Origin of the sequence: Embleya sp. NPDC050154 (assembly GCF_044460165.1) — a bacterium.
GTDB lineage: Bacteria > Actinomycetota > Actinomycetes > Streptomycetales > Streptomycetaceae > Embleya.
The window spans coordinates 176,905-407,590 of sequence record NZ_JBITJP010000004.1 but is presented as its reverse complement, the minus strand read 5'-3'; the positions used below and the strand labels follow the sequence as shown (position 1 = coordinate 407,590).

At 71.0% G+C, this 230,686-nt stretch carries 150 protein-coding genes and 11 pseudogenes (2 of these 161 running past the window's edge); 57 read left to right on the top strand and 104 right to left on the bottom strand.

The window, feature by feature from the left end; translation table 11 throughout:
* Window positions 1-29, top strand: the 3' end of a protein-coding gene (locus ACIBSV_RS11125; protein WP_395861548.1) for a DUF1330 domain-containing protein. 265 nt of this gene lie to the left of the window's left edge; the window shows 29 of its 294 coding nt (coding positions 266-294); the start codon falls outside the window, past its left edge; its stop codon occupies window positions 27-29.
* A gap of 608 nt (window positions 30-637) precedes the next feature.
* On the opposite strand, the gene ACIBSV_RS11120 is transcribed toward ACIBSV_RS11125, so the two are convergent.
* Entirely contained in the window at window positions 638-1,039 is a 402-nt protein-coding gene (locus tag ACIBSV_RS11120; protein ID WP_395861546.1) for a winged helix-turn-helix transcriptional regulator, read from the bottom strand.
* On the opposite strand from ACIBSV_RS11120, the gene ACIBSV_RS11115 reads away from it, so the two are divergent.
* Window positions 1,038-1,904: an NAD(P)-dependent oxidoreductase gene (locus ACIBSV_RS11115; protein ID WP_395861545.1), complete on the top strand. Its 867-nt coding sequence runs from the start codon at window positions 1,038-1,040 to the stop codon at window positions 1,902-1,904. The genes ACIBSV_RS11120 and ACIBSV_RS11115 overlap by 2 nt on opposite strands.
* A gap of 65 nt (window positions 1,905-1,969) precedes the next feature.
* Here ACIBSV_RS11115 and ACIBSV_RS11110 read toward each other — a convergent pair.
* A pseudogene (locus tag ACIBSV_RS11110) lies at window positions 1,970-2,678 on the bottom strand (transposase); the annotation flags it as partial.
* A 225-nt stretch (window positions 2,679-2,903) separates the two neighbouring features.
* Entirely contained in the window at window positions 2,904-3,275 is a 372-nt protein-coding gene (locus ACIBSV_RS11105; protein ID WP_395861841.1) for a MerR family transcriptional regulator, read from the bottom strand.
* Window positions 3,276-3,439: 164 nt separating this feature from the next.
* On the opposite strand from ACIBSV_RS11105, the gene ACIBSV_RS11100 reads away from it, so the two are divergent.
* Window positions 3,440-4,387, top strand: coding sequence for an alpha/beta hydrolase family protein (locus ACIBSV_RS11100; protein ID WP_395861543.1), 948 nt, complete (start codon window positions 3,440-3,442; stop codon window positions 4,385-4,387).
* Between the two features lie 266 nt (window positions 4,388-4,653).
* On the opposite strand, the gene ACIBSV_RS11095 is transcribed toward ACIBSV_RS11100, so the two are convergent.
* Entirely contained in the window at window positions 4,654-5,100 is a 447-nt protein-coding gene (locus tag ACIBSV_RS11095) for a DUF4158 domain-containing protein (protein WP_395861839.1), read from the bottom strand.
* 176 nt (window positions 5,101-5,276) lie between these two features.
* Here ACIBSV_RS11095 and ACIBSV_RS11090 point away from each other — a divergent pair, with 176 nt between their 5' ends.
* Together ACIBSV_RS11090 and ACIBSV_RS11085 are read left to right on the top strand one after the other, a co-directional pair.
* Window positions 5,277-6,788 (top strand): hypothetical protein, encoded by a 1,512-nt coding sequence (locus ACIBSV_RS11090; RefSeq protein ID WP_395861541.1) that lies wholly within the window; start codon window positions 5,277-5,279, stop codon window positions 6,786-6,788.
* A 293-nt stretch (window positions 6,789-7,081) separates the two neighbouring features.
* Complete coding sequence (locus ACIBSV_RS11085; RefSeq protein WP_395861539.1) at window positions 7,082-7,888, top strand: hypothetical protein; 807 nt, start codon at window positions 7,082-7,084, stop codon at window positions 7,886-7,888.
* A 379-nt stretch (window positions 7,889-8,267) separates the two neighbouring features.
* Here ACIBSV_RS11085 and ACIBSV_RS11080 read toward each other — a convergent pair whose 3' ends face one another.
* On the bottom strand, window positions 8,268-9,947 hold the full coding sequence (locus ACIBSV_RS11080) for an MFS transporter (RefSeq protein WP_395861537.1): 1,680 nt from the start codon (window positions 9,945-9,947) through the stop codon (window positions 8,268-8,270).
* Between the two features lie 145 nt (window positions 9,948-10,092).
* Between ACIBSV_RS11080 and ACIBSV_RS11075 the strand changes: the two genes are divergently transcribed.
* The 3 genes and pseudogenes from ACIBSV_RS11075 to ACIBSV_RS11065 form a co-directional block, all read left to right on the top strand.
* Entirely contained in the window at window positions 10,093-10,590 is a 498-nt protein-coding gene (locus ACIBSV_RS11075; protein ID WP_395861535.1) for an Lrp/AsnC family transcriptional regulator, read from the top strand.
* A gap of 21 nt (window positions 10,591-10,611) precedes the next feature.
* The gene (locus tag ACIBSV_RS11070) at window positions 10,612-10,992 is read left to right on the top strand and encodes a hypothetical protein (RefSeq protein ID WP_395861533.1); all 381 of its coding nucleotides are present in this window, start codon (window positions 10,612-10,614) and stop codon (window positions 10,990-10,992) included.
* 103 nt (window positions 10,993-11,095) lie between these two features.
* Window positions 11,096-11,287: pseudogene (locus tag ACIBSV_RS11065) on the top strand (ATP/GTP-binding protein); the annotation flags it as partial.
* Window positions 11,288-11,369: 82 nt separating this feature from the next.
* Here the strand turns inward: ACIBSV_RS11065 and ACIBSV_RS11060 are convergent.
* The 7 genes from ACIBSV_RS11060 to ACIBSV_RS11030 all read right to left on the bottom strand — a co-directional run bounded on the left by ACIBSV_RS11060 (window position 11,370) and on the right by ACIBSV_RS11030 (window position 31,276).
* The gene (locus ACIBSV_RS11060; protein ID WP_395861530.1) at window positions 11,370-13,226 is read right to left on the bottom strand and encodes a hypothetical protein; all 1,857 of its coding nucleotides are present in this window, start codon (window positions 13,224-13,226) and stop codon (window positions 11,370-11,372) included.
* Complete coding sequence (locus ACIBSV_RS11055; RefSeq protein WP_395861528.1) at window positions 13,219-18,483, bottom strand: hypothetical protein; 5,265 nt, start codon at window positions 18,481-18,483, stop codon at window positions 13,219-13,221. Before ACIBSV_RS11055 ends, ACIBSV_RS11060 begins: the two co-directional genes overlap by 8 nt.
* Window positions 18,464-21,742, bottom strand: a complete 3,279-nt coding sequence (locus tag ACIBSV_RS11050) for a hypothetical protein (protein WP_395861526.1) — start codon at window positions 21,740-21,742, stop codon at window positions 18,464-18,466. The genes ACIBSV_RS11055 and ACIBSV_RS11050 overlap by 20 nt, the downstream gene beginning before the upstream one ends.
* Entirely contained in the window at window positions 21,739-22,896 is a 1,158-nt protein-coding gene (locus tag ACIBSV_RS11045) for a Kelch repeat-containing protein (protein ID WP_395861524.1), read from the bottom strand. The genes ACIBSV_RS11050 and ACIBSV_RS11045 overlap by 4 nt, the downstream gene beginning before the upstream one ends.
* Window positions 22,897-22,924: 28 nt before the next feature.
* Entirely contained in the window at window positions 22,925-27,538 is a 4,614-nt protein-coding gene (locus tag ACIBSV_RS11040; RefSeq protein WP_395861522.1) for a DUF6603 domain-containing protein, read from the bottom strand.
* 1 nt (window position 27,539) lies between these two features.
* The gene (locus ACIBSV_RS11035; RefSeq protein WP_395861520.1) at window positions 27,540-30,185 is read right to left on the bottom strand and encodes a S8 family serine peptidase; all 2,646 of its coding nucleotides are present in this window, start codon (window positions 30,183-30,185) and stop codon (window positions 27,540-27,542) included.
* A 959-nt stretch (window positions 30,186-31,144) separates the two neighbouring features.
* Window positions 31,145-31,276, bottom strand: a complete 132-nt coding sequence (locus tag ACIBSV_RS11030) for a hypothetical protein (RefSeq protein WP_395861518.1) — start codon at window positions 31,274-31,276, stop codon at window positions 31,145-31,147.
* Between the two features lie 167 nt (window positions 31,277-31,443).
* On the opposite strand from ACIBSV_RS11030, the pseudogene ACIBSV_RS11025 reads away from it, so the two are divergent.
* Window positions 31,444-31,647, top strand: a pseudogene (locus ACIBSV_RS11025) (Mu transposase domain-containing protein); the annotation flags it as partial.
* Between the two features lie 261 nt (window positions 31,648-31,908).
* Window positions 31,909-32,112 (top strand): annotated as a pseudogene (locus ACIBSV_RS11020) (ATP-binding protein); the annotation flags it as partial.
* 209 nt (window positions 32,113-32,321) lie between these two features.
* Here ACIBSV_RS11020 and ACIBSV_RS11015 read toward each other — a convergent pair.
* On the bottom strand, window positions 32,322-32,579 hold the full coding sequence (locus ACIBSV_RS11015) for a hypothetical protein (RefSeq protein ID WP_395861851.1): 258 nt from the start codon (window positions 32,577-32,579) through the stop codon (window positions 32,322-32,324).
* 269 nt (window positions 32,580-32,848) lie between these two features.
* Between ACIBSV_RS11015 and ACIBSV_RS11010 the strand changes: the two genes are divergently transcribed.
* Window positions 32,849-33,121 (top strand): transposase, encoded by a 273-nt coding sequence (locus tag ACIBSV_RS11010; RefSeq protein WP_395861516.1) that lies wholly within the window; start codon window positions 32,849-32,851, stop codon window positions 33,119-33,121.
* Window positions 33,122-33,770: 649 nt separating this feature from the next.
* Here the strand turns inward: ACIBSV_RS11010 and ACIBSV_RS11005 are convergent.
* The 3 genes from ACIBSV_RS11005 to ACIBSV_RS10995 all read right to left on the bottom strand — a co-directional run bounded on the left by ACIBSV_RS11005 (window position 33,771) and on the right by ACIBSV_RS10995 (window position 36,253).
* Window positions 33,771-33,992 (bottom strand): hypothetical protein, encoded by a 222-nt coding sequence (locus tag ACIBSV_RS11005; RefSeq protein WP_395861514.1) that lies wholly within the window; start codon window positions 33,990-33,992, stop codon window positions 33,771-33,773.
* A gap of 574 nt (window positions 33,993-34,566) precedes the next feature.
* Window positions 34,567-36,000, bottom strand: a complete 1,434-nt coding sequence (locus ACIBSV_RS11000; RefSeq protein ID WP_395861512.1) for an MFS transporter — start codon at window positions 35,998-36,000, stop codon at window positions 34,567-34,569.
* Window positions 35,993-36,253 (bottom strand): hypothetical protein, encoded by a 261-nt coding sequence (locus tag ACIBSV_RS10995; protein ID WP_395861510.1) that lies wholly within the window; start codon window positions 36,251-36,253, stop codon window positions 35,993-35,995. Before ACIBSV_RS10995 ends, ACIBSV_RS11000 begins: the two co-directional genes overlap by 8 nt.
* Window positions 36,254-37,417: 1,164 nt before the next feature.
* On the opposite strand from ACIBSV_RS10995, the gene ACIBSV_RS10990 reads away from it, so the two are divergent.
* From ACIBSV_RS10990 to ACIBSV_RS10980, 3 genes are all read left to right on the top strand, one after another.
* Window positions 37,418-38,464, top strand: a complete 1,047-nt coding sequence (locus tag ACIBSV_RS10990; RefSeq protein ID WP_395861508.1) for a TerC family protein — start codon at window positions 37,418-37,420, stop codon at window positions 38,462-38,464.
* A 1,330-nt stretch (window positions 38,465-39,794) separates the two neighbouring features.
* Window positions 39,795-41,123, top strand: a complete 1,329-nt coding sequence (locus tag ACIBSV_RS10985; RefSeq protein ID WP_395861506.1) for an NAD(P)/FAD-dependent oxidoreductase — start codon at window positions 39,795-39,797, stop codon at window positions 41,121-41,123.
* Window positions 41,120-41,908 carry a DUF1365 domain-containing protein gene (locus ACIBSV_RS10980; RefSeq protein WP_395861504.1) on the top strand — a complete coding sequence of 263 codons (789 nt, stop codon included), beginning with the start codon at window positions 41,120-41,122 and terminating at the stop codon, window positions 41,906-41,908. Before ACIBSV_RS10985 ends, ACIBSV_RS10980 begins: the two co-directional genes overlap by 4 nt.
* Before the next feature lie 751 nt (window positions 41,909-42,659).
* Here ACIBSV_RS10980 and ACIBSV_RS10975 read toward each other — a convergent pair.
* Window positions 42,660-43,097 (bottom strand): SRPBCC family protein, encoded by a 438-nt coding sequence (locus ACIBSV_RS10975; RefSeq protein ID WP_395861501.1) that lies wholly within the window; start codon window positions 43,095-43,097, stop codon window positions 42,660-42,662.
* A gap of 380 nt (window positions 43,098-43,477) precedes the next feature.
* Window positions 43,478-43,876 (bottom strand): hypothetical protein, encoded by a 399-nt coding sequence (locus ACIBSV_RS10970; protein ID WP_395861499.1) that lies wholly within the window; start codon window positions 43,874-43,876, stop codon window positions 43,478-43,480.
* A gap of 418 nt (window positions 43,877-44,294) precedes the next feature.
* Between ACIBSV_RS10970 and ACIBSV_RS10965 the strand changes: the two genes are divergently transcribed.
* Window positions 44,295-44,765 (top strand): SRPBCC domain-containing protein, encoded by a 471-nt coding sequence (locus ACIBSV_RS10965; protein WP_395861497.1) that lies wholly within the window; start codon window positions 44,295-44,297, stop codon window positions 44,763-44,765.
* 207 nt (window positions 44,766-44,972) lie between these two features.
* Here the strand turns inward: ACIBSV_RS10965 and ACIBSV_RS10960 are convergent, their stop codons facing one another.
* The 6 genes from ACIBSV_RS10960 to ACIBSV_RS10935 form a co-directional block, all read right to left on the bottom strand.
* A complete protein-coding gene (locus ACIBSV_RS10960) occupies window positions 44,973-45,533 on the bottom strand; it encodes a GNAT family N-acetyltransferase (RefSeq protein WP_395861495.1) in 561 nt (186 codons plus the stop codon).
* 136 nt (window positions 45,534-45,669) lie between these two features.
* The gene (locus tag ACIBSV_RS10955) at window positions 45,670-45,813 is read right to left on the bottom strand and encodes a hypothetical protein (RefSeq protein ID WP_395861493.1); all 144 of its coding nucleotides are present in this window, start codon (window positions 45,811-45,813) and stop codon (window positions 45,670-45,672) included.
* 169 nt (window positions 45,814-45,982) lie between these two features.
* Window positions 45,983-46,672: an alpha/beta fold hydrolase gene (locus ACIBSV_RS10950; protein WP_395861491.1), complete on the bottom strand. Its 690-nt coding sequence runs from the start codon at window positions 46,670-46,672 to the stop codon at window positions 45,983-45,985.
* A gap of 55 nt (window positions 46,673-46,727) precedes the next feature.
* Window positions 46,728-46,994 (bottom strand): DUF4235 domain-containing protein, encoded by a 267-nt coding sequence (locus ACIBSV_RS10945; RefSeq protein ID WP_395861489.1) that lies wholly within the window; start codon window positions 46,992-46,994, stop codon window positions 46,728-46,730.
* On the bottom strand, window positions 46,991-47,455 hold the full coding sequence (locus tag ACIBSV_RS10940; RefSeq protein ID WP_395861488.1) for a DUF3618 domain-containing protein: 465 nt from the start codon (window positions 47,453-47,455) through the stop codon (window positions 46,991-46,993). The genes ACIBSV_RS10945 and ACIBSV_RS10940 overlap by 4 nt, the downstream gene beginning before the upstream one ends.
* Window positions 47,452-47,868, bottom strand: coding sequence for a phage holin family protein (locus tag ACIBSV_RS10935; protein WP_395861486.1), 417 nt, complete (start codon window positions 47,866-47,868; stop codon window positions 47,452-47,454). The genes ACIBSV_RS10940 and ACIBSV_RS10935 overlap by 4 nt, the downstream gene beginning before the upstream one ends.
* A gap of 324 nt (window positions 47,869-48,192) precedes the next feature.
* Between ACIBSV_RS10935 and ACIBSV_RS10930 the strand changes: the two genes are divergently transcribed.
* The 3 genes from ACIBSV_RS10930 (at window position 48,193) to ACIBSV_RS10920 (ending at window position 50,930) form a co-directional block, all read left to right on the top strand.
* The gene (locus ACIBSV_RS10930) at window positions 48,193-48,846 is read left to right on the top strand and encodes a DinB family protein (protein WP_395861484.1); all 654 of its coding nucleotides are present in this window, start codon (window positions 48,193-48,195) and stop codon (window positions 48,844-48,846) included.
* Window positions 48,847-49,912: 1,066 nt separating this feature from the next.
* Window positions 49,913-50,299, top strand: coding sequence for a YciI family protein (locus tag ACIBSV_RS10925; RefSeq protein ID WP_395861482.1), 387 nt, complete (start codon window positions 49,913-49,915; stop codon window positions 50,297-50,299).
* Window positions 50,300-50,648: 349 nt separating this feature from the next.
* Window positions 50,649-50,930, top strand: a complete 282-nt coding sequence (locus ACIBSV_RS10920) for a hypothetical protein (protein ID WP_395861480.1) — start codon at window positions 50,649-50,651, stop codon at window positions 50,928-50,930.
* Window positions 50,931-50,971: 41 nt separating this feature from the next.
* On the opposite strand, the pseudogene ACIBSV_RS10915 reads toward ACIBSV_RS10920, so the two are convergent.
* The 10 genes and pseudogenes from ACIBSV_RS10915 to dnaK form a co-directional block, all read right to left on the bottom strand.
* Window positions 50,972-51,271 (bottom strand): annotated as a pseudogene (locus ACIBSV_RS10915) (FUSC family protein); the annotation flags it as partial.
* A 128-nt stretch (window positions 51,272-51,399) separates the two neighbouring features.
* Window positions 51,400-52,503: a hypothetical protein gene (locus ACIBSV_RS10910; RefSeq protein WP_395861479.1), complete on the bottom strand. Its 1,104-nt coding sequence runs from the start codon at window positions 52,501-52,503 to the stop codon at window positions 51,400-51,402.
* Between the two features lie 268 nt (window positions 52,504-52,771).
* Window positions 52,772-54,553 (bottom strand): FAD-dependent oxidoreductase, encoded by a 1,782-nt coding sequence (locus ACIBSV_RS10905; RefSeq protein ID WP_395861477.1) that lies wholly within the window; start codon window positions 54,551-54,553, stop codon window positions 52,772-52,774.
* Window positions 54,553-54,813: a UBP-type zinc finger domain-containing protein gene (locus tag ACIBSV_RS10900; protein ID WP_263233558.1), complete on the bottom strand. Its 261-nt coding sequence runs from the start codon at window positions 54,811-54,813 to the stop codon at window positions 54,553-54,555. The genes ACIBSV_RS10905 and ACIBSV_RS10900 overlap by 1 nt, the downstream gene beginning before the upstream one ends.
* A gap of 6 nt (window positions 54,814-54,819) precedes the next feature.
* Window positions 54,820-55,278, bottom strand: coding sequence for a thioredoxin (gene trxA / locus ACIBSV_RS10895; protein ID WP_395861475.1), 459 nt, complete (start codon window positions 55,276-55,278; stop codon window positions 54,820-54,822).
* The gene (gene clpB, locus ACIBSV_RS10890; RefSeq protein WP_395861473.1) at window positions 55,275-57,914 is read right to left on the bottom strand and encodes an ATP-dependent chaperone ClpB; all 2,640 of its coding nucleotides are present in this window, start codon (window positions 57,912-57,914) and stop codon (window positions 55,275-55,277) included. The genes trxA and clpB overlap by 4 nt, the downstream gene beginning before the upstream one ends.
* Window positions 57,905-58,273 (bottom strand): chaperone modulator CbpM, encoded by a 369-nt coding sequence (locus ACIBSV_RS10885; RefSeq protein WP_395861471.1) that lies wholly within the window; start codon window positions 58,271-58,273, stop codon window positions 57,905-57,907. The genes clpB and ACIBSV_RS10885 overlap by 10 nt, the downstream gene beginning before the upstream one ends.
* The gene (locus ACIBSV_RS10880; protein ID WP_395861469.1) at window positions 58,273-59,208 is read right to left on the bottom strand and encodes a DnaJ C-terminal domain-containing protein; all 936 of its coding nucleotides are present in this window, start codon (window positions 59,206-59,208) and stop codon (window positions 58,273-58,275) included. Before ACIBSV_RS10880 ends, ACIBSV_RS10885 begins: the two co-directional genes overlap by 1 nt.
* Window positions 59,209-59,214: 6 nt before the next feature.
* Complete coding sequence (locus ACIBSV_RS10875) at window positions 59,215-59,796, bottom strand: nucleotide exchange factor GrpE (RefSeq protein WP_395861467.1); 582 nt, start codon at window positions 59,794-59,796, stop codon at window positions 59,215-59,217.
* A gap of 10 nt (window positions 59,797-59,806) precedes the next feature.
* Window positions 59,807-61,723: a molecular chaperone DnaK gene (gene dnaK, locus ACIBSV_RS10870; RefSeq protein ID WP_395861465.1), complete on the bottom strand. Its 1,917-nt coding sequence runs from the start codon at window positions 61,721-61,723 to the stop codon at window positions 59,807-59,809.
* 652 nt (window positions 61,724-62,375) lie between these two features.
* On the opposite strand from dnaK, the gene ACIBSV_RS10865 reads away from it, so the two are divergent.
* Entirely contained in the window at window positions 62,376-64,085 is a 1,710-nt protein-coding gene (locus ACIBSV_RS10865; protein WP_395861464.1) for a PucR family transcriptional regulator, read from the top strand.
* Between the two features lie 218 nt (window positions 64,086-64,303).
* Window positions 64,304-64,657 carry a hypothetical protein gene (locus tag ACIBSV_RS10860; RefSeq protein WP_395861462.1) on the top strand — a complete coding sequence of 118 codons (354 nt, stop codon included), beginning with the start codon at window positions 64,304-64,306 and terminating at the stop codon, window positions 64,655-64,657.
* Window positions 64,658-65,069: 412 nt separating this feature from the next.
* On the opposite strand, the pseudogene ACIBSV_RS10855 reads toward ACIBSV_RS10860, so the two are convergent.
* Window positions 65,070-65,636 (bottom strand): annotated as a pseudogene (locus ACIBSV_RS10855) (IS5 family transposase); the annotation flags it as partial.
* A gap of 140 nt (window positions 65,637-65,776) precedes the next feature.
* Window positions 65,777-66,043, bottom strand: coding sequence for a hypothetical protein (locus tag ACIBSV_RS10850; protein WP_395861460.1), 267 nt, complete (start codon window positions 66,041-66,043; stop codon window positions 65,777-65,779).
* Between the two features lie 434 nt (window positions 66,044-66,477).
* Between ACIBSV_RS10850 and ACIBSV_RS10845 the strand changes: the two genes are divergently transcribed.
* Window positions 66,478-68,013, top strand: coding sequence for a serine hydrolase domain-containing protein (locus tag ACIBSV_RS10845; RefSeq protein ID WP_395861458.1), 1,536 nt, complete (start codon window positions 66,478-66,480; stop codon window positions 68,011-68,013).
* 139 nt (window positions 68,014-68,152) lie between these two features.
* Here ACIBSV_RS10845 and ACIBSV_RS10840 read toward each other — a convergent pair whose 3' ends face one another.
* A complete protein-coding gene (locus ACIBSV_RS10840) occupies window positions 68,153-68,938 on the bottom strand; it encodes an ABC transporter permease (RefSeq protein WP_395861837.1) in 786 nt (261 codons plus the stop codon).
* Window positions 68,939-69,024: 86 nt separating this feature from the next.
* A pseudogene (locus ACIBSV_RS10835) lies at window positions 69,025-69,669 on the bottom strand (ABC transporter ATP-binding protein); the annotation flags it as partial.
* A gap of 551 nt (window positions 69,670-70,220) precedes the next feature.
* Between ACIBSV_RS10835 and ACIBSV_RS10830 the strand changes: the two are divergent.
* Complete coding sequence (locus ACIBSV_RS10830) at window positions 70,221-70,490, top strand: hypothetical protein (protein ID WP_395861457.1); 270 nt, start codon at window positions 70,221-70,223, stop codon at window positions 70,488-70,490.
* 13 nt (window positions 70,491-70,503) lie between these two features.
* Here ACIBSV_RS10830 and ACIBSV_RS10825 read toward each other — a convergent pair whose 3' ends face one another.
* The 3 genes from ACIBSV_RS10825 to ACIBSV_RS10815 all read right to left on the bottom strand — a co-directional run bounded on the left by ACIBSV_RS10825 (window position 70,504) and on the right by ACIBSV_RS10815 (window position 73,497).
* A complete protein-coding gene (locus ACIBSV_RS10825; RefSeq protein WP_395861455.1) occupies window positions 70,504-71,160 on the bottom strand; it encodes a nucleotide disphospho-sugar-binding domain-containing protein in 657 nt (218 codons plus the stop codon).
* A gap of 50 nt (window positions 71,161-71,210) precedes the next feature.
* Window positions 71,211-72,593 (bottom strand): zeta toxin family protein, encoded by a 1,383-nt coding sequence (locus ACIBSV_RS10820; protein ID WP_395861453.1) that lies wholly within the window; start codon window positions 72,591-72,593, stop codon window positions 71,211-71,213.
* A gap of 271 nt (window positions 72,594-72,864) precedes the next feature.
* Entirely contained in the window at window positions 72,865-73,497 is a 633-nt protein-coding gene (locus tag ACIBSV_RS10815) for a TetR/AcrR family transcriptional regulator (protein WP_395861450.1), read from the bottom strand.
* A gap of 84 nt (window positions 73,498-73,581) precedes the next feature.
* Here ACIBSV_RS10815 and ACIBSV_RS10810 point away from each other — a divergent pair, with 84 nt between their 5' ends.
* Window positions 73,582-74,595 carry a saccharopine dehydrogenase gene (locus tag ACIBSV_RS10810; protein ID WP_395861448.1) on the top strand — a complete coding sequence of 338 codons (1,014 nt, stop codon included), beginning with the start codon at window positions 73,582-73,584 and terminating at the stop codon, window positions 74,593-74,595.
* 963 nt (window positions 74,596-75,558) lie between these two features.
* Here ACIBSV_RS10810 and lysA read toward each other — a convergent pair.
* On the bottom strand, window positions 75,559-76,845 hold the full coding sequence (gene lysA, locus ACIBSV_RS10805) for a diaminopimelate decarboxylase (RefSeq protein ID WP_395861446.1): 1,287 nt from the start codon (window positions 76,843-76,845) through the stop codon (window positions 75,559-75,561).
* Between the two features lie 138 nt (window positions 76,846-76,983).
* Here lysA and ACIBSV_RS10800 point away from each other — a divergent pair, with 138 nt between their 5' ends.
* Window positions 76,984-78,600, top strand: coding sequence for a helix-turn-helix domain-containing protein (locus tag ACIBSV_RS10800; RefSeq protein ID WP_395861444.1), 1,617 nt, complete (start codon window positions 76,984-76,986; stop codon window positions 78,598-78,600).
* Here the strand turns inward: ACIBSV_RS10800 and ACIBSV_RS10795 are convergent.
* Entirely contained in the window at window positions 78,585-79,769 is a 1,185-nt protein-coding gene (locus ACIBSV_RS10795) for a serine hydrolase domain-containing protein (protein ID WP_395861443.1), read from the bottom strand. The genes ACIBSV_RS10800 and ACIBSV_RS10795 overlap by 16 nt on opposite strands.
* Before the next feature lie 84 nt (window positions 79,770-79,853).
* Here ACIBSV_RS10795 and ACIBSV_RS10790 point away from each other — a divergent pair, with 84 nt between their 5' ends.
* Window positions 79,854-81,509: an IS1182 family transposase gene (locus tag ACIBSV_RS10790; protein WP_395861442.1), complete on the top strand. Its 1,656-nt coding sequence runs from the start codon at window positions 79,854-79,856 to the stop codon at window positions 81,507-81,509.
* Window positions 81,510-81,542: 33 nt separating this feature from the next.
* Here ACIBSV_RS10790 and ACIBSV_RS10785 read toward each other — a convergent pair.
* The 3 genes and pseudogenes from ACIBSV_RS10785 to ACIBSV_RS10775 all read right to left on the bottom strand — a co-directional run.
* Window positions 81,543-81,971, bottom strand: a pseudogene (locus ACIBSV_RS10785) (serine hydrolase domain-containing protein); the annotation flags it as partial.
* Complete coding sequence (locus tag ACIBSV_RS10780) at window positions 81,971-83,464, bottom strand: APC family permease (RefSeq protein WP_395861441.1); 1,494 nt, start codon at window positions 83,462-83,464, stop codon at window positions 81,971-81,973. The pseudogene ACIBSV_RS10785 and the gene ACIBSV_RS10780, both read right to left, overlap by 1 nt.
* A 468-nt stretch (window positions 83,465-83,932) precedes the next feature.
* Window positions 83,933-84,859 (bottom strand): helix-turn-helix domain-containing protein, encoded by a 927-nt coding sequence (locus ACIBSV_RS10775; protein ID WP_395861440.1) that lies wholly within the window; start codon window positions 84,857-84,859, stop codon window positions 83,933-83,935.
* A gap of 213 nt (window positions 84,860-85,072) precedes the next feature.
* On the opposite strand from ACIBSV_RS10775, the gene ACIBSV_RS10770 reads away from it, so the two are divergent.
* The 3 genes from ACIBSV_RS10770 to ACIBSV_RS10760 all read left to right on the top strand — a co-directional run bounded on the left by ACIBSV_RS10770 (window position 85,073) and on the right by ACIBSV_RS10760 (window position 88,835).
* Window positions 85,073-86,530, top strand: coding sequence for an MFS transporter (locus ACIBSV_RS10770; RefSeq protein ID WP_395861439.1), 1,458 nt, complete (start codon window positions 85,073-85,075; stop codon window positions 86,528-86,530).
* A gap of 746 nt (window positions 86,531-87,276) precedes the next feature.
* Complete coding sequence (locus ACIBSV_RS10765; RefSeq protein ID WP_395861438.1) at window positions 87,277-88,194, top strand: esterase/lipase family protein; 918 nt, start codon at window positions 87,277-87,279, stop codon at window positions 88,192-88,194.
* 497 nt (window positions 88,195-88,691) lie between these two features.
* Complete coding sequence (locus tag ACIBSV_RS10760) at window positions 88,692-88,835, top strand: hypothetical protein (protein WP_395861437.1); 144 nt, start codon at window positions 88,692-88,694, stop codon at window positions 88,833-88,835.
* Here ACIBSV_RS10760 and ACIBSV_RS10755 read toward each other — a convergent pair.
* The 16 genes and pseudogenes from ACIBSV_RS10755 to ACIBSV_RS10680 form a co-directional block, all read right to left on the bottom strand.
* On the bottom strand, window positions 88,804-90,069 hold the full coding sequence (locus ACIBSV_RS10755) for an RNA polymerase sigma factor (protein WP_395861436.1): 1,266 nt from the start codon (window positions 90,067-90,069) through the stop codon (window positions 88,804-88,806). The genes ACIBSV_RS10760 and ACIBSV_RS10755 overlap by 32 nt on opposite strands.
* A gap of 623 nt (window positions 90,070-90,692) precedes the next feature.
* Window positions 90,693-92,162, bottom strand: coding sequence for a hypothetical protein (locus ACIBSV_RS10750; protein ID WP_395861435.1), 1,470 nt, complete (start codon window positions 92,160-92,162; stop codon window positions 90,693-90,695).
* Window positions 92,163-93,264: 1,102 nt separating this feature from the next.
* The gene (locus tag ACIBSV_RS10745) at window positions 93,265-94,506 is read right to left on the bottom strand and encodes an MFS transporter (protein WP_395861434.1); all 1,242 of its coding nucleotides are present in this window, start codon (window positions 94,504-94,506) and stop codon (window positions 93,265-93,267) included.
* A gap of 95 nt (window positions 94,507-94,601) precedes the next feature.
* Window positions 94,602-95,876, bottom strand: a complete 1,275-nt coding sequence (locus ACIBSV_RS10740; RefSeq protein ID WP_395861433.1) for an aminotransferase class I/II-fold pyridoxal phosphate-dependent enzyme — start codon at window positions 95,874-95,876, stop codon at window positions 94,602-94,604.
* Window positions 95,873-96,709, bottom strand: a complete 837-nt coding sequence (locus ACIBSV_RS10735; protein WP_395861432.1) for a GNAT family N-acetyltransferase — start codon at window positions 96,707-96,709, stop codon at window positions 95,873-95,875. The genes ACIBSV_RS10740 and ACIBSV_RS10735 overlap by 4 nt, the downstream gene beginning before the upstream one ends.
* Window positions 96,702-98,321 carry an amino acid adenylation domain-containing protein gene (locus tag ACIBSV_RS10730; RefSeq protein ID WP_395861431.1) on the bottom strand — a complete coding sequence of 540 codons (1,620 nt, stop codon included), beginning with the start codon at window positions 98,319-98,321 and terminating at the stop codon, window positions 96,702-96,704. The genes ACIBSV_RS10735 and ACIBSV_RS10730 overlap by 8 nt, the downstream gene beginning before the upstream one ends.
* Window positions 98,318-98,944 (bottom strand): hypothetical protein, encoded by a 627-nt coding sequence (locus tag ACIBSV_RS10725; protein WP_395861430.1) that lies wholly within the window; start codon window positions 98,942-98,944, stop codon window positions 98,318-98,320. The genes ACIBSV_RS10730 and ACIBSV_RS10725 overlap by 4 nt, the downstream gene beginning before the upstream one ends.
* Before the next feature lie 1,224 nt (window positions 98,945-100,168).
* Entirely contained in the window at window positions 100,169-100,915 is a 747-nt protein-coding gene (locus ACIBSV_RS10720; protein WP_395861428.1) for a class I SAM-dependent methyltransferase, read from the bottom strand.
* A gap of 71 nt (window positions 100,916-100,986) precedes the next feature.
* A pseudogene (locus ACIBSV_RS10715) lies at window positions 100,987-108,048 on the bottom strand (type I polyketide synthase); the annotation flags it as partial.
* 62 nt (window positions 108,049-108,110) lie between these two features.
* A complete protein-coding gene (locus tag ACIBSV_RS10710; RefSeq protein WP_395861835.1) occupies window positions 108,111-114,764 on the bottom strand; it encodes a type I polyketide synthase in 6,654 nt (2,217 codons plus the stop codon).
* A 31-nt stretch (window positions 114,765-114,795) separates the two neighbouring features.
* Complete coding sequence (locus ACIBSV_RS10705; protein WP_395861426.1) at window positions 114,796-125,850, bottom strand: type I polyketide synthase; 11,055 nt, start codon at window positions 125,848-125,850, stop codon at window positions 114,796-114,798.
* Window positions 125,851-125,985: 135 nt separating this feature from the next.
* Complete coding sequence (locus ACIBSV_RS10700) at window positions 125,986-127,221, bottom strand: cytochrome P450 (RefSeq protein ID WP_395861424.1); 1,236 nt, start codon at window positions 127,219-127,221, stop codon at window positions 125,986-125,988.
* A gap of 139 nt (window positions 127,222-127,360) precedes the next feature.
* Entirely contained in the window at window positions 127,361-129,481 is a 2,121-nt protein-coding gene (pabB, locus tag ACIBSV_RS10695; protein ID WP_395861422.1) for an aminodeoxychorismate synthase component I, read from the bottom strand.
* A 64-nt stretch (window positions 129,482-129,545) separates the two neighbouring features.
* Window positions 129,546-135,380, bottom strand: a complete 5,835-nt coding sequence (locus tag ACIBSV_RS10690; RefSeq protein WP_395861420.1) for a type I polyketide synthase — start codon at window positions 135,378-135,380, stop codon at window positions 129,546-129,548.
* 49 nt (window positions 135,381-135,429) lie between these two features.
* Complete coding sequence (aroF, locus tag ACIBSV_RS10685; RefSeq protein ID WP_395861418.1) at window positions 135,430-136,602, bottom strand: 3-deoxy-7-phosphoheptulonate synthase; 1,173 nt, start codon at window positions 136,600-136,602, stop codon at window positions 135,430-135,432.
* 58 nt (window positions 136,603-136,660) lie between these two features.
* Window positions 136,661-137,674: a 4-aminobenzoate N-oxygenase gene (locus tag ACIBSV_RS10680; protein ID WP_395861416.1), complete on the bottom strand. Its 1,014-nt coding sequence runs from the start codon at window positions 137,672-137,674 to the stop codon at window positions 136,661-136,663.
* A 311-nt stretch (window positions 137,675-137,985) separates the two neighbouring features.
* On the opposite strand from ACIBSV_RS10680, the gene ACIBSV_RS10675 reads away from it, so the two are divergent.
* On the top strand, window positions 137,986-139,506 hold the full coding sequence (locus tag ACIBSV_RS10675) for an AMP-binding protein (RefSeq protein ID WP_395861414.1): 1,521 nt from the start codon (window positions 137,986-137,988) through the stop codon (window positions 139,504-139,506).
* A gap of 32 nt (window positions 139,507-139,538) precedes the next feature.
* On the opposite strand, the gene ACIBSV_RS10670 is transcribed toward ACIBSV_RS10675, so the two are convergent.
* Together ACIBSV_RS10670 and ACIBSV_RS10665 are read right to left on the bottom strand one after the other, a co-directional pair.
* Complete coding sequence (locus ACIBSV_RS10670; RefSeq protein WP_395861412.1) at window positions 139,539-140,357, bottom strand: BTAD domain-containing putative transcriptional regulator; 819 nt, start codon at window positions 140,355-140,357, stop codon at window positions 139,539-139,541.
* A 531-nt stretch (window positions 140,358-140,888) separates the two neighbouring features.
* On the bottom strand, window positions 140,889-141,059 hold the full coding sequence (locus ACIBSV_RS10665) for a hypothetical protein (protein ID WP_395861411.1): 171 nt from the start codon (window positions 141,057-141,059) through the stop codon (window positions 140,889-140,891).
* Window positions 141,060-142,008: 949 nt separating this feature from the next.
* On the opposite strand from ACIBSV_RS10665, the gene ACIBSV_RS10660 reads away from it, so the two are divergent.
* Window positions 142,009-144,255 (top strand): MMPL family transporter, encoded by a 2,247-nt coding sequence (locus ACIBSV_RS10660; RefSeq protein ID WP_395861409.1) that lies wholly within the window; start codon window positions 142,009-142,011, stop codon window positions 144,253-144,255.
* Between the two features lie 131 nt (window positions 144,256-144,386).
* Here the strand turns inward: ACIBSV_RS10660 and ACIBSV_RS10655 are convergent, their stop codons facing one another.
* Window positions 144,387-145,421, bottom strand: a complete 1,035-nt coding sequence (locus tag ACIBSV_RS10655) for a hypothetical protein (protein WP_395861407.1) — start codon at window positions 145,419-145,421, stop codon at window positions 144,387-144,389.
* Window positions 145,422-145,715: 294 nt separating this feature from the next.
* Between ACIBSV_RS10655 and ACIBSV_RS10650 the strand changes: the two genes are divergently transcribed.
* Window positions 145,716-146,222 carry a hypothetical protein gene (locus ACIBSV_RS10650; RefSeq protein ID WP_395861405.1) on the top strand — a complete coding sequence of 169 codons (507 nt, stop codon included), beginning with the start codon at window positions 145,716-145,718 and terminating at the stop codon, window positions 146,220-146,222.
* A gap of 416 nt (window positions 146,223-146,638) precedes the next feature.
* Here ACIBSV_RS10650 and ACIBSV_RS10645 read toward each other — a convergent pair whose 3' ends face one another.
* The gene (locus ACIBSV_RS10645) at window positions 146,639-147,025 is read right to left on the bottom strand and encodes a hypothetical protein (RefSeq protein WP_395861404.1); all 387 of its coding nucleotides are present in this window, start codon (window positions 147,023-147,025) and stop codon (window positions 146,639-146,641) included.
* Window positions 147,026-147,054: 29 nt separating this feature from the next.
* On the opposite strand from ACIBSV_RS10645, the gene ACIBSV_RS10640 reads away from it, so the two are divergent.
* Window positions 147,055-147,948, top strand: coding sequence for a MerR family transcriptional regulator (locus ACIBSV_RS10640; protein ID WP_395861402.1), 894 nt, complete (start codon window positions 147,055-147,057; stop codon window positions 147,946-147,948).
* 378 nt (window positions 147,949-148,326) lie between these two features.
* Complete coding sequence (locus tag ACIBSV_RS10635; RefSeq protein ID WP_395861400.1) at window positions 148,327-148,809, top strand: hypothetical protein; 483 nt, start codon at window positions 148,327-148,329, stop codon at window positions 148,807-148,809.
* A gap of 721 nt (window positions 148,810-149,530) precedes the next feature.
* Here ACIBSV_RS10635 and ACIBSV_RS10630 read toward each other — a convergent pair.
* The 3 genes from ACIBSV_RS10630 to ACIBSV_RS10620 form a co-directional block, all read right to left on the bottom strand.
* Entirely contained in the window at window positions 149,531-149,986 is a 456-nt protein-coding gene (locus tag ACIBSV_RS10630) for a GNAT family N-acetyltransferase (RefSeq protein WP_395861398.1), read from the bottom strand.
* A gap of 236 nt (window positions 149,987-150,222) precedes the next feature.
* A complete protein-coding gene (locus ACIBSV_RS10625) occupies window positions 150,223-150,876 on the bottom strand; it encodes a response regulator (protein WP_395861396.1) in 654 nt (217 codons plus the stop codon).
* On the bottom strand, window positions 150,864-152,144 hold the full coding sequence (locus ACIBSV_RS10620) for a sensor histidine kinase (RefSeq protein ID WP_395861394.1): 1,281 nt from the start codon (window positions 152,142-152,144) through the stop codon (window positions 150,864-150,866). Before ACIBSV_RS10620 ends, ACIBSV_RS10625 begins: the two co-directional genes overlap by 13 nt.
* Window positions 152,145-152,305: 161 nt before the next feature.
* On the opposite strand from ACIBSV_RS10620, the gene ACIBSV_RS10615 reads away from it, so the two are divergent.
* The gene (locus tag ACIBSV_RS10615; RefSeq protein WP_395861392.1) at window positions 152,306-153,073 is read left to right on the top strand and encodes an ABC transporter ATP-binding protein; all 768 of its coding nucleotides are present in this window, start codon (window positions 152,306-152,308) and stop codon (window positions 153,071-153,073) included.
* Window positions 153,070-155,577 (top strand): FtsX-like permease family protein, encoded by a 2,508-nt coding sequence (locus ACIBSV_RS10610; protein WP_395861391.1) that lies wholly within the window; start codon window positions 153,070-153,072, stop codon window positions 155,575-155,577. Before ACIBSV_RS10615 ends, ACIBSV_RS10610 begins: the two co-directional genes overlap by 4 nt.
* On the opposite strand, the gene thpR is transcribed toward ACIBSV_RS10610, so the two are convergent.
* The 3 genes from thpR to ACIBSV_RS10595 form a co-directional block, all read right to left on the bottom strand.
* Window positions 155,490-156,353: an RNA 2',3'-cyclic phosphodiesterase gene (gene thpR, locus ACIBSV_RS10605; RefSeq protein ID WP_395861389.1), complete on the bottom strand. Its 864-nt coding sequence runs from the start codon at window positions 156,351-156,353 to the stop codon at window positions 155,490-155,492. The genes ACIBSV_RS10610 and thpR overlap by 88 nt on opposite strands.
* 517 nt (window positions 156,354-156,870) lie before the next feature.
* Window positions 156,871-157,116 carry a hypothetical protein gene (locus tag ACIBSV_RS10600; RefSeq protein ID WP_395861387.1) on the bottom strand — a complete coding sequence of 82 codons (246 nt, stop codon included), beginning with the start codon at window positions 157,114-157,116 and terminating at the stop codon, window positions 156,871-156,873.
* Window positions 157,100-157,351 carry a DUF6400 family protein gene (locus ACIBSV_RS10595; protein ID WP_395861385.1) on the bottom strand — a complete coding sequence of 84 codons (252 nt, stop codon included), beginning with the start codon at window positions 157,349-157,351 and terminating at the stop codon, window positions 157,100-157,102. Before ACIBSV_RS10595 ends, ACIBSV_RS10600 begins: the two co-directional genes overlap by 17 nt.
* Window positions 157,352-158,082: 731 nt before the next feature.
* On the opposite strand from ACIBSV_RS10595, the gene ACIBSV_RS10590 reads away from it, so the two are divergent.
* Window positions 158,083-158,412: a hypothetical protein gene (locus ACIBSV_RS10590; RefSeq protein ID WP_395861384.1), complete on the top strand. Its 330-nt coding sequence runs from the start codon at window positions 158,083-158,085 to the stop codon at window positions 158,410-158,412.
* A gap of 453 nt (window positions 158,413-158,865) precedes the next feature.
* On the opposite strand, the gene ACIBSV_RS10585 is transcribed toward ACIBSV_RS10590, so the two are convergent.
* Window positions 158,866-160,902, bottom strand: a complete 2,037-nt coding sequence (locus ACIBSV_RS10585; RefSeq protein WP_395861382.1) for a hypothetical protein — start codon at window positions 160,900-160,902, stop codon at window positions 158,866-158,868.
* 950 nt (window positions 160,903-161,852) lie between these two features.
* Here ACIBSV_RS10585 and ACIBSV_RS10580 point away from each other — a divergent pair.
* The 3 genes and pseudogenes from ACIBSV_RS10580 to ACIBSV_RS10570 form a co-directional block, all read left to right on the top strand.
* Window positions 161,853-162,001: pseudogene (locus tag ACIBSV_RS10580) on the top strand (zinc carboxypeptidase); the annotation flags it as partial.
* A gap of 368 nt (window positions 162,002-162,369) precedes the next feature.
* A pseudogene (locus ACIBSV_RS10575) lies at window positions 162,370-163,161 on the top strand (S1 family peptidase); the annotation flags it as partial.
* 75 nt (window positions 163,162-163,236) lie between these two features.
* Window positions 163,237-163,530, top strand: coding sequence for a proprotein convertase P-domain-containing protein (locus ACIBSV_RS10570; RefSeq protein ID WP_395861833.1), 294 nt, complete (start codon window positions 163,237-163,239; stop codon window positions 163,528-163,530).
* Window positions 163,531-163,841: 311 nt separating this feature from the next.
* On the opposite strand, the gene ACIBSV_RS10565 is transcribed toward ACIBSV_RS10570, so the two are convergent.
* Window positions 163,842-165,311, bottom strand: a complete 1,470-nt coding sequence (locus ACIBSV_RS10565; RefSeq protein WP_395861380.1) for an MFS transporter — start codon at window positions 165,309-165,311, stop codon at window positions 163,842-163,844.
* Window positions 165,312-165,457: 146 nt separating this feature from the next.
* On the opposite strand from ACIBSV_RS10565, the gene ACIBSV_RS10560 reads away from it, so the two are divergent.
* A complete protein-coding gene (locus tag ACIBSV_RS10560) occupies window positions 165,458-166,024 on the top strand; it encodes a TetR/AcrR family transcriptional regulator (protein WP_395861378.1) in 567 nt (188 codons plus the stop codon).
* 694 nt (window positions 166,025-166,718) lie between these two features.
* On the opposite strand, the gene ACIBSV_RS10555 is transcribed toward ACIBSV_RS10560, so the two are convergent.
* The gene (locus ACIBSV_RS10555; protein WP_395861376.1) at window positions 166,719-168,437 is read right to left on the bottom strand and encodes a choice-of-anchor P family protein; all 1,719 of its coding nucleotides are present in this window, start codon (window positions 168,435-168,437) and stop codon (window positions 166,719-166,721) included.
* Window positions 168,438-169,179: 742 nt separating this feature from the next.
* Window positions 169,180-169,629: a barstar family protein gene (locus ACIBSV_RS10550; RefSeq protein ID WP_395861374.1), complete on the bottom strand. Its 450-nt coding sequence runs from the start codon at window positions 169,627-169,629 to the stop codon at window positions 169,180-169,182.
* A gap of 573 nt (window positions 169,630-170,202) precedes the next feature.
* On the opposite strand from ACIBSV_RS10550, the gene ACIBSV_RS10545 reads away from it, so the two are divergent.
* A complete protein-coding gene (locus ACIBSV_RS10545) occupies window positions 170,203-171,249 on the top strand; it encodes an LLM class flavin-dependent oxidoreductase (protein WP_395861372.1) in 1,047 nt (348 codons plus the stop codon).
* A 186-nt stretch (window positions 171,250-171,435) separates the two neighbouring features.
* On the opposite strand, the gene ACIBSV_RS10540 is transcribed toward ACIBSV_RS10545, so the two are convergent.
* The 3 genes from ACIBSV_RS10540 to ACIBSV_RS10530 all read right to left on the bottom strand — a co-directional run bounded on the left by ACIBSV_RS10540 (window position 171,436) and on the right by ACIBSV_RS10530 (window position 175,451).
* Window positions 171,436-171,642 carry a hypothetical protein gene (locus ACIBSV_RS10540; RefSeq protein ID WP_395861370.1) on the bottom strand — a complete coding sequence of 69 codons (207 nt, stop codon included), beginning with the start codon at window positions 171,640-171,642 and terminating at the stop codon, window positions 171,436-171,438.
* Window positions 171,643-172,582: 940 nt separating this feature from the next.
* Window positions 172,583-173,926 (bottom strand): glycoside hydrolase family 18 protein, encoded by a 1,344-nt coding sequence (locus ACIBSV_RS10535; RefSeq protein ID WP_395861368.1) that lies wholly within the window; start codon window positions 173,924-173,926, stop codon window positions 172,583-172,585.
* A gap of 883 nt (window positions 173,927-174,809) precedes the next feature.
* A complete protein-coding gene (locus ACIBSV_RS10530) occupies window positions 174,810-175,451 on the bottom strand; it encodes a hypothetical protein (RefSeq protein WP_395861366.1) in 642 nt (213 codons plus the stop codon).
* A 585-nt stretch (window positions 175,452-176,036) separates the two neighbouring features.
* Between ACIBSV_RS10530 and ACIBSV_RS10525 the strand changes: the two genes are divergently transcribed.
* Window positions 176,037-178,340, top strand: a complete 2,304-nt coding sequence (locus tag ACIBSV_RS10525) for an NACHT domain-containing protein (RefSeq protein ID WP_395861364.1) — start codon at window positions 176,037-176,039, stop codon at window positions 178,338-178,340.
* Window positions 178,341-178,395: 55 nt separating this feature from the next.
* On the opposite strand, the gene ACIBSV_RS10520 is transcribed toward ACIBSV_RS10525, so the two are convergent.
* From ACIBSV_RS10520 to ACIBSV_RS10485, 8 genes are all read right to left on the bottom strand, one after another.
* Entirely contained in the window at window positions 178,396-178,803 is a 408-nt protein-coding gene (locus tag ACIBSV_RS10520; RefSeq protein WP_395861363.1) for a hypothetical protein, read from the bottom strand.
* A 658-nt stretch (window positions 178,804-179,461) separates the two neighbouring features.
* Entirely contained in the window at window positions 179,462-180,916 is a 1,455-nt protein-coding gene (locus tag ACIBSV_RS10515) for a DUF4082 domain-containing protein (RefSeq protein WP_395861361.1), read from the bottom strand.
* Window positions 180,917-181,217: 301 nt separating this feature from the next.
* Window positions 181,218-181,979: an aquaporin gene (locus ACIBSV_RS10510; protein ID WP_395861359.1), complete on the bottom strand. Its 762-nt coding sequence runs from the start codon at window positions 181,977-181,979 to the stop codon at window positions 181,218-181,220.
* A gap of 377 nt (window positions 181,980-182,356) precedes the next feature.
* The gene (locus ACIBSV_RS10505; RefSeq protein ID WP_395861357.1) at window positions 182,357-182,581 is read right to left on the bottom strand and encodes an MbtH family protein; all 225 of its coding nucleotides are present in this window, start codon (window positions 182,579-182,581) and stop codon (window positions 182,357-182,359) included.
* Window positions 182,578-192,990: an amino acid adenylation domain-containing protein gene (locus ACIBSV_RS10500; protein WP_395861355.1), complete on the bottom strand. Its 10,413-nt coding sequence runs from the start codon at window positions 192,988-192,990 to the stop codon at window positions 182,578-182,580. Before ACIBSV_RS10500 ends, ACIBSV_RS10505 begins: the two co-directional genes overlap by 4 nt.
* A 1,052-nt stretch (window positions 192,991-194,042) precedes the next feature.
* Complete coding sequence (locus ACIBSV_RS10495; RefSeq protein WP_395861353.1) at window positions 194,043-194,447, bottom strand: RidA family protein; 405 nt, start codon at window positions 194,445-194,447, stop codon at window positions 194,043-194,045.
* Window positions 194,448-194,785: 338 nt separating this feature from the next.
* Window positions 194,786-196,162: an amidase gene (locus ACIBSV_RS10490; protein ID WP_395861351.1), complete on the bottom strand. Its 1,377-nt coding sequence runs from the start codon at window positions 196,160-196,162 to the stop codon at window positions 194,786-194,788.
* A 120-nt stretch (window positions 196,163-196,282) separates the two neighbouring features.
* Window positions 196,283-197,842 carry a purine-cytosine permease family protein gene (locus ACIBSV_RS10485; RefSeq protein WP_395861349.1) on the bottom strand — a complete coding sequence of 520 codons (1,560 nt, stop codon included), beginning with the start codon at window positions 197,840-197,842 and terminating at the stop codon, window positions 196,283-196,285.
* Between the two features lie 126 nt (window positions 197,843-197,968).
* Here ACIBSV_RS10485 and ACIBSV_RS10480 point away from each other — a divergent pair, with 126 nt between their 5' ends.
* The 5 genes from ACIBSV_RS10480 (at window position 197,969) to ACIBSV_RS10460 (ending at window position 203,325) form a co-directional block, all read left to right on the top strand.
* On the top strand, window positions 197,969-199,534 hold the full coding sequence (locus ACIBSV_RS10480) for a PucR family transcriptional regulator (protein WP_395861347.1): 1,566 nt from the start codon (window positions 197,969-197,971) through the stop codon (window positions 199,532-199,534).
* A 112-nt stretch (window positions 199,535-199,646) separates the two neighbouring features.
* A complete protein-coding gene (locus tag ACIBSV_RS10475) occupies window positions 199,647-200,315 on the top strand; it encodes a DUF1989 domain-containing protein (protein WP_395861345.1) in 669 nt (222 codons plus the stop codon).
* Window positions 200,316-200,328: 13 nt separating this feature from the next.
* Window positions 200,329-201,486: a tRNA-dihydrouridine synthase gene (locus tag ACIBSV_RS10470; protein WP_395861343.1), complete on the top strand. Its 1,158-nt coding sequence runs from the start codon at window positions 200,329-200,331 to the stop codon at window positions 201,484-201,486.
* Between the two features lie 161 nt (window positions 201,487-201,647).
* Window positions 201,648-202,526 carry a polysaccharide deacetylase gene (locus ACIBSV_RS10465; protein ID WP_395861342.1) on the top strand — a complete coding sequence of 293 codons (879 nt, stop codon included), beginning with the start codon at window positions 201,648-201,650 and terminating at the stop codon, window positions 202,524-202,526.
* Window positions 202,527-202,578: 52 nt separating this feature from the next.
* Complete coding sequence (locus ACIBSV_RS10460; protein WP_395861340.1) at window positions 202,579-203,325, top strand: class I SAM-dependent methyltransferase; 747 nt, start codon at window positions 202,579-202,581, stop codon at window positions 203,323-203,325.
* Window positions 203,326-203,863: 538 nt separating this feature from the next.
* On the opposite strand, the gene ACIBSV_RS10455 is transcribed toward ACIBSV_RS10460, so the two are convergent.
* The gene (locus tag ACIBSV_RS10455; protein ID WP_395861338.1) at window positions 203,864-205,912 is read right to left on the bottom strand and encodes a DUF6596 domain-containing protein; all 2,049 of its coding nucleotides are present in this window, start codon (window positions 205,910-205,912) and stop codon (window positions 203,864-203,866) included.
* Window positions 205,909-206,238 (bottom strand): YciI family protein, encoded by a 330-nt coding sequence (locus ACIBSV_RS10450; RefSeq protein ID WP_395861336.1) that lies wholly within the window; start codon window positions 206,236-206,238, stop codon window positions 205,909-205,911. Before ACIBSV_RS10450 ends, ACIBSV_RS10455 begins: the two co-directional genes overlap by 4 nt.
* A 179-nt stretch (window positions 206,239-206,417) precedes the next feature.
* Between ACIBSV_RS10450 and ACIBSV_RS10445 the strand changes: the two genes are divergently transcribed.
* Entirely contained in the window at window positions 206,418-207,014 is a 597-nt protein-coding gene (locus tag ACIBSV_RS10445; RefSeq protein WP_395861334.1) for a dihydrofolate reductase family protein, read from the top strand.
* 598 nt (window positions 207,015-207,612) lie between these two features.
* On the opposite strand, the gene ACIBSV_RS10440 is transcribed toward ACIBSV_RS10445, so the two are convergent.
* Complete coding sequence (locus ACIBSV_RS10440) at window positions 207,613-208,617, bottom strand: SDR family NAD(P)-dependent oxidoreductase (protein ID WP_395861332.1); 1,005 nt, start codon at window positions 208,615-208,617, stop codon at window positions 207,613-207,615.
* Between the two features lie 404 nt (window positions 208,618-209,021).
* On the opposite strand from ACIBSV_RS10440, the gene ACIBSV_RS10435 reads away from it, so the two are divergent.
* Entirely contained in the window at window positions 209,022-209,432 is a 411-nt protein-coding gene (locus tag ACIBSV_RS10435) for a hypothetical protein (protein ID WP_395861330.1), read from the top strand.
* Window positions 209,433-209,498: 66 nt separating this feature from the next.
* On the opposite strand, the gene ACIBSV_RS10430 is transcribed toward ACIBSV_RS10435, so the two are convergent.
* Window positions 209,499-209,813 carry a DUF6479 family protein gene (locus tag ACIBSV_RS10430; protein WP_395861328.1) on the bottom strand — a complete coding sequence of 105 codons (315 nt, stop codon included), beginning with the start codon at window positions 209,811-209,813 and terminating at the stop codon, window positions 209,499-209,501.
* A 374-nt stretch (window positions 209,814-210,187) separates the two neighbouring features.
* Here ACIBSV_RS10430 and ACIBSV_RS10425 point away from each other — a divergent pair, with 374 nt between their 5' ends.
* The 3 genes from ACIBSV_RS10425 (at window position 210,188) to ACIBSV_RS10415 (ending at window position 212,371) form a co-directional block, all read left to right on the top strand.
* Complete coding sequence (locus ACIBSV_RS10425) at window positions 210,188-211,369, top strand: zinc-dependent alcohol dehydrogenase (protein ID WP_395861831.1); 1,182 nt, start codon at window positions 210,188-210,190, stop codon at window positions 211,367-211,369.
* A gap of 269 nt (window positions 211,370-211,638) precedes the next feature.
* A complete protein-coding gene (locus ACIBSV_RS10420) occupies window positions 211,639-212,007 on the top strand; it encodes a hypothetical protein (RefSeq protein ID WP_395861326.1) in 369 nt (122 codons plus the stop codon).
* 145 nt (window positions 212,008-212,152) lie between these two features.
* A complete protein-coding gene (locus ACIBSV_RS10415) occupies window positions 212,153-212,371 on the top strand; it encodes a hypothetical protein (protein ID WP_395861324.1) in 219 nt (72 codons plus the stop codon).
* A 232-nt stretch (window positions 212,372-212,603) separates the two neighbouring features.
* Here the strand turns inward: ACIBSV_RS10415 and ACIBSV_RS10410 are convergent, their stop codons facing one another.
* A complete protein-coding gene (locus ACIBSV_RS10410) occupies window positions 212,604-215,276 on the bottom strand; it encodes a serine/threonine-protein kinase (RefSeq protein ID WP_395861322.1) in 2,673 nt (890 codons plus the stop codon).
* Window positions 215,277-215,612: 336 nt separating this feature from the next.
* Between ACIBSV_RS10410 and ACIBSV_RS10405 the strand changes: the two genes are divergently transcribed.
* On the top strand, window positions 215,613-216,065 hold the full coding sequence (locus ACIBSV_RS10405; RefSeq protein ID WP_395861320.1) for a hypothetical protein: 453 nt from the start codon (window positions 215,613-215,615) through the stop codon (window positions 216,063-216,065).
* Between the two features lie 298 nt (window positions 216,066-216,363).
* The gene (locus tag ACIBSV_RS10400) at window positions 216,364-216,678 is read left to right on the top strand and encodes a GNAT family N-acetyltransferase (RefSeq protein ID WP_395861318.1); all 315 of its coding nucleotides are present in this window, start codon (window positions 216,364-216,366) and stop codon (window positions 216,676-216,678) included.
* Between the two features lie 326 nt (window positions 216,679-217,004).
* Here the strand turns inward: ACIBSV_RS10400 and ACIBSV_RS10395 are convergent, their stop codons facing one another.
* Entirely contained in the window at window positions 217,005-217,157 is a 153-nt protein-coding gene (locus ACIBSV_RS10395; protein WP_395861316.1) for a hypothetical protein, read from the bottom strand.
* Between the two features lie 571 nt (window positions 217,158-217,728).
* On the opposite strand from ACIBSV_RS10395, the gene ACIBSV_RS10390 reads away from it, so the two are divergent.
* Together ACIBSV_RS10390 and ACIBSV_RS10385 are read left to right on the top strand one after the other, a co-directional pair.
* Window positions 217,729-218,478, top strand: coding sequence for an AAA family ATPase (locus ACIBSV_RS10390; protein ID WP_395861314.1), 750 nt, complete (start codon window positions 217,729-217,731; stop codon window positions 218,476-218,478).
* 804 nt (window positions 218,479-219,282) lie between these two features.
* Entirely contained in the window at window positions 219,283-219,771 is a 489-nt protein-coding gene (locus ACIBSV_RS10385; protein WP_395861312.1) for a hypothetical protein, read from the top strand.
* 424 nt (window positions 219,772-220,195) lie between these two features.
* On the opposite strand, the gene ACIBSV_RS10380 is transcribed toward ACIBSV_RS10385, so the two are convergent.
* Complete coding sequence (locus ACIBSV_RS10380) at window positions 220,196-220,858, bottom strand: response regulator (protein ID WP_395861311.1); 663 nt, start codon at window positions 220,856-220,858, stop codon at window positions 220,196-220,198.
* Window positions 220,855-221,979, bottom strand: a complete 1,125-nt coding sequence (locus ACIBSV_RS10375) for a sensor histidine kinase (protein ID WP_395861309.1) — start codon at window positions 221,977-221,979, stop codon at window positions 220,855-220,857. Before ACIBSV_RS10375 ends, ACIBSV_RS10380 begins: the two co-directional genes overlap by 4 nt.
* Window positions 221,980-222,296: 317 nt before the next feature.
* Between ACIBSV_RS10375 and ACIBSV_RS10370 the strand changes: the two genes are divergently transcribed.
* Window positions 222,297-222,695, top strand: a complete 399-nt coding sequence (locus tag ACIBSV_RS10370; RefSeq protein ID WP_395861307.1) for a DUF6223 family protein — start codon at window positions 222,297-222,299, stop codon at window positions 222,693-222,695.
* A 391-nt stretch (window positions 222,696-223,086) separates the two neighbouring features.
* Here the strand turns inward: ACIBSV_RS10370 and ACIBSV_RS10365 are convergent, their stop codons facing one another.
* The 9 genes from ACIBSV_RS10365 to ACIBSV_RS10325 all read right to left on the bottom strand — a co-directional run.
* A complete protein-coding gene (locus tag ACIBSV_RS10365) occupies window positions 223,087-223,590 on the bottom strand; it encodes a dihydrofolate reductase (protein WP_395861305.1) in 504 nt (167 codons plus the stop codon).
* Entirely contained in the window at window positions 223,587-224,384 is a 798-nt protein-coding gene (locus tag ACIBSV_RS10360) for a thymidylate synthase (RefSeq protein ID WP_395861303.1), read from the bottom strand. The genes ACIBSV_RS10365 and ACIBSV_RS10360 overlap by 4 nt, the downstream gene beginning before the upstream one ends.
* 360 nt (window positions 224,385-224,744) lie before the next feature.
* Entirely contained in the window at window positions 224,745-224,990 is a 246-nt protein-coding gene (locus tag ACIBSV_RS10355; protein ID WP_395861302.1) for a TauD/TfdA family dioxygenase, read from the bottom strand.
* A 214-nt stretch (window positions 224,991-225,204) separates the two neighbouring features.
* A complete protein-coding gene (locus ACIBSV_RS10350; RefSeq protein WP_395861300.1) occupies window positions 225,205-225,699 on the bottom strand; it encodes a type II toxin-antitoxin system RatA family toxin in 495 nt (164 codons plus the stop codon).
* 235 nt (window positions 225,700-225,934) lie between these two features.
* On the bottom strand, window positions 225,935-226,888 hold the full coding sequence (locus ACIBSV_RS10345; protein ID WP_395861298.1) for an SDR family NAD(P)-dependent oxidoreductase: 954 nt from the start codon (window positions 226,886-226,888) through the stop codon (window positions 225,935-225,937).
* A gap of 69 nt (window positions 226,889-226,957) precedes the next feature.
* Complete coding sequence (locus ACIBSV_RS10340) at window positions 226,958-227,713, bottom strand: SDR family NAD(P)-dependent oxidoreductase (protein WP_395861296.1); 756 nt, start codon at window positions 227,711-227,713, stop codon at window positions 226,958-226,960.
* Window positions 227,710-228,225: a MarR family winged helix-turn-helix transcriptional regulator gene (locus ACIBSV_RS10335; protein ID WP_395861294.1), complete on the bottom strand. Its 516-nt coding sequence runs from the start codon at window positions 228,223-228,225 to the stop codon at window positions 227,710-227,712. The genes ACIBSV_RS10340 and ACIBSV_RS10335 overlap by 4 nt, the downstream gene beginning before the upstream one ends.
* Window positions 228,226-228,853: 628 nt before the next feature.
* Window positions 228,854-229,678, bottom strand: coding sequence for an alpha/beta fold hydrolase (locus ACIBSV_RS10330; protein WP_395861829.1), 825 nt, complete (start codon window positions 229,676-229,678; stop codon window positions 228,854-228,856).
* 445 nt (window positions 229,679-230,123) lie between these two features.
* Window positions 230,124-230,686, bottom strand: partial view of an MFS transporter gene (locus tag ACIBSV_RS10325; protein WP_395861292.1) — the end only. It continues 901 nt past the right edge of the window; only the last 563 of its 1,464 coding nucleotides appear in the window; the start codon falls outside the window, past its right edge; it ends in the stop codon at window positions 230,124-230,126.

Here is a 230,686-nt window from a genome sequence, read left to right as displayed (position 1 = left end):
ACTTCCGCATCATCGACAGCATCGACTGACCGGCCGGCCGCCCAGCCATCGCCGAGCATCCGTCACCCGATACGCACACGCTGCCGTACGACGACTCACGAGACGACTTCGAAGCCATGCCCCGCGTCCCGGTTCGTCGTCGACGTCCTCGACGGCCTGATCCCTGTCGGGCGGATCGAAGAAGCGACGCGACGTCCGGGCCGGCCGGACCGTCTCGCTGACCTCGTCGACGAAACCCACCCTCGCCCGAAGCGAACCGGGAACCGCGAACCGCGAACCGGGAACCGCTTCTCACACGACAGATCGGTCCAGCGAACACAAGGCATCGATGACCGGGGGCGCATCCTGCATCCCTCTGCCGTGTGCCCCGTCGGGGCTACTCGGAGTACTACTGACAAACAGTTTGAAGAACCGCAGGTCGAGACCTCTTTCGAGGGGTTTCGATCTGCGGTTCCTCTGTTGTCGAAGCAGCCCGGGGCGCCGGCGGGAGGGGCCTGTTGCTGCCCGCCGTCCCACCGGATCTCACACCCGGCGAGCGGCCGGTGGCCCCGTCGCCGGCCGTCGGCGTACCGCCCCGGGGCGACGAACGCCAAGGCGGGAGGGCGACGTGGGCACGTACCTGAAGGTGCGTACTTGATCAAGGACCGGCGACCGGGAAGTCTTGCTGAGGCGCGCCCAGTCCGTCGTCCGATACCGCCCCTGTCCTCGCGGCCAGGTGGTCCCGACCCCAGGCGGAGAGCAGTTCCAGCAGTTCGTAGAGCCGACGGCCCCGTTCGGTCAGCGAGTACTCGACCCGGGGCGGCACCTCGTCGTAGTCCTCCCGGTGCACGATCCCGTCGGCCTGGAGCTCCCGGAGCTGCTGGGTCAGCACCTTCTCGCTGATGCCGGTGACCAGCCGCCTGGTCTCCCCGAAGCGGCGCGGACGCTCGGAGAGCGCCCACATGACGAACGACTTCCACTTGCCCTCGAACACCCCGACGGCCACACCCATCCCGCATGTGTGCGGATCGGTCACCGTCACTACCTCGGAGTTCCCCATGTCTGCTTCCCCCGTCACCGTTCTCGGCCTGGGCCCGATGGGCCGGGCTCTGGCCTCCGCGTTCCTGGCCGCGGGCCATTCCGCAACCGTCTGGAACCGTACTCCGGGTCGGGCGGACGGCCTGGTGGAGAACGGCGCCGTCGAGGCAGGCACCGCCGCGGAGGCGATCGCGGCGAGCGACCTCGTGGTGATCTGCGTGCTGGACCACGAAGCCGTCCGTGCCGTCATCGCCCCGCACGCCGCCGAGCTCGAGGGCCGGACCCTGGTCAACCTCACCGCCGGAACCCCCGACGACGCCCGCGCCACCGCCGAGTGGGCCGACGCGCACGGCATCGGCTATCTCGACGGCGCGATCATGGTTCCGACGTACCTCGTCGGCGGCCCGTCCACCCTGGTCCTCCACAGCGGCCCGGCCGACCTGTACGAACGCCACCGGGACACCCTCAGGGCCATCGGCGGCACCTGTATGCACCTGGGCACGGACCCGGGCCGTGCGGCGGCGCACGACGTCGCACTGCTCGACATCTTCTGGACGGCACTGACCGGTGTCGTCCACGCCTTCGCCCTCGCCGGGTCCGAGGGTGTCACCGCATCCGAGCTGGCCCCCTACGCCAAGGGCGTCGCCGCGCTCCTGCCCGACGTGATCGACGCGTTCGCCGAGCAGGTCGACACCGGCAACTACCCCGCCGGGGGCTCCAACCTCCGCTCGGCGACGGCGATCATGTCCCATGTCCTGGAGGCCTCGCGCAGCCGGGGCGTCGACAGTACGGTGATCTCCGCCGCCCATGAGATCGCGCGCCGGGGCATGGCGGCCGGTTACGCGGACGACTCCTACGCCCACGTCGCCGAGCTCCTCCGCGGCTGAACCCGCCTCTCGACCGGGACGGGGCGCCGTCGTTGATCCGGTACTCCAGCTGTAGGTCGTGATCTTCATGTCTGGGATGCGGCTTGTCGCCGATAATGACCGGCTCGTGATCGTGCCTGGTGGCGGCGCCGCCGGGCGGACCGGTTGAGTCGATGGGCCGGCGGTGTGCGTGTTCGTCGGCGTTGCAGGTCAGCGGGATCAGGTCGGTTCATCACCGTCGCTGTCCGGCGGACCCAGGAGGGTAGCGGCGGGCCTGGTGATCATCCAGCCCGACCGGCCCCTTCCCGCTCCGGAAGTCCTCCACCCGCCATCTGGAACCTGCGACCTCGACCAGGGTGGCCAGGGATGCCGGCGTGGTGGAGTGACAGCGGTAGTAGGCAAGTTCACCGGTGATGCGGTTGCGGCGAATCAGCACCTGTGGCGGCCCGGTGCCGCTTCGGCGGGCCGATGACAGCCCAGTCGCAGAACCGCTGTCCCTTTGCTCCGCGTCCGGCCGAGACGAGCCTCTGCCAGGCTCGTTTCGGCACCTTCTTCACCAGGGCATCGGCTCGGAACGCGCTTGCGTCGGTGGGCACTTCGGCCGCGCAGGCCACGGCAAGGACGTATCCGATGCCGCGTTCCTCCAAAGCCGTCCGCAGTTTCGGGACACCGCCGTAGACCTCGTCACCCGTGACCCAGCCCATGCGGTGTCCGGCGGTCAGGAGCCGTTCGACATTACCCGGGCCAGTCCGGCTTGGTCGCGAAGACGATGTCCTCGCCGAGCCCCGCAGCCCGGAAAGGGGTCCGGGGCCTGTGCGCCGAAGAGGTCGCACAGCACCACTCGGCCGGAGAGTGAGCGGTTGAGGACACGCACCGCCCCCTGGACGACCTTGCTCGTCAATCGGTCGGTTGCTGGACATCTCCGTTCCCGGCCGCAGAGCCCGGTTCTCCCCTCGCCACGTGCCGCCGTCCGGCCGTCGTGGACGGCCGGACGGGGACGCGCGAAAGCTCGGCTGCCGACTACCGGGGCCGGCAGCGTTGGCCCGTTCGCCAGTTCGCGGTGGCGGCGGCAATGACGGTGCCCAGTCTGTCCCGGGCGCTCACCAGATCGCCGATCCGGCTGTCGATGCGATCCCGTTCCGCCGAAAGCCGGTCGAGCAGTTCGGGCGTTGCCTCACCGTTCACGACACACGGCAGCAGGTCCGCGATCGTCTTGCTCGGCAGCCCGGCGGCGTACAACTGCTGGATCAGCCGGACACGGTCGACCGCGCTGTCCGGGTACTGCCGCTGGCCGCTGGGGCTGCGTTCCGAGGCGAGCAGGTTCTGTTCCTCGTAGTAGCGCAGCGCCCGAACGCTGACGCCTGCCCTGGTGGCGAGGTCGCCGATACGCATCATGTCTCTCCGATGTGAGCCGGACCACACTTCTTGCCTCTGACGTCAGCGTCAGGTTTTAGCGTATCTCGCGACGGCTCGCCCCCTCCGCCCAGGCGAAGGACGAGACCGTGACCGGCTTGTTCGACAGCTTCCCCACCGGAAATGCGAAGGAAGATCCGCCCATGACCACATCAGACGCGCCGGCCACCGACGTGGCCGTCACCGCCCCCGCCCCCATCGTCTCGGTGAAGCCGGTGGTACTGGAAGCACCGGGCCGTGGCGAGGACCTGCAGGTGAGAATCTCCGCGCCGACAACCGGGAGCGAACTGCCGATCATCGTCTTCTCGCACGGTTTCGGGTCGTCCTTGAACGGCTACGGTCCCCTGGCCGACTTCTGGGCCGCTCACGGTTTCGTGGTGATTCAGCCCACCCATCTCGACTCCAGGACCGTGGGTCTTCCCCGGGACGATCCCCGCACACCGCGGCTCTGGCGTTTCCGCGTCCAGGACATGAAGCGCGTCCTCGACCGGCTCGACCTGCTGGAGGCCGCCGTTCCCGGTCTCGGCGGGCGCCTGGATCGAAGCCGCATCGCCGCGGCCGGACACTCCTTCGGTGGCCAGACGGCGGGCAATCTGCTGGGTCTGCGCGTCCTCGATCCGGTGAGCCGGAAGGCGGAAGACCTGTCCGACCCGCGGATCAAGGCGGGCGTGCTGCTTGCCACGGCCGGCAGGGGCGGAGCCGACCTGACCCCCTTCGCGGCCGAGAATCTCCCGTGGTTGAAGGGACAGGACTTCGCGCACATGACCACGCCGACCCTCGTGGTCGCGGGGAACGAGGACGAGATACCGCTGTCCGTCAGGGGGCCGGAGTGGCTCGCCGACCCGTACCACCTGAGCCCGGGGCGCAAGAGCCTGCTCACCCTGTTCGGGGCAAAGCACTCCCTCGGTGGAATCGCCGGCTACGAAGTCCGGGAGACGACGGACGAGAACCCCGAGCGCGTGTCCCTGATCCAACGGGTCACCTGGGCCTACCTTCGCCACGCGCTCGGCATCGAGGACGCGGGCTGGACGACAGCGCAGAACGCTTTGTCGCAGAGTGTCGCCCCCATGGGGCGGATCGAATCCAAGTGAAACTCCGCGAAACGAACCACCTCCGGGGGCGCTGTGGGCGGCGAAGGTGGCGTTCGCGATATGCACGGCGATGGCGCGGGCCGCCTCCGCCGACGGGTACCGCCGCCGTACGTGGCGCAGTCTCGGCCTGCCCCGGGCTTTCGCCGAGCAGATCACATCCGTCGCCCCGGGCTCCGTGGGTATCGTCCCCGAGGCGTAGCCCACCGCCCCTGGCGCGTCTCGATTCGCCGGATTCCGAGATGTGGGTGCGGCGGGGGCCGGCCGGCTCACGCGCGCGATCGCTCCGCCGCCGGTTCCCCATCGCCCTCGGCACGGGGAGCGGCCACGGTGGCCGCCGCGAGATCGAGGCAGGCGGCCATGTTCAGGTCGACCTCGCCGAATGGGCGCACGTGGAACCCGAGGTGTTCCCGGATCTGCGCGCGGTGGTGCTCGACCGTACGGCCCGCCCAGTCGTAGGAATCCGACTCCGAAGGAGGAACCCGAACCTGCCGGGCGACGAACCCCACGGCCTCACCGGGCAACTCGACCCGGCCGCGTGGAAACCGGCCGTACTGCCGCCGAACTTCAGCAGCACGGCGAAGCCCAGCCGCGTCACACCCCGCTTGCCGGACACAAGCGCCTGCTCGTCCTGCAACAGCTCCAGTGCTCGACCGGTTCGTCCAGGTCCAATGGCCTACGGGCCACGTTCGTGGATGGTCCTCGCGCGGGCTCACACACCGCAGCCGTACGGCCAAGGGGCTCACCCGCACGAGGGATGCCTCGCAAGATCACTGCCGTTGGCGCTGGTGACACGGTTCCTACTGGCACCCGGGGTAACGGTCGCGGCCGTACCCGAATGGCTTACGAGGCTTTTGGGTTGTTTTGCAATATTGGGGATCAAGATTGCTAAATGTCGCAAATTGCCCTTCGGTCGCCGCTGGTGTTGGGGCTCGTGTGTGTGGTGTGTGCCGCCGGCGGACTCGCCCTGACCTCTCCCGAGATGGGGTTGGGGTGGGACGAGATCGTCTATGTGAGCCAGTACGCCCCGAGCACGCCGGCCGCGTTCTTCAGCGCGCCCCGGTCCCGGGGCGTGGCGCTGCTGGTCGCGCCGGTGGTGATGGTCACCGATTCGACGGTTCTGCTGCGGTACTGGCTGTCGGGGGCGGCCGCGACGGCGCTGTTTCTCGGGTATCTGCCGTGGTTGCGACTGGTGCCCCGGCCGGCGGTCGTGCTCGGTGCGGTGGGCGGCTACGCCACGTTGTGGATCACGCTGTTCTACGCGGGCGCGGCGATGCCCAACCACTACTCGGCCATGGCCGGGGTCTCGGCCGTCGGCTGGTACCTGTGGGTGGCTCGGGGTGGGCACGGGCGGCTCGCACTGGCCGGGTCGCTCGCCGTCGCGGGTCTGGTCCGGCCCGGCGACGCCTTCTGGCTGGCGCTGCCGCTGATCGTCGCCACGCTCGCGGTCCCGGCGTGGCGGCGGGCGGACCTGTTCGCGGTGATCGTGGGCGGATCGTTCGCCGGCGTGCTCGCGTGGCTGGTCGAGGCGCATCTTCGGTTCGGCGGGATCCTCGAACGGGTGCACCGCGCGGGCGAGATCCAGGGCGGTACGGGGCTGACCTTCTCACTTCGCGAGACCGCTTCCGCGTTGGACGGGCCGCTGTTGTGCCGACCCTGTACCGGCGACTCGGTAGCCGCCCCGGCGCTCGTGTGGTGGTGCGCCCTGCCGGTGTTGGTGATCGCCGGCGTGTGGGCCGCGCGGCGGGCGCGGCTGTCTGCGCTTGCCTGGCTGCCCTGTGCCGTGGGCGTCTCCCTGGCCGTCACCTACGTCCTGCTCATCGACTATTCCGCGCCACGTTTCCTGCTGCCGACCTACGCCCTGCTCGCGCTGCCCGCGGTCTGGGGTCTGCTCGCGGTGATCGACGTGGTCAGAGGTCGACTCGGGCGTCGGCGGCCCCGACTCGTCCTGGGGGCGGCGCTCGGTGTGGCGCTCGCCGGACACCTCGCCGTCCAGGTACTGATCACCGCGCACTGGGCGGACAGTCACCGGGAGACGCGTCGGGACTGGGAACGGATCGCGCGGACTGCGCGCGCGGCGGGCATCCGCCCGCCCTGCCTGCTCACCGGCACCGAGGCGATCCCCATCGCCTACTACGCCGGATGCGCCTCGGCGGCGCCGTCGGGCAACAACGCGACGCACACCCGCGATCACCTGATCGCCGAGACGTACCGTGTGCCCTCGGCACTGCTGACCAAGAACGGGGCCGCCCCACCGGCGTGGGCGGCCACATGGCGACGCCACGTCGTCCCGGGCACCGCAACCGACTCGACCTGGGTCGTCCACGTCCCCGAGTGGACCCCCCTGCGGGCCGCCCCCGGCGTGGCCGGCCGGGGGATCCCACCGGAGAGCCCGACGCGGTGAACCGACTGCAGGGCGAAGTGCGCTCAGGTCGGCTTGCAGGACGGCGTCGGGCGTGACGTCGCCCTCGTCGGTCGAGTGCGTGCGGTAGGCGGCCGGGGAGTCACGCCGATCGGTCCACATACGAGCAACCACTTCGCCGTTCGCCAGTTTGCGGACGTGGATGCTTGCGTCGCACGGGCGGCCAGGTGGACGGCTTGGTCGTGGACCTGCCGGTGCGGGCCCGGAGTTCTTGTCGATGTGGTCGATCAACCAATCGAAACTCCGTGCGGCGGCGGTGCGGCTACCCTGCGGGAATGCCGTACCAGCTCAACGCCGTCATTGCGGTTTTCGACCTGCTCAGGAGCCGGATTGCCGGGACTCGGGAAGCGGTTGTCGCCCCGCTCCGACAGCGCATGGGGCTGGTGCCCGTCACCAAACAGCTCGTCGAGGAGCCGGCGGGTTTGCCCACCGGTCAGGACGGCGCCGGGTCTGGTCAACCATTCACAGTGATGTCTCCGGCCTTCGAGCAGATCTTGAGCGACTGGTCCCGGGGCGGGCCGATCGCCTACGTGGAGGCTGACTTCCACGGGGGACACGGATACCAGACCGCTGCCGTGTGGCGAACCGGCGCGAGGGCGTGGGGTCCGGCCCATACCCGGGTCTTCACCGGCCCGCGGGAAGACTGGCCGATCAATGCCGCGCTCGCCCTACTCGATGTCGTTCCGAGCAGTTCCGAAGAAGCGAGCTACCACGACGACCTGTTCCTGGAGGTGGGGCTTGGTTGGGAACAGGACGTGGACGGCTGGCAGTTGGCCGGCCGGGCCGCTCGATGGGCGGCAACCTACGACGAGTGGCATGCGGAGCAGCTCGCGGCGCATGAGAGAACAGCGCGTGCTGCTGCGGAGTTCGAGAAATACAGGAGGCTCCCAAACGTTCCGGTGGCTCTGGACGGTAAGGCGATCATGGAGCTGCTCGGCCTGCCTCCGGGCCCACTGATCGGTGCGGCCACTCGCCGTCTACAAGATCTGCATCTCGAACGCGGCCCGCTGTCACGGGAAGAGGCCGTGACCGGGCTGCGGACCTGGGCCGTGGAGCAGGACACGGGGCGCCGAGCCCGGTGACCGGTCGAGTACTCGTTTCATGAGGACGTCAATCATGCCGCCGCCGAGGCGTGGGATGGCGCGCTCCGAACAGAGATGACGCAACACGGGTAAGAGGTCCTTCGCGGCCACAAAACGTCAACACGCCCGTGATCATGTGAGCGTCTTGCTCGCTTCGTCGCGACCCATTCGGTTTCCCGACAATGCGCGGCCTACTGCCGGTCGCTCCTATTCGTCGCATGTGCTACTCGGTGGTCACGCCCGCGACAGTCGAAACGATCACGGTCATCCACACCCCGACCAGCACGCAGACCCCCACAGCACGCATCAACCCGACCAACGACCAACCACCACCCCCCCAGACGCAGACTCACACCCCCGGGGAAAGGCGACTCCCGCCTCACGAACACCCCCGGCCCTCCAACCCGCACGGCGCTCCCGCCGACCGCGGAACTCCCGGAGTCGCCCGGCTCCCAATCCCCTCACCTTCGGTCGAGGGGCCCGCCTCGACCACATCCTCCATCTGCTCCGCTTCCTCGACTCCCTCCTTCTCCCGGATCGGCGCCGAACGGAACAACGCCCAACTCGCCGCGGCGAAAAGCCACACGGCGATGCCGCCGTAGAGGGTGATCAGCTCGAACCCCTGGATGAGCGCGTGTGCCCGGATCGTGTCTGTCGGGTCGAGTCGGCGCAGTTCGGGGAAGGCACGCCGCAGATCCTCCGCGTCGTCGCCGTTGGCCACGCGCTCGGTCAGCGACCGCAGGCGCGCGGTAGGCAGGCGTTCCGGCAGATGCGCGCGCAGGTAGGCGGAGACACCGGCGGTGAGCAGCAGCCCCATCATGGAGATGTTGATCGCGAGCGACGTCATCCGGGCGGTCATGTCGAGGCCCGAGGCCATGCCGGCGCGCGCGGTCGGCAGCGAACCTGTGGTGGTGTTGGTGACGGGCGTGTTGGCCAGCCCGAGTCCGATGCCCGCCACGGTCATGCCGGGCAACAGGTCGGCCCAGGTCGGGTTGTCGGTGCCACTGCCGATCCACATCAGGAAGAATCCGCACCCGATGACGAACAGCCCCGCGGGTATCACGACTTCCGCACGCAACCGGAGCAGCAGGCGTTCCGCGAGCGGCGGCAGCACCAGGGTGGGCAGCGTGTACGCGAGCAGGGCCGTGCTCGCCGTCACGACCGCGTGCCCGAGGCCGTGTTCGAGGTGCGCGGGCAGGTAGATCATGAGCGGCCAGAAACTGAAGTTCATCGCGGCCGAGCCGAGCAACGCGCCCGAGAAGCGACGATTGCGGAAGACGGAGAAGTCGAACATCGGGTGTCGACCGACCCGTTCGGCCACCACGAAGCCCACGAGCGAAATCAGGGTGAGGCCGAGCACCATCGTCATCGCCGGGTTCGCGAGGCCCGACGTCGGGGCCCGTGTGATGACGAACGCCAGGCCGAAGATGCCCGACGACAGTGTCACCAGGCCGAGCACGTCCACGCGCGTCGCGTGCGGGTCGCGGGACTCGCGGACGCCCCACGCCAGAAGCGGCAGTGTGAGCAGCGCGATCCCCACGTGGACCAGGAAGACCCACCTCCAGTCGGCGACCTCGACGATCAGACCGCCGATGGCCGGCCCGAGGCCGAGCCCCGCGCCGAAGACGATGCCCCAGACGCCGAACGCCCGTGCCCGCGCCCGGCCGTCCGGAAACCGGTGGGCCAGGATCGCGATCTGGCAGATGAGCATCGCCCCACCGCTCGCCCCCTGGAGGAAGCGGGCGGCGATCAGGAGCGGTGTCGTCGTCGCGAGCCCACACACCAGCGAGGTCGCACCGAACGCCGCCACCGCCGCCGCGAGGACTCGCTTGCGGCCGAACCGGTCCGCAAGAGACCCGGTCGCCATCAGCACGGTCGTCACACCGATCGTGTAGGCGTTCATGATCCACTGGGTGTCCGAGAACGAGCCGTGCAGAACGGTCTGCAACGTCGGCAGGACGACCGGGACACTGGAGATCTCCAGCCCGAACATCAACGCGGACAGACAGATCACCGCCAACGCGAGGAACGCGTTGCCGTCGGCGCGCGGGTGTTTCATCACGAGTCCGTTCCTCCCCTCGAATCACCGGCCCGACGGATCGCCGAACCAGCGTCCATCGTCGTCGGGACGGCCCGACGAACGAACACGCGATCACCGGCATCCGACCCTTCACGGACTCGCATCCTGCGGTATCGTCCGCGTCATGGCGTCGAATCCACGGCAGGCGATCGATTCGACCGACGTGGCGATCCTGTCCCTGCTCCAGCGAGACGGCCGTATGAGCACGGCCGAGTTGGCCCGTGAGATCAACATGTCCCCGTCGTCCACGGCGGACCGACTGCGCCGGCTCACCGATCACGGAATCATCAACGGCTACCGAGCCGTGATCGACCAGGCCGCGATCGGCCATCCCTTGACCGCGTTCGTCCGCCTCCGCTTCGGCGGCGCCGCCAAGAGCGCCTTCCTGGACATGCTCCGAAACACCCCGCAGGTCCTGGAGGCACACCACGTCACCGGCGAGGACTGCTACCTGATCCGGGTCGCGGCGCGATCCATGGAAGACCTGGAGACCATCTCGACCAGGATCGCCGTCTTCGGCCACGTCACAACCAACATCGTCTTTGCCAGCCCCATCCCTGCCCGCCCCCTCACCCCCGACCTATCCCCCACAACCGACGCCGGCAACGCTCAGCCCGAATAGCCCCACCCCCGAACCACCCGCATGCGACCTGGGAGTGTCGTCGACCTGCGGGTGGAGTCGGTCGAGCAAGCGTTGGATCTGGTCGACCACGGCCTGCGGGTGCGGCTGGACCGGGGTTCGGTTGTGCGCAAGCGGCGGTCGGTGGGGGCCGCCACGGATCGGGGGACGTGGGTGCGGATCGAGCGCCGTCCCCTGGAGCGCATCGACGGTCAGGGCTGGAACGGCGTCGAGAGCGCGGCCGTGTTGACGGGGATCGCGAAGCCGGAGTGGTTCGCGGGCACGTCATGGCGCGAGGCCGACGCCAACGCCATGTGGCGTGTCGACGAGACCGCGCTTGTCACCGAGACCCCGGTGAAACCCGGCGGCCGACTGGTCGTCGACCCCGACCTGTCGCGGGCGTAGTGAGCGACGCTCGGCTCGTTACTGGTCGACCGTGTCGAAGGGCTCGTCGTGCCGGTGCCGGATGATCTTCACTCCCTGCCTGTCAGCGGCGATCGCCATCCTGGCGGGAGTGAGGCTGGTCGCGATCGACGAAATCCACCGCCTCAACCCGCACACCACCACCGGCGCGGAGACCGCCGATTTGCTGAAGGACCTCACCGAACGCATCGGGGCGACGCTCGTGTACGCGAGCATCGACGTGACCGCCACACCGCTGTTCGGCGGGGTACGCGGGGCACAACTCGCCGGACGGGCCAACCCACACCACCCCAACCCACACCACCATCCCGGACACCAAACACCACCCCCAGGCTCAATCGGCTAGGACGCCCTCGCGCCTACCCGCCTCCGCCGGACGGCGGGGTGGTGTCGGCGAGGAAGTCGAAGGCCAGCCCGCTGGAGGTCTCGCCGCGGCCGGGGGTGCGGTGCGTGGCGAGCCAGACCGAGACCCGGCCATTGCGCCACCGGGTGCGGTTGTAGGCCACCGTCACCCCGGTGCCGGTCTGCGAGACCTCCTCCTCGTGGACGAAGTACGGCCGGCCCTGGTCGAACCCCTCCCGCAACAACGACGTACGAGCCCGCACCGGCAGACCGTCGACCACCCCGGGCATGGCCGCGCGTTGCAGCCGGATCTTCCGGTTCTGCCCGGGTACGTGTACCGGAATGAACGGAATCCAGTTCTCCGGCACCGAGTTCATCGCCTCGTAGGCCACCGGCGCGACGGCCGGCGGCGGGTCGGCGGGCGGGTGCAGGCGCAGCCGGTGCGCGAGGATCTCCGCGGCCACCTCGCTGCCGCGCCGGGGCTCTCCGGTCGCCAGGCGCACGGTCTGCTCGATGCCCCACACCATGTTCGCGCTCTCGTCGCGAACCAGTGCCACCTCCTCCAGGACCGGCCCCTCGGCGACCTTGGGCACGCTCGGCGGCAGCAGCAGGTCGGTGTCCGCGGTGACGGAGGCGTCGCCGATGGTGTCCAGGGTGAACATCGACCAGCGCTGCCAGTCGGCGTCGTCACCCGAACCCGCCGGCGTGATCCACAACTTCCGGCCGAAGACGTCGGTCACCGCGAGGCCGCGGATCGAGGCCAGCGTGCCGACGGGCAGATCACACGGCAGCCGGAACCAGTCGTTGCTGTAGACGAGCGCGAACTCCAGGAAGATCAGCCGCGCCAGGTCCGTGCTGTCCGGTCGTACGGCGGCGAAGTTGGTACGGCCGTCCTCGACGGCCCACCAGCGCGGCAGCGGCATGCCGGAGAACCGCACCGGCGCGGGGAAGACGGTGCGGTTGAGCGCCGCCGGCGGCGCGGCGGTCCCGCCGAGAGGTCCGGTCGGATCGACGGAGAACGCGTGCCAGTCGAGGGTGCCGCCCGGATACTCCCGCGCGGTGAGCACCTTCTCCGTGCCGCCGGGGGTGCCGGCGGCGACGGAGAATCGGTGTTCGAGGCGTGCGGGGTCCCAGGTGGTGTTGCCGGTGTGGGTGGTGGGGTTCTCGGTCGGCTGATCGATGAGGGTGTCGAACCAGTCCACCAACCGTTTGCCCTGCTTGGTGAGTTCGTCTCGATGCAGACCCAACAGCCCGGCGATGCCCTCGTAGGCGGGCCGTCCGCGCTTGAGGTCCAGGTAGAACTCGTACCCGTCCATCCGGCGGCCTGCGATCGCCTGCATCGTGGACCAGACCTCGGGATGCGCCACCCGGGGGGTGTCGGCGTCGACGGCGGGATCGGGCAGCGCGATCGGGTAGCGCGCGATGTACTTCTGCCGCACGTTGAGGCTGATCAGGTTGAGCAGCAGGTTGCGGCCGACGAGTTTCATCCACCGGCGGCCGATGGCCAACCGCAGATCGAAGGAGATCCGGTCCGCGCCGAACGTGAACGGCAGCGCGCGCCGTTCGGCGATCGTCTCCAGCGGGCGGTCGGCGGGCAGCGGCTCGACCGCGCCGTCGATGGGTCGGAACCGGGTGGGGGGCGAGGCGACGACCGAATACGTGGCGGTCACCGGCGAACCGGCGTCCGCGCCGCGGAACTCGCCCATCTGCCACTGCCGGGTGAGCATCCACAGCGGATCGCGCACCTCCGCGCGCAGCGCGCGATCGAAGTCGGTGGTGCGGGGTCGTCCCTCGAGGCGGTTCCACAGGCCGACCGTCGGCGCGGAGCGCTGTTCCAGTGCCTCGCGGAGGTTTTCGATACGGAGCTCAGTCACGGGTCTTCCAGCGCAGGTTGGCGATCGCGAGATCGGTGCTGATCGTGATCGGTTGTCGGGTCGCCGACATGACCGTGGCCGGGAGCAGTTGCGCGTAGGCGGTGTCGTCCAGGTGTTGCGGCTCCACCGCGCGGATCCGGGCCAGCTCGAACGTCTCCTCGACGGCCGCGACCAGGTCCTCCCAGGCCAAGGGGTCGGTCGTGACGGGCGGTACGACCAGGAGCATCGCCTGTGGGGGTTCGGAGTCCGGCGCGTCGAAGTGCACGGCGATCCCGGTGGTCTCCCGCTCGGCGGGGATCACCTCGGTCCACTCGTCGAACAGTAGGCCGCAGCGTCGAGGGCCGGCGAGCAGGGGTTCGGGCATGTACTGCGCGGTGAACAGCAGTCGGTCCTCGACGATCCCGGTACCCGCCTTGAACTCCATCGCCAGCCAGTGGTCACCGGTGCGATACGGGAACTGGACCGGGGTCAACTGCGGTTCCTGCCACCCCACCACGTTGCTCAGCAGCCCGCCCGGGCCGCGCAGCGCGTCCCCGAGCGCGACGGCCTTCTCCCACAGGCGGGGCTTGTCCCGCACCCGGGCGACGCCGTGTACCCAGTCGTCGACGGGGAAGTCCCGACCGAAGTCGTCGACGAGGTGCCGGACCAGGGCGGTGCTGTCGGTGCGGGCCTTCTTCCAGTCCTGGGCCAACTGGTCCGATGGGGTGAACTCGGGCACCACCAGGACGTCCTCGCCGAGCATCGCCACCAGCGCCTCGGTCGCGGCCCGGACCCGATCCGGGTCGGTCGCGGCCTGATCGTACGCGCCGAGCGCCTTGTCACCGGCGGTGAGCCGGCCGGTGACGTCGACCTGCAACGCCTGGGCCCGGCCGAGCAGATCACGCCCCAGCGTGACGATGCGGTCCTCCAGCGGCGTCAGGTCCAACCCGACCGCGTCGAAGGCGCTCAGCGGCAGCAGCGCGCGGACCTCGGTGAGCAGCGCGCTCAGCGTGGTCTTGGTAGTGCGGGCGACCCGTTTGAGCCCCTGCAACCGGGAGTCGAACGCCGACCTCCTGGTGCCGACGATGGTGCGCAGTTTCGCGGGGGTCGACGGGCGTGGGCTGGTCGGCGTCGTGGTGAGCAGGCGCTCGGCCGCCTCCAGCAGCCGGTACCGGTCTTCGGTGGGCGTGGAAGTCGGCAGCGCGTCGTAGCGAGCGATGAGCGTGTCGGCCTCGGCGAGCGAGAGCGTCATCCGGTCCGCCGCCACGTCGACGGTGTCCAACACGTCGCGGAACAGCCCCCGGCGCCACTCGACCAGCTCCGCCCAGCCGCTGCGCAGGAGACCGAATCCACCTGCGGTCGTGGCCAGTTGGCAGTGCGTGGTGAGGAGCGCGTCGATCCGGGCGAGGATGTCCGCGCGCCGCGGTGGAGCGGGGTCGGGCGGGTACAGCGACACCAGCGCGGTCAGATGGTCGGCCACCCTGGCACGCAGTGCGTCCAGGCCCGTGCGTACGGCCGCAGGCCGTTCCCTGGGCACCACGACCGCGTCGTCGGCCGAACGATCGACGGTGGCGGCTCCCGAGGCGGGCATCAGGTCGGTGGGGCGCAGCGGTCGGGAGGTGGTCGCCAGCGAGCGCAGCGTCTCCACCAATGGCGACATCTCGAACACGGTGACCTTGCCGGTCACCCGCGTGGCGTATCGGATGGCCAGGGGGACGTCGGGGCGCGGCTTGTCGCGGGTGACCACGACGCCGATGATCCGGTCGTCCAGGTCGGTCATCGCGGCGTCGTCGGTCGGCCGGATTGTCCACAGCAGGTCGATGGGTTGCAGTTCGAGGTCGGCCTGGGTGACCACACTGCTGCGGGGCGTGCCGTCGAGCGGATCGGTCCAGGTGACCAGGACGGCGACGTCGGACTGTGGCGGCAGCAGGGTCGGCAGCCAGTCGTTGACGGCGGGCTCGGCCTTGGCGCGCGGGCCGTCGCCGCGGAAACGGCTCGCACCGTTGTTCGGGGCCAGTCCCGCAGTGAATTGCACGGCGAAGCGGTGGGTGAGGGTGGTGCCGCTGCGGGGGGTTTGCACCACGGCCGGTTCGGGCGGGAAGCCCTCCTTGGCGTAGGCGTCCAGGGTCGCGGAGGCGCGTTCGGTGTTGCCGAGCATGACCTGATGGGTGCTCTCGGCCACCGCGAGGTCGGCCAGCGCGTCGTGGATGTCGAGCAGGTGTTGTACCTCGGTGTTCATCGCGGCCTGTTCGTCGTCGGAGGCGTCGGGCATGTCCTCGGCCCCGAAGGGGTACGTCGGCTCGGCCGGCGGGCGGGTGGCCCGGAGCACGAGTTCGAGCCCGTCGACGACGTTGCGCGCCTCGATCACGTCGATCTCGTTGCGCTCCCGCTCCGCGACCTCGGACAGTCGGCCCGCGCGCAGCGGGAAGGCGCGGCGCAACGCGGGCAGGAAGCGGTCGAGTTCGATGCCCGGGTGGCCGTCGTGCAACCCACGTTCGAACCGTTGCCCGAGCAGCGCCCCGAGTGACCGGCCCGCGCGCAGCCCGTCGAGGAGACCGAGCGCGATCCGTACCCGTTCGGAGCTCAGGTTCACCGCGAACGAACCGGGGTGGGTCGGCGAGCCGTTGGCCAGGTAGCCGGCCCGCAGAACTGCGGCGGTCACCGCGTGAGCCGGCGAAGGGGCGTGCGTGTAGCCGCCGTTGCGGCGGTCGTGGGTGATCGACGTGGTTCCGAACACGGTCGCGAGTTCCCCGCTCAGCGGTACCGAGGTGAGCCCTTCGGTATCGCGCGGGCGCACCTTTTCGAGGCGCCCGTAGCAGCCCAGGTGCAGCCCGCGGCGGGGGGTTCCGCCGCCGTCGGGGCCGAACCGCAGTTCGGACAGGCGTTCGTTGGCCAGTCCGAGCAGCCAGGCGTCGAGCCGGTAGGTCGCGCAGTCGAGGTGTTCGGCGAACACCCGCTCCAGGCGGGCCGTGGGCAGGTCGGCGAGCAGTGCGATGGCGTCGAGTTGGTCGGCGAGCGGCTCGGTGTGCGGATTGCCGGCGGCGAGCGCGCCGGGGATGAACCGGTGCACCAGGAGGTTCGGGTCGGTGCTGTGGGTGATCTCGAAGTCGGGTGTGTACAACTGCCGGTATCGGCTCTCGCTCACCGGCGGCTGCGTCTCGCCCGGCCGCTGGGTCCGTACGTGCACGAACGGCGGATCGGCGAGCGAGTCGGGCGGTCGATGCGCGGCGACCGCGAGTCGGCGTCCGGTGTCCTCCCAGCCGAGCAGGACCGCGTGGCGCAGCAGCAGGTACAGCAGCGCGGCGGGCGGCCGATCCCGGGCGAAGCCCCTTTCGAGGCGGACCTTGTCCAGGTCGGTGCGGCCGTTGTCGACGAGCCAATGTAGGTAGTTGCGCGCGTCGGGCGGCGCGGTGTAGGTCCGGACCGGGTCGGTCTCGGACAGCGGGCGGTCGTCGACGAGCGGGGCGAGCAGGGGGTGTTGGGTGTCGACGAACAGGCGGCGCAGCAGCGCCGGGTCGGGGCGCTCGGGGGGATGCGCGTCGTAGCCGAGCCGCTTCAGGAGTCCGCGGATGGGGTCCGGCATGTGCAGGATGGTGTCCAGTGCCTCGGTGACCTTGGTGCCGAGGCCGCGGAGGTTTTCCCGGTTGAAGATGTCCTCGACGCTCTGCGCGTGCCGCTGGTGGTACTCGGCGGAGGTGGGGTGCAGCGCCAAAATGTCCAGCAGTCGCTGGTGCGGATCGGGGTTTCCGGTGTCGGCGGTGGCGACCTTGGTCTTCGCGGCGGCCCGCCAGTCCGTCAGCGCGGCGCGCAGCAGGGTGTTCAGGGCGATGCGGTGGGTGGACGCGGCGGGCCAGGTCATCCGGCTGAACGCGGTGGTCGGCAGGATTCCGTACGGCTGTCGGCCGATCCGGACCGAGGGGATGGGGCCGCGTCCGCTGACGTTGCGGACGAAGAAGTCGCGGGTCCTTTCCACGGTCTGCTCCGGCACGATCGGATGCAGGGTGGTGCGCAGGAAGTTGCCCCAGGTCGCGGGCCACAGCGCGGTGTTCGCCGCGCGTGCGTCGCGCTGGTCGGTGCGGTCGGCGTTCGGCATGCCGGTCAGGACCGCGGGGTCGATGCCCAGGAGTTCGGCGAAGCACTGGCCGTCGGTGCGGGCGGTCCAGTCGTCGGGCGCGGCCTTGGCGGTGTACCCGAGGGTCGTGCGCAGGGCGGCGTCGATCTCCTCGCGGGCGTCCTGGCCGGCGGGGGCCTGCTCGGTGTTGTTCGTGGGCGTGCCCTGGGGAAGCAGGGTGTAGCCCGCCGGGCTGCGCAGTTGCCGGGTGATCAACCCGCCCAGTTCGACGGCGGATTGCTGCGGGTCGGTGCGTTCGCGCAGGCCCAGCACGATCAGCCGGTCGACACCGTTGCGGTTGTGTTCGTCGAGCGGGACGCGGATGCCCATGCCCACGTCGACGGCCGCGGTGAAGTCGGTCAGCCAGCGCAGGGCCGGTGGTACGCGCAGTACGCCGGTGCGTTCGTCCACCCTGAGCTGTTCGCTCGTACTCGTACCCGGGTCCGGGCCGACCGTCAACTCGTCGGGCACCGGCTTGCCGGGCACCGAGAACACCCGGGTCTCGCCGACGTATCCGAGGGCGACGAACCGGTCGGGCAGCAGGCGTGCCTTGGCGGGTCGGGTCCACGAGTCGGCGGCGACCCGGGCGGGGCGCGGCAGCACCGGGAAGGCCACCACGACGTTGTCGCGGGGGTCGGTGGGCGCGGCGTCGATTCCGGGCGGGGGTCGTTTGCGGATCTCCTGGGCGCGTACGGGGCCCACGGCGGTCAGCAACGCGGCGTCGGCGGAGCGCAGTCGGGCGCGGTCGCCGTGTGCCCGCCAAACGGCGGTCCAGTACGCGATCGTGGGTTGCCGGTCGGCCGAGGCCGGCGCGGTCGGGCCGATGAGCACCAGCACGACGGTGTCGGCGGGCACGTTCGCGGGCTTCTCGGCCTGGTTGGTGGGCGGGTGTTCGCCGCGCAGCCACGTCGCGCGACCGGGAGCGACCCGGGCGACGAACTCGTGCCACGCCGCTCCTTCGGCGCCGGCGTCGCCACCTGCCCGCCACACCGCGGTCCAATAGGCGCTCAAGGCGGCGAACTCGGCCTCACTGGGCAGGGGTTCGAAGGTGTCGACGGCCCATTCGTCCGGGAACACCCGGATCAGCAGCTCGGTGGAGGTGAAGCAGGTCTCCAGTCGGACGGGACCGAGGAGTACCGGAAGGTCGTCACTGAGCCGATCGAGCATCGAGCAACATCTCCTGTGCGTGTACGGCGATCAGTACCGGTGCCTGAAAGAGCATGTAGGCGACGTCCGCGGAACTCAGCCGCGAGTGCCACAGCGGCAGCGCCGCGTCCTCGCGGCGCTGTTCGCGCTTTTCCCGGTCGTCCTCGGAGCCGTCGAAGGCCACGAGCGGGAACTGCACCGCCGGATCGAGGGTGACGAAGCCGCGGTCGTGCGGGTCGACGTCCCGCCAGGACACGTCGTTCCACACTTCGATCGGAGTGCCCGGGCCGTCGTCGGCGCCGAATCGGGGATCGCCCGGGCGTTCCTTGATCACGAAGAACCAGCCCGCGTCCCGGGGAGGGTTCCCCCGGGCCTGAGCGGCCGTCAGGTCGAAGCCGAGCAGCGTGATGTCCGGTTCGACCTTGGCCTCGTAGATCGGCAGCTTGACCAGGTCGGGGGAGGGGTGTTCGTCGTCCGGGACCGTCGCGAGCGTACGTTCCACGGTCGGGTCGACCACGCCGTCGTCGTTCTTCCCCCAGGTCGCGCGGTGCGCGTACACGGCCGCCGTCGGGTACTTCTTGAGCAACTCGCCGCGGATGACCAGGACCAGTTCCTCCGCCTGGACCAGATCACGATTGTCGTGTCCGCCCAGCACCGTCGCCGGCGTCCAGGTGTCCATGCGGGTGATGTCGTAGAGGCGTTCGCGTCGCTCGTCGGGTGTCTCGCCCGGTTGGGGCAGTTCCGCGCGCGGGTCCCAGAACTGGCGGAAGGGCGTGCCGCGTTGATCGGTCGGATACTCGCGCCACAGCAGTTCGCGGGCCATCTCGTGGTTGAGGCCGGCCATGAAGGCCTCGATGAACTCCTGGTCGGTAGCCAGGAGGGTGATGGTGTTCGGCGGGATCAGACCCAGGTTCGGTACGAACGTGTCGACGGACATGTCCAGGAGCGTTCGGTACATCGGCAGGTCGACGACGGGATACGCCATCGCCTCGATGAATCGTTGGGCGCACGGCCGCAGCCGCGTCGGCAGGCTCACCTCGCTCAACAGCTGCCTGGGCACGGTCTCGTCGGAGTGCAGTTCGCCGAGCACGCGATCGCCGACCGGGACCACGCCCAGCGGATCGCGGGAGGGTGCACGCCCGCCGACGGCTGCCGTGTCGAAGCCCCGATGCAGGTCCCCGATTCCGATCTTGAACCGCTCCGCCTCCTTGCTGTCCGTGCCGCCCGGGTGCGGGACCACGCCTTCGCCGGGCAGGCTGATCAGGAAATCGGCGCTGGTGGGCAAGCCGTCCAGGGGGTCCGACGATGCGACGACGCCCGGCGCGTAAGACCGGGCGGACGCGGCCGGGGGGAGGTTCGGCGGGGGCAGTACGGAGACCAGTTTCGCCGGGGTGACGACCGCGGCCGGCGTGCTCTTCGGCGCGGCGGCGACGATCCCGGAGGCCGGGTCGTCCATCCTGGGCAACAGCGCGTCCGGCGGCGGTCGGTCGTCGTCGAACGGCAGCGTGCGCATCAGTCGTGATCCCAGGCGGGTGATCCGCCGCATCGCCGGCGACACCGGCGCGGCCGAGATCCGGCTGCCCGCCACCTTGAACTCGACGGCGACCAACGGGCCCGCGTCGGCTGCGGCGGTTCCCGTGGTCTCGGGCGTCGTCACCCGCGAGCCGGTCGGCGTGGTCAGCCGCAACGCCCGGCCGGTGGGGACGGGGAGGGGGTCGTCGGTCGACCGCTCGGTCGGCACACTCGGCGGCGACAGGTGCTTTTCGTGCAACACGCGGCCGACCTCGCGGGCCAGTTGCGCGGCCCGGATGCGGTCGTTGGCCGCGAGCACGTCGCCCACCTGTGCCCAGGCAGCGGCCATGAACTCCTCCTGCCGCGTTTGCACCACCCGGGTACCGAAGTTCGCGGCGATCCGAAAGCGCGGATCGAGGTTGAGCCGGTGCACCCAGTTGCGGTTCTCCGGCGCGGCGATCGGCGTGCCGTCGCGTCCGGTCAACAGCCGCGTCGTGCGCGCGTGCCAACGCCCGTACAGCGGAGGCGTGATCACCGGGTCGACCTCGGCGGTCGCGCTCGGCGGGTCGGGCGCGATGGCCGACTCGGCGTGCGCGATCGCGGGCGCGTGTTCGAGGTAGTCGTCGGCCAGGTTGACCAGTTTGGCGAGCGCCTGCTGGAACGGGTGCGGATAGGGCAGGGGAACCGGCGGCGGAGGCAGCGGTGGAGGCGGGGGCGGTGGAGGGGGAAAGCGACCGTCCCAGTTGTCCCACAGGTCCTGCTTGCGGTCGGGGACGCGCAGCGCTCCACCGAGTTTGAGCACACCCTCGAGTTCGGCGGGCGTGGTGATCCCGGGCAGCCCGGGACCCGGTGGGCGCCGCACGTCGACGTCGCGCCGCCCCACGCGCTCGTCGGCGTGCCCGGGTTGCAGCAGGCGGACCAGGTACTCGAAGTCCCCCGCGCTGCCGGTGCCAAAGAACCACCGGTGGTAGTAGGGCAGTTGCCCGGGTACCTGACGATGGGGATAGTCCGTCCCCCAGGCGGGGTGGGCGGCGGTCGGCGCGGCCGACGGGTCCAGGCCCAGTCCGGCCAGGCGTCCGGTCTCGAACGCGGGCACCACGAAGGCGTGGTATCCGGTGTTCGGCAGCAGGTGGCGCGGACAGATCAGCCGGGAGCAGGCCCGGTCCGGCCGGGAGCCGAGCACCCCGCGCAGCGCGGACAGCGCCGAGGACATGTTCTCCGAGACGATCGGATCGTCGAGTTCGCCGTCGACGTGCACGTGTGCCCACGCCCCGAGTTGCTCGGGCGGCGGCAGGGTGCCGGCCGGGTCGGCGACCGTGACGAAGGGCAGCGGCCGGCCGGGCAGCGTGCCCTCGGTGAACTCGCCCACCTCACCCGAGTCCGTCGGTCCCGCCAGCACGATCAACGCGAGCCACGGCCGCAGCCTTCCGGTGTCCGCCTCGGGCGCCAGCGGGCTGTACTGCCAGGGGAAGTCCTCGTCGTAGAACTCGATGTGCGCCAGGTAGTTGGGTTCCGCGTTGGTGACCCACTCGCGCGGCTCGGTCCGCGAGACGACCCGTGGGTCGATGCCGACGATGTCGCCGGGCCCGTACAGCTGCACCTTCTGCTCGACGAAGCGCTCGGACGGCTGCCCGCCGATCGGCTCGGCGGTCAGGTGCAGCTTGACCGGAATCTCGGCCCGGGTGACCGGGCCGGTGGGATCCGCGGCGATTCGGGTGGCGATCCCGCCGCGCAGCCAGGGCAGGAAGGAATACGCGTTCGCCGTCACGAACCGCTCCCGAACACCTCGGTGGTCGCGGTGAGTTCGCCGACGCTCGGGTCGGCGGCGGCGAGTCCGGCGCGCACGGTCCCGCCGGCGACCAGGAGCCGGCCGTCGGACAGCGCGGTGGCGGCGAACGCCCAGCGGCCGATCGCCGGTCCGGTCGCGGCGCTCCAGGTCCGGGCCGCGTCGTCGAAGATCAGCGCGCTGCGATAGCCGACGCCGTCGCGCACCTCGGCGGTGCCGCCGACGAGCAGGAACTTGCGCGAACCCAGGGGCACGACGCGGTGGAAGCCGCGACCGCCGGGTGTGCCGGGCATGGCCGTCCACTTCCCCGTCGCCAGGTCGAAGCGTTCGGTGGTCAGGGTGGGGAACGGATCGAACGTGCCGTCGCCGGGGATGCCCGGGGTGGCGCCGCCGAAGGCCAGCACGGTCGTGTCGGTCGCCGCGACGGCCTGATGCCGGCTCCTCGGCTGGAGCATGCTCCCCGTGGGCGCCCAGCCCTGGGCGGGGGTGAACAACTCGCAGAACGCCAACGACGCGTCGTCGCCGCCGGAGATCGGCGCGGTGCCGCCGCAGACGAGCACCTGACCGCCCTTGAGCAGCACCGCCGAGTGGCCGGTCCGGGCGTCGGTCATCGGCCCGGCGTCGGTCCACGTGTCGGCGTTCGGATCGTAGATCTCCGCCGAACGCAAAGCCTTGAGCGAGTCCCCGGAGCGGATCGCCACCCCACCTGCTACCAGCACCGTCTTGTCCGCCAACAACACGGCGCTGTGGCCCCAGCGGGCCTCGTTCATGTCGGCGACGGGCTTCCAGGAGCCGTCGCCGGTGTTGTAGATCTCGGCGGCGGCCAGGCCCGGGGACAGCGGCGACGACCCGCTGGTGCCGCCGGCGACCAGGACGTTGCCGTCGTCGAGCCGGGTCACGGTGTGCTGCCGGCGCGGGAAGCGCAGCGGGACCGCGGCCGTCCAGGTCGCGGCCGTCGGTTCGTAGACCGCGGTCCTGGTGAGCACGACCGACGCGGCGTCGATGCCGCCCACCAGCAACACCTTGTCGTTCTTCAACAGCACGGCGTTGTCGTACTGTCCGTACCAGGCGGCCGATACCGGCAGGTCGCCGGTCTTCGTCCACGTTCCGACGGCCGCGGCTGCGGGACTGGTCATGGGGTCGAACCCTTCGTGGTGGCGGGGGTCATGGCGTGAGGATCTCGGTGCCGGCGGTGACGACGACGGTTTCGGTGGGTGCGGCCGGCCCGGCCAGCACCACACCGCCCGCGGCCAGCACCCGCCCGTCCGCCAGTTCGATCGCCGCGAAGTCGGTACGGCCGCCGCCCAACCCCCCGGTGGAGGTCCAGACGCGGCCGACGGGGTCGTACAGGATCGTGCTGCGCAGACCCGCGGCGACGGTCGACCCGGCGCTGCCGCCCGACACCAGGACCCGGCCCGAACGCAGCAGCAGCGCACGATGGCCGCTGCGCCCGCCCCCGGGCATGTTCGCCACCGGAGCCCAGGCGTTGGTGCCCGGGTCGTAGCGCTCCGCCGAGGCGAGCGGGGCGAGCGTGAATCGGCCGGCCGCGGGGATCTCCGTCGCATCGCCCCCGGTCACCAGCACGGACCCGTCGGCCAGGGTCGTGGCCTGGTGCCCCTTGCGCGGGGTGTTCAGGCTCGCGGCCACGGACCAGGTGCCCGCGACCGGGTCGTACAGCTCGCAGAACGCGAGCCCCCTCGGTCGGCCGCCGGTGGCCGTCGCGCCGCCGACGACCAGGACCCGGCCACCGGACAGCACCGCGGCCCGGTGCCCGGAACGGGCATCGGTCATCGCCTTCGCTGGGGACCACACGCCGGTGCGCGGGTCGAACAGCTCCGCCGAGTACAGCGCGCGGCTCTCGGTGCTCCGGGCCCCGGTGCCGCCGGCCACGAGCACCGAACCGGTGCTCAGCAGCGTCGCCGAGTGCCGCGCCCGGGCGGTCTTCGGGCCCGTTCCGGCCGGGCTCCAGGTGCCGGCGATCGGATCGAAGATCTCGGCCGACGCGAGCAGCGCCCCGTCGGCGCCCCATCCGCCGACCACCAGGACCCGGCCGTCGTCGAGCACGGTGGTCGAGTGCCCCCGGCGGGCAACGGCCAGGTCCGCGGCGGCTTTCCAGCTCTTGCGGGCCGGATCGAACAGAGCCGCCGCCTTGATCGCCCGACCACCGTCGTCGGCGCCGCCGGCCACGAACACGGTGCCGCCGCCCGGACGCACCGCCTCCAGTCCCGAGGCCGCCACCGGCAGCGCGGTGGCCTCCGTCCACGTACCGGGGGTGGACAGCGGCGCGGCCACCTCGGACACCGGAATCACATGCAGCGTGTTCGCCAGGCTCGGGTCGGCGTGGACCCAGTCGGCGAGCGCGTCGGACGCGCTCGCGAGGCTGCGGAAACTCGTCGCCCCCCGGTCGACGTCGGAGGTCGGCGGGAACGCCTGGAGGTTGTCACGCCGGTAGGCGACGGCGTACCGCTGCCCGGTGATGCGGACCGTGTCCTCGGCCGCGAAGGGTTGGCGCTGCTCGGCCTCGCGCCGGGACAGGGACGAGCGACTGGTGCTGTTGCCCTCCAGGAGCCGGTCGTAGATCGCGCCGCCGACGTTGTGGAAGCGCTCGCGGCGGGTGGATCCCGGCGCAGCGGCGGTGCGCTGCGCCCGCATCGCGGCGGCATTGCTCTTTCGGCTGTCGAAGATGTGCAGTTCGTAGCGGGTGCTGCGGCGGACCACCCGGGCGGAGGCCAGTGCCCCGCGCTCCGCGCTCAACTCCAGGCCGGCGTCCTGGTCCTGATACGCCGCGGCGGACAATTTCGCCGCGTCGTCCATGTCCTGGAACTGGGCCATCGCGAACTTGTCGTCGGGGAGCGACAGTTGCACGAGTCCGCTGTCCGACGCGGGGGCGATCGTGAAACGTTTGCCGTCGCTCGGACGCTGCGCACCCACCCGGTCGATCCGCACGTTCAGCGGGATGGCCCGCTGCTGCACGAACAGGGTGCCGCGCGGGTGCAGCACGAGCCGGTCGGTGTCGGGCAGCGTGCGCAGCGTGACCCGGGTGTCGCCGCCGCCCGGGGGCAGGACGGTCCGCCAGCCCTCGATCTTGGTGATCTCGCGCGCCAGGAGCGGCAGTACCGCGATCGGCGGCAGCGTCGTGTTGCGTTCCTCGCCCCACGCGATGTCGAAGTCGGCCGAGATCTCCAGGAGCAGCAGGGAGATCGAACCGCGACCGCGGGCCCGCCACGGCGACGGCCCCTCCAGGCGGAACCGGAGGTCGATCCCGAAGACCCCGACCCCGAACGCCTTCAGCGAGACCCCGGCGCCGATCTCGATGACGAACGCGAACGGCGAGAACCGGAACAGCGCGTCGAACGCGAGATGCCCCTCGATCCCGAAGTCCGAGAAGCCGAACCGCAGTTCGGCAGCGGCACCGAACTGGGCGGTGTTGCTGGTGAGAGCGAAGTAGCCGGATACCCGGATCAGGCCGCCGGGCCGGTTGAGGATGTCGATCGACAGCCGTTTGGGTACCGGGAACGGCAGCGGCGGGGGCTTGAACGCGGGGTGGAAGCCGCCGACGGTCAACACCAGATCGGGCTTGTCGCCCCAGGCGACGAGCAGGCCCATGCCGCCGTCGAGGGTCATGGTGAGAATGCGCGATTCGAAGAGTTGCGCGAAGAACCACAACCGCGACTTGTCGAACTCGAACGCGCCGATGAACGCGACCTTCAGCACCAGGAGCGCGAGTTCCTCGGTGGGCAGCGCGCACTTGAGCACGCCCAGGACCGCCAGGTTGCCCGGGATCTCGATCACGACCCCGAGCGAGACGCTCACCAGCGTCGGTGTGCCCCAGCCGATCTTTGCCATCGGCCCGATCAGGAACGTGCCCTGCTCCGGCGGGAAGAAGGCGCGCAGATCGCTGAGGATGCGCGGGGCGTTGGCCACCACGTCCTTGGGGAACATCACCGATTCGACCCGGCCGGTGCGCACCCCCTCGGCGAGCGCGGTCAGGTTCATGCCCCGGTTGAGCCCGATCAGGCCGCCGACGGCGAGCAGGGTGAAGCCGTAGCCCAGTTGCAGGCCGCCGGCACCGAACTCGGTGGTGATCACGATCAGCATCGAGAACCCGTCGGAGCCGTCCGGCATCCGGGTGCTGATCAGGCCGATCGCCTTGAGGTCGAGGAAACCGGCGAACTTCAGCTCGAGTGCGCCGGAATACTCCCCCCGCGCGGAGTCGACGGACAGGAAACCCCCGCCGGCGACGACCCCGGCGTCGACGGAGAGACCGATGCCGGTGGGCGGCTTGAACGCGAAGCCGATGTCCAGGGGGCCGAGATTGCCGCCGTCGCGAAAGCGCGCGGAGACGATGACACCGACCCGGTCGACCGTCGCCTTGATCGGGCCCAGTTCCGCGGTGAATCCGGTGGAGATCTCCAGCGGCAGCGAACCGTCGGCACCCACGCCCACACTCAGGTACAGGGTGGTGACCTCGACCGGGCCCAGTTCGAGGTGGGTGGGGATGGCCAGATCGAGGGAACCGCTGCCCTCCAGACGCAGGCCGTCCGAGGGCGACCACAGGGCGCGCAGCGTGAAGTCGGATTCGACGCGTCCGCCGCCGGTGATCGTGCCGATGAAGCCGTCGCCCTCGGCGAGGTCGATCAGGACGTGACCGTCCACCAGGTCGACGTGCGCGGTGGGTTCGACGGTGGCCGCGGCGCCGGGCGCGGCCTGTGCCTTCAGGCCGAGCGCCGCGGTGAGCCGACCGACCTCCAGCCGGGAGCCCCCCGACTTGCCCAGCAGCACGATGGGCTTGCCGTCGGCGTGTTCCGCGGTCAGTGCGAGACCGGCATCGAGGGTCAAACCCCCCGTCGCGGGCCGGAGTTCGATGCTCAAGGGCGGCCGGATGTGCCCTTCGAGCCCCGGTTCGAACCGGGTGCGCGCCTCCACGGCCAGCTTCCACAGCGGGCTCGGGGTGTACGACCGGAGGTAGTCCTCGGTCGCAGCGACGTCCACGCGCGCGGCCAGGGTGGGCGGGGTATTGCTCGGGTCGACGGCCAGCCGCAACACATAGGCGTCCAGCGCCTTCGGCCCGCCGGCCGGCGCCTCGTAGGTGAAGTCTCGGTCGTGGGCGTCGAGATGCTCGGCGATCAGCCGGAACAACTCCCTGCCGTCGAACGACGGTCGACCGAAATCGAAGACGTCGCCGAAGAGATCGCCGGGGGCGGTGAACAGGGTGGGCAGGCGGTCCAGCCGCAGTGTGCGACGTCGAACCTGCAACACGGTGGGATCCTGGGGGTCGACGGCCCCCGGCACGTCCATGACGATCCCGAGCAGCGAGAGCACGTCGAGCGCGTTGCGGCTCCGACCCTCGAGGTGGGTCAGAAGCGCGTGGTCGAGCATCCGGCGAGGCACCTGCCCCACTTCGGCGCGCAGCCGTACCCGCTGTGCGTCGCTCAGCCCGACCCCGCCGACCACCGCGGCGTCCAGGGCGGGGGTCAGCGCGGTGATCGCGTCGAAGACCTGCCGCAACGCCCCCAGGAGGCTGACGCCCTCCAGGGTGATCCGCGCCCCGTCGTCGGCCGCAATCGCCGCGTCCAGCCGTGCGACGATCGACCCCAGGCCGCCGGACTGGATGGCCACCGTGCCGATCGCGCCCGAGGCGGCACCCAGACCCCCCGGCAGCCACAGGCCCAGCTCGATGAAGTACGCCTCCCGCCGGTCCGCGGCGAGCCGCTGCTCCAGCGGACGCAACGCGTTGGCGATCTCCCGGGCGAGCAACTCCAACGTGCCGGCGGCCATGTCAGCTCAACCCCGCTCGTTCGTCGAGATCGGACAGCCGTGCTCCGGGCAGTTCGAGCAGGAAGTCGCGGTGCTCGCTGATCGCTTCGCGCAACGCGGGCGACCCGACGCGGGCGAGTTCGTCGAGGAGACGGGCCAACCCGTCGCCCACCGACTGCCCGCCGAGGGTGCGCGGTACCGGCTCGTCGTGGGCGAGATCACTGAGCAGCATCCGGCGCAGCAGCAGCGGACCGTGCATGCGGCGCCAGGCCACGAGGACACGACGGTCGTGTTCGACGCGCAGTCGCACCTCTTCGTGGTGCGTGGCGGCCAATTCGGCGACCCGTCGGCCCGTCGGGGTGGTGGCCAGCCGATCGAGCACCTCGCGTACGCGCGTGACCACGGGCACGTGCGCGGCGGGATAGGCGGCGGAGGGCAGCACGAGGGGTTCCCCCGCGGCGGCGTGCTCCCTCGCGAGCGTGGTCGGCATCGCGGCGAGGATCGCCTTCTCGGCGTTGACCCGACCGAAGCCCCAACCGCTGTCCAACTGCGTGGGGGGCGTCGGGGGGACCGGGGCGTCGCAGGTCTCGATCAGGTGTTTCACGATGGTGAGATGGTCGAGGTTCTTGTTCGCCTCGAACATCAGCGCGACGACGCCGGCGACGAAGGGCGCGGCCAGGCTTGTCCCGTCGTGGGGCACGAGGAGGTTGGGCGGCTTGGCGCCGGCGTCGGCCGAGACGATTCCGACACCCGGGGCGCATACCTCCGGTTTGAGCCTGAGGTCGACGGTCGGCCCCCGACTCGAGAAGTCCGCGAGTGTGTTGTCCTTGGGGTTGTACGCGCCCACGGTGAGGGGAAGGCGGCCGCTGCCCGGGCTGATGACGGTTCGGGTCCGGTCTCGATCCGGTAGGGCGAAACGTGCGGGCGGGTCCGTCGGGGTCAGCCCGAGCCAACAGTCGAACGGGGTTTCGGTGCCCTGGATTTCGCGCAGTGTGATCGTCCAGGCTCCCTGGGAGATCAGCCCGTTGCCGGCCGGGTTGACGACGACCGAGATGTGCCGCTTGCCGCTGGGCGAATCCGTCAGGACGGAGGTGACGGACACGCTGTGCGCCGTCGTTCCCGTCCCGAGGGTTGCCACCACGTTGGATCCGGGGGTGACGGGTGTCGGCAGCGACTGCCCCACTCCGGGCTGGGGCCCGCCGCCGGCCAGGGGCGAAGCGGTCAGATCGAAGCTGAGCCGGCCGGGGCCGGGATACCAGATGTTGAACACGTCGGCGACGCGGTCGTCGACCTCGACGACGAAGGTCAGCGTGACCGGAGCTCCTGTCGGCCCGGCGGGTACCCTGCCCATCGCGTGCAACCCGTGGCCCTTGAAGCGCACTGGCACCGGTGGTGGTGTGGCGGACGGCGGCGGACGGAACAGGCCGCCGTTGTTCCCGGCGCCGACCACGATCGATCTCTTGGCCGAGCCGGCCAGCCTGTCGTCGAGAAAGACCTCGAAATTGGCGGTGCCGTCGTGCGGGGTGCCGTCCCCGCCGAAGCTCAGGTTCACCACCACGGGTCGGGGATCGGTGCCGTCGGGGCGCCACGGCTGATCGAGGATGTACGTGACGCCGGCCATGTCGTCATGGTCGCTGTGGAGCGAACGAACCATGACGAGATCGGCGTTGTACGCGATGCCGACCGTCCGCTTGCCACTGCAGCAGCCCGGTGGACCGAAGCCCGCCGCGACGCCGGCCACGTGGGTTCCGTGCTTGTTCCAGTCACGGGAGGCGAAGGGTGCGGGCGGGTTGGCGGACAGGGCCGCGTTGATTTGATCCCGGCTGAAGGTCCGGCCGCGCCGCACGAAGATGCTGGGCCCGCTCCCTCCGGTGAGTATGGCCGCGACGGCGATGTCGTTGATGCCGGCGTTGTCGAATGTGGAACCGTGGTACTTGCCGCCGAAGTCGATGATCACCGATCTCGTGGGCAGCGGGCCTTCGGTCACGGTGATGTCGCCGGGGGCGATCCCGGCGAACGCGTTCAGGGCCGTCTGCACCGTGGCGGCGGTCAGGGGCAGGGACAGGACCGGAGTCTTCTGCAGCGGCAACGTACCCGGTGGCTGCCACGACAGGACGAGCGTGCCTCCCGTCGGATTTCCGTTCGCCACCAGCGTGTGACGGAGAGTCAGGTCATAGAGCGAGGTGATTCGTGTGCTCCCGTCCGGCTTGCGGAAGACCGGGTGGAAGATGTCGATACCCGAGTCGACGAGGCCGACGACCACACCCTCGCCCGTGAGTGTCGGCGCGAAGGCGTGCACCGGATCGGCCGGATCGAGCGGGTCGTCGCCCGCGGCCGACGCGGCCGACGCGGTCGCCGGCATCAGCGGTCGCGATCGGCGATTGCCCTGGATCGCGACGACGTTGTCGAGGTCGGCCACACGCTCCAGATCGCCGGCGGCGATCGTGCCGACCGCGACCCGCTCGGACCGGAACTCGGTCCACAGGCCGGCCTCCTCCACCACCGCGAGCTCCCCGGTGAAGCGCACGGAGACCTTGACGCGCTCCAGTCGCACGAACCCCGCCTCCGTGTCCAGGCCCGCGTCCGCCTGCTCCCGGCCGTTCGGAGCGGTGTACTCCAGCGCGCGCACTCGTGCCGACAACGCTTCGTCGAGCTTCGTGCTCACCATTCGGCCTTCACACCCGATCGTCGACGTTCGCGGTGACGGTGCGGCAGGCATGGCGAACCGAATGTTCGGTGGACGCGAGGTTCGAAACCGGCCGGCGATTACCCCAACTTGGCGGTTAGCGCTCAGCATGAATCGCGGGAAAACGCGCTGTCAATCACCCGAACCCCCGGTGTGGCGGCCCGTGTACCGCGCCGTTCCGGCCGACTTCGCACCCGCGCAAGGGGTGTACCCGCCCACCGGACACCCCCACATCTCACCCGACCGGACCAGCCGGCGCACCCACCCGAAGGGCCGCGCCGGCGGTTGCACCCCGCGCGTGCCGCGGGTGCAGGCCGGAAGGAGGAGGGGCAGCGACGAGGGGTGGGTAGTGGGAGAGGGGCATGCGGTCATGCGCTCGCTCGAACATCCCGTCGGGGAATCCTTGCGTATCGCGTGGCCTTGGCCGCCGACGCGTGCACGTCCGGTGGGGCGGATCGTGCGACTTTGGTGGGCGGCGCGCAGCAGCAGGGTGCTCATCGTGGTAATCGCGGCCGGGCTCATCGCCCCGACGACGACGGGCGCCGTCGGATTCCTGTCCCGGAACATGTCTCCGCTCATGTGGGTCGCCGTCGGCGTCGCGCTGCTCCTCCTGGTGGCCGCCCGCCGCGATTCCCGGTCGATACGCATCCTGCCCTTCAAAGATCCGGTCGACGAGGACCGCACCGGGCAGGCGGACCGGACCGCGGCGGGGTTCGCCGAACTCCTGGACGGCGAGATCGAGCGGACCGCGCAGTTGGTCCGGCAGGAGCCGTTCATGACGCCCGCCGACGTGCTCAACCCGGCCGGGCGGCGGGGCGAGACGGTTCGGCGGTCCTCGGCCAGGGTCCCGTTCAAGACCGGGACGGGGTCACGGCCACGGGATTGCAGGGGGACGTCAGGCCGACCGGGGCGGGCACGGTCGCCCTGGGCCCACTGCACCTTCAGGTGGGTACCGTGCCGACCTGGCTGGAGAGGGTGAACTGCGGCCAGTCCCCTTGAGGGAACTCGAAGCCGGGCACGAGGTAGAAGCTCCCGTATTCCGTGAAGACGGTGCCCTGTTTTCTGTCGGCCATGCCGCCTCGCCTCCTCAAGGACCTGCTCCGACGTTGAACTTATCCCCGTTGAGAACGCGTTCGTTGTCGTAGAAAGCCCTGAGGGCAGCGCCGCCCTCGTCGTTCTGGCCTTCCGGAATGTTGCAGGGGCCCACTCCTCGGGACCCACATGGCTGTTGACGATCGGGGTGTTCGGCCAGTTGAGCTGGCACCGGTTCCATGTGCGCGGGGCGGGGCCGGTATCGGTCGGGGACCCGGGGTGGCACTGCCTGGTCGCGTTCGACGAGAACCTCTACTCGGTGCCTGCGCGTCGGGTTCGGCCGCGGCAATTGATCGAGGTGCGGGCCACGAAGTCGGAGGTCATGCTGCACTCCACGCCCACCGATGTGGGCACCGACTCGCTGCTGGCGGCCCACCCACGGACCTTCGGGCGGGGCGCCCGCATCGTGGACGAGAGGCACTGGGACGGGTTGCCCACGGGAAAGGGGCGCCGGACCACGACGGGCCACGTCCCGGCCCGGCAGCGGTCACAGCCGGGAAGCGAAGAGTCTCGGTCGCTGCAGTCTCTGCTGGTCCGCGGCGCAGATCGAGGTCGGGCGGCGTCCGATGTCGGTCTACGACAAGTTGACCGGCACCGGCTCGTTCACGAACCGATCCACGGCGGCAGCGTCTCGAGCGAGCTGACCGGCAACCGCATCCGCACCACCGCACGCAAACTCGGCCGCACCTCGCGGAGACCGTCGCCGAGTTCACCAAGCGTGCGGAGGGGGCGAAGTTGGGCTACCTGGGACTTCCTCGATCTGGTGCCGGCCGAGGAACTCGCCGCCCGTGACGACCGCCGCTTCCGGCAGGGGGTCTGTGGACCTCGCCAGGAACCTTCCCGAGTCACGTACGCCGTCGCCGGTCTGATCCGGAAGATGGTGGATGGCCGCACGCGCCGCCTCCTGTCAGCGAAGCGGAACACGCCGTGGTCGTCGGCGTGTTCCGCTCGTGCTACCACGCTACGCCGGACGCTGACGCGTCCGTCGACCGCCATGGGATTCGGCAGATCGTTTCAGGGGGTGCCTCACACCGTCTTGGAGATCGAGAGCCGCCAAGAACCGTCTTGCCGGCCCAGGCACGACCACACCTTGGCCGCGCCATAGTGCACATAGCTCTGCCCGACCTGGGCGCACTTGACCTTCGCGGAGTACCCGCCGTAGTACGTGGCAACGTGCTGCCACGAGTACGCAGCATGGGCCTGACCCGTCGTGGCAATCACCAGCCCGGCCGCGGCCGCCATCGTCAACGCGGCTCCGGCAACCCGTCGTTTCACAGTACCCATCGCGCACCTTCCGTCCATGGATCAGGTCAACGCGATCTTGGCGCAGCAGGCAAAGCTCGTCAAAGGCATAGGCCGGTTCGCGCGATCGCAAGCCAGGGAACGCAAAACCGGAAACCCTCGGCGTGCCCACGGCGTGCGAGTGGACGAGGCCGTCCGCACAGCCGTACGGGATGAGCGGCGGCTCGTCAGGCCGTGATCGACCGTTGCCTGAGTCATGGGACACCGCCTGATACGGCACTCGCCACGTGAGGGCACCGAAACCTGGGGGTGTGCTGCACTTCGTCGAGAATCCGACGGACCGGCAGGCGGCGCACGCGGTGCGGGCCAGGATCGACGTGGAGTACCTACTGGGTATGGAGCTCACCGACCCCGGCTTCGACTTCACGGTGCTCACCGGGTCCCGACAACGGCTGCCGGCCACGGCTTGCAGGAGCGGGTGCTGGACCTGCTCTTGGAGCGCCCGGCCGACGAGGGCCTGGTCAGCGCCGGAGGGCGGCAGCGCACCGACTCCACTCATGTCCTGGCGGCCGTCCGGCGCCTGAACCGACTGGAGTTCGTCGGCGAAACGCTCCGGGCCCGCCTGGAAACACTGTCCTCGGCAAATGCCCCGTGGCTCGCGAACTGGATGGACCCGGCACGGCAGGAGCGTGACAGCGCCAGGACCGATGCCTACCGTCTGCCGTCCAAGCGGTCCGAACGCGACCGACTGGCCCGGCAGATCGCCGTCGACGGCTATCGCCTGCTCGGCCGTGCACGCTTCCACGGCACCGGCCTGGCTGCGCGAGATCCCTGCGGTGGCCGTGCTCCGAACGGTCTGGATCCAGCCGCCATCAAGCCCAGGAGGTTTTCGTCTTCGGCGATTGGACCCTGGCCCGCTGGAGCGTCTACTTCGACGGGGCCGGGCGAACGAGGCGTCCGCCGAACCGCACTTGGACTCCGCGTGGGTAGCGGGCGTCGGTCTGACACGCGTCCGCCACGAGCGCATCGTCGAGGCGCCGAGCCGGGGCAAGTCCCCATGAGCCGGAGACTTCCGCCCGCCCGACGACAGCAGGCCGCGCGGCCACCGCAGGTTGCCCACGGAACATGCTCCGACCGTCCCGCGGCCGCAGGTGCCGTCAAGCCACTGGGGTTCGGGCCTCCAGCAAGGGCGATCTTGCGGACAACGTGCCGCGTGACCGATTCAGCCCCTGGTCAGGGCTCTTTTGCCGACGGGGAACGAGGTTGTCGGCGCTGCGGGACGCCATCCACCGCGAGTTGCTCGGTGGAGATGCAGGCGGCGTCCGGTTGGATGAGGAGGGCGAGCACCTGCTTGCCGAGCGCGTCCTGGACCAGCGGCGGCGGCTGGTGGGGCCAGTCGCCCCCGCGCCGGCGCCCGGCTCGCTTGAGCGCGGCCTGGATCCGGGTGCGGGTCAACCGCGCCGCCCGCGCGGGGGCGGTGCGGTCCTGAGGAGCTCGGTTGGGGCGGGGTGACGGGCGAGCAGGAGGCGGCTCGAACAGGGCGCGGTGGGGTGGGAACAGCGCAGCGGGTGGGGGCTGAGCGATGATGTCAGCGCGCTTGGGGCTCGTCCTCGGTCGTTCGAGCGATGCACGAAGCCGATCTCGTTTCGTGTGCGCGGGTTCGCGTCGGCCTGTGCTCGTCGCCCGAGTTGCGTCCGTAGTCCTGGAGAAGGGCTTCATCCGAACTCTCGTTCCGTTTCACGGATGACGATTTTGTGCTCGGGGACTGCCCGGGATGGATTTTGTGTCGCCGGCAGGGTGTGGGCGGGGTGCGCCCGCGGTTTCGGACCGAACCGGTCACCGGGCCCGCGCGGTGGCTCCGCACTCTCGACGCCTTTCCGGAGCTTGGGAATCGCTGTTGCGAAACCGTCGACCCATCCTTTTCCGGCCTATTGGAAGACGGCGTCGCCCGTCGCGGGGTCGGGCGGGCGGTGGGTGGCCGAGAGCGACCTGCGGTCGCGCCCGCGTCCTCGGAGTAGCGGCCTGGTCCTCATTCGTCGCCGGCCGGGCTCGGTGTGTCTTGTCGGTCGGTGGGGGCGTGGGTGTGTGGCGGCTGGTTCGGGAGGAGTACGGCGGCGGTGAGGCCGACGAGTCCGACGGCTGCCAGGGTGATCATGGCGGCGGCGTAGGCGTGGCTGGTCAGGCCGGCGACAAGGATGGTGCCGGCGATCGCGGTGCCGAGGGAGGAGCCGAGGTTGGAGATGCTGCGGGACAGGCCGGAGATCTCGCCCTGTCGGTCCTCGGTGAAGCTGGACTGGACGATGTTGACGGAGGGGGTGAGCATCACGCCGAGGCCGAGGCCGATGAGAAGGAGTCCGGGCGCGAAGGCCCAAGGGCTGGGTGAGCCGGCGACGACAAGGATGAGGACGACGATGCCGGCAATGGTGGTGACGAATCCCGTGAGGATGAGGGTGCGTTGGGCGTGGCGCTTGGCGAGGCGTTCGGCCGCGAGGGAGGAGAGGAGGATTCCGAGGGTGGCCGCGGTGAAGATCACACCGGTCTGGATCGCGTCGTATCCGCGGACGACCTGTAGATAGGAGGCCACGGTGAAGGACACCCCCATGAGGAGGAGCCATTGGGTGTTCTGGGTGGCGAGCCCGAGGTTGGAGGTGCGGCTGCGGAACAGGTCGGTGGACAGCAGTGGTTCCTTGTGGGCTCGTTCCCGGGCGCGGATCCATCCGAGGAAGGCGGTCAGGAAGAGGACGCCGAGGGCGAGCAGGGCGAGCATGAGCCGGATGTTGTCGTCGGCGGCCAGAATGCCGGTGACGACGAGGACGAGCCCGGTGGCGGACAGGAGGGTGCCCACAGTGTCGAAGGGGCGGGTGGGGTCCGGCGGCAGGGGGTCCTCGATGCGGCGGCTGAGGGCGATGATCACGACGATGACCAGGGCCTGGAACACGAACGCGGCGCGCCAGCCGAGGGCCGAGGTGATGAGCCCGCCGATCAGCGGCCCGGCCGCGGCGCCGATTCCTCCGAGCGCCATGATCGTCCCGAACGCGCGGGCGCGTGAGGTCGTATCGGTGAACAGCAGTGTGGTGAGGATGTAGACGGGCGGGATGAGCAGGGCGGTGCCGACGCCTTCGAGGATCGAGTTGCCGAGGATGAGGACGCCCAGGTCCGGTGCCATGGCACTCAGCAGCGCGCCGACGCCGTACACCACGAGACCGGTGAGCAGGCACCGCTTGCGGCCGTAGCGGTCGGTCAGTTTGCCGCCGGGGATCATCAGGGCGGCCATCACCAGCAGGAAGATGGTGATCGCGACCTGGACGCCCTGCACTGTGGTGTCGAGGTCCTCGCTGATGTCGTTGATCATCACGTTCATGTTGGAGCCGGCGAAGCTGCAGATGAACTGGGCGAGAGCCAGCGGCGCGATGACGCGCCGCAGACCGCCGGGCGGCGGCGCGGTCGGGGCGGTGTCACTCACCGGCGCCACCGCGTTCCGCCTTGTCGAGGTGCCCTTCGCGGGCGATGGCCGCGGCGACCGGGGGGTCCGCCCGGGAGATGAGCGGACGGCCCGCAGTGGCTCCGCGTTCGCCGTCCAGCAGCGAAGCGGACACGCCGGGGCCCTCGAGCCGCGGCGTGCGCCACCGGTCGATCGTCTTGCCGGAATACAGCGGCGCGGCGGTGAGGAGATCACCGACCGTCCCATGATCGGCGATAGCGGGGTGGGTGCTCACAAGAATCTCCCGTCGTCCGTTGGAGCCGCGGCGGCGTCCGACACCCGGACAGGAACATCGGGGTGCGCCCTCGGGAAACGTCCGGCTCGAAAATCCGGACCCGCGCCCCGGCACGGGCCCGCAAGTCCGGCCGGCCGGTCACACTGCAAACGAAACGCGACTCCTACAGCGCCTGCACCAAGACATGGCTCGTCATGCCCTCAGGCACACTCTGCCGCGAGGTTTCCGGCCCGGTCGGACAACGCGCGGTGACCGAACGGGTGAACAGTCGGCGAACGGGACAGTGAGTCCGGGCCGCAAGGACCGTCCGCCGCTCGGAGAAAACCTGGGTATCGGTTACAAGTCCGACCACCGCCGAGTCGGCGCCGGGCATCTCCCGGAACCGGCAGGGGGTGAGCCCGGATATGCCCGGAAAGGCGCAACGAGACAATCGTGAGCGTCGGTTGGCGCCGACGTCGTTCGCACAACCGACCCATTCCCGGACCAGGATCCGGAACGGGCGTACTCGTGCGTGCCCTCCTCCAACACCCGCAGCCGGTCGAACAGGACCTTCGACATCGCCCGCGCGTCGGTCGCCGAGACACCGCCCGGGTCGTCGACGATCGGCAGGTCGGCGAGCGCACCGTTCCGGCTGCGGCAGTCGCGGTCGCGTCGGGGTCCGGCAAGGCGGTCGCGGCGGTGTGGGTTCATGTCGGCGTTGCTTTCGGGCCGACTCTGGGCCGCAGCATTGTGCCCGGTACTGCGGGACGTACAAGATCGTGCTGCCATCCCTTCCGGCCGTAGCTCGGCTGACCCTCCCGTAGCGTCGCTGTGAAGTCGACGTACCAGGCCGTCGCGGCCCACCGGTGAGGCGTTGGCGTCGGTTCCGACGTCAAGGTGGCGGATCCGGACCGTGCCTTCGTAGACGCGTGCCGCGGTCAAAATGGACACCTGCGGCGTAGTGGTACTTGGGGGTGCAGACAAAGCCGAGGGAGCGGAGTCCCCAGCTTGGCAGAGGTGGTGGGTGACTTCGCGCCATCACGCGTCTTGTGAAAAACCACCGCCTTTGCTCACATCATGCCTGCGGCCGACTTCGCCCGCTCCACATGCTCCGGGGGGCGCAATGCCGGACACTCCCGTGTAGGGGCCGGCGTATTTCGCGCGGGCCATAGTGAGGTGGTCGGCGTGCTTGAGGTCCCGCTCTGGCTGTGGGTGGCGTTCGCCGCGACGGTGGTCGTATCGCTGGTGGTGGACCTGCTCTCCCACCGCACCGCGCACGTCATCCGCTTCAAGGAGGCAGCTGCCTGGAGCGGCCTGTGGGTGAGTCTCGCCCTGATCTTCGGCGTGGTCGTCTTCCTCGTCCTCGGCACCACCGCCGGCACCGAGTACACGACAGCCTGGCTGCTGGAGAAGAGCCTGTCGGTCGACAACCTGTTCGTCTTCGCCGTGATCTTCGCGTACTTCAAGGTGCCCCGCGCCCACCAGCACCGCGTGCTGTTCTTCGGCGTCATCGGCGCACTCGTCTTCCGCGGGATCTTCCTCGCCCTGGGCGTGGCCGTGGTCAGCCGTTTCACCGCGGTGCTGTTCGCCTTCGCGGCGGTGCTCTTCTACAGCACCTACAAACTCCTCAAGGGCGAGGATGAGAGCTTCGACCCGGGCAAGAGCTTCGCCGTGCGGATGCTCCGCAAGGTCGTCCCGGTCCGAGACGAGTACGCCGGGGCGAAGTTCTTCGTCAGGGAAGCCGGCAAGAGGGTGGCGACTCCACTGCTCGCGGTGGTCGTGGCCATCGAGGCCGCCGACCTGATCTTCGCTGTCGACAGTGTCCCGGCCGTCCTTGCGGTCAGCGACGACGCCTTCATCGTCTACACCAGCAACGCGTTCGCCATCCTCGGCCTGAGGGCCCTCTACTTCATGCTCGCCGGCCTCCTGGACCGCTTCCATTACCTGGGCACGGGCTTGGCGATCATCCTCGCCTTCATCGGCGTCAAGCTCATCCTTCAGGCGTCCCACAAGATGATCAGCCCCGGCATCCCGGAAGTCCCCTCACCGATCAGCCTCGCAATCATCGTCGTCGTCCTGACAGGTTCCGTGGTGCTCAGCCTCAGAAGGCCCGCCCCGACAGGCGTTGTCGAACAGACCGACGAACAACGGGCCGACTCCGAGCAGCCCAGCCCACCACCTGCGGTGGACAACCCCGAGTCCCCACCCGGTTCACCAGGTCGGGACGCTTGACCCGCGATCGTAGCTTCGTCGTCAAGGTGGTCCTGATCTGGTAGATCGTCGTCGTGTCGGACGTTCACGCGCCGGTGGACGGAAGATCTTCTTCGGCGCATGCGCAGGAGGCCGACCGCCGAAGATCCAGTGGGGACGTGGCCCGCTCATGCCGCGCCTCCGGGCAGCACGATCGGTTGGGTGCCGGCGCCCGACACGACCGCCGCGGTGGGGCGGTCGGCTGCCCGACGGTGGTCGGCCGGCAGTTCCTTCCGCGGTTTCATGGGTTCGCCCCGTTCTGCGAGTCGGGTCGACGACGCTCACAGCGGGACCCCTCGCCGGCGTCGACTGTGGGGTTCGGAATACCCTGCCGCAGCGCTGGCTCACCGCTTCGTGCTCGGTCGGTACGCATGCGGATCCTGGGCGGGCGGGGCCGCTCCTGTTCTCGCGGGGACGGCGCGTGAACCCGCCGAACGGGACGAGGCCATGGGCGCGGCCCGATCGCGGCATACGGCCATGACTGGGGTTGCGCTCGGAATGAGCGGCGTCTGCCTGCATCGCAGGAGCAAACGGATGCCCCAGCACCCCTCCCCACCGACTCCAAGCGCTTCGGGCGGCCCACCCGGTCACTCTCCGGCCCCCGCAGCCGACCCGGTGCATGTGCTCCCCGCACCGTGCGTACGCCGGCACCTTGCTCCCATACGATGCATAAACGTTGCGTTTGGTGCTTTAAGTGAGAGATTGCGAATATCGGAACAGGCGCCACGAGGCGTCCCGGGCGGCGCGGACCTCCGTCGTGGGCGAGTCGAGGCGGTTGGTCGATGCGCTTGCCGCCGACACCGCGGAGACGCGTGTGGCGCAGGAACCCGAAATGTTGCCGACGCGGAAGGGCACCATGAAGCCGAGCCGCCTCGTAGTCGGGCACGGGTGCCCTCCCGCCGAGGCCCCGGAGGGCAAGGCGTCGACCGGTATCGGCGTCCCGCCGGCGAACCCCGCCGAGTGGCAAGGAAGTCGGCGCGCATGCAGCCCTCGCATCGGGATCGCCTCGATGGTCGTGTGCCCGATAGGCCCAGCCGTCGGGGGACTGAGCGCCGTCGACCGTCTGGAGCGGGCCGTTGTGAACTGAGTTCCCCCACCCGGTCGAAGGCATCCACGCTCTCGAAGCCTTCCGTCGGTCTCGGGATCGGGGACGCATCGGCCGCATCGCAATCGACCGGGGCGGCCGATGCCACCTCCGATCCGCGCGGCGGGCAAGCCGGCCGATCCACCCGCGTACGCGCCCCGAGAACCGGTACGGGCGACAAGACAAAGGGGACCGTGTCGCGGTCCCGGACGAGGAGCACACGCATCGATGTCCGACACCGTCTCCACCACCCAGAACACCCCACCCGCCCGCACCGGCGCGCCTATGCGCCGGGTAGCGGTGGTGGGTTCCGGCGTCGCCGGGCTCACCGCCGCGTATCGGCTGTCCCGGGCGGGGATCCAGGTCGAACTGTTCGAGGCGGACGGCCGCCTGGGCGGCCACGCCCACACGCAGACGACCATCGAACCGGACGGGCGGGAGCCGGCCCTGGACACCGGGTTCCTGGTCCACAACGAGCGGACCTACCCCCACCTGATCAGACTCTTCGCGGAGTTGGGAGTCCGCACCCAGGACAGCGACATGAGCATGTCCGTGCACTGCGACGGGTGCGGTCTTCAGTACGCGGGCGCGCGCGGCCCCGCCGGTCTGCTCGCCCGGCCCGGTGCCGCGCTGCGCATCCGCTACCTGCACCTGCTCGCCCAGGTGCCGCGCTTCCACCGGCTCGCCCGCCGGCTGCTCGCCGACCCCTCGGCAGGCGACCCCACTCTGCGCGAATTCCTCACGGCCGAGCGGTTCTCGCCCTACTTCGTGAACCACTTCGTCACCCCGATGGTCTCGGCCGTGTGGTCCTGCGCCCCCGATCTGGCCGGCGACTACCCGGCGCGTTACCTGTTCGTGTTCCTCGCCAACCACGGCATGCTCGGCGTGACGGGCTCACCGACCTGGCGCACCGTCGTCGGCGGCTCCCGCACCTACGTCGACAAAATCGCCGAACGCCTCACTGCCGTGCACCGCTCCACCCCCGTCCGGGCGGTACACCGCCACAACGACGCTGTCACCGTGATCACCGACGACGGACACCGCACCCGGGCCGACGCCGTCGTGGTCGCCACCCACGCCGACCAGGCACTACGCCTGCTCGCCGATCCCACCCCGAACGAGCGCGAAATCCTCGGCGCCTTCGCCTACTCGCACAACCCCACCGTGCTGCACCGTGACCCCTCGCTCCTGCCCGACGCGCGGCCGGCCCGCAGCTCCTGGAACTACCGCATGCCCCACTGCACCGCACCCTCCGACCGGGTGCAACTCACCTATCACCTCAACCGCCTGCTGCGCCTGGACACCAGTACCGACTACCTGGTCACCCTCAACGAGGACCCACGGCACCCGATCCCCGAGCACTTGGTGCTCTCCCGCACCCTGTACGAGCACCCGATCTACACCGCGAGCACCCTCGACGCCCAGCGCCGCCTGCCCGAACTGACCACCGGGCACACCGCGTTCGCCGGCGCCTACCACGGCTGGGGCTTCCACGAGGACGGCTGCCGCTCCGGCGTCGAGGCGGCCGGGGCCCTGCTGGGAGTGAGGGCGTCGTGAACACCCTGCCCGGACGCTGGGGGGCCGTCCTCTACGACACCCGCACCACGCATGTGCGCACCACGCCCCGCAGACACGCCTTCCACCACCGCGGATACCTGTGGCTGGTCGACCCCGACCGGCTTCCCGCCGTGCCCTGGCCACTACGGCCCCTGGCCCGATTCCGCCCGAGCGACCACGCCGCGGACGCCGCCCACCCCGAGCTGACGATCCGACAGGACCTGGACCGTTACCTCGCCGCACGAGGCGTCCGGCTCGGCGACGGCCGAGTGCTGATGCTCACCCAGGCCCGTTCCCTGGGGTACGTCTTCAACCCGCTGACCGTGTACTGGTGTCGCGACGACGCGGGCCGCCCACTGTGCACGGTCGCCGAGGTGCACAACACCTACGGCGACCGGCACCGCTACCTGCTGCGCCCGGATCCCGCAGGCAGGACCCGGACCCCCAAGGAGTTCCACGTCTCGCCGTTCTTCCCGGTCGACGGCCACTACCGCATGACCCTGCCGGAGCCGGACGAGTATCTCCACCTCACCGTCCACCTGGAACGCGCCGGAGGCCGGGCTTTCACCGCCACCGTCCACGGCACCGGCCGCCCCGCCGGCTCCGCCGCCCTGCTGCGTGCCGCGCTCACCCACCCCTTCGCCACCTGGGCCGTCAGCCTCCACATCCGCTACCAGGGCGTCCGCCTATGGCTGCGCGGCGTTCCCGTGCACCCCCGTCCCGCCCCCGGCCGCCCCCGATCGGCCGAGGACCCCACCCCCACTGAAGAGCCGCCCACGTCGTGACCACACAGACCTCACCGGGCGCACGGTGCCCGCTCCGACCGTGGCGAACCGACGCTCCGGCCACGCGATTCGTGGTCGGCGCACCTTCGGTGCGGCTGTGGGCACTCGGCACAATCGGCGACGTGCCGGCTGCGCGATCTCCGCCGTCACAAGTTCGCGTGCGATCCCCTCGGTGAACATCACGCGATCGTGTCACGCACCGCGCAGGGAACCTCCTGGGCTTCGTCATCGAGGCCCAGGGCGATTGGGCCGACAGAGGCGTGAATCATCGTGATCCGCTCACGAGTGGACGGGGACGCCCGCACCACGCACCTCACCCGGGCGTGCGCCGGATTTCTTTGACCAGGCGTCCGTGCGAGGGCCTTTGGGCGGCAGCCGAGCTTGCTGAAGACACCTCCGTCGTGGTGGCCGTGCGGGCTGTGCCTCGGCGTCCGGCGACACCAGGACCCCGATTCGCTCTCGCAGCCGGGCTCCTTCACCATGTTCCGGCCGCGTTCGGAGTCCGGGTCGGAGCGGGCCACCCGCTCGCGCGTGTGAGGGGCGGCACGCGCACGAAGACCCCGCCGCGACCCGGACGTGTCGGCCCGCTACCCCGATCGCATTCACGCGACGCCTGCGTTGGCCCGTCCGGGGCTGCGGCAACGCACGACCGGCCCCACCGCGTGGCATCGGTGTGGTCGATACGGCGGCAGAGCAGTGCTTGCGCGGCAGCGCATACCCCGCGCCGCGATCACCGTGGGCGATCTCGGGCTCAGTCTCGTCGGTCCGTCACGGCGCGAGGCAGAGTGCGGAGCAGCTCGTCACCGAGACGCTCGAACTCGCGGCGCAGGAACGGATCCGCAAGTCGAGCCAGGCCGTGGAAGCGGACGTGGGAGCGGTAGGTGATCTTCGTGCTGCTTCCGGCCGGTTCGAAGGTGAGGTCGTCCGTGGAGGTGGCGGTCTTGTTGGTGCCGACGAAGGTCAGTCGCGCGGGTTCGGAACGGGTCAGTTCGTAGGCGAGTTCGGTGTGCCTGCCACGAAACTCGGAGACGTTGTGCCATCGGGAACCCACTCCGATGGGTCCGGAATCGATCCGGGTGCACTCGTGCGTGCCGGGGTCCCAATGCACGGCATGGGAGAAGTCCCGCAGATAGGACACGACCTCGTCGATCGGGCGTGGGACGGTGAACGTGCGTTGTACGTCGACCATGTCTTCGACTCCTTCTCGGCGGTGTGCCGTGATGCGGCCGGGCCTGTGCGGCGTTGTCCCCGACCCGTACCCGCCGAGGGCATCCGAGATCGCCGACGACGTCGGAAGTCTTCGTCATCGACGCTTCGGGCGTGCCCACGACCCGAGACTCGGGAACGGCGCCGCCGGCTCCATGCGGTCGTCCGCCCGATGGGGGTCGGCCGAGCCGCGTGTGCCGGACGAGCGCCGCCTCGGAGCGGTCGAGGGCGCGCGCGTCGTCGTCGTGGAGGTCCTGTTGCCCAGGGCGTCTCGTGCCATGGGTTACCGCGTCGTGTGCGGATCGCTGTTGCGGGACGAGTCGCCGGATGCGGCGGCGGTGCGGATCGCGGGTCTGCCGGCGACTATCGTTCTGCGGCGAACGAGAGGATCCCGAACTCGTCCTCGCCTTCGGTGAACGGCGCTATGGCGATGTCGTGGTACGCCGCCAGGGTGTCGGCCACCTTGTCCAGGGTGTCTCGGTCTCCGTCGGCCAGTTGCCGCACCCACGCGGGCGGGCGGCGGTGCGATGACAGGCGTTGTACATCGGTTGCGAGGCGCTCGCGCGACGTAGCTCGTATCGCCTCGAAGACCCCCGTGCCGGGGAACGCCGGCGCGCTGGGGGTGAGGAAGTCCGGTACCCAGCCGGCAGCCGGGACCAACGACCCGAGCAACGACGCGCGAGGAGGCAGCCGTTCCAGCACGTGAGGCCGCCACGCACGAAACGGCGAGGCGGAACCCTGGCGCGGGACCCGCAGACTCATCACCGCCTCGCTGATCGGAAGCGCGCGTGGTGTGCGAACACCAACCCCGCCAGATCCTGCACGGTGAAGTGAATACGTAACATGCGTCCTCCATTGTCCTTTTGCTGGGCACCGTGGCCCGGTGGCCAGGGACATTCGGTCCCACCCGAAAGCCGTTGTCGCCACCCGTCTCGACCGAAGAAGCTCTACCCAGTCGCAAGAATCGCGCAGGGGTGTCGACCCGCATGGACGCCTCCTCGATTTTCGCCGCCTCTGAAGGAGTACACGAACGGCACACCCGCGACCGGGCATGCCGCTCCCCTGCCCTCGTCCACGACACGACCGCGGCGGTGGCGCTCCGCCCACCGTCAACAGGGGGCAACCGGTCGGTGAACAGCCGGCCCTCGCGAAAAGAGGGCCTGAACGAAAGGGAATCCCCATGATCGAGAACAACGAGGCCGCGACCACCGACGGCTTCCGCTACACGATCGCTCGCACCCTCGACGCCCCCGTCGCGGACGTCTGGCAGGCATGGACCATAGCCGAGCAGTACGCGCAGTGGGCGGGCACGAAAGACGTCACCCTCGACGCCCGACCCGGCGGCTCGTGGAGCGGCACCGTGGTGCTCCCGGACGGTCGACAGTTCCCCATCACCGGCTCGTACCTCGAGGTCGTCGAGAAGCGCCGCCTGGTCGTCGCGATGGACGTCCCCGGACGCGCGGAACCCGACGTCATGACTGTCGAACTGACCGATCGGGGCACCCGCACCGACATCGTCGTCTCGCAGACCTGCGACAGCGTCGAGAACCGCGACCGGACCGAGGCCGGCAGCAACATGCTCCTCGACGGCCTCGCCGCCCACCTCGAGGGTCGCCGATTTTCGACGACAGACCGCGGGCATGACGGCTGACGCCGCGTTCGCGGGCGTCGGCGCCCGGTATTCGGGCGACCCATCGCTCCAGGAACGGTTTGCCTTCGCGACGCGCCCCCGCGAGCAGGCGGTCCCGAACAGGCCCGCGGGTCGGAGCAGCCCTGGTCGGGCGTGGGCCCCTGTCCCGAACACGTCAATGCGGGTCCGGGACGGTCCCGAACACGCATGACCTGTTGCGCCCGACTCCTACGAACGTTGCTCCCACGTGGTCCGGGTGAGTTCGTACTCGACTTCGCCGTGCTCGGAACCTTCGATCGCCTCCGGCCAGTCCCCGGTGAAGTGGCGAAGGAACGACAGACCCGCCTTCTCCATCACACGCCGCGATCCCGCGTTGACCGACATGGTGTTCGCGGTCACTCGCTCCACGCCGAGGTCCGTGAACCCCTTGTCGATCAGCGCGCATGACCCCTCGGTGGCGTAGCCCTTGCCCCAGGCGGCCCTGTTCAGCCGATAGCCCAGTTCCACCACGGCGGGGCTGCAGTCGTCCAGGGGACGGAATTCGAACCAGCCCAGGAAGGTTCCGCCGTCCCTCTCCTGCGCGGCCCAGTAGCCGCGGGTCCCGACGCACGGGTGGTCGTGCAGCAACCCGGGCAGGACCTGTGCCCGGATCGTCTCGCGGCTCGTGGGCCGGCCACCGTTGATGAAGCGCATGACTTCCGGGTCGTTGTCCAGCGCGACCAGGTCGTCGACGTCGGCCTCGGTGAACGCGCGCAACACGAGCCGATCGGTCTCCAAGAGGATGTTCATGCCGTGATCCTCACCACCGGCGCAAGAGCCCGCCACCGGATATTCGCAGCGGGCCGGTACATGCGTCGGCGGACTCACCGGCTGTGCGGACGCCCGAGATCGTGGGCCGGTGAGAGCGACCAGGGGCCGCTCGCGGTCACACCTTCCAGGCACCGCGCGCGGCGGCGTCACGGGCGTAGTCGGCGAAGTCGCGGGGCTCGCGTCCCAGGGCGCGGCGCACGCCGTCGCAGACGTGCTCGTTGCGTCCGTCCAGCACCTCGGTGAACAGGAACAGCAGCAACCGGGTGACCTCTGCGGGGACTTCGTGTTCGGCGAGCGCGGCCGCGTACGCGTCGGCCGGGACCTGGACGTAGGTGATCTCGCGTCCGCTCGCCCGGGCGATCTCGCCGACGGCGTCGGCGAAGCTGAGCAGCCGGGGCCCGACATGCCCGGACTGGCGAAGACCTTGCTCATGCCTGCTTTCCGGTGGTGAAGAAGCCGGTCAGGACGGGGGCGAGGAGCTCCGGGCCGATGTTGTGCTCCTGGCCGGGGAAGACGTGCAGGGTGAAGTTGTCGGCCAGTGCGACGAGTTCCCGCGCGCCGGTGAGCATGTGCGGAGCGCCCGCGTCCCCGCTGCCGACGAGAACGGGCACCGTCACAGACCGCCAACGGTCGGCGGGCAGGGGCCGACCGGACATGGTGTCACCCATGACCCGGCCGTCATAGGGCAGGGTGCGGGCGGTGGCTTCCATACCCGCCCAGAAGGGCGCCTGCCGCATCCCGGCGACGACCTCGGCGGGCATGCCCACGGCCGCGGTCATGAAGTAGGCCACGGCGTCACCGTACGCCCCCTGCTTCACGAGGTCCGTCAGATGGGCGACGTAGTCGGCGGGCAACGGTGGGCGGCTGGAGTCGGTGATGAAGGGCGGCTCGTACATGGCCAGCCTGGAGACGGCACTGCCCCGGGCGACGGCCTCCAGCGCCAGTACGGCGCCGGAGGACATGCCGAAGACCATCGCCTCACCGCCCGCGCGCCCGATCAGGGCGTCCAGGTCCTCGACCTCGACCGCTACGCCGCCGCCGGCGCCCGCGTCTTCCTCGCCGCCTACCGCTGACCACCGCCCCGGCCTCGCCGACTCACGCGCATCTGCCGGGTGCAACACCCGACCGCAGGCCGGGCTGCGCCCACCACCGAGCGGCGGGGGTTTACCCGGTTCAGCCGGGCCAAGTGCCGGTCAGGCGCCGGGTGGCTGCCGCGCCACCGCGGTCGACGGCGGCCTTGACGACGGCGAAGATCGCCCCTTGCAGGCCGGCGGCGAGCAGAACCCGGGACCAGGTGCGGTCCTCGTCGGTGGCATCGGGGGCGTCGTCGTCGTGGCCGATCATCTTCCACGCCTGCTTGAAGGCCGCGCCGGCGATCATGCCGCTGGTGGCACCGAGCACCAGGCCGACCGGCTTGTAGGCGACCTTGGACACCTTCACCGGCGCTTCCGGCCTCGGTGCAGCAGCACGAGGGCGATCACCACGACCGCTGCGCCGATCAGCGGGGTCCGGTTGGCCTTTGCCGTGGTTGCGGCCGTTTGGGCCTTCTCGCGGACCGGGGCGGGGGTCTTGTCGGCGGCGAGGTGTCCGGCGCGGGCCACACCGTCGCGGACGTGGGCGGCGGCGTGGGTCGCCTTGTCGAGGACCGGGTCGGGCGTTTTGTCCTTGACCAGTTCGGTGGCCTGGGCCGCTTTGTCCCGGAGTTGGTCGGTGAGGTGAGCGGCCTTCTCGGCGGTCTGTTCCTTGATGTCGGCCGCCTTCGTCTTGGCCTGGGCCTTGACGTCGGCCTTGGCCGCCAGCGCCTCCACCGTGCGGCCGAGTTCGTCGCGGGTGTCCTCGATCTTCTCGCGCAGTTGTTCGGGTGTGGGCGCGGATTTCTCGTCCTGGGGTTCGTGGGTCATCGGTGTGCTCTCTCCTTGATCGCGGCGACGTCGGCCTTGACGCTGTCGATGGTCTGTTCGGGTGCGGGGGTGCCGGCCTTGGCGATCTGCTTCTTCCCGGCGGCGGCCATTCCTGCGGCGATCGCCGCCAGCAGGGCGGCGGTGATCAGAGCCGAGGCCCACACCGGCAGGAGCAGGGCCAAGGCTGCGATCACGGTGACGACGAGGGCCTGCGCGGCCAGGATGCCGACCAGGCCGGCGCCGCCGAACAGGCCGCCGCCCAGCCCGAAGCGTTTGCCCTTTTGGGTCATCTCCACCCGGGCCAGCTGCATCTCTTCGCGGACCAACTCGGAAATCTGCTGCGACGCTCGCGAGACGAGATCGCCCATCGACTCCTGGGAACCGCCGCGGCCCGGCTGTCCAACGGTGCTCATGGAATCCTCACCTTCCTCCTCGCGCTCGGTGCAGTTCCTCGGCGCGACGGCGGCCAACGACCTCGCTCCCGGGTGATGGGGGCATACGAGCGCGGCTACCCCACAACCCGCAGGTCACTCACCCGCCCACTGTTCTCCTCACCGGGCTGCGGAACGTCGTCGACGACGCTCGGAGACATCGGCCGCCTCGGCGAGCAGGCTCAGGACACGTAGGCGTACGCGACGCGAGGACTGCGACTCGCGGGGTCGGCCACCAGCGCGGTGATCCGAGAGCTGCATGTGGCGGCTCGAGAGCACCTCGACCCGGCTTTGTAGGGTCCTCGCATGCCACAGTCCACAGAACCGTACGAGCCGGTGTCGGGGAAACACGTACGCCGAGCCGTCGCCCACTGCCTCGACGCCTTGGAAGGCGTTCCCGCGGCCCGCTGGCACGACCGGGCCGGAAGCCTGGAATGGACGTGTTGGGAGACTCTCGGCCACCTCGCGGACGACCTGCTCACCTATGCCCTGCGGTTCGGGCTCGCGGAGCCCATGGGCGTGCCACGTGTCCCGCTGCGTGTTTCCCGCAACCGCCCCGGCGGCCCGGCCAACGTCATCTTCGGAGACCACGAGGCAGGGCCGGAGGGGCTCCTGACCGTCGTGGAGGCTTGCGGTGGACTGCTCGCAACCGTCGTGGACACCACGGCCGCAACCACCTTGGCACCACACGTCTTCGGAGCCTCCGACCCGGAGGGCTTCGCAGCCATGGGCGTCGTCGAGACACTCGTCCACACCCACGACATCACCCAGGGCCTGGACCGTGCCTGGGAGCCCCCGCAGGATCTGAGCGAGCGGGCCCTCGCGCGCCTGTTCCCCGACGTGCCCGTCATCGACACACCATGGTCGACCCTGCTGTGGGCCACCGGACGCGTCGAGACGCCCGATCGCCCCCGCCGGACCGACTGGCGCTGGCACGGCGCGCCCCTCGGCAGCACATGACTCGAACGACACGTCCGTACAAGGCACGCGCAACGAACCGTGAACGGCGGCAGGTCAGCCTCGGACTACCGCAGCGATCGCTCCGGTGCCCTCCGGCCTCGCGTCGAGACCGTCTCGAAAAGCTGCGCGCCGCGATCGAGTCCACCGCCCAGCCCTCGACACCATGCGTTGGACAACGCTCGAGTCCCCGAACTCTCCGAGGACCGACTGGCCCGCCAACCGAATGTGCTTCGCTACTGCTTCCATCGCGAGGTACCGCAACCAGTGGGGTGCGCTGTCCGGTCGGTCGTATCCACATCGCGCGGACCCAGCGGAGTGTAGGCGGCCGCACTTCTGTTCCGTGTATTCCGACCCGCCGCAGAGCCACGCGGCTCACACATGAAGAACAACACCTCACTACCGTCGAGGCGTGGTCGGTCGGGCGAACCCCATGAGTGGAAGTGCTCGCCTGCGGCTCGGAGTTGCGGCTCCCCACGGCGGCCGTCAAACCCGACTTCGGTTTGGCCTCGCGACGTACTGGGATTGCAGCCTGGAGCATCTCACCCGCCGGTACCCGTCGCCCGTCTTCGGACATGCGGCGCCGGCGTCCGGCCACCGTGCTCGGCCGGCGGTGCCTGGGACCACGCGGATGCTGAACTCGTGTGTGCCGAGCCCGTCTGCAATTCGGAGGAACAGCAGCGAGAAGTGCTCCTGTCGTCACGGGTGATCACGCCGGTACCGCTGTCCGTTCCCGTCGAGCGCACGCCGAATCGGGTGCTCGCCGGCCGGCCGTGGTCCTCCCACCAGCGGTATGCGGCCGCTGCCTCGTCCCACAGTCGGCGGGGCCGTGTGTGGCCGGGGATCGAGTCGGCGGAGGCCCAAGAGGTGCATGTCGGACAGGCACAGCGTGCACTCGTCAGCTTCGTCGCCCCTCCCCAGCCCAGCGAGCAGCGGCACTTCGGGCCGCGCAGCCCGACCGCAAACCGCTCGTGCACATCCGCAACGACGGCGCGGGGGCCCAGGGCCTTCGTGGGTGCGACGCAGGCGTGCGGCCTGCTGCCCTCCCGCGGTTCGGTAGAGTCGAAGCGTGGCTGTGTTCCTCGTCTTCCTCCGCCGCTCCGGTCCGCACTGGGATCCGTCCCGCCCCATGCAGGAGCAGTCCGACTGGCCCGCCCACGCATCCTTTATGGACGAGCTCGTGAATTCGGGTGTCGTCGTGTTGGGCGGACCACTCGCCGACGAGCATCGCGTGGTGCTCGTCGTCGAGGCCGAATCGCAGGACACCGTCCGTGCCATGCTCGCGCGTGATCCGTGGAGCGGGACGCACCTTCGAGTGGACGGCGTCGAGCCATGGACGATCCGCCTCGATGGTCGGCGCGCCCAGAGTCCGCCCGAGGCTCAGGGGGTGGTGTCGTCGAACTGCCACAGCGGGCGTTCCTCCGCCTCGTCACCACTCCCCCACCCACCCGGGTAGCGGCAGACCGGGACGCGCGACAGAGTGGCCGCCGAGGTTCGTGGCCCGGCGGCGCCGTCGTGTGCCGGTTTGCCCCCATGCATAAACGACGGATGGCCGCAACGGCAGCGATACTGACCGTCCTCGTCGGCGGTGTCGGATACAGCGGGAACGACTCGGATTCCCCGCCGAGCGAATCATCGGCGGGAACCACCTCACCCACGAGGACGCCGAGCGCTTCGAGCGGCAGCAGGACCACGAAGTCGGACGGTCCGCCGCGACGCCGGCCGGCCTGGACTACTGCGCCTTTCCGAGCGCGGCTTCGCTCGGCCCACTCGGACACCAGCCGGGTGATGGCAAGCCGGACACCATGAGCAACCTCTACGACGGGGGCTGCAAGTACGACAACCGGAGCACCAGGGTGGCCATGGTCGTCGACATCGACACGATCACGCTCGACACATCCAACTGCCGGACATTCGACGTGTCGGGCTTCCCCAACGTGGCGTCGTTCGGCACCGCCACCTCATGCGGGCTGGACGTTCAGGTCGGCAAAGACCTGCTGCACATGGGGGTGGAGAACTTCTACGCGACACCCCCGCGGTCAACGGCAAGCTGTGCGATCTGGCAGTGGACTTCGCCGAGCAGGTAGTCGCCGCCACCACCCGAACATGACAGGCATCAGCACCCCGGAGCCGGGCCGCTCCCGCCGATCTCCAACGCCTCGGCGAGCAGTTCCACGAGCCGTTCGGCGGCCTGCCGGGCGGGCCCCTCCAGCGCCTCGAGTTCCTCGTCGACGCGCAGGACGTCCGCGCTCCCGGGCGGCACCTCGCCGGGAGTGCCGTGGCGGATCGAACGGGCGGCCGCGTCCAGGACGTCGGCGGCTGTGTCGAGCAGTTCCCGTGCGTGGTCCCGCCCGGGTCCGTCCGCCGGAGCGCCGACGTCCGGGTCGGCGAGCGCGGCGACGACCGGCAGAATGCGCTCGGCGAGGCCCCCAGCGGCCGCGTACCGGCTGAAGGAGGCGTGCCGCGGCCCTGGCCTACCGGGACGACATCTCGAACCGTCGTCGCCATGATCGACCCGTCGGCGCACTTCGCACTGCTGGTTGTGCCGATATCGGTTCACTTCGAGGGCCGATCACCGTGGTCGCCTTGGAGCGTGTGACGACGTTCCTGTTCGCGCTTGGAGTAGGCGGCTGCCCGGATCGCATCGTCGCTCTCCAAGCCTGATCCCAGCGCGCCGCCCGCGGTGGCGACCGAAGCGACGAACCAGGACAGCGTCAAGTACTCCTCGGCGTGCAGTGGGGTTTGTGTAGCGGAAGCGAACACTTGGTCGTTGAGGATGAACAGCGCCCACACCCAGTTGATGACCATCAGGCCCACGTAGCAGACGAGCACCCCGATACCCACGGTCACGACCGTCGAGGCGTTGTAGAGCCGCGCCCGCTGCCTCGCCTCCGGCGAGCTTTCCGCCGACCGATGCCACAGCTCCGCGTCCACGATCAGCCAGCCGATCATGAGCCCGACGGATCCGACCGTGGCGATCACGAGGCGTGGTGCGCTCAGGGTCCCGGCCAGGCTCCAGACGGTGGAGTTCACGGTGGCGACCGCTCCCGTGGCGAGTGCGGCCGCCAGGGCTTTCGACAAGCCCGGCACCAACCGCCACGGCCGGTTGGCGCGGACCATGCCGAAGAGCACCCGCAGGTCACCGCGCGGCCCGCTGACGACGTAACGAAGATCGTCGGTCTCCTTCTCACCGATCGGGTCCGCATGAATGGGCGCGAGACGGCTGACGAATGGCCCCGGAACGGGCCGACTTCGCGGAGACCCTTCAACCCCGGTGGTCTGCGGACCCGCCAAGCCGAGCACGGCTGCTTCGACGGCCCGCCGGGCCCTTGTCTGCAACCGGAAGCCCCCCAGCGAAGGAAGCGAGAGCAGCGCCAAGCCGTGTTCGTGGCTCAGATTCACAGCGAGCTTGCGTCCGTGTGAGTGCAGCGGAAGGTCGGTGAGGGCCACGACGATGTCCCAGTTCTCCGCGCTCCCACGGTCCATGATCCGGCGCATCAAGGTGGGCGGGTCCTCCGTCCCCGATGTGAAGGGCTCACTGACCACCTCGACGTCGAACCGTCGCCTCCGGCCCGACTTGTCCGCGAGCCGGGCAGGAAGAGTCCGGGCCATGCGCTGCGCGATCTCCGTCGGCGCGTCCGGATCCGCCAGGAGAGCCACGACCGTAACGCCCCGAGACGACGCTCGCATGACTGGACCCTCTCGTCGGCTGCCCCGATCCCAAGTGCCCACAGACGCCGCCCAGGTAACGTCCACGCCGCATGCCACGTGTCCGCCGCCGTGAGGGTCGGGAGATGGGACGTCGTTCATGAGTCACCCCGGGTGTCGAGCCTCGCCGGCCCGGCCGCGGTGCCGGACGGGGTGTTCGGAACCGCGGCGTTCGCGTCCGGGCCGCTGCTCTCGGTGCCTTCTCGTCGCCCGCTGGGCGTCATCCGAGCCAAGCGGACTCTTTCGGACGGGTGCGCGGCGAGGTGTCGGTGCCGCCGGGCGAGGCCGTGTCGCTCAGGTGACGGTGCACGAAGTGGATGCTCATCGCGCCTTCGCCGACCGCGGAGGCCACGCGTTTCACCGAGCCGCTGCGGACGTCGCCGGCGGCGAAGACGCCAGGCAGGCTGGTCTCCAACGTCAGGCAGTCGCGGCCCTGGCTCTGCCACAGTTCGGGAACGGAGCGGGCTTGTGCCTCCGTACCGGTGAGCACGTAGCCGCGCGCGTCGAGGGCGAGCGCGCCGGACAGCCACTCGGTGTGGGGATCGGCGCCGGTGAAGACGAACAGGGCCCGCACCGGGAGGTGGTGGTTCTCGCCCGTACGGTGGTCGACCACGGTGACCACCTCCAGCGCCTCGTCGCCGAGCACCTCGGTCATCTCGGTGTGCAGCAGCACCCGCACCCGCGGGTGGCGCTCTATGCGATCGATCAGGTAACGGGACATGTGTGCCTCGAGGCTCGGGCCGCGGACGAGCAGATACACCTGTGGCGCGTACCCGGCCAGGAAGAGCACGGCCTGGCCGGCGGAGTTGCCGCCGCCGACCACCGCCACCGGGTCGGTACGGCACTGCTGGGCCTCGTAGACGGTCGCCGAGTAGTGGACGCTCGTGCCCTCCAACGGCTCGATGCCGGGTACATGGAGGCGGCGGTAGCGGGCGCCGGTGGCCAGGACGACGGTACGGGCGGTGATCTCGCTGCCGTCGGCGAACCCGACGGCGTAGTGGCCGTCCCGCCGTTCGAGCCGGGCCGCCTCCGCCGGGACGCTGATTCGGGCGCCGAACTTTTCCACCTGGAGCACGGCGCGCTCGGTGAGTTCGGCGCCGGAGATGCCGGAAGGGAAACCGAAGCAGTTGTCGATGCGGGAGGACGTCCCGGCCTGGCCGCCGGTGGCCAGCGCCTCGACCACGGTAGTGCCGAGGCCCTCCGAGGCGGCGTTCACCGCGGCGGCGAGACCGGCCGGACCGGAGCCGACGATCAGGAGATCGCCGCGGCCGTTGCCCGATTCCAGGGACGGCAGGCCGATGAACCGGGCCAGTTCGGCGTTGCTCGGATTGCGCAGCAGGGTGGTGTCCCGCCAGATCACCAGCGGCGTCTGCTCAGGACCGACCGCGAAACGGCGCAGCAGCGCCTCGGCCTCCTGGTCCGTCTCCAGATCGATCCAGCGGTGCGGCAGCCGGTTGCGGGCGGCGAACTCGCGCAGCCGCCGGGTGTCGGGCGAGTAGCGCGAGCCGATGATGCGGAAACCGGCGCCCTGACCGACGAGCAGGGCACGGCGCCCCAGGCAGGCGCGCAGCACCACATCACCCAGGAGGGAGTCCCGGGTCACCAGGTCGCGCAGCTGCTCCACGGACAAGGCGAGGATCTCGCCGGGGTCCCTGACCACGGCGGTGTAGAAGGCCACCTGTCCGTTCAGGAGGCCGAGTTCGCCGATGAAGCGCCCAGGGCCGTGCACACGCAGCAGGCGTTCGCCGGGCGTGCCGAAGCCCTCGACGATGGCGACCGAACCACTGAGGACGACGTAGAACGCTTCGCACCGCTCCCCCTCCCGGATCAGTACGTCGCCGGCGTCGATCGCGCGCCGCCGACCGTGCTGCGCCAGGCGGGCCATCTGGTCGTCCGACAGGCGGGGATACGCGCCGTAGATGTCGGGGGTCTCGAAGGGGACGCTCTCCTGCGCCTCGTCCGGCACCGGCGCCGCACCCGGCCGCGTCTCGTCGCCGGCCATCACACGAACGCCTCGTGGACGAAGCACCATCGCCAGTCCTCGCCGGGCTCGAGCGACGCCACGATCGGGTGGCCGTCGGCGGCGGCGTGCCGGCGGGCGTGCCGGTTCGGCGAGGAATCGCAGCAGCCGACGTGGCCGCAGGTCAGGCAGAGCCGAAGGTGAACCCAGGGGGAATGCGTGGCGAGGCATTCCTCGCATCCTGGGGCGCGCGGGGTGACGGGGCGTACGAGGGCGAGGTGGGGGTCGGTTCGTACGGTCATGGTCGATCATCCTTTCCCGGCCGGCTCGCGGCCGGCGATCGACTGCTCCACCCACTGCCTCAGGACAGGGGCAGGTGCGGCACCCGACTGTCGGGCGATGGTTCGTCCTTTGTCGAGGACCAGCAGCGTCGGTACGGCCTGGACCTCGAACCGTCGCGCCAGGCGCGGGTTCTTGTCGATGTCGACCTTGACCAGTTTGATCGTTCCCGCGAGATCGGCGGCGACCTTCTCCAGCGCGGGGCTCACCATGCGGCAGGGGCCGCACCAGGTGGCCCACAGGTCGACGACGACGGGCACGGTGGCCTGCTCGACGACCTCGGTGAAGTCGTCGTCGCCCGCGTCGGCCATCCACGGCAGAGGCTGCTTGCAGTTGCCGCACCTGGGGCGGCCTTCGGCGGCCACGGGTACCCGGTTGGTGCGCCCGCAGTGCGGGCAGGTGACGTTGGTGGCTTGCACGCTGCTCATGCCACCCTCGCTCCCTTCACGTCCTCGGGCTGGTCGTAGGTGACCACCAGCTCTGCGTGCTCGGCGTCGACGCGGATCCTTGCGCCGTCCTGGACGTCGCCGCGCAGCAGGGCCCGCCCGACCAGCGTCTCGACCTCGTGGGAGATGTAACGCCGCAGTGGCCGGGCCCCGTACACCGGGTCGTAGCCCTGGTGGGCGATCAATTCACGGGCTGCGTCGCTGAGTTCGATGGTGATGCGGCGTTCGGCGAGGCGGCGGCGCAGTTCGTCGAACTGCAGCTCCACGATCCGCTCGATCTGCCGCTCACCGAGCGGTTTGAACAGCACGATGTCGTCGACGCGGTTGAGGAACTCCGGGCGGAAGTGCCCGCGCAGCTCGCCCATCACCAGGGCGCGGGCGTCGGGCTTGATCTCACCCTCGGCGGTGGCGCCGTCGAGGAGGTACTCGGAGCCGATGTTGGACGTCATGATGATCACGGTGTTGCGGAAGTCGACGGTCCGGCCTTGCGCATCGGTGATGCGGCCGTCGTCGAGGATTTGCAGCAGGGTGTTGAAGACGTCGGTGTGCGCCTTCTCGATCTCGTCGAACAGTACGACCGAGTACGGCTTGCGGCGTACGGCCTCGGTGAGCTGGCCGCCTTCCTCGTAGCCGACGTATCCGGGCGGTGCGCCCATCAGTCGGCTGACGGTGTGCCGCTCCTGGTACTCGCTCATGTCGAGGCGGACCATGTTCTCCTCGGAGTCGAACAGGGTCCGGGCGAGGGTCTTGGCCAGCTCGGTCTTTCCGACGCCGGTGGGGCCGAGGAAGATGAACGAGCCGATGGGGCGGCGCGGGTCGCGGATGCCGGAGCGGGCGCGGATGATGGCGTCGGCGACGAGCTTGACGGCCTCGTCCTGGCCGATGACGCGCTCGCGCAGGATCTCGTCCAGGCGCAGCACTTTCTCGCGTTCGCCCTCCTGGAGGCGGGCGACGGGGATTCCGGTCCAGGCGGCGACGATCTCGGCGATCTCCTCCTCGGTGACGACCTCGCGCAGCAGCCGGTTCTGCCCTTGTTTGGCGGTGAGTTGCTCCTCCTCTGCGGCAAGTCGGCGCTCCAGGTCCTGGAGCCGGCCGTAGCGGAGTTCGGCGGCTCGGTTGAGGTCGTAGGCGCGTTCGGCCTCCTCCGCCTCGTGGCGGACCTGCTCCAGTTCCTGGCGCAGTTCCTGCACGCGGCGGATCGCCTGCCGTTCGGCCTCCCACTGGGCGTGTTTGGCGTCGGCCTCGCCGCGCAGGTCGGCCAGTTCCCTGCGCAGCTCGTTCAGGCGGGCGTTGCTGGCGGGGTCGGTCTCCTTGGACAGGGCCGCCTCCTCGATCTCCAGGCGGGTGACGCGGCGGGTGATCTCGTCGAGTTCGGCGGGCATCGAGTCGATCTCGGTACGCAGCCGGGCGCACGCCTCGTCGACGAGGTCGATGGCCTTGTCGGGCAGGAAACGGTCGGTGATGTAGCGGTGGGAGAGCGTCGCCGCCGCGACCAGCGAGGTGTCCTGGATCTTGACGCCGTGGAAGACCTCGAGGCGTTCGCGCAGTCCGCGCAGGATGGAGATGGTGTCCTCCACGCTGGGTTCCTCGACCAGGACCTGCTGGAAGCGGCGTTCGAGGGCGGCGTCCTTCTCGATGTGCTTGCGGTACTCGTCGAGGGTGGTCGCGCCGATCATGTGCAGTTCGCCCCGTGCGAGCATCGGCTTGAGCATGTTGCCCGCGTCCATGGCCCCTTCGGCGGCGCCCGCGCCGACGACGGTGTGCAGTTCGTCGACGAAGAGCAGGATGCGTCCCTGGGCGGCCTTCACCTCGGACAGCACGGCCTTGAGGCGCTCTTCGAACTCGCCGCGGTACTTGGCGCCGGCGACCAGGGAGCCCATGTCGAGGGCGAACACGATCTTGTCTCGGAGTCCTTCGGGCACGTCGCCGCGGACGATGCGCTGGGCGAGACCCTCGACGATGGCGGTCTTGCCGACGCCGGGGTCGCCGATCAGGACGGGGTTGTTCTTGGACTTGCGGCTGAGGATCTGCGTGACGCGGCGGATCTCGGCGTCCCGGCCGATGACGGGGTCCAGCCGCCCGGACCGAGCCTCGAGGACCAGGTCGCGGCCGTACTTCTCCAGGGCCTCGTAGGCCACCTCGGGGTTGGCGGAGGTCACGCGCTGGTTGCCGCGGACCTGGGTGAGCGCGCCGAGGAAGGAGTCCCGGGTCGCGCCGTGCTCCTTGAGCAGGCGCCCGGCGGCGGTCGCCGAGCCCTCCTCGGCGAGGGCCAGCAGCAGGTGTTCCACGGACACGTACTCGTCCTTGAGGCGTTTGGCCTCCCGCTCCGCCTCGTCCAGCAGCCGGGCCAGGCGCCGGGTGACGAAGACCTGGCCCGGCGCCGCGCCCGGGCCGGTCACCTTGGGCCGGTGGGAGAGTTCCTCGCGTACGGCCGCCCGCAACTCCTTCGGCTCGGTGCCCGCCCGCTGCAGCAGCCGCGGGATCAGGCCCTCCTCCTGGTCGAGGAGGGCAAGCAGCAGATGTTCGCCGTCGACCTCGGTGTGGCCCAGGCGGCCGGCGGCGCTCTGGGCCTCCTGCAGGGCTTCCTGTGACTTCTGGGTCAGGCGGTTCATGTCCATGGTGGTAGATCACTCCTCATGCCTGCACGCCGCAGCGCGGCTTCGAGCAGGCTGATGCGGTCGAGCAGGTCGAGCACCAGACCCAGGGATGCGTAATTCAGGCACAGCCCGGTGCGCAGCCGCTGGACGCGGGCCAGGGCGGCCGGGGCCGTGGGGGCGAACACCAGCCGGCCGGAGGCGTCACGGTCGGCATCCACCAGTCCGAGGGCGACGAACCGACGGATCAGGTCGGGATGGAGGCCGGAGCGGCGGGCCACGGTCTCCAGGGAGAGCCTGGGCACGGGCACGATCGCGTAGTGCACGCCCACCTCGGTCGTGCGTGCGTGGGACGGGCGGGCCTCGGCCGGTCGGTCGGTCATCAGGTCCTCCTGGGATCGAACGAGGAGACGGCGGCGAGTTCCTCCAGCAGTTCGCGCTCCCGGTCGTTCAGCCGGGGCGGCACCATGATCCGCAGCTCCGCGTACAGGTCTCCGTTCGCGCCGCGCGGGCCCGGCATGCCCTCGCCGCGCAGCCGTAGGCGCCGTCCGCTGGAGGACCCGGCGGGTACGGTGACCTTCGCCGTGGCACCGCTCGGCGTGCGCACCGGTACGGTCGCGCCCAGCGCCGCCTCCCACGGTGTGACCGCAAGCCTCACGTGGACGTCCCGGCCGTCGAGGCGGAACTCGGGGTGCGGCCGGATCCGCACCCTCAGGTACAGGTCTCCGGTGGGAGCGTCGTCGCCGCTTCCACGCCCGCCCTCCCCGGCCAGCCGGATGCGCTGCCCGTCGGTGGTGCCGGGCGGCACGTCGACCCGGTAGCGCCGCTGCCCGGCCGGCCCGGCGAGGGTGACCGTACGGAGGCCGCCCCGATAGGCCTCCTCGACGGTGAGCGGCAGTTCGGCCTCCTGGTCGGCGCCGGGAACCCGCGTTCGCCCGGCGCCGCCGAACAGCGAGCCGAACAGATCCTCGACGTCGACGCCCTCGCCCCCGAAGCCTGCCGTGGAGTACCGCACCCGGGGACCGCCGCCGGTGGTCCGCCGGGAGCCACTGCCGGCTCCGGCGCCGGCAGTGACCCGCTCCTCCCAGTCCTCCGGGATCTTCCGGAAGTCCTCGCCGAAGCGGTCGTACCGAGCTCGCTGCTCCGGATCGGACAGGACGCTGAAGGCCTCATTGATCTCCTTGAACCGCTCCTCCGCCTGGGGGTCCTTGTTGACGTCGGGGTGGTACCTGCGGGCCAGGGTGCGGTAGGCCCGCTGGATCTCGTCCCGGTCGGCGGTGCGCGGAACGCCGAGCACCTCGTAGAAGTCGCGTGCCATGAACGGTCACTCCCGCTTGGCGACGGTTACGGCGGCAGGCCGCAGCTGCCGCTCGGCCTCCCCGTAACCGGGTCGCAGCACCTGGACCACGGTGTTCGGATCGGCGTCGGGATCCTGAACCACCCCGACCACCTCGTGCCGGGCCGGATCGAACGGCACTCCGTTCTCCGCGTTGCGCGGGTAGCCCAGCCGCTCCAGGATGTTCACGGCCTGATCACGCACAGCCCGGACTCCTTCGACAATCGCACCGGGGTCGGCGGCCGCGTGGCCCAGGGCAAGTTCCAGGTTGTCGATGACGGGCAGGAAGGCCGCGGCCGTACGGGCGCGTTCGGCCGCGGCCACCCGCTCCAGCTCCCTGGCGTGGCGTTTGCGCAGGTTGTCGAGGTCGGCCAGGGCGCGCAGCCGGCCGTCCTCGGCCTCTCGCAGCGCGGCCGCGTATTCGTCGTCGGGTGCGGCGGCGCCGGTTGCGGCGTCGGGCCCCGGCTCGGCCTGTTCGGTCGGCTGTCCGGACTGCGTGAGATCCCCGCGCGGCGGCTGTACGGCGCCTTCCGGGGGGTCGGGCTCTCGGCCCCGGGGTGTGATGGGCATGGCGGGCACCTCAGCCCTTGTCGAACTCGGCGTCGATCACATCGTCGTCGCCCCCGGCTCCGCCCGGCGGGGCCCCGCCGGGACCGGATCCGTTCGGCGAGCCGGTGTCTGCCGGACCCCCCGCGGCGGCTTCCCCCTGATGGGCCGCGAGCCCCGCGAAGACCTGCTGGAGTTCGGACGTCAGCGGCCGGACCTTGTCCGCCCCGGCCTCGTTCGCGACCGCCTCGCGGGCCTCGGCCACCAGCATCTCGGCGCGGGCCTTCTCGTGTGCGGGCGCGGCGTCGCCGAGCTCGCCGAGGCGCTTTTCGACCTGGTAGGCGATGGCGTCGAGTTCGTTGCGGGCGTCGACTGCCTCGCGCAGGGCCTGGTCCTCGCCGCGGTTGCGTTCGGCCTCATGGACCATCCGCTCGACCTCGCTGCGGTCGAGGTTGGAGCTCTCGCTGATGGTGATGCTCTGTTCCTTGCCGGTGTCCTTGTCCCGCGCGGTGACGTTGAGGATGCCGTTGGCGTCGATGTCGAAGATGACCTCGACCTGCGGCTCGCCGCGCGGCGCGGGGCGGATGTCGGTGAGCTGGAAACGACCCAGGACCCGGTTGTCGGCGGCCCTCTCACGCTCGCCCTGCAGGACGACGACGTCGACGGCGGGCTGGTTGTCCTCGGCGGTGGAGAAGGTCTCTGCGCGGCGCACCGGAATGGTGGTGTTCCGCTCGATGATCTTCGTCATCACGCCGCCGCGTGTCTCCACGCCCAGCGACAACGGGGTGACATCGAGCAGCAGGACATCCTTGACCTCGCCCTTGAGGACCCCGGCCTGGATCGCGGCGCCCATCGCCACGACCTCGTCGGGGTTGACGCTCATGTTGGGTTCCTTGCCGCCGGTCAGCCGTCGCACCAGGGCCTGGACGGCGGGGATGCGGGTGGAGCCGCCGACGAGGATGACCTCGTCGATGTCGTTGTCACTGACCTTGGCGTCGTCCATGGCCTGCCGCACCGGGCCCAGGCAACGCTCCACCAGGTCGCCGGTGATCTGCTCGAACGTGGACCGCATGATCGTCGTGGTCAGATGTTTGGGCCCGGAGGCGTCGGCCGTGATGAACGGCAGGCTGACCTGAGTCTGGGTCACCGAGCTGAGCTCGGTCTTGGCCTTCTCGGCGGCCTCGAACAGGCGTTGCAGCGCCTGCGGGTCCCTGCGCAGGTCGATGCCGTTCTCCTTCTGGAAGCCGTCGGCGAGATGGTCGACCAGCCGGCGGTCGAAGTCGTCGCCGCCCAGATGGCTGTCGCCCGCCGTGGACCGTACCTCCACGACGCCGTCGCCGACGTCGAGGATGCTGACGTCGAAGGTGCCTCCGCCCAGGTCGAAGACGAGCACGGTCTCGTGCTGCTTCTTGTCCATGCCGTAGGCGAGGGCGGCCGCGGTCGGCTCGTTGATGATCCGCAGCACTTCCAGACCGGCGATCCGTCCGGCGTCCTTGGTGGCGGTGCGCTGGGCGTCGTTGAAGTAGGCGGGCACCGTGACGACCGCCTCCGTGACCCGCTCTCCCAGCTGCTTGGAGGCGTCGTCGGCGAGCTTGCGCAACACCTGCGCGCTGATCTCCTCGGGCGCGTAGAGCTTGTCGCGCACCTTGATGCGGGCGGCGCCGCCGTCTCCCTCGACCACGTCGTACGCGACGGCCTTGGCCTCTTCGGAGATCTCGTCGAAGTGTCGGCCGATGAACCGCTTGGCCGAGTAGATGGTGCCCTTGGGGTTGAGGATCGCCTGACGGCGGGCCAGCTGGCCCACCAGGCGCTCGCCGGTATCGGTGAAGGCCACCACGGAGGGCGTTGTGCGGTTGCCCTCGCTGCTGGGTAGGACCGTCGACTCGCCGCCCTCCCAGACGGCGATCACCGAGTTGGTGGTGCCCAGGTCGATGCCTACTGCCTTGGCCATGAGGAATTCCTTCCGCGATGGACGGCCCCGTTCGCCCTCGGAATCGCGCCCGGTCTTCCGCACTCGCTCAGGTGACGGTGGGACCGCTCCGCGGGCGGCTGCTCTTCCAAGCTCCGCTGCTGGTACTGGTGCCGGTCCCCCGGGCAGCTCGGCCGGCAGCCGCACCGCCTCCTCGGCGACGACGTCGTCGTACCGGCCGGGTTGTATGAAGCTCACCAGGGCGAAGTCCCGGCGGCCACACTGGGTCACAGGCACCGGCAGGCCGAGCAGAGCGCCGACGAGTGCTGCGGAACCGGCCCGTACAGGGCGAGGGGCAGTCCGGCGAGGGTCCTGCGGGCCTGCTCGTTCATCAGCCGGTCCTTCCACGGCCACCGGTGGGCCCGGCGATCCCCGACAAGCCCAGAGTGGCAAGAGAGCAGCCACTCCGCCTGCACCTGGCAGGTCAGAAATCGACGCAGCCGGTCGGTCCACGAGCACAAGGCTCACATTCAGACAAATCAGATGGCCTTGCCTAGGCTGGATGCTCCGGGCTCACCCAGGCGTGGATCCCACGACTCGCTCGATCGCCCTCGACGACCCGAGGAGAACGGAGTGATGATCTATGGCCTGCCATCCGTCACGAAGGCTGCCCCCTCACGCCGCCGACCAGGAAATGACCCGCCATCCGAGCAACACTGCGGGCACCGAATGGCACGACCCCCGTCCGCTCGCGGCGCTGGACCCACACGGGCTGCTGGTGCTGTCCCACACTCTGTTCACCTGCGCCGAACAGAGTGAGATCGTACGGTTGGCCATGCGGCACGTCAGTGCCCTCGGTCCCTACCACGCCGAGGCCGGATACCTCGCGACGGGCGACGGTTTGTCCCGCGTCCGCGGCCACGACGCCCGAGCGCCAAGGGTCGCCGACGCACGGATGACGGAGTTGGGCGAGGCCGACGGCTGCGTATCCCTTCCAGAGCGGTCCTGGACCTGGGCGTACGGCCTGCGCGGGGCCGGCGGTCTGCTCGGCTACATCCTGGTCTCCTCCCAGTCCGGGCCCGACGAGCAGGGCCACTTCCTCCTCTCGACCCTCGTGGGGATCGCATCGGCGGCCCTGTCACTGACGGTCACGCGCGCCGAGCAGCACGACCGAGCCGGCGAACTGAGCCGACTCCGCACCGAACGGGACACCGCACTGCGGCAACTGGACACCATGCGCTCCGAGTTGCACCTGCAGACGACCGTGTACGAGACCCTCGCCCGTGTCACTGCCCGGGGCGGCGGCGAGGACGCCATCACCCAAGCGCTGTACGAGCTCACCGGGCTGTCGGCGCTCGTCGAGGACCGGTTCGGCAACCTGAGGTCCTGGGCCGGTCCCGACCGGCCCGATCCCTATCCGGTGCGGTCCTCGACCCGCCAGGAAGAGATGCTGCGGCAGGTCGCGCGCGAGGCGGGCCCGGTCAGAGTCGAGGACCGGTTGATCGCCCTGGCCCGCCCGCGCGGTGACGTCCTCGGCGTACTCGCCATCGAGGACCCCGAAGCGACGGCCAACGAGCGCACCAGGTTCGCCTTGGATCACGCCCAGCAGTCGCTCGCCCAAGAGCTCATGCATATGCGCGAACTCGCCGAGGTCGAAACGCGGCTGCGCCGCCGACTGATCGACGACCTGTTGGAGGGCACCGACGAGACGAGCGCCTACGCCCGGGCCGAAGCCGTCGGCCACGACCTGCAACGTACGCACTACGTGGTCGTGGTGCACTGGCCGGGAAACGCCGTGAGCAGTTCCTTCACCCGTGCCGTCGAGCAGGCGACGGCCACCTCGGCGACCCGTCCGCTGATCACCCGGCGCGGCGACCGGATGGTCCTGCTGACCGAAGCCAGGCCTGACGACGATGCCGTGTACACAGCGCTGGCCCGTGAGCTGGGGACGCCCGACGGAGCAATCGGGGTGAGCTCCCGCTGCGACTCCCCGGAAGGCATTCCCCGCTGTTATCAGGAGGCACTGCGGGCCCTGGAGGTGCGGCAGAACTCCCGCCGGCGCAGCGGGACGACGTTTTTCGACGACCTCGGGCTGTACCGGATCCTGGGGCCCGGAAACGATCTCCGGGAGCTCGAAGACTTCGTGCGAGAGTGGCTCGGCCGGCTGATCGACTACGACGCAGGGCACGACACGGAGTTGGTGGAGACGCTCTCGCGCTACTTCGACTGCGGAGGCAACTACGACGAAGCGGCCGCCGCGCTGATGGTCCACCGCAGCACCCTGCGCTACCGGCTGCAGCGCATCCGTGAGATCAGCCACCGCGACCTGGCGGATGTGGACACCCGGCTCAATCTGCAGGTGGCAACGCGCGTCTGGAAGATCATCCTGGGCGGGCGGCGCTGACTGCGGATACCCGGAGGGCCGGCGCAGCGGGTCGGCACTCGCGGACATCGTCTATCGCCGCGGCGCGAGGGCCGTGGCACCGGCCACGGTGTCCGGCCGGCCCTTGGCATTCGCCGACGCGCGACGCACCGAGACGCCTGGACGTGCATCGAGTTCTCCGGCGGCAGCAGCCGGCGCAGCGCCTCCTGGTGCGCACGCTGCGAACGCGCGTTCGTCGTGTGAAGCTGGAGGTGGGCGACGGCGTGAAGTTCTCAAGCGGTGGTACGGCGTCGATGGCTGTGACTGCCCCTCGAAGCGGTATCAGCGCTTCTCCGAACAGGGAGGCCACCATGACGGAGCAGCGCAACAGGAACGAAACCATCCCGGAGGAGTTCGACGGACTGATCGTGGAGTTTCGCGGTCTGCTCGACAAGTACCCCAGCGCGGCCCGGCACTTCTCGCTCGCGTATTACCCCGAGGCTGACGGAGAAGATTCGGGTGCAACAACGACGGCGGGGTTCTCTCAGCCCGTTTTCGAATGCACGAAAGACGCAGACGGATTCGTCGTGTGCAGGCGCGTCCACGAGCAGTGACCGTACATGATGTTCGCGACAGCGCCGATCCCGCGCGAGTTTCGCGCGAGCGGACCTCGGCGGTGGGGTGAGGTGGCGACCGGGCGACCGTCGTCCCACGGCGAACTCCGGCCGCGCGTCCCCCTGTACGGCCCGCCGGGGACGCCGGCGACACCGCCCGCGCGGCCGGAGCAGGCCGGCTGATCGTCACGCACGTCGGCCGCTCCCTGCTCCCACGACAGGCAGTCGTACGCGCCTCGACCCGATCGGGCGCGAGTTGCAACCCACCGGCACACGCCGAAACCCCGGGGCGCGGAAGCCCGGCCGACAAGCCCGGCCGACAAATCCGACGAGAGCTTCATCCCGAGTCGGCAAACCACTCCCCAAGCCCACCACACTGTGCCTGCTCCTCATCTCCCCGGCCGCCCTGCCCCGGCGCTCTCGGCGGCCGTCCTGAGCCGCGATGTCCACTGCGTGGGCCTCGACTTGACCGAAATCCCGGGGTGACCACGAGCGACAGCGGCAGGCCCCGCCCGTCCACCGCGACGTGCAGCATCTTGGTCAACCCGCCCCGCGAGCGGCCGAGAGCCTCGCGAGCCGAACGCGCCGCGCCCGCCGCCGCACGCTCCACGCCGGCCGGTTGGTCCGCGTATCCGCAACCCCCGTGCGCCGGATGCGTGTTGGTGGGCGCGGACGATCGTGGAGTCCACCGACACCGAGCAGTCGACTCGGTCGACCGCGTCGTCACGCACCCGTACATGCTCGCGCACCACGGACCACGTCCCGTCCGCCTCCCACCGGGAGAAACGCTCGTACACCGCCTGCCACGGCCCATACCGTGCCGGGACGTCCCGCCACGGACACCCGCGCGCAACCGCCACACCACCCCGTCGACCACCTGCCGATGATCACACCAAGACCGACCCCGACCGTCCACCACCGGCAACAACAGCTCGATCCGAACCCACGCCGCATCCGTCAACCCACCCCGAGACACCACAAAGATCATCGTCGGACAGGCCCCAGGCCTTGCAGACGACATCGCACAACACCTCACCGGCCGCCCGCTGCGCGACTTCCGTGCCTTCACGGAGCGGGAGATGCGGTAGCGGATGCGGCGGCGCGCGGGTGTCGGCCGGCTCACTGTCGAACACGCGTGCCGCTCACGGTCGTTCGCCGTGGGCTCCGCTCCGATACGGACGTCTCCCGGCCGTTCGGGAACTGGAGCAGCATGTCGGAAGCGTGCACGTTCGCGCGGGCGCCCCGGCAGCACAAGCGCGGCTCCTCGGTCTCCAGGTGCGCGCGGACCACGTCGCGGCAGTGCCGATGGTCGGGGCCCTGGATCCGCGCCGTCGCCCCCGCGTCGATCAGCGGGATCCGCCCACGGTCGGGCCGTCCGGTGCGCATCGGGACGTCCCGGACGGCCTCGTGGCCGCTCGGCGCCCTGTGTCGAAAGCACCACGTCGTCGGTTCACCGGGCGGTCGTCGTGGGCTCGGGCACCAAGCGCGAGGTCACGCACCACACCGACGCGGACGTCCGAACCCCCCGGACGGCTGATCTTTGTCCTGGGTTCGCGCGACCGGCGGTGGGCGTAAGGGGAACCGGAGAGGTATCCGAGTCCTCCCACGTGAGAACGATGCCGCTCGAGACCCCGCTTCCTACTCTCGTCGAACGGGGCAGCGACGCGCCCGCACCCGGGGCGCGACGTCGCCGGGACGCGTCGCGTGTGGACGCCGTGTTCCCGGGGCGACGACGGCAAGACGGTCGTCGGCGTCTTCGGGCGCGCACGGTCCGGTCGCTTCCCCGCCTGCACGACCGACATCGATCGAGAGGCAGATTCGTGACCCACCCTCCCCGGATCCCTTCCTCGGCGGAAGCCGCCGACGGCACCCGAAGCACACCCACCCGGCGCACCGTGCTGCGCGGTTCGCTGGCCGCCGCCGCAGTGGCGGGCACGGCCGGAACGGTGGTCGTCGGCGCCGCGCCTGCCGCGTCCGCGAGCGACGCACCACCGGCCGAGGCGGACAGTGCGGGCGACACGTCCACGGCCCGGCACTGGCGCTCCAGGCTCGCCACGCTGGCCGCCCGACACCAGGTCCCCGGCGCCTCGTTGGGCATTCTGGCCGGCGACCGGGTCGTCAAGGTCGCCACCGGTCTGGCCAACGCCGACGACCGTATCGAGGCCACGCCCGACACGCTCTGGCAGATCGGCTCCATCACCAAGGTCTGGACCGCCACACTCGCCATGCGCCTGGTGGACGAGGGCGCCATCGACCTCGACACTCCGGTCGTACGCTACCTGCCCGAGCTGCGACTGCCCGACCCCGACCGGACCAGGCGCCTGACGCTGCGTCACCTGCTCGCCCACACCAGCGGGATCGACGGCGACGTGCTCCCCGACACCGGACGCGGCGACGACTGCCTGGAGCGGTTCACCGCCCTGCTCAAGGACGTTCCGGCGGTCCACCCGCTGGGCCGCGCGCACTCGTACTGCAACGTCGGCCTGATCCTCGCCGGCCGGCTGATCGAACGCCGCACCGGCACGACCTGGGACACCGCGCTGCGCGAACGCGTGATCAGGCCGCTGGGCCTGACCCGCAGCCACACGTTGCCGGAGGACGTGCTTGCGCATCGCGCCGCCGCCGGTCACACCTCGGGACCGGACGGGCGGCCGCGCGTCGACCCCACGTGGATGCCCCGCTCGCAGGGCCCGTGCGGCATCGTGTGCTCCAGTGTCGGCGACGTGCTCGCCTTCGTCCGCCTGCACCTGAACGACGGCCTCGGGCCCGACGGCACCCGGCTGCTGTCGGCGCGCGCCGCCGAGGAGATGCGCTCGTTCCAGACGGCCACGCCCAACACCCCGGACACCGGCGACAGCTGGGGCCTGGGGTGGGCCCGTTGGGACTGGAACGGTCGGTCCGTGTACGGCCACGACGGCAGGACCCAGGGTCAGTCGTCCTACCTTCGTGTACTGCCCGACGCCCGTCTCGCGGTCGTTCTGCTCACCAACGGAGGCGACGCCCAGGCGCTCTACCACGACCTGTACCGGGAGATCTTCACCGACCTCGCCGGAGTCGCGCCCCGCCCGCCGCACGCCCCCGACGGCACCAGGCCACCGCACGACGCGGGAGGCTACCTGGGCCGATACCAACGCGTGGGGGTGCTCGAAGAGATCCTCGAACGCGGCGGTGGGCTGTTCCTGCGCCGGACCTTCACGGGAGGCACCCCCAGCGAGTTCGAGCTCCACCCCGCCGGCCGGGACCTCTACGTCCACCGCCTGCCCGGCGTTCGCGACTGGGAGCCGCTCAAGTGCTTCACCCTGGACGGCACGCGCTACGTGTGCCAGAGCGACCGCGTGCTGCCACAGATCACCTGACGCCGCGCAGTCCGGATGCCGGATGACCGCTCGGGGCACGACACCGGTGGAGTGCCCGAAGTGGCCCCGGGCAATTGGCGTGTGGTGGTGAGGATTGGGCCGGCTGCCCGACCCACCCCGATCACGCCGGCCGGGGCTGTTACGCGTCGCGCCTGCGGACTGCGGCCAGCGCGGCGACGGTCGCCGCCATCGCCCACACGGCCATGACACCGATGCCCAGCCACGGGTCGACCTCGTGCGCGTTGAAGTCGCGCAGTCGCATGATGCGTTGGCCCGCCTTGTCCGGCAGGAACCGGGCCACCTCGCGCACCCCGGGTATGGCCGTGAGCGCGGCCGTACCCAGGAACAACAGGGGCATCAGCAGGCCCATCGAGGCCATCGGGGTGCGCAGCAGGAATGCGGCTCCCGCACACAGCACGGCCAACAAAGTCAGATACGCGACGTGTCCGAACGCCGTCCGCCAAGTCTCCGACGCGGTCAGAGAGATGTCGCCGGCGGGCATGACCAAGCGGGCGAGCAGCGTGCAGCTCAGGCTCGATGCGACGGCGGTGACCAGGGCGATCGCGGTGATCACCGTCAACTTCGCGGTGGCGAACACCCGGCGATCGGGCACCGCCGCCAGCGACGAGCGAATCGTGCCGCTGCCGTACTCTCCGGCCACGGCGAGGACGGCGAAGGCCACGAGTGCCATCTGCCCGAAGTTTACGCCGTAGTGCACCAGGGTGAAGGGGTCGTATTCGCCGCCGTCCTCCCGGCGCTGCCCCTCGGCGACGAACGCGCCGACGAGGGTGCTCACTCCGGCGATCAGAACCACGGTCACCAGGGGCAGCCATCCGGTCGAGGGCACCGAACGGATCTTTGTCCATTCGGCGCGCACGGCGGCCGGGAACATCGAACCCGTCTCGACCATCCGCGCCGTTGTCATCGTGCTCACGCTCGGCCACCTCCCACAAATTGCTCACGCCCGGCGGTCAGCCGGAGATAGACGTCTTCCAATGCCTCGCCCGTACCGACGAATTCGTTCAGTGCGGTGTCGGCGAGCAGTCGCCCGCCGGCTATCACCACGAGGTGGCCGGCGGTGAGTGCCATCTCGCTCATCAGGTGGCTCGACACGAAGACCGTGCGCCCCTCGGCGGCGAGCGATCGCATCAGGTCGCGGATCCAGCGGATGCCCTCGGGATCCAGGCCGTTGACCGGCTCGTCGAAGATCAACACCTCGGGGTCGCCGAGTAGCGCGGCGGCTATGCCCAGGCGCTGGCGCATGCCCAGCGAGTAGCCGCCGGCGCGACGCCGGGCCGCATCGGTCATGCCGACCTCGGCCAGCACTTCGTCGACGCGCGAGACCGGTATGCGGTTGGACTGCGCGAGGTAGAGCAGGTGGTCGTACCCCCGGCGACGCTTGTGCACAGCACCGGCGTCGAGCAGGGCCCCCACGTGTCGCAGCGGCTCGCGCAGCTCGGTGTACTCCCGGCCGCCGATCGTGATGCCACCGGACGTGGGCCGGTCCAGACCCAACGCCATCCGCATCGTGGTCGACTTGCCCGAGCCGTTGGGGCCGAGGAAGCCGGTCACGGTGCCGGAGGCGACCTCGAAGGAGAGGTCGTCGACGGCGAGCACGTCGCCGTAACGCTTGGTCAGGTTCCGGATCCGGATCATGTGCTTCGCTCCCTGAGGTGCGGTCGGGTCGTGGAGTCGGCCACGGGGTCGGGCCGTCCGCTTGCCGTAGTGCCTCAAGGTTGCGATGTCGGGGTGCTTCGCCGGATCCCCCGGCCGTGGGAACGGCCTCCCCCGCACGGGGGAGGTTCGAGGCAGCGCGACCCGGCACGATGATGGGGAGTTCCAGTACGCACCACGCGCACGGGGCGGGCGGCCGCTCGTCGCACCCATCACCTACACGCGTACGTTCGACCTGTCCTCGGGCCTGCGTCCGGAGTTCCCGGCTGCCATGGATTCCCCGGCCTCGATGACGGCGTCGGGCTCGGATATCCGATGCCCTGGTTCCCCCGCCCCCGCCGACACCGATATCGACCACCTTCGGGCTTCGTTGCCGAGGCGCCGCTCCGAGGGATTCCGGGGCCGCCCGCTGCTCCGGCCCGGCACCGCCGCTGCGGCGTCCACGCGCCTGGCCGCCGACGGCCTGCTCCTGGACGACGGCGCGGATCCGACTCTGGACCTGTTACGGGAGACTGCGGCGACGAGAGGTCACGTTGGACCATGTGAAGCGGATGTACGCCAAACGCGTGTCCACGATGGGTGGTTCGAACTACAAGCGGGAGATCGACCGCCCCGGCTGGATGCACGTCATCCGCTCCCAGGCGTTCACCAGTCTGTGGGTCAAGGCCCTCAAGGCCCGCAAGGCCCGCAAGGCCCACCAAGGCGGCCTGACCGTGATGCCCGTGATGGGCACCGACGAACTCCACCTCACCGACGGCGACTGGCGCACCGTGTTCACCGAGGGATGCGCGTGGGCGACGTGAAGGTCAAGGATGCCTACATCCCAGGCGCAGGAGCAGTGATGGGATGTGCGGGGTCGGGAGGATCGATCCTGGCAATGAGTTCGGCGATCGTCCCCAACGGGTCGAACTCGGAGAATTCCTTGCGTAGTCGGAGGGCTCGCTCCGCATACTCGGGGTTCGCCAAGACATCCGGGACAGCGGTGCGGATGGCTGATCCGTCGGGTTTGCTCGTCTTCAGGTCTATGCCCGTGCCGCTCCACTCAACCCTGGCCCCCACTTCCGGTTTGTCCTCCGTGCTGCCGGCCACGACCAACGGAACACCGTGATTGAAGGCGGTGTGCACGCTCCCGTAGCCGCCGTTTGTGACCAAAACATCGGTGTGCGGGAGCAGATGTTCGAAGGATATGAAGCCGGCCGGCCGCGCGTTGGCCGGAACGTCGCCCATCAGCCTCCTGACGAGGAGGGGGCCATCGAGGCGGCCGGTCACCGCGACCACGAGCACGTCGTCGTCGGCCAAGGCCATGTCGGCGTGTTCCGGCCCGGGGCGAGTGCGCTTGATCATCGAGTCGGCAGACCACCGGAAGTGTGCCCGCAGAAGTTCCAAGGCCCTGGCGCCGTCGCGGTTCTCGATGGCTCCGGCGACGGCCAGGCGTTTGGCGGTGACCTGCTGCCGGTGCTCCTCGGCGGACACGTGCTCCATCGCCCACGTGGGCTCCGTTTGCCGGCGAAGGTTGGTGGCCATCACGGGCTCAAGTCGCTCTCCATGCTTGGGGCCGGGCCTTCGCCCAGGGCGCGTTGGGAGCGGAACGTGGCCGGGACGCCCGGGGACGGGAGGGCCGGTTCCGTGCCGGCGCCCCCCTTGGGATGCGCGGGGCCGAAAGACCTGGCGACCAGACGGGTGAGCACTGGGTCGACGGCCGGGTCGGATACCGGTGTCCGGATCCCTCGTTCGCGAGCCACCCCGATGGCGTTGTTCAGGACCGGTGCGCCTTTGGTGGCGGGCCGAGCACCCGGCTCGCGTGCCGTAGTGACGCTGTCCGGCGTGGCGGGACGGACCGCAGCCGGGCGGGGCGGTCGCGTTTGCCCGGCGGGTGCGAAGGTGGGGCCGGGGTCCTCGTGTGTCGGGGCCGACCCGTGTGTGGCGGGCTCACGCCCCGTTGGGCGGAAGAGCAGGTCGCCCTCGGGCTTCCGGAACAGCGTCGCTTGTCGGGCCATCAATTCCACCGCGGGTTTGAGTTCTTCGGGCACCAGGTGCGCCACCCGTTCGTAGACGCGTGCCACGGGCTCGTCGAGGGCGGATCCCGCCTGCATGTGAGCGACGCCGAGTTCGATGGTGAAGCGCAGGAGGTCCCGATGGGTCATCTCCTGCAGGTGCGCATCTATCAGGCGGTCGGTCATCCGGTGCTCGCCGGATGGGCCCTGGGCGTGGACCAGATCGAATTTTCTCATCGCTCTGTTCGACGATCGTACGTACATCAGTCCCCGGTCGACCAGTTCGGGGTCGTCGATGATCCTGGCGGCGATGAACTGGGCCTCGACGGACCGGTCGTGGTCGTCGGAGGCGACCAGGTGTCCACCGGCGACGAACCGGGTGAGGACCGCGTGGGCGCTGATCGCCGCGGGAGCGGCGATCATGGCCCCGACGATCTCGTGACCCTCGCCGTCGCGGCGCAGGGTTCTCGCGGGCAGTTCGAAGTCCCGGTCCAGTCGTGCGGTGGTCTCCATCAGGACGTGTCGGCCCACACCCCTGCGGTGTCGGTCGGCCAGTAGCGCCATGACCCGGTCGCGCATGTCCTGGATGTCGGGCATCAGTTCGGAGGCGGGGCCCGTGGGGCCCAGGGCCCGGGCGGCCTCGAAGTTGGGGTGGATGGCGTAATACCGGTCCGCGTCGACCCGATCGCATCCGCCGTCCGCGTCCAGACGCGCGGCGATCTCTTCGGCCAGGGTGGTCTTGCCCGCGCCCGGTTGCCCGATCAGGAACCACGCCTGGGGCCGTGCGACACCGGGACCCGCAACCTCGGGCAGGAAACGCGGGACCAATTCGTCCCGGAACGCGCGGTCGAAGAGGGCCTGTTCCCGCGCGCCTCGGCCGTTCAGCAGCAACCGCCCGGGAGGGTCGAGCATCGCGACCGCCGTCCACCTCGATGCCAGGATGGGGAATCCCCAGCCGGCGAAGAACCGAACTTGAGCCCGTCAGCGTAGGGTCTCCACGCGCCGGGCGCCACCGCCTCGGTGCCCCCGATGCCACCGTGTGGCAAGGGGATTTGCATGTCCACGTGCGCGTGTGGAAAGCCCGGCCGGACCCGGTGAGCGCCGACGCGGTGTGCAAGTGGTGTTCCGGGACCGGTGGTGACCGATTCATGCGCGCGGGATGGGGGGGCGTGCGCGCGCACTGCTATCCATGTCGCGCCGAAGTCTGCGAAACGCCATTGTGATGCCTGCCGCCCCTGGTTTGATGAAGCCCGCCCAGGACCAGACCGGTCAGCGCGTCGACCACATCATCCACGGACGCTCGCCCGCGGTTCAGTTCGGCGGCGAGCGCCTCGGCCGCACCCAGCACGCCGGCACAGCACAGCCGAAGGGCGTCGGGCTCAAGGTGCGCGTACGGCCGCAGCGCGGCGGCCATCAGGTCCGCATAGCTGTCGGTCATCTCCTGTCTGCCCGCCTCCATGTCCGGATTGCCCTTCAACGCTGCGGAAACGGCGTTGAGCTCCGGCATGTCGGTGGCGCAGGCGAAGTACGCGGCGCTGATGACGCGGGCGACCTCCTCCGCGGCGGGCGCGGCGCCTTGCAATGCCTGGATAACCGAGGCCCGGTGGCGTTCGTCGAGGCGCCGGTAGAGCGCGAGCAGCAGGCCGGGGCGGGTGCCGAAGTGGTCGTACACGATCGGCCTGCTGACGCCCGCAGCCTCGGCGAGGGTGACCAGCGTGAGCCCGTCGGCGCCCTGGGCGCGCACGATCGCCACGGCGGTGTCGAGCAACTGCTCCCGCCTGGCCGGCTTGGACAGGCGGGTCGGTGTGGTCGCCATGTTCCTCCCTTGCTGTCGCCCCCAGACTATGTTACAAAACGTAGGTTACAAAATGTAGGTTAGTGATTGCGAAGGAGACTCACCATGGGACAGCCCAACTCGGTTCTGATCCTGGGCGGTTCGGGGCAGGCGGGTGCGGGCGCCGCCGCCGTGCTGCGCCGATGGCACCCGGAACTGCCCCTGACGCTCGCGGGCCGCGACATCGGCCGCGCGCAGCGGGTCGCCGACGAACTCGGCGCGGCCACAGCCACGACCGTCGACCTGCGGCGCGCCGATCTGGGCCTCCCGGCCGACGGAGAATATCTGGCGGTCGTCGCCGCGCTGTGGGACAACCGGTTGCAGGGGCTGCGGTACGCGCAGGAGCGCGGGTTGCCCTACCTGAGCATCTCCAGCGGCCTGGTGGACATCGCACCGGAGATCGTCGCGAGCGCCCAACGGCCGAGCGGTCCACCGGTCTTGGTGGCGAGTCACTTCTGCGCGGGAATCGGTGTTCTGGCGACGCTGTACGCCACCAGGGAGTTCGAACGGATCGACACGATCCGGATCGGCGCCGTCCTGGACGAGTCGGATGCCGGCGGCCCGGCGGGGCTGGCGGATCTGGAGCGATGGGCCACCGCCACCTCGGCCGGACTGGTACGCCGTGACGGCGTGTTCACGTGGGTCGCCGAGCCCGATGCACGGACGGATGTGCCAAGTACCGACGGGATTCTCGTGCCCGGCCAGAGCATCGCCATCCTCGACGTGCCGAGTCTTGCCCTGGCGACGGGAGCGCCGAACGTCCGCTTCGACTTCGCCGTCGGTGAGTCCGCGGGTCGGCGACGCGGCGGCCCCGCCTCCGTCGAGGTCCGGATCGACGTCGAAGGGACCGGCCCGGGAGGGCAACCACGCAGCTTGCACCGCTACCTCGTCCATCCGGAAGGGCAGCGACCGCTGACCGCGCTGGGCATCGCCCTCGGTGTCGAGCGACTGCTCGGGCTGCGCGGCGAAGCCGTACCGCCGGGTGTCCACACCCCCGAGGCGCTGCTCGACGCGTCCTACGCGGCCGAGCGGTTGGCGGAAATCGGCGCCGAGTTCGTCGACGCGCCCGGCGACGAATGAACGCCTGTCACCCAAGGGGCGAGCCACCGCACGACCCGGCACACATCCCCACCCGAACCTCAGGCGCCCGGTCGCCACTTCCACCTGCGGCCTGTCCGGACTCCGGATGATCTCGTCCACCCCCAGCGCGTGCTTGTGGCAGCCGTCGGCCAAGCGGTAAAGCTCGGCCGGCGCCCGCGGCAGCGGTCCGACAACAGCCGCAGACCGAATCACACATGCCGCAACTCCGCGGTCGCGGGTACCACCCACTGATGAAGCCGCGCATCGCCGCCACCGGGTCGCGTGCCGCGTCGTTGAGCGTACGGCGGCACGGACCTCGGTCCGGACGCCGCACGGCCCCGCGTGCTCCACTCCCCCACCGGCGCGTGGCCTTCCCGCACCCCGGCGGCGCCGGACGTCCCCCGAGGCGTCCGGGCCGCCGCACCCTTCCGGCCCGGCAGCCGACCGCCCGCGCCGGGCCCGACCGGCAGGTGCGCGCCGCAACCGAGGCGTGAGCTGCCGCGGGACCCGGAGCGGGTGCGTTCGTTGGACACGGGCGTGGAGACCATGCATCGGCACACGCCCCCGCACCACGCGGCGGGCCACCAACCGTTGGCGTTCGGACAGGCGAGCTACGCCGCGGCCGTCGGCGGGGCGATCGCCCCGCTGGTCGAGCACGCGACCGTGGTCGTCGACCACGCCCCCGGCCGCGCGGTGACCGCCCACGGCGGCACCGACGCCGGCATCCCTCGCGCGCCCGATTCGTGTCCGGGCCCGGGAACAGGTCCATTCCGGGCCCGGGAACAGGTCCATGCGTCGCGCACAGAGCGTCTCCAGCAGCTCCCCGAGCGGCACGTCCTGCGATTCTTCCAGGACCTGTTCACCGTGTTCGGGTCACCACACCATGACGAGGCGGCCGACGGGCGGACTACCAACGCACGGGTGGCCGGTGGCCGGAGCGGCCCGGCTCGGCCGACTGCGCCGCTACGGCAGATCCCGGCGCATCAGGTCGGCGTAGGTCTCGCGGCGCACCACGGCGCGGTGTGCGCCGTCGCGGACGAAGACCACCGGCGGGCGGCGCGCGCCGTTGTAGTTGTTGCTCAGCGCATAGGTGTAGGCGCCGGTGACCGGCACGGCGATCAGATCCCCGACGCGCGGGTCCGCCAGCGGGACGCCGGCGCTGAGGGTGTCGCCGGACTCGCAGTGCCGGCCCACCAGGCGGCACAGCTCACCCTCGCCTGTCGGGCGGCCGGCGACGGCGGCCTCGAAGCGCTGCTGGTACAGGGAGACTTCGAGGTTGTCGCCCATGCCGCCGTCGACGGCGACGAAGGTGTGGCCTCCGCCGCGCTTGACGGAGACGACCCGGTACAGCGAGACGCCGGACTCGGCGACCATCGAGCGGCCCGGCTCGATGAGGATGCGGGCGTCGGCGGGCAGCACGCGTCGGGCGGCGTCGGTGACGGCGTCGAGGTACGCCTCCACCGTGGGCGGTCGGTCCGCGTACGTGTAGCGGGAGCCGAGCCCGCCGCCCAGGTCGTAGACGGCGAATTCGCCGAGTTCGGCGACCGCCTCGACGGCCTGCGCGAAGGGCGCGAGGTCGAGGATCTGCGACCCGACGTGCACGTGGACGCCGTCCAGCCGCAGCCGGTCGCTGCCGCGCAGCCGCGCGATCGCCGCCCGGGCCTGCGGCAGGGGCAGACCGAACTTGGAGCCGTTCTGGCCGGTGGACACGGCCTCGTGGGTATCGGGGCGGATGCCGGGGGTGACCCGGACCAGCACTCCCTGCTCCCCCGCGGTGCCGGCGAGGATCTTCTCCAGCCGGTCGATGTCGTCGAAGTTGTCGACGACGACCGTCCCGGCGCCGGCCTCGACGGCGAGGCGCAACTCCTCCTCGGTCTTGGCGTTGCCGTGGACGACCAGGCCGGCCGGGTCCGCGCCTGCGGCGAGGGCGAGGGTCAGCTCGCCCTCGCCGGCCACGTCGAAGTCGAGGCCCTCCTCCACGAGCAGCCGGATGACGGCGGTAGAGGGGAAGGCCTTGGAGGCGAAGACGGCGCGGGAGTTCGGCCAACGGGCGGCCAGGCCGTCGGCGTATTGGCGGGCGCGGGCGCGGACCGACGCCTCGTCGAGGATCAGCACGGGAGTGCCGTAGGACTCGGCGAGTTCGGCCGCCGGTACGCCGCCGATCGCCAGTCCGCCGTTCCCGTCCCGGGTGGTCCCGGGCGGGAACAGCCCCAACAGTTCTCGGTCTGCCTGCGTCTGCACCGTTGCCATCCGCGCTCCTTGTGCCACTGATCCGTCCCGCTCTCCTGCCATGCTCCCGCTTCGGTCACGGCGGATCATCGTTGACATCGTCAATGCAGGTCGCCCAATCTTGACGCCCACAACAGTCCATCGAGTCGGGGGTGCACCATGCGGGAGTCCGGCGCTCGGGGCCACCTGCCCGTCCGTCAGCTCGTGGACAACATCGGCCCGGCGCTGCTGCGCCTGGTCCAGGAGGGGACCGGCAGCGGCGGGCCGCTCACCGACATCGCCATCCATGCCCCGGGTGCGCCGGCACAGCTCGGACCCGGGTACGTGGTGCTCGGGGTCGGCGTGACCACGGAGGCCGAGCTGCGTGAGTTGACCGCGGCCATGCGGCAGGCCGGCGCGGAGGTGCTGGCGGTGAAGGCCCCGGTGCCGCCGTCGGCCGACGACCAGCCGGCGATCATCGAGGTCAACCGGGACGCGTCCTGGATGCACGTGGCGACGACCGTCCGTGAGCAGCTGCTCGAGTACGCGAGGACGCGCGTGCGCTCCGCCGGCAGCGGCGCGGAGCTGTTCGCCCTGGCGAACGCGGTCTACGAGGCCGTCGGCGCCCCGGTCACCATCGAGGACCGCTTCTCCGCGCTGGTCGCCTGGTCGGAGGGGCAGGACCGGACCGACTCCGAGCGGATCGAGACCATCCTGGGACGGGCCGTGCACCAGCGGACGCTCGCCGAACAGCGCGAGCGTCAGGAGTTCGAGCGGCTCCATGCCGGCACCGAACCGGTGTACATGGAGGCGACCGGGGCGGATCAACTGGCAAGGCTGGCGATCGCGGTCCGGGCCGGTTCGGACGTCGTCGGCTACATCTGGGCCGCCGTCACCGGGCCGCTCGACGAGGCGGCCACCGCCCGGCTGCGCGAATTCGCGCCCGTGGTCGCGCTGCAGCTGGTCGGCCTGTGCACGGAGACCAGCTATGCCCGCCGCCAGCGCGGCGAGTTGGCCGCCGCGGTACTCGGCGGGGCGGCCGACCCGGTGGAGGCGAGCCGGCTGCAGCTGGGCTCCGGCCCGGTCTGCGTCCTGGCCGCGGCCCCGCGACCGGCCGGGAGCACGGGCTCCGACGCGCTGGACGCCGCCGGGCTGCGCCGATTCGCGGACACGCTGGAGTACTTCCTGGCGGCCGTGCACCCCCGTTCAGCCCTGGTGGCGGGCACCGGAGTGGTGTACGTACTGGCCGCCTGGCCTGCGGGACACGCCACGGCCCTGGAGTCGGCCGTCGCCCTGGCCCGCGACTTCCTCGCGCGGACCCCACTGGCCGGCGACTACGTGGTCGCCGTCGGCGGCCCGGCCGAATCGATGGGCAGGATCGCCGCCGTGCGGGCGCAGGCGGACGCCGCGCTGCGGGCGCTGCGGCACCCGGCCGTCCGCGGACCGGCCGTGCGCGCCGTGGAGGACATGGCGCTGGCGGTGTTGCTGCTGCACCTCGCCGACGCGACCGAGGCGCTCGGCCTGCCGGACGCCGGCGGAGCGCTGCGCCGGCTGCGCCGGGAAGAGGGCCCGGACGGTCCGCTGGCGGCGACCCTGGCCGCCTACCTCGCCGCCGCGGGAGCCACCGACACCGCGGCGGAGGCCCTGCACATACACCCCAACACCATGCGCTACCGGCTGCGCCGTATCCGCGAGGTCTCCGGGCTGGACTTCGCCGATGCCGACGCCATGCTGCTCGCGCACCTCCAACTCCGGGTGCGCGAGCTGCGGACGGGCGCTTCTCAGGGCTCCGGCTGATCCCGGAACGAGCGCGTGTAGCGGCACCCGTCCAGGTCGACCCAGAGCACCGCGCCGTCCAGGGCGGGGCCGGGCGTCAGGCGCTCCGGCAGCCGGGGGTCGGCTCCGACGCGGAACGTCCCGTCGTCGAGCGGGACGAGTTCCGGCTCGTCGCACGGCGCTTCCACGCCGGTCGCGGCGACCATGTGCAGTCGTCCCGCCCGCTGCACGATGCCGAAGCTGGGATACCAGGGGGTGTAGCTCCGGTAGTGACCTGCGAGTGCGTGCGGAGGAGCGGTCGGCGCGGAGTGGCTGGGGCCCAGTGACTCGGGTCCGTAGAGCCAGCGTCCGTCCAGAGAGTGGTGGTAGGCGGACCATCCCGGGTGATCGCACACCAGCCGCCCGTCCCCCGCGTCGTACAGCCTGCCGGTCACCTCGTCCGAGATGAGCGAGAGACGGTCGTCCCCCGTGGCCTCGACGCGGATCCGACGCGGCGTCGTTCCGTGGATCCCGACATAGCGCTGGGCGTCGGGGATCCGCTCCGGGTCGAACAGCGCCGGGTCCGCCGGGGCTCCCTGGACGACGGCGAGCACATGGCGGGCGAAGCGGTCGATGATCTGGCACTCGCCGGGTGCGTTGGTCAGCACGGCGACACCGTGCCCGCCGTCGGTGTCGACGGCGAGGTACGAGCGGTATCCGACCATCCCCCCGGCGTGCGTCAGCCAGGTGCGGCCGTCGATCACTTCCACGTCCACGCCGAGCGCGTAGCCGCAACCGACCGCGTCGGCGGGCACCGTGACGATCTGTCGGAAACTCTCCGGCCCGATGATCCGGGTGCCGTCCAGGGTGCCCCGGCCCAGCAGCATGCGGGCGAACAGGCCCAGGTCGGAAGCGGTTGCCAGCACGTTCCCATCGGCCGCCGAATACTCGAAGAAGCCGGCCGGCGCGAGCGGGGCCGACGGCAGCGGCGGCCGGTCGTCGCGCAGGAACCGGTACCCGGTGGCGAGTTCGGCGATGTCCTCGTGTGTGATCCGCGCCGCCGAGTCGCGCATGCCCAGGGGCCGCAGCAGCCGTCCGGCCATGGCGTCCGCCAGCGATTCCCCCGTCACCTGCTCGACGATCAACCCCAGCAGGTTGTAGCCCTCGTTGGAGACCCTGTTGCCCAATTCGGGGGAGTTTACGTCGATCACCCGGTCGGAGTCGGCCGACGAGGGGATGCTGCTGATCAGGGGCGCGTGAAGGGGCCGCCCTGCAACAGGGGGTGGTCTGTGTCGATGGGCTCGGCTTCCGGCAATGTTCCCGAGGGGACGAGTGCGGTCGCACATGCCGCGTTCCCGAAGGGGTGTCTCGCGATGCGGATCCGTGACCGACTCGGGTCCGTGTTCTCGAACGAGGAGTTCCGGGAAGCGTTCGGAGATCGAGGCCGTCCCGGTATCTCCCCCGGGCAACTCGCCCTGGTCAGCGTGCTGCAGTTCGTCGAGAACCTGACGGACCGGCAAGCGGCGCACGCGGTGCGGGCCAGGATCGACGTGAAGTACCTGCTGGGTATGGAGCTCACCGACCCCGGCTTCGACTTCACCGTGCTCACCGGGTTCCGACAACGACTGCTGGACAACGGCTTGCAAGAGCGGGTACTGGACCTGCTCTTGGAACGCCTGGCCGACGAGGGCCTGGTCAGCGCCGGAGGGCGGCAACGCACCGACTCCACTCATGTCCTGGCGGCCGTCCGGCGCCTGAACCGACTGGAGTTCGTCGGCGAAACGCTCCGGGCCTGCCTGGAAGCACTGTCCGCGGCACATGCCCGGTGGCTCGCGAACTGGATGGACCCGGTATGGCAAGAGCGTTACGGCGCCAGGATCGATGCCTACCGGCTGCCGTCCAAGCAGTCCGAACGCGACCGATTGGCCCGGCAGATCGCCGTCGACGGCTATCGCCTACTCGAGGCCGTGCACGCTTCCACGACACCGGCCTGGCTGCGCGAGATCCCTGCGGTGGCCGTGCTGCGAACGGTCTGGATCCAGCAGTTCACACGATCCGTCACAGACGGATCGCAGGAGGTGGACTGGCGCGGTAAGGACGATCTGCCGCGGGGCAGAGCGCTGATCGCCTCGCCGTACGATCCCGAGGCCCGGTACTCACACAAGCGGGGCTCTGCCTGGACGGGTTACAAGGTCCACGTGAGCGAAAATTGCACCGGCTCCGGGCAGCCGCATCTGATCACCCACGTGGTGACCACGGATGCCACCGCGAACGACGCGACCGCTGTCGAAGGGGTGCACGATGCGCTCACCACCAAGGGCCTCAAGCCCGCCGAACACCTCTTGGACTCGGGATACTCCTCCGCCGAACTCCTGCTCACCGCCCCGATCGAACGCGGAATCCGTGTGATCGCACCGGTCCGGCCGAACAGCACTCCGCAGCAGGTCGGAGCCACCGGCTTCGGAAAGTCCGCGTTCACTATCAACTGGCAGTCCCGGACGGCCAATTGCCCGTCCGGCCAGACCAGCCGCTACTGGACGGCGGGACTCGACAACAACGGCCGCGACGCCATCAGAATCCGTTTCGCGACCGCGACCTGCTCTCCCTGCTCCGTCCGTGACCAGTGCACCCGCTCCACCCGATACGGTCGACAGCTCACCGTCCGGCCTCGGGAACAAGACGCTCTGCTCGAACGTGTTCGCGCCGAGCAGAGCACCGAAGCGTGGAAGGAACGCTACGCCGGCAGGGCCGGTGTCGAGGGGACCATCCACCAAGCCGTCGCCGTCGGCGGCATGCGACGCACCCGCTACCGCGGCCTGGGCAAGACGCACCTCGGCCATGTTCTGACAGCTGCTGCAATCAACATGATCCGGCTCGACGCCTGGTGGACCGGCACCCCGCTCGCCCAGACCAGAACTTCCCGACTTGCAGCACTCGAACTCGCCATATGAACGAATTTGGCAACAGGGTCCGTTGGAGTAGTGGAACAGCTCACCCGGTTCGGCCCAGGTCCTCGCATCGCGCAGCGCGTAGCCACGTGCGGCGGCATCGGGCAGCGCGTCGGCCCCGGCCACCAGGCCGGAGGTGTGCTGCAGAAGGTGCCGGACGGTGATCGCGCGGGAGCCGCCGTTCGGGGCGAACCAGGGCAGGTGGTCGGCGACCGCCGCGTCGAGGTCCACCTTCCCCTCGTCCGCCAGGATGCCGAGCAGGAAGGCGGTGAAGGTCTTGCTGATGGAACCGATCTCGAACCGCGTGCGACGGGAGACCGGCGCCCCGGACTCCGCGTTCGCGAAACCTGCGCTGACGAACGCGGACTCGCCGGTCCCATCGACGACGCTGATCGCGATTCCCGGCACCGGCCGGCAGGTCCGCAACCGCTCCGCAAGCCCGGAGATCACCCGTTGCACATCCATCAGACGCCCGCCTTCCGTGAACGGAACCCCGCGAACCGGTCCGGACCCAGCTCGACCTGGGAGAAGTCGATCTCCGCGTCCGGCCGGTCGCCTTTGACGAACCGTCGGCACAGCGGGTACAGCAGCACGGCCAGCAGCGACACCGCGACACTCGTGCCGAACGTCGCGGCCTCTTCGACCGCCGTACTCCACGCCAGGTACACGATCATCGCTGTGGGCAGCATGACGACCAGGACCGCGCCGAACCGGCCGCCGGGGACCCGAACCGGCCGGAGCATCTGCGGATATCTCCAGCGCAGGACCAGGAAGGCCACGAATTCCAGCAGGATCGAGGCCAGGGTGAGCAGCACCGTGGCCCGCAGGATCGAGCTGAAGTCGACGGCGGAAAGCACGATGACGACGGTGGTGCTCGCCAACAGCGCACCCACCGGCGTGTTGAATCGTCTGCTGTCCCGGGCCATCCAGCGCGGCAGGTACGCGTCCGCGGCGAGCGCCCGCGGGACCCGGGTGCTCGTCAGCAGGATCGCCATGAACAGCCCCACCAGGGAGAGCGCCGATCCCAGGGAGATCAGCACCTTCAGCCAGGTTCCGCCCAGGGCGTCGCCGACCACGACGAAGTCGCCCTGGACCCAGTCGGCGGGCGAGCCCTGGTGCAGCCCGCTGCCGATGGCGGCGAGGGTGGGCAGCAGGTAGCCGGTGATGATCAGCGGAACCGAGATGGCCAGGGCCCGGGTGTAGGTCCGGTGCGCGTCGGCGACCTCGCCCAGCACGGTGCTCGGGCCGTCGAAGCCGAGGTAGAGCCACACGATCACGCTGAGCGCGGCGGCCACCGACGAGTGGACGCTCTGCCCCGGCGTCGTGAAGGGCGAGAGCACGTTGATCCCGTTGCCGACCGCATGCCAGATGCCGAGGACCGTCAGCACCGCGAACGGTGCGAGGACCAGCAGCATCATCCCGACCGAGTACTCGCTCACCGCCTTGGAGCCGCGGTAGTTCAGGTACGCCATCGGGACGATGAGGGCGACGGTGACGATCCAGTGCAGGTCCACGACGAAACCGCCGTGGAACAGGTCCACGATCACCAGCCCCTTCCCGCGGGCGATGTCCGGGACCCAGGTGGCCAGGTAGTCGACCAGCAGGATCGGGTAGAGGGCGAGGTTCAGCACCGACCCGATCGAATTCCAGGCCCCGAACACGAATGCCGCACCTCTGCCGAGCGCGATCTTCGTCCAGTAGTAGTAGCCGCCGTCGACCGGTATCGCGGCACTCAACTCCGCTGCCACCAGCGCGTTCGGCACGCCGAAGACCACCGGTACCAGGACGATCATCAGCAGGGTCAGGCCCGGGCCGGCACCGGAGAGTGAGGCTTCGAGCCCGAAGGGCCCTCCCGACACCGTGAAGAAGAAGATTCCGACCAGCGGCAGCACGCCGATCGTGCGTCTGCCCGCGCCGGGCGCCTTCCGCGTGATTTCCGACGGGGTCAGTTCGGTCATCCTGGGCTCCACTCTCCGTCCGCGCCTGGTCGGCACAACGTATGGGGGCGTCACCGGGGCCGTCCTTGTCGTGCGCGCCAAAGCCGTGGCCGGTCGGTTGTGGCTGCCATCAACGCCGGGCTGATCCACGCCGAACGGTCGATGAGACGCACGACGCGATCAGGGGCGTGGGCCGCTGCCCACAGTTGGACGAGGTAGCGCTCGCCCGCCGGGTCGCCGGCGCTGCCGTCGTATTCCAGGTCCCTTCCGCGCGCGCGGACCCGGTACGTGGCCGCCCCGTCGGCGCCGAGGGGCAGGCGTGGCCGACCAATCAGGCCGCATGGCTTCCGTGGTCGAATTGCTCGAATGCGAGGGCCGAGGAGGGCCGGCTTTCGGCGGGGGAGGCGGTTCTCCGGTATCGGCATCGGTCCCCGTCGTCACCGCGGGTCTCGAACGCGCCGTGTCGGGGAGCCTTTCCGCTGAGCCCGGTCAACGCACCGCCCTGCCGTGTGCCGCGTGCCGCAGCGCACGGTGGGTGGGGGAGTCCTCGGCGGCGGTCATCACCACCAGTTCCAAGGCGTGCGGGCCGGGCAACACGTACACGGTGTAGTCCAGGCTCAGCGGGCCGGCCGCGGGGTGGTGCAGTTCCTTGTGCCCAGTGGTCGGTCCGCGCACCTCGTGCTCCCCCCAGAACTCGACGAACCGGTCGCCGTGCGAGGTCAGTTCGGCCACCAGCCGGCTGCCGCGCGGGTCATGCGGGTTGTCCGCGACCGCGTCGCGCAGACGATGAGCGTTGCCGCGCGCCACCGCCGGCCAGTCCGCGTACAGCCGCCGTGCGCGCGGATCGCGGAACGCGAACCATGCGAAGTTGCGCTGCTCGGCCGGGAGTTCGGCGAAATCGGTGATCAACCAGGAGGCCGCGGCATTCCAGGCGAGGATGTCCCGGACCGGGCTGACCACGTAGGCGGGCCACTCCGCCAGCGCGTCCAGCAGACGCCGGGTCGCCGCGGGCACCAGTGGCGGCTCGACCGCTTCGGTGAGCGGCCGGGGCGGGCCGGCGGCGAGGCGATGCAGATGCCGGCGGGCGTCCTCGTCCAGGTGCAGCGCCCGGGCCAGCGCGTCCAACACCTCCGTCGAGGGTCGGCGCTGGCGGCCCTGTTCCAGGCGGGTGTAGTACTCGGGGCTGATCCCGGCCAGCGCGGCGACCTCGGCCCGCCGCAGTCCGCTCAGTCGCCGGGCACCGGTGCGCGCCAGTCCGACGCTCTCCGGGGTGCGACGCGCGCGCCGCGAGCGCAGGAAGTGCGCCAGGTCCGGCAGCGGCGCGGCCGGATCGGTCTCGGCGGCCCGCTCCCGCGGTGCGGTCCCGGTCGGGGGTGTCGTCCGGGACGGCGGTACGGACGGTACGGGTGGCGCCATGTCCTCCAGTATCGGTCGCGGCTCCCGGCAAGGACATCCCCGGGGGTGGCCCTGCGAGGGCCGGCCTCGGGCGGTATCTGGTCCGGCGGTCTGCTCCGGCCGAGAGTGGTGCCCGGGCGGTGGCCCGGTTCGGACCGGGCGCCGCGCATCGTTCGCGATCGGTCCGCCTCGGACCGGTGCGAGGCCGCCATCACGTCCAGCACGGAGTTCGCCATGCCTGCACCCGCCTTCGAGCCTGCGTCCGCGCCGGCCGCTGCACCTCCCGGATCGCCGTCCCGGGCATCCCTGGTCGTCCTGAGCGCGGCAGCCGGTCTGGACGCGGGCAGTGTGGCGGTGCTCAACAGCGCGCTGCCCAGCATGGGGGCCGACCTGGGCACGTCCGCGCAGAACCTGTCCTGGGCGGTGACCGGGTACGCGCTGGCGTTCGCCGGGCTGCTGCTGTGCGGTGGCGCGCTGGCGGATCGCTTCCGGCGCCGGCGGGTGTTGATGGCCGGCCTGCTGACGCTGACCTGTGGCGCGCTGCTCGCGCTCGTCGCACCCGCGTTCTGGCTGGTCGCGGTCGGTCGGGTGGTGCAGGGTGCGGGAGCCGCGATCACGATGCCGGCGGCGACCGCGCTGGTGGCCGATGTGTATCCGAGCGGGCCGGCACGGTCGCGCGCGTACGGCGTGTTCGCGTCCGCCCAGGCGGGCTGCTACGGGGTGGGCCTGGTGCTGGGCGGCGTGGTCACCAGCGCGGTCGGCTGGCGCTGGGTGTTCGTGCTCCAGGTGGCGGTGGCCGGTGCGACCGCGGTGGCGGCGTGGCGCCGGTTGCCGGCGGGTACGGCCGGTCGCGCGCGGCGTCCGGACCCGGTGGGCTCGTCGGCCCTGGTCGGGGCGATCGTGCTGCTCGTGCTGAGCGCCGACCTGGCCGCACGACCCGGCGTACGTGCGCTCGCGGGCGCTGTGTTCGTGGCCGCCGCGATGGCCACCGCGGTGTGGTGGCGGCGGGGTCGCGACCGAGACCCCGGCGCGGTGCTGCTGGATCGGGGGCTGCTGCGCTCGAGCGGAGTGCGGACGGCGGCGATCGTGGCGGCGGCGTTCTACTTCTGCGTCACCGGATCGTTGTTCCTGCTGCCGCTCTACCTCCAGCAGGTACGCGGGCTGAGTCCGGCGCAGTGCGGGCTCGCGGTGTTGCCGGTCAGTATCGCGGTGGCAGGCGCGGCGCTGCTCTCCGGCCGGTTGCTCCCCAGATTCGGTGCCGGACCGGTGCTGGTGACAGGGGTGCTGCTCACCGCCGGCGGAGTGCTGCTGTGGTGCCTGGCCGGAGCCGATACGTCGTACTGGGGGCCGGTCGCGGTCGGACTCGTGGTGAGCGGGATCGGTCAGGGCTTGGCGTTTCCGGCGATCACCACGACGGGTCTGCGCGACGTGCCGCCGGCCGCGCACGGCACGGCATCGGCGGTGACCGTGACCGCCCTTCAGATCGGCAGCGGCGTGGGTCCCACCGTCCTGGCCGCGATCGCCGGCGCGGTCGGTCCCACCGCGCACGGCGATCCCGGGCCGATCGGCCACCACGCCGCCTACGCGACGGCGGCGGCCGTACTGACCCTGGTCGCCGTTCCGGTGGCGGCCCGGATCGGTCTCCGGCGCGCGGCGAACGGGCGTCGGCCCGAGCGGTCCGGCGACCGCTGAGGCCGGGCTGACCGTTCGTCGGATTTCCGGGCAGGACAAGGGCGTTGGCGTGGACCTTGTCCGACGGCGCATCCGGGGTGGAGTCCGGACCGCCACGACGCCCCAGCCGGATCCTGGGGGGAGCAGTATCCGCTCCAGGAAGCGGGGCAACCCGGCGTCGTCCACGGCCTGCAACCACGGGATCGGCGACACGAGTCGATCGAGTCCCCGGTGACCGTCTCCTCCGGGACCGCACGCAACGCGTCCGGCACCGGGTCCTCGACCAGGCACGGTCCAGGCGAGCGCCGCGCCCACCGCACCTCGGCCGGCCGCGGGCGTGGACGTCCCCGACCTTCCGGACGAGACGCGTTCCGCGGTGCCGGCCGGCCGAGTTCCGGGACAGCCAGTGCCTTGACCCGGCTGTCCCGAACAGTCCGGGACAGTCCGGGACGGCCGCGTGCCATTGACCCGGCTGACGCGAAATCAGCAAGCTGTGAGCAGTCCCGCCGGACGCGCAAGGATCCCGCCCCGAACGCGTCAAGCACTTCGACGGCCCGGGACAGGCGATGCCGCTGCGCCGGATCCGACCACCGGTCAACAAACATGTGTCTGCGCGATGGCTCGGCGAATCCCGGCGGGAGCTCAGAGATTCCCTACCCGAACCGACAGGGAGCAGCCCTTCAGGCGAATGCGCACGCCCGGGTGACTGCGACTCTCGGTGCGGTGCTCGCGCTCGGCACGCTGTCCGATATCCGAAAGGAGTGCGCATGAGAATCCGCTCGTCCTTCGCGACGCTCATACTGAGCGCCACCTTCATGTTCGCTACGACCACTACGGCGACCGCTCTCGACCGTTTCGATGCAACTACATCCGACCAGGCCGCGATCGAGGCCGGACCGCCTACACGCAAGGACAGCACGCAGCGTCCCGTCTTCTTCGTCAAGGGGTACACGCCCGGCGACGCGTGCGGCAGTAAGTGGAACTCCGCGGCCACGCTGTTCAACAGGTCGGGCTGGGAGGGCCCGTTACACCGCGTCGGCTTCTACGAAGAAGACGATCCGGAGTGCGACGTTCGCATCGACCCGGAAGGGAAGGGCACCGTCGACACGTCCCTGAAGGATCTGGGGCGCGGGCTGGCGTGGAAGATCCACGACATGTACTCCGTCAAGGGGCAGACCGTCGACCTCGTCGGGCATTCCATGGGAGGGCTCATCATCCGTGCCGCGCTGGCTGGATACGCGAAGGGCGACCCCACCTGGCCGGACACGCTGTACGTGGAGGATGTCGTCACCCTGGGCACTCCGCACAAGGTTGCTTGGATGGGCGCCGGCTGCCTCGCCAACCTGCAATGCCGGGAGATGTACTACCCGCGCGGAGCCTTCCGGAGTTGGCTCGGGCCGAAGCTCCACCAGGCGCAGGGGGGAACGGACTGGACTCTTGTCGGCTCGAATGCCGACTTCTCCGTCAGCGCGGGGAATGGCGCCCCCACCGACGTCGGGGCGCAGCACCTTGTGCGGTACTCGGAGCGAGCGGACCTTGACCACAGCCAACTGCGTACGGTCCGCCGGGCCGGCGCGTTCCCACTCCGATACACCAACAACGGTGGCGCCTGGGGAAGCCAACGGGATGGTGCCGCGCCCTTACGAGTGACGATGAACGCGCTGTACTGGCACAGCCGGTGGTGAACCGGCCCGGTTCGCCGCGACGGTAACCGTCGCCGTCCGTCCCGTCGCCATGGCCGACGGCGCACCACTGCCCTAAGGTGCCCGCACCGAGGGCGCCTATTGAACGGGGGCGGTTGGGCAGACATCACGGAAGCCGGTCTGGCTGTTGCGCCGCCACTGAACGCGCAGGTTGCGGGGCGGCTGGGCCCAGTCACCGGTGAGCATGACGGGGGTGTCGTCCCGGTGGTGACCGGGACGACACCCCCCGTCGGGGTTGTACTGCCGGCGATAGGGTGCAAAACGTGACACGCCGGCGCGTTGGGAAAGCCGACCGACCAGAGAGACCGGCCCGTGCCGCGCCGGAGGGTGGGCCGGCGTGGGCGACGTCGCCTGGGACGAACGCCTCCTCGCGGTCGAAGAGTTCGTGCACGATGTAGTCGAGGCCGCCCGGTTCCCGCACCGACGACGGCGGGTGCAGGGCCTGGTGCCTCCTGTCCGGGGCCGCGAACACGCTCTCCGTGGGCATCGCGCCGGCCGCTTGGGCGTGGCCCACCGTCCGTCTGGGCGACATCCGGCGATGGTGGAACCTGGCCCCGTACGCGGCCACCGTGGTGGTCTCCTGGTACGCCCTCACCCGGCTCCCGGCCGGGGAGAGCGATTGAGAACCGGAACGGTGACCACCACCAAGTCGCGAGAGCCGGATGAAGGCCGCCTGTACGCGGTGATCCGCTGGCCGGCCCGGATCATCGCCGTGATCGTCGTGGTCCCGCTGCGACTGCTGTGGGAACTGCTCAAGCTGATCGGCAAGGGGATCCGGATCCTGTGCTGAACGTGGTTCCTACGCCCGATCCTCAAGGGCCTGAAGATCCTGCTGTGGGACTGGTTCGACGCGAATCGACCGGTGCCCGGCGGGTTCGTCGCCTCCCGGCCGGCCGCGACCGCGAGGCGTTCGAGCACCGCCGCGGCCTCGGAGCGCCATCCGGGAAGAATCGGCACGATCAGCGGCGGCGCGGCGACCGGCGTGGTCGGCCGATCGTGGTCGAACCCTCTGGAGACCACGCCCGCGCCGACGAGCACGGCTGCGGCGCCCAGGGGCGCGAGGACGTAGCCGAAACGGCGCCGAGCGTTCGGGCGCGGACTCGCCACAGGGTTCGCGACCTCGGCGAGGTGATGCAGGAAATGGGTCCGCAGCTGCCGGTGCCGCTCGTCGGTCAGGTCGGCGACCACCGGTGCGCGGAGCGGACCCTGGTCGATGTACTCGGTGTGATCGGATTTCACGACGTCTTCTCCCTTTCCTGCCGAACCGCCGGAAGGCGGTCGGCCCTTGGCTGTCCGCGCGGTGGGGACGGGTTGCGTCTCCTCCGCCATCAGGTCGCGCAGCTTGCGGCGGGCGCGGGACAGCCGCGAGCGCAGTGTGCCGATCGGTACGCCCAGGGCTTCGGCCGCCGCGGCGTAGTCGAGTCCCGCCCAGACGACGAGGGTGAATACCTCGCGTTCGGGCCGCCGCAGGCGCGCCGGCGCACGGTGCGCGGCGGCCAACTCCTCGGCGTCGGCCGATCGTTCGACGACCTCGTCGGCAAGATCGGGGACCGACTCGCAGGCCGGGATCCGGGCCAGGGCCGCCTGATAGCGGCGGGCCGCGCGGGCGCTGTTGCGCAGGACGTTGACGGCGATCCCGAACAGCCAGGGGCGCAGGCTTTCGCCTTCGGGGGCGACCTTGGCGCGCAGCCGCCAGGCCTCCAGGAAGGTGAGCGAGACGATGTCGTCGGCGAGGGAGGGATCACCCGTGACGCGGGCGGCGTGCCGGTGTATGACCCTGGCATGGGCGTCGAACAGCGCGGCGAACGCGTCCGGGTCGCCTGCGCGTATTCGGGGTCTGAGTTGGTCTTGGTCCACACCATGCTCTGTCCGCGCGGACCTGAGGGTTCCCGGTTTCGGCCGACTGGCTGAGTCTGCGCCACCGCACGATAGTCATGGAACTGCAAGGTCGGGCTACGCCGCGTTTCGACCAGGCACGCCGGGAGCGTCGCAGCACGGTCCAGGGGGTCATCCAGGCGCGGACGGCCCGGATCACCCGGGCCCGCCACGGCACTGGGGGCGGCGGGGCGGTTCGGGTCCCCCTCCTTCTCCGGCGTTTCCTTCTCCGGCGTCGTCGCGGGGCTGCGGCGCCGGGGCGTTCCTCGACCCCCGTTCGGTGAACCGGACCTCCCAACAGAACGAGAACGCGCAGTTCACCAGAGTCCGATGGCGACGGATCACCGGGTCGGAGCGGACCTGGAAGTCGGCCCTGCCGAGTTCGTCCTTCATCTGCTTGCAACTCTGCTCGAGCCAATGACGGATCCCATAAACGCGGACAATCTTCGTCAGGCCGGCTGCGGGGTGCGGGCCTTCGTCCTCGCGTGGCCCACCCGGGCGGGGAAGATTGGTGGCGCTGGACCAGCACGAAATCCCACTGTCGAAGTCCTGGCGGACTCTTGACATCCGACCTCGCCCATCCAGGATCACCGACAGAGTCAAGGTCAAAGCGAGCGTTGGGCTTTGAGGTCGATGCCCTTGTCCTGGTGCGCGGCGACGTGCCGGATGGCCGTCATCTGCCTCGGAATCCCGACATTGACCTCACGGGCCGATCCCTGCCCTGGGCCGGCCAGCGACGAGAGCGGGAGGAATGCGGTTGCGGCCAGTGCGGCGGGAGCTTGAGCCGACGTCCCCGCCGATTCCGCGTCCAGGGCCGTCAACCGGTTGCGCACGGGAGCGGCGATCACTTCCTCGCCACCCATGGGACGGGCGTCGGTCGCCTTCGCGGCCTCGGGTGCCTTGGGTGCCTCGGGTGCCTTGGGTACCTCGGCGGCCTTGGGTGCCTCGGCGGACCTGTGTTCCTCGGCGGACCTGTGTTCCTCGGCCGACGGGGCGGGCGAGGGGGCGTTCAGACCGAGCCAGGGATTGCGGGTCGGCCGCACAACCGTCGTCGGCTCGGATCGGGGCCCGTCGTGGGACGGCGCGGCGACCCAGCCCCGGGACTCCAGGGCCTTCCGGGTGGCGACGTGCTGGAGATCGCGTCGCAGGTCGTTGTCGAGCAGCGTGTCGTCCACGTCCGTGGCCAGCAACAGGTCTTTGTCCCCGGGAAGTCGGCCTTCCCGCTGGAGGCGTTCGATGGTGGGGACGAGGTCGCCGATCTCGGCGACCACAACGATCGTTCCCTGTTCGATCGCCCGGGCGAGCTCGGGTTCCTCACCGCGTTCGAGTTTCGCCACGGACTTCTGCGCGTGGGCGCCGTACTGGACCCACAAAGCGGTTGCGTTGGGAAACCGCCGCTGGAACGCGATGAGGTTCCTCGTCCGGTCGTCGACGACGACCATGTGACGGTTCCCCGCGGCGTCCTCCACCTTTTGCATGTTCTCGGGCACCGTCTTGTCCGGGGCGATCGCGGTGCCCACGTACAGAGGCTCACCGAAATCGCGGCTGACCTCGACGGGCGGAACCACGGTCGGCGCGATGCGGGGATCGACCATCCCGATGTCGCCGAGCTTGTGATGCTGGTGCTTCGGCTCGCCCGCGGACCAGGCCAGGACCTCCACACCGCGTCGGATCAGTTCTGCCAACTGCTCCCGGGCATGCGGCAGGAGGGCCTGCGCAACGGGGACGCCCCGGACGATGGTGTCGGACACCGTTCGGACGAACCGGTCGCGGTCCGGGGCCGGGCCCATGTCCAGCGGGGCTTCGAGAGCGGCCTGTGTCGTCTCGCGCAGTACGGGGACCGGCGCCCCCTCGGGGAGCCGCTCCCCGATGCCCGCCCGCACTCGGTCGGGAAAGTAGAGCGCGTCATAGAGACGCTCGGCCACCTCGTCGGGGGCACCGTAGCTCTTCTCGCCGACGCTGCTGCCCCAAGCATGTTCGATCTTGGCCGCAACGAGTCGGGTACGAGCGTCGAAGACAGCAGGCTCGGTGGGAGAAGCGTCGCGTGCCGAGTCCACCACTGGCGGAGGCCTCACTTTCGAACATCGTGGGCGTCCGCCCGAGTACGGGAACCTGGCGGGCCGCGGGGCTTTGTCCAACACTTGCCCGACCCGAGCGGGGTCGCGCTCGGCGGTGCGTGGACATGGAGTTGCCGCGGGCGGGCAGGGGGCCACATGCCGTGCGGAGCCATGTCGGTTCCCGACGGCGCGTGCCCTTCGATGTAGGACGTTAACGAGCGGCTCGCGCGCCGGAATCCGTAGAACTACGGTACCTCGGCTGCGTTTCGGGGGATCCGCAGGCCAACGGCCCCCATCAAGCCACCCCTGGCCCATCCGCGACGCCTCGGCCACGCCGAATTTCGAGCGGCCTCGAATCCTCTGCGCCCGGTGGTGATCGTGGGCATCGAGGATCATCGCCTCGTCGCGGGCCCGGGCTCCGCCGCCGGGTACGGCGATTCCCGCAACGTGCGGGGGCGTTCGACGCGCGCGGTGGCGTGCGACGACGTCCCTGGCCCGGCTCACATGGGCGTCCGCCTCGACACCGTCGCCGAGAAGCTCCCGATACGCGCGGCCACGCGCGGCCGTCGAGGTCGGCACGGCACCGGGCAGCGGCAAGATCACAGCCGCGGCGAGCCCACTCGCGAACGCCTGCCCGCCCCGAGTGAACCTGGGCGCCTATCGCGGCCCGAGACGCGTTCCTGCGGGCTTCCTGCGGACCCGACGCTTCCGGGTGCGCCCCACACCGGCGTGTGACGGTGGCGGGGCAGCACGACCGGGCCTACGTCGGCGTCGTCCATCTCGCGGACACCGCCGCCGGCGGAAACATGGGCCGAGGCGCGATCCGCCCGCCACGTTGCCCGGCGTTCGGGGAGGTGGGCGGTATGTCCGACAGCCCGCAGCCTCCGTCGAGGGTCGCCGGTGGCGGAGACCGCGACCTGTCGTGACCGGGCGGACGCGGGCCCCGACGCGGTGGCCGCGGTTCGCGTCGGGCGTCGCGAGGTGTTCGTCCAGGTGTCGGGCATTGCGAGGTATTCGTCCGAGTGTCGGGCGTCGCAAGGCATTCGTTCGAGCGTCGGGCGTCGCGAGGCATTCGTCCGGGCGGCACACGCCCTCGCGGGATTCGGCGTTCGCCCGCGCGTCACGCGCCTTTGCGGGACCCGGCGTTCGTGCCGGGCGGTGTGAGTGCGTACGCGTCCGGGCCTTCCCCCTTGCCTCGGCCGAGGAGGAGGGGCACCAGGCATGCGGCGGCCACGCTGATCCCCGCGGCGGCGAGCAGGGCCGTGGACGTGTGGTGTGCGGAGCTGCCCATCAACGGGGCGGCCAGGAGCGAGCCGAGAGGAGCGCCGCTCAGGTTGACGGCGGAGGACACGGTCGTGACGCGTCCCGACATCGCGGGGTCGGTCAGGCGCTGTCGCAGCGTCAGGAAGGCCACGTCGAAGATCCCACCCGAGGCGCCGACGGCCACGAGCCCGGTGACGACGATGATCGTGGATTGCCCGGTCGCGAGCACGGCCAGGCCCACCGCCTCCACTGCCATGCCCACGGCTAAGAGGAGCGGTTCGCGTCCGTTGCTGTCCAGGCGCCCGAGGATCAACCCGGCGACGATGCCGGCCACGCCGGCAATGCCCAGGAACACGCCCACCGTCGCCGCGCCGCCGCCGCTCCGGGTCACCAGCGCGATCGGGATGACGACCTCGTGGATTCCGTTGGCGATGTTCAGGACGCAGACCACGATCGCGAGATTGCGCAGCCGCCGATGCCGCAGGAGATATCGGACTCCGGTTCGGGTGTCCTCGAGCAGCGAGACCTTCGCGGGCGCGGGTCGCGGGCCGGCCGGCCGGGTCAGGGCGATGCCGGCACCCACGGCCAGGGGGATGGCGACCATGAGCAGGGCGGATCGGGCGCCCATCCACGCGGTGAGCGCACCCGCGGCGGCGGGGCCACCGATCAACGCCGTGACGTAGGTTGCGCTGTCGAGCCCGTTGGCCCGTTCCCATAGAGGTTTCGGCACTCTCAGTACGACCAGGCAACGCAGGCCCGCGTTGGTGAACGGGCTGGTCAACGAGGCGACACAGACCAGCATGACGAGCAGCACGGCCGGGAGCAGGCGGTGTTGGCTCAACAGGGGAATCGCCAGCGTCACCGCGCAGGCCACCGCCAGGTCGACGCCGACCAGGCGTACCGGTTCGCCGCGGTCCAGGAAGGCTCCGGCGAAGGGGCTCACGAGCAGTCCCGGCAGGAGACGACAGCACAGGAGGACCGAGGCCAACGCCGGGGAGTCGTACTGCTCCAAGGCGAACAGCAGCAGGGCCACGTGCGACGCGGCATCGGCGAATCGCCCGAGGAAGACCACGAGGATCAATGGCCCCAGGTCGCCCATGCGGATGAGGTCCCGATAACCCGGGACCGGCGGCGGGTGTGCTGCCGCCGCCGATCCAGCCGGTCCCGCCGGAACCGAGACCGGTTCGGGCTCGGTCATTCCGGGAGGCGAAGAGCCGACGGCATCACCTCGGCGAGATGGTTGCGGATCTCACCGAAGGCGTGCAGGAGGTGATCGATCTCGGCGTCGGTGTTGGCCGCCGTGACGGTGATCCGCAGTACTTCACTGCCCTGTTCGACCATCGGATAGGGGCAGACGGTGACAAGGATGCCGGCTTGGAAGAGGCGATTCGCGGTGTCGACCAGAACGCTGCTGTCGCCGATGACGACGGACAGGATCGGGAAACCGCTGGTGTTGTCCACCGTGAAGCCCAGGTGGCGCAAACCGACCAGCGCCTTGTCGGTGAGCTGCCACAGACGGTCCCGCAACACGTCGCCGCGGCGCTCGTTGATGTCGAGCCCTGACCACAGGGTCGCCAATGAGGCGGTCGGTGACGGACCGGACAGGTCGTAGGGGGTGGCGAACGTCTTGATGAACTTCTGCATGGGGGCGGAACACGCGACGAAGGCGGCGAGCGAGGAGTACGCCTTGGAACAGCCGCCCACGTACACGACGTTGTCGTAGCCACTGTCGAAGTGGCGCACGATGCCGTTGCCGGCACGGCCGAGCGGGGCGCTTTCGTCCGGCTTTTCCCCCACGACCCCGAAGCCGTGCGCGTCGTCCACGTAGACCACCGCGCCGAATTCGGCGGCCAGGGCGGACAACCGCTGCATGTCGGCGTAGTCGCCGGTCATGCTGTAGACCCCGTCGACGAGGATGAGCTTGCGGGGGTTGTCCCGGTGCTCGTGCAGGAGTTCGCGGAGCCGCTCGAAGTCGCCTTGGCGGAAGCTGACGAGTTTCGCGCCGTTGTCCCGGGCGATCTTCGCGCCCTCGTACATCGTCTCGTGCCCGGACTTGTCCAGGAGGATGACGCCCGTTCGACCCACGAGGGCCGGTATGACGCCGATGGAGATCAGGGTGACCGTGGGCAGGATGAGTGTCTTCTCCGTGCCCATGAGATCGGCGAGCCGCTCCTCCAGGTCCACGTACAGGCGCGGACTGGCCACCAGCCGACACCAGCTCGGATGCACGCCCCAGCGCGCCACCGATTCCGCGACCGTGGCGGTCATCTCGGGATCCAGGTCCAGACCCAGGTAGTTGCAGGACGCGAAATCCACGACCCAGTGGTCCTCGTCGACGCGGATACGCCGGCCGTCGATGCCCTGAGCCGTGACGTCGTACTGCCGGACGGTGTCGAAGAGGCCTCCGATGAGTGCTCGACGGCTCTCGCGGACGCTCGCCGAAATCATCGCGTCGATGGCGCTGCTCATATTGTCTTCCTCAACGATCGGTTGTCGGTCCGGGTTTGCCGGAGGTACTCGCGCCGCCAGACCTGCTCGAAGCCGAGCTTCAGGGCGGCGGGTCCCGATTGGGCGTCCAAGGCGGTGGTCAGGTACGCGTGTCGCGCCCCCGACTCGCGGGCCGTTTCGAGCCGTCGACGCAGGAGCGCCGAGTAGATGCCCTTGCGGCGGGCGTGTGGTTCGGTGGCGGACTCGCAGATGAAGGCCATGTCCCGGCACAGGCCCATGGCGCCGGTGGCGACGGGCTCGCCGTCGAGGGTCACCAGCAGGAGGGTGAGTTCGACACCGCGGAGCCGGCGGCGCGTGAGGTTGTTCGCCAACCGACTCCGAACCGACGCGGACAGATCGTTGTTGTCGCCGTTGATGCGGAGGAAGGTGTCCAGATCACGACCGTGCGGGTCGATCTCGAGGATGCGCACGCGATCCGGTTCGACGCGCAGGACTTCGTGATCCGGGCGCTCGAACGCGGTGTCGTCCGTGAGGTCGTACCCGAACCAGAGTTCGTCCTCGGTGGGGACGGGCGAATAGCCGTGCGCACGGGCTCGGCTCGGCAGGTCCTCCGGTTGGTTCGGATCGGTGTAGAGGGCGGGGACCATGCCCCGCCGGCGATAGAAGTCCTCGACGGCCGCGAAGGTGTGGTCGCCGGAATCGGACACGGCCTGCGCGCAGTTGTAGAAGGCGTCGGCGTCCGCGAGGTGCGTGAGTTGGTAAGCCTCGTCGTCGAGCAGTTCGTCGTAGTACAGACACCACCACACGAGGTTGTTCGCCCGAATGGCGGCGTGTGCGGTCGGTGGGCTAGGCATGCGTCGCCTCCCGATCGAGTTCCGCGAGCAACTGGCGGTCGGGTTTGCCGGACGAGGTGAACGGCATGTCGTCGAGGTGTCGGAAGGTGTCGGGCAGCATGTGTGCCGGCAGCCGGTCGGCCAGGTGCGCGCGCAGCAGTTCGGCGACGAGAGGGTTGCCGTCGGGCGTCGTGTAGTAGACGCGGATGCGAGTGCCCAGGAGCGGGTCGTCCGAGGGGACGGGCAGCGCGACGCAGGACTGGACGGCCGGGTGCGCGACGGCCGCTGCCTCGATGTCGCCGAGTTCGACGCGGAACCCGTTCACCTTGACCATGTGATCGCGTCGACCCCGGTAGTGCAGTATCCCGTCGTGGTCGCGAACCGCGTGATCGCCGGTGCGCCAGAACCTGGCCGGCGCCGCGTGGAAGGGGCTGAGCACCGACTGCTGCGCGGTCTTGTCCGGCTCGCCCAGATAGCCGATCGTGTTGGTGGCGCCTCGGCACCACAGCTCGCCCAACTCGCCGGGCCCGCACAGTCTTCCGGATTCGTCGACGAGGATGATCTCGACGTTGTCGACTTCCACGCCCAGCGGAATGGGCGCGTCGGTGCGCAGGTGGTGCTCGCGCACCCATTGGCACGTGATGATGTTGGTCTCGGTGGGTCCGTAGATGTTCGCTATCCGTACGCCGGGCAAGGCCGCTGCCAGGGACCGCAGTTGGGGTGTGGGAAACGGCTCTCCGGCGTACATCACGGTGCGCAGCGCGGTGGGCGACTCACCCAGGCCGCCTCGGTTCATGAGCGTCACGAACGTGGACGGCGTGGTGTAGAGAATGGACGCCCGTGAGGCCGTCAACAGGTCGACGTACGCCCGATGCCTCGCGTCTCCGGGGCGGTTGCGCTCCCAGTCGAAGGTGATCAGCGTGGCACCGGCGGCGATGGTGTCGAAGACGTCGAAGACGGACAGGTCGAATCGGAAGGGCGCGCGGGACATCACGACATCGTCGGCCGTGAGCTCGAACTCCTTGCGCATCCAGTCGACGAATGCGCATGCCGCGCGGTGGGTCAGCATGATGCCCTTGGGAACCCCGGTGGAGCCGGAGGTGTACAGGACATAGGCCAAGTCCTCGTCCACGACCCGGCGATGCATCGGGGCGGCGCTGTGCTTGGCGATCACATCGAAACCGTGCGTGCCGGTGTGCGTGGCGCCCGGGGCGCAGAGCGTGACACATTCGAGGCCGGGGGCGTCGAGTATCTCCCGGTGGCGGTCGAGGACGGCCGGCTCGGCGATCAGCACGTCGATCCCGGCCTGGTCGACGATTCCCCGCAGCCGGGCGGTGGGGCTGCGTTCGTCCAGGGGCACATAGGCGTAACCGGCTTTGAGAGCGCCGAACACGGCCGCGATGGACCACGGTGTGACAGTCGCGAGTACGCCCACATACGGGCGTTCGTTTCGGGCGGCGCTTTTGGCATCGACCAGATGATGGGCCCAGCGGTTGGACAGGGCCTCCAATTCGCCGAATGTCAGAGTGGTCCCGTCCTCGTGGCGGACGGCCACCGCGTCGGGCGTTTCCCGTGCCGGTTCGGCGAGATACTCGTGCAGGAGGCGAGAAACGGTCCTGGCGCTGTCGCTCATCGGAGAAACTCCCGGTCGGTTTCGGGCACCACATCGAGTATCCGGACGTCGACGAAGCGCCCGCGCAGCGTGGTGTGATTGCGATGCGGCGGCAAGGCGACCGATACGCGGCGGCGAGTGAGTGAGGATTCGACGGCCTGTGCGGCATCGTTTCGCGTGTAGCGTTCCAGACACCGGTCGTATACGGCGCGCCTTTCGGATGCCTCCGCCGTTTTGCTCCATGTGGCGATGGCGATGAGATCGTCTGCGGCACAGAGTTCGGTGAGGATTTCCAATGTGGCATCCAGATACGGGAAGACGTTGAAGTGGAATATCCAGACCGCAGGACCGACGGGGAGGTGCTCGGGTCGCACGGTGTCGAGTCGCCGACGCAGGAGCAATCCGCCGGGATCCGGCTCGGTGGCGGGCGCTCGGCCCGCGAGTCCGGGCGCCAGGTGCGGATCGACGCAGACGTAGTGGTATCCGAGACGTCGGGCCATGTCCTGGTACTGCTGACTGGCGTCGCCGATCGCGATGAGGCTGCGGTATGTGCGCCGGCGGTTCGTGGTCAGATATTCCTCGACCATGGTGCGTTCCTCGCCGATGAATCCCTGAGCAGCAGGAAGCACGACCTTGTCGAGCATGGCCCCGAACGGCGGGGGGAGGAGAGTCCCCGTCTGGAGGACCGATGCTTCGATGCTTAATGTGTCGCTCGATCCGAGCGACACTGCTTCGACCGAAATGATCGTGCCTTTCGTTCGCGAGGCGACTGCGCACGACGAAGGCGCCTCGTGACTGCGATGCGAAATACCGCGCTCTTGCGAGCGAATCTTTATCAGGATCCGGGGAATCCACAAGAGGGTTGCGCATCCATTTTCGGAGCGAGTGGATTGACTGCCTCGATGCATGTCCGGTGGCGCCGAAGAAACATTCTTCCCTGTCCTGGAGACTCCGGAGGACGAACCGTGCTCGCCGGATCGCAATTTCTTTTGGAATATTTGCACGTCGGGCAGGTGCTGGGAAGATCGACTGGCGTAATTATTTCTCGGCCTGAGGAGTAGTGTCACTCGCGGTGAATGGGCATATAGCGGGTTCTCGGCTCGGCTACGCCGCACCCAGAGGCTGAGCCACGCCGCACGCCGCACGCCGCTCCCCGCGTGCCGCCGACGGCACGCGCCACGCCCGGTCACGTGATCGTCGAGCAGGCCGCGGGCTGGTCCGGGGATGGTCGGTCGCAGCGCCCGTACGGCAAGGTTTCGTTGTTGATCACAGACGTTAGGAGGCGGTTCGCGGTACGTAATCCGTAGAACTACGGGACTTCGGCGGCGGTTCGGTACATCCGCGGGTCGACGGCCCATCGAGCGCACACCCGGTCCATCCGCGATGCCTCGGTCGACGCCGAGGCCCGGCGGCTTCCGCACGCCCACGCTCGTTGCGTCCCCACGCCCGGAGCTGGGAACCGGGCTGGAGAACCCCACCCGACCACCGTTCCGTTCCCCCCTGTCCGTCCGCGTGCTCCGGGAACAGCACCGGATCCATCGCGGCCCGGAGTTCGGCGCCCCCGCTCGTAGTCGCGGGTCGGCAGGGCGGCCCTGCCCGGCCCGGTGAGCCGGTCGGCCGCGTCCGTACGAAAAGCCGGTTCCTCGGCCAGGGCGCGCTCCACCGGAGTCTCGCTGCGGGACAGGTCCTCGCCTGCGGTGACCAGCGTGTAACCGAGAAACCAGGTGGCACGTGCGTCATCGACCGGGTCGTCGGCGACCGTCACCGAGGTCGAACGGGACATCGGCGCGCGACCGTCGGATCCCGTACTACCGGGCTCATCACCGCGGTGAGTTATTGCCGGTGGCGGGATGTCCGTGGCAGCTCGGTCAGTCGGCCGTCCAGCCGCGGAAGATGCCGACGCAGCCGCGGACGGACAGTTCGTGGTGATCGAAGTGCCGATCGAGCTGCGCACGGAGGTCGTCCAGGGTGTCGCCGTCGTTGTGGAACGCCCCCTGCTTGTTGAGCAGCCGCATCGCCTTGCGGGCGGCGAGGGACACCGGGACGCCGGCCGACAGGACCGTGGTGCCGAAGACGACACCTCCGGGGCGGACCACGGCCGCGGCGTGCGCCAGCACGATCCCCTTCTCCCGCAGACTTCCCGGGATGCAGTGCAGCAGATAGCTGATCCCGACCGAGTCGTGCGAGCCGTCCGGTACGGGCAGCGGCTCCAGCACGTTCGCGCGCACCGTGGCGACGTGGTAGCGGCGCAGGCGATGTGCCGTGTGGGCCAGGGAGTTGGGGTTGAGGTCGACCAGGGTGATCCGCGGGTCGGGCACCGGGAACCGCGCGTGGTGGAGCAGGTACCCGCTGCCCACGCCGATGTCCATGTGGCGCGCACCCACGCCGGTGTCGTACAGGCGTCGGGAGACCGTCGGCGGGCAGCGCCACAACAGCGGTGCGGTGCCTCGGTACACCACGAGGTCGTAGAGGTTGAGGAAGGGTTTCGAGTATCCGGCCTGCCCGTCGAGGACGGCCTGGTCGAGGTGGTCGAGCGGCTTGTCGTGGGCGCGTTCGAGCGGCTTGGTGTCGAGGCGTTCGAGCGGCTTGTTGTCGCTGGTGCTGTCGGACGTCATCATGCTCCTTGGGTGCCTCGGGGTGGTTGGCTGTCGTGGTCTCGATGCGAACCGCCGAGCCAGTCGCCCACCGCGCGCAGCACGGGGCCGCTGTGCTCACGGATGATGGAGAAGTGCGTTCCGGGCGTGTCGACTGCCGTGTGCGGCAGATGCCAGCGGGGCCGCCAGTCCTGCGGCGGGTCGTCGAAGCCTGCCTCCGCGGCCCGTACGAGTAGCGTCGGCGCGCCGATCTTCGCGGGGGTCCACGCCTGGAACAGACCGGTGTAGTGCGCCAGCGCCGTGAGGTGGGTGTCGTCCTCGGCCTCCTGTGCCCACGGCTCGTCCGATGCTCCGGATCTGCGAGCCGCTTCGATCCGGGCGTGGAGGTGTCGGAGCATCGCGCTGCGTGGCCAATGGCTGTCCAGGAGGACGACGGCGTCGGGACCGGCTCCGCGTGCTTCCAGAACAGCCGCCGTGGCGTGGGCGATCCAGCCGCCGGCGGAGTAGCCGAGGAGGACCACGGGACCGCCGTCGGCGCACCGCACGACACCGTCCGCCTGGAGTTGTGCCAAGACGTCCACGGATGCGGGCAGCGACTCGTGCGGACCGAAACCGGGCACCGGCAGTACCCAGACGTCGTGCTCGCCTCGGGAAGCGGCCGCGAGTCGGGCGTACTGGGATGCTCCCGAGCCGACGGCGAAGGTCGGGAAACAGACGATGCGGGCTGCGGAGCCGCGTGCCAGCCTGACCTGCGCCGGCCGGAACCGCTCGTCGGGGTTGTCGAAGATGGGACGGAACCGGGCGATGCGTCGCATCAGTTCCTCGAACTCGTCGGTCCGGCCCAGGTCACCGGCGCGGGCGAACAGGGGGCCGAGGGTGAACCCGGCCCCGCCCGTCCCGGCACGTGCCGGCTCCGCGCCGCCGGTGTCCTCGTCGCCCGCAGGCCCCGTTTCCTCCCATCGCTCGACCAGGTGTCGGGCCAGGGAGGCGACCGTGGGGTATTGGAAGACGAGGCCGGGCCCCAGGCGCAGGCCGGTGTCCGCGCCGAGGCGGTTGCGCAGGTCCACCGCCGTCAGCGAGTCGAACCCCAGCTCGGGCAGCGGCCGATCGGCGTCGACGGTCTCCGGGTCCGCCAGCCCCAGGACCGCGGCCACGTGCGTACGAACCCACGCGACGACCAATCGCGCCCGTTCCTCCCCGTTCGCGGCCGCCAGGCGCTCCCTGATCTCCCGGCCCCGATCCGGCCGCACCGACCCGTACTCGCCCGGGGGCCGGACCGCGCCCATCGTCGGACCGCCGCCCTCGGGCCAGTATCGCTCGCGCCCGAACGCGTACGTGGGCAGGTCCACCAGGCGGGCACCGCAGTCGGCGAGCATCCTGTCCCACCCCACCGCAACGCCCCGGACGTGCAGATGGGCCAGTGCGCCCAGGAACGCGCCGAGTTCGGTGTCGTATTCCGGCCCGGGCATCGGCAGAACGGTGAAGTTCTCGGCCGCGGCGGTCGCGGCGTCTGCGGCGGTCGCGGCGTCTGCGGCGTCCGCGCCACCCGTGCCGTTCGTGTCCTCGGTACCGTCCGTCGGAGCTGCGGCGCCGGGCCCCACACGCTCCGCGAAGGTGTTGTCGGCCCCCATCCGAAGGCAGACGCACACCCCTTGCGACCCGAGCCCGCGCACGGCCTCGGTCGGCGCGCCGTCGTCCCGAATCAGCCGCACCCAGTACTCCGACGAGGACAACTCCTCGTACGTCACCGGCCGGCCCGTGCGGCCGGAGGCGAGCGGGGTCAGCGGCCGGCGGAAGGTCAGTTCCTTGACGGCCCGTCGCACGCCCTCCCCCGCCGAGTCGTCGGACACCGCCGAGTCGTCGGACACCGTCGGGTCGGCCTGCGCCGCGCACTCCGACGCCCGGCCGAGGGCGACGACGAGTGCGGCCGCGTCGGTCAGGGACAGCACGCCGGCGCAGTGCGCGGCGGTGACCGCACCGACGGATCGCCCGAGCAGCAGCCCGGGTTCGATCCCCCAGTGTTCGAGGAGCCGAAACAGCGCCACCTCCCCGGCGAACAGCGCGCCCTGGGCCGGGATCGGATCCTGCGGCGTCTCGCCGTGCCGCGGTGGAACCTCGCCCTGCGGGCGGTCCAGCCGTGCCGCGATCGCGGCATCGGCCTCGGCCAGGGCCGACGCGAACATCGGGATCCGCGCGGACAACTCCTCCACGAGTCCGGCTCGTTCCGCCACCGGTTCGCGCGGCGGACCGGAGAACAGGAACGCGACCCGGTCCCGGCCCCGCACCATGCCCCGGACCAGCCCCGGTGCGGATCCGTCCCGGGCCAGTTCCGCCAGCGACACCAGCAGGGCATCCCGATCCCGGCCGAGGATCACGGCGCGGTGGGCGAGGCCGGCCCGGGTCGCCGCCAGGGAACGCGCGACGTCGACCGGTGCGAGTTCCGCGCGCTCGCGAACGAACCGGCGCAACCGGCCGGCCTGCGCACGCAGCGCGTCCGAGGTCCCGCCCGACAACACCCACGGCACCGTGGGCAGCGTGGCGAACGGGTCCGGCGCCTGCCGCGGCGAACCCGGAGGCCGGGTTTGCGCATGCCGATCGCCGGACGTCTGCCGCGCCGGCCCCGCGCTCGATGGGGTCGGTTCGGGTTCACGCACCGCGTCCGCGTCGTCCGGTGCGTGCTCCAGGATCACGTGCGCGTTGGTCCCGCTGATCCCGAAGGACGAGACACCGGCTCGCCGGGCCCGACCCGTATTCGGCCACGGTCGCGCCTCGGTGAGCAGTTCCACCGCGCCCGAGGTCCAGTCGACGTGCGGCGTCGGCTCGTCCACGTGCAGGGTGGGCGGCAACACGCCGGTGCGCATCGCCATCACCGTCTTGATCACCCCGCCCACCCCGGCCGCGGCGGCGGTGTGGCCGATGTTGGACTTGAGCGACCCCAGCCACAGGGGGGCGTGGGCCGGCCGGCCCTGCCCGTATGTGGCCAGGAGGGCCTCCGCCTCGATGGGGTCGCCGAGCGTGGTGCCCGTGCCATGGGCCTCCACGGCGTCCACGTCCCGCACGGTCAGCCCCGCGTGGGCCAGGGCCTGCCGGATCACGCGCTGCTGGGCGAGTCCGTTGGGTGCCGACAGGCCGTTGCTCGCCCCGTCCTGGTTGATCGCGGTGCCGCGGATCACGGCGAGGACCGGGTGCCCGGCGTTTCGGGCCACCGACAACGGTTCGATCAGGAGCACGCCGACGCCCTCGCCCCAGCCGGTGCCGTCCGCCTCCGCGGCGAACGCCTTGCATCGCCCGTTCGGCGCCAGTGCACCCTGGCGGCTGAATTCGAGGAACGCCCCCGGGGTGGACAGGATCGTCGCCCCGCCCACCAGCGCGGCCGTGCAGTCGCCCTGGCGGAGCGCCTGGACGGCCAGGTGGAGGGCGACCAGGGACGACGAGCAGGCGGTGTCGACGGTCACCGCCGGTCCTTCGAGGCCGAACGTGTAGGCGACCCGCCCCGAGGCGACGCTGGTCGAGGTACCGGTCATCAGGTAGCCGGCGCCGCCCTCGGGATCGGCGGTCAGCAACGGTAGGTAGTCCTGACCGCTGACCCCCACGAACACCCCGGTGCGGCTGCCGGCGACGGCGTCGGGGGCCAGCCGCGCGCGTTCCAGGACCTCCCATGTCACCTCGAGGAGCAGGCGCTGCTGCGGATCCATCGCCAGTGCTTCCCGCGGGCTGATACCGAACAGGAGCGGGTCGAACCGGTCGGCGTCGTGCAGGAAACCGCCCCGGCGGACGTACGTGCGGCCCGGGCGGCCCGGGGTCGGGTCGTACAGACCCGCCGTGTCCCAGCCGCGGTTGCTCGGGAAGGAGGAGATCGCGTCCCGTCCCGAGGCGACCAGGTCCCACAGTTGCTCGGGCGAGGCCACGTCACCGGGGTAGCGGCAACCCATCGCGACGATCGCGATCGGCTCGGCGACGGCGGCCGTCGCCGGCTCGTCGACCTGCTCGGTGGCGCCGGTCAGACGCGCCAGCAGGTACGCGGCCAGCCTCTCGGCCGTCGGGTGGTCGAACACCGCCGCCGGGGAGAGGCGGACACCGGTCGCCGTGGCGAGCCGGTTGCGCATCTCCATCGCCGTCATCGAGACGAACCCGAGGTCGGTGAACGCCTGGGTGATGTCGACGTCCGCCGCGGAGCCGCGGTTGAGCACGGCGGCGGCATGCTCGCAAACCGTCTCCAGGACCAGGTTCCCCCTGCCGCTGTCGGGCAGTTCCGCGAGGCGCCGGCGGAACACGGCGGCCGCGCTGTCGTCGCTCTCCCGGTCCGGGGCGGCGGCGGGCAGCGCGTCGGGCCAGTAGCGGCGGCGCTGGAACGCGTACGTCGGCAGGTCCACCGGGTGGGCCCGCCCTCCGATGTGCGCCGACCAGTCCACCGGCACGCCCTGGACATGCGCCTCCGCGAGGGAGGTGAGGAAACGCCCGAGGTGTCCTTCGTCGCGCCGCAGCGACGTCAACACCGTGCCTTCGCCGACGCTCCCGGGGCTCGCGGCGCCTTCCGTGATCTCGTGCAGGGACACCGCGAGCACCGGGTGTGGGCTCATCTCCACGAAGGTGTGGTGCCCGGCCGCCAGGAGTTCGCGCACGGTCGGGTCGAAGCGGACGGTCTCACGCAGGTTCCGGTACCAATAGGCGGCGTCGAGCCCCGAGGTGTCGACGGGGCCGCCCAGGACCGTCGAGAAGAACGGGATCGAGGCCGCCCGTGGGGCGATGTCGGCGAGGATCGTGACGAGTTCGGCCTCCAGTGCCTCGACCTGGGCCGAGTGCGAGGCGTAGTCCACCGCGACGCGAATCGCTCGCACGCCGTCCTGCTCGGCGGCGTCCAGGAGTTCGGCGAGCGCCTCGGCGTCGCCCGAGACCACGACGGACCCGGGGGCGTTGACCGCGGCGACGGACAGGCGTGTTCCCCATGCCGAGAGCCGGTCGCGGGCCCGGTCCGCCGGAAGGCCGAGGAACGCCATGCCCCCGCTGCCGGCCAGGCGTTCGGCGACCAGGCGCGAGCGCCTTGCCACGATTCGCGCCCCGTCTTCCAGGGACAGGGCACCGGCGACGCACGCGGCGGCGATCTCGCCCTGGGAGTGGCCCACCACGGCGCCGGGTTCCATGCCGTGCGAGCGCCACAGGGCGGCGAGCGAGATCATCATGGCCCACAGCGCGGGCTGGACCACATCCACGCGGTCCAACGAGGCCGCGCCCTCGGCGCCGCGGACGACGTCCACGAGCGAGAAGTCGACGTGCGGCGCGAGCGCTTCGGCGCACTCGTGCAGCCGCTCGCGAAAGACCGCCGAGTCGCGGCACAGGTCCGCTCCCATGCCCTCCCATTGGGCGCCCTGGCCGGGGAAGACGAACACCGGTTTCCCGGGATCGCGTGCGACGCCCGTGACGACACCGGCGGCACTCTTCCCCTCGGCGATGGCTTCGAGGCCCACGAGGTACGCGTCCCGGTCGTCGGCCAGCACCACGCCTCGGTGGTCGAACAGGGTGCGCGAGGTGAGCAGCGAATGCGCGACGTCGGCCGACGCCAGGTCCGGGCGGGTACGTACGTGCTGACGCAGCCGGGCCGCCTGCTCTCGCAGCCCCCGAGCGTTCCTCGCGGTGATCAGCCACGGCAGCGGCCCGGTCTGCGCACGGTCGCCCTCGACGAGCTTCCGCGCGGGGTCGTCCGCGAGGTCGGCAGAGCCGTCGGACTCGACGGCTACGGCGGTCGGGGGTGCGACGAGGGTCGCGGGGAACGTGTCGTCCGGAGACTGTTCCAGGATCACGTGGGCGTTGGTGCCGCTGATCCCGAAGGACGACACCCCGGCCCGGCGCGGCCGGCCGGTCCGCGGCCAATCCCGCGCCTCGGTCAACAGGCGCACCGTGCCCGCGGCCCAGTCCACGTGCGGGGTCGGCTCGTCCACGTGGAGAGTGGGCGGCAGGATGCCTCGGCGCAGTGCCATCACCGTCTTGATGACGCCGCCGACGCCCGCCGCCGCCTGGGTGTGGCCGATGTTCGACTTGATCGATCCCAGCCACAACGGCCGATCCGCCGGCCGCTCCCGACCGTAGGTCGCCAACAGCGCCTGAGCCTCGATCGGATCACCGAGCGCGGTACCGGTGCCATGCGCCTCCACCACGTCGATCAGATCCGCCGACAACCGCGCGGACGCCAACGCCCGCCGAATCACCCGCTGCTGCGACGGACCGTTCGGCGCCGTCAAACCATTGGACGCACCATCCTGATTCACCGCCGAACCCCGCACCACCGCAAGCACCGGATGCCCACGCTCCCGCGCCCGCGACAAACGCTCCAACAACACCAGACCCACACCCTCCCCCCACCCCGTACCATCCGCCCCCGCCGCGAACGCCTTGCACCGACCATCCACCGCAAGACCCCGCTGCCGACTGAACTCCACGAACATTCCGGGGGTGGTCATCACCGAAGCACCGCCGGCCAGCGCCAGGGTGCACTCACCCTGCCGCAACGCCTGCACAGCCAGATGCAACGCCGTCAACGACGCCGAACACGCCGTATCCACCGTGATCGCCGGACCCTCCAGACCGAACGTGTACGCCAGACGACCCGACAACACACTGGCGAGGAAACCGGTCGCGTAGCCCTCGAAGTTCTCCCGGGCCCGATCCAGCAGGAGCGCGTACTCCTGGCTGCTGGTGCCCACGAAGACACCGGTGCGGCTCCCGCGCAGGGAGGCCGGTGTGAGGCCGGCGCGCTCGAACGTCTCCCAGGACACCTCGAGGAGCAGACGTTGTTGCGGGTCGAGCGTCAGCGCCTCGCGTGGACTCACTCCGAACAGGCCCGCGTCGAACGACGCCACGTCGGCGAGGAACCCGCCCTCGCGTGCGTAGCTCTTCCCCGGCCGGTCCGGGTCGGCGTCGTAGAGGCCCTCGATGTCCCAGCCTCGGTCCTGGGGGAAGGGCCCGATCGCGTCCCTTCCGGAGACCACCAGTTGCCACAGGTCCTCCGGCGAGCGCACGTCCCCCGGGAATCGGCAGCCCATCGCCACCACCGCGATCGGCTCCGCGTCGGCGTCCTCCAACTCCCGCAGGCGCGCTCGTGTCTCGTGCAGGTCGGCGGTGACCCGCTTGAGGTAGTACCGAATCCGGTCGTCCGTCACCATGTGCAACCACCTCGTCGAGACGTCACCGTTGTGCCTTGCTCGCGGGCTCCGGCCCGAGGTCAGGAAATCCCCAGCTCCCTGCCGATGAAGTCGATGACCTCCTCGTCGGTCGCCAGGTCGAGCTCGTCCGCGACGGTCGTGGCGTCCTCCCGTGCGTCGGGTGCCTGGTCTCCTGCGGGTGCCTGTTCGCCCGCCTGTCGAGCGAGCGCGCGCAACCGATCCGCCACTCGTTCGCGTCCGGCGGCGTCCAGCGATGTCGCCGCGAGGTGCACGGCCCAGGCGTCCAGGCCGGCCAGGACGGTGTCGACCGGTGCGTCCAGCCCCGACACCAGTACGGCTTCGAGGTGTCGACCGAGGGCAGCGGGGGTCGGGTGGTCGAACACGAGTGTGGTGGGCAGGTTCAGGCCGGTCGCGGCGTCCAGACGGTTTCGCAGTTCCACGGCGGTGAGCGAGTCGAAGCCCAGTTCCTGGAACGGGCGTTGCGGATCCACGTGCCCGGACGTCGGGTGACCGAGGACGAGGGCGATGCGATCGCGCACCAGGTCGAGGATCAGCGCGCTGCGGTCCTCGGCTCCCAGGAGTGCCAGGCGTTCGCGCAGGGCGTGCTCCGCGCCCGGCTCCGCCGCCGTCGCCGTAACGTGGACCAGGCCGCGCAGCAGCGCGGGAAGCGTGCCGTTCTCGGCGGCGGCGCGCAGTTCCCCGGGGTCGAGGTGCGTGGGAACCCACCCGGCCCGGCCGGCGGCGAGTGCCTCGTCGAACAGTGCGAGGCCCTCCTCGGTGGAGAGGCCGCCCGTGCGGGTGTACTCCGCCCGGTCCGTGTGCCCCGACCGCGACCCCATCCCCCCGGCCTCGGCCCAGCGGCCCCATGCCAGCGACGTCGCGGGCAGGCCGCTGTCGTGGCGGTGTCGGGCCAGCGCGTCGAGGAAGGCGTTGGCGGCGGCGTAGTTGGCCTGTCCGGGGGCGCCGAGCGTGCCGGCGGCGGAGGAGAAGAGGACGAACGCGGCCAGGTCCGCGTCCCGCGTCAGCTCGTGCAGGTGCCGGCCGCCGTCGACCTTGGGCCGGAAGACCGCGCCCACTCGGGCGGGCGTCATCGAGTCCAGGACGCCGTCGTCGAGCACACCCGCCGTGTGCACCACGGCCGTCAACGGGTGCTCGGCGGGCACCGATGCCAGCAGGTCAGCCACCGCGCCCCGTTCGGCCACGTCGCACGCCACCGCCCGCACCGTCGTGGCGCCCGCGGCGGTGAGTTCGGCCAGCAGTTCCGCCATGCCCGGCGCGTCCGGTCCGCGGCGTCCGGCAAGCACGAGGTGCTTCACGTGGTGGGCGCCCACCAGATGTCGGGCCACCTGCGCGCCGAGCGCCCCGGAGGCGCCGGTGATCAAGGCCGTACCCGCCGGATTCCACGCGGGAGGCATCGTGAGGACCACCTTGCCCACGTGCCGGGCCTGGGCCAGGAAGCGGAATGCGGCGGGCGCCTGCCGTACGTCCCACGTGGTGACCGGGATCGGCCGCAACCGCCCGCGCTCGAACAGTTCGACGATCTCCGCGAGCATTTCGGTGATGCGCTCGGGGCCGGCGTCCATCAGGTCGAACGCGCGGTAGGCGATCCCGTCGTACCGGGCGGCGACCTCGTCGGCGTCGCGGATGTCGGTCTTGCCCATCTCGACGAATCGGCCGCCCGGCCGCACCAGGCGCAGGGAGGCGTCCGCGAGGTCCCGCACCAGCGAGTTCAGCACCACGTCGATGCGACCGCCACGGCGATCGTCGCTCGTCGCGCCGAACCGTTCCTCGAACTCGGCGGTACGCGAGGAGGCGAGGTGCGCGTCGTCGACGCCCAGGGCGCGCACCGCGTCCCATTTGCCGGGACCGGCCGTGGCGTACACCTCGGCACCGAGGTGGCGCGCCAACTGCACGGCGGCCATGCCGACACCGCCCGCCGCCGCGTGCACGAGCACCTTCTCGCCGGGCCGTACGTCGGCCAGGTCCACCAGGCCCTCGTAGGCGGTGAGGAACGCGACGGGCACGGACGCGGCCCGGGCGTACGACCAGCCCCGTGGAATCCGCGCGATCAGGCGCCGATCGACGACGGCCACCGGCCCCAGGCACCCGGCCGCGAGGCCGAACACCCGGTCTCCGGGGGTGAGTCCGGTGACGTCGGGTCCGACCTCGGTGACGACGCCGGCGATCTCGCCGCCCAGCGCCCGCTGGTCGGAGACCATGCCGAGGGCCATCACGATGTCCCGGAAGTTGACACCGGCGGCTCGCACCGAGACCCGGACCCTACCCGGTCCGAGCGGTGCCGCGGCTTCCGGGCAGGGGGCGAGGAGCAGGTCGTCGACGGTGCCGCCACCGCCGAGGTCGACCCGCCACTCCCGGATTCCCGCAGGCGGCACGAGCGTGCCGGACGGCACCCCGCGGGCCAGCCGGGGAACGAACATCCGGCCCGCCCGAAGCGCGAGTTGCGGTTCGTCCCCGGCCGCCGCCCCGACCAGGGCGGCCGTCGAGGTGCGCTGCCCGTCCGAGTCGACGAGCAGGAACCGTCCCGGGTGTTCGGTCTGCGCGGCGCGCACCAGGCCCCACACCGCGGCCGCCGCCACGTCGGCGATCGGTTCGTCGCCGGCAACGGGCACGGCGCCGCGGGTGGTGACCACGAGCCGGGACGCGTGCAACCGGGTTTGCGCAAGCCAGGTCCGGAGTATGTCGAGCACGGACAGAGTCAGAGCCGTGGCGGCGCCTGCCGGGTCGTCGACGACCGCGTCATCGGTGCGGGCCGCATCGGTGGACCCGGTTTCGTCCGTGCTGCCGACTTCGTCCGATCGCTCGGCTCCGCCGGTGCGAACGGCGTCGCCGTGACACGGCAGGAATACCAGGTCCGGCACGGGTGCACCGGACTCGATCGCCGACACGAGAGCACCGAGATCGGTGTGCGTCGTGGCCGCGAGCCGCTCCGCCGGAGCGCCGTCCCCGAGCACGGCAAGAACAGGGGTCCGCGTCCGTGTTGCCGACGGAACAGGCGCCGTCTCCACCCAGTCGACGTGGAAGAGGCTGTCCCGGGTGTGGCCCGCCCGGAGCTGCTGGGTGGAGACCGGGCGGGTCCGCAGCGATCCGACCGACGCGACCGGAGCGCCGTGCTCGTCCCACAGGGCGAGGGAGACGGCGTCCGTACCCGCCGGGGTCAATCGTGCGCGGAGCACCGGTGCGCTTGCGCCGTGGAAGGACACCTCGTGCCATGCGAACGGTACTCGGAGGACCTGTGTCCGCCGGCCCTCCCGATGCACCGTCGTCCCCTCCGCGGCGAGGAGGGCCGCGTGCAGCGCGGCGTCGAACTGCGCCGGGTGCAGCGCGTATCCGCCGTTGCCGGAGCGCGCCGCGTCGGGGAGCGTGATCTCGGCGAACAACTCCTCCCCCAGGCGCCAGGCTGCGGTGAGCCCGCGGAAGGCGGGGCCGTACTCCAGGCCGGCCGCGGCCGTGCGCTCGTAGAAGCCTTCGAGCGCGACGGGTTCCGCTCCCGAAGGCGGCCATGGCTCCCCCGCACGCGCCGGCGCGGCGACCGCCTCGGGGGCGAGCGTGCCCCGGGCGTGACTCACCCATGGGGCGTCCGGTGCGTCCGGGGTCGCCGTGCGGGTGTCCTCCTCCCGGGAGTACACGCCCAGCGGGCGCCGTCCGTCCTCCGCTGCGGGCCCCACCCGCACCTGTAGGCGCACGGCACCGTGTTCGGGCAGGACCAGCGGTGCCTGCTGGGTCAGTTCCACCAGGTGCCGGCATCCGGCCTCGGCGCCGGCGCGGATCGCCAACTCCACCACGGCGGTGCCGGGTAGGAGTGTCGTGCCCAGCACGACGTGGTCCGCGAGCCATGCCTCGGTCCGCCGGGACACCACCCCGATCAGCGCCCTGCCCTGGGCGTCCGCCAGATCCAGGGCCGCGCCGAGCAGGGGGTGTTCCGGCACGTCCAGGCCGACGGCGCGCACATCGGCGGCAGGGGCCGCGGCGCTCCAGGGGTAACGGCGGTGCTGGAAGGGGTAGGTGGGCAGGTCCGTCCTGCGGGCGCCGGTGTCGGCGAAGAAGCGGGGCCAGTCGACCCGGGCGCCGCGGGCGAACGCCCGGGACAGTGCCGTGCGTACGGTGTCGGCTTCCGGACGTCCGGCGCGCCCCGCCAGGATCGGCACGGCGCGGGTGTTCGGGGGTGCCTGCGCGAGGCAGTCCTGGGCCATCGCCGTCAGCGTCCCGGAAGGGCCGATCTCCACGAACGTGCGCACCCCCGCAGCAACGAGTCGGCGCATCCCGTCGTGAAAGCGCACGGTCGCCCGGGCGTGCCGGACCCAGTACTCCGGCGAACACAACTCGTCGGCGCCGGCGATGTCCCCGGTGACGTCGGAGACGATCGGGATGGTCGGCGGATGGAAGTCCAGCTTCCGCGCGACCGCGCCGAACTCGTCCGACATCGCGGCCATCTGTGGGGAGTGGAAGGCGTGGCTCACCCTCAGCCGCCGCGTCTTGCGCCCTTTGCTCCGCCAGCGCTCGGCGAGGTCGAGCACCGCGCTCTCGGCGCCCGACACGACGACCGACGCGGGTCCGTTGACGGCGGCGATGGACATCCGGTCGGCGTGTGCGGCCACCTCCGGCAGAACCTCCGCCTCGGTCGCCTGCACCGCGACCATGGCGCCGCTGCCGGGCACGTCCTGCATGAGACGGCCCCGCGCGGCGACGAGCACGCACGCGTCCTCCAGGGACAGGACGCCGGAGACGTGCGCGGCCGCCAACTCGCCGACGGAGTGGCCGAGCAGCAGCTCGGGGGTGAGCCCCCAGTGCGTGAGCAGCCGGAACAGCGCCACCTCGTACGCGAACAGTGCCGCCTGGGTGAACGAGGTCTGCTCCAGGAGCGCGGCCGTCGTCGTGCCCTCGGGGGCGTACAGGACGTCCCGCAGCGGGCGGTCGAGATGCGGGTCCAGCCCACCCGCGATGGCATCCAGCGCCTCGGCGAACACCGGGAAGGCGGCGGACAGTTCGCGTCCCATGCCCGCGCGCTGGCTGCCCTGTCCGGAGAACAGGAACGCCTGCCCGCCCTCGGCGGTCGCCCCTTGCACCAGACCCGGGGCCGGGCGGCCCTCGGCCAGGGCCGTCAGACCCGCGAGCATCTCGTCCCGATCGCGCGCCCACACCACGGCCCGGGTGTCGAGGGTCGCCCGTGAGGTGGCCAGCGACCAACCGACGTCCGCCGCACGCGCGTCGGGCAGGGAGCGGATCCGATCGCTCAGGCGCCCGGCCTGGTCCCGCAGGGCCCGCTCGCCCCGCGCCGAGACCACCAGCGGTACCGGCCCCTGCGGGATGTCCGTCCCGGTCGGGGCCGGGGCGGTGTCGTCGACTGTGCCGGGCCGGGGGTCCTGTTCCAGGATCACGTGGGCGTTGGTGCCGCTGATCCCGAAGGACGACACCCCGGCGCGCCGCGGCCGGCCGGTCCGCGGCCAGTCCCGCGCCTCGGTCAGCAGGCGAACCGCCCCGGAGGCCCAGTCCACGTGCGGCGAGGGTTCATCGACGTGCAGGGTCCTCGGGAGCACGCCGTGACGCATCGCCATGACCATCTTGATCAGCCCGGCGATGCCGGCGGCGCCCTGGGTGTGGCCGATGTTCGACTTGATCGATCCCAGCCACAACGGCCGATCCGCCGGCCGCTCCCGACCGTAGGTCGCCAACAGCGCCTGAGCCTCGATCGGATCACCGAGCGTCGTACCGGTGCCGTGTGCCTCCACCACGTCGATCAGATCCGCCGACAACCGCGCGGACGCCAACGCCCGCCGAATCACCCGCTGCTGCGACGGACCGTTCGGCGCCGTCAAACCATTGGACGCACCATCCTGATTCACCGCCGAACCCCGCACCACCGCAAGCACCGGATGCCCACGCTCCCGCGCCCGCGACAATCGCTCCAACAACACCAGACCCACACCCTCCCCCCACCCCGTACCGTCCGCCCCCGCCGCGAACGCCTTGCACCGACCATCCACCGCAAGACCCCGCTGCCGACTGAACTCCACGAAGATTCCCGGGGTGGTCATCACTGCGGCTCCGCCGGCCAGCGCCAGGGTGCACTCACCCTGCCGCAACGCCTGCACAGCCAGATGCAACGCCGTCAACGACGCCGAACACGCCGAATCGACCGTGATCGCCGGACCCTCCAGACCGAACGTGTACGCCAGACGACCCGACAACACACTGGCGGCGGCGCCGGTGAGTTGGTGCCCCTCGGTCCCGTCGCCGGTCCCGCCCCCGCTGCCGCCGGTCATCAGGACCGATCCGACGAAGGCCCCGACGGGTTGTCCCTTGAGACCGCCGGGATCGATCCCCGCACGTTCGAAGGTCTCCCACGCGATCTCCAGGAGCAGCCGCTGCTGGGGGTCCATCGCGGCGGCCTCGCGCGGGCTGATCCCGAACAGGTCCGCGTCGAACTCCGAGGCGTCGTCGAGGAAGGCGCCTTCGTGGACGTAGGTGTGGCCCGACCGGTCGGGGTCCGGGTCGAAGAGCGTCCCGGTGTCCCAGCCGCGGTCGGTGGGGAAGGCCGAGACCGCGTCGGTTCCGGTGGCCACCAGCTCCCACAGGTCCTCCGGCGAGCGCACGCCCCCGGGGAAGCGGCAGCCCATCGCCACGATCGCCACCGGCTCGTGGGCTGCCGCCGTCAGCTCGCGCGTTTGCGCGCGGAGCGACTCGACCTCCTTCAGCGAGGCCCGCAGGGCCTCGACGAACCTCTCGTCAGCGACCGCCATCGTGCTCCTCCGTCCGTGCGTGTGCCGCGTTGTCGGGGTCGGTGACGGGGTCGTCGTGCTCGCCGTACGGGCCGTCGTGCAGCGCCATCGCGAGCAGCCCCTCGGCGTCCATCCGGTCGATCGAGCCGGACCCCGGCCCGGGGCTGTGCTCCCGCGGTGCCGACTCGGCCGCGGCGGCGTGGCCCGCGAGTTCCAGCAGCGAGTCCAGCAGGCCGGCGTCGCGCAGCCGGGAAAGCGGGATGCCGGCCAGGGCGTCACGCACCCGACGTTCGGTGTCACGCGGTACGTCCGTCCCCTCCTCTCGGGGAGCAAGCTCCGCAGCCAAGCGCTCGGCGAGCGCCGTGGGGGTGGGGTGGTCGAACACCAGCGTCGGGGGCAGCCGCAGGCCGGTTGCGCCGGCGAGCCGGTTGCGCAGTTCCACGGCCGTCAGCGAGTCGAACCCGAGGTCCTTGAAGGCCCGGTCCCGTCCCACCGCTTCCGCGGTCGGGTAGCCCAGGACGGTCGCGGTCTCGGCGACGACCAGTTCGAGCAGTTGCCGGTCCCGCTCCGCCGGCGACAGCGCGGCCAGGCGACGCCGCAGCGCCCCGGCGCTCGTACCCCCGGCGCCCCTGCGTCGCGCCGGGCCGCGCACCAGGTCGCGCAGCACCGGGGGCAGCGTGTCGGGCCGCGTCCGGAACACGGACAGGTCGAGCCGCATCGGCAACACCAGCGGTTCGTTCACGGTCCCGGCGAGGTCGAAGAGCGCCAGCCCGTCCCGGGTCGGCAGGCCCTGGACGCCGGCGCGTGCCATCCGGGCCCGGTCGGCCCGGTCGAGTCCGGCCGTCATGTCGCTGCTCTCGGCCCACAGCCCCCAGGCCAGCGACAGCGCGGGCAGTCCGGCGTGACGTCGCCGCCGTACCAGTGCGTCCAGGAACGCGTTGGCCGCCGCGTAGTTGCCCTGTCCGGCGCTGCCCAGGGTGGCCGCGGCCGAGGAGAACACCACGAACGCCGCCAAGGGCGCGGTTCGGGTCAGCTCGTCCAGGTGGCACGCTCCGTCCACCTTGGGCCGGAACACCCGGTCGATCCGTTCCGGGGTCAGCGCGGGAATCACGCCGTCGTCCAGGACACCGGCCGCGTGCACCACGGCGGTGAGGGGGTGCGCGGCGGGCACCGACGTCAACAGCGCGACCACCGCGTCGCGATCGCCGACGTCGCACGCCGCCCACGTCGCCTCGGCGCCGTGCGTACCCAGTTCGGTGGTCAGGAGCGAGGCTTCGGCGCTCTCGTCGGCGCGGCGGCTCACCAGGAGCAGTCGGCGTACGCCGTGCTCGACGACCAGATGCCGGGCCAGGGCGCGCCCCAGGGTTCCGGAGGCGCCGGTCACCAGCACGGTGCCCGCGGGGTCCCACGCCGTGCCCGGGTCGCCGCGTTCCGGGTCCACCGGGGCGATCGGGACCACCGGGACACGTTCGAGCCGGGGAAGCATGATCCGCCCCTCGCGAACCGCGAGTTGAGGCTCGTCGGTGGCCAGTGCGGCGGACAACGCGGCGACGGAGGCCGGGTGGGCGTCGAGGTCGACCAGGACGAACCGGCCCGGGCTCTCCGCCTGGGCCGAGCGCACCAGGCCCCAGACCGCCGCGGCGGACGGATCGCCGGGAGGTTCGTCGTCCGTCGTGGCGAACGCCCCGCGTGTGACGACGACGCACCGCGCCGCGCTCACCGGCTCCTCGGCGATCCGGTCCCGCACCACGTCCAGGGCTCGACGGGTCGCCTCCCGGGCCCGCACCGCCTCCGCACCGGCGCCGGAGTCCGTGCCGAACACCGCGAGCACGAGGTCGGGTTCGGGCTCGCCGGCACTTGTCGCGGAGCGCAACGCGGACAGGTCGGGGAAGCGCTTCACCTCCGGGGGCAGGTCCAGGTCGTCGCCGCCGAGCACCGCCCACGCGCGGTGTCGCGGTTCACCCCGCCCGGTGGGAGCCGCGGGTGCGGCCACCCACGTGAGCCGGAACAGGTCGTCCCGGCGATCACTCGGGGCACGCAGTCCTTCGGGGGAGACCGGACGGGCGGCCAGCGAGCGCACCGTCACCGCGGGGGTGCCTTCGGTGTCCGCCACCACCACCGACACGTCCCGGTTCGTCCCCGCGGACACCCGGACCCGCACCGCCGGGCCGCACGGCCCGTGGAACGCGACGTCGTTCCAGGCGAACGGCATGGCCGCCGCACCGGGGCCGTCGCCTTGGTCGCGGAGCAGACAGGAGTGGAGCGCGGCGTCGAGCAGCGCGGGATGGGCCTGGTAGCGGCCTGCTTCGGCCGCCATGTCGTCCGGCAGCGCGGCCTCACCGTAGATCTCCTCGCCCATCCGCCACGCGGTGTGCAGGCCGTGGAACGCGGGGCCGTAGGACAGGCCGATCTCGTCGAGCCGTTCGTAGAAGTCGGTCAGGTCGACGGCTACGGCTCCCGGGGGTGGCCAGGTGCCGTCGAGGGCCGCCGGGGTCGCGGCCTGTGCCGCGGTGAGCATGCCGCGCGCGTGGCACGACCAGGGGTCCTGCGGCGCCGCGTCCTCGGGGCGGGCGTACACGCCGAGGGCCCGCGTGCCCTCCTCCTCGGCGGGCCCGACCCGGACCTGGAGTCGCACCGCGCCGTCTCCGGCGAGGAGCAGGGGTTTTTCCTGGATCAGCTCCCGGATGTGTGGGCAGTCGGTCTCGGCGCCCGCCAGCGCCGCCAGTTCCACGAACGCGGTACCGGGCACCAGCACCGTGTCACCGACGGCGTGGTCGGCGAACCACGGGTGGGTGTCCAGGGACCAGCGCGCGGTCAGCACGGTCTCGGTGGAGTCGGCGAGTTCGACGCGGGCGCCCAGGAGCGGGTGCTCCGGGCGGCCCAGGCCCGCGGCGCTCACGTCGCCGGCACCGGCGGGTGTGTCGAGCCAGAACCTGCGCCGTTGGAAGGGGTAGGTCGGCAGGTCCACGACGCGTGGTGCACGGCCGGTCCAGGTCGCGGACCAGTCCACGGCGACACCGTGGGTGTACGCCTCGGCGACCGAGGCCAGGAAACGTTCCGGTCCGCCCTGGTCGCGGCGCAGCGACGCGACGGCCACGCCCGGCGTGCCCGGGTGCTCCTCCAGGATTTCCCGTAGGCCCATGGTGAGCATGGGGTGGGGGGCGGCCTCGACGAACGCGCCGTAGCCCCGGGCGATCAATTCCCGTACGGCGGGCTCGAATCGCACGGGCTCGCGCAGGTTGCGATACCAGTAGTCGCCGTCGAGTCCCGTGGTGTCCTGGAAGGCGCCGGTCAGCGTCGACATGAAGGCGATGCGGGCCGGCTCCGGGCGAATCTCGGCGAGGTCGTGGGCCATCCGCTCGCGTACGGCTTCCACGTGCGGCGAGTGCGAGGCGTAGTCGACCGGGATCCGACGCGCCCACCGTCCGGTCCTTTCGCAGTGCGAGAGGAGGTCCTCGAGTGCGGCCGTGTCGCCCGTCACCACCACCGACGCCGGTCCGTTGACGGCCGCGAGGTGGATTCGTCCGTGCCAGGCCGCCGTCAGGTCCTCGGCCTCGGTGGCGGTCAGCGCCAGCGAGACCATCGCGCCGCGGCCCGCGATGGCCCTCAGGGCCCGGCTGCGCAGGGCGACCACGCGCGCGCCGTCGTCGAGGGAGAGGGCGCCCGCGACGCAGGCCGCGGCGATCTCCCCCTGCGAGTGCCCCACCACGGCGTCGGGTTCGACGCCGTACGATCGCCACAGCTCGGCGAGCGACACCATCACCGCCCACAGCGCGGGCTGGACCACGTCCACCCGTTCCGGGTCGACTCCGGTGTCCCTGCCCCGGACGACGTCCACAACGGACCAGTCGGCATACGGGGCCAGCGCGTCGGCGCACTGGGCCAGGCGGTCCCGGAAGACGGGTGCGGTGTCCCACAACCGTGCGGCCATGCCCGGCCATTGGGCTCCCTGGCCGGGAAAGACGAAGACCGTCCGGCCGGGGTCACCGGCGAGCCCCTCGATCGCCGCGGGGGTCTGCCGGCCCTCCGCCACGGCGGCCAGGGCGGACAACAGTTCGTCGCGGTCGCCACCGATGATCACGGCCCGGTATTCGAGCGAGGCGCGGGTCGTCAGCAGCGAGTGGGCGACATCGACGGCGTCGAGTCCCGGTTCGGCGACGAGGCGCTTGCGCAGTCCGGCCGCCCTCGCCCGCAGCGCGGGCTCGCTCCCGGCCGAGAGCACCAACGGCACGGGTGTGTCGGCCGCTTGGGCGTTCGCGGCGGCATGTTCGGGTTCCCCCGTCTCGGGTGCGCGTCGAACGTGCGGGTCCGGCGTGGCGGGAGCCTGTTCCAGCACGACGTGCGCGTTGGTGCCGCTGATGCCGAACGAGGACACCGCGGCTCGACGCGGTCGCCCGGTGACGGGCCAGGGTCGTGCCTCGGTCAGCAGTTCGACCGCGCCGGACGACCAGTCGACATGGGGGGAGGGCGCGTCCACGTGCAGGGTCCGCGGCAGGATGCCGCGGCGCAGGGCCATGACCATCTTGATCACACCCGCGACGCCCGCCGCCGCCTGGGTGTGACCGATGTTCGACTTGACCGAGCCGAGCCACGCCGGGTGGTCGGTGGGGCGCCCGCTGCCGTAGGTGGCCAGGAGTGCCTGCGCCTCGATCGGGTCGCCCAGGGTGGTGCCGGTGCCGTGCGCCTCGACGACGTCCACCTCGGCGGGCGTGAGCCGGGCACCGGCCAGCGCCTGGGTGATCACCCGTTCCTGGGATGGTCCGTTCGGGGCGGTCAGGCCGTTGCTCGCCCCGTCCTGGTTGACCGCCGAGCCCCGGACCACGGCAAGGACGCGGTGGCCCTTGCGCACCGCGTCCGACAGGCGCTCGACGAGGAGCACGCCGGCGCCCTCGCCCCACACCGTGCCGTCCGCGGCGGCGGCGAACGGCTTGCAGCGCGCGTCGGCGGCCAGCGCGCCCTGCCTGGCGAACTCGACGAAGGCGTTCGGCGTGCACATCACGGTGACCCCGCCCGCGAGGGCGAGGTCGCAGTCTCCGCCGCGCAGCGCCTGCGCCGCCAGGTGCAGGGCCACCAGCGACGAGGAACAGGCGGTGTCCACGGTGACGGCCGGGCCCTCGAATCCGAAGGTGTAGGCGACGCGTCCGGTGGCGACGCTCGCGGATCCGCCGGTACCGAGGTATCCGGCGATGTCCTGCGTGATGGTGCCCAGCCGCGTGGTGTAGTCGTGGTACATCAGCCCGGCGAACACGCCGGTGCGGCTGCCCCGCAGGGCCGCCGGGTCCAGACCCGCGTGTTCCAGCGCTTCCCAGGAGATCTCCAGCAGGAGTCGCTGCTGCGGGTCCATCGCCACCGCCTCGCGCGGGCTGATGCCGAAGAACTCGGGGTCGAACCACGCCGCGTCGGAGAGGAATCCACCCGCCGTCGCGAAGCCGGCGGAGTCGAGGGACCAGCCGCGGTCGGTGGGAAAGGCGGAGATGGCGTCGGCACCCCGGTCCACGAGGTTCCACAGATCCTCCGGCGAACCGATGCCTCCCGGGAAGCGGCAGGCCATGCCCACGACGGCGATCGGCTCGTCCGCCGCGATCGCGCCGCGTGCCGGGGGTTGTCGACGCCCGTTCCTTCCGGTCAGCCGTTCGTGGACGTGCTCGGCGAGTTCGTACGGCGTCGGATGGTCGAAGACGAGCGTGGCGGGCAGCCGGAGGCCGGTCACTCGCGCGAGGCGGTTGCGCAATTCGAGGGCGGTGAGCGAGTCGAATCCCGACTCCTTGAACGCGCGCCCGGGTTCGACGGCGCTCGGGTCCGGGTGGCCGAGGACGGCCGCGACCTGGGCCCGCACCACGTCGAGGATCTTCGCTGCCCCGTCCCGGGTCGGGAGGTCGGCGAGTTCGCGGGCGAGGGCGGAGTCGCCGTCGACCTCCGTTGCCGCGCGCCGCGCCGGTGGCCGCACCAGGGCGCGCAACAGCGCCGGTACGCCATCCGCGGCGGCCCGTGCCCGTACGGCGGCGAGGTCCAGGCGGGCCGGGAGGACGACGGGCAGCCCCGACCGCAGGGCCGCGTCGAACAGGGCGACGCCCTCTCCCGCCGACAACGCGGTCACCCCGGCTCGGCGCATCCGGTCGCGGTCGGTGTCCGACATCGCGCCGGTCATCGCGCCGGTCTCGGCCCACAGCCCCCACGCCACGGAGAGCGCGGGCAGTCCCAGCGAACGTCGGACACCGACGAACGCGTCGAGGAAGGCGTTGGCCGCCGCGTAGCCGCCCTGGCCCGCGGTACCGAACACGCCCGCCCCGGAGGAGAAGACGACGAACGCGCAGAGGTCCATGTCTCGGGTCAGTTCGTGCAGGTTGACCACCGCGTCGACCTTCGGCCGGAACACGGTGTCGATGCGTTCCGGGGACAGCGACGGGAGCACCGCGTCGTCCAGGACGCCGGCCGCGTGGACCACACCGCGCAACGCGTGTTCCACCGGAATCCGCGCGAGGACCTCCATCAGGGCCGCGCGGTCCCCCGCGTCGCACGCCGCCCAGTGCACGGACGCGCCCAGTTCCGCCAGTTCCGCGCCGAGTTCGGCGGCTCCGGGCGCGGCCGCGCCGCGGCGACTCGTCAGCAACAGGTGCCGTACTCCGTGCGCCCGGACGAGGTGGCGGGCCACGACCCGGCCGAGCACACCCGTCGCGCCCGTCACCAGAACGGTGCCCTCGCCGCCGAAGCCGGCGAAGTCCTTCGGACCGTCCGGGCGTTCGGAATCTTCCCGGGTGCCGGTGGCGCCGTTGCCCGTGTTGTCGCGATCACCGCCGGAGGGCGGCACCCGTCGGAGTCTGGGTACGAAAACCTTCCCGGCGCGCAGCGCCACTTGCGGCTCGTCGCCGCCCACGACCGCGGGCAGCGCTTCGCCGGAGGGTTCCGTGCCGTCCCAGTCGACCAGGACGAGCCGGTCCGGGTTCTCCGCCTGCGCCGAGCGCAGCAGGCCCCATGCCGCGGCCAGGGCCGGATCGCACGTCTCGTCGTCGCGCGCCGCCACCGCGCCTCGGCTCAACAGCACGAGGCGGGTGGAGCTGCCGCGTTCGTCGGCGAGCCACGCCTGGATCAGCGTCAGTGCTCCCCCGACGGTGTCTCGGACGGCCGCACGCGGGTCGGCGCAGCCGGGCGCGGGCATCGGGAGCGCCACCAGGACCGCGCCCGGCACATGCTCTCCCGCCGTCGCCGCCGCGAGTTCCGCGACCTTGTGCACCGGGACGTCGGTGCGTTCGAGAGCCGCGACGACCGCCTCGGCGCCGTCGAGGACGACCCACGACCGGGGCGTCCGGGACGCCCCGCCCGCGGCGGGCACCCAGTCGACGGCGAACAGGGAGTCCGTCGACTCCGCGACGGCGGGTCGAAGGCGGTCGAGTGCCATCGAACGCAGGGCGAGCGATTGCACGGACGCCACGGGTGCCCCGGTCGCGTCGGCGGCCTCCACCGCGACGGCGTCGGGGCCCAGCGGGGTGATCCGTACCCGCAGCCGCGTCGCGCCGACCGCGTGGATCCGCACACCGGACCACGAGAACGGCAGCCGAGGCCCGGAGGCCGGGCCTGTCCGCGCACGTGTCGCGGCGTCGCCGACCGCCGCCGCGTGCAGCGCGGCGTCGAGCAGGGCCGGGTGGATCGCGAACCCGTCGCTGTCGCCGTCCCCCGGGAGCACGACCTCGGCGAGGACCTCGTCCCCCCACCGCCAGGCGGCCCGCAGACCTCGGAACTCGGGGCCGTAGCGCAGGGACAGCGCGGCCAGGTCCTCGTACACGCCCTCCACCGGCACGGGTTCGGCGCCGGGCGGCGGCCAGGCGTGCGACGCGCGGCTTTCGTGCCCGACGGTACGGGCGAGCGATCCGGCCGCCTGCCTGGTCCACGCTCCGTCCGGGGTGTGCTCCGGCCGGGCGTGGATGGTGATCGCGCGGTCGCCGGCCGCGTCGGCCGGACCGACGACGGCCCGCAACTGCACACCGTCGCGCGGCGGCAGGACCAGGGGGGCCTCCAGGGTCAGTTCCGCCACCCCGTCGCAGCCCACCTGCTCGGCGGCTCGAACCGCCAGTTCCAGGAGAGCCGTTCCGGGCAGCAGGACGACGTCGCCGACCGCATGGCCACCGAGCCAGGGGTGGGTGTCGCGGGACAGCCTCCCGGTCAGGAGCACGCCGCCGGAGTCGGGAAGGTCGGTGACCGCTCCCCAGAAGGGGTGGTCGAGCGGGCTCAGCCCGGCCGAACCGACGTCACCGGCGGGCGGCGTGGCGTCGAGCCAGTATCGCTGCCGGTCGAACGCGTACGTGGGCAGCGACACACGGCGCACGTCGGTCCCGGCGAACACCTTCGTCCAGTCGGGCGATCGGCCGCCCGCGTACACCTCGCCCAGGGAGAGGAGGAACCGGTCGAGGCCGCCGTAGTCTCGGTGCAGCGTGCCCGTCACGAGAGCCTCCCGGCCCAGCCGGCCGAGCGTCTCCGTCAGGCCGAGGGCGAGCACCGGGTGCGGGCTGCACTCCACGAACGTGCCGTGACCGGTGGCGCCGAGTCGCTCCACGGCGTCCGAGAGCCGGACCGTGCGCCGCAGGTTGCGGTACCAGTAGTCCGCGATCAACTCCTCACCCGGCACCACGTTGCCCGTCACCGTCGAGTACAGCGGCAGCGTGCCCGTCCGGGGACGGATGTCCGCCAACCGGGCGAGCAGTTCCGTGCGCAGCGCCTCCACGTGCGGGGAGTGGGAGGCGTAGTCCACGGCCACACGCCGAGTGCGTACACCGTCCCGCGCGCAGGCGCCCGTCAACTCGTCGAGCGCCGTGGGGTCTCCGGAGAGCACCACGGACGAGGGGCCGTTCACCGCGGCGAGCGAGAGTCGTCCGGCGAAGTCCGCGAGCCGCGCGCGGACCTCCTCGACCGGGGCCGTCAGGGAGACCATGCCGCCCGCACCGGCCAGCCGTTCGGCGATCAGCCGGGAGCGCAGGGCCACGACGCGTGCGCCGTCGTCGAGGGACAACGCGCCCGCGACACAGGCCGCGGCGATCTCGCCCTGCGAATGCCCCACCACGGCGGCCGGTTCGACGCCGTGCGAGCGCCACAGCTCCGCCAGCGACACCAATACCGCCCACAACACCGGTTGCACGACATCGACCCGGTCGACACGGTCCTTGCCGGTGTCGTCGACGCGGCCGAGCACCACGTCGGGCAGGGACCAGTCGACGTACGGGTCCAAGGCTGCCGCGCACTCTTGCATGCGCTCGCGGAAGACGGCGCACGAGTTCCACAGCTCCACGGCCATCCCGTCCCATTGGGAACCCTGGCCGGGGAACACGAAGACCGTCCGGCCGGGGTCGCGCGCCACGCCCTCGACGAGTCCCGCGCAGGGTTCGCCCTGGGCCAACGCCGCGACACCACGCAGGAGTTCACCGTTGCGGCGACCGACCACGACGGCCCGGTGCGCCAGTGGTGCGCGGGTGGTCGCCAACGCGTGGGCGACGTCTGCCGCGCGAAGGGCTGGATGCGCCGCCATGTGCTCGCGCAACCGGGCCGCCTGCGCACGCAGCGCCCGCGGGCTGCCCGCGGACAACACCCACGCCACCGGCCCGGGGCCGGCATCCGCCGGTTCCAGTGCCGCCGGCGCCGGCGCGCGGTGCGCGCGATCCCCGTCCTCGTCGGTCGGCGCCTCGTCGGCGGCTTCGATGATCACGTGCGCGTTCGTCCCGCTGATCCCGAACGAGGAGACCCCTGCCCGCCGCGGGCGACCCGTGGCCGGCCAGGGGCGGGACTCGGTCAGGAGCCGCACCGTGTCCGCGGACCAGTCGACGTGTGGCGTGGGGGTGTCGACGTGCAGGGTCGGCGGCAGCAGCCCGTGCCGCAGGGCCATGACCGTCTTCATCACGCCCGCGATTCCGGCGGCGGCCTGCGTGTGGCCGATGTTCGACTTCAACGACCCCAGCCACAGCGGCCGGTCCGCCCCGCGGTCGCGTCCGTACGTCGCCAGCAGCGCCTGCGCCTCGATGGGGTCGCCCAGGCGGGTGCCCGTTCCGTGCGCCTCCACCGTGTCCACGTCGGCTCCCGTGAGCCCGGCGTCCGCGAGGGCCGCGCGGATCACCCGCTGCTGCGCGGGGCCGTTGGGGGCGGTCAGGCCGTTCGACGCGCCGTCCTGGTTGACGGCGCTGCCCCGGACGACGGCCAGCACGCGATGCCCCAGCCGCCGCGCGTCCGAGAGCCGCTCCAGCAGGACGACGCCCACACCCTCGCCGAGCCCCGTGCCGTCGGCCCGGCCCGCGAACGCCTTGCACCGGCCGTCGGGCGAGAGCACCCGTTGCCTGCTGAACTCCAGGAGCGTCGCCGGGCTCGACATCAACGTGGCTCCGCCGGCCAGCGCGAGGTCGCACTCCCCGTTCCGCAGTGCCTGTACGGCGAAGTGCAGCGCCACCAGGGACGAGGAACAGGCCGTGTCGAGGGTGACCGCCGGGCCTTCGAGACCGAAGGTGTAGGCGACCCGCCCGGACGCGACGCTCGCCGCGCGTCCGGTCTCCAGCCTGCCCTCGTGCTCCAACAGCGCGCCGGGCAACCGCGCCGTGTAGTCCTGCCCCATCATCCCGGTGAAGACGCCGGTTCGGCTGCCACGCACCGCGGCGGGGGCCAGGCCCGCCCGCTCGAAGGTCTCCCAGGAGACCTCGAGCAGCAGCCGCTGCTGCGGATCCATCACCAGGGCCTCACGCGGACTGATCTCGAACAGCCCCGCGTCGAACGACATGATGTCCGCGAGGAATCCGCCCTCCCGCGCATAGCAGGTGCCCACCTGCTCGGGGTCGGGATGGTAGAGCCCCTCGACGTCCCAGCCCCGGTCCACGGGGAGCGCACCGACCCCGTCCCGCCCCGAGGCCACCAGGCGCCACAGCTCCTCGGGCGAGGCGACGCCGCCGGGGAAACGGCAGGCCATCGACACCAGCGCGATGGGCTCCCGGTGCTTGGCCCGGGCGAGCCGCAGGTGCTCGCGGGTGCGCTCCAACTCGGCGGAGACACGCTTGAGATAGTCCAGCATCTTGGCGTCGTGGATGTCGTGGGTCATGTCGAACGTGCCGCCCTTCCCGCGAAAGATGTGGAGACGCGCGCCCGCCGAGGACGGCGCGGACGGCGGGCCCGTGAACCCGTCCCCGGTGACGCCCGCCTCCGCCTCAGGGGCGCACCGCCTGGCCGGGCGGCGTCAAGCGCCGGTCGGGGCGCCGAAGCGCAACGGCAGCAGATCCGGCCCGGACACCCCGGTCGAGGGCCGCCAGGTGATCGGTCCGGCGACCTCGGGCGGCCCGAGACGGGCGGCCAGGGCTTCGAGGGCCTCGGCGAGTTCGACGCGCGCCAGCGCCGCGCCCAGGCAGTAGTGCGCGCCGCCGCCGAACGCCAGCGGGGAGGCCTCCCGCCGCACCGTGATGTCGAACGCGTCGCCGCCCTCGAACACCAGGGGATCGCGCTGCGCCGAGTGCGCGCACAACCACACCGGGGTTCCCTTCGATATCGGGTAGCCGTTGACGGAGAAGTCCTCGGCCGCGGACTTGGTGGCCACCACCGTCGTCGTGGGGCACCAGCGCAGCACCTCCTCCACCGCCTGGGTGACCAGGTCCGGCTGCTCTCGCAGCAGCGGCCACTGCTCGGGGTGCGCGGCGAACGCCACCATGGCGTGGCCGAGTTGGTGACTGGTGGTCTGGTACCCGGCGACCAGCAGGGTCGCGATCAGGGTGCGCAGTTCACGGTCGTCGAGAGCGCCGTCCTCCTGCTTGGCGCGCAGGATGTCGGAGAACAGGTCGTCGCCGGGCTTCGCCTTGCGCTCGCGGATCACCGTGTCGAAGTAGTCGTACATCCCCGCCAGGCCCTCCTCGACCTCGGCGACCCTGCTCTGGTCGGGGCCGAGCGCGAGGACCAGGTTGGTGTTCCGGCACCAGCGGCCGACGGTGTCGTAGTCCGCAGGAGGGAAGCCGAGCAGTTCGCACACCACGGCCGCGGGCAGCGGGTCGGCGAACGCGTCGACGAAGTCGCGTTCGCCCCCGGCGGCCAGTTCGTCGGCAAGGCGCTCCGCGGTGGCACGTATGAACGGTTGCAGCGCGGCGACGCGGCGTGCCGTGAACGCGTGGGTGACCAGACCGCGCAGGCGGCGGTGGTCGGGGCCCTCCAGGCTCTGCATGAAGTCGCGCATGAAATCGCGCACCAGCCCCTCGCCGGGCCCGACCAGGTCCACGACGTCTCGGAAACCCGAGACCAGGCGCGCGTCGCGGGAGAGGCTGTGCGCCTCGGCGTAGCGCAACACGAGTAGTCCCAGCGGGGTTTCGGCGACCCAGGATCGTTCCCTGGCCTCGGCCACCTCGGGAGAGTCCCACACGAAATCCGGCACGGTGATGTCCAGGAACGGCACAACCTGCCGCAATGCTCCAGACCCTTCGACGGTCGACATATCCCTGTCCTTCTCTCGGGGAAAGGCGGGTGCGCAGCCAGCAGCGCATTCTGTTCGGTGCGTCTTGGTGCGGTCTTGGGGTCGACTTGAACGGCTCGCCCGGTCGCGGCTCCCGCGGGAGGAGGCGGCCGTCGTCGGGTCAGCCCGCACGCGGCTCCCCGCTCCGCCGGCCCGATGCCGTCAGCAGGGTGTGCGCGCGCAGCAACACACTCGCCTTGAGCAGCACTTCGTCGAACTCGTCGGCGGGGTCCGAGTCGAGCACGATCGCGCCGCCGGCGCCGATCACCGTGTCCGTGGCCGAGGTCACGGCGGTGCGGATCACAATGTTGAGGTCCGCGCCGCCGCAGAGTCCGAAGTAGCCGATGGTGCCCGAGTAGACGCCGCGCGCCTCCTGCTCCAGGCGGTCGATGATGGCCATCGTCCGCAGCTTGGGGGCGCCGGTCATCGACCCGCCGGGAAAGCAGGCGCGGACGCAGGACACCGGATCCACCTCGCGCCGCAGCCGGCCGCGGACCGTCGTGACGAGTTGATGCACCGTCGCGTACGACTCGGTCACCATGTACGCGGGCACGTCGACCGAGCCCACCTCGCACACCCGGCCCAAGTCGTTGCGGAGCAGGTCGACGATCATGAGGTTCTCGGCGCGGGTCTTCGCCGACGCCGTCAGGGACAGGCGTAGTGCCTCGTCGCTGACCGGGTCGGCGCCGCGTGGCGCCGTTCCCTTGATCGGCTTGCTTTCGACGATTCCGTCCCGGTCGATCCGCAGGAATCGTTCCGGGGACGAACAGACGACGGCGACCGCGCCGAGCCGCAGGAAGGCGCTGTAGGGCGCCGGATTGAGGTGCCTGAGCAGCAGGTGATAGCCCAAGGGGTCGGGCAGGGCGGGTAGTCGCATCCGGTTGGTCAGGCAGATCTCGTAGCTCTCTCCGCTGCGCAGTTCCGCGAGGCAGTCCTCGATGTCGCGCACGTAGTCGGCCCGGACGCGGGCGAGGACCGGCTCCTCGGCCTCCTGTTCGACCGCCGGGTCGGGCGCCGCGGCCGGCGAGCCGATCGGCCGGGCGGGCGCGGGGTCCGGCAGCGAGCGGGCGCGCAGCGCCGTGCGCGCCACCCAGGCACGGGCGTTCTCGGCCTCGCCCGGGTCCGGACCGCTCAGGGCCAGGACGTAGGTCCGCTCCTGCCGATGGTCCACCGCGACCAGACGATCGGCGAACATCCACACCGCGTCCGGGGTCTGTGCCCGGTGGACGTTCGGGCTCCCGCACTCGGCCTTGAGTTCATAGCCGAAGTAGCCGACATATCCGCCGTTGAGGTCGAAGGGAAGGTCCGCCGCGGGCAGTTCGCGGGTACGGAGCCGGTCCCGGAGCACCTCGAAGACGGTGCCCTTCTCCTCCCGTACGCCCCCTGCGTCGTGGACCGTCACCGCGTTCTCCCCGGTCCGGTACGTCAGTGTCTCGGCACGGGGACCGGAGTCGTCGCCGAGGAAGGAGAACCTGGCCCCGCCGACGCCGGGGGCGCTGCTGTCGAGCCAGAAGGCGTACTCGCTTTCCGCGAACAACGTGGTGAACAGGGCCGCGGTGTCCACCTCCCGGTCGACGACCTCGACGGCCAGCTCGAATTGCGGCGCCGGGGCACTGTCCGACGACGGGGCCCAGCGCGCGTACTCGGGCGGTGGGGAGGCGTAGTGCCCGCCTATCGACTCGGCGAAGTTCCACAGGAGTTGCTCGCCGAACTCGCTCGCGACGGACTCCGGGTGGAACTGCAGGCCCCATCGGGGCAGGCTCTCGTGCCTGAGTGCCATGACGGTCTCGTCCTCCGCCCAGGCGGTGGCCCGGAGGCCGCTCGGCAGGGGCTCGACCACCCGCAGCGAGTGGTAGCGCACCGCCGTGAAGTCCTGGGGAATGCCGTCGAACAGGTCTTCCTCGCGGTGCCGGACCCGCGTGAGGTGGCCGTGCCGGGGCGCTCCCGGCACCACCCGCCCGCCGTAGTGGTGGGCGATCGCCTGGTGCCCCAGGCACACCCCCAGTACCGGCACGTCCGGCCAGCGGTCCAGCAGGTCCCGGCAGAACCCGAGGTCGCTCGGGCGCTGGGGTCGGCCCGGACCGGGTGAGATCACCACGCAGTCGAACGCCCCCGGATCCTGCACCGCCCAGGCCCGGTCGTCGTTGACCAGGACGGTCGGCTCCTTGCCGTACACCCGGGCGAGGAGCTGGAACAGGTTGTAGGTGTAGGAGTCGTAGTTGTCGATCAGCAACGCACGCATCGAGCGGTTCCTTGTCGGGTTCGAGCGGGACCGGATCGTTCCGATTCGGCGTGCCGAAGCGGGCCTACTCGTCGAGCAGGTTGTCGAGGTAGTCGAAGACCTCCTCCCGCGAGGCCGAGCGCAGCCGATCCGGGTCCTCGCCGCTCCTGTGCGCAGCAGGGGGGAGCGCGTGGTCGGCGGGCGGCCCGACCGTCGTCGTCGACGACGGAGCATGCGGCAGCAGCAGGCCGCGCAGGTGTCGGCCGAGGGCGACCGGTGTGGGGTAGTCGAAGACCAGCGTGGGCGACAGCCGTAGGCCGGTGGCGCCGCCGAGGCGGTTGCGCAGTTGCAGGGCGCGCAGGGAGTCGAATCCGATGTCCGCGAAGGAGCGCCGCTCGCCGACGGCCCGGGGGTCGTCGTACGCCAGCACGGCCGCGACGTGGGTGCGCACCAGGGTCAGCAGGAGATCGTCCTGTTCGTCCTCCGGGAGGCCGGCGAGCCGGGTGGCCAGCTGCTCCCCGCCCGGCTCGTCCCCCGTGTCGACCGCGCCGACCGCGGTCCGGCGGACCGGGGTACTGGCGAGTCCGCGCAGCAGGCGCGGCACGTCGTCGCCGTCGCGCAGGCCCGCTGTGTCCAGCCGCAGCGGGAAGACCACGGGTTCATCGGCGGCGCAGCCGAGGTCGAACAGGGCGAGCCCCTGGGCGTCGGAGAGCGCCCTGACGCCCGAGCGGGCGATCCGCCGTACGTCCGCCTCCGCCATCGCCTCCGTCAGCCCCGATCGTGCCTGCCACAGTCCCCAGCCCAGTGACACGCCGTGCAGACCCGCGGCCCGGCGCTGCGCCATCAAGGCGTCCACGAAGGCATTGGCCGCCGCGTAGCCGGCCTGTCCCGCGGGTCCCAGGACGCTCGACACCGACGAGAACGCGACGAACGCCACGTCCGAGCCGGCCGTCGCCTCGTGCAGATGCCAGGCACCGTCCGCCTTGGGGCGCAGCACCCGGTCGAGGCGTTCGGGGGTCTGTGCCGCCAGGATGCCGTCGTCCAGGACGCCGGCCATGTGCACCACGCCGGTCAGCGCGTACTCGGTCGGGATCGACGCCAGGACGTCCTCCAGCGCGCGACGATCCCCGACATCGCCCGCCACCACCCGGATATCGGCGCCCTCGGCGCTCAGTTCCTTCACGAACTCGGCTGCGCCCGGGCCCGATTCGCCCGACCGGGACACCACGACGACCCGTCGGACGCCGTGCGTGACCACCAGGTGCCGCACCACCAACCGGCCCAGTGTGCCGAGGCCGCCGGTCACCAGGACCGTCCCGTCCGTGCGCCAGGTCGCACCCCGGGCCGCCGACGCCGCCGCCACTCGCACCAGGCTCGGGATCAGCAGGACTCCGTCGCGCACCGCCACCTGGGGCGCGTCCGAGGCCACCGCGTCGACGAGTGCGGATCGGGACGCGTCGCGATCGTCGAGGTCCACCAGTCGAATGCGGTCCGGGTACTCCGACTGCGCCGAGGCCGCCAGGGCCCAGGCCGCGGCGAGGGCGGGGTCGGGTGGCGAGCCCGGACCCGCGGCGACCGCGCCGCGCGTGAGCAGGACCACACGTGTGTGGGCCAGGCGTTCGTCGGCCGGCCACTCCTGCAGTGCGGCCAGCACGGAGTGCGCGCTGCGATGCGCGGCGGTGGCCGGGTCGACGGCCGGGGATCCCGCGGCCGGCGTGAGCCCGAGGTGCCCCGACGGCTGGGCGAGGACGAGGACCTCGGGTGCGCTGCCGCCGGTGTCCAGGTACGCCCGCAGCGCCGCCGGATCCCGGTGGTGGGCGCACACGATGCCCCGGGCCGTCAACGGGCCGTTCGTCTCGGCGGCTCCGTCCCCGATCCACGCCCAGTGCACCGGCGCCGGGTCACGGCGCACGCGTTGCCGCTCGGGCCGCCACTGCGGGCGCAGCAGTGCGGCGTCGGCCACGGCCGCGGCCCGACGCAGGGACTGCACGGCCACCGGGCGCATGCCCAGGGCCTCCACCGTCAGCACCGGGTGCCCGGCCGGGTCCGTGGCGGTGACCGACAGGGTGCCGGGTCCGGTGGCTCGGATGCGGGCGCGCAACGCGGTGGCGCCCGTGGCGTGCAGGGTCACCCCGCTCCAGGAGAACGGCAGTCGGATCACGGCCGCGTCGGAGGGGACGGCGGACGCGGACACGAACGCCGGGGCGTGCAGGGCCGCGTCGAACAGCGCGGGGTGCAGCCCGTAGCGATCGGCGCCGCCGGCGCTCTCGGGGAGTTCGACGTCCGCGTACAGATCCTCGTCCAGGCGCCGGCAGCGCTCCAGACCCTGGAACGCGGCGCCGAAGTCGAGTCCGATCCCGGCCAACTCGCGGTAGCAGTGCTTGAGTTCGATCTCCTGCGCGCCGTCCGGCGGCCACTGCCGCAGGGGCTTTGCAAGACGGCCGTCGTCGCGCGCCAAGGTGCCTTCGGCGATCCGGGTCCAGGGCGCGTCGGCGGCATCGCCGTCCCGGGAGTACACGGTGATCCCCCGTCGCGCGCGATCGTCCGGTCCGCCCACGGTCACCTGGAGACGGACGGTGCCCTGCTCGGGCAGGATCAACGGGGCCTGGAGTACCAGTTCTTCGAGCACGTCGCAGCCCGCGTGCGCACCGGCTTGGAGAGCCACCTCCAGCAGTGCCGTGCCCGGTACGACGAGGATGTCGGCGACGGCGTGATCGGCGAGCCAGGGATGGGTCCTGGTGGACAGGCTCCCGGTGAAGAGCATGCCGCCGGTCCCGTCCGCCAGCGCGACCGCGGCCCCCAGCAGGGGGTGGTCGACGCCGTCCAGACCGGCCGTCGTCACGTCCGCCTCCGGTGCCGCCGCCTCCTCCAGCCAGTAGCGGGTGCGTTGGAAGGCGTAGGTGGGTACGTCCGTCAGACGGGCGTCGACATCGCGGAACGCCTCCGCCCAGTGCACGGCCACGCCGTGGACGTGGGCCTCGGCGACCGCGGTCAGCATCCGTGCCGGGCCGCCCTCGCCGCGTCGCAGCGAGTCGACGGTCAGGACGTCACCGGCTCGCTCGGCGCCTGCGGCGTCGGCCGCCTCCTGGACGGCGGCGGTGAGGATCGGGTGCGGGCTCATCTCGATGTAGGTCGTGTGGCCGTCGGCGAGCAGCCGGTCCACCGTGCGGTGGAACTGTACGGTCTCGCGGAGGTTGCGCACCCAGTACGAGACGTCCAGGGCCGTCGTGTCGATCGGCTCGCCGAGGACCGTCGAGTAGAACGGCACGGTCGCGGGTCGCGGGTGCACGCCGGACATCTCCGCCAGGAGGGTCGCCCGGATCTCATCGATCGATGCCGAGTGGGACGCGTAGTCCACCGGGATCCGCCGTGCCCGCAGACCCTGCGCCTCGAATGCCTCCATGGCCTCGCGCAGGGCCACCGGTTCGCCGGAGACGACCACCGACCGCGGTCCGTTGACCGCCGCGACGGACACGGCACCGTCCCAGGGCGCAAGGCAGCGGCGCACCTGCTCGACGGGGGCGACGACCGAGACCATCCCGCCTGTGCCGGCCAGGACTCGCAGGGCGCGGCTGCGCAGGGCCACGATGCGGGCCGCGTCCTCCAGGGAGAGTGCGCCCGCGACGTGGGCCGCGGCGATCTCGCCCTGCGAGTGCCCGACGACTGCGGCCGGTTCCACGCCGAAGGATCGCCACACTGCCGCGAGGGAGACCATCACCGCGAACAGCGCGGGCTGCACGACGTCGACCCGGTCCAGGATCGACGGGTCGGCTTCACCGCGCAGCACCTTCGTCGGCGACCAGTCGACGTGTGGGGCGATGCAGTCGGCGCAGGCGTCGATCGATTCCCGGAACACGGCTGAGCTGCCGATCAGTTCGGTGGCCATGCCCGGCCACTGCGAGCCCTGCCCGGGGAAGACGAACGTGATCCGGTCCCGTGCCGTGGCCGTCCCCAGGGCCGCGTTCGGGCCCTGGTCGCCGTCGGCGAGCGTTGCCAGGCCGGCGATCGCCGCGGTCCGGTCCGGGGCCACCACGACGGCACGGTCGGCCAGGGCGGCCCGGGAACTCAGCAGCGAGTAGGCCAGATCCGGGTCCGGCGCCTGCGGGTCCGACGTCAAGAAGTCCGCCACCCGCAATGCCTGGGCCCGTAGGCCCGCCCGCCCGGCCCCTGAGATCATCCACGGCAGCGGGCGGCCTGCGATCTCCGCGGTACCGGTGGGCTCCCCCGCGGTCGGGGCAGCCGGTGCCGCACGAGGCCGGTCGGGTTCCGGGGGCGCCTGCTCCAGGATGATGTGGGCGTTCGTGCCACCGACGCCGAACGAGGAGACCGCCGTCCGGCGCGGCCGGTCGATCCGCGGCCACGGCCTCGCTTCACGCAGGAGCCGTACCGCCCCGGAGGACCAGTCCACGTGCGGCGTCGGTTCGGCGATGTGCAGGCTGCGCGGCAGTTCGGCGTGGCGCATCGCCATCACCATCTTGATCACGCCCGCCACCCCGGCCGCGGCCTGGGTGTGCCCGATGTTGGACTTCAGCGAGCCCAGCCACAGCGGCCGGTCGCTCGGCCGGTCCTGTCCGTAGGTGGCCAGGAGTGCCTGCGCCTCGATCGGGTCGCCCAACTGGGTTCCGGCGCCGTGGGCATCCACGCAGTCCACATCCGCCGTGGTCAGTCCCGCGTGGACCAGTGCCTGGCGGATCACCCGCTGCTGGGCCGGGCCGTTGGGCGCCGTCAGCCCGTTCGACGCGCCGTCCTGGTTCACCGCCGATCCGCGCACGACGGCGAGAATGTGGTGCCCGTTGCGCCGCGCGTCACACAGCCGTTCCAGGAGCAGGACGCCCACCCCCTCGGACCAACTGCTGCCGGTCGCGTCGGCCGAGAAGGACCTGCACCGCCCGTCGGGTGCCAGCCCGCGCTGTCGACTGAACTCGACGTAGCCCCAGGGCGTGGCCATCACGGTGACGCCTCCGGCCACCGCGAGCGTGCACTCGCCCCTGCGCAGGGACTGGGCGGCGAGATGCACGGCCACCAGGGAGGAGGAGCAGGCGGTGTCCACGGTGACCGCCGGCCCCTCCAGGCCGAGGCTGTAGGCGAGGCGCCCGGAGGCGACGCTGGGCATGCTGCCCACGACCCGGTAGCCCTCCGCACTCGGCGGAACGCGCCGGATGCGGGCGCCGTACTCGCTGTACATGATGCCGACGAACACGCCGGTCCGGCTGCCGCGCAGCGAGGTCGGGTCGATCCGGGCCCGTTCGACCGCCTCCCACGACGTCTCCAGGAACAACCGGTGCTGCGGGTCGACCGTGACCGCCTCACCGGGGCTGATCGCGAAGAACCCGGCGTCGAAGTCCGGTGCGTCGTAAAGGAATCCGGCGTGTCGGGTGCACGTCGTGCCCACGTGGTCGGGGTCCGGGTCGTACTCGACGCTCCAGCCCCGGTCGGTGGGGAACGCGGAGATCGCGTCGGTCTGCGAACTCACCAGATCCCACAAGTCCTCCGGCGACGACACGTTGCCGGGCAACCGGCAACTCATGCCCACGATCGCGATCGGCTCCTCCATCGTTGCCTGTCGCTCGGCGGGCGTGCCGGTCCCCGGCTCCGATTCGAGGGCGGGCCGCTCGCCGAGCAGCAGGGCGCACAGGTGTCCGGCGAGGGCCTCGGGAGTCGGATAGTCGAAGAGGGCGGTGCTGGACAGGGCGTTGCCGGTAACCTCGCTCAGCCGTTCCCGCAGACGTGCCGCCGCCCGCCCCCGCACCCCCTGGACGCCGAACGCCCGGCCGGGATCGAGCGGCACCCGGTCGTCCCGGTCCAGAACGGCCAAGGCGTGCGTCCGGATCAGATCGAGCAGCAGCCGGCGCCGCTCCACCTCCCCTGCGTCCGCGAGGCGCTGTCGCAACGGCCGGTCGTATCCCTCGTTCCGGTCCATCCTTGTGTCCTTTCTGCCTGGGTACGACGGCCGGGAACGGGTGCGGGCGCTAGGGGAGGTCCGTGCGCCGTTCGAGCCCGGCGACGTCGTCGCCGGCGTCGCGCGGGGCGTGGACACGAAGAGGGAGAGAGCCCGTCGCGGTCGTCGTGCGCGACCCCGGAGTCGGCGGCCGACCCTCGCGCGCCGGGTCGGGTTCCGGGTCGAGACTGCGCAGCATGCGGTTCGTGCGCTCCACGAGCGCCCCGAACGCGTCCGGGGTGATCGCTTGCTCGCCGTCGCACAGCGCGGAGTGGCCGGCCCGGTCCACGTCGACCATCACCCCGTCGGCTCCGGCGGCGGCAGCGGCGGCGGCCAGCGGGGCCACCAGGTCGCTGCGCCCGCAGGCGTGGCTGGGGTCGACGATCACCGGCAGGTGACTGAGCCGCTTCGCCAGCGGCACGGCGCTGATGTCCAGGGTGAAGCGAGTCGTGTTGCCGTGGGTACGGACGCCGCGTTCACACAACAGCACGTTGCCGTTGCCCGCCGCCAGCAGGTATTCGGCGCCGTGGAGCCACTCCGGGACCGTGCAGCCGAAGCCCCGCTTCAGCAGCACCGGGCGGCCGGTCAACGCCACCTCGTGGAGCAGCGCGAAGTTCTGTGCGTTGCGTGCGCCGATCTGCAGTACCTGGGCCACCTCGGCGACGGCCTCGACGTGCGCGACGTCGACGACCTCCGTGACGACGCCCAGTCCGGTCTCGGCGGACGCCTCCCGCAGCAGGTCCAGGCCGGCCTTGCCGAGTCCTTGGAAGGCGTACGGAGAGGTACGGGGCTTGAACGCGCCGCCCCGCAGCAGGTGTGCGCCTCGGTCCCGCACCTCCCGTGCCACGCCGAGGAGTTGCGCTGCGCTCTCCACGGCGCAGGGCCCGGCGATCCAGGTGAAGCGTCCGCCGCCCACGACACAGTCGTCGGACACCCGCACCGCGGTCGGCTCGCCCGTGGCCGCGAGACTGCCCAGGGCCGGTGCGTCGACGCTGTCGACGACCCATTCGAGCGCGGGGGTGGCCTGCAACAAGGCCACGAACTCCGCGCCCTTCGGCGATGTCGCCTCGAGGTCCGGGAAGGTGACGAGGGTGTGTCGCCCGACCAGGCACTGAAGCGACCGGTATCCGCGCTGATGCCACGCGCAGGTCAGCCGGCTCCGGTCCTCGATCGGCACGTCGGATCGGAATCGAGCAACGATCATCGGTCACCCTTCAGCGTCGGTGGCGGAGGCCGGCGGACACCGGCGGACTCCGGGGGGCTCATCCGCGCACGCCCACGCCGGGCGACCACTCGGGTCTCTCGGGGAAGTCGAAGTCCACCGCGTGGGTCAACTCCAGTCGTTCGATCATTCGTTGCGCCCCGGAGAAGTCCCGCACGAGACGCCGGCCGGCGGGCGTGGCCCGCAGGTCGCCGATGATCTCGTCGGCGCCCTCGACGCCCGCGGTGACCAGTTCGAGCCGCAGCGTGGAGAGGTCCTGCTCGGCGAATGCCTCCAGGGCGAGCGGCAGACAGCGCACCAGGGCGCGGCGGCGGTCGGCGTCCATCCTGGCGTGCAGTTCCCGGACGACCTCGATGACGACGGAGCCGTGCGCCGTCTCGTCCCGCAGGTGCAGGGTGGTGATCAGGGAGTGCATGGGCTGGATCGAGTCGTCCCTGGCCAACAGCGCCAGGAGGGAGTTGATGCAGGTCTCGGCCACCGCTCCCCAGACCAGGACGGCGACGTCGCGCTCCCACGCCTCCGGCATCGTCGCCAGCACCTGGCGCAACCGCCGATACGTGACCAGGGCGGGCTGCTCGGGTCGGCTGCGCACGCCGCGCAACTCCCGGGTCCGAGCGACGGCGAGCATGTGCATGTACGTGTGGAAACTCTCGTCGACGATGGCCTGTTGCACTCCCTGCCGCACCAGCGGCTGATCGCTGCCGGGGAATACGCCACGCATGACGAGGTCGAAGGCGGGCTCCGCGATGAGGTGCTCGGTGGCGATGACCCGTTCGTTGTAACCGATCCACAGGCCCGTCAGAACCTGTCTGCGCTGTTCACCGGTGGCCGCGAGGAACCGGGGGTGCTGCGCGAACGGCACCATCCGCAGCGGATAGTCCGGCACCCGGGGGTCGTACGTCGCAGGCCCGCCGAGCACACCGGAACTCGTCGCCACCGCGGCACGCCGCGGCCACGCTTCCACGAGGCGGCGCAGCGTCGCACTGCCGATACCGTCCTCCTCGACCCACCCTCCGGATGCCCAGGTGGTCACCGCGCCCGACTCCTCGCGCATTCGCCTCTCCCCGTCTCGTGGTCCACGGCGACGCTGCATCCTCACCGGCCGGACTTGGGGGTTTCTTGAACGCGACTTGGGCGGGTCCGAGGGAGTCTTCTGGATTCGGACCGGGGATGCCACGATGGGCGCGAAGCCGCGGTGGCGCGGACGCCGTGGGCGAGCACCGTCGTCGCGCCGGCCCGCTGCGTCGGCTCCTTGGCCTCCTTCGCCGTCGCATGCCGTCGGCCGCGCCGTTCGTGTTCTTCGTGCCTTCGCGCCCGTCCCGTTCCCGGGAACCCCGCCGTGAGACCCCATCGTGAGGACGCATCATGCTCGTTCCGCTCACCCTGGCCGACTTTCTGGACCGCGCCGAGACGGCCGCGGCCGATCGCACCGCGCTCGTGGACGAGCCGGACCAGCCGTCCGGCCCGGTGCCCACGACCACCTACGGTGAAGTACTGCGACGCGTTCGGGCCTGGCAGGCGGGTCTGGACGCCCTGGGTGTCGGCGTCGGCGAGCGGGTCGCCGTCGTCAGCCCCAACTCCTCCCGGCTCCTGGAACTGCTCTACGCGGTCTCGGCGAGCGGCCGGATCTGCGTTCCGGTGAACTACCGCCTCACGCCCCAGGAGATCGCGTACATCCTGCGGCAGTGCGATGCCTCGGTCGTCTTCGTGGATCCGGAGGTCGAGGCCGTGCTCGGCTCGGTGGAGGGGCCGAAGCGGTTCCTACTCGGTGAGCAGACCGACACCCAGGTCATGCGGTACGACATCGCCCCCCGTCCCTGGTCGTGTCCCGACGAGAACGCCGTCGCGACCCTCAACTACACCTCGGGAACGTCCGCCCGCCCCAAGGGCGTTGCCCTGACCCACCGCAACATCTGGCTCAATGCGACGACGTTCGGCCTGCACGCCCGGATCTGGGAGCAGGACGTCTATCTGCATACGCTGCCGACGTTCCACTGCAACGGTTGGGGCGTGCCGTTCCTGCTCGCCGGACTCGGTGCCAAGCAGGTGCTGTTGCGCCGGATCGACGGCACGGAGATCCTACGGCGCGTCCACGAACACGGTGTTACCCTCGCGTTCGGCGCTCCGGCCGTGTGGGACGCGGTACTTCGGGCGGCACAGTCCTGGCCCGGCGAGATCCCCGGGCACGGCAGCGTGCGTGTGGTGTGCGCGGGCGCGCCCGTGAGCGAGCGGTTCGTCTGCCGGGTGGAGGACGAACTGGGCTGGACGTTCCACCAGGTGTACGGCCTGACGGAGACGACGCTGCTCACCTTCAACCGGCGTCCGCCGGGGGCGTCGTCGGGCAGCGGAGGTCTGGCCCGGGCGGGGGCGCCCGCCCTGGGCGTGCGGTTGCGCACCGGCGCGCGCGGTGAGGTCCTCGCACGCTCCAACATGGTGCTCGACGGATACTGGCGGGATGCCGAGGCCGACGCGGCGTCCCTCGACGAGGGTTGGTTCCGCACCGGTGATGCGGGCTCCTTCGACGACGACGGACACCTCGTCCTGTTCGACCGGTTGAAGGACGTCATCGTCACCGGTGGTGAAAGCGTGGCCTCGGTGGAGGTCGAGGCGTGCCTGCTGAGCCATCCGTCGATTGCCGAGGCGGCCGTCATCGGCGTGCCGGACGAGCGATGGGGCGAGACCGTCAAGGCGGTGGTGGTGCCCGTCGACGGGGTCCTGCCCACCGCCGCGGAGCTCATCTCGCACTGCAAGGAGCGGTTGGCCCGATACAAGGCACCGACGTCCGTGGACTTCACGGATGCCCTGCCGCGGACCAGCAATGGCAAGGTTCGAAAGGGCGTGTTGCGCGAGCCCTATTGGTCGGGCCGGGACCGGCGCATCAATTGACGCCGGCCGGTCCCGCCCCCGCCGAGTCGCGGTCAGTACTTCAGACACGTCCGTCCGACGGACTCGGCACGAATGATCCGGGTGAACAACAACCGGAGTTCCCGTCCCGGGTCCACGCCCAGTTCCTGGGCCAGCGCCCTACGGATGCGGTGGTAGACCCGTACCGCCTCCGCCTCCCGACCCACCTCGCACAGCGCGACCATCAGCAGCCAGCCCAGCCGTTCCCGTTGGGGGTACTTCGCGCTCAGGGCGGCCAGTTCGGCCACGGCGTTGACGTTGTCCCGCCCCCAGCACAGCTCGGCCTCCCACAGGGCCTCCCAGGTCAGGAAGCGCAGTTCCTCCAGACGCGCCGCCTCACGCACGGCCGGTTCGTAGTCGCCGAGTTCCGCGTAGGGCGCGCCGCGCCACAGGGACAGGGATGCCTCGAGCGCCGAACTGGCCTCTTCGAAACGGCCCTCGCGCAGGAGCCGGCGCCCGTGGCGCAGCAGGTACTCGAACCGGCAGGCGTCCACCCGCTCCCCCTCGACCGCGAGAAGATATCCGTGTGGCTCCCTCCGCAGGATCCGGTTGCGTCCCCGCGGAGGGCAGTGCGGTTCGAGTTGGCGGCGCAGATTGGAGACGTAACTATGCAGGCCCGCCGCCACGTTGCCGGGAGGCCCCGTCGGCCAGACGACCTCGGTGAGCCGCTCGGCACCCACCACCTGGTTCGGCGCCAGCAACAGCGCGGACAGCACGGCACGTTGCCGCGCCGGTCCCAACAACAACGGGCCTGCGGTCGACGACACCGCCAGCGGCCCGAGGATGTTGAACACGAGTTCATCGGACAATTGCGTCATAGCCTTCGCAGACATCACACTCCCACCTGGCAACACTGGATTCAATGGCCACCCGTCCCCCCTGACCGCCGGTCGGAACGACCGCTTCCGCCGAGCCCCGAGTCGACCGAGTCGCCCCCTGACTTTCGTTGTGCCGCATGAAGAAGGAACCGGGAGGCATTCGCCACCGGGAAATGCCACCCGCACGCCGTGTACTCGTCGAGGCGGAAGGGCGAACCTTCGCACCGTCGACATGTCTCGATCGCCGGGAGCGCCCCGCTCCGGCCGCCGCGAGTGGATGATCGCCCTGTTCCGGATCCGCCGCTCGACGAACATGCCCGAACACCGTGATTCGTGAGGTGTTCGCGACCGAGGCAAATCAGCACCGAACCGGCACCGCATCCCCCCGGACCACCACGACGGCGACAACACATCCGAGGGATGCGCCGCCACCCTCACCCTCCGCGAAATGCCACTCGGTGAACGAAAACGGGGCACGTCGGAACGGCGCCGTCACCGAATCCCGCTCCGGAGCGCCGAAATGCGAATGCCTCGACCGCTATGTCATCACCGCGCACGCACATGTCCGCGCGGCGCGAAGAGCATTGCGGCGTGATGGCGACGGGTCCGCCCGCCGGCATGGAACGCGGCGCCGCCGATCTCGCGCGGCCGGATGCTCACCGGGCCCTCGATGCTGTGCAGGGCCCGGGTCTCTCGGATGTAAACGGGGCGGCTCATCGTTGCTCCCTCACTGGCGGCGTCGGCAAGGCCGTGCGTCCACCAACCATCGCGCGGACGACGGGACTCGGTCCACGGCCGGAGGAGGGCGCCCGGGTGCACGAGGGCGACGGCTGCGCGCCGGTTGACCACCTGTGTGCGCCTGGCGCCACTCGCGATCCCGCGAGCGCCGGGCGAAACTTCGCCGGCACGGCGGGTACCTGCCGGCGTCCCGCCGGGCCTCGAGGCGAGGGTCGAGCTCCGTCGCCGGGCACCGCGACACGAGCCGGGCGAGCGCCGTCTCGTGGCAACATCTCGCCTGGTCGGCGCAATTGCCGACCGAGCACGGAGCTCCTCGAGTGTGCGCGCGGCAGGCGAACTCGAACGCGGGGAAGGCACCCCTCGGCGTCCGGTCGCGAACGGGAACGATGTTGCCCGAAAGCCGTCGCACGTGGGAACGGCCTTGCCTCCGGCGATCGGCAGGCTCGTGGACACGGCCCGAAGCCGGGCGGGCGCACTCGGCATCGGCGCGCGCCGAGCGGACGGGGATCCCATTGCTCGTCACGGTGACGCGGGCCGGAATCGGGGAGCGCGAGCAGGTGGCGGCGGTGCGGCGCATCGGGTCCGTCGTTGCCTGCGGCGCACGGCTACCGGGCCCGCCGCGCTCGAAGCCGGCCGCATCCGGCGCGAACGGCGTCTGACGCGCCCCACCGCCCACGCGCCGGCTCGAGGCCGACGACCAAGCCGACCGACCCGCGGGCCAACCCCGTGCTTCCACCGACGAGTTCGCGTCCGCCGCCCACCGCCCCGGGGCGGCACCCGGGCCCGGACGTCAACTCCCGTGGATTTCAGGCATATTCGACGCCTTCAGCGCCCGACAAGATCGAAAAGCCCCGAATTCTCCTCCGCTCGGATCAGTGCAATACTCCGCATGCTAGCCTCACTTTGCGTGATTCAAAGGAGACGTTACGTGTTTGAGCGCGTAGCCGAACTGGCGATCCGTCGGTCCCGGTTGATTCTTGTGGTCGCGGCCGTGGCCGTGACCCTCATGGCCGCCGTGGGCTTCGGCGCGTTCGCCAAGTTGCAGAGCGGGGGCGGCTTCGACGACCCGGCCTCCGAATCCACCCGTGCCGGTCGGGTCATCGACGCGAAGTTCGGCGGGGAGACGAATCTGGTCCTGCTGGTCCGCGCCCGCCAAGGCGGCATCGACGACCCGGCCGTCGCAAATGGTGGCCGGGCACTGGCGGCCGACCTCAGGAAAGAGCGGGCCCTGGACAACGTGATCTCGTACTGGGACACGGACAACCCCGCCCTCCGCTCCAAGGACGGCCGCGAGGCCATGGTGCTCGCCCACGTCAAGGGCGACGACACGGAGCAGGCGAAGAACGTCAAGGGCATCATCGCCGCCCACACCGGACCGCGCGGGAACGAACTCGAAGTCCGGGCCGGCGGGGCCACCGCCGTGGCCAAGGAAATGTCGACGCAGGGCACCGACGACCTCGTCCTGGCCGAGACCATCGCCGTGCCGCTGACCCTGGTGCTGCTCCTGATCGTCTTCGGCAGCGTGGTCGCGGCCATGCTGCCGCTGGTGATCGGCACCATCGCCGTCATGGGCACCTTCGCCGAACTCGCCCTCCTCGGCGACATCACCGACATCTCGATCTTCGCGACCAACCTGACCACGGCCCTGGGCCTGGGCCTGGGCGTCGACTACGCCTTGTTGATGATCAACCGGTTCCGGGACCGACTCGCGTCCGGCGCCGAGGTGGACGACGCCGTCCGCCACACGGTGCTCACCGCGGGCCGCACGGTCGCCTTCTCCGCCGCCACGGTCGCCGCCGCGCTCGCCGCGCTTCTCGTGTTCCCGCAGTCCTTCCTTCGTTCGTTCGCCTACGCGGGGGTCGGCGTCATCATGGTCGCGGCGATCGCCGCCCTGTTCGTGATGCCCGCCCTGCTCGCCGTCCTGGGACACCGAGTCAACAGCGGCCGCATGCCATGGGTGAAGCCCGCGCGCCCGGACGCCGCGACGTCCGTGTGGGGCCGGCTGGCAGGCGCCGTCATGCGACGTCCCGTACTCGCCGCGACGCCGATGCTCGGCGTCCTGCTGCTGGCGTCGAGTCCGCTCCTGGGCATCACGTTCGACATGGCCGACGAACGCGTGTTGCCCGAGGACGCGACCAGTCGACAGGTCGCGACCGCGCTGCGGGAGAACTTCGCCGGCAACGACGCCGCGGCTCTGCACATCGTCATCGACAAGCCCGTGGACGAAGCCCCGTTGGGTGCCTACGCGGCCCAACTCTCCGGGTACAGGGGCATCGTCCGGGTCGAGGCGTCCACGGGAACCTACACCGAAGGGAACTCCACCGCCCCGGGTCCGGGCAATGCGGCCCTGGGCCGGCCGGACGCGCAACGAATCAACGTGGTGAGCGCACTGCCGCCGAAGTCGGAAGATGCCCAGAAACTGGTCACCACGGTGAGGTCGCTCGCGGGGCCCGGCGGCACGCGTCCGTTGGTGGCCGGACCCGACGCCGAACTGGTCGACGCCAAGGACTCCATCGCCGGCCGACTCCCGTTCGCCGCCGGCCTGGTCGTCCTCACCACCTTCCTGCTCCTGTTCCTGTTCACGGGCAGCGTCGTGCAACCGCTGCGCGCGCTGGTCCTGAACATGATCAGCCTGAGCGCGACTCTGGGCGTCATGACCTGGATCTTCCAGGACGGCCACCTCACGTCCCTGCTCGGCTCCACACCACAGCCGATGGAGGTGTCGACGACCGTACTGATGTTCTGCATCGCCTTCGGCCTCTCGATGGACTACGAGGTGTTCGTCACCAGCCGGATCAAGGAACTCCACGACCAGGGCGAGGACACCGAGTCGGCCGTGGTCAACGGCCTCGGGCACACGGGACGCATCGTCAGCGCCGCCGCCGCCCTGTTGGCGGTGAGCTTCTTCGCGTTCGGGACGGCCGAGATCAGCTTCATGCAGATGTTCGGCCTGGGCACCGGGTTGGCCATCCTGATCGACGCCGTCGCGGTACGGGGCATCCTGGTCCCCGCCGCGATGCGCCTGCTCGGCCGCTCGGCCTGGTACGCACCCCGCCCACTGCGCAGGTTCCACAACCGATTCGGCCTCGGCGAAACCGGCACCGTACCCCCGCCCACGGCTTCACCGGAGCACCTGCCCGGCACCTCGAACAAAAAGAACTCGGCCGAAGTCTGACCCCGAAACGGACACTGCGGGTCCGTGCTGATGACCACAAGGTCGCTCGTCGCCGCCACCCGATACGCCGCCCGGTACGCCGCCCGAACGCAACTGCGCCGCGGTTCCGGCCGTACCGCGCCAGACGTCGCTCAGTAGTACCGGCGGTGCCATTGCCCGGTGGCGAGGTCGAGTTCGGAGTACGCGGCCTCTCCCGGTGTCTCCGTCACGTAGACGCGGCCCTCGCCCTCGGCGATCGACCAGGCGGCGATGTCGTCGCGAAGCGTCTTCGGCCCCCGGGCGGTCAGTTCCACGACGCCGCCCTTCCCCGCGGCGCAGAACAACCGTCCCTCGACGAACGCCACGCCGATGGCGCCCACTCGGTCGCGTACGGCCACCGAGAAACCGCGCTGTGCGGACCCGCGAAGTATGCGGCCGCCGCGCGATCTGCCGGCGACGTACACCTCGCCGTCGGCGTCGAAGGCGATGCCCGCCAGCAGGTCGGCCGCGTCGGGGCCGTCCGGATCGGCGATCCGCGTCCACCCGGTGCCGTCGAAGTGCAGCAGGGTGCTGTTGTAGCCGGCGGCATAGACGTCGTTCGCCGCGCGCCCGCGGATGGCGCCGATCGGTGCGCCGATCCCCGGGTGGAACTGCGACCAGTCGCGGCCGTTCCAGTGGTAGAGCACGCCGCCGAAGGTGGCGATGTGTACGTCGTCGTCCGAAGTCCCCCACACGGCCGCGGGGTTCGGCCGACCACGGTTGTGCGCCTGCGCGGGCAGCGCGGTGTGACGCCAGGTCACATCGCCTTCGGGCGTGTCGAACTCCAGGTCCGGCGGCATCGTGTCCACCCAGGGAACAGGCGCGCTCGTCCAAACCAGACCGGTGCTGCTCGTCGCCCACACATGCCCCTGCGGCGAGCACCACAGCTCACGGAGCGTGTCGTTGGTCGCGAGGATGTTCTCGGCCGATTCGTCACTGCCGACGGGCCGCCGAAAGACGTACCCCGCCGCGTTGCCCGAGTCACCCGGCGCGTACGCGATCAACAGGAAATGCACCACGCCGCCGCCCTCGTGAACGACGACGATGTCCTCGACGAACTCGCGCGAAGCCTCCTCCGAGGACCCGCGCAACCCCCCACCCGAACTCCCGCCTTCCACAACGGCGGCGGCATCCCCGAGCTCGTTCATCGCAGCGCTTCCTCCGACTCGGTCCGGCGGGGACGACCAGGGCGCACGTCGCCGAACCGCTCAACCCGGAGAACAGGCCATCACCAGAACCGACCCTGGAACCGCCCCACGACAGCCCATCCCCCAAACCGCAACGTCCGAGCGGCAACCCAGCACGCCCGGACGCCAACATACCTCCCGCCGCCTCAACGGGCGCCCCCGACCGCGCCATCCCCCACGACAGCACCGGCGCCGGCGGCGTCCTCCCCTCCCCACATCTGGGTCGAACACGCTGTGCCCGACGTGGTGTTGGTGGTGCCGTTCTCTCCGCCGTTCGGATCCGGCAGCCTGCTGCGCCTGGTCGTCGACGAGCACGGTGTGGCGAGCGGGCGGTTCGTCAAGAGTGTGGCGTTCATGCCCCTGCGTGGGCAACGCGGGCCCGGACACGCGGTGTTCGAGGAGATCCGGACCGCGCACCCGACCCACACCGTCGACACCGTGGCGTGGCATCTCGCCGGGGTGTCCACGGACGGCAACTACACGCAGGCGCTCGCGCTCAGGCTCCCCGACGTCCACCGCGGCGCGAGCGCGGGCGGCGCGAAATGGTGGCTCCACGACGGCAAGGACTCCTGGGCCCTGGTCGACGACACCCCCGGCGCCGGGCACGCCCTCCAAGGCGGCCCCCGACGGCTCTGGGACGAGGCCGCCGTCATCACCTGGCAGGACGACGCCGAGATCCACGCCTACGACTTCGGCATCACCGTCGAACCCGACGCCCAATGGGCCTGGGCGGGTACACCGGACCAACGCTGGAGGATGTGAACGGACCGGCACGGCCGCAGAGCGTCCGGCCGAGAAAGGTATCGGTTCCGCGACGAGTTCCGCGTCCGGGCCGAATCCCACAGGGGAGGAGCGGCGGGCGAGGTCGATCGGTGGCCGCCGGAGCCGCGTTCGGCAGGTTCGACTCCCGGACCCACTCGCGGCGGGACCGGTGGCGGGGACGAGTCGGGAGCCGTGTCGGATACGGTTCAAGTCCGTATCCGGGACGGCGAAATCCGCCTTGTGCACCGCCTGTACCGTCTCGACCGAACGACGCCCGGTGGCGCACGAACATGGCCCGGTCGAGCCGGCGATCGAACCGGACATGGGTCGCCGAAAGCCTCGCGGCTGGACCACCCGGGCCACGCCCCGCATGGCGGGGTGGCGGAAGCAGGTCCGGGACACGGACCCATCGTCGCTCAGGACCGCCATCGGGGGGCCTGGTCGTCCGGGGTGTCCGGATCGGCGAAGTGGAAGGGGACCGAGAGGTGGGCGGCCAGGGTGCTGCCGGCGCACTCGGCGACCACCGCCGCCGGGTGGCGTGGGTGGTGGTCCGCGTCCTCACCGAGGTGGCGGCGGGCCGTGGACCGGTGGACGGTGGCCAGGTGGCTCTCCTCCTCGGGGTCGGCGGTGATGGCCAGTGCCCGTCGGCCCGGCGCTGTGCGGAAGAACCGCCGGACAGGGTCGGCGTCGAGCCCGAGGGCCTCGGGCCGGGCGGGTCTCCAGGCGGGTTCACCACGGCGGTTCATCCGGCTTGCGAACAGGGGTTGCACCTTCCGTAGCGGTATGTGTTCCAGTGGACTCACCCCCGCTCCGTTCAGGAAAGGCTCTGTCCATGCACGCGTCCTTCATTCCGCCCCGCCGGGTCAAGATCGGTCACGCGGCGGCCTTCGCCGGTACTACACCGCGGACGATCCGCCACTACCACGAAATCGGCCTGCTTCCGGAGCCCGAGCGCGGCGCCGACGACCGCCGCCGCTACGGCTACGACGACATGATCCGACTGCTGTGGATCCTCAAGATGGCCGACGCCGGAATCGCCTTGGACGACATCCGCAAAGCCTTCACCACCTCCACGGCCTCCGACGACACCGACAGCGAGGACGACATCGAGGCCACCCTGGAGCGGCTGGAGGAAACCCTCTCCGAACAGGAAGCCGAACTGCGTCGGCAAAGGACCGCCGTACAGCGCATGCGTACCGAGGGCAGCCGGATGGGCCTGCTGCCCGACATCGTCACCGACCGCCTCAAGAGCCTGCCCGAGAGCCTGCGCCAGTCGGACCTGGACACGTTGCTGATCACCGAGCGGATCTTCGGCCCGCTCGGAGCGGCCGTCCAGGCCACCCGCTTCATCGCCCTGGCCTCCTACCCCGACCTGCGAGCCGAATCCGACCGCCTCGACGCCACCGAGGAGGCACTTGACGACACCGTCGCCGTTGACGATCCGCGCGTGGCTCAGGTGGCCGCCCAGCGGCACGCCTTCGAAAGCGCCTTGCTGACCGTCATCGAGGAGTCCGGGCTGGAGAAGGACGACGAGGCCCTGTTCGACGCCTGGGAAGCCATGCAGCCCGACGCCGCCGATGGGCAGGAGGAGGCCGACAACGTTGCCGGACCACGGGAGGAAGGCGGCACGAGTGTGGTCGAGGCGATCGGCAAGATGCCCTACGACTTCTCCCCGGCCCGCCTGCGCTGCATGGAACTGGCTCAGGAACTCTCCGCCCGGGACTGAACCCGGCCCCTTCCTGAGCTTGGCCCTTGCAACTGATCGGAAAATCAACGCTCAGCCTGGCGGACGGCGGCATCCGGTCCGCGTACGGACCGTGCGCCGGAACGAGTTCGGTCGAACGGCCGCGGGTTCGAGGACGACCCGGCGGCCAAGGGCCCGGATCGGCGGATGAGTTCGCGGGGTCTTGTGGGCGGGGTTGAGATGCCGCTGGGTTCCGTACGGGTCCTGAGCGACGGCGGTGATGCCGCTGTCGAACGCGGCGCGGTCCTCGCGTCCATCGCGCGCAGTTCGGCTTGCGGCGGATGCGTGTATCGATCGGCTCCGTCACCGCGTATGAAAAAATCGGTTCGGTAGTGGACGCGTGCCGACTAGCGTCGGCGCATGCATTCAATCGAGTTCCGCAGGGTCCCCTACGCCCCCCAATGGTCGGTCGAGGGTGGGAGTATCGAGGTTTTGGCTTACCTGATCGACGGCGCCTCGTTCCTGGAATCGGTCCGCCGCGCGGAACTTCCCGACGCCTTGGCGGAGCAGGCGGAGCGCGCCGACGAATTCGCGCCGGACCCCGCACCGTTGCCGGCCGGGACGTACATGTACGCCCAGGGTTTCAGCCTGGAGCACCTACTCGGCGGAAAACCGGACATGGTCCCGCACGGCGCCGAGGAAGGCGAGACCATACTGCTCGGATGCGACTGCGGCATCTTCGACTGCTGGGCGCTGACCGCGACGATCACCGCCGGAGAAGACACCGTGACGTGGTCGAACCTGCAAAACACCTACCGCGACTGGAACTACGACTCCATCGGAACCCTCACCTTCTCCCGCCGGCAATACGAGACCTCGTGGCGCACAGCACGCTTCGGCTGATGACCACGGCTCAACCACCGGCCGCGACGGACCCGTTCACCCGGCCGGGGCCGGCATCGGAACGGGCGTGCGAGTCACCCGCAAAGACCCGCTCGGGTGCACGGTCCAGCGGCCCATCACTCCGTCCCCTGCTCCCGTGGTCGGCAGGCGCCCGTCCGGAGAGAACGCCACCGCCCGCACCGTGCCGGTGTGACCGGAGAGACCCTCTCCGACCGCTCGCCGAGTTGGGAATCCCCGTCGTCCACCGCCTCGAACTCGCCGCAGCCGCGTGCATGGGCCCGACAGCACGGCCGCGAGAGGTCGTCGTGGAGAGAACCTACCCGTCAAGGGCCCTGCTGATCGGCCACGCGCCTCCTGGTTTGCGTCAGGTCAATCCCCTGCCCACGCTGCTCGAACGTCGCCTGAGTGAACACCAAACGGACCGGGTGACGCACAGCCCGGATGTCGTGGCCGGCCACCGGCGCGGCCCGGCCGCGCGCTACGGCCCATGTGTCCAACCACATCGCCCCGCTCAACGGCCGCGAGGTGACGGCGACCAGCCCGATGCCGCACGGCCGTGCGGCAGCCTTGCTCGGGGTGGCGTCCCGATCAGTCCGCCGCGGCCACCGCCGGAGCCGGAACTCTTCCCTTCGGCGTTACGAGCCATGAAACGGTGCCCGCTCGATGCGATTCCCTGCTTGCGCGGGGCCGCCGTGGGGGTGGGCCGGGGCGGCCCCACTGATCAGGCCGTGGTGGACGGAGGACGGGCGAGGTAGGCGGTCTTGGCCTCGGCGGAGAACCCGCATGCCCGGTAGAACGCATGGGTGGCCGGGTCACGGGAGCCGGTCAGCAGCATCGCCTTGTAGCAGCCCGCGTCCCAGGCGGCCTGGAGCGTGGCATCCATGATCCGCCGGCCGAGACCGGTGCCGCGCAGTTCCGCGTCGACCACGACGTTCTCGATGACGGCGTACGGCGAGGCCGAGCGGGTGAGGTTCGGGATGACATTGAGGTAGGTGGTCGCGACGACCTCGCCCGTGCTCTCCAGGACGAACAGGTGCAGACCGGGCGAGCGCAGGATCCCGGCGAACACGGCCACGCCCACGCCGTCGCGTATCGACGGGTCCTCGGGGTGCAACTGCCGGTACAGACGCAGGATGGCATCGAAATCGCCGGGCCCTGCCTCGCGGAACACGATCATGCCGCCAGGCTACGCGAACGGCCCCCCGGATCGCCGTCAGTGTGCGACGGCACCACGTCCCGCGCGAGCAGGCGTTCGTCCTCCGCGGCACGTTGCGAGGCCCGTAGGGCGGAACGTTCGTCGTCCGCTTCGTGCTCACATCACATCGAACGACCGTCACGTTCGCGGAAGGGGCGCCTCCACCGAATGGGGCGGGGGTCGTTGGCCGGCAAGGTCGGTGATGCACACCGTGGCTCTCACTGTTCGCGCAGGTAGGTGAGGACCGCGAGTACTCGGCGGTGTCCCGCGTCGTCGGCGAGCAGGCCGAGTTTGTTGAAGATGTTTCGGATGTGCTTGTGGATCGCGGCCTCGGTGACGTGCAGTTCGGCTGCGATGTCGCCGTTGCGGTGGCCCTGTGCCATCAGTTGCAGCACGTCGCGTTCGCGTGCGGTGAGGGCGGTGAGCGGACTGCGGCTGCGGCTGCTGCCGCGGCGCATCAGGGTCGTCACGACCTCGGGGTCGAGCACGGTCTCGCCCCTGACCACGCGGTCCATGGTGCGCAGGAAGTCCTCGACGGCGCCCACCCGTTCCTTGAGCAGGTAGCCAACCGCTCCGGCGCCGTCGGCCAGCAGTTCGCCGGCGTACTTGGTCTCCACGTGGGCCGACAGCACAAGCATGGGGAAGCCGGGACGCACGGCGCGGACCTGCATCGCGGCGCGCAGACCCTCGTCGGTGTACGTCGGCGGCATCCGCACGTCGACGATGGCCAGTCCCGCGTCGAACTCCTCGATGGTCTCGTACAGCCGATCGGCGTCAGGACGCGCCGCGACCACCTCGATGCCCTCGGCGGACAACAGCGCCGCAAGACCTTCGCGCAGCAGCGTGTCGTCCTCTGCGATCACGACTCGCATGGCAGCTCCATCCGCACCGACGTCGGCCCGCCGGGTGGGCTGGCGACTGCGACCGTGCCGCCGAGTGCCTCGATCCGGCTCTCGATTCCGGCCAGGCCAGTGCCCTTCGACCGCTCGGCGCCGCCGTGTCCGTCGTCGGTCACGGTGGTGGTTACGCGCATCTCGCCGTCGTCCTCCGTCCAGGTCAGGTGAATATCGCATTCGGTCGCGTTGCTGTGCTTGGCAACGTTGGTCAGCGCCTCGGCGACCGAAAAGTACAGGGCGGCATCGACGGACGCCGGTGTCGGCGCCGGGGCGTCGACCCGTAGCCGGGTGGGGATCTGCATCCGGTCGGCCAGCAGCCCCAAGGCCGGCACCAGGCCTTCCTCGGCGAGCACCGGCGGATAGACGCCCCGGATGATGCGGCGCATTTCGGCCAGCGCGTCGCGGTTGGCGTCCTGCGCTTTCGCCAGGGCCGTCGCGACGTCGCCGGTTCCGGTGCTCAACTGCCGTTGCGCCGTGCCGATGAACATGGAGACGGCCACCAGCCGGTTCTGGGCCGCGTCGTGCAGGTCCCGCTCGATCCGCCGCAGCTCGGCGCTGTGCAGGTCCACGGCCGAACGTCGGCGCTGCTCCTCCATGTGCGCACGGAGTCGGAGCTCCTGGTCGCGAGTCGGGGCGAGCAGCAGTTCGAGAAGCTTCGCGTCGGCGGAGCGCACGGGGGGCGCGGCGATCGCCCACGCGGCCAGTCCGGCGAGCCCGATCAGGCCTGATGCCAGTGCGAGCCACCACGACGTGATCTCGAACAGTTGGTCGGCGGGCTTGCCGTCCGGCATCGCCCACCAGTACGTCGGCAGTGCCAGCGCTTGCAGTGACACCAACGGCAGCAGGACGGTGACCACGCCGAGCGGGATCCCGACGACGATCCGCTGGAGGACGGCGGCCAGATCGCGGGCCGACGTGCCGTCGGCGATGCGCCGACGGGCAACGTCCGCCCCGGCGGCAGGGCTCGGGTACGGGGAACCGATGCGTCGTCCCAGCGCCCGTCCGACCCTGACCCGTTCACGGTCGCACCAGTGCCGCAGCAGCCCGGACGCGGCGCCGGTGAGCAGGAGCCCGACACCGACCACCGACAGCGCGGCCACCACCACGATGACCGCGAGAACCAACAGGCCGTACAGCCCGGAGAGGGTGCCGGCCGCCAGGTACCGAACCGAAAGAGCCGATCGCCGGACGGACTTCGCGTCTCGTGGTCGTTGCCTGGTGCCGACGCCTTCGGTGGAACTCACCTGGTGAGCCTACTGGCACCACCAAGTCCCCGGCAGAGCCCGTCGGGCTGCCCGCCCGGAGGGTTATAGCCGGCACTACCATCCGGGTGGGCGCACGTACCACCGCGGCTCGGGTGAGCGGGGGACTGTGTCGCAAGCACCGCGATCCTACGGTCGATTACGTGAAAACGCACAAGGGCGAACGCCCCGGAAACCATGACGACCACGCCGTGACGGTCAGCGGGTTGAGCAAAAGCTTCGGCGCCGGTGCCACCCGGTTCTGGGCATTGGCGAACATCGACCTCTTCGTCGCGCCGCGGAGTTTCACCGCGATCATGGGACCGTCGGGCTCCGGCAAGACCACCTTGCTGAACTGCCTGTTGGGCCTGGAAAAGCCCGACACCGGCTCGATCCACATCGGCGGCACGGACATCACCGGCCTGGACGAGGCCCAACTGGCCGAGATGCGGCGTTCGCACGTCGGGGTGGTGTTCCAGTCCTACAACCTGATCCCGTCGCTCACCGTCGCCGACAACATCTCATTGCCGCTGCGACTGGCCGGCCGACGGATCGACCAGCGCCGCGTACGGGATCTGGCCGAGACCGTCGGTGTCGGTGCCACACTCGAGCGCCGACCGGCACAACTGTCCGGGGGGCAGCAACAGCGCGTCGCGTTCGCGCGTGCGCTCGTGACGGACCCGGAGTTGATCGTCGCCGACGAGCCGACCGGCGCGCTGGACACCGCCTCGAGCGACGTCATACTCGGCCTGCTCCGTTCGATCGTCACCGACCTCGGACAGCGGGCGTTGCTGGTGACGCACGACCCGCGGGCCGCGGCGGTCGCGGACCGTGTGCTGTTCCTCCGCGACGGACGCTGGCACGGCGAACTCCACGGGGCCACCGAAGGGCAGATCGCGGCGACCCTGACCGACCTCGGGCTGCGGTCGTGAACAAGCTCGCCCGACTGACGCTGCGAGCGCGCACGGGCCAGGTCGTCGCACTGGCTGTGACCGTGTTCTTCTCGGCCGTTCTCGTGGGGGCGTTCGGAGTACTCCTGGAGACCGGCGTCCGCGGCCGGGTCTCCACCGGCGAGTACGACAACGCGCCGTTGTTGGTCGCGTCCCGGCAGTCGGTGCCGGTCGGCGGCGACGTCGACATGACGGTTCCGGGCCGGGCGTTGCTGCCCGCCTCCTTGGTCGACGAGATCGCGGCGGCGCTGCCGGCATCCCGCGTGGTCGCCGACCGCATCGTGCCCGCCATCCTTGGTGGCCGAGCGGGCGACGCCGAACCGGTGGACGCGCATCCTTGGTCGGCGTTCGCGCTCGGGAACCGCGAACTGGCCTCGGGACGCGCACCCGTCGAGCCGGACGAAATCGTGCTGCCTGGCCACGTCGCCCGTTCCCACGGCCTGGCGACCGGGGGAAAGGTCTCGCTGGGCTTCGGCGACCGGTCCGTCGAGTACACGCTCGCGGGCACCACCACAGCCGACGACACGGGAGTCGACGTCCCGGACGTCTATCTGAGCGACGGGCAGATCGGGACGCGCGGCAACCCCGATCGCGGTGTGGCGGTCATCGGCGTCTGGCCGCAGGCGATGCCCGACGAGCACACACTCGCTCGCCTGGTCCCACCCGCCGACGCTCGGCTGTGGGATCGAAGCGCCCGGGGGCCCGTCGAGGCGGTCTCCCAGGGCCGGGCGACGGCGGCACTCGTCTCCGCCTCGGGCGCGCTCGGCGCTGTCGCGTTCATCGTCGCCGTGTTCACCGTCATCGCTCTGACGTCGCTCCAGATCCGCGAGCGATCACGCGAGTTGGCCATGCTCCGCATCGTCGGCGCCACGCCACGACAGGTGAAGCGGCTGCTTCGCGCGGAGATCCGCGTGGTCGCCGCGCCGGCAGGGGGCCTCGGCGGGCTCGCCGGACCACTCGTGGGAGCGGTCATGATCGACGCCATCCGATCCTGGGGGGCGCTGCCCCGCACCCTTCAGCCGGTCTTCGGCCCGTTCCCCTTCATCGCGGCGATGCTTACGGGTTTCGTCGCCGCGGAGATCGCCATGCGCGTCGCGGTGCGCCGAGTCGTACGCAGCAGTCCGCTGGCGCAACTCGAGGGTGGCGACACGGGTCCGTCCGGATCGCCGCGGACGGCGCGGCGCGTCGTCGTCGGAGTGGTGCTCCTCGCGGTGGGCATCGTGATGGCCCTGGCGCCGACCTACACATCCAACGTCGATGCGGCCAGTGGACTTCCCGGGATCTCGGGATTGGTGATGGCCTTGTCGATCGGTCCGCTGAGTCCGCAGGTGGTGCGCGCGGCGGCCGCGATCGTGCGCCGACCGGCCGCGCGGACCGCCGCGGCATACATGGCCCTCGGCAGTATTCGCCACCGGGCCGCCCGCGTCGGCGGCGCGATGACCCCGATCGTCCTCGGAGTCGCGCTGGCCGCGGTCCAGCTCTCCGGCGCCGCGACCGTCGGCGCCGTGTCGAAGGCACAGGCTCACGCGGGCGCGCGCACCGACCTCACGGTCACCGTGTCGAGTGCCGGCGTCGGCGACCGGACGGCCGAACTCGTGCGAGGCGTGCCCGGGGTCGGCTCCGCCACCCCATTCGTGACCACCGGCGTCATCGTGCAGCCGCCCGCCGGCAGCGACAACAGCCCCCAAACCCTGAAGGCACTCGGCATCGCCGGTGACCAAGTGGAGCGCTACGCCGATCTCAAGCCCACGAGCAACAGTCCGATCCGTCTCCGGCAGGGCGACGTCGTGCTCGGCGTTCTCGGTGCCGCACAACTGGGAGCCCACGTGGGAGACGAAGTCACCATCGTGCTGGCGGACGGACAGTCGATCAAGCGGCACGTGAGCGCGCTGTACGAACGCGGCCTCGGTTTCGGCGATGTCCTGCTCCCACTCGACGACCTGCAGCCGGCCACCGCTTCGGGACTCGCATCGGGTCTGGCCGTCACGGTCCCCGCATCCGAATCGGTGGCGCGGGTCGAACGCCGCATCCGCAACGACCTGGCCGACGTGCCCGGAGCCGAGGTCACCCGGTCCGCCTCCGTCGCCGACGCCGACGGCGCCTCGGGCGGCGAGGACAAGTTCGGGCTGCTGATACTGCTGGTCCTCTTCGGCTATATCGCCATCGCGGTCACAAACTCCCTCGTGACGGCAACCCTCTCCCGCCGATCGGAATTCGTGCTCCTGGCGGCCGTCGGCGCCACACCACGCCAACGACGCTCGATCCTGCGCTGGGAAGCCGCCATCCTGGGCGCCACCGCCTGCATCGTCGGGACCGCGTTCGCGCTGCCCGGCCTGTTCGCCATGACGTACGCCCTGAGCAACGGCGACCGCATCATGCCCGCAATCGATCCCTTCACCTACACCGGGATCGTCACGTTCACCTTCGTACTCGTCTTCTCCGCCACCGCCCTCGCCGGCCGAGCCGTCATGCGCGACCGGCGATGATCTCCGCGTTCGGGTCGGCATCGGTGCGCTCGTCGGGGTGCCGACGGCGCACCGACTGCCGCCGTAGCGGCGGGTGCCGCCGGGTTCAAGGACCGGCTGCGCGCAGAGGGGCCAGTGTCGCGGTCGCCCTCCCGGACGAGCTGCTCGTCGTCGGCCGTGACGATGACGATCCGGAGCAGCCCGCCCGCGCGGACGTGCGATGAGCGCCTGCCGACCAACGGCCACGTCGCCACGTCGTGGTACCGAGCCGGGCCGTTGCCGATGACGCTCTGCACCAGGTGCAGCCGGGCCGCGGTCCATTCCACCCCGTCGAATCCGGCGAGATCGGCCGCCGGGTCGGTGAGCGCACTGCCCGGAGGGCGCCGCCCGCCCGCCCCGCGTGCTTGGGCGACGCGGGCCAGAGTCACGTGACCGTGCCACGGCCGGCCCTCGATCGGGATGTGGCATTTACCGGCCGCGCGCCGTACGGCCACGGCCAGGGCGGCCATCGCCCGCCGATCGCCCCGGATCCCGATCCACAGGGTGCGATCACCGAAACGGCCGCTGCCGGTGAGCGCGAGGTTCCGCGGCGGATGGCGTGCGGCGACGCGGGCGAGCCGGGTTTCCAACTCGATCCGGGTCTTCGGCTCCACCGTGCCGAGAAAGGCGAGAGTGAGGTGCCAACCTTGGGGCCCGGTCCAGCGCAGCCCGTCGTACCGGGAGCGGATCGGGTCGACGGCACGACGCAATTCCGCCACCGCTTCGGGGGGCGGCACGAGCGCCACGAACAAGCGCATGGAGCCGTTTTCGCTCACCCATCCATCAGAACACGGCTGCGGCACGACCGCGAACAACCCCATCCCGCCCGGTACACCTGTCCTTGTCAGTGGCGGAAGAGCACGACCGTGCGGCCGTGGGGGATTCGGTGTCGTCGGGGATGTTCGTGATTCCGGTCAGGGCGGGGCTGTCGGCGCCGGTGACGCCCGGGATCTCGGCGAAAGTGCTCCAGGCACACCGAGACGACCCTGAGGATCTCGTCGGCCCGCCGCAACTCGACGTTCTCCCTCGGGAGTTGCCTCGGTTCCTCCGACTCGGCGGTGGTCGGGCGGTCGGTCCGCTCCCCCGGCGTCGGCCTCGGCCCCCCGGACCCGATTCCGCAGGGCCTCCGTGTGGATGCCCAGGTCCCGGGCGACCCGGGCGACCCGGGTGCCCAAGAGGTACGTACCTCCCGAATCGCCTGTTCCTGCGGCTCATCGGGGCATCTGCGTGCCGCCGGCACAGCTTACGGACCTCCCCGGCCTCCGCTCCGACTCGTCAGAAGCAGGGAGTGTTGTCACCGGAGCGGGTGATGCCGGGCCGGGTGTCCAGGGACCACATGTGCGTGCATCGGGGGCACTGGAGGTTGACGACCGGCCCGTTGTTGGAGATCAGGTAGCGCCAGTGCTCGCCGCAGTTGCGGCGGTCGGCGCAGGTCGCGCAATGGCGGGCGTCGTCGCAGACCGGGCAGGTCACCCAGGCGCGTCGGGCGAGGTCCGCCTGTGGATCAATGGGCAGCCGCATGGCCCGGCTCCTCCCCCGGCAGGACACCGGCCGCCACCAGCAGGTCGTGGATGCGCTGCTGTTCGGCGTCCAGGCCCGAGTAGAGGAGGGCATACGCCTCGTCCTCGCCTCGCAGGACCGCCACCGGGTCCCAGTCGGGCCCGAGTGCTGCGACGACCTCGGCCCGTCGCCGGGCCTCCTCGAAGGTGAGGTCGATCGTGAAGGGGACGAGATCGGGAGTGTTGTCCTGGTTCATGGCGAGACTTCCGAAGTGCTGGGGAACCCGCCCATCTCTACCAGGCACCGTTGCCGCAGGGAAGAGCGGCCCCAGTCGCCTCGAGACGCCCCGGGGCCACGCTCCACCCCGCCCATCGACGGGGCACCCTCGGATCAGCCGACACAGGCGGGCCGTTGCCGCCACCAAGCCTCGAACGACGGACACGCCCCACCCACGGCACTATGACGTATTTCACGGCGCGCCCCGCAGCATGCACCGAGCCGACCGCTGGGCGCAGCGGCGATCACGACGGGGACCATTCCAGTGCGCGCCGGCGACGTCGCTCGCACACGGCGGGTGATGCGCGGCGATGGTCCGACCACTGACCGCCCTCCTCAAAGGCACACGGCCGGCCGGCCCCTTGGCGACCGCTCGGACACCTGGCCGATCCGGCGGAACCCTTGGACCCCGAGCCGTCGCCGCCTTCGTCACTCGGGTCGACTGCCTCACCTGAACACACCGGCACACCAGGCCCCAATCGCCGCACGCGACACACCTGGCCATCGCAGACCCGGCACAAGGAATCGCCTGGATCCTGGACGGAGAATCCGACGACTGACCCGACCGGGATCGGCCGACAGAACCAAGAAAACCATGGGATGAAGCAGCGACCGTTGCGCCGTCAACCGAGAGGGGAACTGGCGCGGCCGCCGCTCGGTGCCACGATGGAGTGGAGGAGCCTTTTCGATCGGCGATTGGGGAAGGCGATCATGAGCCGCGAGTATCACTTTCATTGCGAGCACGCCGGTTGCTCGGTCACCGTGGGTCTGCGGATGGGCGGGACGCGGGAGCTGGAGCTCCTCGTGGACGGGAAAGAGGTCGCCGCCGCCCGCGTCCACGGCCACCACGCCCGGACGCAAGTGATGACCGCGATCCTGCCCACCGACCCGCCTCGCGGCATCGAGGTCGAAGTGACGCTCCCGGGCGCTCTCGGCGGCGATCCGGCGAGCGTCCTGCTCGCGGCCGGCGAACGCAGGCCGATGGCCGCTCGGGAGGTGCCCCGGCGGTCGCGGCCGACGGAGGCGTCCTGGTACTCCTGACCGTGTCGGGGCGCCACAAGGCGTGTCGGTGACGGCCTCGGGCCGCCGGAGACGTCCGTGGCGCGGCGACTGGGGGCGGATCGTGCAGCGCCCGGTTCGGGCGAGTCCCCGGGTGGTCACAAGGTCCCGGAGTCGCGGGGCTCGGCGTACGGCGCGCTTCGTGCCCGGTGCGGTTTCTTCAGCCGGCCGAGCGACCCGCCGGCCACCGTCGTCGTCAAGCAGGTGCGGCCGCAAGCCGCCGCCGTGTCGATCCATGGGGTGTCGCCACCCCCGCAGGCATCGGAAGCGATCTCGAAGCGACCGGATGTGAAGCTGATCGACGTCCGCTGCGGCCGGGCGCGGAGGTTTCCGCGAGCCACCGCCCGCCGTTCACCGAATGTCGTCAACCACCCACCCAAGCGTCTGGTTGTCGTGGTGGCTCGGGTTCCGGGGACGGGACATCACAGTGCGGTCTCACGAACGACCGGCGGCGCGACCGGCGGTGGCGAGCAGCTCGTCGACCGAGCCCGCGAAGTCCGGCAGCAGCCGCATCGCGATCGTCCACGCGTCGGGATCCTCGCCGAGGTGCGCGTCGACGAGCGCACGCAACGGCTCGGCCAGCGGCCGCAGTTTCCCGCGGCTCCGCTGCTCGTCGCCGAACGCCCACAGGAGGAACGAGGCCGCCGCGGTGTGCGTCAGCAGGTCGTCCGGCGTGAGCGTGCCTGAACGCAGGCACGCGGCGAGCGCCGGGAGCACGAGTGTCCACCCCGAACCTTCGCGGCGGCCCCACACCCGGGCCGCTGCGGGCAGGAGCGCCAGGGCGGTCGACCGGGGCAGCGCGGCCAGCAGCCGGGCGTAACGTTGCGGATCGGCTTCGAACAGCGCGGCGGCGACCGACTCCGGCAGCGCGGGATGGCGGCTGAAGGTGTCGAGGACGTTCCTCTCCGCGCGTCCCGAGGTCACCTCGTCGAGGACCACGTCCCATGAGATCGGGGCCTCGACCGGGGCGTGGTGCGCGACGGGGCCCGGTTCCGCCGCGGTGCCGGTCGTCCGGGCGACGAGCTCCGCGCGCTGGTACGCGGTGAGGGCGTCGCCCGCGAGCAGCGCGGCGTCCACCTCGCCCAAGCCGAGCGCGATCAGTTCGGCACGCTTGTCGGGGTCGTGCTCGACGCCCGCGACGAAGTCGCGCAGCACCTCGGGGCTGCGCGAGGCCAACTCCCGTGCGATCGGCGGGACGAGCGCCGGCGCAACCGGCGCCCTGCGGCTGACCCCGGCCAACTCCGGGAGGACGTCGTCGTCGAACGCCGCGAGGATCGCGGACAGCGCGTCCGCGTCGGCGCAGGACAGCAGCAGCCGCAGCGGAGAAGGACCGGCCGACGGCGGGCGGGCCGGCCGCGGCTGCCGGCGGAAGTCGGTCCACGGCGCGGGCGCCTTGCCCGCGGGCGCCTTCGCCGAGCCGGACGGCCTCACCCACGGGACGGTGGCTGCCTCGTCGAGCAACGCCAGGACACTGCCGGGGTATTCGGTGTCCCGGGTGAGCAGTGTCGCGGCCGCGCGCCAGGCGCCGGGGTCCGTGCCGAGCCGGGCCCGCACCGCCTCGCACAGGCCCTGTTCGAGGGCGGCCACCTCCTCCGCGGCGAGGGTCACCCTGATCCAGTCGTCGTTGGGCGGCGACCAGTGCAGCGCGTCGATCAGCCCGAGGACCCGTGCGGCACCGGGCCCGCGGCGCAAAATGTCGTCCGGAGTGACCGTGCCCGTGTCCAGCGCCACCCGGGCGGGAAACGTGTACGGGTTGTCGGTCGGCCCGTACGCGAGCAGGGCCAGCGCGGTCTCGACCGGGCATGCGGGTTCGCCGACGAGCGCGACGCACTCGTCGTTCTGCCACGGCTTTTCGATGTGCCGCACGGCGGTCTCGGCCCAGTCGTCGGCGGTCCACTTCTCCGGGCGCAGCAGCGCGAGCGTCTCGGTGAACCGGTCGTGGCCGCGTGGCGACGACGTGTCGGGGTCGGCCGCCAGTGCGCCGGATCCCTGAGGTGGCAGCGGCCGCCTGCCGAGGATCGTCCGGTATGTCTCGGCGGCCAGTTCCGGGTCGGGGCAGTCCATCGCCATGCCGAGTTCCGGCAGCGCGTCGGTGCACATGAGCCGTTGGCGCAGCACCGGCGCGATCGGGAGGGTGGCCAGCACCCGGCGGCGCAGTGAGCCCGGGACCCTGCGGTGGAAGAACACCGCCGCCCGGACGTCCGGATCGGGGTCGGCGGCGAGCGCGGCCATCGCCCGGTGGTCGAGGAATCGGTTGCGGGCGTACGCCGCGCGGTCGGCGGCGGCACCATCCCGCAGGCACCACGTGACGGCGCTCGGCCGTAGCACGCAGTACTCCAGTATCTGCGCGCGCAGCTCGGCTCCGACGCGGGCGAGTGCCAGACCGGCCTGGCGTGAGTCGCCCGCGCCGGTCAACGCCCCGAGAGCGACCAGGTCCGGAAGGGGGAGCGAGCGCTCTTTCACCGGCGTCACGCGCGCCTCCCGCCGACCGCACGCGGGGCGTCGGCGGCACCGGTCGACGCCCTGAGGGCATTCGGGCGAGACAGGCGGCGCTTCGGCTCGCCCCACGCGGCCGCGCACACCTCCGTCCACTTCGGATCGGGCACTCCGCGGACCGGGGTCGTCATGGGTCGGATCCCAACTTCCTTCGCAGGGCGGACCGGGCGGAATGGTCCGCACGATCGGGATGGCACCGATGATGCCGCCGCGAGGAACGCCGCCGCAGCACAATCGGCCGGCGGATACCGCGTACGCGTCGAGCGCGGACCCGGGCGACGGCGCGCCGGCCCTCTCCCACAGCTCGGGAACGACAAGGGATTTCCCCGATTCGCGCCGGGTTCCCGATGGCTAGCGTTTGGTAGCGGTACCCCTCGACTTCTCGTGCCGAACACGTCCCCCGTACCGAACGCCTCCGGCGTCAGGAATCGGAAGTCAAGCGCGGTTTCCCGTTCAATGCGCGGCCGTCCCTCCGCACCTTGATCCGTGGTTCGCTCGTCAGACCCCCCCGGAGCGACCGGAAGCCGTTTCCCGCCGGCCTTCGGCCGTCCCCTCCGCGCACCCACACCACCCCGCGTGTGCGCAGCTCGCGCACCGAGTCGGGGACTGCGGCGCAGTGCATCGACTGCGATCCATCTCGACGGATGCCGTCGGCCACCACCGACGGTCTCCGGTCGACACGCACAGGAACACATCCCTCCGGCGTCGGCGAAATCCGGCGCCCTCGTGAGGAGGTACCCGTGTGAGACGTAAACGCCTGTCCGTCGTCACCGCTGCCTTCACCGCTGCTCTCGCGATGGTCGTGGTGGACCTCGCGTCCCGCGGTCGGCAACAAGGCACCGGCGTCGGCCGAAGCTCGTACCTCGGCGGAATACAGCGTTGTGGTCGGTAGGCATCGGTAAGCAGGTGATCGGCCGGCCCTGTCGGGCCGTGCGCTGTGCGTGCCGAAGATTTCGGACAACGTCTCGGTCGACGAGAACGAACCGGAAGGGCTGTTCGCCCACCATCAGCATCCCCGCGAACACCTGACCGTCGGCCGGCGCTCTACCTGGTGAAACTCCCCGGCGACGGTTACGCCGGGAAGGTCACCTGCCGGCACCTGCCGGCAGGATCCGCGACAGGCCATACGAGTCGGGAACGGTGTGCGCGTCGCACGCGGTCCACGCGGTCCACGCGGTGCGCGCCCTCCGCGCCGTCCACCCCTTCCCGCCGAGCGTCGGCAACACCCGCACCGCACCGTCCTCGTCGCGGTGCGTCGGGTGCGCCGAACCACTGCTCCATCGCCCGGAGTTCGCTCCTCTCCGGTGGCTCCAACAAGCATTTCCCCGGTCGCAACGCGGGGTCCATCCGGTTCCACACCCCGGCTTCCACACCCCCGGTTCCGGATCCACGCGCTCCCCCATGCGGGTCGAAAGGAAGAAAATGGTAAGCAGGCATTCTCTGATCAAAAGGCTCCTGGTGGTTACCGCCGCTGTGACGGCAATCGCCGCCGGCGGCGCGGGGCAGACGATCGCGTCGCCCACCCCGCCGCCCTCCAATCCGGGCGACGTCACACCGCACATCGTCGGTGGCACCTTGGCCGCCCAGGGCGAATTCCCCTGGATGGTACGGCTGTCCATGGGCTGTGGCGGCACCATGTACACCGACCAGATCGTGTTGACCGCAGCGCACTGCGTCGACGGATCCGGACCCGACTCGAGCATCACGGCCACGTACGGTGTGGTGGACCTGAACAGCCCGGCGGCTGTCAAGCGCACGTCCGTCGAGGTGCTCAGTTCCCCCACGTACGACACCCCCACGGGCGGTGACTGGGCGCTGATCAAGCTGGCCGCCCCGATACCCGGCGCGGCGACCATCCCGATCGCCACGAACAAGACCTACGACAACGGCACCTTCACCATCGCCGGTTGGGGTGCGGCCACCGAGGGCGGCGGACAGCAGCGCTACCTGCTCAAGGCCGACGTCCCGTTCGTGACCGACGCGACGTGCAAGGCGTCGCCCGGGTATTCGGGGTTGATCCCGGCGGCCGAGATCTGCGCCGCGTATCCGCAGGGCGGCACGGACACCTGCCAGGGCGACTCGGGCGGGCCGATGTTCCGCAAGGATGCCGCAAACGCCTGGATCCAGATCGGGATCACGAGTTGGGGTGTCGGCTGCGCCCGACCGGGCCGACCGGGCGTGTACACCGAGGTGAGCACCTTCGCCACCGCCATCGCGCAGGGCGCGAGCGAATTGGGCGGAGTCGATCCCCCGGACGGTGAGACGTTCGAGAACACCAACGACGTCGCGATCCCGGACAACGGCGGCGCCGTGTTCAGCGACATCGCCGTGACCGGCGTCGCGGGCAACGCGCCGGCGACCCTCAAGGTCGGCGTCGACATCAAGCACACCTGGCGCGGCGACCTGACCGTCGACCTGGTGGCCCCCGACGGCACCGCCTACCGACTCAAGAACTCCAGCGGCAGCGACTCCGCCGACAACATCATCACGACCTACACCGTCAACGCCTCCAGCGAACTCGCCAACGGCACCTGGCGCCTGAAGGTACAGGACGTCGCCGCCGCCGACACCGGCAAGATCGACTCCTGGAAGGTCACCTTCTAGTTCGGCGGGATCACCTCCCGACGATCCTTCCCGATCTCCCACGACCACGTTCCAGGGATAGCCCCCTTCCTCGGCCTCAACGCCCTCCACGCACGGCGCGGGCCGAGGACATACCGATCCAGGCTCGGCTCGGCCCGACGCGGTTTCCCGCGCCGGTCCGGGCCGAGCCGCACGTCGTACGTCAATCGGGCGCGCAAACCCCGCGGCGACGCGACGGGGGGCCACCCACCGGCGGCTGCAACGCCCCGGCCCACACCACACCCCCACCAACCATCCCCTGGCTCATCTCCCGGTCAAGGTCGGTGTCGCCGTCAACGGCTGTTCACGGATGCCTCGTTCGAGGTGGGGACCGCATCCGGATCGGTGGAACGTCGCGGCGCCGCGGAGCCTTCCGCGGGCTCGGATCCCACCAGCCACAGGCCGGTGACCACGGCGGTAACCAACGTGACGGTGCCGGCAGCGAGGAAGGCGCTGTTGAGGCCGGTCTCGAAGGAGGCGCCGCCGGATTGCCGGGTGCGGACGACGGCTCCGAGTACCGCCACGCCGAGCACCGCGCCGATCTGCCGGGTGGTGCTGCTGATGCCTGAAGCGAGGCCGCCTTCCTGTGGGCCGACTGCTTGGATGGCGGCTCCCGTCAGTGGGGACATCGTCAGGGCGAAGCCGATGCCGACGACTCCCAGCCGCCACCACACGTTCCCATAGCCGGTGTCGGCGTGCACCATGCCGAGCGCCAGCAGTCCCAGGCCGGCCAGGGCCAGGCCGGTGGTGACCACGATTCGGAAGCCGTAACGGGCGGCGAGCCGGCCCGCGAACGGGCTGACGATCACCATGGCGAGGGTTGCCGGCAGGGTCTGCAGACCGGCGCGCAGGATCGAGCTGCCCTGGACGTACACGAAGAACTGGGAGAAGAAGAACGACGAGCCCATGAGCGCGAACCCCACCACGACCATGGCGGTGTTGGACACGGTGAACAGCCGCTGCCGGAACAGCCGCAGCGGCAGCATCGGGGCGGAACGACGCGCTTCGACGGCGACGAAGGCGGCGAGGAGGATCACCGCGGCGGTGAAGCTGCCCAGGATCACCGGCGACGTGAAGCCGCGGGCACCACCCTCGATCAGCCCGTAGGTCAGCGCCCCCACTCCCGGAACGGACAGCACCGTACCCGGGACATCGATCGCGGGGGCGCCCGGATTGCGGGCCTCTTCAAGGCTGCGCAGGCCGACCAGCAGAAGGACCACGCCGATGGGCAGATTGACCAGGAAGATGGCGGGCCAGCCGAAGGCGTCCGTCAGCACGCCGCCGACCACGGGGCCCGCGGCCAGACCGATTCCGCTGAATCCGGCCCAGAGCCCGATCGCCTTGATGCGATCCTGCGGCACGGGATAGGCGGCGGCGAGCAGGGCCAGCGAGGCTGGGCTCAACGCCGCGGCCCCGATGCCCTGCAGCACCCGACCGGCGACCAGCCAGCCGACCGTGGGCGCGAAGCTGCACAGCACCGACGCGGCGGTGAACACCGCGACCCCCGTCAGGTACACCCGCTTGCGGCCGAACCGGTCGGCGAAGACACCGCCGGACAGCAGCAGCATGGCGACCAGCAGTACGTACGCGTCGACGATCCATTGCAGACCGGTCAGCCGAGTGTGCAGCCTGTGCTGCATATCGGGCAGCGCTGCTCCGACAATCGTGTTGTCGAGCAGGACCATGAATTGGCCCAGGCAGGTCACCGTGAGCAGCACGGCCCGGTTCGGTCGACTGCCTACGGCCGCGGGCGATGCAGCCATGGGAATTCCTTTCCATCGTCGATGGCGCCTTTCCACGGCCGACACGGTCGACCTCCGGGCGCCCTAAAGCAGTCATTGGCTGCGTTAGGCAACTGTAAGGAGGGCTGCTTCAAAAACGCAAGTCACGGCTGCGTTAAAGTGGGGGCATGAACGAGCGACAGCCGGCCCGACGACCCGGCGGGCGCAGCGCCCGCGTCGGCGCGGAGGTACACCGGGCCGTCACCGACCTGATCAGCGAGCGCGGCTACGGCAACTTCACCGTCGGCGAGGTCGCAGCCCGCGCGGGTGTAGCCGACAGCAGCATCTACCGCCGGTGGGGCAGCCTGGAAACCCTGCTCACCGACGTGGCGCTCACCCGCCTCAACGCTCAGTCGCCGATGCCCGACACCGGGAGCCTGGCCGGCGACCTGCGCACCTACGCGGCCAACGTGGCCCGCGAGATCACCGGACCCGACGGTCCGGCGCTGCTGCGCCTGGCCGTCGCCCTGTCCGACAACGGTCCTCAGGGCCTGCAGGCGCGTGACGACCTCCTCGCCGAACGCGCCCGGCAACTGCAGTCCATGCTCGATCGCGCCCGCGAACGCGGCGAGCACCCACCCGACGCGTTCGGCGTGCTGGACCACATCCTGGCCCCGATGTACATCCGCGTCCTGTTCGGCAGGGGCCCGCTCACCCCGGACTACGTCGACGGACTGGTCGACCGATTGTTGTGAACCTCGACCCGGTCCCCGTGATCGGCCCTCGGACGCGGTAACAGGGTCCGCGGCACCAGGGCCTCGTGAGGTGCTCCGCCGCGTGCCGTGTGCCGTGTGCCGTCCCACCTCAGGCACCCGGCCCCCGGCCGGCCCACGCGGCCCGGCCGAAGCCGTCGGCCGGCGACGCGCGTCGCGCGTCGCGCGTTTTCTTGACCCGCCCCGGGCCTCCTCACTCGTCAACCCCCGCGAGGTCAACGGGCGTTCCGTCGTCGCCGAACGCCTCCATCCCCCGGAAGGCCCCGTTTGCCGCACGGTCCGGCCGGACCCGGGGATCGAGCAGGAACGGATCAGGAAGACACCGGGTGGCCGCAACTCCGCCATCCCCGGCAGGTATACGCCCTGTGCATGGTTCGCCGGCCGCCGACCACACCGGGCGAGAGCCGGTGTCGAGGTCCACGCGGGCGGCCCCGTCTCCACACTCGAGCGACCGCCGGTGATCGACGTGTCGGTGCGCCGCTTGTACCGCGAGAACCCGGCCCGTTCCCGGACCACGCCTGTCGAACAGGTCCCGGGCCGACGGTGCCCTATCGGCGGCGGACCCCCGCCCCGCGGAGGCCGAATCGAATCCCGGGACGCGCCCCGACACCAATGCCGACACGCACGGACGCGGCGACCGCGAATGGCCGCCGCGCCCAAGCTCGTCCGCCTCACCTCACGCGGTCGGGCACGTACCTCCCGGCAGCGTCAGCGCCACCCGCGCATGCGACACCACGACGCTCACGCCGGACAACAGTGTGATCCGCAGCGCGTTGACCGTGATCCCCCGACCGCCGGGGTCGACCACTCGCTCGTTCACCCGCACCGTCGCCACCAGCGGGATCGTGATATCCACGTTGACGTTCGGGTTCACCACCGGCACCCCGGCCACCCGCAGGTTCGCCAACGTCACCGAACCGCTCGGCGTCGCACCGCCGTTCGCGTCACCCTGCACCGTGGCGATCGCTTCGACGACGTCCGCCGTGACCAGTCCGCCGAGCAGGTTCACCCCGGCCGTCTCGGCGCGCGCGTTCGCCCGCTGCAGGCCGTTCGCGTCGATCGTGCCCTCCGCGCGGGTGGTGACCACGCCCGCGTTGCCGACGACGCCCAGCGACACCGTCGCGACGTTGTCGGTGTCGACCGCCGCGACGTTCGAGCACGTCACGTCGGACGCGGCGATCGGGCCGATGTTCGCGAGCGGGGACTTCAGTGCGGCCCCGTACGCGTGCGCGTCGAAGCGCATCGTGTCGAACACGACGCTCGCGCACCCCGGCAGGCTCACCCCGACCACGTTCGTAAAGCCCGCCGCGCAGTTCGTGTACGTCCCGCGCACCGCCGAGGTCACCTGGACCTGCGCCGTGCAGGATTCCTGACCTGCCGTCAGGTTGCCGGATACGTCGACCGAGCCCCCACCCGCCGGCGCGACGACCGAGCCGGCATCGCACGTCGTCGTGGTCACCCCGGTCGCCTTGAGCCCGGCCGGCAGCGCGTCCGAGAACGACCAACCGGGCTTGGCGCCCAGCTCGTTCGTGTTCGTGATCGTGAAGGTCAGGGTCGAGGTGCCACCGGTGAGCACCGGTGTCGGCGCGAAGCCGATGTCGACCTGCGGGCTCGCGTCGACGAGCTTGACGTTGTCGAAGGCCACGTCGTTGCCGGTGCCGCTCGGCTGCTCGTTCACCAACCGGATGCCGGCCTGGTTGCCGGCGAACAGCACGGCGCCGTTGCTGGTGAAGGTGCCGACCTTGGCCCCGCCGATCGTCGTCGTGGCATCCACGCACGCCTCGATCGGGCGCGTGAACGCGGGCGTGGCCTGGTCGCCGTCGAGCAGGTAGAAGCTGAACTTGGAGTGGTTGGCGAAGCAGTTGACTTCGGCGATGTCGACCGAGAACGCGATGAAGCGCCGCCCCGCGGGCAACGGGATCGGGGTCGCCGTCTCCAACTGCACCTTGCCGGCGCCCGGATTGCCCGCGGTGTACGCCGTCACGGCGTGGTTCGTGGTCGAGGAACCACCCGACCACTGACCGAGTACGCCCGCGAGGTTCTTGACCTGGGCCCAGTCGCCCGGGACGCACCCACTGCCGGCGGGAGGCGTGGTCGACGCGGCCGGCGACGTGACCCAGCCGTTGCACGCGGTCAACCAGGCCGGGTCGGCGGTGTACGTCTCGCCCACCGGCGGACCGCCGATGTAGTTCGTGAGCAGGGTCGGCGTCGCGCCCTGGCCGTTCTCGAAACCCTCGGCGAAGATCGCCGCGGGCGCCTGCGGCACACCCGGTGTCCCGGGCGCGGCCTGCGCGCCGCCGACGGCGAACGGTGCGGTCAGACCCGCAACGGCCACCGCGATCGATATACCGACGCTGCCGAAGCGTCCGGTGAGTCGTTTTCTCATCGTGGACATGACGAAACCCCTTACGTCGCAAGGTGTCTGACCCCACGACCCGCCCCACGGGGCAGGCCGAGGACGGCGAGGCCGCACCGACCGATCGCGGATACCACGACCGGTCCGGCACATCGCCTTGAGCAGCACAGCACCCACAACGCCGGACGACCGCCTCTCGGCAGCCAAACCACACCTACAGGTGACACCGTCGCGCGCCGGTGCGCGCACCGAACCGCCCCGCGCACCCCCACCGCGGGAGCCGCGCCGCACCCTCGACCGTGCCCCACCACCCCTCACCCCTCACGATCGCCCGGCTCGGCCGACCGCGACGCCCGCCCGGTGACAACGCGTCCACGCCGTCCGCCGCGACCCGACGACCACCAGCGTGGTTTCAAGGTGCCATTCGCTCGACGTAGCCATGCAGATCGCCAAGGCCCCTCACCGCCACGCCGCTGACGGTCCAGCCCGGTACCCTCCGGCATCACGCAGACGCCCTGCCCCCGGCCGGCCCACCGCCCGCAATCCGTCGGCGGGTCGGGATAGCCGAACGCGTACCGGCCCTGCGCCGCCTCGCCCACCCGCCCAGGCCCCCGACACCCGGACCCGACCCGAAGCCGGCATCCGGAGCCCCGCCGAGCGCGACGGGGTCCCGGAGCGGCCGGTGCCGGGGCGGGCGGGTGGCGGGATCGCGTTCGCGTTCGCCGGCGCGATCCGGCCGTCCCCGGCGGCCAACCGCCCCAAAACCTCGCAACGCCAGCGGCTACCACGCACCCACGTACAGGTTCACCACGCGCCGGGGGACCACCGGCTTCAAGACGGAAATGAACTCCGCGGTGGTCTCCAACTCCATGACACATCGCATGAATTGCCGTAGATCGCGACGGTGCATCCCGTCGAGCCCGCGCATGACGGTAACCACCGGCTCCTCGCTCGCCACGACGAAATCGGAATAGCAGTCGGTGTAGGCGGGCCAATTCTCTCCGAACCAGTCCGGGAAATCGTAGGTTCGGGCCAACGCTTGCAGCACGTCAAGCTCCGAGCCCCCCTTCGGGACGTCGACATCCAGCCGTACGAAACCGGCCGCGACGAATCTCTCGACCGCGGTCTGCGCCGTGGACTCGTCTACCAGGTACGGCCTTTCCCCCAGCGCGGCCAGGACATCCGCCCCGTCGACCCAACCGGCCAACCTGCGCCGGGCACCAACGACCACGGATCCGTGGAATCCTTCGGCGCGTCCTCCAGCCTCTGCCAACCACCAAGGCTCCCGATCCCCACCCTCGACCTCCTCACCCACACCGTGACCGCATCGCCCTCCTTCGGGCACGACGAGGCCATGCCCGCCGTCTGCCCCCAATGACAACGCGCCGCACGCTGTTTGGAGCCTCCCCGCCGGACGACTCCGAAGGGGCCGCCGCACCGCGAAGAGCCGCCGACACTCCCCGAGGTCGGCGGGTGCGGGGAACGCCCGGGCACCCGATGTGTGGAAACGGGCGGGTGAGGGAAGGCCACGTTCGTCGTCCCCCCGGACTCGGTCGGCATCCCGTCGACCGTTTCGCCGGTGATGATCAGCCGACTCAACGCCTCCTGACCGGTGGCCGGTTGTTGCGCCACCCGCGGGTCCTGCGCACGAAGCTCCCTCCCCGTTCGCGCGGCACCTTCCCGATCCTGAGACCGCTGCGGTAGGCCCACCGGCGCACTGGGGAGCATGATTTCGACCAAAGGACGACAGCACACTGCAACCGGAGTGGTTCAGCTGTCTCACTCGACGGCGAGGAGAGTCGCCATGCGGACCGGCATCGTCACGACAGCAGGGCCGGGTGTGGAACACCTGGCCGCCCGCGCGGAGGAACTCGGCTTCGACAGTTTCTGGGTGTACGACACGCCGATGATCCACGGCGATCCGTTCGTGAGTCTCGCACTCTGCGCCAAGTCCACCCACCGGATCAGGCTCGGCATCGGTGTCACCTCACCGGTACTGCGTTCCGCGCCCGCCGCGGCGGCGGCCGTCGGCAGCCTCAACGCCCTCGCCCCCGGCCGCATCGTCTGCGGGGTCGGCACCGGCAACACGGCGCGCCGTACGCTCGGCATGCGGCCCACGAAGACGGCGGAACTGGAGTCGTTCACGGCCGCCCTACAGGATCTCACCGCGGGCCGCGAAACGGACTACCGCGAGGGGACCCGGTCCAGCAGAGTGCGATTCCTGCACGTCGGGCCGTACGTCGACACCGAGGCTCCCGTGGAGTTCGTCGTGGCCGCGTTCGGCCCGAAGGCTGCCGCGGTCGCCGGCCGGCTCGGCGCGGGAGTGATCTCCTTCGGGATGCACGACCCCGCGGCCTGGTCCGCCCTCGGCCGGGCCCGGCGGGCGGCGGCGCGGAACGCGGGCAGCACCGAGAAGACCCGTGCGTATCTCATGTCCTCCCTGCATGTCCTCGCCGACGGCGAGGACCGCTACGGCGATCCGGTCAAGGACTCGATGGGGCACATCGCACTGAGCGCACTGATCCTCGGCGCGGAGGACCCCGCCCTCCGCGCGGCCCTGCCTCCGGAAGAGGCCGCGGCCGTCGACCGTCTGCTCGAGTTGCGCGGCACCACCCTCACCGACCCCAAGCTTCACCAAGCGCTCTACCGCAACTACCTCAATCGGCTCTCCCCCGAGGACCGCGAGCTCATCCTGCCCTCCCTGGTGGACAGATTCGGCCTGGTCGGTACCAGGGCCGAGGTCACCGAACGGATCAACGCGCTGGAGAAGTCGGGGGTCGACGAACTGGTGATCCAGCCCGTCGTGGACCCGGAGACCGAAATGGTCGAGCTCGCACGGCTGCTCGCCTGAAACTCGGCAAAGAACGGCCGTCGGATCGTCCAGCGGGCCGTTCGGCCGTTCAGACCGCTCGGGCTGTTCGGGGTGGCGGCGGACAGGCTGCCCTGTGCGTACCCGCCCCTCGACCGCCAGGGTCAAGTCGATCGTGCGGTCCCTCAAGCGTCGACTGGCCGCTCGGCGATTCCCCCCGTTGTAGGGTCAGATGACCCCTTGCGGGGTGCCGCTTTCGCTGAACGTGTTGCCGCTCGGCATCAGCCCGGTTCCGCCCGTGTCGGCGTACCACAGGCTGTTGCGCGGGAAATCCCGGTGGCTGGGGGCTTTTCCGGTGGCGGTGTCGAGTCGGAGCCCGACGTACGAGGCTCCGGCAGCGCCCGGCACCGCCGGCGCGCAGAGGCCGGTGAGCACGCGGCGCCGGGGCCGCGAGGCGCCCGGGCCCGTCTCAGCTCCTCGCTGCGAGAGTCGCCGACACGCACGCCACGTTCGACCGGGAACACAACGCCGCGACGTCCGATGCGCTCATGGACGGCGTCGTGGGGAAGTCCATGACCGGCGGCCGCTCCACAGGCACGGCGGACGACCCCTCGTCGAGCACACGCGTCGCCACCCACGCCGCCACAACAACGAACACGTAGACCAGCACGTGCTTGCGGAACCGACGCACAACTCCCCCGGGTCCCGGATGACGACAGCGTAACCACCGCCCCCGACAGCAACGTTCGCCGACGCATCATCACATCGGTCGGAATGTGCCACGGCGAAACTTCTTGCCGCCGTGCGGAGCTGACGAGGCATCGGCGTGGGCCGCGGCCACGGCCGGGCCGGTGTCCGGGACCGGGAGCTCGCCCTCCGACGCGGCACAAGGCCACGTCGGGTTCGCGGCAACGGCTTGAACACGGCGGCACTTCCGGTCGCCGCGCTCGGCCGGATGGATGGATGGATGGATGGATGGCTGGATGTCGTGTCTCCGGCCGGCGAACCGACGGCGAACGGCCCGGTGGTTGCCGTGATGATCGGGTGCCCCCTCCCCCGCGACCCGCATCTCCCCCTGCGTGGGCGCCCCGCGGACAAGGCGGCCCGACCCGACCAGTACCAACGCGCCCTGTGAGCCCGGGTCGTGTGTGCTCGGGAAGCCTCTCACGCGGGGCGCAGGGGCCGTCGGCGGGCGACTGGTGATGTGGCCCAGGACCATCACGTCCGGACGTGATGGTCCTGGCGGAACAGGCCAAGGGTGCGCGAAAGGTTGACGCAGATGCCTTCATGGCCGCTACCGGAGAATGCGGACTGCGCGCCGCCACGGTCGAGTTCGTCGAGACCGCGGCGGCCGACAGCCGGCAGTGGCGGGTCGCTAGCGTCGCAGGCCGCGGTCCAGGGCGGCGATGCCGCTGCCTCGGGCGTCGTCGCCGTCCAAAGCCCAGATCATGACGCCGGCCAGATCGTGCCGGCGGGCGTAGCGGGCCTTGGCGGTGAGGATCTCGGCGTTGTCATACGTGTAGAAGGTGTTGCCGTCGTATTTCCACGAGGCGCCGTGGTTTCGGTCGACGTAGGTGGTGCCGGGGTGGGCGCCGAGTTCCTTGTAGGTGAGGTCCGGTGCGGTGGCGGTGGCCTTCTGGTAGAGGCCGTTGCGGTCGCCTGCCGGGACGCCGGTCCAGCCGTGGCCGTAGAACGGGACGCCCAGAACGGTCTTTCGGGAGGGCAGGCCGAGTCGGGCGTAATGGTCGACGGCCTTGTCGGCGCTGCGTTGGCGGGCGTCGGGGTCGGTGGGGTCGGAGTACAAGTTGGCGTGGTGATTGGTGGGGCCTTTGCTTTCCCACGCGCCGTGGAGGTCGTAGGTCATCAGGTTGATGAAGTCGACCGAGGCGGAGACCTTGGGGATCTCCAGGCGGTCGGCAACCACGGAACTGGCCGGGAGCGCGGCGGTCAGCAGGTAATGCCGAGGCTTGGGGCGTTCGCCCCGGGTCTTGGCCTTCTGCGCGGCGTACTCGTCGAGTTGCTTGCGGAACTCGGCCATCAGCAGCGTGAAGTTGCGGCCGTCCTCGGGGCGTTCGACGTTGCCTTCCGCGCCGCCGCCGCCCGGGTACTCCCAGTCGACGTCGATGCCGTCGAAGACGCCTTCGGCGGCGCCGGGCCCGCCCTCGGGAGCGCCGCCGAGCCGCGGCACGTCGCCCTTGATGTAGAGGTCGATACAGGAGGAGACGAACTTCTTGCGCGACTGGTCGGTGGCGGCGGCGTCGGAGAAGTACTTGGACCAGGTCCAGCCGCCGAGCGCGATGACCGCCTTGAGCTGCGGGTTCGCGGCCTTCAGTTTGCGCAGTTGGTTGAAGTGGCCCTTGAGTGCCTGGCGGGGGGTGTCGGCCACGCCGTCCACCGACTCGGCGGCGGTGAACGGGCGCTGGTAGTCGTCGTAGGCGTAGCCCTGACCCTCGATGTTGGCCTCGAAGCAGGTGCCCTCCGCGGAGACGTTGCCGAAGGCGTAGTTGATCGTGGTCAGCTTGGCGGCCTGGCCGGTCTTCTGGACGCGTTTGGCGGAGCTGTCGGGGCCCCACTGGGTGAAGTACCCGATCCGCTGGCCTTTCGGCTTCGGACCGTGCGGCCCGTTGCCGGCGGCGGCGGTCGCGGTGGTGGCAGAGGTGGTGGCGAGCAGCACGGCGGCGGTGACGGCCGCGAGCAGACCGGATGGACGAACGGTCACGAGCGCCTACTTTCCGACGGGGCGTCACGGCGCCCTGGGCCAGACATGGCAAAGGTCTAGTCCATTCCGTCGCACGTGTACAAGGGGTGCGTTCGGATCGGTGCAATATGCAAAACGGTGTTTCATCATGGCCCGCTGGGCGGCGGCCGGCCTGGTCGGGCAGATCCGCGACCATCTCCGCAAGCGCATCCGGCGCGGGATGGGCCGAGCCCCCGGGGCGGTCGCCACCGTCATCGACTCCCAGTCCGTGAAGGCCGCGGAGACCGCTGGTCGAACGATCGATCGCCTGGGTCATGCACGCCCGCCGGCCCGCCCGCGACCTACGAACACCTCATCCGGAACTCCGAGTCGCTCATCACCTGGGCCGCGATCACCCTGATGACCAGGCGAATCACCCGCCGCACCTCCCGCCGGGCCGGCCCGCCGCCCTCACGCGAGGCCCACCGGGACTGACCACGGTCCCTACCGCGACCGCGAACTGCGGCTTCCGACGCACGCACCCTCGCACAGAGCCGACCCGCTCATCGAGGCCCCGGGTCGACTCCGCTCGGGCCGGGTGAGACGTATCCCGGTCCGCGTGCGCGTCGAGGTCACAGACGGCGCAGCGGGACGTCCGTCGGAGTGGCCGTGGACCGGGTGATCTCGACCTACGCGGTGGAACACGTGCCGTGCGCGTGGATCGCCCAGGCCCGGTCCGGAGGCCGTGTGGTCACGCCGTGGGGGCGGTTGGGTCACGTCGCGTTGACGGTCGCCGACGGACGACGCCGGAGACCGGCCGACGTGAACGACCCGCCCGCACGGATCGTCGGCGCGCCGCCGGACCGCCCTCCCGGCACGGATCGTTGCCCCGCGTCGGCCGACGCCCGGTACGGGGCGGTGGCGGCTACGCCTTCGGCTGTTCCGGGAAGTCTCCGGTGGGCAGGCCCAGGAGGACGCGGATGCGGTACGCGAGATCGGAATCCGGGGGGTCCAACTCCCGTATCGCACGAGCGAGTTGCTCTCGGGTCCTCGCTTCGATGATCTTGAGCCAGGAGGGCCGCATGGACACGTTTTCGCGCGCGAGCGCGTCCGCGAGCGGGGCGACGTCGGCCGGCCACGGGGTCGCGGCGAGCTGCCGGGACTCCTCGTCCTCGGCGGCGAGCCGGTCGACGGCGAGGACGCGCACCTCGGACCACGGACGGCCGTCCTCGATGGCCTCCTCGAACGCGTTGATCGCCCGGTTTCGGCCCGACACGATCTGCTGGTAGCGCCGCGCGGCCTCGGCACGCGTCAACGTGGCGCCGGTACGCGGCGGCAGGCTGAATGGAGTTGCCTCCGGGACGGCGCGAGTGGCCGGGCTCCCGGGCCGAGTCGCCGGCGATCCCGACGAGGTCGCCTTCGGGGCGGCACGGGCGGTCGAGGATGCGGCCGGTTCGGGGCGGCTGCCGGCCGCGAGGTCGGTCGCGGCCGAACAGCCGATGACGGAGACGGATATCAGGGCCGTGCTCGCGAGAGCGGCAAGCACGGTACGGGGATTGTCGATCACGAGGACGTGAGCATAAGCCTCCCGCACACCGGCACGGCAGGCGGGGTCACGGCTCGTTCGGGCGCGCCCCCGGGAGCGAACCCACTCGGGCGTCCGGACGACCCCGGTTCCCCCGCCCACGCGAACTCTCCTCGTCCACTGGGGCCTTGCCACCTCCGGCCGCCACGTTCCCGCCACGGGCCACCGCGGTTGCACCGTCGTCGCCGAGGACGACCACACACTCGCCGAACATCCGGCGATGCCCGCGTCCCGCGGCGGCGTCACGGACAACCATCCCAGGGATCGGCGGCGAGAGGTGCGGATGCGGCCCGGGCCGCGTCGGCGACGACGCCGACATCACCGCCCGCATCGATGCCGAGATCAGTTCGATGATCCGGGCGTTCACGGCGCGCTGCTCGGCAACGAATGTCCTGAGTTCTGAAGGCCCGCGCGGGGCCTCGGCCGCGGATGTGGACACGCCTCGCTCGGTGTCGATGGTGGCGTTTCGGGATTGCGCATAGGCAACGGCCGAGAGCGCGTTCGCCAAGGATCCTTGGTCCTGGAAAGCCCTGCGGCCGTTCGCGTCGGGTCGGGATGATGCCTGTCATGGGCACTCACGGGGGACGCAAGGTCGCTTTGGCTTGGGCACTGGTGTGCTTGGTGGCCGTGGTCGTGGCTGCGGTGTGGGGGTTGCGCGGGGTCAAGCCCGGGGACGACTTCGACCCGATCGGGGCACTGGGGGTGCTGTTCGGGACGGGTGTGGCGGTGTGGTCGGGGCTCATGACCCGGGCGGCCCTGCGTCAACAGGCTCCCAACCTCGCGTTCGCCGACGACCTGGCCCGTCAGGTGAAGTTGGTCGAAACGGCCGAGCGGGCGCGGATGCTGGGCGAGGACAGCCCGCGCATCGACGTCAGATTCGTCCTGCGCCCGGCCGCCCGGCGCAGCGCCGCCGGCGCCGGGTCGGAGGGGCGGCTGAGCACGGTGGTCGACTACTACGCCAAGTTGCGTCCGCGGCGGTTGGTGATCACCGGGGCTCCGGGGGCGGGCAAGACGGTCCTGGCGATCGAGTTGGTCCTGGGTCTGTTGGATCTCGAGCGCAAGGCTTCGGATCCGGTGCCGGTGCGGATGTCGTTGGCCTCGTGGTCCACGCTGCCCGACGCGGTGCCCGTGACGGTCGAGGCGGCAGGGGCGGCGGTGCGTTCGTGGGTGTGCGCTCATCTGGTGCGCAACTATCGGATCACGTCGGTGGTCGCGAAGGCGTTGGTCGAGGCGGGGCTGATCCTGCCCGTCCTGGACGGTTTGGACGAGATGGACGCGGAGGATCCGGGCCCCAATTTCGGCCGGGGGTGGCGGGCGCTGGAGGTGCTGAACGCGTACCAGCACGGTCGTGAGAAGGCGGGTCTGGTCCTGACGTGCCGCAGCGGGCCCTACGACGGTCTGCAGGTGTGGGCCAAGGACGCCGCGCGTGTGGAGATCGTGCCCGTGACCTTTTCCCAGGCGCGGCAGTTCATCTTCGACCGTGTCGACGACCGCGCGCGTTGGCGGAATGTGACCGACACCCTCGACCGCGAGCCGTTCGGAAGCGTCGCACGGGTTCTGTCCACGCCCTGGCGGCTGATGATGGCCGTGACCGTGCATGAGCAGCGTGACGCCCGCGGCTTCCACTTGCCGCAATTCCATCCCGACAACCTCCTCTCGCCTCGACCGGGTGGTGAAGCGGCGATGCGTCACCACCTCAACAGGCTCTTCGTGCTGGCCGCCACCACTGATCAGCTCGCACGCGACGGGCGACGGCCGGGATACACCCCGGCTCAAGTGCACACGTGGTTGGGCGTGTTGGCCGGCTACCTCAGGGCGAACACCGTCACGTGGCGCCACGTCGGCGGGCGCACGCTGTCCGGGACCGACATGATCCTCCACGAGATGTGGCCGCTGGCCGGCCCGCGACGACCCAGAGCCGTCCACGGATTCCTGTGCGCGGTCCCGCTCGGGCTGGGCATGTTGTTGTTGACCGCTCTCTTCGATCGATTCGAATTCTCCGCGGAAAAGCTCCAGGGGGCAGGCACGGTGGCTGCCATCTGCGGCGTCGGGGTGGCGTGTGCCTGGTACAACGTTTGGCCGTCACCCGCATACCTGTCACCCCTGCGCATCCGGCCGCGTCATGGAGGTCCCACCGCGGTGGAGCGCATCGCCGGGGGGCTCACGATCGGGGTCGAAGGAGCGGTGATACTGCGATTCCTGTACGGCTACACGGATGTGACCGTGTCCGTGGCGATCGCGCTGATCGCGTTGCTGATCACCGGGCACGAGTCGGCCGGCAGGGTCGGCTTCACGAACCCGCGCAACCTGATCAGGTCCGACGTAGCGGCCTGGCTCGGCATCGGATTCGCCTGCGGTGCGGGATTGCTGGCCTACATCGTTATGGGGTGGGTCGGCGAGGATGCGATGGGGCTCGTCCTCGGGCTCGTCTGCACACTCGGAATGGGATTCGGATTCGCCCTCGCGGCGAGGTTCGGTGTCGGAACCGGCAGCGGGGTCGAAGTCGCGGCGCGGCTCGCGGCCGGGCTGGTGCCCGCACTCGCACTCGTCCTGGCCGTCGCGCCCCAGCTCCGACCCGGACTGTTCGATTGGGCCCTCGCCATCGTGAGGAGCGTTGTGCTCGTGGCCCTGCTTGCCGGGGGAATGCTGCTGTGCGTCAACGGATTCGTCGGGGGCGCGGGAGTTCGATATCTCGCCCTGCTGCTGTGTACCCGCCGCGGACCCCGGCGGTTGCCGTGGCGACTGGGGCGGTTCCTGGCCTGGGCCACCGACGCCGGACTCCTCCGCGTCTCGGGAACCGCCTACCAGTTCCGCCACCGTGAACTTCAGGAATGGCTCGCCGACAACCCCACACCACCCCCAGCCCCCTGAACACCCCAACCACCCCCAGGTACCGCGCTGTTCCCCGGGCGACCGAGCGCTCCGGCTAGCGCGGCGGGCCCGGCATGGGCGGCGCGGACGGGTTGTATGCCGGGGCACCGTACGACGCGCCCACGCCGGCCGGTGCCGATCCGCGCCTCGTACCGCCGACCGCGATCGAGATGGACGCGGCGATCAGACCGACACCGGCGAGGCTCATCGACAGGCCGCCGTTCTCGGAGCCGTACGCGACGGAATAGTTGTTCTGTCCGCCCGATACGCAGCGAGTGGCTTCCTTGCTGCCGGAATCGGGCCTGCACACCCACTCGTTGAAGTGCCCTCGCTTGGCGTCGTCCTCGTCCTGCTCGACGAATCCCATTCCGAGCAGTACGAACCCCGCTACCAGAAAGATCAGTTGGAGAATGCGTGCGATCGGATGCATCTGTTGAGGCCTCGCCCGTTCGAAGTCGTCCACCACTGGAAGTCGTTCACTACTACGTGAGTCGCGGGCGACGGCGTGCACCGCGCACCCACGGTGCCGACAGGTGCCGGAGCCGCCCACGGACGAGCCTCCGACGGCCCGGTGGGATCAACTGTGGCGGCCCGCAGACCCGGTGGGGAGAACAACGGCGTCCCACCTCGACCTGGGACGTGCATCCCTCCGCCGACCTGCGTAAACACCGCGAGAATGGGACGGGTTCATACGGCCGCGATCATGGAGCGGCGCCGGCTTGTCGTCCGGGACGGACAGCCTGTCACCCTCGAAACGGTACGGGCCCGCCCCCGCCGAGCTCGGAACTCGTGTGCCCGCGCGGTCCGACGGCCGGACGGGGGTGAGCGGGCGTCGAACCGCGCGAGTGCCGACCACGGGGGAAGCCGGCACCGGACGACTACCCGAGCCACGAAAGGCAACACCCCTGCGACCGTGGGTGCTTACCCGGTCCCCACCGGGCTGCAAGGTGGCGAACCGCGGTCGGAGGAGCGTCGTCCGGTTCCCGGGCCTTGAGGGGGCGGACCCGATCGGGGAAGCAAACTGGCAACGAACCGGCCGGAGAAGCAACCGACGCCGCACCCACCGGGCATCGGTCGACGACACACATCAACCAGCGATCGGATGATCCGAACGAGACGGTCTAGTTGTTGGTGGTGAAGACGACGTCCACCCAGAAGTTGGTGTCGTTCCGGGTGCTGGTCGGGAAGCCGCTGGAGCCGTACTTGTACACGCCGTTGCCGCCGACGCTGCCGGATGCCGGGGCGGTGACCGCACCCCCGGCCGCGTCCGTCAATCCGCCGTCGGTGAGGGAGTACCGGCCTGCGGGGGCGAAGTACGAGGCCACGTAGGTGACGTTGGGACTGATCCAGACCGGTTGGGCGAACGTCACCTGCTGCCAACCCGATTCCGACTCGTTGGTGAACGTGGCGGTGGCGAGTTGATAGCCCCCGCCGGTCCAGATGGTTCCGGTGTGCGGACCGGTGTTGCCCGGGCCCTTGTAGAACCGCAGGCCGGTGGCGAATCCGCGCGTGTTCGCACCGAATTTGACGCCGACTTCGATGCTGGTGGCGTCGTCCTCCGCGAGCACGGCCGGCGTCGCGTTCGAGGGCCAGATGGTGCAGGACGGGTTGCAGACGGGTGGCGGGCTGTCGGCCGTGGTGAAGGTCCAGCTCTTGGTGGGCATCGGGGTGCCGTCGAGGGATTTCACGCCGATCAGGTCGACGAAGTAGGTGTTGGCGGGCTCCAGGTGGTAGGTGAGATCGAAGGTGGTGATGCGGCTGGTGGCGTTGTAGGTCGTGCTGCCGGGGCGGCCGCCGCTCTCGCCCTGCCAGATCACCCAACGGATGGTGGAGGGTTGCACTTCCCGGTCGAAAGTGGCGGTGATGTTGGTGTCTACCGGGACGGAGGCCTCCCCCTGCGTCGGGGAGATGTCGATGACCGCCGGCGCAGGACCGGGAGCGTCGGAGGTGTTGAACACCGGGTCGACCCAGTAGTTGGTGTCGTTCCAGGTCGAGTTCGGGAATCCGGTGCCGTAGAAGTACACCCCGTTGCCGCCGGCGGTGTCGCTCGCGGGTGCGGTGAGCGGGCCGCGGACGTGCGCGGTGGTCAGACCGCCCTGGTCGGCGCTGTACCTGCCGTTGGGCGCGTGATACGAGGCCACGTAGATGGTGCCGGCGGTGACCGGGACGGGCTGGGCGAAGTTCACCTGTTGCCAGCCGGAGTCGGACTCGTCGGTGAACGTGGCGGTGGCCAGTCGATCGCCGGACGCCGACCACAAGGTGCCGGTGTGCGTGCCGGTGTTGGTGGCGTCCTTCCAGAAACGTACGCCGGTGATGTAACCGGCCTGGTCCGCTTGGAACTTGACGCCGAGTTCGGTGGCGGCGGTGTCCGGATCGGGACCGGAGGAGGGCTGTTCGGTCGATGCCCACAGGGTGCAGGGGCAGATGACCGGCTGGGCCGGGTCGCCGTTGACGCCGATGTCCGTGGAACCCGCCGCCGCCCGGGCTGTCCCCGGTGCGGCGACGGTTAACGCGAGCAGTAACGCGAGGATTGTCGGAATAGTTGCCCTGTGCAGCCTTGGCCAAGCTATGTTCATGGGTGTCCCCCACTCGAACATCACTTCCCGGGGCGGTTGTCCCGGGGCCGAGCTATGGGAGAGTCTGGCGCACGCCCCGGCCCGTTGTCCGGGGTTCGTCCGCTCGTGAAGCGGGTCGTGGGGTTCCGCACGACCGTCCGGGGGACCCGCGAGGGTGGCGATCACCGGCGGCACCGTGCTCGTGAGGACCGTGCGGCAGGGGGCACGGCGCCCGGCGAAGTCCGTGACCTACAGCGTGGACTACGGCAGCGCCGTGCAGGCGGCGGCATCCGCTCGTCGGATGGACCGAACCGACATCGGCTCAGGTTTCGGTCTCGGTCTCGGTTTCGGTTCCCCCAGGGTTTACACCCGGGGCAGCGATGGGCTTCGGGAAGAGCAGCCTGTGAATGCCGGCGGCCAGGATGCCACCCACGAGGGGGGCGACGATGAAGAGCCACACCTGATCGAGGGCTTTCCCGCCGACGATGAGGGCAGGCCCGAGACTGCGGGCCGGGTTCACCGACGTTCCGGTGATCGGAATCCCGATGAGGTGGCACACGGCGAGCGACAGCCCGATGGTGAGCCCTGCCATCGTGGCATTCGCGGTTCTACCGGTTACGCCAAGGACGACAAAGACAAAGAGAGTGGTCAGCACCACCTCGATCAGAAAGGCACCGCCCCCGTTGATATGGATGGCACTGGCGTCACCCCAGCCGTCGGCCCCAAGGCCGGTGGTCGAACGGCTGTAAAGGGGCGAACCGACGAACGTGGCCCATAGGAGCAAAGCCCCGAGAATCCCGCCCACGAACTGCGCAACCCAGAAACCGACCGCCTCCACCAGCGAAATTGCACCCGCCAAAAGGGCTCCGAGGGTGACGGCCGGATTGACGTGACAGCCCGAAATGGGACCGAGCACGTACGCCAGGGCCAAAAGAGTGAGGCCGAACGCGAGTGCGGTCGCGACCACGCCGGCGGCGTAACTGGTCCCCGTGGTGCCGAAGCCGAACGACAACGTGGCCACACCGACAGCGACGTATACGAGCAGTCCCGTCCCCAGCAATTCCGCAGCCAGCTTGCGCACCATGTCGTTCCCTTCCAAGGCGAGTACCAGAGGATCACCGCGGTCTGCGAAGTACGTGGATGCAAGCCCGAACCCCTGATAGATACAGAGAGTTATCAGAAATTATCACAAAGTAGTCACCTATTCGGTGATACCGTCTCATTTCGCCTGTCGCGTGGGCGCTACCGGTACGGTTCGGCTCCGCTTCGCGACGGAACCCGGCTTCCCGGCGCAACCCTCCACGCGCGCCGTCCACCGAGCAGCCCCGTTCGACCCCCACTCCCCCAGCCCGCCCCGACACGCGCCCTCGATCGCTCCCGAAGCCGATCGAGGGCGCCCCGTCGTCGACCCATGCCGGGCCGTCCGCCCGCGCCGGGTCGTCCCAGGCTCCTGCCGTTCTCTTACCCCTGGGCGTTCATGGCGTCGATCAGGCTTTGCGGGCGCATGTCGGTCCAGGTGCGTTCGATGTGGTCGAGGCAGGTCTGGCGGCTGTCCTCGGGATGCGCCACGGTCCATCCGGCGGGTACGTCGAGGGTTGCGGGCCACAGTGAGTGCTGGTTCTCGTCGTTGACCAGGACGAGGTAGGTGGCGTCGTTGTCCTCGAAGGGGTTGGTCGTGTGGGTCATGTCGGCTCTTTCCGGTCGTGCGCTGCCGGTGCCGGTGCACCGGCGGGAACGGGTTCGGGGTCGTGGTCGGGGTCGGATGTACCGGCCGGCATGGTCGCGGCGATCCCGTCGAGGCGAGCCGCGAGGGCGGGGCCGATCCGGGCGAGCGCGTCCGGTTGCATCAGCCCGTTGTGACGGGCGGCGATCTCGAGGATCTCGATCCGCCCGCGCACGTGCGGGCGCCACGCCGTGGGCTCGGGAATGCGCGGATCGCGGTCCGTGGTGGCCTTGAACAGCAACATGTCCCCGTCGAACACGCCGGGGGTGAACGCCTGCGCTGCCACCGCGTTGTGGTCCAACACGGCCGCGACGGCCGCGAGTTGATCCGGCTGCAGACCGGCCAGGACGTGCTCTCGTTCGCGCAGCACCCGGGCGAGTCCGTCGTAGGTCGCCGGAAGGGTGGCGAAGGCGCCCGGGTCACAGTCGAGAACGAGAGCCAGGTGTTCCGCTCCGCGGTGAAGCGCGGATTCGTCGGGAGAGATCGCGTACAGGGGGTAGGCGTCGAGAACGGCCAGCAGCGCCGTGTGCTCGCCGCGCGTGGCCAGTTCGGTGGCGATGGCGTGCGCGATCAGTCCGCCGGCGGACCAGCCGAGCAACTGGTACGGCCCCTCCGGCTGCACCTCGCGGATCTGTTCCAGGTAGTCGGCCGCCATCTCCTCGACCGAGGCGGGCGCGGATTCCGGGTGGGTCAGGCCACGAGCCTGAAGCGCGTACACGGGCTGGTGCGGGTGCAGGTGGCGCAACAGCCCGCCGTACGCCCAGCCGATGCCGCCGGCGGGATGAACGCACCACAGCGGCAGCCGACTCCCGTGCGGACGCAGCGGCAGTACCACCTCCATGACGTCACCGGGGCGACCCGCTCCCGCTCGCTCGGCCAGGCCGGCCGGGGTGGGTGTCTCGAAGAGGGTGCCGAGTGCGATGTCGACGCCGAGGACGGCGCGGATTCGGGAGATGAGACGGGTGGCGAGAAGGGAGTGGCCACCGAGGTCGAAGAAGGAGTCGTCGGTCCCGACGGCCGGCAGATCCAGAATCTCGGCGAACAGTTCGGCGATGACCCGTTCGTGGGGGGTTCGTGGAGCTGTGCGGGTGTCGTCCTTGGCGTTCGGCCGGTGTTCCGGGGCGGACAGCGCCGTGCGGTCCGGTTTGCCGTTGGGGGTCAGCGGCATGGCGTCGAGGAAGACGAACGCCGAGGGGACCATGTACTCGGGCAGGTGCCCTCCCATGTACGCGCGCAGTTGGGGGACCGTCGGGCTCTCGCCCCGCGTGGGCACGAGGTGGGCGGTGAGGCGTTTGTCGCCGTGTCGGTCCTCGGGGGCCGTCACGACGGCCTGGGCCACGCCGGGGTGCGTGGTGAGAACTGCTTCGATCTCGCCGAGTTCGATGCGGAACCCGCGGATCTTGATCTGCTGGTCGCCTCGTCCGCAAAATTCCAGGCCCGTGCCGTCGGCACGCCACCGGGCGAGGTCGCCCGTGCGGTACATCCGTTCCCCGGGCGCACCGAACGGGCACGCCACGAACCGCTCGGCGGTCGGGGCCGGACGGTTCAGGTAGCCGCGGGCGACGCCCGAGCCGGCGAGGTAGAGCTCGCCGGTCACTCCCGGCGGCAGCGGGTCGAGGGCGGCGCCGAGGACCCAGGCGTGCATGCCGGGCATGGGCCGGCCCAGCGGCAGCGGCCGATCGGTGGCGACCACGGGTCCGAGCCGGTGGTGGGTGGCGAACGTCGTCGTCTCGGTGGGGCCGTAGACGTGTACCACCAGCGTGCCGGGACAGGCTTGCCGGATCCGGGCGGCGGCGGCAGGGGAGACCACGTCGCCGCCGGTCCATACCTCGCGCACGCCGGCGAGGCAGTGCGGTTGCTGTTCGGCGATCAGGTGGAACAGTCCGCAGGTGAGGAACACGGCGGTCACCGCGTGGCGGGTGAGGACGCGGTGGAGGGTGTCGATGTCGAGGGGGTCGGGTGGGGCGAGGACGACGGTGCCGCCGTTGAGCAGGGGTGTCCACAGTTCGTAGGTGGAGGCGTCGAACGCGGTGGGCGAGTGCGCCAGGACCCGCTCGTGGGCGCCGCCGCGCCAGGTGGGGATCAGTGCCAGCGCGGCCACGTCGTGGTGGGTGACGGCGATGCCCTTGGGTTCGCCGGTCGACCCGGAGGTGAACATCACGTACGCGAGCCGGCGCGGGTGGCAGGCGATGTCCGGGTCGGCGTCGCTGTGGTCGCCCCGTTCGAGCGTGGTCAGCGTGTCGGGTGTCAGCAGCAGCACCGCGTCGGTCCGGCGCATGATCAGGTCGATGCGCGAGGGCGGGAACCGCGGGTCCAGCGGCACGTACACCGCTCCGGCCTTGACGATTGCCAACAGGACCGCGACCAGGTCGAGGGAGCGTTCCAGCAGGACCGCCACCGTGTTCTCGGGTCGCACCCCACGGTCGATCAGGGCGTGGGCAAGGCGGTTCGCGCGCTCGTCCAGTTCCCGGTAGGTCACGATCGTGTCGCCGGCGATCACGGCCGGCGCGTCCGGCGTGGCCCGCGCCTGCCGGGTGAACAGTTCGGGCAGTGCGGCCCACGGCACGCCCTCGTCCTGTGCCTCGGGCCGCCCGGTGCCGGACCGCAGCGTGTGTCGCTCGTCCTGGGAGAGCAGGTCGATGCGGCCGATGGGTGTGTCGGGATCGGCTGCGGCTGCCCGCAGCAGGCGGGTCCATCGTGCGGTCAGCGTCTCGATCGTGGACCGGTCGAACAGGTCGGTGGCGTACTCGAGCGTGCCGTCCACACCGGCGGGATCGCCGTGCGGACCGTACCGTTCCTCCAGGGCGAACGCGAGGTCGACCCGGGCCGTTCCGGTGTCCAGGGGCACCGCGTCGGCGCGCAGTCCCGGCAGGGCGAGGTCTTGTGCCGGTGCGGGATGGAGGCCGAGCATCACCTGGAAGAGTGGGTGTCGGGACAACGACCGGGTGGGGTTGAGTTCTTCCACCAGTTGCTCGAACGGCAGGTCTTGGTGGGCGTAGGCGGTCAGGGCGTTGTCGCGGACGCGGGCGAGGAGTTCGGCGAATGTGGGGTCGCCGGAGGTGTCGGCGCGCAGGACGAGGGTGTTGACGAAGAATCCGACGAGGTCGTCGAGGGCTTGGTCGGTACGTCCGGCGATGGGGCTGCCGATCGGGATGTCGGTGCCCGCGCCCAGGCGGGTGAACAGGGCGGCGAGCCCGGCCTGCAGGACCATGAACAGGCTCGCGCCGTGGCATCTGCCCAGATCGGTCAGGGCGGCGTGCACTCCGGCGTCGAGTTCGAAGGCGAGGCGCTCGCCGCGGTGGGTGGCGGCCGCGGGGCGGGGCCGGTCGAAGGGTAGTGGGAGCTGGTCGGGCAGACCCTTCAGGGCGCCCTTCCAGTAGGCGAGTTGGCGGGCCGCGAGACTGTCGGGGTGGGCCGGGTCGCCGAGCAGATCGTGCTGCCACAGGGTGTAGTCGGCGTATTGGACCGGCAGCGGTTCCCATGCGGGTTCCTCGCCGCGGGCCCGGGCGGCGTAGGCGCGGGTCAGGTCGCGCGAGAGCGGGCCCGTCGACCAGCCGTCCCCGGCGATGTGGTGCACCAGGAGCAGCAGCACGTGCTCGTCCGGTCCGGTGATGAAGAGCTCCGCGCGCAGTGGCGGTTCGACGGCGAGATCGAAGGAGTACCGGGCGGCGGCGGCGAGCCGCTCCCCGAGATCGCTCTCGTCGAGCCGGGTGACCGGCAGGCACAGGTGCCCACGGGTCTGCGTCGCGTCCAGCACCCGCTGGTGCGGCACGCCGTCCTCCGACTGGGGAAATACCGTGCGCAGGCTCTCGTGTCGGGCTGCCACGTCGGCGAGGGCGGCGTGCAGGGCTTGTCGGTTCAGGTGGCCGGTCAGGCGCAACGCGAGGGGAATGTTGTAGGTGGGGCTGGGACCCTCGAGGCGGTGCAGGAACCACAGGCGGCGCTGGGCGAAGGACAGCGGCACGTGCCGGGGGCGTTGCCCGCGGCCCAGGGCGGGCCGCCTGACCGGACTCCCCTGGTCGAGTCGTCCGGCCAGGTCGGCTGGGGTGGGGGCTTCGAAGAGGGTGCGCAGTTCCACGTCGGTGTCGAGGACGGCGCGGATGCGGGAGGTGAGGCGGGTGGCGAGGAGGGAGTGTCCGCCGAGGTCGAAGAAGTTGTCGTCGGCGGACACGTGCGGGAGGTCGAGGGTTTCGGCGAACAGTTCGCACAGCAGACGTTCTTGCGGGGTGCGTGGGGCTCGGTGTTCGGCCGGGCGGTGTTCGGGTGCGGGGAGCGCGGAGCGGTCGAGTTTGCCGTCGGTGGTCAGCGGCAGCGCGTCCAGGGTCGTGAACGTCGAGGGGATCATGGATTCGGCCAGATGCTCGCGTGCGTGCGCTCTCAGGTCCGAGGGGCGCGCGACGCGGCCGGCGGTGGGGACCAGGTAGGCGACCAGGCGTTTGTCGCCGTTCCGGTCCGCACGGACGACGACGGCGGCCCGGTCCACGTCCGGGTGGTTCGCCAGGACGGTTTCGATCTCGCCGGGTCGGATGCGGACACCGCGGATCTCGACTCGGTCGTCGGCGCGGCCGCAGAGATCCAGTCCGTTCTCGTCCGAGCGCCATTTCGCGAGGTCGCCGGTGCGGTACATGCGTTCGCCGGGCCGGCCCCATGGGCAGGCGACGAACCGTTCGGCGGTCCGGTCGGGCCGGCCCAGGTAGCCGCGGGCCATGCTCGCCCCGGCGAGGTACAGCTCCCCGATCACTCCCGGCGGCACCGGCCGCAGGGCGGCGTCCAGCACGTAGGCGCGCATGCCTGCGACGGGCGCGCCGATCGGCGGGGCGGAGCCGGTGGGGGCGAACGGGGCACTCGTCGTCGCCGATACTGTGGTCTCGGTCGAGCCGTGGGCGTTGATGGTGCGTCGCCCGGACGCCCACCGGTCCAGCGGGTCCACCGGGTCCACCGGGCACGCCTGGCCGGCGACGGCCGGCGCGGTCGCCGGGCCGTCGTTCGCGATCGCACCGACCGGCGCCGACGCCGGCACGGTGGCGTGCGCCGGCCCCGACGGCGGGTCGGTGAGCGCGGACAACGGGTCGGCCACCGGCGTGAGCACCAGCGTGGCACCGGACAGCAGGGCGGCGCACAGGTCCCGGACGAAGACGTCGAAGGTGGGAGAGGCCAACACGCGGCTGCCGGTGCCGAGTCCGAGCTGCTCGGCCTGGGCGGCGGCCATGTGGGGGATGCCGCCGTGGGTGACGGTGACGCCTTCGGGCCGGCCGGTGGCGTCGGAATCGTAGACGACACAGGCACTGTGCCGGGGGTCGACGGCGATGCCCGGGTCCGTGGCCGGTCGTTCCTCCCCCAGGACGGTGACCGTGTCCGGGTGGTCGAGGACGAGCGCGGGGCGGGCGTCGTCGAGCATCGACCGGATGCGGGCGGCCGGGGAGGCGGGGTCGACGGGCAGGTAGGCGGCCCCGGCCTTGAGCGTGCCCAGGATCGCGACGACGAGGTCGACCGAGGGGGGCAGCACGAGGGCGACGATGTCCTCGGGGCCGATGCCGCGGGCGATCAGGGCGTGGGCGAGCCGGTTGGCGCGGGCGTTCAGTTCCCGATAGGTCGGTTCGCCGTCGCCGGCGATCAGCGCGAGAGCGTCCGGTGTTTGCTCCACTTGTGCGGCGAACAGTGCCGGCATCGATCGTCCCGGCGTCGCGGGAGCGGTCCGGTCGAACTCTTGGAGCACTCGTCGGCGTTCTTGTGCCGACATGATCTCCACGTGGCCGATCGGCCGGTCGGGGTCGTCCGCCACCGACGCCAGCAGGCGCGTCCACCGGTCCGTCAGCGCCTCGACGGCGGCGCGGTCGAAACAGTCGGTGGCGTATTCGACGGTGCCGACGATCCCGTTCGGGGCGCCGTCGGGGGTGTGCTGTTCGGCGAGGCTGAGCGTCAGGTCCATGCGCGCCGTGCCGGTGGGTGTCGGCCGGCCGCTCACGCGCAGGCCGGGGAGCTCGAACGTCCCGGCGGGGGTGTTCTGGAGGACGAGCATCACCTGGAACAGGGGGTGGTGCGCGAGTGAACGCGCCGGACTCAGCTCTTCCACCAGGCGTTCGAAGGGCAGGTCCTGGTGTGCGTAGGCGGCCAGGTTGGTGTCGCGAACACGGGTGAGGACTTCGGTGAACGAGGGGTCGCCGCTGGTGTCCGTGCGCAGGACCAGGGTGTTGACGAAGAACCCCACCAGGTCGTCGAGGGCCTCGTCGGTGCGCCCGGCGATCGGGGTGCCGATGGGGATGTCGTGCCCGGCACCGAGGCGGCTGAGGAGGGCGGCGAGACCCGCTTGGAGGACCATGTGCAGACTCACCCCGCGTTCGCGGGCGAGATCGAGCAGCGCGGCATGGAGGTCGGCGCCCAGCGTGATCTCGGTGGTGGCGCCGCGGTGGGTGGCCTCCGCGGGGCGTGGCCGGTCGGTGGGCAGCGCGAGTTGCTCGGGCAGGCCGGCCAACGCCTCTCGCCAGTAGGCCAGTTGGCGGGCAGCCAGGCTTTCGCGATCCGCCGGATCCCCCAGGAGGTCCCGCTGCCACAGGGTGTAGTCCGCGTACTGCACCGGCAGCGGCTTCCATGCGGGTGCCTCGCCGCCGCGCCGCGCGGTGTACGCCGCCGTCAGGTCCCGTGCCAGTGGGCCCATCGACCAGCCGTCCCCGGCGATGTGGTGCACCACCAAGGACAGCACGTGCTCGTCCGGGGCCAGGGCGAACAGTTCGGCGCGAAGCGGCGGTTCGGTCACCAGGTCGATGCCGCGGCGCGCCGCCGTCGCGAGTCGGTCCTCCAGCTCCGCCTCGCCGACGGACGTCACCGCCAGGGACAGGTGCCGACGGATTCGCCTCTCGTCCAGGACCTGCTGACAGGGCAGCCCGTCCTCGGACAGCGGGAAGACGGTGCGCAGGCTCTCCTGTCGCACGGCGACGTCCCCCAGGGCCTGTTCCAGCGCCGCCGGGTCGAGTTCCCCGGACAGGCGCAGCCCGAGGGCGATGTTGTAGGTGGGCGTGGGGCCGTGCATGCGGTGCAGGAACCACAGGCGGCGCTGGGCGAACGACAACGGCAGCGGCTCCGGACGCTGCTGCGGGCGCAGCCCGGGCCGAGCCTGCCCCGCCTCGTCGAGCCGGGCGGCCAGGCCGGCCGGCGTGGGTGCCTCGAACAGGGTACGGATCCCCACCTCGACGCCCAGCACCGCGCGGAGGCGGGAAATAAGGCGGGTGGCCAGCAGGGAGTGGCCGCCGAGGTCGAAGAAGGAATCGTCGGCGCCGACCCGGGGCACGCCCAGGACCTCGGCGAACAACTCACCCAACACCTGTTCGTGTGGGGTGCGCACGGCCCGGCCGCCCGCACCGGGGTGATGCTCGGGAGCCGGTAGCGCGGCCGTGTCCAGCTTGCCGTTCACCGTCAGGGGAAGCGCGTCCAGGGTCACGAACTCCGCCGGAACCATGTAGTCGGGCAGGTGCCCTCGCGCGTGCTCGCGCAGCTCCGGGGCCCGCGCACCGCTGGGGGCCGGGACGATGTAGGCGACCAGGCGCTTGTCGCCGGGCCGGTCCTCGCGGGCGACGACGGCGGCGTGAACCACGTCCGGATGCGCCGCGAGGACGGTTTCCACCTCGCCGGGTTCGATCCGGAAACCGCGGATCTTGACCTGCCGGTCCGCGCGGCCGAGGTAGACCAGGGCGCCGTCCGCGCGCCGGCGCACCATGTCCCCGGTGCGATACATCCTCTCGCCCGGTGTCGCGTACGGGCAGGCGACGAAGCGTTCGGCGGTGAGGCCGGGGCGGTTGAGGTAGCCGCGGGCGAGACCTTCGCCGGTGAGGTACAACTCGCCGGGCACGCCGGGCGGTACCGGCTGCAGGGCGGCGTCGAGAACGTGGGCGCGCAGGTCGGGCAGGGCGGTGCCGATCACGCTGGCGCCCGCCGCGGCGGCGGTCTCCCGGTCGAACGCGGCGTGGGTGGCGTACACCGTGGTCTCGGTGGGGCCGTACATGTTGACCAGCACGGGCGCGTCGTCGCCGTGGCGGCTGTACCAGTCGTCCAGGCGGGCGGGGTCCAGGGCCTCGCCGCCGAGCAGCACCGTGCGCAGCGACAGCGCCTGCCCGACCTGCGGGGCTTCGCGGTCGGCGTGCATCAGGGGATGGAACGCGGACGGGGTTTGACAGAGCACCGTCACGCGCTCGTCGGCCAGCAGGCGCAGGAACTTCCCTGGGGAGCGGGTGGTGTCGTGGGGAACGACGACCAGGCGCCCGCCGTGCAGCAGCGAGCCGAAGATCTCCCAGACCGAGGCGTCGAAGGTATAGGAGTGGAACAGCGCCCACACGTCGTCCGGACCGCACGCGAAGAGGTGTCGGGTCGTGGAGAGCAGCCGCACCACGTTGCGGTGCGGGATCAGCACACCTTTGGGTCGGCCGGTCGAACCAGAGGTGTGGATGACGTAGGCCGGATGCCGGGGATCGATGGCGACGACGGGATCGGAATCGGGGTGGTTCTCCAGCAGCGCCGCCGTCGAAGGGGCGTCCAGCAGCATCGAATCCGTGCCCGGGGCGGGATCGATCGCGGCCCGGATCGCGGTATGGGTGAGCAGCAGAACCGCGCCGGTGTCGGCGAGCGTGGCCACGATCCGCGCGGCGGGGCAGCCGGGTTCGATGGGCAGGTACGCGGCACCGGCCTTGAGCACTCCCAGGATCGCGGTCACCATCTCGACGCCGCGGGGCAGCACGAGGGCGACGATGTCCTCGGAACCGACACCGCGGGAGATCAGGGCGTGCGCGAGCCGGTTCGCACGGGCGTTCAACTCCCCGTAGGTCACGGCGTCGTCCCCACACACGACGGCGACGGCCTCCGGGGCGGTGTGAGCGCGAACCTCGAACAGCCCGGGCACGCTGGTGTCCGCGACTTCGGCCGGCACCTCGTCGCGGCGGCCCACCAGCTCGCGGCGCTCACCGTCGGAAAGCAGGTCGAACGCGCCGATGCGTCGATCGGGGTCGGCCGTGGCCATGGCGTCCAGAAGGCGCAGCAACCGCGTTTGATGGTCGACCAGATCCGCGTCGCCGTACCGGTCCGCGGCGGCGTGCAGTTCCAGCCGCATCCCGGCTCCGTCCCGCTGCTCCAGGGCCACCAGCGTCGGGGCGGCGACGGCTCCTCGGGAGAGGTTGTGCATCGTGGAGCGGTGGCCGGCGAACGTGAGGGAGGCGCCGAACGTCATGACGTTGACGATCATGAAGAATCGGGAGCCGATCCGGTCGGGCAGGCCGAGGTCGCGGGTCATGTCCTCGCCGCGATAGCGCTCGTGCGCCACGGCCTGCTCCACCGCATGGTCGACTCGGGCGAGCAACTCGGCCAGCGGCATGGCCGGATGCACCTTCAGGCGCAGCGGCACGACGTTGGCCAGTACTCCCGGGATGTTGAGCAGGTCACGCCGCGAGCGGCCGGAGACGACCAGGCCGAGCAGCACGTCCCGCGCGCCGGTCAGCCGGTGCGCGTACGCCGCCGCGGCGGCGACGACGTAGCGCGACCGCTGTGTCCCGGTCTGCTCGGTCGCCTTCCGCAGCGCCTCCGACGATGCCATCGGGCGCGCTTGGGTCCTCCGGGCGGCACCGGGAAACCACAGGCCGTCGCCTGCGCCGACTTCCGTGTGCGCGAGGTCCGGCCGGGCGGGCAGCGGGGCCGGGTCGGGCAGGTCGGCGAGCACTTTCGTCCAGTGCGCGCGGTCGGCGTCGTACTGCCCTGAGGTCCGGTAGTCCAGGTCGGCCCGCACCAGATACGCCGGCGACCCGAACGGGGAGGCTCCCGTCGCCTTTCCGGCGACCATAGCCGTGTACACCCGTGCGACCCGGCGCGCGACGAGGGCGAACCCGAAGCCATCCATCACCAGGTGGTGACTGCTGCCGTACCACCACCAGCGGTCCGTCCCCAGTCGCAACAACACGAACCGGAACAACGGACCGCGCGACACATCCATGGGGGTGTCCATGTCCGCTGCCATCCACGCCCGCGCCGCCGCCTCCGGGCAGGGCTCACCGCTGACGTCGACAAGCGGGAACGACAGGTCCGGGTCCGCGTCCACGACCTGCACCGGGCCGTCCTCGCCCTCGATGACGCGCGCCCCCACCGCCTCGGTCTCCGACACGGTCTGCCGCAGCGCGGCCTGGAACAGCGCGGCGTCGACCGGGCCGTGGATCTCCACGCACTCCGCGACCCGGTACGCCGCTCCCCCACCGGGGGAATGTTGCTCGGCGAGCCAGAACTCCCGCTGTGCGGAGGTCAGCGGCAGCGCACGGGAGGCGACTCCCTCGCGCCCCTCCACGGGGTTCGAACCGGGTTCCGGGTCGGGATCGGACACGATCGTGGTGCCAGGGCTGGACAACGGAGGACCTCCGGGAGGCTCGGACAACAGACGGGGACCGCAGCTGCGGGGTCGGTCGGGGGCGCCACCCGGGCGAACACTGCTGAGGAATGAAAGCCACGGGAGCGGCGGCCGCCACATCCGCGGTGTGCGTGGCGACTCCCGGCCCGGGCCGTCCGAGCGTGCCTGTGCACCGATCGCCGACCGCGCCTTGTCTTCCGCGCGGCATTTCTCCGAACATACGAAAATCCAACCAGGGGGTTAGTCGAGTGGGCAACGAAACAGGCGCGACGCACTACGAACGGGTGAACAACCCTGGGCCGCTTGGCGGGCCGGGACGACACGTGGCCGACGTCGCCTCGACACACGTCGAGGCCGAGGTCGCCGAGCGGGACTTTCGCCCGAACGGGCACGTCCCCGGCGCGGCTGGGTCGAGGCCACCGCCGTACTCGCCGACGAACCCCGCAGGCGTACCGCTACGCCGAAACCGGCCTGGTCACCGATGCCGGTGAACTCCACGACATTGCCCGGGCCGTCCTCGGATTCAGTGGTCGCGGACACGGGGACGACGAACCCAATAGGGTGCCGCCCAAGCACGACAGGTCTCCGAACTCGCACGCTCCATGCGCGGGGACTCCGCCAACGGCTACTTCATCAACCTGCCCGGCACTCGACGGCCGCAGGGCGCTTGCCCACAGGGATGATCCGCGCGACGGACAACGACACCGGCTCGACGACACGCCGGACCGTAAGCTTCCGTCCGGAGCGACGAGACGGACCTGTCGGCCGGGTTTCCGTCGCCAACGACTGGTGCGTCGATCACCTTGCCTCGGTGCGCCTGGGGCCGTCGGCCGGGACGGCAGCCGACGGCCCGAGCAACGTATGGGCCGCTAAACGGTATTCGTCCGGCCCCGGGGCCGCGTGGTGCTATCTGAACAGGCGGTCGCTGCTGTTGGCCATGCGGTGGGTGCCGCTGTGTGCGTTCACCCAGTCACGGATCATCTTGACGGCGTTGCCGCATTGCCAGTTGTTGTCGTAGTCGCGCACCCCCGCGACCCGCCGAACGCGTCGCCTCAGCGCACCGCGCCGATGGCCTCGATCTCGATCAGCCACTCGGGATCCGCCGGCGCGGCGACCTGCACGAAGGACTCGGCCGGGAAGGGGTCGGCGTACGACGCTTCGCGTATCGCCTCGTAAAGGTGCTGGTGCGCGATGTCCGTGACGAAGACGGTGACCTTGACCAGATGGTCGAGGCCGGATCCGGCAGCTTCGAGGACGCTGCCGACATGGGCCATGGCCTGGCGGGCCTGGGCCGCGAAGTCGCCGGGCGCGACGGTTTTCCCGTTGTCGTCGACCGGTGCCTGCCCCGAAGTGAAGATCAGGTCGCCGACGCGGATGCCGAGGGAAATGCGGGTCGGGGCGTACCAGTCGGCGTCGACGGTGACACGAACGGGAACGGAGGCGGCCGGCTTGGTCATGGTGAGTCCCTGGTCGACGGTCCGGGAGGACCGGGGGCTGAGGATGGATCTCCACGGTGGCCGGGGCCGAGCGCGGTGGTCCGCGAGGAGTGCAGTCGCGGTAATCGCGTCGCACGGAGGTAGCGGCGATCCGCCGTCTCCGCGCAGGACCGTAGCACATTTTGAACCGATCGATCCAAAACCGTTTCGGGCGCTCCGTTGCCCCGCAAGGACTGCACGGCCTCTGCGAACCGCCGGGAGCGGTCCGGGTTTCGGGCTTCGCCCCGAGGAGGCGGACGACCGCGGCTCCGCCCGAATTCGTGCCCTGTAGCGAGGAATCGGGATTCCGCCCCGGGAAGTCACCCCGAAACAGCAACCGTTGCCTCGGCCCGTGTCGGAAGCTCCGCGATGTGGAAGAGGGTGTGTTCGCGGCCTGTCGGGGCGACCAGTTGCAGGCCGGTGGGGAGGCCGTCCACGGGAGCCGCCGGCAGCGTGAGCGCGGGAACGCCGACGAGGTTCCAGGGGAAGGTCAAAGACAGCAGGAGCGCGCGGACCTCGACGGGCGTACCGGCGACGTCGAGGTCCCGGCAACCCAGGGGTGGCGCCACCACCGGCACCGTGGGCAGTGCCAGTACGTCGTGTTCCTCGAAGAGACGGGCCACCGTCCACGCCGCGAAGCTCCGGACGCGGTGTGCGTGGCCGACCTCGTCGTCCCCGACCGCCCCCGCCACGCGCAGGCGTTGCAGGACCTCCGGATCGAACAGACCGGGCTCACGCTCGATCCGGTCGGCGTGCACCGCATGGGCCTGCCGGCCCTGAATGGCGAGGAACGCCTGCCGCAACCGCGCCGCTCCGGGGAAGGGGACGTCGGGAACGGGGCCGACACGCTGTTCGAGTGCATCCCGTGCGGCCCGCGCCACCCTCGGGTCCGTGGGTCCCAGCCCGCGGGTGTCCAGCCACGCGATGCGGAGCGGAGCGGTCGTCCGGGCAAGCTCCGGCGCGCTGCCCGCGAGCACGTGGTGCGCGGTGAGACAGTCCCGTGCGCCGCGAGCGTGGATGCCGACGTGGTCGAAGGCCGTCGCCAGCGGGAAGACGCCCTCGGTGGGCAACGCTCCGAAGGCGGGCTTGAATCCGTGGACGCCGCAGAGTGCCGAGGGGATGCGTACGGAACCGCCGGTGTCGGTGCCCAGAGCCAGCGGAACCATTCCCGCCGCGACCGCCGCCGCGCTGCCACCACTGGATCCACCGGTCATGCGGCTCGGGTCGTGCGGATTGCGCGAAGCCCCTTGGAGAGAACGGTCGCCGGTCGGGCCGTAGGCGAACTCGTGTGTGGTGGTCTTTCCCACGATGACCGCGCCTGCCTCGCGAAGCCGGGTCACACAGGCCGCGTCGACGGCGGGAACGTGGTCGCAAAAGTGTGCCGACCCGTAGGTCGCCGGCAGGCCCGCGACGTCGATGAGGTCTTTGACGCCGACCGGGACACCGTGCAGGGCGCCACGATCGCGGCCCGCGCCCAGTTCGCGGTCGGCCCGCTCCGCCGCCTCCAGAGCCCCGGCCGGATCGACCGCGACGAAGGCGTTGAGCCGATCGTTCGCTCTGGTGATCGCGTCGAGCGCGTGGTGGGCCAGTTCCACGGCCGAGACGCGTCGTGCGCGCAGGGCGTCGGCGAGGTCCGCGAGCGTGTGGTTCGTGAAGTAGCCGGAGATCGCCGGCTCGACCCTGCGGTCGGTCGTCATGTGCGTCCCTCGTATCGCGTCGTCGTGGGTGGTCGTGCGCGGTCGTGGGCGGTTCGACGCAGGGCCGGTCCCGTCCCGTCGGCCCGCCCCGGCACGGAGGTGGGCCGACGGGACGGTCGATCACCGGACGGTCGCCACGTTCGCCGTGTCCGTACTCCCATCCGCCGGCGTGGCGGACGCGGCCGAGCCCGTGGCCGGCGCCCCGTCCCCGACGGGTTCCCCCGCGCTCGGAGCCGGGTCCATCCGAGCGGGAGCGGTGGACTCTTCGACCTTTCGCCCCGCCGCCGCGCGCGAGAGCAGATAGTAGAACCCGCCGGCCACGCCGAGTCCGGCGAGCCAGGACAGGTCGATGTCGCCGAGCGCCCGGGCGACGGGCCCGCGCATGACCGGAACCAGACCGTACTGGCAACTCCACGCCGCGACGACGCCGAGTCCCAGGCTGATCAGACCGGGCCGGTTGAACGCGGGGTAACGCGAGGCGGGCCCGGTCTCGTACAGCGAGGCGACGTCCGGCCGGCCGCGGCGCACCACGAAGAAGTCGACGACGACCACGCCTGCCCAGGGGCTGATCCACACCAGGATCGATGTCATCCAGTTGTCGAAGGCGTGCGCGAAACTGTCGGAGCGCAGGAAGACCAGCAGCACCAGCGTGGCCACGGCACCGGACGCCAGGGTGATCTTCCATCGGGCCGCTCGCAGACCCACCGACAGTGCGGCCAGCGAACACGAGTACAGGTTGAGGATGTTGGTGGCGATCGGGCCGTGCATGACGAGCAACAGCACCGGCAGCGCCAATCCTCCGAAGGCGCCGATCACCAGTTGCGACGGGTCACCACTTTCACCGGAACTCGCCAGACAGGCGCCCAGCGCGGCCAGCCACACCGTGGGCACGTACATCCCCAGCGCCGTGGCCCACACGACCTTGCGACCGGACGTACCGGGTCTGACGAAGCGGCTGTAGTCGCCCGAGTACGGGAGCCAGCTGACCGCCCAGCCGACGCCGATCGCGGTGACCAACTGGGTCACGGCGGTGAACTTGGCACCGGGGGACGTGGCCGTCGATCCGGTCCAGTCCAGGTCGACCTGGGTCAGCGCGACCACCGTCATGACGGCCATGACCACCACCGTCAGGGGCACGGTCCACTTCTCGAAGGTGCGGATCGCGTAGAACCCGAACAGGGCCAGCCCCAGTTGCACGGCCATGATGACGGCGGCCACCAGGTATTGCAGACCGGCCCCGCCGGTGATGCCGAGTTCGTCCAGCATCGCGATGGCGAGGTCCAGCACCACCCAGGTGTTCACGCCCACCCAGCCCATCGCGAGCAGTCCCTGCATCACGCCGGGCAGGATCGCGCCGCGACGGCCGAACGCGGAGCGGCCGAGCACCATCTGGTTGACGCCGGTGCGGTGTCCCATCAGGTTGAACACGCCGAAGACCGCGCACCCGACGATGTTGGCCACCACGACCACGAGCAGCGTCTCGACCAGGCTCAGGCCCAGGGTCACCCCCAGTGCCCCGAGCACCCAGTTGATCGGCGCGATGTTGGCGCCGGCCCAGATCCAGAACTGCTCCCACGCGGTCGAATCGCGACCCGACGCCGGAATCGGATCGATCCCGTGCGGGTCGAAGACTGCCTTCGTCGGGGTCTCGCCTGTCTCGTGTGGTGCGTTGGGCGACATGACACTCCTCCGGGGGTCGGCGACATACGTCGGCTGTGAGTGACTTCACGGAACCACCGGAGCGCCACTGCCGGAGAGTGGAGAGAAAGTGCCTTTTCGGGGTCGATCGATGGTTGAATCCACACCATGTTCACGTTGCGTTCGCTGGCCGAGTCGGAAGAGTTGCGGCTGACGGTCCTCGTGACCGGCGCGCCGGGGGCACTGGACGCGGACGTGGCCTGGGTGCACAACACCGAACTGCCCGACCCCTCGCCATACGTCGGCCGCAGCGAATTGGTGATGACCAACGGCCTGTGGGCCGAGCACGCCGAGGCCGCGGACTTCGTCGCGAACGTGCGTCGGTCGCACGCCGCCGGGGTGGTGTTCGGACTGCGCAGGTCGGTTCGCCGGACACCGTCCGACCTGGTCGCCGCGTGCCGCGAGGCAGACCTGCCGCTGCTCGAACTGGCGGTCGAGGTGCCTTTCACCGCGCTCTCCCACGCCGCGGCCGCCGCCTACGCGCGCCGGCGGCACGACAGCCTGGAGGCGTCCGTACGCAGAGGCGACGCGCTGGCCGAGGCCATCTCCCGGGGAGCGGGCACCGAGGGGGCGCTGCACGTCCTGCGCCGGGAGGTGGATCTGCCGCTGGCGGTGGTCGAGCGCTCGGGACGGCGTCTCGCCGAGGCCGGCATGCACTTGGGCGACGACGAGGCGACCGCCGTCGCCGCGGCTCTGACCCGACGTCCGCCCCCGCTGGAGGTGAACATCGGGAACGACCGGACCGTGACCCTGTTCCTGGTCGGCGCCTTCGGCGAACCCGACGCCGCACTCGTGTGCCCGGGCCCGCCGTCGGCGATCGGCGAGTTCGAGCAGACGGCCCTCCAGCAGTGCGCGCACTTCCTGAGCCTGGAGACCGCCCGGCGGCGCGCCGAACGGGCCATCGAGTCGCGGTTCGCCGCCGAACTCGTCGACATGATCATGTCGGGCCTCGGCGCCTCCCGGGAACTCGCGCACCGACTCGAGGGGTTCGGCCTCGACACGGGCGGGCCGACCGCGATGTGTGCCATCGCCCCCGCGCACGGCGACCATGCCGTCCTCGACGAACTCGCCGAGGCCGCACAGGTGGCATTCGCGGCCGCCGGCCTCCCGGCCGTCATCGCGCCGGGGGGCCGCGACATCATCTGCCTGTTCACCTGGCGGGACGACGAGGAGGATCTCGGCGCCTGGCTCGCCGGCCTCGTCGCGCGACTGGGCGGACGCGTCCCCGATCGCCGCGTCGTCCTCGGCTACAGCGGCGTCACCACGCCCGGCGCGCCCTTGCGTACCCCGCTGGTGGAGGCACGCGAGGCCTGTCGCATCCTGGCCCGACAGGCTTCCGGGCCGAGCGTCGCGACGTTCGCCGAACTGCCATCGTACTCCGCGTTGTTGGGCCAGATCGACCCCGCCGTTCTGCGCCGCATGGCCGACACGCTACTCGGCCCGTTGCGAGAGCAGGACGCCTCCCGCAATACCCAGTTGGAGATCACGCTGCGCACGTTCCTGGATCGCGGTGCGCAGTTCTCCGCGACCGCGGAGGCTCTGTTCGTCCACGTCAACACGCTGCGCAAACGACTGGCCCGAATCCGTGAGTTGACCGGTCGCGACCCGCTCCTCATCGACGGCCGGGTGGACCTCTTTCTCGCGCTGCAGGCGGACGCGATGACGGGGCCGTGAGCACCCTCGGAGGGGTCCTCTCCAGAGGGGGGATGATCCGACACCGTATGGCCCCATCCAGTGTCGAATCCTCCCCTGTCGTGCGCGCACCGTGCGTGTTTGAGTAGGCGACATGGAACTCACCTTCCGGGTACACCGGATCGAGGTGCCGGCCCGCGAGGGACGCGCACTACGCGTCGCCGCCGGACAGCGGCTGCGGGTGGTCGACGTCGAAGGCCGCCAGGTCGGAGACGTATTCGCGTTCACCGACGACGACTCCGGAGAACATCTGAGCGCGTCGCACACCCGCGCGCACCTGAGCAAACTCTTCCCCGACGTCGGCGAGCACTTCGTCACCAACCATCGCCGCCCGATCCTGCGTCTCGCCGCGGACACCTCCCCCGGACGCCACGACATGCTCATCGCGGCGTGCGACGCCGCGCGATACGCGGCACTCGGGGCACCCGATCACGCGTCCTGCGCGGACAACCTGCGCACCGCCATGGCCGAGATCGGCCGCCCGGTGTCCCACATCCCACAGCCGGTCAACGTCTTCATGGACATCCCGGTGCGCGTGGGCGGCGGACTCGACTGGGTCAGCGCCTCCACCGGCGCCGGCGACAGCATCACCTTCGAAGCTCTCATCGACTGCGTCGTCGCGGTCTCCGCCTGCCCACAGGACCTCGTCGACATCAACGACGGGACACCCACCGCGCTCGAACTGCAATTGATCGACCACTCCCCCGGCATCACCGACCCGTTCGGCGAAACACCCGCCGACCCGGCCGACACCCGACTCTAGAACGGAACTTGCGATGACCACGCCTGCTACGACCACGCCTGCCGCAACCACCCCAGTCGCGGGCCATCCGGCCACCGAACCCCTCTCGTTCGCCGGGCTACGCCTGACCAACCGCTTCGCGGTCGCGCCGATGACCCGGGTGTCCGCCACCGAGGACGGCGTCCCGACCCCGGAAATGGCCGACTACTACGCCGAGTTCGCCAAGGGCGGCTTCGGACTGGTGATCACCGAGGGCACCTACACGGACACCACGTTCAGCCAGGGTTACGCCCGCCAGCCGGGCATCGTCGCCGGGCGGCACGTATCCGCCTGGACGGCGATCGTCGACCGGGTCAAGGCCGCCGGGACACCGATCGTCCTGCAACTGATGCACGCCGGGGCACTGTCCCAGGGCAACCACTACCGCACCGAGACCCTGGGGCCCTCCGCCGTCCGGCCCCGCGGGGAGAAGATGCCCGAGTACGGCGGCTCGGGACCGTGGGACGTCCCCCGCGCGATGACACCCGACGACATCGAGGAGGCCGTCGAGGGCTTCGTCGCGTCGGCGGTCAACGCCCGCAGGGCGGGGTTCCAGGGCGTCGAGGTACACGCGGCCAACGGCTACCTCCTGGACCAGTTCCTCACCGACTACACCAACGAGCGGACCGACCGGTTCGGCGGCGACGCGCACAACCGCGTCCGCCTGACCGCCACAGTGCTCAATCGCATTCGGGTGGCGCTGGGACCGGACTTCGTGGTCGGCGTACGCCTGTCGCAAACCAAGGTCAACGACTTCACCCACCGCTGGTCGGGCCCCGCGGAAGCGGAGACCATCTTCCGGGCGGTGGCCGAGGCGGGGGCGTCGTACCTGCACGTGGCCAGTGAGGGACGCGACTGGCTCGAGACCGCGAAGCTGGAGGGTGGGGAGACGATCACCGCGTTGGCCCGCCGCGTGACCGGCCTCCCGGTGATCGCCAACGGCGGCATGCACAAGCTCGACCAGGCCGGACGACTGCTCACCGAGGGACACGCGGACGTCCTGTCCATCGGCCGCGGTGCGCTGGCCAACCCGGACCTGCCGTACCGCGTCACCAAGGGCGAAGCGCTGGACCGCTTCGACCACACGATGGTGCAGCCGATGGCCACTCTGGAGAACGCGCGCCTATGGCGAGAGAAGCGCGACGCCGTGTGATCTCCTGGCGATCTCCTTCCCGACAGCACCTGCGATGCGGTGGCGCGGGTACGATTCCCGCGCCGCCGCGGGACCCGTCGAGGCGCGAACGCGGCGACCGCACACCGCGACGCAACTCGCGCGACAACGACACGACATCAACACGACCAGCCGAGGTACACATGAGCGACAAGTGGCGAAACGGTGCCGGGGCTGTGGCCACCCTCACCTTCGATGTGGACGCCGAGGCACCGATCCTGGCGCACGGACGCCATTACGCCGCGCACGCGTCCACCATGTCGCACCAGGCATACGGACCCGACGTGGGCGTACCGCGCATCCTCGACCTGCTCGACGAGACGGGTGTGCCGGCGACGTTCTTCATCCCCGGTTGGGTCGCCGAGCGCCGCCCGGGCCTGGCCGCCCGGATCGTCGACCGCGGTCACGAGGTCGCCCACCACTCCTACAGCCATCGCCCGCCGACGAGCCTGGCGCCGGGTGAGGAACGCGCCGACTTCGAGCGCGGCATGGAGGTCTTCGCGGCGCAGGGCATCGAGATCAGCGGCCACCGGGCGGCGAACTGGGAGGCGACCTACGAGACCACCGAACTGGTCGCCGACCACGGGCTCCTGTACGACTCGTCGCTGATGGGCGACGACCGCCCCTACCGCATCCCCACGGCAAGGGGCGTCGTCACCGAACTACCCGTGCACTGGTCGCTCGACGACTGGGAGCAGTACGCCTTCCTCCCGGCCCCACACGTGGGATCCGTCATCGAATCCCCCCGCAAGGTCCTGCAGATGTGGACCGACGAGATCGACGCGATGGCCCACTACGGAAGTCTGTTCAACCTGACGAACCATCCCTTCCTCACCGGGCGTCCGTCGCGCGCGATGGCACTGCGCAAGCTGATCGAACACGCGCTCTCCCGAGGTGACGTGACATTCCTGCGCTGCCGTGACGTGGCGAAACTTGCCGCCGAAGACGCCGATCTCCCCACCCGCCCCTCGGCACCGCCGCCCGCGGACTCGCTGGGCGTGTTCCCCCCTGGGCCCGCGTGACGTCGGAGACACTCGGCCCCTGCCCGCCGGCGGCGCTCGCATACTGGACTGCATGGACGTCTACGACACGATCGGGATCTCGTACACGCGGACTCGCCGGCCGGATCCGCGGATCGCGGCACAAATCGTCGCGGCACTCGCGGACGCGGCGGACGTGGTCAACGTGGGGGCCGGAACCGGCTCCTACGAACCGCCGCACACGGTCCTGGCGATAGAGCCCAGCCGCGTCATGATCACCCAGCGGCCGCCCGGATCCGCGCCCGCGGTGCAAGCGGTCGCCGAACACCTGCCCCTGCCCGATCGGGCCGTCGACGCGGCCATGGCCCTGCTCACCGTCCACCACTGGACCGACCCGGCGGCGGGGATCGCCGAACTGCGCCGCGTCGCCCGCCGCCGCATCGTCATCATGACCTGGGATCAGAAGATCTTCCGCGAAAGTTTCTGGCTCGTGCGCGACTACCTGCCCCAGGCCGCCGAGTTCGACGACGCGCGGGCGATGGACCTGGACCGATTGACCGAGTTGCTCGGCGGAGCCCGCCGGGAACCGGTCCCGATACCCCACGACTGCACCGACGGATTCGGCGCCGCATACTGGCGCCGGCCGCACGCCTACCTCGACCCCCGCGTACGCGCGGGCATCTCCATGCTCGCCCAGACCGGCGAGCACGCCCTCGCCCCGGGCCTGGCCCGACTCGCCGACGACCTGAACACCGGTCGCTGGCACACCCGTTACGCCGACCTGCTCTCCCACGACAGCATCGACGTCGGCTACCGCCTCGTCGTCGCCGACCTGACCTGATGTCCGAAGCCCGGTTGAAGTGGCCGGTCCGTAGTGCCCTCGATCCGCTCGACCGCCTGAAGTGCGGTTCGCCCACACGTCATTGATGAAGTTCCCGTGCACCGAGGCGAGTTCCGTGGAGGGGTCTGCAGTCGATCATGCCGTTGCCCTGGAACACGTCGACGGCCGCGCCGCCGCGTCAGCGAACTTTCGCCGCGGCGCCGCGAAGAAGTCCGGGGACAAGGCGGCGGTGAACGGCGGACAGCGCGGGCCAGACCAGACGATCCCATCGTCGCACTCGTGGAGGGCTCGGCCGCACCGGCGGTCGACATTCCGGTGGCGAGGGTTCCAGCGGCAAGAGCCACCGCCAATCCCATCTTCATGCTTCGCAAGGTGTTCCCCCCGTGCAGTCACGAATCGTGCGGTCGATACGAGAAACTACGCGTCAGGCTCGGGGCGGCGCGTCCCGTAGTGGGTTGACCTTTCTCCCGTCACGCGGTGGACCGAGGCCGTACGTCAGCGTGGATTCTCCAACCGGCGTGGTACGCGGAGCCTCGCCTCAGGACTCGTCGCCGTCCTTGTCCCAGTCCCGCAGTCGGCGCAGCGGGTGGCCGGTTGCCGACTTGCACAGGAACTCGGCGCGCTCGTAGGACAGTCGTCCCCGGCCGGTCTGCGGGCAGACGTCCTCCGCGCCCAGGATGCCCGCCCGCGCCGGGCCCGGGCGTCGGTCGGCGAGGAACACCGGGCCGCGGGTGCGGCCGGCCAGGAGTTCGGGCAGGAGCGCGGCGGTCCCCGACCGCCAGGTGATCCACGCGCCACGCCGATTCGGCCGCTGGTCCGCCTGCCGGTCCGCGCGGCGGGCTCGTCGCTCCGGCAGGTCGAGGTCCTGGACGTTGAGTGCCAGCACGGCGGTGACGGTGGCGCCCGACTCACGCAGCAGCGTCCACAACGTGCGTTCCCGCAACGGGGCTTCCGCGTCCCCCGGCCACGCCGTTCCGGTCCTGACCGGGGCGGGCGTCGGCGCGGGGCGGTGTTCGGGCGTCCGCTGGGGGATGGCCGCGTCGAGGCCCGGGGTGTGCGTCCACGCCCCGAACGCCCGTACGGCGGACCGGTGTCGGTTCCAGGTGGCCGCCGCCACGCCGCCCCACGACACGCGGAAGGCGTCGGCGATCTGCTCGGCCGTCAGCGACGCGAGCGGCAACCCCACGCCCAGAGACAGCCGCAGGCGCCACAACGTCTGTCCGTAGGAGCGGGCCGTCGCCGGCGCGAGCCGGTCCTGGGCCAGAAACGCGTCGATGGCCTCGCCGAACGTCCGCGTGGACGCGTCCCCGATCGGGATCGCCTCGGCACGACGCGTCAGGTAGGCGCGTTCCGCGGCGTTTTTGGTCAGCAGCGCCGCGCGCTCGAACTCGCGGCGGGCCTCCTCGCCGCGCCCCAGGCGCAGCAGCAGGTCGCCGCGCACCCCGGGGAGCAGGTGGTAGTCGCGGAGTGCGGGGTCCGAGGTGAGCGTGTCGACGAGGGCGAGGCCGGCCGCGGGGCCGTCCGCCATCCCCACCGCGACCGCCTGGTTGAGCCGCACCACGGCAGTGGGCAGGAGTCGGGCGAGGGCGGCGTACAGTCCGGCGATCCGCACCCAGTCGGTCTCCTCGGCGGTGCGCGCCTGGGCATGGCAGACGGCGATCGCGGCCTGCAACACGTAGGGGCCGGGCCGGCCGGGCGTACCGACCGTGCGGGCCCGCAACATCGCCGCGAAGCCGCGGCGGATGAGCAGCCGGTCCCAGCGTCCCCGGTTCTGCGTGTCCAGCGGGACGGGTTCGCCGGCGGGGCCGGTGCGCGCCGCCGTACGGGATGCCTGGATCTCCATCAGCGCCACCAGGCCGTGTACTTCCGCCTCGTCGGGCACCGACTCGGCGAGCAGGCGCCCCAACCGGAGCGCCTCCAGGCACAGGCCGGGCCGGATCAGGTCGTCGCCGGAGGTCGCCGAGTAGCCCTCGTTGAAGATCAGGTAGACGACCTCCAGGACGGAGGACAGGCGTTCGGACAATTCGGCGCCGTCCGGGAGTTCGAACGGCACCCGCTCCTCGGCGAGCGTGCGCTTGGCCGTCGCGATGCGGCGGGCGATCAGCGGTTCGACGGAAAGGAACGCGCGGGCGATCTCGGAGGCGGTGAGTCCACCGAGCAGCCGCAGGGTCAGGGCGACGCGTGCCTCGGTCGGCAGGACGGGGTGGCAGGAGACGAACATCAGCCGCAGCACGTCGTCCTGCTCGGACGCCGGCTCGGCGGCCCCGAGGTCGTATGCGGGGCCGCCGACACCGTCGTCCATCCGCCGCCGCTCGGCCAGGTCGTGCGCGAGCGTCTCGCCGTGTTCCGCGAACCGCCGGTCTCGGCGGATGTGGTCGACGGCGCGGCGCTTGGCGACAGTGGTGAGCCAGGCACCCGGATTGTCCGGGACTCCCGACTGCGGCCACTGCTCCAGCGCCGCGACCAGCGCGTCCTGCGCCAGTTCCTCGGCCACGTCGACGTCGCGCACCATGCGGGTGAGCGCGGCGACGATCCGGGCCGACTCCATCTTCCAGATCGCGTCGACCGTGCGGTGGACGTCCGTCACGGACCGAAGACCTGCTGGATCACGCTTTCGCCGTCACCGACGATCCTGCGGAACCGGCGGCCCAGTTCGACCGCCTCCTCCTTGGAGCGGACCTCGACCAGGGCGAAGCCGACGACCGCCTCCTTGGACTCGGCGAAGGGACCGTCCGTGACGGTGATGTCGCCGCCCTCGGAAACCAGCCGGACGCCGCCCGGCTCGAGCCCGCCGGTGGCCAACAGCACGCCCGCGGCGCTGAGCTCGTCGATGAAGGCGCCCATCTCGGCGAACAGCTTCTCGTCGGGGGCCTTCGCGTTCTCCGAGGCCTTGGACGTCATCAGGTAGCGCATGGTGTTCCTCCGGTTTCGTCTCGCCCGGCCGGATCGCCGGGCACACCGACACGTCGCGCCGGCTCTGTGACAGGGAATCGCATTATTCCCTGTCGCATCGGCGGATCGACGAAGGTGCGAGCCACGGGGAGAAAATCCGAGGGTCACCCGCCCAACCAACGAGGAAACGAGACAGTTCGATGCGCATTGTGATGGGTGAATTCGTCAGCTTGGACGGCGTCATGCAGGCTCCGGGCCATCCGGACGAGGACACCGAGGGCGGGTTCGCCCACGGTGGCTGGACACACCCGTTCTTCGATCCGCGGGTGATGGGCGGCGCCCTCGCCGAGTGGGCCGCCGACACCGACGCGCTGCTGTTCGGACGCCGCACGTGGCAGGTCATGGCCGCGGCGTGGCCCGGGCGGGCCGGCGACCCCTTCGCCGACCACATGAACTCGGTCGCCAAGTACGTCGTCTCCGGCACCCTGGGCGACGACGACCTGACATGGAACAACACCACCCGCATACCCGGCGAACAGGCACTCGACCGGATCGGGAAGTTGCGGGACACCCCGGGTCGGGACCTGGTGGTGATGGGCAGCCTCTCGCTCGCCCGCACCCTCCTGACCGAAGGACTGGTCGACGAACTGCGACTCATGATCATGCCGGTGCTCCTCGGCGGCGGAAAGACGATCTACCCGACCGACGGCACACTGCGCACGCTCGAACTGGTCTCGACCACGGTCAGCGACACAGGCGTGCACGTGTGCAGCTACCGACCGGTGACCGCGGCGTAGTTCGCGCCCGGGACCGGGTTCCCACAGCGCGGCCGGGCACGCACCCGGCCGCGCCTGCACGGTGATGAATCCGCGAAAGGCTCGATACGCTCGTCGCGCTCGACATGCGAGGGACATCGGAACGGGCACGGAACCCGGACGAAGCCGACGCCACGTGCGGCCGAATGCGGGTAATCCGGCGCGGGCGAGCTGTGTCGGCAAGGGAGAGTGGGCGCCCCGATCGCATCTTCCTCGATCGGGACGTCCGTGCCGCACGCTACCGGGTCGGTGACCGAAATCGATCATTCCCAGCCGCCAAAAGATAGGTTGCCCCGTGATGTCCGGGCGGCGGCGACGCACCGAGAACACGCGCAGACCGCGGCCGCGTTCGCCGGCCGGCTTGAACCCGATCGGCACGCCGTCAACGCGGCGCTCTCGGCTTCCGCCCGGTACGGCGAGGCGGCCGAAGGTTGCCTGCCTGTGATCGCCCGACCTCGACCAAGTCGTGTGCTCCGTCGGGTTCACCGTGACGCGGCCCGCGACCGACGCCAACTCGCTTTCACCCGCCGGGGCGGCGACTACCTGGATCGCGAGCGATCGATGCCGCCTCGTTGTCGGGTCAGGGGGTGCCGGGTTCGTTCCAGCGACGGGCCGCTCGTTCGCCCAGTGTCGATACGCGGTCCGTCCACGGGGTTCCCTTCGCATGCTCGCTCGCGCCCGACGCTTCTCGGGAATTCGCGCGGGAGCCGGGCGAGGGCAACAACCGGGCGGTGAGCGAGAGCGCGCGGGTCATGGTCGCGGGGGCGAGTCCATGAGCCCGGACGGCAACCTTGGCCACCGCCGTGAGCACGAGCTCCGGCTTGCGCCGAATCCCGGCGCGCACGATCAACCGGGCCGCTCGCTCCGCGTCCATGGACACCAGAGGCAGCGACGCGGCGGCGGCGAACCAGGCGTACTCACGCGAACGGCGCCCCGTGAAGCGCGCGGCCCGATGGGAGCCGGTACGCATGAGTCCGGGCACCGCCGTGGTCACGCTCACTCCCGAACCCGCGAGCTCGGCGCGCAGCCCTTCGGAGAACCCGGTCGCGGCGAACTTCGCGCACGCGTAGGGCAGCAGGTGCGGCGGAGCGATCCGGCCGCCGATCGAGGTCACGTTGATCACCCTGCCCTCGCCGCGCTCGCGCATGCCCGGCAGCACCGCCAGGGTCAGGCGCACCGGAGCCATGAACATGACCTCGACCGCCCGGCGGAACGCGTCGACGTCCAGGGATTCGAGAGGTCCCACCGTGATGATCCCGGCGTTGTTGACGAGGATCTCCACCGACCCGTGCCGCTTCGTCACCTCCGCGACGAGCGCGTCGATGTCGTCCGGATCGCCGAGGTCGCAGCACTCCCAGGAAACCGGGCGACCGGTGTCGCGGCGGATGAGCATCGCGGCGCGGGCGAGTTCCTCCTCGTCCCGGGCACAGATCGTCACCCGTGCTCCCAGCCGGGCCAACTCGCGTGCGATCAGTAGACCCAGACCGCGCGAGCCACCCGTGACCAGCGCGACCCGTCCTTCGACGTCTTTCCGCGAACGCGACCGGACCCGTCCTTGGGTACGGGCATGCGAGGTGTCGATCACGGCGTTTCCCTTTCTCCGATGCCAACCGCCCGGTGCCGGCTTCATGTGACGTCGTTCCCGAAGGCACCCCGAAGCCGATGCCCTCGCAGGGGCATGGCAATCACACCGGACCAGGCCCTTAGGGTCGCCCGGCGCTCCCCGGCCGCAGCCGGGTGGCACTCCACATCGAGGGCGGCGGGAGAGGGTCGGGGAATTCGCCGATGTTGCAACTCATCCGGGTTGGCGTGAGCGCCGTCGTTGCTCGGTCGTGGGTGACGCCGCGCGCGATCGCGCATGGGTTGGTGATCGGTGGACAGCCGTAGGGCATGGCTGTTCACACACGTTCCGTCCACATTGCGGCGTCCGGCGATCGGGTCTATCTCACGCTCGTCGACCCGGCGCGATTGCTCCGATACTTCCCGCCGGTGACGGAGGTCCATTCGGTGGCCGAAGGGTCCTGGGAGGTCACCGTCGGAGAGGGTGCGACCGCCGTGCGGGCCTCGATCGTGCTGGAGCCGGACGGGCCCGCGACCCGGATCGGCTGGGCCGTGCGCGATACGCCGTATCGCGGCACCGTCGTCGTTCGGGGCGGCCCCAGTGACGTCGACAGCATCGTCACCGCGAGCGTCAAGGACGCGGACGACCCGCCGGATCTCGATGGCGAACTGGCCCAGACCCATGACCCGGGCGACTTCGGCGGGTCGCACGGCCGGGAAGCACTGCCCGTGAACGCCCTCACCGGCGACACCGATTCCGGCCTGGCCACCGGGGACGTGCTGGAGCGGGCTCTCGACCATTTGCGCGCGTACATCGAATCGGATGCCGGCCGGCGCTGACTGGTCGTCCGGCGCCGGCCGCTGCCCGTCCGCCGCACCTGCTCGGCGACTCGGTCCCGGTGTGGCTCAGGCGTCCTTGTCGTGCTCGTGCGCATCGGAGCCCGCCGGTCGGGAACCGAGGTTGCCGTAGCCGGGCATCTCGTGCGGTCCGCGCAGGCGACCGTCCCGAGGCATCGGCGCGGGCTCGCGGTTTTCGCCACCGGGGTCCGGGGCCGAGGCGGTGGGCAGATCCCGCGGCGGGGCCGGAGGCGGGCGGCGCCTGCGACGCACGCCGCTCACCACCGGAATGATGAGCAGTACGGCGATCAGCAGGACGGCCACAATCGCCACCCCCGCGACGGTTCCGGGCGATGCCGATGCGAACTGTGCCAGAGCAACCATGTCGGCACGGCTACCCCGCCTCACCGAGGCGATGCCTCACGGCCGGACGCAGGACACCGGTGGGGTACCAGGGCCCGACCGGGCATGGTCGGCATGTCGGGGCGATCCTCCCCTGGAGGTCCTCGTTGGAGATACTCGTTGGAGATCCTCGTTGGAGATCCTTGTGGACGTGGTCCGCCCGCGACGAGCGGGTCTGCCGGGATGTGGCCCGACGGCGACCGGCGCCCCGGTGTTTGATCGGACGCCGACCGGTCAGTCGGTTCGGTAGCAGGACGTCACGGCCCGGCCGGCCCCGCCGCCGGGTGCGGCCTCCCTGCACGGCGGCCCCACGGATCGCCGAATCGAACGAGCACTCGCCTCCGGAGATGATCGCGATGAAGGCACTGACCTGGCACGGTAAGCGCGACGTACGCGTGGACACCGTCCCCGACCCGACGTTGAAGGACCCGGACGATGTGATCGTCAAGGTCACGTCCTCCGGGATCTGCGGCTCGGATCTACACCTGTACGAGGTCCTGGGTCCGTTCCTGAGCGAGGGCGACATCCTGGGCCACGAGCCGATGGGCATCGTCGAGGTGGTCGGCGCCGAGGTCACCCACGTACGGCCCGGCGATCGTGTGGTGATCCCGTTCAACGTCTCGTGCGGGGTGTGCCATACCTGCACGCACGGGCTGCACTCGCAGTGCGAGACCTCACGCGTGCGCGAACAGGGCATGGGCGGCGCGCTGTTCGGCTACACCAAACTCTACGGACAGGTCCCGGGCGGGCAGGCCGAATACCTGCGGGTGCCGTTCGGCAACAAACTCCCGATCAAGGTCCCCGACGGGCCGCCGGACGATCGCTACGTCTACCTCTCGGACGTGCTGCCGACCGCGTGGCAGGCCGTCGAGTACGCCGCCGTACCGCCCGGCGGCACCGTCGCCGTCCTCGGTCTGGGCCCCATCGGCGACATGGCGTGTCGCATCGCGCTGCACCGGGGCGCCGAGCGCGTGTTCGGCGTCGACCTGGTACCCGAGCGCCTGGCCCGGGCCCGCGGGCGCGGTGTCGAGGTCTTCGACCTCACCGCCCACCACGACATCGCCGAAACGATCCGCGCCCTCACCGACGGTCGCGGACCGGATGCGGTGATCGACGCGGTGGGCATGGAAGCCCACGGCGCGCCGGTGGGCAAGCTCGCTCAGCAGATCGCCGGCCTGCTGCCCGACGCGGTCGCCGAGAAGATGATGCGCAAGGCGGGCGTCGATCGGCTCAGCGCCCTGTACACCGCGATCGACCTGGTCCGTCGCGGCGGCACCATCTCGCTCTCCGGCGTCTACGGCGGCATGACCGACCCGCTCCCGCTGCTCACCATGTTCGACAAGCAAATCCAACTGCGCATGGGCCAGGCCAACGTGCACCGGTGGGTGGACGACATCCTCCCGCTGTTGGAGGACGACGACCCGCTGGGCACCGAGGGCTTCGCCACCCACCACGTCCCCCTGGCCGAGGCGCCGCAGGCGTACGAACGGTTCCAGAAGAAGCAGGACGGCACCGTCAAGGTCCTGCTGCGCCCGTGAGCACTCCGCGGCGCGGCCTCGGCCGAGACCGAGGCCGTGGCCGTGGCCGTGGCCGTGGACTCGGGAGGCTGTGGACCCCCGACCGGCCTTACGCTGGAATCGCCGACGGAAGTGGCGCACGAGCGTGTGGACGCTGCTCGTTCACGAGAACGCCAAGTGGCCCGGTAATGAGAGGGATCGGCGGGCGGAGGCCCGTCGCCCCGTCGCACGGAAGCGAGTGCGGCCGGCGGCCACGAGCGGCGCGCCCGGGTCGAACGGAGTGATTTGTCATGGACATCACCAACCGAACCGTGACCGCCAGGCGCGCGGCCGGATCACGGTGGGCCTTCGAAGTCCGTTGGACGGTGACGCTCACGCCCTCGGAAGCGAGCAGCGGCACCCTGTTCCAGGATGCCTACCGGATGTGGGAATGGGATGTCTCGGACCACGACGCGCTGACGAACTGGTCCACGTCCGATCCTTTCGATCCCCCTTCGACCACGGTCAAGCGCATAGCCCGGCTGAACATGCCGGCAGACGCGCTGGACACCGAATCGGGTGAAGAGGAGATCCGCGCACAGATTGGCGTGCGCAACGTATCGGCGGGCGGACCGTGGCTGATCGACAGGTTCACCCCCATCGTTCACATCTCGCCGTGAGCCCTCCGCGGGCAGGTCGAACGCCCGCAAACGGCGGACGCCGATCCTGCTCGGCACCGCGATCACCGGAGCCGGGTTCCTGTGGCAGAGCCGTTCCGACGCCGCCGGCGGCTACGCGCCGGGCGTTCCGGGGCCCGGGATCGTGATGTCCGCGGGGGTCGGCCTGCTGGTCACCCCGACCACCGCCACCGTCACCTCCGGCATCGACACCCGCGACGCGGGCGCCGCGTCGGGGCTGATGAACACCACCCGCCAACTGGGCGGCGCCCTGGGCCTGGCCGTGTTGGTCGCCGTCGCCGGAGCCTCCGACGCGGGCCGAGTCCCGGCCGACCCGGCAGCCGATCACGGCCGCGTCTTCTCGTGATGACCGCAAGTCTTCTCGCCGTCGTCGCCGCCACCTTCGCCCTCCCTCGTCGGGCCGAGGGCGTCGAAGCGGGCCCGGCACCGCGGGAGGTACGGTCCGAACAGGGCGGCTGAACCGCCGTGCGGGTCGGGAGGGCGGGACGCGGGCGGTGCGCACGACCAGGCCGGTTGCGTCCGTGGGCCCGTTCCCGCGGCTGTCCGGTGCCGGGTGTGCGGGTGTCGGCAAAGTGCTGTCAGGTCACCGGGTTGTTGTACGTCGAATTGACGACACCGTTCGCTTTCTGCCCGGCGGTCGCCGGATTCATCTCGTTGAGAATCTCGGTGGCGTAGGTGCGCAGCGGTGCGATGGCGAACCCCGGTGCCTGCGGCAGCATGCGCGCCGCCTCGGTCGCGATGTCCTGGGCGGTCTTGAGCATCGGGTTGTCCGCCGCCCGCTTGGGGACGACCCCGGTGCGCGCCGGCATGCTCTGGCTCGCGTCGGACCACTTCGACTGCCAGTCGGCGGTGGTCGTCATCGCCAGCAGCCGTGCGGCGCCCGATACCAGGCGGCTCGCCTTGGCCACCACGAGCACCGTTCCGACCAGCGGGACGGGCGCGGGGCGGTCGGCGACCGGGCTCGGCAGCGGGAACACGCCCAGCTTGCCCTTGAGGTCGGGGTGCGCGGCGATGAGCGAGTCGTAGATCCAGTCGCCGCCCACGATCATCGCCGTGTCGCCCGCTCCCAGCACGTCGTACGGGCTGCCGGTGTCCGCGGTGTAGTCGCCGACGTTCTTGGGGGCGGTCGAGAACGCCTGGAGTTTCTTGAAGTACACCATCCCCGCCTGCGCGGCCGGCTGGTCCAGGCGACCGCGCCAGGTCGTCCCCTCCTTCTCGGCGATCCGGCCGCCCGCAGCCCAGATCGACGACGCGATCACCTGCCAGGCCTGGCCTGGCAGGTGGACGGCCTGGAACTTGGGGTTGCCCGCGTGGAAGGCCTTCAGCCTCGCCAGTTCGGCGAGCCAGGCGTCCTGGGTCCGAGGCACCGTGAAGCCGGCCGGATCGCACAGGTCCTTGCGGTAGAGCACCACGGACAGCGCGGCGTTCTGTGGTACCGCGACCAGTTGCCCGTCGATCTCGCAGGCCTTCCGCATGGCCAGAGTCCACGAGTCGACGTCGAACAGGCCCCGGTACGCCGTCAGGTCGGCCAGGTGGCCGCGTGCGTGGTACCTCGCCAACTCGCTGACCTCCACCTCGAACACGTCGGGCGGGCTGCCCGCCGCCAGCGCGGTCGCGAGCTTCTGGTCCTCGGCGAACGTCACGACCGTGGGTCTGACGGTTGCCTGCGGCTGCTTCTCGCTGAAGCCGGTGCCGAGTTCGGTGAGCAGCACCCGCTGCGCGGTGTTGTTGTCGGCGCCGAATTCCGTGCACCACATGGTCAGTGTGTACGAACCGGTCGGCGCGCCGGGTACCTGCGCCGGTACCGACGGGGCCACGGGCTGCGAGCCGGTGGGCCCGCTGGGACTCGCCGGCTTGGCGGCCGGATCGTCGTCCCTGCCGAGCAACCACGCGGCGACGCCGCCGCCGACCGCGGCGGTCGCCGCAGCGGCGCCCAGCGCGATGAACCGCCTTCGATCGGGCGGGGTTTCCGGCTTGGGCGGCGGGAACACCGGGGCGTAGCCGGGGCGCTGCACGGGCGGCGGCATTCCGGCCGGAACAGGCGAGTGCGCGGCACCGGACGAGTGCACGGGCGCGTGTTCCGGAACGGGCGAGTGCACGGGCGAGTGCACGGGCGCGTGTGCGGGCGCGTGTGCGGGAACGGGCGGCGGCGCGAGCGGCCGGGGCGGGGCCGGGGCGCCCTGCGGAGCGGCCGCGGCCGGTGGCTGCCGCGGGTACTGCGGGGGCGGGCCGTAAGGCCCCGGGACGTTCCCTGATCCGGGTGGCCCGGGGACACCCGGTCCAGCGGCACCCATCCCTGCGGCACCTGCCGCCGGGATGCCGGCCGGTGGCCCAGGAAAACCCTTCGGCGGTGGGTCGGGCAGCGCGGACGGGTCGCCCGACTGTGCCGCGACCTGCCGGGCGAGCGGGTCGGGAAGCCAGTTGTCGAGGGAGAGTTCGCCGGTCTGCCCGGCCTGCGGCAGCGCGCGGTGCAGGACTTGGTCGGTCGTCGGGCGGGAGACCGCGTCCTTGGTCAGGCAGTCGGCGATCAGGGCGTGCAACGAGGCGGGCACCCCGTCCAGGACCGGGTCCGCGTGCACCACCCGGTACAACAACCCCGGAACCGACCCCCCGCCGAACGGCCCGTTGCCGGTGGCCGCGAAGACCAGCACGGAACCGAGCGAGAACACGTCGGACGCCGGGGCGACTTCCTCGCCGCGTGCCTGCTCGGGTGAGAGGTAGCCGGGCGAACCGACCACGAGGTCCGTCGCGGTCACCGAGGTGTCGTCGGCGGCCCTGGCGATCCCGAAGTCGATCACCCGGGGACCGTCCAGGGCGAGCAGCACGTTGGACGGCTTGAGGTCGCGGTGGATCGTGCCGGACGCGTGGATCGACTGCAGCGCCTCGGCGAGCCCCGCCGCCAGCGCGCGCAACGACCGCTCGGGGAGCGGTCCGTGCTCGCGGACCGCGTCCTGCAGGCTCGGCCCGGCGATGTACGCGGTGGCCAGCCACGGCATCGGACCCTCGGTGTCCGCGTCGACGACGGGGGCGGTGTAGAAGCCGCCCACCCGCCGCGCGACGGCCACCTCGCGGGCGAACCGCCGCCGGAAGTCCGGGTCTTCGGCCAGGTCGGGCCGGATCACCTTGAGTGCGACGGAGCGCCCGCTCGGCGAACGGCCCAGGAACACCCGGCCCATCCCGCCCGAGCCGAGTCGCCCGGTGAGCCGGTACGCCCCGAGCTGTACGGGGTCGTGCTCCTGCAGCGGCTCCATCGGCCCTCCCCCGACCCGCGCACCCCATGATCCGCGTGGGACGGCAGTCTGCCAGAGCCACCCGCCGGACGGGACTGCCGGGCGTTCTCGGGTCCACGGCCCGCCACCCGATCCGCACGTCGCCGACCCCGCCACATACGAACGGGTACGAAGGTCGGGGCCGCGCCTGGCGCAGGCGGTGGTCTCCGGACGTGGTGGCCGCGGATGAAGGTACGCAAGAAGTCGGATGTGCCGACACCGGCCCCGGCGTCAGACTGGGCGTCGGTTTGTCGTCGAGGGCGGGGAGACGAGCACGTGGGTATGGTGCGAACGACGGTCGGGACACGAGCGGCGGCCATGGCGCTCACCGTGTTGGCCGGTGCGCTCGCTGCCGCGTGCGGCACCGGGAACCAGGCGGACGACGCGAAGGGCGAACCGGCGGCACGTCGCTGTGAACCGGTGCGTTCCACTACGTCCGGCCTGTCGGAGGTGTTCCCGGAGTTGGCCCGGTTGGGTCCTGTGGTTTCCGCCGGCTGGTGTGGCCAGGCTCACGGCTCGCTCGACACGGGACGCGTGCAGGTGCCGGGGCCGTCGGACTGGGTCTACTACGGTGTCGTCCGTCTCGCCGACGGCGCCGCCGCGGAAGCATGGGGGCCGTGGAAGCCGGCCGCCGGGCCTCCGGCAGGGATACCGACCGCCCTGAGTTCATTCATACCCGCGGATGGCCAGTGGTCGTCCAACGAGGCGGGTGCCTACCTGAACCGCTCCTCCGCGACGGTCGTCCTGGGTTCGGTGCCCCTGCGGAAATGAAAGCCGCGGCAGGCCCGCCGGCGCCTCCTGGGGGTAACCGGAGCCGGGCACCCTCGCGAGCCCCCAACTACCGGCGGACGTCCTCGCCGAGGCGGCCGCGATATCGGCCCTCACCTGCTCCCGCCCGGGCGCCGACCCTCCCACGGCGGAGGAGGTACGGGCGTTTCGCCGATAGCGGAGCGTTCGGCCCCGCCGGAAAGGCCCCGGCAGGACCGCCGCCTCCACGCGGCAACAGTGGGGCCGGTGCGGCCGCGTACGATGCGATTTCGCCGGATCGGTCATGAGCACAGGAGTACGTATGGGGACCAAGGTCGTCGACAATCCCGAGAAGTCGCGATACGAGATTCTCGCGGGTGAGGACGCTCTCGAACTCGCGGGCTTCACCGAGTACTTCCTGCACGACGAGGAGATCGCCTTCATTCACACGGAGATCGATCCCCGGTTCGAAGGGCAGGGGCTCGGCGGGACGCTCGCCCGTGCGGCGCTCGACGCGGTGCGTGAACGCGGGCTCGCCGTGCTCCCGTACTGCCCCTTCATCCGTGGTTGGATGCGTAAGCACCCGGAGTATGCCGACTTGGTCCCCGAGTCCCGCCGCGCGGCCTTCGAGCTCTGACCTCGGCTGCCGAAGCGCTGCCATCCGAGAGGTGGTCGGCGTGCCGGCCGTCGACCGTCACGGTGTGTCCGCTCGCCCGAGGCAGCACGCCGACGGCGCCGGGTGAAACGTCATCGGCCGCCGGTCGCCGCTCCGGCCCAAGCTCCATGGCGGACCGAGTCGTGACCTCGACGAGATTTCGGCGGGCCGCCTGCGTAGGGAACGGCCGCGGCCGGCATGCGACTTCGGGCGTTGGTCGCGCCGCTCGATGACACGCCGTTCTTCGCGCGAATGCCGGCCGCCTCGGGCGGTGGCGGCTGGACCCGAGGCCGTGGATTGCGAACCGTTCAATCAGCTCTGTGATTCGCCGCGTCCAGGGCTGTGCGGACCAGGTCGATATCGACGGTCGGCACTGCGAGTTCCCAGAGTTGGTCGTCCGCTCGCGTGGTGAGCAGGTGGAAGAGGCCCCGCTTGATGGACCGGGACCCGGGGCCCGTCACGGGTCCGACCGTCGGCACCGAGTGGGGCTGGAGCAGCGGGATGCCGTGGCCATGCCCCCGGAAGGGGCGGTAGGGCCGCCAGACGACGGGGACGGCGGCGGTCGAATCGAGGACAAGGAGACCTTGTTTGAACCGCGTCCCCTGGCGTGCGAAGGCGGAGACGAAGATCGGAACGCCTTGTCGAAGGTCGTCGAGGTCGTCCTCGGGCTGTCTGGCCGAGCGTCTGGACACCGCACCGTGGAGGACATCCGTGAAGGTCCTCGTGCCGGCGGCCCTTCGCCCCCGCGCCGCCGTGGTGCCTCGTTGTTCGGGCGTGTTGTTCGTAGCCACTGCCAACCCCCGGCGTCGTGCCGCTTGGCGCTGGACTCGAGCGTAAATGCTCGCGTTCGGCCCGGGAAGTCGCGGGCTGTACAAGTGTCACCTGATGGCACACCTCTCGAACCGGCCGCCCAACGCGTCCTGTTCCTCGTCGGTGGACACGCCCGTCCTCGCTCATCGGTAGGACCGGTCGACCGGCCGGGATCCGGTGGACCCGGGCAGACGTCGGCGCAAGTCACCGGCCGGCGAAAGAGTGGACGCCGCAACCACCCGGTCGTGGGCGCGAGTTCGAGTGCGCCAGAATGAGAATGTGCCGCGGGCCCGGATTCCTTCGTGGTTGCGTCGCCGAGAACGCTGTGCCGCACATCTCGTCCTGCCGCTGCTCCGCCGTCGCCCTGTCCGGCCAGACCGAACCCGAGAGAGTGCCATGACGCCACAAATTCTTGCTGTCGTGAGTGGGGGACCCGGTTCCGGGAAAACAACCCTCGTCCACGCACTCGCGGATGACCTCGGCTGTCCCGCGATCATCCGTGACGACATCGCACGCGGCATGGTCATGTACACCCCCGAAGACCGAAGCGGTGGCGGTGGCGGAAATCCTCTTGGCCATCGGCCGCCGGACGCCGTCTTCGATGTACTGAAGGTCCTCGTTCGGGCCGGGGCCTCGGTGGTCGTCGAGGCCACGTTCCCGGACCGGCTGTGGCGCCCGAAACTGGAACCGCTCAGCCGTATCGCCCGGACCCGCGTCGTGCACTGCACGGTCCCGACATCGATCGCCCACGATCGAATCGCGCAGCGCGCACGGGAGAACAACCATCGATCCGCACCCGTCGATCACGACCTCCCCGACGCCATCACCGCCGAAGAACACACCCTCGAATCCGTCGTCCCCACCTCGCCGGACGTGCCCACCCTGACCGTGGACACCTCGAAGGGCTACAACCCGTCCATGGAGGAGATCATCTCCTTCGTCCGGGCAGCCCACCCCGCCGGTCCACGCTGATGACACCGCAACCGACGACGGCGGACTGACGCCCGGGAAGGACTGGGGCAGGGTGAGCCGGTTGCCGTCGAAGTCGGCCGTGACGTCGCGGATCACCAACCATCCCGGACCCACACGCTACCCGCGCTCACGCTCTGTTGTCCGGGGTGGTCGCGGCGGCGTCGACCGCGCGTGTGGTCGACGCCCCGCAATCCCGCGGGCGGTCGCGCCGGGCGCTCGAACGCGGGTCAGGGAATCGGGGAGAGGACCTCCCCGCCGCCGCCACCCGCACACCGGCAGTGTCGGCGCCGGCGACAACCGGAACGCCGTATAGGAAGAATCCGACCCACGGCCGAAGAAGGGCTCCCTCGGCTACATGGACGGCGCAGTCGCCTCCGGCCGCGACGCCGCAGCCACAATCGCCGAACTGCCGGCCCGCACAGTTCGGTAGCCCCACCCCCGACCACATCCTCGGGTGCCGCAACAGCGCCCCGCCGTGACCGAGCACGGCCCCAATCCGCGGCCACCACGAGCGTCCAACCGCGTATCGGCGCAGTTCGCTCACGTCTCGTCGGTGGAGGGTTCCCCGCTCTTCATGCCGCGCGCTGCGGAACCCCTATCGCCATGCCCATGGACGGCTTCTCCCGGTGGTCGCGGATGCGGCAGTCGGGAAGGGCGAGTTTCGGGTTCGTCCCCGACTCCCGATCACGTCTCGCCGATCCGGTCCGGCGGGTTTGCGAGGGTTTACCTGTTCCGTCGTGCGGACACTCGGGTGTTCGTCCGTGGGCGCTTTCGTCCTGCGGTTTCACGCGAGGAGCGACGAACATGACAAGCAGGTGCGGGCGTGCTGCGGGAGCGATTTCGATCGCCGCGGTCCTGGTCCTGACCGCGGCGGCCTGCGGTGACGACGACGACGGGGGCAGCGACACGTCGACGCCCAGCGCGATCGCCTCCGCGCTCGAATCCGCGGGCAAGGAAGCCAAGGACGCCGTCGCGTCGGCGAGCGCGTCCGCGGCGTCCAAGCTGGACGAGATCAAGGACGGCGTGGACGCCAAGGCGGACGCGAGCGTCGGCCCGACCGCTGTCGACGGGGACCGCACCACGGCCGAGGTGACCGTCAGCAACGGGACCGACAAGAGCGCCGACTACACGCTCAGCGTCGATTTCCGCGACGACGCCGGCAACATCCTGGACGTCGTCGTCGTCGATGTCGACGAGGTCGGCGCCGGCAAGCAGGCCAAGACCACCGCCCGCAGCCACCGCACACTCTCGGGCCCCACCAAGGCCGACATCGGCCGTGCGATCCGACACTGACCACGCCGGGCACGGCAGAGCCCGGACCGCACGGCCGGTTCCGGGCCGACACACCGGTCGGGGCTGCTCAAGCCTCACGCGGCCGATCAGCGCAGGACACCCGCCGCGACGGTGCGGCCCCACCGTGGTCGACGGCCGCCGGGACAACGCCGCACAGCCGATGCCGTAGAGGGTGGTGCCGAGGCTCTCCGAAACACGGTCGAGTCGGCCCGACACGACACGGCTCGGCCGGGTCGAGGCCGGCAACCTCGTGCCGGGTCGCGGCCGCCACAAGGCAATTCATGGTGTCGTGTCCGAGCCGAGCCGTCACGCGTCGCCGTTGACGGCGAACAGGCCGGAAAAGCAGCGCCTTCTTCCAGGCCGGCCTCCGAGGAGTGGGTCCTCGTGTCGGTGCCGGACAGCGGCTGACGCTCGGATGGCGGAGCTAGGGGGTACGTAGGGTGACCAGACCGGATTCGTAGGCGAGGACGACGAGTTGGGCGCGGTCGCGGGCGTGGAGCTTGCTCATGGCCCGGTTGATGTGGGTCTTCGCGGTCATCGGGCTGATCACCATGCGGGCGGCGATCTCGTCGTTGGACAGGCCCTGCGCAACCAGGGCGACCGCCTCGCGTTCGCGGTTCGTCAGCTCCTCCAAGCCTGTGACGGCGCCGGGGTGACGTGGCTGGGCGACGTATCGGTCGATCAGCTTGCGGGTGATGGAGGGGGCGAGCAGGGCGTCGCCGCGCGCGGCCACCCGTACGGCGTGCAGGAAGTCCTCCGGCACGATGTCCTTGACGAGGAACCCCGCGGCGCCCGCGCGCAACGCGTCGAACACGTATTCGTCGAAGCCGTAGTTGGTCAGGATGACCACGTGCACCCCGGCCAGCGCCGGGTCCGCCGCGATGCGCCGCGTCGTCTCGATGCCGTCGAGGACCGGCATCCGGATGTCGACGAGCGCGACGTCGGGCAGGTGCCGGCGGGCGAGTTCCAGGCCCGTCCGCCCGTCGGCGGCCTCGGCCACCACCTCGATGTCGTCCTCGATGTCCAAAAGCGCGCGGAATCCGCTGCGCAGCAGCGGCTGATCGTCGACCAGCAGGACGCGGATCACGGCGTGCGCTCCACCGGGAGTTCGGCCTGGACGGTGAAGCCGCCCTCGCGGCGGGGTTCGGCGCGCAACCGGCCGCCCAGGGCGGTGACCCGTTCGCGCATCCCGAGCAGTCCGACGCCGGGTTGCGGCGGGCTGTGCGGAGTGGCGGCGCCGTCGTCCTCGACGCGGATGGCCAGGATGTCGGGGCGGTAGTCGATGCGGACCGACGCGGACGCGGCGGCGGCGTGCCGGGCGACGTTGGTCAGCGACTCCTGGACGATCCGGTACGCGGTCCGTTCAACCGCTGCCGGCACAACCTGCCGTCGGCCCTCGATCGTCAGCGTCGCGTCCAGGCCGCGACTGCGGGCCCGGTCCACCAGGTCCGGGACGTGGTCGAGCCCGGGCGGCGGGGCCTTCGCGTCATCGCGCAGCGCCTCCAGGGTGGACCGCAGGTCCCGACTCGCCTCACGGCCGGCCTCCCTGATGGCCAGCAGCGCCTGTGGGACCTCCTCACCGCGCTTGCGGGCCAGGTGGACGGCGACCTCGGCCTGCACCTTGATCACCGAGATCTGGTGGGTGAGCGAGTCGTGCAGCTCCCGCGCGATGTGCAGCCGCTCCTCGTCGGCGCGGCGCCGCGCGGTCTCCTCCCGGGTGCGCTCGGCCTCGTCGGCGCGCCGTTCGGCCTGCCGCAGCGCCTCACCCGCGGCTCCGGCGGCGATCAGCCAGGCGATCTCCAAGGCGCCACGGGCCTGCGCGTACGCCGCGCCCACCTCGCGTAGATCCACCAGCGCCGCGAGCGGGAGGACGGCCAGCAGGACTACGGACGCCGCCACCGCGACCGTGCGGTGCCCCGCCCGCACCGCGGCGTACACCGCGAACAGGTAGGCGACGACCGGCACATCGAACCCGGCCGCCTGATAACCCAGCGCGCACAGCCCGGTGACGGCCAGCACCGCGACCGGGGCCCGCCGCCCGGCGGCCAAAGCCAGGCCCCCGGCCACCAGCAACACGTAGCCGAGCAGGTCGAGCGGAGCGGCGGAGCGCTCCGCGGACAACCCGGTGGCCAGCAGCGCCCCCGCCACACCGACGGCGACCGCCCCGTCCCTGACCCCCGCCGCGACAACGAACCGCCCTGTGCCCATGCGCGCACCCTAGCCCGGCGTGGCGGGCGGACGGATCCCGCTCGCGGATGAGCGGCCCGCTACCGCAGCCGCGGTAGCGGCACGGCGTTTGCGGCGTGCACGGTAGTCGGCTGCGGCCCCGGTGGCAGCGCGAAGTGTCCGCGCCCGGCGGACGACCGGAAGCGGGGCGAGCGGACAAGCTCGGGCGGTACCCAGTCGTCAGACGAGGTCGTCAGACGAGGTCGTCAGACAAGGTCGTCAGACAAGGTCGTCAGACAAGGTCGTCAGACAAGGTCGTCAGACGTCAGAGAACGTCGTCAGAGATAGAAGGAGCACCCATGTCCGTCGGATCCGTGCTTGCCGCACCGGCAGCCGCCTACGTCTCCGCCCAGCCCGCCGCCGCCGGTGTCACCGACATGGGCGCGGGGCGCATCGGAGCGATCACCGCCGCGCTGCTGGGGCTGACCGCCGTAGCCGTCGGCGCACTGGCACTGGCCCGCGCCACCGGCCGCACCCGCGCCGGCCGCATCGGCCACGGCCGCGGCGGTGCCGTGGCCGTGGCAGCAGGACTCGCCGCCCTCGCCCTCGGCGGACTGGTCGCGGCCACCGCCGACGGCGGCCTCGGCAGCGGCAACGGACTGGGCGGCGCTTACGTGGCCCTGATCGTGGGTCTCACCGGCACCACCCTGGGCGCCCTCTCCCTCGCCCGCTCCCGCCGCACCCACCCGAGCGTCTGACCCACCCTCCAACCGCGCGTGTTCGCAGTTGTTCGCGGTTCTCCCGGTGGGGCCGCCGGCGAAGGTCGACGTTGCCGAGCGAGAGCCCGCCGAAGGCCGAAGTGCGCGGGTGCGCGGGTGCGCGGGTGCGCGGGTGCGCGGGTGCGCGGGTGCGCGGGTGCGCGGGTGCGCAGCAGAATCCGGTCCTCGGACAACGCACAACAACCCGCACGCGGCACTGTGGTCAGGTGCGGTGCCGCGTGCGGGGTTCTGTGGCAGTGCGACCCGTGGGGCGGCGGCTTGGGCGGTGCCGGCCTCAGGGAACGGTGAGGATGATCTTTCCGTGGGCCTGGTGGGAGCGGAGCCGTTCGGCGGTGGAGAATCGGCGCGGGTCAGGGTGGCGAGTCGACGGTCACCGGGTGTAGCTGCGGATGCGGTAGCGCAGCCCGGACGTCGAGCACTGCCAGCCCTTGTCCTCGGCAACTGTCCACGTCGGGTCCGGTGTCGGGGCGTAGGTGTCGCCGTCCACCGTCGATTCGACTTCGGTCACCGAAAGCATCGTGGCGTATGCCAAGGCGGCACGATAGATCTCCCCGCCGCCGATCACCCATGCGGCACCAGGGACGCCCGGTTCCGACGATTCGGCTGCGAGTTCCAGAGCTTCGGTGATGGACCCGGCACGTTCCGCGCCTTCGGCCGCCCATCGTGGATTGCGAGTCACCACGATGTTGCGCCTGCCGGGCAGCGGCCGGAATCGCGAAGGCAGCGAATCCCACGTCTTGCGCCCCATCACCACTGGATGGCCCAGGGTGGTTGCCTTGAAATGGGCCAAGTCCTCGGGCAGTCGCCACGGAATCGCGTTGTCCGCGCCGATGACGCCGTCGAGGGTCTGCGCCCAGATGAGCCCGACGTTCACACCGCTACCGGGGCTTTGATGGCCTGGTGGTGCCGGTAGTCGAGCACCTCCACATCGGCGTAGGCGTAGTCGAAGAGCGAGTCGGCTCGGCGCAGGCGCAACTCGGGAAACTCGAACGGGGTGCGGGAGAGCTGCTCGGTCACCTGCTCGACGTGGTTGTCGTAGATGTGGCAGTCGCCGCCGGTCCAGATGAAGTCGCCGGGCTCGAGGCCGGCCTGCTGCGCCACCATGTGCGTGAGCAGGGCATAGCCGGCGATGTTGAAAGGGACACCGAGGAACATGTCCGCGCTGCGCTGGTACAGCTGGCAGGAGAGCTTGCCGTCGGCAACGTAGAACTGGAAGAGGGCGTGACACGGCGCGAGTGCCATATTGGTCAGCTCGGCGACGTTCCAGGCGGAGACGATCATCCGGCGGGAGTCCGGGTCGCGGCGCAGAGTGTCGAGAACATCGCTGATCTGGTCGATGTGCCTGCCGTCCGGGGTGGGCCAGGAGCGCCACTGTGCGCCGTACACCGGACCGAGGTCGCCGTTCGCGTCGGCCCATTCGTCCCAGATGGTGACCCCGTGCTCACGCAGCCAGCCGACGTTGGAGTCGCCGCGCAGGAACCACAGGAGCTCGTACACGATGGACCTGAGATGCACCTTTTTGGTGGTGACCAGCGGGAACCCCCGCGAGAGGTCGTAGCGTAGTTGGTGCCCGAAGACACTTCGAGTCCCGGTGCCCGTCCGGTCGGCTTTGGCCGTCCCGGAGGTGAGCACCAACCGCAACAGGTCTTCGTACTGGGTGTCCGCCACGGCCGTCGAGTCTACCGGCTTGCCACAGCCGCACTCGACGGCCGTGCCTCCCCCGCACGCCGCGACGCACCGGACACCGGCGGCCCGATCCGGTCAGCGGCTGACGGCTCGGAGTGCGGCGTGGCCGGCGGCGGTGCAGATGGCGGAACGCTGTCCACATGCGCGCCGAACACGTGTCTGGCGGCCGTGGCGTCCGGGGCTCGGTGAGCACGCTGAAGGTTTCCGCCCGCCGCTGTCGCAGCTCCAGTTCGATCCGCACCGTCGTGCCGCCGGCGTTCATGTCCTCGCGCAGCGCGGTGGCATCGCGGGAGAAGACGACACCCGCCGGCGGCAGTTCGGCATCCTCGGGAGCGTCGAATGTCAGGCCGATCGGGATGTCGGCCTGATCGCGGTGGAACGGGCCAGGCAGCGGCGCCGGAGGGGGTCGGGGTGGTCGACGAAGGAGGTGCGACCGTGCAGGACGGTGGTGTTGTCCAGCACGAGGAGGTCTCCGCGGCGTAGGGGTAGGCGCAGGAACAGGCTCTCGTCGCCGAGTACTTCGTCGACGGCGTCGGGGGCTTCGATCTGGGCCGGTGTCAGTGGCTCGCCGGCCGCGTGCGATCCCACAGGTACGGTCGTTCGGCGGTGAACCGTTCTTTCACCAACGCTCCCTGCGTTTCGAGTACGGCCTCTCCCCCGCGAACACACGAACCGGAGCGGGGCCGACGCCACATCGACATCGGTGACGGTTCCTCGCCCGATGAGCACGTAGCGGCTTGGGTCGGTGCGCGCTGCCGGGGCGGCCGGCGCCGTCCCGGCGCGGCGACATGTTCCCCCGCGATCAGGACGTGCGGGCTCGGGCTCCCGCGTGGACCCGCTCGGCCTCGGCCTTGATCGCCACCAAATGGGCGGGGGCCAGCTGGTCCAGCGCCCGGTTCAGCAGACCGCCGAGGTCTCGGGCCGCGGAAAGTTCGGCGACCGGCGCTGCTGGGGCGGCCGGTTCGAAGTCGTGGGTGATGGTGAGCTCCGTCGTGGTGTCCGACGTGGACACCGCCCGCCATTGCCCGGCCATCCGCTTCATCATGGGCGCGGTCTCCACCTGGCGGTAGTCGATGACGCGGCCCACTTCGTCGATGTCGCGCCGCGAGACCCACGACTGGCTGCGGCCGCCGATGTCCCCGGTGAGGGCGACGATCTGATGCGTGGGCGAACTCTCGGTGACCCGCGCGGCACTGGTCGAGGGGAACAGGCGGACCCATCCCTCCACGTCCAGCAGGACTTTCCACACGTCCGTGATCGGGGCGCCGATGGTGACGGTGTGCTCGAGGTGGCGCATGGCGGTCCCTTCGAAGCGATCGCCGGGCGATCGCGCGGCCTGCGAGGTGTGCGCTCCCGCGATCGACGTGCCGGCCGACGCGTCGGCGGGAACGCGAGGTGGTGTGGCGCGACCAATTTCGCGTACGACCCACCTTTGAGCAAAAACACGGTTGGGCCATTCGGGAGTCCGCCAAGCGCCCACGGGCCGGCGACCCCGCCACCGAGCCTGGTATCGGGAAGGCCGGAGCCCGGCTTTACGTGCCGACGGTCGGGGTGCCCGCGTCGATGCCGAGCATTTTGGCGGAGAGCACCACTTCGTCCATGGCGCTGGTCGCCACGATGTGGCCCTCGGTCGCGAGGATCCGGTCGAAGTTGGCGAGGTATTCGCCCGGAGTCGCGCCGCCGGGATCGGCGGAGAGGTAGCCCGACGCCACTCCCAGGAAGACCCGCGCGGCGCGGCCCGCGCCCACGCTGAACGTCTCGCCGGTGCACGGGGCGTTCTCGTCCGCGAGCACCGCGACGAACGGCGCGACGTATTCGGCCTTGAAGAAATGTTCGAGGAGGGCCCGCAGTCCGTCGTCGGGGATCTCGGCGGTCAGCCGGGTGTACGCGGTCGGCATGATCGCGTTGACCTTGATCCCATGGGCCGCGCCGTCCTGCGCGAGGGCTCGGGTCAGACCGAGGACGCCGGCCTTGGCCGAGATGTAGTGGCTGGTGTGGGGGATGCCCAGCACCGATGTGGAGGACGAGTTGATGACGCGTCCGTACCTCTGCGCCCGCATGACCGGCCACGCGGCGCGGATCATCTCGACGGTGCCCCAGTAGTGCACGTCGACCATGCGGCGGAACTCGGCGTCGGGGATGGCGTCGATCTCCCCACCGCCGGAGATGCCCGCGTTGTTGACCAGGATGTCGACGCGACCCCAGGTCTCGACCGCGGCACCGATGACGCCCGCCGCGTCGGTGCTGATGTCGCGCGTGTCCGCGCGCGCGGCGCCGCCCGCCGCGCGGATCTCGGCGACCACCTGCTCGGCCGCGCCGAGTTCGCCCGCCCCGGCCGGATCGTCGGCGGGCGGCTCGCCGTGGCTGCCGCCGCCGAGGTCGTTGACCAGGACGCGGGCGCCGAGTCGGGCGAGTTCCAGGGCGTAGCCGCGGCCGAGCCCACCTCCGGCGCCGGTGACCACCGCGACGCGGTTCTCGAAGGTCATACCGTCTCTTCCTTTGTCGGCGGGCCTGCCGGTGGGTCGGTGTGCGGTTGCGCCGGGTGGCGCGACGGCTCAGTGGACCGTGAGGCCGCCGTCGATGCTGACGATCTGGCCGGTCATGAAGCTGCCCGCGTCGGAGGCGAGCAGCAGGGCCAGGCCGGTCATCTCCTCGGGGTCGGCCATACGCTTGAGCGGGGCCGCTTTGGTCATGCGTTCCTGCATGTCGGGTGTCGTCTTGAGGACCATGTCGGTCTTGACGGTGCCGGGCGCCATCGCGTTGACGCGGATGTTGTGGACGGCGAGTTCACCGGCCATCGTGCGGGTGAAGGCCACCAGCGCGGACTTGCCCGCCGCGTACAGGCCCTTGCCTTCGGCGCGCGTGAACACGGCTGCGCTCACCACGTTGACGACCGACGCGCGGCCACTGGCGATCAGGTGCGGGAGCGCGTACTGGACCAGGAAGACCGGGCCGCGCAGGTTGACCGCGAACGACTTGTCCCAGGCTTCGGGGGTGATGTGCCCGACGGGCTGGGCGAGTTCGTTGGCGGCGTTGTTGACGACGATGTCGAGGCGCCCGAAGCGCGCCACGGTGGCGTCGACGAGGGCCTCCAGCTGGTCGAGTTCGCCCAGGTGGGTGGCGACGGCGAGGGCCTGCCCGCCGGCCGCCTCGATCTCCTCGGCCACGGCCTTGCAGGCGTCGGCCTTGCGGCTGGCGATCACGACCGCGGCGCCGGCGCGGGCGTAGGCATGGGCGATGGCGCGGCCGATGCCGCGGCTGCCGCCGGTCACGATGGCCACGCGGCCGGTGAGGTCGAATCGGTCGGTCACGAGGTCACCTGTTCGTCGGTCGGTTCGGAGTCGGTGCGGGGTGCGGCGTCGAGGCCGGCCCGGGCGGCGGCGTCGCGCCAGCGTGCGGCGAACCGCTCGAGGAGCTCACCCAATTGCTCGCGTTCGGCGGGGTCCCAGTCGCGGACCGCCCAGGCGATGTCGGCGAGCCATGTGCCCCGCACCCGGGCGCGCAGGAGCAGACCTGCCTCGGTGACGCGGACCAGGCTGGCCCTGCGGTCGTCGGGGTCCGGATCACGCGCGACCAGTCCGGCGACCTCGAGCGGCCGGACCTGGCGGCTGGCCGTGGACTGGTCGACGCCGAGGCGTACCCCCAGTTCGCTGACGCCGAGGGGGCCTTCGCGTTCGAGGACGGACAGGATCGACAGGCCGGACGGGTGCAACTCGACGCCGGCGACCGCCAGCAGCCGGTTGCGGTAACCCGGCAGCCGCGCCATGTCGGCCACCTGGCCGACGAACGCTTCGATCCGGCGCACGGCCCATTCGTCTGACATGGCGTCACCTTTGCATGCATCAATACATGGATACAAGACCTTCGCGAGCAGCGTTTGTCGGGGCGGTGGGGCGTGAAGCCGGTGTCGCTGTGGCACCCGGCGCTGCCGACTCCCGATGTTCGAAGTCGGGGTACACGGCGAAGCAGCCGGCGCGCGGCAGACTCCGACGCCCCCGTGTCATCGGCGGGCGACAGCGGATGCCCCTGTCGGTCCGTCTCGGATCCCATCGAACGCGTGGGTGCGCCGCCCGACGCGCGGCCGAACGCGGTGCAGCGCCCCCTACCGGGCCGCGAACCCGGGAACCTCCGGCCGACCGAACACGCCCGCGCCCCGGAGCGCCCTGGTGGAGGCGATTGTCCACGGCCCTCCGGCAGGCCGCGGATTCTCCGGCGGAGCCGTGCTCGTCCAACGGGTCGTGTCACCGATGGCACGGCAGGTTTCGTGGGTGCTCGGTGACGAGTACGGGCCGCCGTCCGCTCGCGGGTCCCGCGCGCCGCACGGTCACCGTCTCCCGACTGCTTGCGAGTCGTGGGCGGCCACCCGGAACCCCGCGGGTGTGCTTCGCACACCGGCCACCGGCGCCAGGACGGGGCGCCGGGCCCGCTCGGGAGCGACGCCCGGCCCCTCCTCACCCGTCCGAGGGGAAGCCTGCCGTCAGGAGGGCCGACAGTTGCCCGGCTGCGTCTTCCTGGAGGAGGTGGCCAGCCTCCTCGATCCAGTGCAGCTCGGCGTGCGGGATGCGCGCGTGCAGCCACTCGGCGTACTCCGGAGGAAGGATGCGGTCCTCGCGGCCCCAGATGATGCGCACGGGAAGCGAGATCCCGCCCAGCAGGTCTTCGTACGCCGCGGTATCCGCCTGCCTGATCTGGCTGTACTGGCGGTAGAACGCGGCCTGCCCCGCGGCCCCCCGCCACGGTGCGAGAAACGCGTCGAGGACTCCCGGTCGGAAGCCGACGTGTGTGGCGTGCCTCATGTGGGCGGCGACGAGCGCTTCGTGAGCGTAGTCTGGAAGCTCGCGGAAGACGTCCGCGTGCTCGAGGATGAGCCGGAAGAGCCCTCGCTCCCACTCACCGCCGGTCACCGCGTCGAAGAGGGTCAGGTCCCGGTAGTCCCTCTCCTCCAGCAGCAACGTCCGCAGTGCCACCGCCCCGCCGATGTCGTGGGCGACGACGCTGGGACGGGACAGCTCCCAGTGGTCGAGAAGCCGGGCGAAGTTCCTCGCGTGAGCCGCCAGGCTGAGGTCCTGGCCCTCGCGCTGGTCCGACCGGCCGAAGCCGAGATGGTCGAAGACATAGACCGCGCGGGTACGCGCGAGCGCCGGAGCGATGTCCCGCCACAGAACGGAGGAGTACGGGGTGCCGTGCACCAACACGACCGGGTCCCCGCTGCCGAGAACCCTCCACCGCACCACCCCCTCGGGCGTCTCGAACTCCTCGACCGGTGTCCAGCTCATCCTCGGCCTCCTCTTTTGCGCATGATCGGCACGTTTCTCCCGGCTCATGCCCGATTCCACCCCGGGCATGAGGCCCAGTGCCTCTCGAAATGATCAACAACACCGTCCATGGTTCCTGGCGCCTCCCGACCCGAAGCCTCCCTTCAGGACGAAGACTTCGGATCAGCACCAAGACTTCGCAGGCGCGGGCAGGTCAGGGTCGGCCGGCAGGTGCTCGGTGGTGTTCGCCTTCGCCGGCAGGGGCGATGCCACCGGCCAGGGCGAACAGTTCCCCGACGATCGGTGCGTCGACTCCGGTCACCGGGAAACAGACACCGCGATGTCGAACGCGGGTCCCGGCACGCAACAGCAGGTTCAACCCGGAGCAGTCGCGGAACCGGATCCGGCCGAGGTCGACCACGATCCGATGGCCCCGGTCGGGGCGCCGACGCGGCCCCGGCCACGCTCAGCGCTTCGTGTCGCGTGGCAGCAGCCACCACGCCACGGCCGCGGTCACGGCCAGGAGCACCGCCTCGGCCAGCACGCCCGTACGCATGCCGGACAACGAGAAGCCACTGCCGTCGGACCTTGTGGCCAGCGACCCGAACAGGGCCACCGCCAGCGCGCCGCCGGTCTGCCGCAGCGCGTTCAGCAGCCCGGACGCCGCTCCGACACGCTCGCCGGGCACGCTGTCCATGAGTTGGGCGGTGAACGCCGGGACGGAGAGGGCACCGCCGATGCCCATCGGAACCAGCAGGACGATCACGAGCCAGATCGGCGTGTGCGCGTCGAGCAGCAGCATGGCCAGCATCGCGCCCGCCATGATGAGCTGCCCGGCCGCGATGACCGGCCGCCGCCCGATGCGTTCCGCCAGACGCGGCGACACCAGGTTGGTGGAGGTGATGACCGCCGCCATCGGCACGAACATCAGGCCGGCCTCGGTGCCCGACATGCCGCGCAGCTCCTGGTAGTACAGGCCGAGCAGGAAGATCCCGCCGTAGAACGCCGCGTTGATCACGAAACCGACGG

What these genes read in the sequence shown, in the direction of transcription:
- ACIBSV_RS10385 (WP_395861312.1), top strand. Translation starts at nt 219,283, where the DNA reads ATGACAAGCAGGTGCGGGCGTGCTGCGGGAGCGATTTCGATCGCCGCG.
- ACIBSV_RS10745 (WP_395861434.1), bottom strand. Translation starts at nt 94,506, where the DNA reads ATGGGCGACCTGGGGCCATTGATCCTCGTGGTCTTCCTCGGGCGATTC.
- ACIBSV_RS10960 (WP_395861495.1), bottom strand. Translation starts at nt 45,533, where the DNA reads ATGAACATCCTCTTGGAGACCGATCGGCTCGTGTTGCGCGCGTTCACC.
- ACIBSV_RS10850 (WP_395861460.1), bottom strand. Translation starts at nt 66,043, where the DNA reads ATGCGCACCGGACGGCCCGACCGTGGGCGGATCCCGCTGATCGACGCG.
- ACIBSV_RS10335 (WP_395861294.1), bottom strand. Translation starts at nt 228,225, where the DNA reads ATGTCAGACGAATGGGCCGTGCGCCGGATCGAAGCGTTCGTCGGCCAG.
- ACIBSV_RS10865 (WP_395861464.1), top strand. Translation starts at nt 62,376, where the DNA reads ATGACCCGCCATCCGAGCAACACTGCGGGCACCGAATGGCACGACCCC.
- ACIBSV_RS11080 (WP_395861537.1), bottom strand. Translation starts at nt 9,947, where the DNA reads ATGAAACACCCGCGCGCCGACGGCAACGCGTTCCTCGCGTTGGCGGTG.
- ACIBSV_RS10970 (WP_395861499.1), bottom strand. Translation starts at nt 43,876, where the DNA reads ATGAGTCTGCGGGTCCCGCGCCAGGGTTCCGCCTCGCCGTTTCGTGCG.
- ACIBSV_RS10425 (WP_395861831.1), top strand. Translation starts at nt 210,188, where the DNA reads ATGAAGGCACTGACCTGGCACGGTAAGCGCGACGTACGCGTGGACACC.
- ACIBSV_RS10740 (WP_395861433.1), bottom strand. Translation starts at nt 95,876, where the DNA reads ATGAGCAGCGCCATCGACGCGATGATTTCGGCGAGCGTCCGCGAGAGC.
- ACIBSV_RS10445 (WP_395861334.1), top strand. Translation starts at nt 206,418, where the DNA reads ATGCGCATTGTGATGGGTGAATTCGTCAGCTTGGACGGCGTCATGCAG.
- dnaK (WP_395861465.1), bottom strand. Translation starts at nt 61,723, where the DNA reads ATGGCCAAGGCAGTAGGCATCGACCTGGGCACCACCAACTCGGTGATC.
- ACIBSV_RS10965 (WP_395861497.1), top strand. Translation starts at nt 44,295, where the DNA reads ATGATCGAGAACAACGAGGCCGCGACCACCGACGGCTTCCGCTACACG.
- ACIBSV_RS10350 (WP_395861300.1), bottom strand. Translation starts at nt 225,699, where the DNA reads ATGCGCCACCTCGAGCACACCGTCACCATCGGCGCCCCGATCACGGAC.
- ACIBSV_RS10985 (WP_395861506.1), top strand. Translation starts at nt 39,795, where the DNA reads ATGTCCGACACCGTCTCCACCACCCAGAACACCCCACCCGCCCGCACC.
- ACIBSV_RS11030 (WP_395861518.1), bottom strand. Translation starts at nt 31,276, where the DNA reads ATGGCCGACAGAAAACAGGGCACCGTCTTCACGGAATACGGGAGCTTC.
- ACIBSV_RS10505 (WP_395861357.1), bottom strand. Translation starts at nt 182,581, where the DNA reads ATGACCCACACGACCAACCCCTTCGAGGACAACGACGCCACCTACCTC.
- ACIBSV_RS11035 (WP_395861520.1), bottom strand. Translation starts at nt 30,185, where the DNA reads ATGGTGAGCACGAAGCTCGACGAAGCGTTGTCGGCACGAGTGCGCGCG.
- ACIBSV_RS10680 (WP_395861416.1), bottom strand. Translation starts at nt 137,674, where the DNA reads ATGCGCGAGGAGTCGGGCGCGGTGACCACCTGGGCATCCGGAGGGTGG.
- ACIBSV_RS10840 (WP_395861837.1), bottom strand. Translation starts at nt 68,938, where the DNA reads ATGACAACGGCGCGGATGGTCGAGACGGGTTCGATGTTCCCGGCCGCC.
- ACIBSV_RS10800 (WP_395861444.1), top strand. Translation starts at nt 76,984, where the DNA reads ATGCGGGAGTCCGGCGCTCGGGGCCACCTGCCCGTCCGTCAGCTCGTG.
- ACIBSV_RS10780 (WP_395861441.1), bottom strand. Translation starts at nt 83,464, where the DNA reads ATGACCGAACTGACCCCGTCGGAAATCACGCGGAAGGCGCCCGGCGCG.
- ACIBSV_RS11040 (WP_395861522.1), bottom strand. Translation starts at nt 27,538, where the DNA reads ATGGCCGCCGGCACGTTGGAGTTGCTCGCCCGGGAGATCGCCAACGCG.
- ACIBSV_RS10515 (WP_395861361.1), bottom strand. Translation starts at nt 180,916, where the DNA reads ATGAACATAGCTTGGCCAAGGCTGCACAGGGCAACTATTCCGACAATC.
- ACIBSV_RS10670 (WP_395861412.1), bottom strand. Translation starts at nt 140,357, where the DNA reads ATGTCTGCGAAGGCTATGACGCAATTGTCCGATGAACTCGTGTTCAAC.
- ACIBSV_RS10565 (WP_395861380.1), bottom strand. Translation starts at nt 165,311, where the DNA reads ATGGCTGCATCGCCCGCGGCCGTAGGCAGTCGACCGAACCGGGCCGTG.
- ACIBSV_RS10400 (WP_395861318.1), top strand. Translation starts at nt 216,364, where the DNA reads ATGGGGACCAAGGTCGTCGACAATCCCGAGAAGTCGCGATACGAGATT.
- ACIBSV_RS10470 (WP_395861343.1), top strand. Translation starts at nt 200,329, where the DNA reads ATGACCACGCCTGCTACGACCACGCCTGCCGCAACCACCCCAGTCGCG.
- ACIBSV_RS10640 (WP_395861402.1), top strand. Translation starts at nt 147,055, where the DNA reads ATGCACGCGTCCTTCATTCCGCCCCGCCGGGTCAAGATCGGTCACGCG.
- ACIBSV_RS10405 (WP_395861320.1), top strand. Translation starts at nt 215,613, where the DNA reads ATGGCGCTCACCGTGTTGGCCGGTGCGCTCGCTGCCGCGTGCGGCACC.
- ACIBSV_RS11100 (WP_395861543.1), top strand. Translation starts at nt 3,440, where the DNA reads ATGACCACATCAGACGCGCCGGCCACCGACGTGGCCGTCACCGCCCCC.
- ACIBSV_RS11085 (WP_395861539.1), top strand. Translation starts at nt 7,082, where the DNA reads ATGCCGTACCAGCTCAACGCCGTCATTGCGGTTTTCGACCTGCTCAGG.
- ACIBSV_RS10735 (WP_395861432.1), bottom strand. Translation starts at nt 96,709, where the DNA reads ATGCCTAGCCCACCGACCGCACACGCCGCCATTCGGGCGAACAACCTC.
- ACIBSV_RS10450 (WP_395861336.1), bottom strand. Translation starts at nt 206,238, where the DNA reads ATGCGCTACCTGATGACGTCCAAGGCCTCGGAGAACGCGAAGGCCCCC.
- ACIBSV_RS10410 (WP_395861322.1), bottom strand. Translation starts at nt 215,276, where the DNA reads ATGGAGCCGCTGCAGGAGCACGACCCCGTACAGCTCGGGGCGTACCGG.
- ACIBSV_RS10975 (WP_395861501.1), bottom strand. Translation starts at nt 43,097, where the DNA reads ATGGTCGACGTACAACGCACGTTCACCGTCCCACGCCCGATCGACGAG.
- ACIBSV_RS10940 (WP_395861488.1), bottom strand. Translation starts at nt 47,455, where the DNA reads ATGACCCACGAACCCCAGGACGAGAAATCCGCGCCCACACCCGAACAA.
- ACIBSV_RS10495 (WP_395861353.1), bottom strand. Translation starts at nt 194,447, where the DNA reads ATGACCAAGCCGGCCGCCTCCGTTCCCGTTCGTGTCACCGTCGACGCC.
- ACIBSV_RS11015 (WP_395861851.1), bottom strand. Translation starts at nt 32,579, where the DNA reads ATGGGTACTGTGAAACGACGGGTTGCCGGAGCCGCGTTGACGATGGCG.
- ACIBSV_RS10770 (WP_395861439.1), top strand. Translation starts at nt 85,073, where the DNA reads ATGCCTGCACCCGCCTTCGAGCCTGCGTCCGCGCCGGCCGCTGCACCT.
- ACIBSV_RS10630 (WP_395861398.1), bottom strand. Translation starts at nt 149,986, where the DNA reads ATGATCGTGTTCCGCGAGGCAGGGCCCGGCGATTTCGATGCCATCCTG.
- ACIBSV_RS10775 (WP_395861440.1), bottom strand. Translation starts at nt 84,859, where the DNA reads ATGGCGCCACCCGTACCGTCCGTACCGCCGTCCCGGACGACACCCCCG.
- ACIBSV_RS10370 (WP_395861307.1), top strand. Translation starts at nt 222,297, where the DNA reads ATGTCCGTCGGATCCGTGCTTGCCGCACCGGCAGCCGCCTACGTCTCC.
- ACIBSV_RS10725 (WP_395861430.1), bottom strand. Translation starts at nt 98,944, where the DNA reads ATGCTCGACAAGGTCGTGCTTCCTGCTGCTCAGGGATTCATCGGCGAG.
- ACIBSV_RS10930 (WP_395861484.1), top strand. Translation starts at nt 48,193, where the DNA reads ATGCCACAGTCCACAGAACCGTACGAGCCGGTGTCGGGGAAACACGTA.
- ACIBSV_RS10485 (WP_395861349.1), bottom strand. Translation starts at nt 197,842, where the DNA reads ATGTCGCCCAACGCACCACACGAGACAGGCGAGACCCCGACGAAGGCA.
- ACIBSV_RS11055 (WP_395861528.1), bottom strand. Translation starts at nt 18,483, where the DNA reads ATGCTCGATCGGCTCAGTGACGACCTTCCGGTACTCCTCGGTCCCGTC.
- ACIBSV_RS10525 (WP_395861364.1), top strand. Translation starts at nt 176,037, where the DNA reads ATGGGCACTCACGGGGGACGCAAGGTCGCTTTGGCTTGGGCACTGGTG.
- ACIBSV_RS10330 (WP_395861829.1), bottom strand. Translation starts at nt 229,678, where the DNA reads ATGAGCTGGACACCGGTCGAGGAGTTCGAGACGCCCGAGGGGGTGGTG.
- ACIBSV_RS10790 (WP_395861442.1), top strand. Translation starts at nt 79,854, where the DNA reads ATGGGCTCGGCTTCCGGCAATGTTCCCGAGGGGACGAGTGCGGTCGCA.
- thpR (WP_395861389.1), bottom strand. Translation starts at nt 156,353, where the DNA reads ATGCGCTTGTTCGTGGCGCTCGTGCCGCCCCCCGAAGCGGTGGCGGAA.
- ACIBSV_RS10730 (WP_395861431.1), bottom strand. Translation starts at nt 98,321, where the DNA reads ATGAGCGACAGCGCCAGGACCGTTTCTCGCCTCCTGCACGAGTATCTC.
- ACIBSV_RS10600 (WP_395861387.1), bottom strand. Translation starts at nt 157,116, where the DNA reads ATGCGGCTGCCCATTGATCCACAGGCGGACCTCGCCCGACGCGCCTGG.
- lysA (WP_395861446.1), bottom strand. Translation starts at nt 76,845, where the DNA reads ATGGCAACGGTGCAGACGCAGGCAGACCGAGAACTGTTGGGGCTGTTC.
- ACIBSV_RS10700 (WP_395861424.1), bottom strand. Translation starts at nt 127,221, where the DNA reads ATGTCGACCGTCGAAGGGTCTGGAGCATTGCGGCAGGTTGTGCCGTTC.
- ACIBSV_RS11045 (WP_395861524.1), bottom strand. Translation starts at nt 22,896, where the DNA reads ATGACCAGTCCCGCAGCCGCGGCCGTCGGAACGTGGACGAAGACCGGC.
- ACIBSV_RS10635 (WP_395861400.1), top strand. Translation starts at nt 148,327, where the DNA reads ATGCATTCAATCGAGTTCCGCAGGGTCCCCTACGCCCCCCAATGGTCG.
- ACIBSV_RS10420 (WP_395861326.1), top strand. Translation starts at nt 211,639, where the DNA reads ATGGACATCACCAACCGAACCGTGACCGCCAGGCGCGCGGCCGGATCA.
- ACIBSV_RS10875 (WP_395861467.1), bottom strand. Translation starts at nt 59,796, where the DNA reads ATGCCCATCACACCCCGGGGCCGAGAGCCCGACCCCCCGGAAGGCGCC.
- ACIBSV_RS10810 (WP_395861448.1), top strand. Translation starts at nt 73,582, where the DNA reads ATGGGACAGCCCAACTCGGTTCTGATCCTGGGCGGTTCGGGGCAGGCG.
- ACIBSV_RS10475 (WP_395861345.1), top strand. Translation starts at nt 199,647, where the DNA reads ATGGAACTCACCTTCCGGGTACACCGGATCGAGGTGCCGGCCCGCGAG.
- ACIBSV_RS10935 (WP_395861486.1), bottom strand. Translation starts at nt 47,868, where the DNA reads ATGAGCACCGTTGGACAGCCGGGCCGCGGCGGTTCCCAGGAGTCGATG.
- ACIBSV_RS10885 (WP_395861471.1), bottom strand. Translation starts at nt 58,273, where the DNA reads ATGACCGACCGACCGGCCGAGGCCCGCCCGTCCCACGCACGCACGACC.
- ACIBSV_RS11105 (WP_395861841.1), bottom strand. Translation starts at nt 3,275, where the DNA reads ATGCGTATCGGCGACCTCGCCACCAGGGCAGGCGTCAGCGTTCGGGCG.
- ACIBSV_RS10595 (WP_395861385.1), bottom strand. Translation starts at nt 157,351, where the DNA reads ATGAACCAGGACAACACTCCCGATCTCGTCCCCTTCACGATCGACCTC.
- ACIBSV_RS10905 (WP_395861477.1), bottom strand. Translation starts at nt 54,553, where the DNA reads ATGGCCGGCGACGAGACGCGGCCGGGTGCGGCGCCGGTGCCGGACGAG.
- ACIBSV_RS10555 (WP_395861376.1), bottom strand. Translation starts at nt 168,437, where the DNA reads ATGTCCACGATGAGAAAACGACTCACCGGACGCTTCGGCAGCGTCGGT.
- ACIBSV_RS10690 (WP_395861420.1), bottom strand. Translation starts at nt 135,380, where the DNA reads ATGGACCGGAACGAGGGATACGACCGGCCGTTGCGACAGCGCCTCGCG.
- ACIBSV_RS10880 (WP_395861469.1), bottom strand. Translation starts at nt 59,208, where the DNA reads ATGGCACGCGACTTCTACGAGGTGCTCGGCGTTCCGCGCACCGCCGAC.
- ACIBSV_RS10545 (WP_395861372.1), top strand. Translation starts at nt 170,203, where the DNA reads ATGCGGACCGGCATCGTCACGACAGCAGGGCCGGGTGTGGAACACCTG.
- trxA (WP_395861475.1), bottom strand. Translation starts at nt 55,278, where the DNA reads ATGAGCAGCGTGCAAGCCACCAACGTCACCTGCCCGCACTGCGGGCGC.
- ACIBSV_RS11115 (WP_395861545.1), top strand. Translation starts at nt 1,038, where the DNA reads ATGTCTGCTTCCCCCGTCACCGTTCTCGGCCTGGGCCCGATGGGCCGG.
- ACIBSV_RS10345 (WP_395861298.1), bottom strand. Translation starts at nt 226,888, where the DNA reads ATGACCTTCGAGAACCGCGTCGCGGTGGTCACCGGCGCCGGAGGTGGG.
- ACIBSV_RS10590 (WP_395861384.1), top strand. Translation starts at nt 158,083, where the DNA reads ATGAGCCGCGAGTATCACTTTCATTGCGAGCACGCCGGTTGCTCGGTC.
- aroF (WP_395861418.1), bottom strand. Translation starts at nt 136,602, where the DNA reads ATGATCGTTGCTCGATTCCGATCCGACGTGCCGATCGAGGACCGGAGC.
- ACIBSV_RS10510 (WP_395861359.1), bottom strand. Translation starts at nt 181,979, where the DNA reads ATGGTGCGCAAGCTGGCTGCGGAATTGCTGGGGACGGGACTGCTCGTA.
- ACIBSV_RS10415 (WP_395861324.1), top strand. Translation starts at nt 212,153, where the DNA reads ATGTCCGCGGGGGTCGGCCTGCTGGTCACCCCGACCACCGCCACCGTC.
- ACIBSV_RS10920 (WP_395861480.1), top strand. Translation starts at nt 50,649, where the DNA reads ATGAGCAACCTCTACGACGGGGGCTGCAAGTACGACAACCGGAGCACC.
- ACIBSV_RS11120 (WP_395861546.1), bottom strand. Translation starts at nt 1,039, where the DNA reads ATGGGGAACTCCGAGGTAGTGACGGTGACCGATCCGCACACATGCGGG.
- clpB (WP_395861473.1), bottom strand. Translation starts at nt 57,914, where the DNA reads ATGGACATGAACCGCCTGACCCAGAAGTCACAGGAAGCCCTGCAGGAG.
- ACIBSV_RS10430 (WP_395861328.1), bottom strand. Translation starts at nt 209,813, where the DNA reads ATGGTTGCTCTGGCACAGTTCGCATCGGCATCGCCCGGAACCGTCGCG.
- ACIBSV_RS10665 (WP_395861411.1), bottom strand. Translation starts at nt 141,059, where the DNA reads ATGAGCCGCCCCGTTTACATCCGAGAGACCCGGGCCCTGCACAGCATC.
- ACIBSV_RS11070 (WP_395861533.1), top strand. Translation starts at nt 10,612, where the DNA reads ATGCGACCTGGGAGTGTCGTCGACCTGCGGGTGGAGTCGGTCGAGCAA.
- ACIBSV_RS10705 (WP_395861426.1), bottom strand. Translation starts at nt 125,850, where the DNA reads ATGACCCACGACATCCACGACGCCAAGATGCTGGACTATCTCAAGCGT.
- ACIBSV_RS10675 (WP_395861414.1), top strand. Translation starts at nt 137,986, where the DNA reads ATGCTCGTTCCGCTCACCCTGGCCGACTTTCTGGACCGCGCCGAGACG.
- ACIBSV_RS10560 (WP_395861378.1), top strand. Translation starts at nt 165,458, where the DNA reads ATGAACGAGCGACAGCCGGCCCGACGACCCGGCGGGCGCAGCGCCCGC.
- ACIBSV_RS10720 (WP_395861428.1), bottom strand. Translation starts at nt 100,915, where the DNA reads ATGACGTCCGACAGCACCAGCGACAACAAGCCGCTCGAACGCCTCGAC.
- ACIBSV_RS10480 (WP_395861347.1), top strand. Translation starts at nt 197,969, where the DNA reads ATGTTCACGTTGCGTTCGCTGGCCGAGTCGGAAGAGTTGCGGCTGACG.
- ACIBSV_RS10900 (WP_263233558.1), bottom strand. Translation starts at nt 54,813, where the DNA reads ATGACCGTACGAACCGACCCCCACCTCGCCCTCGTACGCCCCGTCACC.
- ACIBSV_RS10465 (WP_395861342.1), top strand. Translation starts at nt 201,648, where the DNA reads ATGAGCGACAAGTGGCGAAACGGTGCCGGGGCTGTGGCCACCCTCACC.
- ACIBSV_RS10655 (WP_395861407.1), bottom strand. Translation starts at nt 145,421, where the DNA reads ATGAACGAGCTCGGGGATGCCGCCGCCGTTGTGGAAGGCGGGAGTTCG.
- ACIBSV_RS11075 (WP_395861535.1), top strand. Translation starts at nt 10,093, where the DNA reads ATGGCGTCGAATCCACGGCAGGCGATCGATTCGACCGACGTGGCGATC.
- ACIBSV_RS11090 (WP_395861541.1), top strand. Translation starts at nt 5,277, where the DNA reads ATGTCGCAAATTGCCCTTCGGTCGCCGCTGGTGTTGGGGCTCGTGTGT.
- ACIBSV_RS10765 (WP_395861438.1), top strand. Translation starts at nt 87,277, where the DNA reads ATGAGAATCCGCTCGTCCTTCGCGACGCTCATACTGAGCGCCACCTTC.
- ACIBSV_RS10820 (WP_395861453.1), bottom strand. Translation starts at nt 72,593, where the DNA reads ATGCTCGACCCTCCCGGGCGGTTGCTGCTGAACGGCCGAGGCGCGCGG.
- ACIBSV_RS10375 (WP_395861309.1), bottom strand. Translation starts at nt 221,979, where the DNA reads ATGGGCACAGGGCGGTTCGTTGTCGCGGCGGGGGTCAGGGACGGGGCG.
- ACIBSV_RS10460 (WP_395861340.1), top strand. Translation starts at nt 202,579, where the DNA reads ATGGACGTCTACGACACGATCGGGATCTCGTACACGCGGACTCGCCGG.
- ACIBSV_RS10490 (WP_395861351.1), bottom strand. Translation starts at nt 196,162, where the DNA reads ATGACGACCGACCGCAGGGTCGAGCCGGCGATCTCCGGCTACTTCACG.
- ACIBSV_RS10815 (WP_395861450.1), bottom strand. Translation starts at nt 73,497, where the DNA reads ATGGCGACCACACCGACCCGCCTGTCCAAGCCGGCCAGGCGGGAGCAG.
- pabB (WP_395861422.1), bottom strand. Translation starts at nt 129,481, where the DNA reads ATGCGTGCGTTGCTGATCGACAACTACGACTCCTACACCTACAACCTG.
- ACIBSV_RS10625 (WP_395861396.1), bottom strand. Translation starts at nt 150,876, where the DNA reads ATGCGAGTCGTGATCGCAGAGGACGACACGCTGCTGCGCGAAGGTCTT.